217 protein-coding genes, 4 tRNA genes and 4 pseudogenes (2 of these 225 cut by a window edge) are annotated in these 227,812 nt (G+C 59.7%); 114 read left to right on the top strand and 111 right to left on the bottom strand.

Features of this window, described 5'->3' with window-relative positions; all coding sequences use genetic code 11:
- Positions 1–220 carry the end of a FadR/GntR family transcriptional regulator gene (locus BK670_RS16005; protein WP_123450973.1) on the top strand. The gene continues 494 nt to the left of window position 1, outside the view, so 220 of the gene's 714 nt are visible here — the last part of the coding sequence; its start codon lies beyond the left edge, outside the window; it ends in the stop codon at positions 218–220.
- A 93-nt stretch (positions 221–313) separates the two neighbouring features.
- Positions 314–547 (top strand): hypothetical protein, encoded by a 234-nt coding sequence (locus tag BK670_RS16000; protein ID WP_123450970.1) that lies wholly within the window; start codon positions 314–316, stop codon positions 545–547.
- 138 nt (positions 548–685) lie between these two features.
- On the opposite strand, the gene trhP is transcribed toward BK670_RS16000, so the two are convergent.
- The gene (trhP, locus tag BK670_RS15995; protein ID WP_123450968.1) at positions 686–2,017 is read right to left on the bottom strand and encodes a prephenate-dependent tRNA uridine(34) hydroxylase TrhP; all 1,332 of its coding nucleotides are present in this window, start codon (positions 2,015–2,017) and stop codon (positions 686–688) included.
- Positions 2,018–2,242: 225 nt separating this feature from the next.
- Between trhP and BK670_RS15990 the strand changes: the two genes are divergently transcribed.
- On the top strand, positions 2,243–3,304 hold the full coding sequence (locus BK670_RS15990; protein ID WP_123450966.1) for an AI-2E family transporter: 1,062 nt from the start codon (positions 2,243–2,245) through the stop codon (positions 3,302–3,304).
- Here BK670_RS15990 and BK670_RS15985 read toward each other — a convergent pair.
- The 3 genes from BK670_RS15985 to BK670_RS15975 form a co-directional block, all read right to left on the bottom strand.
- On the bottom strand, positions 3,301–3,483 hold the full coding sequence (locus tag BK670_RS15985; RefSeq protein ID WP_123450964.1) for a hypothetical protein: 183 nt from the start codon (positions 3,481–3,483) through the stop codon (positions 3,301–3,303). The two genes, BK670_RS15990 and BK670_RS15985, sit on opposite strands and share 4 nt — an antisense overlap.
- 102 nt (positions 3,484–3,585) lie before the next feature.
- The gene (locus BK670_RS15980; RefSeq protein ID WP_016984641.1) at positions 3,586–3,780 is read right to left on the bottom strand and encodes a hypothetical protein; all 195 of its coding nucleotides are present in this window, start codon (positions 3,778–3,780) and stop codon (positions 3,586–3,588) included.
- Between the two features lie 230 nt (positions 3,781–4,010).
- Complete coding sequence (locus BK670_RS15975) at positions 4,011–4,364, bottom strand: hypothetical protein (RefSeq protein WP_123450962.1); 354 nt, start codon at positions 4,362–4,364, stop codon at positions 4,011–4,013.
- A gap of 256 nt (positions 4,365–4,620) precedes the next feature.
- Here BK670_RS15975 and BK670_RS15970 point away from each other — a divergent pair, with 256 nt between their 5' ends.
- Positions 4,621–5,439 carry a shikimate 5-dehydrogenase gene (locus BK670_RS15970; protein WP_123450960.1) on the top strand — a complete coding sequence of 273 codons (819 nt, stop codon included), beginning with the start codon at positions 4,621–4,623 and terminating at the stop codon, positions 5,437–5,439.
- Positions 5,440–5,656: 217 nt separating this feature from the next.
- A complete protein-coding gene (locus BK670_RS15965) occupies positions 5,657–6,175 on the top strand; it encodes a cupin domain-containing protein (protein ID WP_123450958.1) in 519 nt (172 codons plus the stop codon).
- Between the two features lie 134 nt (positions 6,176–6,309).
- Here BK670_RS15965 and BK670_RS15960 read toward each other — a convergent pair whose 3' ends face one another.
- Positions 6,310–6,957 (bottom strand): YceH family protein, encoded by a 648-nt coding sequence (locus tag BK670_RS15960; protein WP_123450957.1) that lies wholly within the window; start codon positions 6,955–6,957, stop codon positions 6,310–6,312.
- A gap of 125 nt (positions 6,958–7,082) precedes the next feature.
- Between BK670_RS15960 and BK670_RS15955 the strand changes: the two genes are divergently transcribed.
- Positions 7,083–7,592, top strand: coding sequence for a DUF1993 domain-containing protein (locus BK670_RS15955; RefSeq protein ID WP_123450954.1), 510 nt, complete (start codon positions 7,083–7,085; stop codon positions 7,590–7,592).
- Positions 7,593–7,754: 162 nt separating this feature from the next.
- Here BK670_RS15955 and sstT read toward each other — a convergent pair whose 3' ends face one another.
- Positions 7,755–8,987, bottom strand: a complete 1,233-nt coding sequence (gene sstT / locus BK670_RS15950) for a serine/threonine transporter SstT (protein WP_095050828.1) — start codon at positions 8,985–8,987, stop codon at positions 7,755–7,757.
- A 336-nt stretch (positions 8,988–9,323) separates the two neighbouring features.
- On the opposite strand from sstT, the gene BK670_RS15945 reads away from it, so the two are divergent.
- Positions 9,324–10,487, top strand: coding sequence for an MFS transporter (locus BK670_RS15945; protein WP_102901657.1), 1,164 nt, complete (start codon positions 9,324–9,326; stop codon positions 10,485–10,487).
- Here BK670_RS15945 and nhaR read toward each other — a convergent pair.
- Positions 10,482–11,381 carry a transcriptional activator NhaR gene (nhaR, locus tag BK670_RS15940; protein WP_123450952.1) on the bottom strand — a complete coding sequence of 300 codons (900 nt, stop codon included), beginning with the start codon at positions 11,379–11,381 and terminating at the stop codon, positions 10,482–10,484. The genes BK670_RS15945 and nhaR overlap by 6 nt on opposite strands.
- A 141-nt stretch (positions 11,382–11,522) precedes the next feature.
- Between nhaR and BK670_RS15935 the strand changes: the two genes are divergently transcribed.
- On the top strand, positions 11,523–11,765 hold the full coding sequence (locus BK670_RS15935) for a hypothetical protein (RefSeq protein WP_123450950.1): 243 nt from the start codon (positions 11,523–11,525) through the stop codon (positions 11,763–11,765).
- A gap of 29 nt (positions 11,766–11,794) precedes the next feature.
- Positions 11,795–12,544: a TerC family protein gene (locus tag BK670_RS15930; RefSeq protein WP_123450948.1), complete on the top strand. Its 750-nt coding sequence runs from the start codon at positions 11,795–11,797 to the stop codon at positions 12,542–12,544.
- Between the two features lie 142 nt (positions 12,545–12,686).
- Here BK670_RS15930 and BK670_RS29650 read toward each other — a convergent pair whose 3' ends face one another.
- Positions 12,687–12,857: a hypothetical protein gene (locus BK670_RS29650; protein WP_259697569.1), complete on the bottom strand. Its 171-nt coding sequence runs from the start codon at positions 12,855–12,857 to the stop codon at positions 12,687–12,689.
- Positions 12,858–13,091: 234 nt separating this feature from the next.
- Here BK670_RS29650 and BK670_RS15920 point away from each other — a divergent pair, with 234 nt between their 5' ends.
- The 3 genes from BK670_RS15920 to BK670_RS15910 all read left to right on the top strand — a co-directional run bounded on the left by BK670_RS15920 (position 13,092) and on the right by BK670_RS15910 (position 14,281).
- Entirely contained in the window at positions 13,092–13,763 is a 672-nt protein-coding gene (locus BK670_RS15920) for a peptidase C39 family protein (protein ID WP_123450944.1), read from the top strand.
- Between the two features lie 89 nt (positions 13,764–13,852).
- Positions 13,853–14,059, top strand: coding sequence for a DUF6021 family protein (locus BK670_RS15915; RefSeq protein ID WP_123450942.1), 207 nt, complete (start codon positions 13,853–13,855; stop codon positions 14,057–14,059).
- Positions 14,060–14,071: 12 nt separating this feature from the next.
- A complete protein-coding gene (locus BK670_RS15910) occupies positions 14,072–14,281 on the top strand; it encodes a hypothetical protein (RefSeq protein ID WP_123450940.1) in 210 nt (69 codons plus the stop codon).
- Positions 14,282–14,334: 53 nt separating this feature from the next.
- Here the strand turns inward: BK670_RS15910 and pbpG are convergent, their stop codons facing one another.
- Together pbpG and folD are read right to left on the bottom strand one after the other, a co-directional pair.
- Positions 14,335–15,273, bottom strand: a complete 939-nt coding sequence (gene pbpG, locus BK670_RS15905; RefSeq protein ID WP_123450938.1) for a D-alanyl-D-alanine endopeptidase — start codon at positions 15,271–15,273, stop codon at positions 14,335–14,337.
- Between the two features lie 230 nt (positions 15,274–15,503).
- Complete coding sequence (gene folD, locus BK670_RS15900) at positions 15,504–16,358, bottom strand: bifunctional methylenetetrahydrofolate dehydrogenase/methenyltetrahydrofolate cyclohydrolase FolD (protein WP_123450936.1); 855 nt, start codon at positions 16,356–16,358, stop codon at positions 15,504–15,506.
- 275 nt (positions 16,359–16,633) lie between these two features.
- Between folD and BK670_RS15895 the strand changes: the two genes are divergently transcribed.
- From BK670_RS15895 to BK670_RS15850, 10 genes are all read left to right on the top strand, one after another.
- Positions 16,634–16,710 (top strand) — tRNA-Arg (locus tag BK670_RS15895).
- A 32-nt stretch (positions 16,711–16,742) separates the two neighbouring features.
- Positions 16,743–16,818: transfer RNA gene (locus BK670_RS15890), tRNA-His, on the top strand.
- Positions 16,819–16,875: 57 nt separating this feature from the next.
- A tRNA-Leu gene (locus BK670_RS15885) sits at positions 16,876–16,960 on the top strand.
- A 77-nt stretch (positions 16,961–17,037) separates the two neighbouring features.
- A tRNA-His gene (locus tag BK670_RS15880) sits at positions 17,038–17,113 on the top strand.
- A 403-nt stretch (positions 17,114–17,516) separates the two neighbouring features.
- A complete protein-coding gene (tig, locus tag BK670_RS15875) occupies positions 17,517–18,830 on the top strand; it encodes a trigger factor (protein WP_123450934.1) in 1,314 nt (437 codons plus the stop codon).
- Between the two features lie 93 nt (positions 18,831–18,923).
- On the top strand, positions 18,924–19,559 hold the full coding sequence (gene clpP / locus BK670_RS15870) for an ATP-dependent Clp endopeptidase proteolytic subunit ClpP (protein WP_007951559.1): 636 nt from the start codon (positions 18,924–18,926) through the stop codon (positions 19,557–19,559).
- A 112-nt stretch (positions 19,560–19,671) separates the two neighbouring features.
- Complete coding sequence (clpX, locus tag BK670_RS15865) at positions 19,672–20,955, top strand: ATP-dependent Clp protease ATP-binding subunit ClpX (protein ID WP_007951558.1); 1,284 nt, start codon at positions 19,672–19,674, stop codon at positions 20,953–20,955.
- A gap of 163 nt (positions 20,956–21,118) precedes the next feature.
- The gene (gene lon / locus BK670_RS15860) at positions 21,119–23,515 is read left to right on the top strand and encodes an endopeptidase La (protein WP_007917325.1); all 2,397 of its coding nucleotides are present in this window, start codon (positions 21,119–21,121) and stop codon (positions 23,513–23,515) included.
- Positions 23,516–23,663: 148 nt separating this feature from the next.
- Entirely contained in the window at positions 23,664–23,936 is a 273-nt protein-coding gene (locus BK670_RS15855; RefSeq protein WP_003183171.1) for an HU family DNA-binding protein, read from the top strand.
- Positions 23,937–24,164: 228 nt separating this feature from the next.
- Positions 24,165–26,036, top strand: coding sequence for a SurA N-terminal domain-containing protein (locus tag BK670_RS15850; protein ID WP_123450932.1), 1,872 nt, complete (start codon positions 24,165–24,167; stop codon positions 26,034–26,036).
- A gap of 910 nt (positions 26,037–26,946) precedes the next feature.
- On the opposite strand, the gene BK670_RS15845 is transcribed toward BK670_RS15850, so the two are convergent.
- Positions 26,947–28,152 carry an MFS transporter gene (locus BK670_RS15845; protein WP_123450930.1) on the bottom strand — a complete coding sequence of 402 codons (1,206 nt, stop codon included), beginning with the start codon at positions 28,150–28,152 and terminating at the stop codon, positions 26,947–26,949.
- A 118-nt stretch (positions 28,153–28,270) separates the two neighbouring features.
- Here BK670_RS15845 and BK670_RS15840 point away from each other — a divergent pair, with 118 nt between their 5' ends.
- Both BK670_RS15840 and BK670_RS15835 read left to right on the top strand, forming a co-directional pair.
- Complete coding sequence (locus BK670_RS15840) at positions 28,271–29,170, top strand: LysR family transcriptional regulator (protein ID WP_123450928.1); 900 nt, start codon at positions 28,271–28,273, stop codon at positions 29,168–29,170.
- 92 nt (positions 29,171–29,262) lie between these two features.
- Positions 29,263–30,129, top strand: a complete 867-nt coding sequence (locus BK670_RS15835) for a DUF2242 domain-containing protein (RefSeq protein ID WP_123450926.1) — start codon at positions 29,263–29,265, stop codon at positions 30,127–30,129.
- A gap of 417 nt (positions 30,130–30,546) precedes the next feature.
- On the opposite strand, the gene BK670_RS15830 is transcribed toward BK670_RS15835, so the two are convergent.
- Both BK670_RS15830 and BK670_RS15825 read right to left on the bottom strand, forming a co-directional pair.
- Positions 30,547–31,587 (bottom strand): AraC family transcriptional regulator, encoded by a 1,041-nt coding sequence (locus BK670_RS15830; RefSeq protein WP_123450924.1) that lies wholly within the window; start codon positions 31,585–31,587, stop codon positions 30,547–30,549.
- 3 nt (positions 31,588–31,590) lie between these two features.
- Complete coding sequence (locus BK670_RS15825) at positions 31,591–32,718, bottom strand: carbon-nitrogen hydrolase family protein (protein ID WP_123451401.1); 1,128 nt, start codon at positions 32,716–32,718, stop codon at positions 31,591–31,593.
- Positions 32,719–32,926: 208 nt separating this feature from the next.
- Between BK670_RS15825 and BK670_RS15820 the strand changes: the two genes are divergently transcribed.
- Both BK670_RS15820 and BK670_RS15815 read left to right on the top strand, forming a co-directional pair.
- Positions 32,927–34,966 carry an NADPH-dependent 2,4-dienoyl-CoA reductase gene (locus BK670_RS15820; protein ID WP_123450922.1) on the top strand — a complete coding sequence of 680 codons (2,040 nt, stop codon included), beginning with the start codon at positions 32,927–32,929 and terminating at the stop codon, positions 34,964–34,966.
- A 161-nt stretch (positions 34,967–35,127) separates the two neighbouring features.
- On the top strand, positions 35,128–36,057 hold the full coding sequence (locus BK670_RS15815; RefSeq protein ID WP_123450920.1) for a 1-aminocyclopropane-1-carboxylate deaminase/D-cysteine desulfhydrase: 930 nt from the start codon (positions 35,128–35,130) through the stop codon (positions 36,055–36,057).
- Positions 36,058–36,223: 166 nt separating this feature from the next.
- Here BK670_RS15815 and BK670_RS15810 read toward each other — a convergent pair whose 3' ends face one another.
- A complete protein-coding gene (locus tag BK670_RS15810) occupies positions 36,224–36,772 on the bottom strand; it encodes a cytochrome b (protein WP_123450918.1) in 549 nt (182 codons plus the stop codon).
- Between the two features lie 385 nt (positions 36,773–37,157).
- Here BK670_RS15810 and BK670_RS29745 point away from each other — a divergent pair, with 385 nt between their 5' ends.
- Positions 37,158–37,814: a hypothetical protein gene (locus BK670_RS29745; protein WP_221178370.1), complete on the top strand. Its 657-nt coding sequence runs from the start codon at positions 37,158–37,160 to the stop codon at positions 37,812–37,814.
- A gap of 88 nt (positions 37,815–37,902) precedes the next feature.
- Here BK670_RS29745 and phnX read toward each other — a convergent pair whose 3' ends face one another.
- On the bottom strand, positions 37,903–38,730 hold the full coding sequence (phnX, locus tag BK670_RS15795) for a phosphonoacetaldehyde hydrolase (RefSeq protein WP_123450911.1): 828 nt from the start codon (positions 38,728–38,730) through the stop codon (positions 37,903–37,905).
- 146 nt (positions 38,731–38,876) lie between these two features.
- Positions 38,877–39,986 (bottom strand): 2-aminoethylphosphonate--pyruvate transaminase, encoded by a 1,110-nt coding sequence (locus BK670_RS15790; protein WP_123450908.1) that lies wholly within the window; start codon positions 39,984–39,986, stop codon positions 38,877–38,879.
- A 112-nt stretch (positions 39,987–40,098) separates the two neighbouring features.
- Here BK670_RS15790 and BK670_RS15785 point away from each other — a divergent pair, with 112 nt between their 5' ends.
- Positions 40,099–40,959, top strand: coding sequence for a LysR substrate-binding domain-containing protein (locus BK670_RS15785; RefSeq protein ID WP_123450907.1), 861 nt, complete (start codon positions 40,099–40,101; stop codon positions 40,957–40,959).
- A gap of 96 nt (positions 40,960–41,055) precedes the next feature.
- Here the strand turns inward: BK670_RS15785 and BK670_RS15780 are convergent, their stop codons facing one another.
- Positions 41,056–41,928: a LysR family transcriptional regulator gene (locus tag BK670_RS15780; RefSeq protein WP_123450905.1), complete on the bottom strand. Its 873-nt coding sequence runs from the start codon at positions 41,926–41,928 to the stop codon at positions 41,056–41,058.
- A 281-nt stretch (positions 41,929–42,209) separates the two neighbouring features.
- On the opposite strand from BK670_RS15780, the gene BK670_RS15775 reads away from it, so the two are divergent.
- Positions 42,210–43,535: an MFS transporter gene (locus BK670_RS15775; RefSeq protein WP_123450903.1), complete on the top strand. Its 1,326-nt coding sequence runs from the start codon at positions 42,210–42,212 to the stop codon at positions 43,533–43,535.
- Between the two features lie 71 nt (positions 43,536–43,606).
- Entirely contained in the window at positions 43,607–44,998 is a 1,392-nt protein-coding gene (locus BK670_RS15770) for an FAD-dependent oxidoreductase (RefSeq protein WP_123450900.1), read from the top strand.
- A 51-nt stretch (positions 44,999–45,049) separates the two neighbouring features.
- On the opposite strand, the gene BK670_RS15765 is transcribed toward BK670_RS15770, so the two are convergent.
- Positions 45,050–46,690, bottom strand: a complete 1,641-nt coding sequence (locus tag BK670_RS15765; RefSeq protein ID WP_123450898.1) for a type VI secretion system Vgr family protein — start codon at positions 46,688–46,690, stop codon at positions 45,050–45,052.
- 221 nt (positions 46,691–46,911) lie between these two features.
- Between BK670_RS15765 and BK670_RS15760 the strand changes: the two genes are divergently transcribed.
- Positions 46,912–47,616, top strand: coding sequence for a YebC/PmpR family DNA-binding transcriptional regulator (locus BK670_RS15760; RefSeq protein WP_123450896.1), 705 nt, complete (start codon positions 46,912–46,914; stop codon positions 47,614–47,616).
- 126 nt (positions 47,617–47,742) lie between these two features.
- Here BK670_RS15760 and BK670_RS15750 read toward each other — a convergent pair whose 3' ends face one another.
- Together BK670_RS15750 and zapE are read right to left on the bottom strand one after the other, a co-directional pair.
- Complete coding sequence (locus BK670_RS15750; protein ID WP_123450892.1) at positions 47,743–49,056, bottom strand: leucine-rich repeat-containing protein kinase family protein; 1,314 nt, start codon at positions 49,054–49,056, stop codon at positions 47,743–47,745.
- A 214-nt stretch (positions 49,057–49,270) separates the two neighbouring features.
- On the bottom strand, positions 49,271–50,401 hold the full coding sequence (gene zapE, locus BK670_RS15745) for a cell division protein ZapE (RefSeq protein WP_123450890.1): 1,131 nt from the start codon (positions 50,399–50,401) through the stop codon (positions 49,271–49,273).
- A gap of 287 nt (positions 50,402–50,688) precedes the next feature.
- On the opposite strand from zapE, the gene BK670_RS15740 reads away from it, so the two are divergent.
- The 7 genes from BK670_RS15740 to BK670_RS15710 all read left to right on the top strand — a co-directional run bounded on the left by BK670_RS15740 (position 50,689) and on the right by BK670_RS15710 (position 57,292).
- A complete protein-coding gene (locus BK670_RS15740) occupies positions 50,689–51,210 on the top strand; it encodes a Csu type fimbrial protein (protein WP_123450888.1) in 522 nt (173 codons plus the stop codon).
- A 99-nt stretch (positions 51,211–51,309) separates the two neighbouring features.
- On the top strand, positions 51,310–51,843 hold the full coding sequence (locus tag BK670_RS15735) for a Csu type fimbrial protein (protein ID WP_123450886.1): 534 nt from the start codon (positions 51,310–51,312) through the stop codon (positions 51,841–51,843).
- Between the two features lie 20 nt (positions 51,844–51,863).
- On the top strand, positions 51,864–52,400 hold the full coding sequence (locus BK670_RS15730; protein WP_123450884.1) for a Csu type fimbrial protein: 537 nt from the start codon (positions 51,864–51,866) through the stop codon (positions 52,398–52,400).
- A 4-nt stretch (positions 52,401–52,404) separates the two neighbouring features.
- Entirely contained in the window at positions 52,405–52,905 is a 501-nt protein-coding gene (locus BK670_RS15725) for a Csu type fimbrial protein (protein WP_123450882.1), read from the top strand.
- A 33-nt stretch (positions 52,906–52,938) separates the two neighbouring features.
- Entirely contained in the window at positions 52,939–53,727 is a 789-nt protein-coding gene (locus BK670_RS15720) for a fimbrial biogenesis chaperone (protein ID WP_123450880.1), read from the top strand.
- A gap of 239 nt (positions 53,728–53,966) precedes the next feature.
- A complete protein-coding gene (locus tag BK670_RS15715) occupies positions 53,967–56,324 on the top strand; it encodes a fimbria/pilus outer membrane usher protein (RefSeq protein WP_123450878.1) in 2,358 nt (785 codons plus the stop codon).
- Complete coding sequence (locus BK670_RS15710; RefSeq protein ID WP_123450876.1) at positions 56,321–57,292, top strand: Csu type fimbrial protein; 972 nt, start codon at positions 56,321–56,323, stop codon at positions 57,290–57,292. The genes BK670_RS15715 and BK670_RS15710 overlap by 4 nt, the downstream gene beginning before the upstream one ends.
- Positions 57,293–57,415: 123 nt before the next feature.
- Here the strand turns inward: BK670_RS15710 and BK670_RS15705 are convergent, their stop codons facing one another.
- Both BK670_RS15705 and BK670_RS15700 read right to left on the bottom strand, forming a co-directional pair.
- The gene (locus BK670_RS15705) at positions 57,416–58,171 is read right to left on the bottom strand and encodes an anti-sigma factor family protein (protein WP_123450874.1); all 756 of its coding nucleotides are present in this window, start codon (positions 58,169–58,171) and stop codon (positions 57,416–57,418) included.
- Positions 58,168–58,674: a sigma-70 family RNA polymerase sigma factor gene (locus BK670_RS15700; RefSeq protein WP_123450872.1), complete on the bottom strand. Its 507-nt coding sequence runs from the start codon at positions 58,672–58,674 to the stop codon at positions 58,168–58,170. Before BK670_RS15700 ends, BK670_RS15705 begins: the two co-directional genes overlap by 4 nt.
- Before the next feature lie 157 nt (positions 58,675–58,831).
- Between BK670_RS15700 and BK670_RS15695 the strand changes: the two genes are divergently transcribed.
- Both BK670_RS15695 and BK670_RS15690 read left to right on the top strand, forming a co-directional pair.
- Complete coding sequence (locus BK670_RS15695) at positions 58,832–59,938, top strand: catalase family peroxidase (protein ID WP_123450870.1); 1,107 nt, start codon at positions 58,832–58,834, stop codon at positions 59,936–59,938.
- Positions 59,935–60,480, top strand: a complete 546-nt coding sequence (locus BK670_RS15690) for a cytochrome b (protein ID WP_123450868.1) — start codon at positions 59,935–59,937, stop codon at positions 60,478–60,480. Before BK670_RS15695 ends, BK670_RS15690 begins: the two co-directional genes overlap by 4 nt.
- On the opposite strand, the gene BK670_RS15685 is transcribed toward BK670_RS15690, so the two are convergent.
- From BK670_RS15685 to BK670_RS15675, 3 genes are all read right to left on the bottom strand, one after another.
- Positions 60,477–61,670, bottom strand: coding sequence for an MFS transporter (locus tag BK670_RS15685; RefSeq protein ID WP_123450866.1), 1,194 nt, complete (start codon positions 61,668–61,670; stop codon positions 60,477–60,479). The genes BK670_RS15690 and BK670_RS15685 overlap by 4 nt on opposite strands.
- 147 nt (positions 61,671–61,817) lie before the next feature.
- Positions 61,818–62,969 (bottom strand): M14 family metallopeptidase, encoded by a 1,152-nt coding sequence (locus BK670_RS15680; protein WP_123450864.1) that lies wholly within the window; start codon positions 62,967–62,969, stop codon positions 61,818–61,820.
- Between the two features lie 479 nt (positions 62,970–63,448).
- The gene (locus tag BK670_RS15675; RefSeq protein ID WP_123450862.1) at positions 63,449–63,787 is read right to left on the bottom strand and encodes a DUF6124 family protein; all 339 of its coding nucleotides are present in this window, start codon (positions 63,785–63,787) and stop codon (positions 63,449–63,451) included.
- A gap of 130 nt (positions 63,788–63,917) precedes the next feature.
- Here BK670_RS15675 and BK670_RS15670 point away from each other — a divergent pair, with 130 nt between their 5' ends.
- Positions 63,918–64,577 carry a LexA family protein gene (locus BK670_RS15670; RefSeq protein WP_123450860.1) on the top strand — a complete coding sequence of 220 codons (660 nt, stop codon included), beginning with the start codon at positions 63,918–63,920 and terminating at the stop codon, positions 64,575–64,577.
- Positions 64,578–64,617: 40 nt separating this feature from the next.
- Here BK670_RS15670 and BK670_RS15665 read toward each other — a convergent pair whose 3' ends face one another.
- From BK670_RS15665 to BK670_RS15650, 4 genes are all read right to left on the bottom strand, one after another.
- Positions 64,618–66,567 (bottom strand): acetyl/propionyl/methylcrotonyl-CoA carboxylase subunit alpha, encoded by a 1,950-nt coding sequence (locus tag BK670_RS15665; RefSeq protein ID WP_123450858.1) that lies wholly within the window; start codon positions 66,565–66,567, stop codon positions 64,618–64,620.
- Positions 66,567–67,382, bottom strand: coding sequence for a gamma-carboxygeranoyl-CoA hydratase (locus BK670_RS15660; RefSeq protein ID WP_123450855.1), 816 nt, complete (start codon positions 67,380–67,382; stop codon positions 66,567–66,569). Before BK670_RS15660 ends, BK670_RS15665 begins: the two co-directional genes overlap by 1 nt.
- A gap of 106 nt (positions 67,383–67,488) precedes the next feature.
- Complete coding sequence (locus tag BK670_RS15655) at positions 67,489–69,093, bottom strand: carboxyl transferase domain-containing protein (RefSeq protein ID WP_123450853.1); 1,605 nt, start codon at positions 69,091–69,093, stop codon at positions 67,489–67,491.
- Positions 69,094–69,198: 105 nt separating this feature from the next.
- Complete coding sequence (locus BK670_RS15650) at positions 69,199–70,362, bottom strand: isovaleryl-CoA dehydrogenase (RefSeq protein ID WP_123450851.1); 1,164 nt, start codon at positions 70,360–70,362, stop codon at positions 69,199–69,201.
- Positions 70,363–70,692: 330 nt separating this feature from the next.
- On the opposite strand from BK670_RS15650, the gene BK670_RS15645 reads away from it, so the two are divergent.
- A complete protein-coding gene (locus BK670_RS15645) occupies positions 70,693–72,390 on the top strand; it encodes an AMP-binding protein (RefSeq protein WP_123450850.1) in 1,698 nt (565 codons plus the stop codon).
- A 684-nt stretch (positions 72,391–73,074) separates the two neighbouring features.
- Here the strand turns inward: BK670_RS15645 and BK670_RS15640 are convergent.
- From BK670_RS15640 to BK670_RS15630, 3 genes are all read right to left on the bottom strand, one after another.
- On the bottom strand, positions 73,075–73,974 hold the full coding sequence (locus BK670_RS15640) for a hydroxymethylglutaryl-CoA lyase (protein ID WP_123450848.1): 900 nt from the start codon (positions 73,972–73,974) through the stop codon (positions 73,075–73,077).
- A gap of 148 nt (positions 73,975–74,122) precedes the next feature.
- Positions 74,123–74,524 (bottom strand): MerR family transcriptional regulator, encoded by a 402-nt coding sequence (locus BK670_RS15635; RefSeq protein WP_064117756.1) that lies wholly within the window; start codon positions 74,522–74,524, stop codon positions 74,123–74,125.
- Between the two features lie 186 nt (positions 74,525–74,710).
- The gene (locus tag BK670_RS15630) at positions 74,711–75,640 is read right to left on the bottom strand and encodes a LysR family transcriptional regulator (RefSeq protein WP_123450846.1); all 930 of its coding nucleotides are present in this window, start codon (positions 75,638–75,640) and stop codon (positions 74,711–74,713) included.
- A gap of 185 nt (positions 75,641–75,825) precedes the next feature.
- Here BK670_RS15630 and BK670_RS15625 point away from each other — a divergent pair, with 185 nt between their 5' ends.
- Positions 75,826–77,055: an acyl-CoA dehydrogenase gene (locus BK670_RS15625; protein ID WP_123450844.1), complete on the top strand. Its 1,230-nt coding sequence runs from the start codon at positions 75,826–75,828 to the stop codon at positions 77,053–77,055.
- 159 nt (positions 77,056–77,214) lie between these two features.
- On the opposite strand, the gene BK670_RS15620 is transcribed toward BK670_RS15625, so the two are convergent.
- On the bottom strand, positions 77,215–78,549 hold the full coding sequence (locus BK670_RS15620) for a substrate-binding domain-containing protein (RefSeq protein ID WP_123450841.1): 1,335 nt from the start codon (positions 78,547–78,549) through the stop codon (positions 77,215–77,217).
- Positions 78,550–78,712: 163 nt separating this feature from the next.
- Positions 78,713–79,525 carry an exodeoxyribonuclease III gene (gene xthA, locus BK670_RS15615; RefSeq protein ID WP_123450839.1) on the bottom strand — a complete coding sequence of 271 codons (813 nt, stop codon included), beginning with the start codon at positions 79,523–79,525 and terminating at the stop codon, positions 78,713–78,715.
- A gap of 295 nt (positions 79,526–79,820) precedes the next feature.
- Here xthA and BK670_RS15605 point away from each other — a divergent pair, with 295 nt between their 5' ends.
- From BK670_RS15605 to BK670_RS15575, 7 genes are all read left to right on the top strand, one after another.
- Positions 79,821–80,471 (top strand): GNAT family N-acetyltransferase, encoded by a 651-nt coding sequence (locus BK670_RS15605; RefSeq protein WP_007912451.1) that lies wholly within the window; start codon positions 79,821–79,823, stop codon positions 80,469–80,471.
- Between the two features lie 66 nt (positions 80,472–80,537).
- A complete protein-coding gene (locus tag BK670_RS15600) occupies positions 80,538–82,265 on the top strand; it encodes an autotransporter assembly complex protein TamA (RefSeq protein ID WP_123450835.1) in 1,728 nt (575 codons plus the stop codon).
- Positions 82,262–85,936 (top strand): translocation/assembly module TamB domain-containing protein, encoded by a 3,675-nt coding sequence (locus BK670_RS15595; RefSeq protein ID WP_123450833.1) that lies wholly within the window; start codon positions 82,262–82,264, stop codon positions 85,934–85,936. The genes BK670_RS15600 and BK670_RS15595 overlap by 4 nt, the downstream gene beginning before the upstream one ends.
- 262 nt (positions 85,937–86,198) lie before the next feature.
- Positions 86,199–86,681 carry a MarR family winged helix-turn-helix transcriptional regulator gene (locus BK670_RS15590; RefSeq protein WP_123450831.1) on the top strand — a complete coding sequence of 161 codons (483 nt, stop codon included), beginning with the start codon at positions 86,199–86,201 and terminating at the stop codon, positions 86,679–86,681.
- The gene (locus BK670_RS15585; RefSeq protein WP_123450829.1) at positions 86,671–88,140 is read left to right on the top strand and encodes an efflux transporter outer membrane subunit; all 1,470 of its coding nucleotides are present in this window, start codon (positions 86,671–86,673) and stop codon (positions 88,138–88,140) included. The genes BK670_RS15590 and BK670_RS15585 overlap by 11 nt, the downstream gene beginning before the upstream one ends.
- A gap of 15 nt (positions 88,141–88,155) precedes the next feature.
- Complete coding sequence (locus BK670_RS15580) at positions 88,156–89,358, top strand: HlyD/EmrA/EmrK family protein (RefSeq protein ID WP_123450827.1); 1,203 nt, start codon at positions 88,156–88,158, stop codon at positions 89,356–89,358.
- Positions 89,359–89,521: 163 nt separating this feature from the next.
- Positions 89,522–91,051 (top strand): DHA2 family efflux MFS transporter permease subunit, encoded by a 1,530-nt coding sequence (locus BK670_RS15575; protein ID WP_016986555.1) that lies wholly within the window; start codon positions 89,522–89,524, stop codon positions 91,049–91,051.
- A gap of 122 nt (positions 91,052–91,173) precedes the next feature.
- Here BK670_RS15575 and lpxH read toward each other — a convergent pair whose 3' ends face one another.
- Positions 91,174–91,926: a UDP-2,3-diacylglucosamine diphosphatase gene (gene lpxH / locus BK670_RS15570; protein WP_123450825.1), complete on the bottom strand. Its 753-nt coding sequence runs from the start codon at positions 91,924–91,926 to the stop codon at positions 91,174–91,176.
- A complete protein-coding gene (locus BK670_RS15565) occupies positions 91,923–92,429 on the bottom strand; it encodes a peptidylprolyl isomerase (protein WP_123450822.1) in 507 nt (168 codons plus the stop codon). Before BK670_RS15565 ends, lpxH begins: the two co-directional genes overlap by 4 nt.
- A gap of 250 nt (positions 92,430–92,679) precedes the next feature.
- On the opposite strand from BK670_RS15565, the gene BK670_RS15560 reads away from it, so the two are divergent.
- The 3 genes from BK670_RS15560 (at position 92,680) to BK670_RS15550 (ending at position 97,209) form a co-directional block, all read left to right on the top strand.
- The gene (locus tag BK670_RS15560; RefSeq protein ID WP_123450820.1) at positions 92,680–94,380 is read left to right on the top strand and encodes a glutamine--tRNA ligase/YqeY domain fusion protein; all 1,701 of its coding nucleotides are present in this window, start codon (positions 92,680–92,682) and stop codon (positions 94,378–94,380) included.
- Between the two features lie 21 nt (positions 94,381–94,401).
- Positions 94,402–95,784, top strand: coding sequence for a cysteine--tRNA ligase (gene cysS / locus BK670_RS15555; protein WP_123450818.1), 1,383 nt, complete (start codon positions 94,402–94,404; stop codon positions 95,782–95,784).
- A 216-nt stretch (positions 95,785–96,000) separates the two neighbouring features.
- Entirely contained in the window at positions 96,001–97,209 is a 1,209-nt protein-coding gene (locus tag BK670_RS15550; RefSeq protein ID WP_123450816.1) for an MFS transporter, read from the top strand.
- A gap of 107 nt (positions 97,210–97,316) precedes the next feature.
- On the opposite strand, the gene BK670_RS15545 is transcribed toward BK670_RS15550, so the two are convergent.
- The gene (locus BK670_RS15545) at positions 97,317–99,155 is read right to left on the bottom strand and encodes a sigma-54-dependent Fis family transcriptional regulator (RefSeq protein WP_123450814.1); all 1,839 of its coding nucleotides are present in this window, start codon (positions 99,153–99,155) and stop codon (positions 97,317–97,319) included.
- 373 nt (positions 99,156–99,528) lie between these two features.
- Between BK670_RS15545 and BK670_RS15535 the strand changes: the two genes are divergently transcribed.
- From BK670_RS15535 to BK670_RS15510, 6 genes are read left to right on the top strand one after another with little or no spacing between them, the layout of a single operon-like run.
- Complete coding sequence (locus BK670_RS15535) at positions 99,529–100,623, top strand: ABC transporter ATP-binding protein (protein WP_123450812.1); 1,095 nt, start codon at positions 99,529–99,531, stop codon at positions 100,621–100,623.
- The gene (locus BK670_RS15530) at positions 100,623–101,732 is read left to right on the top strand and encodes an ABC transporter ATP-binding protein (RefSeq protein WP_123450810.1); all 1,110 of its coding nucleotides are present in this window, start codon (positions 100,623–100,625) and stop codon (positions 101,730–101,732) included. Before BK670_RS15535 ends, BK670_RS15530 begins: the two co-directional genes overlap by 1 nt.
- Entirely contained in the window at positions 101,729–102,595 is an 867-nt protein-coding gene (locus BK670_RS15525; RefSeq protein ID WP_123450808.1) for a carbohydrate ABC transporter permease, read from the top strand. Before BK670_RS15530 ends, BK670_RS15525 begins: the two co-directional genes overlap by 4 nt.
- A 9-nt stretch (positions 102,596–102,604) precedes the next feature.
- Positions 102,605–103,405, top strand: a complete 801-nt coding sequence (locus BK670_RS15520) for a carbohydrate ABC transporter permease (RefSeq protein WP_123450806.1) — start codon at positions 102,605–102,607, stop codon at positions 103,403–103,405.
- 10 nt (positions 103,406–103,415) lie between these two features.
- Positions 103,416–103,688, top strand: coding sequence for a DUF2160 domain-containing protein (locus BK670_RS15515; RefSeq protein WP_007912485.1), 273 nt, complete (start codon positions 103,416–103,418; stop codon positions 103,686–103,688).
- 47 nt (positions 103,689–103,735) lie between these two features.
- Positions 103,736–105,478, top strand: a complete 1,743-nt coding sequence (locus BK670_RS15510; protein WP_123450804.1) for an ABC transporter substrate-binding protein — start codon at positions 103,736–103,738, stop codon at positions 105,476–105,478.
- Between the two features lie 260 nt (positions 105,479–105,738).
- On the opposite strand, the gene BK670_RS15505 is transcribed toward BK670_RS15510, so the two are convergent.
- Together BK670_RS15505 and BK670_RS15500 are read right to left on the bottom strand one after the other, a co-directional pair.
- Positions 105,739–107,172 carry a heavy metal sensor histidine kinase gene (locus BK670_RS15505; protein ID WP_123450801.1) on the bottom strand — a complete coding sequence of 478 codons (1,434 nt, stop codon included), beginning with the start codon at positions 107,170–107,172 and terminating at the stop codon, positions 105,739–105,741.
- A complete protein-coding gene (locus tag BK670_RS15500; RefSeq protein ID WP_123450799.1) occupies positions 107,169–107,843 on the bottom strand; it encodes a heavy metal response regulator transcription factor in 675 nt (224 codons plus the stop codon). The genes BK670_RS15505 and BK670_RS15500 overlap by 4 nt, the downstream gene beginning before the upstream one ends.
- A gap of 592 nt (positions 107,844–108,435) precedes the next feature.
- On the opposite strand from BK670_RS15500, the gene BK670_RS15495 reads away from it, so the two are divergent.
- From BK670_RS15495 to BK670_RS15455, 7 genes and pseudogenes are all read left to right on the top strand, one after another.
- Positions 108,436–109,683, top strand: a complete 1,248-nt coding sequence (locus BK670_RS15495; RefSeq protein ID WP_123450797.1) for a TolC family protein — start codon at positions 108,436–108,438, stop codon at positions 109,681–109,683.
- A 49-nt stretch (positions 109,684–109,732) separates the two neighbouring features.
- Positions 109,733–110,926, top strand: a complete 1,194-nt coding sequence (locus BK670_RS15490; protein WP_123450795.1) for an efflux RND transporter periplasmic adaptor subunit — start codon at positions 109,733–109,735, stop codon at positions 110,924–110,926.
- A 15-nt stretch (positions 110,927–110,941) separates the two neighbouring features.
- Positions 110,942–114,088, top strand: coding sequence for a CusA/CzcA family heavy metal efflux RND transporter (locus BK670_RS15485; protein WP_123450793.1), 3,147 nt, complete (start codon positions 110,942–110,944; stop codon positions 114,086–114,088).
- A 275-nt stretch (positions 114,089–114,363) separates the two neighbouring features.
- Positions 114,364–114,507 (top strand): annotated as a pseudogene (locus BK670_RS30245) (efflux RND transporter permease subunit); the annotation flags it as partial.
- Between the two features lie 249 nt (positions 114,508–114,756).
- The gene (locus BK670_RS15470) at positions 114,757–114,957 is read left to right on the top strand and encodes a co-regulatory protein PtrA N-terminal domain-containing protein (protein WP_103306801.1); all 201 of its coding nucleotides are present in this window, start codon (positions 114,757–114,759) and stop codon (positions 114,955–114,957) included.
- 68 nt (positions 114,958–115,025) lie between these two features.
- Entirely contained in the window at positions 115,026–115,355 is a 330-nt protein-coding gene (locus tag BK670_RS15465) for a DUF2790 domain-containing protein (protein WP_123450789.1), read from the top strand.
- A gap of 495 nt (positions 115,356–115,850) precedes the next feature.
- Entirely contained in the window at positions 115,851–116,231 is a 381-nt protein-coding gene (locus BK670_RS15455) for a DUF6124 family protein (protein ID WP_123450787.1), read from the top strand.
- Positions 116,232–116,443: 212 nt separating this feature from the next.
- Here the strand turns inward: BK670_RS15455 and BK670_RS15445 are convergent, their stop codons facing one another.
- From BK670_RS15445 to BK670_RS15330, 24 genes are all read right to left on the bottom strand, one after another.
- Positions 116,444–117,769, bottom strand: coding sequence for an OprD family porin (locus tag BK670_RS15445; protein ID WP_123450785.1), 1,326 nt, complete (start codon positions 117,767–117,769; stop codon positions 116,444–116,446).
- A 337-nt stretch (positions 117,770–118,106) separates the two neighbouring features.
- Positions 118,107–118,292 carry a hypothetical protein gene (locus tag BK670_RS15440; protein ID WP_123450783.1) on the bottom strand — a complete coding sequence of 62 codons (186 nt, stop codon included), beginning with the start codon at positions 118,290–118,292 and terminating at the stop codon, positions 118,107–118,109.
- 277 nt (positions 118,293–118,569) lie between these two features.
- Complete coding sequence (gene nuoN, locus BK670_RS15435) at positions 118,570–120,033, bottom strand: NADH-quinone oxidoreductase subunit NuoN (protein WP_007920173.1); 1,464 nt, start codon at positions 120,031–120,033, stop codon at positions 118,570–118,572.
- 7 nt (positions 120,034–120,040) lie between these two features.
- Positions 120,041–121,573, bottom strand: a complete 1,533-nt coding sequence (gene nuoM, locus BK670_RS15430) for an NADH-quinone oxidoreductase subunit M (RefSeq protein ID WP_016986254.1) — start codon at positions 121,571–121,573, stop codon at positions 120,041–120,043.
- A gap of 39 nt (positions 121,574–121,612) precedes the next feature.
- On the bottom strand, positions 121,613–123,466 hold the full coding sequence (gene nuoL / locus BK670_RS15425) for an NADH-quinone oxidoreductase subunit L (RefSeq protein ID WP_123450781.1): 1,854 nt from the start codon (positions 123,464–123,466) through the stop codon (positions 121,613–121,615).
- On the bottom strand, positions 123,463–123,771 hold the full coding sequence (gene nuoK / locus BK670_RS15420; RefSeq protein WP_003180046.1) for an NADH-quinone oxidoreductase subunit NuoK: 309 nt from the start codon (positions 123,769–123,771) through the stop codon (positions 123,463–123,465). Before nuoK ends, nuoL begins: the two co-directional genes overlap by 4 nt.
- Positions 123,772–123,774: 3 nt before the next feature.
- A complete protein-coding gene (gene nuoJ / locus BK670_RS15415; protein WP_007951462.1) occupies positions 123,775–124,275 on the bottom strand; it encodes an NADH-quinone oxidoreductase subunit J in 501 nt (166 codons plus the stop codon).
- Between the two features lie 9 nt (positions 124,276–124,284).
- Complete coding sequence (gene nuoI, locus BK670_RS15410) at positions 124,285–124,833, bottom strand: NADH-quinone oxidoreductase subunit NuoI (RefSeq protein ID WP_003223795.1); 549 nt, start codon at positions 124,831–124,833, stop codon at positions 124,285–124,287.
- An 11-nt stretch (positions 124,834–124,844) separates the two neighbouring features.
- Positions 124,845–125,852, bottom strand: a complete 1,008-nt coding sequence (gene nuoH, locus BK670_RS15405; protein ID WP_123450779.1) for an NADH-quinone oxidoreductase subunit NuoH — start codon at positions 125,850–125,852, stop codon at positions 124,845–124,847.
- Positions 125,849–128,563 carry an NADH-quinone oxidoreductase subunit NuoG gene (gene nuoG, locus BK670_RS15400; protein WP_123450778.1) on the bottom strand — a complete coding sequence of 905 codons (2,715 nt, stop codon included), beginning with the start codon at positions 128,561–128,563 and terminating at the stop codon, positions 125,849–125,851. The genes nuoH and nuoG overlap by 4 nt, the downstream gene beginning before the upstream one ends.
- Before the next feature lie 136 nt (positions 128,564–128,699).
- Positions 128,700–130,055 carry an NADH-quinone oxidoreductase subunit NuoF gene (gene nuoF, locus BK670_RS15395; protein ID WP_102357810.1) on the bottom strand — a complete coding sequence of 452 codons (1,356 nt, stop codon included), beginning with the start codon at positions 130,053–130,055 and terminating at the stop codon, positions 128,700–128,702.
- Complete coding sequence (gene nuoE / locus BK670_RS15390; RefSeq protein ID WP_003223804.1) at positions 130,052–130,549, bottom strand: NADH-quinone oxidoreductase subunit NuoE; 498 nt, start codon at positions 130,547–130,549, stop codon at positions 130,052–130,054. Before nuoE ends, nuoF begins: the two co-directional genes overlap by 4 nt.
- Positions 130,550–130,551: 2 nt before the next feature.
- A complete protein-coding gene (gene nuoC, locus BK670_RS15385) occupies positions 130,552–132,336 on the bottom strand; it encodes an NADH-quinone oxidoreductase subunit C/D (RefSeq protein WP_123450777.1) in 1,785 nt (594 codons plus the stop codon).
- A gap of 73 nt (positions 132,337–132,409) precedes the next feature.
- Entirely contained in the window at positions 132,410–133,084 is a 675-nt protein-coding gene (locus tag BK670_RS15380; protein ID WP_003223809.1) for a NuoB/complex I 20 kDa subunit family protein, read from the bottom strand.
- 10 nt (positions 133,085–133,094) lie between these two features.
- Positions 133,095–133,508, bottom strand: coding sequence for an NADH-quinone oxidoreductase subunit A (locus BK670_RS15375; protein ID WP_003223812.1), 414 nt, complete (start codon positions 133,506–133,508; stop codon positions 133,095–133,097).
- 646 nt (positions 133,509–134,154) lie between these two features.
- Positions 134,155–135,480 carry an isocitrate lyase gene (gene aceA / locus BK670_RS15370; protein ID WP_016775277.1) on the bottom strand — a complete coding sequence of 442 codons (1,326 nt, stop codon included), beginning with the start codon at positions 135,478–135,480 and terminating at the stop codon, positions 134,155–134,157.
- Positions 135,481–135,953: 473 nt separating this feature from the next.
- A complete protein-coding gene (locus BK670_RS15365; RefSeq protein WP_123450776.1) occupies positions 135,954–136,715 on the bottom strand; it encodes a secretin N-terminal domain-containing protein in 762 nt (253 codons plus the stop codon).
- A gap of 261 nt (positions 136,716–136,976) precedes the next feature.
- Positions 136,977–137,402, bottom strand: a complete 426-nt coding sequence (locus BK670_RS15360; protein WP_123450775.1) for a GNAT family N-acetyltransferase — start codon at positions 137,400–137,402, stop codon at positions 136,977–136,979.
- Positions 137,395–138,564: a ribosomal protein uL16 3-hydroxylase gene (locus tag BK670_RS15355; RefSeq protein ID WP_123450774.1), complete on the bottom strand. Its 1,170-nt coding sequence runs from the start codon at positions 138,562–138,564 to the stop codon at positions 137,395–137,397. Before BK670_RS15355 ends, BK670_RS15360 begins: the two co-directional genes overlap by 8 nt.
- An 86-nt stretch (positions 138,565–138,650) precedes the next feature.
- Positions 138,651–140,021, bottom strand: a complete 1,371-nt coding sequence (gene purB / locus BK670_RS15350) for an adenylosuccinate lyase (protein ID WP_003223822.1) — start codon at positions 140,019–140,021, stop codon at positions 138,651–138,653.
- A 127-nt stretch (positions 140,022–140,148) separates the two neighbouring features.
- Positions 140,149–140,772: a high frequency lysogenization protein HflD gene (gene hflD, locus BK670_RS15345; protein WP_122600567.1), complete on the bottom strand. Its 624-nt coding sequence runs from the start codon at positions 140,770–140,772 to the stop codon at positions 140,149–140,151.
- The gene (gene mnmA, locus BK670_RS15340; RefSeq protein ID WP_103386161.1) at positions 140,769–141,893 is read right to left on the bottom strand and encodes a tRNA 2-thiouridine(34) synthase MnmA; all 1,125 of its coding nucleotides are present in this window, start codon (positions 141,891–141,893) and stop codon (positions 140,769–140,771) included. The genes hflD and mnmA overlap by 4 nt, the downstream gene beginning before the upstream one ends.
- Positions 141,894–141,952: 59 nt before the next feature.
- On the bottom strand, positions 141,953–142,399 hold the full coding sequence (locus BK670_RS15335; protein WP_123450773.1) for an NUDIX hydrolase: 447 nt from the start codon (positions 142,397–142,399) through the stop codon (positions 141,953–141,955).
- Positions 142,400–142,599: 200 nt separating this feature from the next.
- The gene (locus tag BK670_RS15330) at positions 142,600–144,825 is read right to left on the bottom strand and encodes an NADP-dependent isocitrate dehydrogenase (RefSeq protein ID WP_123450772.1); all 2,226 of its coding nucleotides are present in this window, start codon (positions 144,823–144,825) and stop codon (positions 142,600–142,602) included.
- Positions 144,826–145,306: 481 nt separating this feature from the next.
- On the opposite strand from BK670_RS15330, the gene icd reads away from it, so the two are divergent.
- Positions 145,307–146,563: an NADP-dependent isocitrate dehydrogenase gene (gene icd / locus BK670_RS15320; RefSeq protein WP_034155137.1), complete on the top strand. Its 1,257-nt coding sequence runs from the start codon at positions 145,307–145,309 to the stop codon at positions 146,561–146,563.
- An 83-nt stretch (positions 146,564–146,646) separates the two neighbouring features.
- Here the strand turns inward: icd and BK670_RS15315 are convergent, their stop codons facing one another.
- Positions 146,647–146,934, bottom strand: coding sequence for a cold shock domain-containing protein (locus BK670_RS15315; RefSeq protein ID WP_123450771.1), 288 nt, complete (start codon positions 146,932–146,934; stop codon positions 146,647–146,649).
- Positions 146,935–147,158: 224 nt separating this feature from the next.
- On the opposite strand from BK670_RS15315, the gene clpS reads away from it, so the two are divergent.
- Together clpS and clpA are read left to right on the top strand one after the other, a co-directional pair.
- Positions 147,159–147,542 (top strand): ATP-dependent Clp protease adapter ClpS, encoded by a 384-nt coding sequence (clpS, locus tag BK670_RS15310; RefSeq protein ID WP_011334948.1) that lies wholly within the window; start codon positions 147,159–147,161, stop codon positions 147,540–147,542.
- A gap of 30 nt (positions 147,543–147,572) precedes the next feature.
- A complete protein-coding gene (clpA, locus tag BK670_RS15305; protein ID WP_007964841.1) occupies positions 147,573–149,843 on the top strand; it encodes an ATP-dependent Clp protease ATP-binding subunit ClpA in 2,271 nt (756 codons plus the stop codon).
- A 978-nt stretch (positions 149,844–150,821) separates the two neighbouring features.
- Here clpA and infA read toward each other — a convergent pair.
- The 3 genes from infA to aat form a co-directional block, all read right to left on the bottom strand.
- Positions 150,822–151,040, bottom strand: a complete 219-nt coding sequence (gene infA / locus BK670_RS15300; protein ID WP_002553999.1) for a translation initiation factor IF-1 — start codon at positions 151,038–151,040, stop codon at positions 150,822–150,824.
- Positions 151,041–151,152: 112 nt separating this feature from the next.
- The gene (locus BK670_RS15295) at positions 151,153–151,860 is read right to left on the bottom strand and encodes an arginyltransferase (protein ID WP_123450770.1); all 708 of its coding nucleotides are present in this window, start codon (positions 151,858–151,860) and stop codon (positions 151,153–151,155) included.
- 57 nt (positions 151,861–151,917) lie between these two features.
- On the bottom strand, positions 151,918–152,598 hold the full coding sequence (aat, locus tag BK670_RS15290) for a leucyl/phenylalanyl-tRNA--protein transferase (protein ID WP_123450769.1): 681 nt from the start codon (positions 152,596–152,598) through the stop codon (positions 151,918–151,920).
- A gap of 488 nt (positions 152,599–153,086) precedes the next feature.
- Here aat and BK670_RS15280 point away from each other — a divergent pair, with 488 nt between their 5' ends.
- From BK670_RS15280 to cysG, 6 genes are all read left to right on the top strand, one after another.
- Positions 153,087–155,495 (top strand): DNA translocase FtsK, encoded by a 2,409-nt coding sequence (locus BK670_RS15280; RefSeq protein ID WP_034155142.1) that lies wholly within the window; start codon positions 153,087–153,089, stop codon positions 155,493–155,495.
- 67 nt (positions 155,496–155,562) lie between these two features.
- Positions 155,563–156,183: an outer membrane lipoprotein periplasmic chaperone LolA gene (gene lolA, locus BK670_RS15275; RefSeq protein WP_123450767.1), complete on the top strand. Its 621-nt coding sequence runs from the start codon at positions 155,563–155,565 to the stop codon at positions 156,181–156,183.
- A gap of 220 nt (positions 156,184–156,403) precedes the next feature.
- The gene (locus BK670_RS15270) at positions 156,404–157,726 is read left to right on the top strand and encodes a replication-associated recombination protein A (RefSeq protein WP_123450766.1); all 1,323 of its coding nucleotides are present in this window, start codon (positions 156,404–156,406) and stop codon (positions 157,724–157,726) included.
- Positions 157,726–158,100: a fluoride efflux transporter CrcB gene (gene crcB, locus BK670_RS15265; protein ID WP_007908079.1), complete on the top strand. Its 375-nt coding sequence runs from the start codon at positions 157,726–157,728 to the stop codon at positions 158,098–158,100. The genes BK670_RS15270 and crcB overlap by 1 nt, the downstream gene beginning before the upstream one ends.
- 15 nt (positions 158,101–158,115) lie before the next feature.
- Positions 158,116–159,396 carry a serine--tRNA ligase gene (gene serS / locus BK670_RS15260; RefSeq protein ID WP_038369693.1) on the top strand — a complete coding sequence of 427 codons (1,281 nt, stop codon included), beginning with the start codon at positions 158,116–158,118 and terminating at the stop codon, positions 159,394–159,396.
- Entirely contained in the window at positions 159,397–160,791 is a 1,395-nt protein-coding gene (cysG, locus tag BK670_RS15255; RefSeq protein WP_123450765.1) for a siroheme synthase CysG, read from the top strand.
- 116 nt (positions 160,792–160,907) lie between these two features.
- On the opposite strand, the gene BK670_RS15250 is transcribed toward cysG, so the two are convergent.
- The 8 genes from BK670_RS15250 to BK670_RS15215 form a co-directional block, all read right to left on the bottom strand.
- On the bottom strand, positions 160,908–161,909 hold the full coding sequence (locus tag BK670_RS15250; protein ID WP_123450764.1) for a glutathione S-transferase family protein: 1,002 nt from the start codon (positions 161,907–161,909) through the stop codon (positions 160,908–160,910).
- A gap of 91 nt (positions 161,910–162,000) precedes the next feature.
- Positions 162,001–163,002 (bottom strand): glycosyl transferase family protein, encoded by a 1,002-nt coding sequence (locus tag BK670_RS15245; protein ID WP_123450763.1) that lies wholly within the window; start codon positions 163,000–163,002, stop codon positions 162,001–162,003.
- Positions 162,999–163,334: a TusE/DsrC/DsvC family sulfur relay protein gene (locus tag BK670_RS15240; protein ID WP_123450762.1), complete on the bottom strand. Its 336-nt coding sequence runs from the start codon at positions 163,332–163,334 to the stop codon at positions 162,999–163,001. The genes BK670_RS15245 and BK670_RS15240 overlap by 4 nt, the downstream gene beginning before the upstream one ends.
- A complete protein-coding gene (gene tusB, locus BK670_RS15235) occupies positions 163,331–163,624 on the bottom strand; it encodes a sulfurtransferase complex subunit TusB (protein ID WP_123450761.1) in 294 nt (97 codons plus the stop codon). The genes BK670_RS15240 and tusB overlap by 4 nt, the downstream gene beginning before the upstream one ends.
- Positions 163,624–163,980 carry a sulfurtransferase complex subunit TusC gene (gene tusC / locus BK670_RS15230; RefSeq protein ID WP_123450760.1) on the bottom strand — a complete coding sequence of 119 codons (357 nt, stop codon included), beginning with the start codon at positions 163,978–163,980 and terminating at the stop codon, positions 163,624–163,626. The genes tusB and tusC overlap by 1 nt, the downstream gene beginning before the upstream one ends.
- A 1-nt stretch (position 163,981) precedes the next feature.
- The gene (gene tusD / locus BK670_RS15225) at positions 163,982–164,374 is read right to left on the bottom strand and encodes a sulfurtransferase complex subunit TusD (protein WP_093434386.1); all 393 of its coding nucleotides are present in this window, start codon (positions 164,372–164,374) and stop codon (positions 163,982–163,984) included.
- Positions 164,375–164,483: 109 nt separating this feature from the next.
- Positions 164,484–165,188 carry a YoaK family protein gene (locus tag BK670_RS15220; RefSeq protein WP_123450759.1) on the bottom strand — a complete coding sequence of 235 codons (705 nt, stop codon included), beginning with the start codon at positions 165,186–165,188 and terminating at the stop codon, positions 164,484–164,486.
- Positions 165,189–165,213: 25 nt separating this feature from the next.
- Positions 165,214–165,543, bottom strand: coding sequence for a DUF6388 family protein (locus tag BK670_RS15215; protein ID WP_123451399.1), 330 nt, complete (start codon positions 165,541–165,543; stop codon positions 165,214–165,216).
- A gap of 134 nt (positions 165,544–165,677) precedes the next feature.
- Here BK670_RS15215 and BK670_RS15210 point away from each other — a divergent pair, with 134 nt between their 5' ends.
- On the top strand, positions 165,678–166,028 hold the full coding sequence (locus BK670_RS15210; RefSeq protein WP_093434342.1) for a hypothetical protein: 351 nt from the start codon (positions 165,678–165,680) through the stop codon (positions 166,026–166,028).
- 64 nt (positions 166,029–166,092) lie between these two features.
- On the opposite strand, the gene BK670_RS15205 is transcribed toward BK670_RS15210, so the two are convergent.
- On the bottom strand, positions 166,093–166,518 hold the full coding sequence (locus BK670_RS15205; RefSeq protein WP_123450758.1) for a GNAT family N-acetyltransferase: 426 nt from the start codon (positions 166,516–166,518) through the stop codon (positions 166,093–166,095).
- Between the two features lie 147 nt (positions 166,519–166,665).
- Here BK670_RS15205 and BK670_RS15200 point away from each other — a divergent pair, with 147 nt between their 5' ends.
- From BK670_RS15200 to BK670_RS15185, 4 genes and pseudogenes are all read left to right on the top strand, one after another.
- Positions 166,666–167,103 carry a hemerythrin domain-containing protein gene (locus BK670_RS15200; protein WP_123450757.1) on the top strand — a complete coding sequence of 146 codons (438 nt, stop codon included), beginning with the start codon at positions 166,666–166,668 and terminating at the stop codon, positions 167,101–167,103.
- Between the two features lie 221 nt (positions 167,104–167,324).
- A complete protein-coding gene (locus tag BK670_RS15195; protein ID WP_123450756.1) occupies positions 167,325–167,960 on the top strand; it encodes a lytic polysaccharide monooxygenase auxiliary activity family 9 protein in 636 nt (211 codons plus the stop codon).
- 43 nt (positions 167,961–168,003) lie between these two features.
- Positions 168,004–169,005 (top strand): annotated as a pseudogene (locus BK670_RS15190) (chitinase); the annotation flags it as partial.
- A 152-nt stretch (positions 169,006–169,157) separates the two neighbouring features.
- A complete protein-coding gene (locus BK670_RS15185; protein ID WP_123450754.1) occupies positions 169,158–169,748 on the top strand; it encodes an NUDIX domain-containing protein in 591 nt (196 codons plus the stop codon).
- Positions 169,749–169,843: 95 nt separating this feature from the next.
- Here the strand turns inward: BK670_RS15185 and BK670_RS15180 are convergent, their stop codons facing one another.
- A complete protein-coding gene (locus BK670_RS15180) occupies positions 169,844–170,359 on the bottom strand; it encodes a methylated-DNA--[protein]-cysteine S-methyltransferase (protein WP_123450753.1) in 516 nt (171 codons plus the stop codon).
- Between the two features lie 152 nt (positions 170,360–170,511).
- On the opposite strand from BK670_RS15180, the gene ggt reads away from it, so the two are divergent.
- The 3 genes from ggt to BK670_RS15165 all read left to right on the top strand — a co-directional run bounded on the left by ggt (position 170,512) and on the right by BK670_RS15165 (position 174,050).
- A complete protein-coding gene (gene ggt, locus BK670_RS15175; protein ID WP_123450752.1) occupies positions 170,512–172,239 on the top strand; it encodes a gamma-glutamyltransferase in 1,728 nt (575 codons plus the stop codon).
- Between the two features lie 65 nt (positions 172,240–172,304).
- On the top strand, positions 172,305–172,838 hold the full coding sequence (locus BK670_RS15170) for a cysteine hydrolase family protein (protein ID WP_123450751.1): 534 nt from the start codon (positions 172,305–172,307) through the stop codon (positions 172,836–172,838).
- Between the two features lie 198 nt (positions 172,839–173,036).
- Positions 173,037–174,050 carry a lysozyme inhibitor LprI family protein gene (locus BK670_RS15165; RefSeq protein WP_123450750.1) on the top strand — a complete coding sequence of 338 codons (1,014 nt, stop codon included), beginning with the start codon at positions 173,037–173,039 and terminating at the stop codon, positions 174,048–174,050.
- Positions 174,051–174,069: 19 nt separating this feature from the next.
- On the opposite strand, the gene BK670_RS15160 is transcribed toward BK670_RS15165, so the two are convergent.
- Complete coding sequence (locus BK670_RS15160; RefSeq protein ID WP_123450749.1) at positions 174,070–174,714, bottom strand: TetR/AcrR family transcriptional regulator; 645 nt, start codon at positions 174,712–174,714, stop codon at positions 174,070–174,072.
- 143 nt (positions 174,715–174,857) lie between these two features.
- On the opposite strand from BK670_RS15160, the gene BK670_RS15155 reads away from it, so the two are divergent.
- Both BK670_RS15155 and BK670_RS15150 read left to right on the top strand, forming a co-directional pair.
- Entirely contained in the window at positions 174,858–175,316 is a 459-nt protein-coding gene (locus BK670_RS15155; protein WP_123450748.1) for a GNAT family N-acetyltransferase, read from the top strand.
- A gap of 128 nt (positions 175,317–175,444) precedes the next feature.
- Entirely contained in the window at positions 175,445–176,080 is a 636-nt protein-coding gene (locus BK670_RS15150; protein WP_123450747.1) for a hypothetical protein, read from the top strand.
- Positions 176,081–176,120: 40 nt separating this feature from the next.
- On the opposite strand, the gene BK670_RS15145 is transcribed toward BK670_RS15150, so the two are convergent.
- Together BK670_RS15145 and BK670_RS15140 are read right to left on the bottom strand one after the other, a co-directional pair.
- Positions 176,121–176,666 (bottom strand): hypothetical protein, encoded by a 546-nt coding sequence (locus BK670_RS15145; protein WP_007908120.1) that lies wholly within the window; start codon positions 176,664–176,666, stop codon positions 176,121–176,123.
- Between the two features lie 52 nt (positions 176,667–176,718).
- Complete coding sequence (locus tag BK670_RS15140) at positions 176,719–177,036, bottom strand: DUF7693 family protein (RefSeq protein WP_123450746.1); 318 nt, start codon at positions 177,034–177,036, stop codon at positions 176,719–176,721.
- A gap of 156 nt (positions 177,037–177,192) precedes the next feature.
- Here BK670_RS15140 and BK670_RS15135 point away from each other — a divergent pair, with 156 nt between their 5' ends.
- Positions 177,193–178,638 carry a SulP family inorganic anion transporter gene (locus BK670_RS15135; RefSeq protein WP_123450733.1) on the top strand — a complete coding sequence of 482 codons (1,446 nt, stop codon included), beginning with the start codon at positions 177,193–177,195 and terminating at the stop codon, positions 178,636–178,638.
- A gap of 597 nt (positions 178,639–179,235) precedes the next feature.
- Here BK670_RS15135 and BK670_RS15130 read toward each other — a convergent pair.
- Complete coding sequence (locus BK670_RS15130) at positions 179,236–179,748, bottom strand: carboxymuconolactone decarboxylase family protein (protein WP_123450730.1); 513 nt, start codon at positions 179,746–179,748, stop codon at positions 179,236–179,238.
- Positions 179,749–179,879: 131 nt separating this feature from the next.
- Here BK670_RS15130 and BK670_RS15125 point away from each other — a divergent pair, with 131 nt between their 5' ends.
- Positions 179,880–180,695, top strand: coding sequence for an AraC family transcriptional regulator (locus tag BK670_RS15125; RefSeq protein ID WP_123450728.1), 816 nt, complete (start codon positions 179,880–179,882; stop codon positions 180,693–180,695).
- A gap of 3 nt (positions 180,696–180,698) precedes the next feature.
- On the opposite strand, the gene BK670_RS15120 is transcribed toward BK670_RS15125, so the two are convergent.
- Positions 180,699–181,592 (bottom strand): DMT family transporter, encoded by an 894-nt coding sequence (locus BK670_RS15120; RefSeq protein ID WP_123450726.1) that lies wholly within the window; start codon positions 181,590–181,592, stop codon positions 180,699–180,701.
- An 89-nt stretch (positions 181,593–181,681) separates the two neighbouring features.
- Here BK670_RS15120 and BK670_RS15115 point away from each other — a divergent pair, with 89 nt between their 5' ends.
- The 3 genes from BK670_RS15115 to BK670_RS15105 all read left to right on the top strand — a co-directional run bounded on the left by BK670_RS15115 (position 181,682) and on the right by BK670_RS15105 (position 183,976).
- On the top strand, positions 181,682–183,013 hold the full coding sequence (locus BK670_RS15115; protein ID WP_123450724.1) for an aminotransferase-like domain-containing protein: 1,332 nt from the start codon (positions 181,682–181,684) through the stop codon (positions 183,011–183,013).
- Positions 183,014–183,135: 122 nt separating this feature from the next.
- A complete protein-coding gene (locus BK670_RS15110; RefSeq protein WP_123450722.1) occupies positions 183,136–183,522 on the top strand; it encodes a c-type cytochrome in 387 nt (128 codons plus the stop codon).
- 160 nt (positions 183,523–183,682) lie between these two features.
- Positions 183,683–183,976, top strand: a complete 294-nt coding sequence (locus tag BK670_RS15105) for a hypothetical protein (protein WP_123450720.1) — start codon at positions 183,683–183,685, stop codon at positions 183,974–183,976.
- Here BK670_RS15105 and BK670_RS15100 read toward each other — a convergent pair whose 3' ends face one another.
- The 3 genes from BK670_RS15100 to BK670_RS15090 form a co-directional block, all read right to left on the bottom strand.
- Complete coding sequence (locus BK670_RS15100; protein ID WP_123450718.1) at positions 183,977–185,617, bottom strand: sensor domain-containing diguanylate cyclase; 1,641 nt, start codon at positions 185,615–185,617, stop codon at positions 183,977–183,979.
- A gap of 148 nt (positions 185,618–185,765) precedes the next feature.
- A complete protein-coding gene (locus BK670_RS15095; RefSeq protein ID WP_123450716.1) occupies positions 185,766–186,245 on the bottom strand; it encodes a phage infection protein in 480 nt (159 codons plus the stop codon).
- Between the two features lie 164 nt (positions 186,246–186,409).
- Positions 186,410–186,973, bottom strand: a complete 564-nt coding sequence (locus BK670_RS15090) for a chorismate mutase (protein ID WP_123450714.1) — start codon at positions 186,971–186,973, stop codon at positions 186,410–186,412.
- Positions 186,974–187,172: 199 nt separating this feature from the next.
- Here BK670_RS15090 and BK670_RS15085 point away from each other — a divergent pair, with 199 nt between their 5' ends.
- On the top strand, positions 187,173–188,528 hold the full coding sequence (locus tag BK670_RS15085; RefSeq protein WP_123450712.1) for an MATE family efflux transporter: 1,356 nt from the start codon (positions 187,173–187,175) through the stop codon (positions 188,526–188,528).
- 75 nt (positions 188,529–188,603) lie between these two features.
- On the top strand, positions 188,604–189,161 hold the full coding sequence (locus tag BK670_RS15080; protein ID WP_123450710.1) for a YceI family protein: 558 nt from the start codon (positions 188,604–188,606) through the stop codon (positions 189,159–189,161).
- A gap of 15 nt (positions 189,162–189,176) precedes the next feature.
- Here BK670_RS15080 and BK670_RS15075 read toward each other — a convergent pair whose 3' ends face one another.
- Both BK670_RS15075 and BK670_RS15070 read right to left on the bottom strand, forming a co-directional pair.
- The gene (locus BK670_RS15075; protein WP_007908149.1) at positions 189,177–189,389 is read right to left on the bottom strand and encodes a YXWGXW repeat-containing protein; all 213 of its coding nucleotides are present in this window, start codon (positions 189,387–189,389) and stop codon (positions 189,177–189,179) included.
- 42 nt (positions 189,390–189,431) lie between these two features.
- Positions 189,432–189,755, bottom strand: coding sequence for a YXWGXW repeat-containing protein (locus tag BK670_RS15070; protein ID WP_123450708.1), 324 nt, complete (start codon positions 189,753–189,755; stop codon positions 189,432–189,434).
- Between the two features lie 204 nt (positions 189,756–189,959).
- On the opposite strand from BK670_RS15070, the gene BK670_RS15065 reads away from it, so the two are divergent.
- Both BK670_RS15065 and BK670_RS15060 read left to right on the top strand, forming a co-directional pair.
- Entirely contained in the window at positions 189,960–190,646 is a 687-nt protein-coding gene (locus tag BK670_RS15065; RefSeq protein ID WP_123450706.1) for a GNAT family N-acetyltransferase, read from the top strand.
- A gap of 105 nt (positions 190,647–190,751) precedes the next feature.
- Positions 190,752–190,877: a hypothetical protein gene (locus BK670_RS15060; protein ID WP_259697568.1), complete on the top strand. Its 126-nt coding sequence runs from the start codon at positions 190,752–190,754 to the stop codon at positions 190,875–190,877.
- 385 nt (positions 190,878–191,262) lie between these two features.
- On the opposite strand, the gene BK670_RS15050 is transcribed toward BK670_RS15060, so the two are convergent.
- Positions 191,263–192,381, bottom strand: a complete 1,119-nt coding sequence (locus tag BK670_RS15050; protein ID WP_123450704.1) for a DmpA family aminopeptidase — start codon at positions 192,379–192,381, stop codon at positions 191,263–191,265.
- A 158-nt stretch (positions 192,382–192,539) separates the two neighbouring features.
- Positions 192,540–193,655 (bottom strand): extracellular solute-binding protein, encoded by a 1,116-nt coding sequence (locus BK670_RS15040; protein WP_123450700.1) that lies wholly within the window; start codon positions 193,653–193,655, stop codon positions 192,540–192,542.
- Between the two features lie 110 nt (positions 193,656–193,765).
- Between BK670_RS15040 and BK670_RS15035 the strand changes: the two genes are divergently transcribed.
- The gene (locus tag BK670_RS15035) at positions 193,766–194,545 is read left to right on the top strand and encodes a helix-turn-helix transcriptional regulator (protein WP_123450698.1); all 780 of its coding nucleotides are present in this window, start codon (positions 193,766–193,768) and stop codon (positions 194,543–194,545) included.
- A gap of 138 nt (positions 194,546–194,683) precedes the next feature.
- On the opposite strand, the gene BK670_RS15030 is transcribed toward BK670_RS15035, so the two are convergent.
- Positions 194,684–195,625 (bottom strand): class I SAM-dependent methyltransferase, encoded by a 942-nt coding sequence (locus BK670_RS15030; RefSeq protein WP_123450696.1) that lies wholly within the window; start codon positions 195,623–195,625, stop codon positions 194,684–194,686.
- Between the two features lie 199 nt (positions 195,626–195,824).
- Between BK670_RS15030 and BK670_RS15025 the strand changes: the two genes are divergently transcribed.
- Together BK670_RS15025 and BK670_RS15020 are read left to right on the top strand one after the other, a co-directional pair.
- Positions 195,825–196,238 (top strand): response regulator, encoded by a 414-nt coding sequence (locus BK670_RS15025; protein ID WP_123450694.1) that lies wholly within the window; start codon positions 195,825–195,827, stop codon positions 196,236–196,238.
- A 69-nt stretch (positions 196,239–196,307) separates the two neighbouring features.
- On the top strand, positions 196,308–196,976 hold the full coding sequence (locus BK670_RS15020; RefSeq protein WP_123450692.1) for an HAD family hydrolase: 669 nt from the start codon (positions 196,308–196,310) through the stop codon (positions 196,974–196,976).
- Between the two features lie 121 nt (positions 196,977–197,097).
- On the opposite strand, the gene BK670_RS15015 is transcribed toward BK670_RS15020, so the two are convergent.
- Together BK670_RS15015 and BK670_RS15010 are read right to left on the bottom strand one after the other, a co-directional pair.
- Complete coding sequence (locus BK670_RS15015) at positions 197,098–197,757, bottom strand: methyltransferase family protein (RefSeq protein ID WP_123450690.1); 660 nt, start codon at positions 197,755–197,757, stop codon at positions 197,098–197,100.
- Positions 197,758–197,975: 218 nt separating this feature from the next.
- A complete protein-coding gene (locus BK670_RS15010; RefSeq protein ID WP_123450688.1) occupies positions 197,976–198,872 on the bottom strand; it encodes a LysR substrate-binding domain-containing protein in 897 nt (298 codons plus the stop codon).
- A gap of 112 nt (positions 198,873–198,984) precedes the next feature.
- Here BK670_RS15010 and BK670_RS15005 point away from each other — a divergent pair, with 112 nt between their 5' ends.
- The 3 genes from BK670_RS15005 to BK670_RS14995 are packed head-to-tail and all read left to right on the top strand — an operon-like array spanning position 198,985 to position 201,233.
- A complete protein-coding gene (locus tag BK670_RS15005; protein ID WP_123450686.1) occupies positions 198,985–200,007 on the top strand; it encodes an aldo/keto reductase in 1,023 nt (340 codons plus the stop codon).
- A complete protein-coding gene (locus BK670_RS15000; RefSeq protein WP_095048022.1) occupies positions 200,004–200,801 on the top strand; it encodes an SDR family NAD(P)-dependent oxidoreductase in 798 nt (265 codons plus the stop codon). The genes BK670_RS15005 and BK670_RS15000 overlap by 4 nt, the downstream gene beginning before the upstream one ends.
- Positions 200,802–200,822: 21 nt before the next feature.
- Positions 200,823–201,233, top strand: coding sequence for an SRPBCC family protein (locus BK670_RS14995; protein WP_034156162.1), 411 nt, complete (start codon positions 200,823–200,825; stop codon positions 201,231–201,233).
- 129 nt (positions 201,234–201,362) lie between these two features.
- Here BK670_RS14995 and BK670_RS14990 read toward each other — a convergent pair whose 3' ends face one another.
- Both BK670_RS14990 and BK670_RS14985 read right to left on the bottom strand, forming a co-directional pair.
- Positions 201,363–202,757 (bottom strand): sensor histidine kinase, encoded by a 1,395-nt coding sequence (locus tag BK670_RS14990; RefSeq protein WP_123450684.1) that lies wholly within the window; start codon positions 202,755–202,757, stop codon positions 201,363–201,365.
- Complete coding sequence (locus tag BK670_RS14985) at positions 202,735–203,418, bottom strand: response regulator transcription factor (protein ID WP_122590190.1); 684 nt, start codon at positions 203,416–203,418, stop codon at positions 202,735–202,737. Before BK670_RS14985 ends, BK670_RS14990 begins: the two co-directional genes overlap by 23 nt.
- 166 nt (positions 203,419–203,584) lie before the next feature.
- Here BK670_RS14985 and BK670_RS14980 point away from each other — a divergent pair, with 166 nt between their 5' ends.
- Both BK670_RS14980 and BK670_RS14975 read left to right on the top strand, forming a co-directional pair.
- Positions 203,585–203,920, top strand: a complete 336-nt coding sequence (locus tag BK670_RS14980) for a YdcA family protein (RefSeq protein WP_123450682.1) — start codon at positions 203,585–203,587, stop codon at positions 203,918–203,920.
- 192 nt (positions 203,921–204,112) lie between these two features.
- A complete protein-coding gene (locus tag BK670_RS14975) occupies positions 204,113–205,042 on the top strand; it encodes a hypothetical protein (RefSeq protein ID WP_123450680.1) in 930 nt (309 codons plus the stop codon).
- A gap of 24 nt (positions 205,043–205,066) precedes the next feature.
- Here BK670_RS14975 and BK670_RS29515 read toward each other — a convergent pair whose 3' ends face one another.
- Entirely contained in the window at positions 205,067–205,276 is a 210-nt protein-coding gene (locus tag BK670_RS29515; protein WP_148047032.1) for a hypothetical protein, read from the bottom strand.
- On the opposite strand from BK670_RS29515, the gene BK670_RS14970 reads away from it, so the two are divergent.
- From BK670_RS14970 to hcnC, 4 genes are all read left to right on the top strand, one after another.
- Positions 205,269–205,808, top strand: a complete 540-nt coding sequence (locus BK670_RS14970) for a hypothetical protein (protein WP_123450678.1) — start codon at positions 205,269–205,271, stop codon at positions 205,806–205,808. The two genes, BK670_RS29515 and BK670_RS14970, sit on opposite strands and share 8 nt — an antisense overlap.
- Before the next feature lie 240 nt (positions 205,809–206,048).
- The gene (gene hcnA, locus BK670_RS14965; protein WP_123451397.1) at positions 206,049–206,366 is read left to right on the top strand and encodes a cyanide-forming glycine dehydrogenase subunit HcnA; all 318 of its coding nucleotides are present in this window, start codon (positions 206,049–206,051) and stop codon (positions 206,364–206,366) included.
- Positions 206,363–207,772 (top strand): cyanide-forming glycine dehydrogenase subunit HcnB, encoded by a 1,410-nt coding sequence (hcnB, locus tag BK670_RS14960; protein ID WP_123450676.1) that lies wholly within the window; start codon positions 206,363–206,365, stop codon positions 207,770–207,772. Before hcnA ends, hcnB begins: the two co-directional genes overlap by 4 nt.
- Positions 207,765–209,024 (top strand): cyanide-forming glycine dehydrogenase subunit HcnC, encoded by a 1,260-nt coding sequence (gene hcnC, locus BK670_RS14955; RefSeq protein ID WP_123450674.1) that lies wholly within the window; start codon positions 207,765–207,767, stop codon positions 209,022–209,024. Before hcnB ends, hcnC begins: the two co-directional genes overlap by 8 nt.
- 118 nt (positions 209,025–209,142) lie before the next feature.
- Here the strand turns inward: hcnC and BK670_RS14945 are convergent, their stop codons facing one another.
- A complete protein-coding gene (locus tag BK670_RS14945; RefSeq protein ID WP_123450670.1) occupies positions 209,143–210,951 on the bottom strand; it encodes a monovalent cation:proton antiporter-2 (CPA2) family protein in 1,809 nt (602 codons plus the stop codon).
- Between the two features lie 262 nt (positions 210,952–211,213).
- Here BK670_RS14945 and BK670_RS14940 point away from each other — a divergent pair, with 262 nt between their 5' ends.
- The gene (locus tag BK670_RS14940) at positions 211,214–212,128 is read left to right on the top strand and encodes a LysR family transcriptional regulator (protein ID WP_123450668.1); all 915 of its coding nucleotides are present in this window, start codon (positions 211,214–211,216) and stop codon (positions 212,126–212,128) included.
- Here BK670_RS14940 and BK670_RS14935 read toward each other — a convergent pair.
- The gene (locus BK670_RS14935; RefSeq protein ID WP_123450666.1) at positions 212,118–212,888 is read right to left on the bottom strand and encodes a substrate-binding domain-containing protein; all 771 of its coding nucleotides are present in this window, start codon (positions 212,886–212,888) and stop codon (positions 212,118–212,120) included. The genes BK670_RS14940 and BK670_RS14935 overlap by 11 nt on opposite strands.
- Before the next feature lie 12 nt (positions 212,889–212,900).
- A complete protein-coding gene (gene tcuC / locus BK670_RS14930) occupies positions 212,901–214,193 on the bottom strand; it encodes an MFS transporter (protein WP_093441043.1) in 1,293 nt (430 codons plus the stop codon).
- Positions 214,194–214,625: 432 nt separating this feature from the next.
- On the opposite strand from tcuC, the gene BK670_RS14920 reads away from it, so the two are divergent.
- Together BK670_RS14920 and BK670_RS14915 are read left to right on the top strand one after the other, a co-directional pair.
- Positions 214,626–214,934, top strand: coding sequence for an RcnB family protein (locus BK670_RS14920; RefSeq protein WP_095118299.1), 309 nt, complete (start codon positions 214,626–214,628; stop codon positions 214,932–214,934).
- A gap of 101 nt (positions 214,935–215,035) precedes the next feature.
- Positions 215,036–215,500 carry a hypothetical protein gene (locus BK670_RS14915; protein ID WP_123450662.1) on the top strand — a complete coding sequence of 155 codons (465 nt, stop codon included), beginning with the start codon at positions 215,036–215,038 and terminating at the stop codon, positions 215,498–215,500.
- On the opposite strand, the gene BK670_RS14910 is transcribed toward BK670_RS14915, so the two are convergent.
- On the bottom strand, positions 215,466–216,581 hold the full coding sequence (locus BK670_RS14910) for a sensor domain-containing diguanylate cyclase (RefSeq protein WP_123450660.1): 1,116 nt from the start codon (positions 216,579–216,581) through the stop codon (positions 215,466–215,468). The genes BK670_RS14915 and BK670_RS14910 overlap by 35 nt on opposite strands.
- Before the next feature lie 163 nt (positions 216,582–216,744).
- Between BK670_RS14910 and BK670_RS14905 the strand changes: the two genes are divergently transcribed.
- Positions 216,745–217,083, top strand: a complete 339-nt coding sequence (locus BK670_RS14905) for an FKBP-type peptidyl-prolyl cis-trans isomerase (RefSeq protein WP_038365270.1) — start codon at positions 216,745–216,747, stop codon at positions 217,081–217,083.
- A 57-nt stretch (positions 217,084–217,140) separates the two neighbouring features.
- Here BK670_RS14905 and BK670_RS14900 read toward each other — a convergent pair whose 3' ends face one another.
- The 10 genes and pseudogenes from BK670_RS14900 to ftrA all read right to left on the bottom strand — a co-directional run bounded on the left by BK670_RS14900 (position 217,141) and on the right by ftrA (position 223,109).
- Entirely contained in the window at positions 217,141–217,392 is a 252-nt protein-coding gene (locus BK670_RS14900; protein ID WP_123450658.1) for a bacteriocin immunity protein, read from the bottom strand.
- A gap of 59 nt (positions 217,393–217,451) precedes the next feature.
- Positions 217,452–217,718: a bacteriocin immunity protein gene (locus BK670_RS14895; protein ID WP_123450656.1), complete on the bottom strand. Its 267-nt coding sequence runs from the start codon at positions 217,716–217,718 to the stop codon at positions 217,452–217,454.
- A gap of 7 nt (positions 217,719–217,725) precedes the next feature.
- Positions 217,726–217,875: pseudogene (locus BK670_RS30240) on the bottom strand (S-type pyocin domain-containing protein); the annotation flags it as partial.
- Positions 217,876–218,312: 437 nt separating this feature from the next.
- The gene (locus BK670_RS14885) at positions 218,313–218,561 is read right to left on the bottom strand and encodes a bacteriocin immunity protein (protein WP_123450654.1); all 249 of its coding nucleotides are present in this window, start codon (positions 218,559–218,561) and stop codon (positions 218,313–218,315) included.
- Positions 218,558–219,901 (bottom strand): S-type pyocin domain-containing protein, encoded by a 1,344-nt coding sequence (locus BK670_RS14880; RefSeq protein WP_123450652.1) that lies wholly within the window; start codon positions 219,899–219,901, stop codon positions 218,558–218,560. The genes BK670_RS14885 and BK670_RS14880 overlap by 4 nt, the downstream gene beginning before the upstream one ends.
- Before the next feature lie 232 nt (positions 219,902–220,133).
- Positions 220,134–220,469, bottom strand: a complete 336-nt coding sequence (locus tag BK670_RS14875) for a hypothetical protein (RefSeq protein ID WP_123450650.1) — start codon at positions 220,467–220,469, stop codon at positions 220,134–220,136.
- A gap of 8 nt (positions 220,470–220,477) precedes the next feature.
- Positions 220,478–220,716 (bottom strand): annotated as a pseudogene (locus BK670_RS14870) (pyocin S6 family toxin immunity protein).
- Between the two features lie 343 nt (positions 220,717–221,059).
- On the bottom strand, positions 221,060–221,329 hold the full coding sequence (locus BK670_RS14860) for a hypothetical protein (RefSeq protein ID WP_123450648.1): 270 nt from the start codon (positions 221,327–221,329) through the stop codon (positions 221,060–221,062).
- Between the two features lie 2 nt (positions 221,330–221,331).
- Positions 221,332–221,712 carry a DUF6124 family protein gene (locus tag BK670_RS14855; RefSeq protein WP_123450646.1) on the bottom strand — a complete coding sequence of 127 codons (381 nt, stop codon included), beginning with the start codon at positions 221,710–221,712 and terminating at the stop codon, positions 221,332–221,334.
- Positions 221,713–222,134: 422 nt separating this feature from the next.
- Positions 222,135–223,109, bottom strand: coding sequence for a transcriptional regulator FtrA (ftrA, locus tag BK670_RS14850; protein WP_123450644.1), 975 nt, complete (start codon positions 223,107–223,109; stop codon positions 222,135–222,137).
- A gap of 101 nt (positions 223,110–223,210) precedes the next feature.
- Between ftrA and BK670_RS14845 the strand changes: the two genes are divergently transcribed.
- The 4 genes from BK670_RS14845 to BK670_RS14830 all read left to right on the top strand — a co-directional run bounded on the left by BK670_RS14845 (position 223,211) and on the right by BK670_RS14830 (position 226,980).
- Positions 223,211–223,639: a rhodanese-like domain-containing protein gene (locus tag BK670_RS14845; RefSeq protein WP_123450642.1), complete on the top strand. Its 429-nt coding sequence runs from the start codon at positions 223,211–223,213 to the stop codon at positions 223,637–223,639.
- 349 nt (positions 223,640–223,988) lie between these two features.
- Entirely contained in the window at positions 223,989–224,768 is a 780-nt protein-coding gene (locus BK670_RS14840) for an ABC transporter substrate-binding protein (protein WP_016775210.1), read from the top strand.
- Positions 224,769–224,968: 200 nt separating this feature from the next.
- Positions 224,969–226,081 carry a succinylglutamate desuccinylase/aspartoacylase family protein gene (locus BK670_RS14835; RefSeq protein ID WP_123450640.1) on the top strand — a complete coding sequence of 371 codons (1,113 nt, stop codon included), beginning with the start codon at positions 224,969–224,971 and terminating at the stop codon, positions 226,079–226,081.
- Positions 226,082–226,263: 182 nt separating this feature from the next.
- Positions 226,264–226,980 (top strand): alpha/beta hydrolase, encoded by a 717-nt coding sequence (locus tag BK670_RS14830; RefSeq protein WP_123450638.1) that lies wholly within the window; start codon positions 226,264–226,266, stop codon positions 226,978–226,980.
- Here BK670_RS14830 and BK670_RS14825 read toward each other — a convergent pair.
- Both BK670_RS14825 and BK670_RS14820 read right to left on the bottom strand, forming a co-directional pair.
- On the bottom strand, positions 226,970–227,527 hold the full coding sequence (locus BK670_RS14825; RefSeq protein ID WP_123450636.1) for a DcrB/PsbP domain-containing protein: 558 nt from the start codon (positions 227,525–227,527) through the stop codon (positions 226,970–226,972). The genes BK670_RS14830 and BK670_RS14825 overlap by 11 nt on opposite strands.
- A gap of 197 nt (positions 227,528–227,724) precedes the next feature.
- Positions 227,725–227,812, bottom strand: the end of a protein-coding gene (locus BK670_RS14820; RefSeq protein ID WP_123450634.1) for a hypothetical protein. The gene runs 689 nt beyond the window's last position; the window shows 88 of its 777 coding nt (coding positions 690–777); its start codon lies beyond the right edge, outside the window — the gene reads right to left on this strand; it ends in the stop codon at positions 227,725–227,727.

Genomic DNA, 227,812 nt, shown 5'->3' with positions numbered 1-227,812 from the left:
CAGCGAGATCATGCAGCACCTGGGCAGCGCGATGATTCCGCGTCATCGCCTCAATGCCGCCGAGCGCGGTGCGGCGGACCTGAGCAAGCTCGGGCAACTGGCCCATCTGGAACATGAGGCGATTCTGAATGCGATCAAGCGTCAGGATGCGGATGCCGCACGGGCAGCGATGTGGCTGCACCTGACCAACAGTCGCGACCGCTTTTCCGCGCGGGGTTGATGGCCGTTGGTCTGTTCGATAGCACGCCGTGCAAAGGCCTGATTCCAAGTGGTACGGCCCGGGTTTTCCGGACCTCCTTGGTTGAGGTGTGTCATGGCGAATGATTTGCTGTTTCAGGGTGGCGTGCTGCCGACCGATCCGATCCGGCCGCTGCCTGGTACCGATGAGCCGTCACTGGCTGATCACGATTCACCGATGGGAATGCCCCCGGGGCGCGATCCATTGAGTGACGCCGACCGGCCGGATGATTGGAAAGACCCGGGTGCGGATGATGAGGATGTGCCGCCGGCGGATGAGCCGACGCCGTTGTCGGATGATCGGCGCTGAGACTTGGTTGTTGTGCTGGATTTACCGGCCCCTTCGCGAGCAGGCTCGCTCCCACAGTGGAACGCATTCCCCTGTGGGAGCGAGCCTGCTCGCGAAGACGGCATAACCCTCCATACATACTTTCGATCAGACCCCTCCTCAGGCAACGCCTAAATCCCGCATCAACAACCCGAACCGCAAATCCACCGCATCCGGAATCGGCAGATACACCGTATGCCCATCCCCCGGCGCCACATCGATGGCCTCACCCTTGAGGCTCTGCAACTCATGCAGATCAAAGTGGAAATTGCCCTTGGGCGTCATCAATTCCAGATGATCACCCAGGGCAAAGCGGTTCTTCACTTTGACCTCGGCCAGCCGCCCACGCCGCTCACCTGTCAACCCACCAACGAATTGCTGACGGTCCGACACCGAGCTGCCATTCTGATAATTCTGGTACTCGTCATGCACATGCCGACGCAGAAAACCTTCGGTGTAGCCACGCTGCGCGAGCGATTCCAGATCGGTCATCAGGCTACGATCAAACTCACGGCCAGCGACTGCATCATCAATCGCCCGGCGGTACACCTGAGTGGTACGCGCGCAATAGAAGTGCGATTTGGTCCGGCCTTCGATTTTCAGTGAGTGCACGCCCATGCGCGTCAGGCGCTCGACGTGCTGTACCGCGCGCAGGTCCTTGGCGTTCATGATGTAAGTGCCGTGCTCGTCCTCGAACGCCGGCATCAATTCGTCGGGACGGTTGGCTTCCTGGAGCAGAAATACCTGATCGGTGGGCGTGCCAAGGCCCAGTGTCGGCTCGGGCTGGAAGGTCTGGACGATCTCGCCGAGCTGGTTTTCCGTGGCGTGCTGCGCCGAGTATTTCCAGCGACAGGCGTTGGTGCAGGTGCCTTGATTGGCATCGCGCTTGTTCATGTAACCGGAGAGCAGGCAGCGCCCGGAGTAGGCCATGCACAGCGCGCCGTGGACAAACACTTCCAGCTCCATGCCCGGCACTTGCTCGCGAATCTCGCCGATTTCCTCCAGCGACAATTCCCGCGACAGGATGATCCGGCTCAAGCCCTGCTGCTGCCAGAACTCGACGCTCGCCCAGTTCACCGTGTTGGCCTGCACCGACAGGTGGATCGGCATCTGCGGGAAATGTCGACGCACGAGCATGATCAGTCCCGGGTCGGACATGATCAGCGCGTCGGGTGCCATGTCGATGACCGGTGCCAGATCCTTGAGGAAGGTCTTCAGCTTGGCGTTGTGCGGCGCGATGTTGATCACCACGTAAAAGCGCTTGCCCTGTGCCTGCGCTTCGCGAATGCCCAGTGCCAGGTTGGCGTGATCGAATTCGTTGTTGCGCACCCGCAGGCTGTAGCGCGGCTGGCCGGCGTAGACCGCATCGGCGCCGTAAGCGAAGGCGTAACGCATGTTTTTCAGAGTGCCGGCGGGGGCGAGCAGTTCGGGGGTGGCGAGGGTAGAGGTCATGGCGGTGTCGGTCGCAAAGCGCAGCAGGGTAATGCGGACTCGGGCGCGGCTTATTGATCTGGATCTACGCTTTGCACTGAGCGTGTTTTGTTGTGGGTGATCGATCTCGATAAGCGGCTCGCGCTGATCCGCAACTATGCTCCATGAATAAAAGATGGCACTCGTGCAGGCCCCGGTTGACTAAGCATCGGGGCGTGCACGACGCCTGACTGACATGGATCGGACATGAACGAAAAAAGCCTTCAATTCAAATCCCTCACCGTGCTGCTGTTGCTGGTCACGGTGGCGTTTATCTGGATCCTCTTGCCGTTCTACGGCGCGGTGTTCTGGGCGGTGATTCTCGGCATTGTGTTTGCGCCGATGCAACGCCGGCTGCAGGCGAAATTTGGCTGGGAACGTAATCTAACGTCGCTGTGTACCTTGTCGATCTGCCTGGTGATCGCGATTCTGCCGGTGATCATCCTCAGTGTGCTGCTGGTGCAGGAAGGGGCGACGGTCTACAAGAACATCGAAAGCGGCGAGCTGGACATTGCCGCCTACCTGGCGCAATTCAAACACAGCCTGCCGCCGTACTTTCAGCACTTGCTCGACCGCTTCGGCATGGGTGAACTCAATGGTCTGCGCGAGAAGATCGTTAAATCGGCGATGCAGGGCAGCCAGGTGCTGGCGAGTCAGGCCTTCAGTTTTGGCCAGGGCACGTTCGAATTCGTGGTGAGCTTTTTCATCATGCTGTATTTGCTGTTTTTCCTTCTGCGCGACGGTGCCGAGCTGGCGCGCAAGGTGCGCAGTGCGGTGCCGCTGGAAGAGCATCACAAGCGTCGCCTGCAATTGAAGTTCAACCGCGTGGTACGCGCGACGGTGAAAGGCAATCTGGTGGTCGCGGTGACGCAGGGCGCATTGGGCGGGGCGATTTTCTGGTTTCTCGACATCCCCAGCGCATTGCTGTGGGCGGTGTTGATGGGGTTTCTGTCGCTGCTGCCCGCAGTGGGCGCGGGGATTGTCTGGGCGCCGGTGGCGGTGTATTTCCTGCTCAGCGGGATGATCTGGCAAGGTGTGGTGCTGGGCTTGTTCGGCGTGTTCGTGATCGGTTTGGTGGACAACGTGATGCGACCGATTCTGGTGGGCAAGGACACCAAAATGCCCGATTACATGATTCTGATCTCGACCCTTGGTGGCCTGGCAGTCTTCGGCCTGAATGGCTTTGTGATCGGGCCGCTGATCGCAGCGTTGTTCATGTCGAGCTGGGCACTGTTCGCCGAGACCAAGCCCAAGGTGCAACTGCCTTAAGCGTGAAACGGCTCGCTGACCAGCTTCTGCGACAGGGCCTGCGCAGCGGGCAAGGACGTCAGCGGGCCACTGATCGCTTCGCCATCACGCATCAGATACCAGCAGGCGAGCAGGCCCGAGGCCCTGAGTGAGGCGGGAACGGCGCTGCCGATAACGGACATGATTTGAACCTGAGCCATGACGAGTACCTCCATCTATCAATGGAGCTACCTTAGAGATTCGCCGGTTCTACGGACAATCAACGCTTTCGATAGTGGTCATTGACGCCGTTGAGGGCTGGCTCAATCAACCACTTGGTCGAGCATGTGCATGACTTCGCGCTCGTTGAGCAGCCCTTTGTGCACGAGGTTTTCCGCCAGCAGCGAAAGAAACTTGGCGCAGCGATGGCCTTCCAGGTGCTTGAGTTCGGTCAGCGCGCTGTACACCTTGCTGGAGGTGCACAGACCGACGATGCGGTGGGGGTTTTGTGTTGGCATACAGTCGTCCTTGTTGTTATCAACCTGTTGTTTACGGACGGATTCAGATTGCGGTTCCGTCATGACAAATAAATGACCGTTTTGTGGAAATCTACATAACGGTCAATCAATCATGCCGACTTTAGCCGCTGAAACTGTCCCCACAGCGACCTTGGCAAGATTTTTTCAGACGCTGGCCGACCAACGGTCATAAAAAAGCCCCGCTGTAAAAGCGGGGCTTTGTGTTTCGGTTACCAGCGTGGGCCACCGTAGTAGTGCGGACGACCGTAGTAGCCGCGCGGCGGGCCGTAATACACCGGGGCCGGTTGCACGTAGACCGGTTGTTGCACATACACCGGCGCGGGCTGGTAGTAGACCGGTGGCGGTGGTTGCTGCACATAGACCGGTGGTGGGGCATAGACCGGCGCCTGTTGCACATAGACCGGTCGATCCTGGTTGATCAGCGCCGAGCCGATGATGGCCGAGCCGACGATCGCGCCAAACACCGCAGGGCCTTGCCAGCCGTGGCCACCACCGGCTTCTGCCTGACCTGTGACCGCGAGTGCGCCAATCAACAAGGCCATAATGGGGAGTTTACGAATCATGATAATTCCTCGGTTCTTCGACCCGGCATCGGGGCCTGCACCAGGCCCATAGTTGTCGCGGGGATACTTCTAAGACAGCGAAATTCTGAAAATCAGCACAGCCGCTGGGTAAATTTTGTGTAAGGTCTGTACCGGCTTCTTTACCGTGCCGCGTATTGGCCGCGGAACACGTTTACAACAGGCTTCTATGATCGTTCAGAAGCCGATGGGCTGGCTAATCCCGTTTATCCGAAAGTGCGTTTGAAGGAGAAGTTTCATGCAGATGAACCCGAACAAAGACACCCAGTTGTGCATGTCCCTGTCGGGACGCCCGGGGAATTTCGGTCTGCGTTTTCACAACCATTTGTATGAGCAGTTGGGTCTGAACTTCTATTACAAAGCGTTCAGCAGCCAGGACCTGACCGGCGCAGTTGGCGGGATTCGCGCCTTGGGCATCCGTGGTTGCGGTGTGTCGATGCCGTTCAAAGAGGCGTGCATCGCGCTGGTCGATGAACTGGATGCATCGGCGGCGGCGATCCAGTCGATCAATACCATCGTCAACACCAACGGCCATCTCAAGGCCTACAACACCGATTACATCGCCGTGGCGCAATTGCTGGAAACCCACGCGGTGCCCAAGGAGTCGACGTTTGCCCTGCGCGGCAGCGGCGGCATGGCCAAAGCGGTGGCCAGCGCCCTGCGCGATGGCGGCTACAAAAACGGTTTAATCGTTGCCCGCAACGAGCGCGCCGGGCGTGCGCTGGCGGATTCGCTGGGTTATCGCTGGCAGGCTGAACTGGGCGATGAGCGTCCGCAGATGCTGATCAATGTGACGCCGGTGGGCATGGACGGCGGGCCGGAGGCGGGGCAGTTGGCGTTTGAACCAGAGCTGATCAAGGCAGCCGAAACGGTGTTTGATGTGGTGGCGATTCCGTCGGAGACACCGTTGATCGTGCGTGGTCGGGCCGAGGGTAAAAAGGTCATCACCGGGCTTGAGGTGATTGCGATTCAGGCGTTGGAGCAGTTTGTCTTGTACACCGGTGTGCGGCCGACTGAAGAACAGTTTGCGGCAGCGGTGGCGTTTGCCCGGAGCTGATGTGTTGTGGTGGCTGGGCGGGCCTCTTCGCGAGCAGGCTCGCTCCCACAGTTGAATTTTTGTCATACACAGATTGTGTGTTCGCTGTAGACCCCCCTGTGGGGGCGAGCCTGCTCGCGAAGGGCGCGACGCGGTTTCACGCCGGGCATCAATGCCTATACTGCCTCACCAGCAAGCACAGACTTGCCCCCCACAAAAACCGTGACCGAGGCCCCCCATGCACCCACCCATCCTCAACCTGCATCAGGTCGATCTCGAACCCCTGCCCGAAGCGCTGGCCCCGGAAGGCGAAACCGCCAGCCGTTATCAGCAGCGCATGGCTCGCGTCGGTCAGCAATTGGGTTCGCAGAAACTCGGTTATCGCCTGTACGCCTTGCCACCGGGCATGCGCGGCAGTCCGTTTCACAGTCATCGGGTCAATGAGGAAATGTTTTACGTGGTGGCCGGGGAGGGTGAGGTGCGACTTGGCGCCGAGCGCTTTCCGATCCGCGAAGGCGACGTGATCGCTTGTCCGCCGGGTGGGCCGGAGAAGGCGCATCAGATCATCAACACTAGTCAGGCCGAATTGCGTTATCTGGCGGTCAGCACCCAGCAGCAGCCGGACATTTGCCAATACCCGGATTCGAACAAGTACGTGGTGATGGATAACTTCAAGGTGGATGCCGAGGGCAACGCCTCAGGCTTTGTGGCGGTGGCACGGCAGGCGGATGGCGTGGATTACTGGGATGGCGAATAACCCCAAGACCTGAAGCCTGATGAATAACCCAGTGGGAGCGAGCCTGCTCGCGAATGGGGTGTGTCATTCAAAAATGATCTGGCTGACACAACCTCTTAGCGAGCAGGCTCGCTCCCCCGATAAAACGGTGGTGATTATTCGAGGCGGGCCAGGCGTTCTTCCAACGCGGCTATTCGCGCTTCGAGCTCTTCGATGCGCTCGATCGAGACACCATTGCTTGCACCGCGATCCGATGGATTCTGCCGCGCCGCCATCACTGCCTCGATATCCGCCGGATCACCCAATGCATGGGTATATCGATCCTCACGCTGCCCGGCCTGACGTGGAATCAGCACCGCCAACCCCCGTGCAATCAAACGTTCAAGCTGATGCACCACCTGTTCGGCGTCTTCGAAATCATGCATGCGTCCGCTGCGGGTCAGCAGCTCATTGACGGTTTGCGGGCCGCGCAGAAACATCAATCCACTGAGAATCACTTGCGCCGGCACCAGTTCCAGCGCCTTGTCGACCTTATGCTCCCAGCGGTCGGCACGGCTGCCCATCACAAGCTTGGCGAAACCGCGCCCTTCCAGCGCCCGTAAACTCTGGCCGACCTGGCCTTGGGTCAGGTTCATCACCGGTTCGCGGCTGGTTTTCTGATTGCAGGCCAGCACCAGTGCATTGAGGGTCAGCGGGTAGGTTTCCGGGCTGGTCGCCTGTTTCTCGATCAGCGCACCAAGGATGCGGACTTCCGTGGCATTGAGCCGTGGTTCGTCGAAGGTGGATTCTGGTTCTGTGGTCATCGCGCGTTCCCTCTGCAGTCGAAGGCGCCTAGCCTAATCCTTGCCAAACAAAAGGCAAGCCGTGTGGTCTTCAAGCATGGCTATAATCGCCTCCTTGTTCCACCCAGCCACCACACGAGACTGCCATGACCATTTCCCTGTACGCCGCATCCGTCCCGGTTTTTCAACAAATGCTCAACGCGCTGAGCGATGTACTGAAAAAGGCTGAAGCCCACGCCACCGAGAAAAACATCGACCCGAACGCCTTCCTGCAGGCCCGTCTGTACCCGGATATGTTCCCGCTGACCCGCCAGGTGCAGATCGCCGTCGACTTCGCCAAAGGTGTTTCGGCACGTCTGGCCGAAGTTGAACTGCCGAAATACGACGACACAGAAACCACCTTCGCCGAGCTGCAAGCCCTGATCGCCAAGGTTCTGGCCTTTATCGGCGAGATCAAGCCAGAGCAGATCAATGGCAAGGAAGGCATCGAAATCGTTACCCGTCCGGGCACCCCGAAAGAGAAGCGCTTCAGCGGTCAGGCGTACCTGCTGACTTACGGTTTGCCGCAGTTCTTCTTCCACGTCACCACCACCTATGCGCTGCTGCGTCATAACGGTGTTGAAGTGGGTAAACGCGATTACATGGGCGCGTTCTAAAACACCCAGATACACAAAAGCCCGCCAAGGTTTGCGCCTTGGCGGGCTTTTTGTTTTCCAGTGTGGGAGCGAGCCTGCTCGCGAAGGGGACAGATCAGTCGACATCAACGTCGTTTGATATACCGTATTCGCGAGCAGGCTCGCTCCCACAGGGGCCGGCGGTTATGCGGTGCGTTGGGCTTTCGCTTCTTCACCCAGGCACGCCGCTGCGGTAAACAGCACGTCAGTCGACGAGTTCAGTGCGGTCTCTGCCGAATCCTGCAACACACCGATGATGAAACCGACTGCCACCACTTGCATGGCAATTTCGCTCGGAATGCCAAACAGGCTGCACGCCAGCGGAATCAAAAGCAGCGAACCACCGGCCACACCCGAAGCACCACAAGCGCAGATCGCCGCAACAACGCTGAGCAGAATTGCGGTCGGAATGTCCACAGCGATGCCAAGCGTATGCACCGCAGCCAGTGTCAGAACGGTAATCGTGATAGCCGCACCGGCCATGTTGATGGTCGCGCCCAGCGGGATCGACACAGAATAGGTGTCTTCATGCAGGCCCAGACGCTTGCTCAATTCCAGGTTGACCGGAATGTTCGCCGCCGAGCTGCGGGTGAAGAACGCAGTGATACCGCTTTCACGCAGGCACTTGAGGGTCAGCGGGTACGGGTTGCGACGCAGTTTCCAGAACACGATCAGCGGGTTCATCACCAGCGCCACGAACAGCATGCAGCCGAGCAGCACGGCCAGCAGATGCGCGTAACCGATCAGCGCGCCGAAACCGGAGGTGGCCAGTGTCGATGCCACCAGACCGAAAATGCCCAGCGGCGCGAAGCGAATCACCACACGCACGATCACTGTCACGCCATTGGACAGATCACCCAGCACTTCGCGGGTGGTGTCGCCGGCATGGCGAATCGCGATGCCCATGCCGATCGCCCAGGCCAGAATGCCGATGAAGTTGGCGTTCATCAGCGCGCTGACCGGGTTGTCGACCACGCTCAGCAGCAGGCTTTGCAGCACTTCGCCGATACCGCCCGGCGCCGTCACCGAGACGTTGTCGGTCGACAGCACCAGATGCGACGGGAACGCCATGCTCGCGACCACCGCTACGACTGCCGCCGCAAAGGTGCCCAGCAGGTAGAGGAACAGAATCGGGCGGATATGGGTTTCCTGGCCGTGCTTGTGGTTGGCAATCGAGGCCATTACCAGCACGAACACCAGAATCGGTGCGACGGCTTTTAACGCTGAAACAAACACTTTGCCGATGAACGCGGTGCCTTTCGCCGCTTCCGGGGCGAACAGCGCCAGGGCGATACCGGCGATCAGGCCGATAAGGATCTGCGTGACCAGGCTGAGGTTCTTGAGGCGTTGCAATAGAGAAGGGGATGAAGCGGTCATAGCGGCATCTCTGATTTTTTATAGGGTGCAAGGTTGCGTGAAGCGATGGCAAAACAGGGGCAGACCACCGCCACGAACCGAAAGTGTTGACGCGACATCAACGCCAATAAACCGGTCGTTGAACAGGCTGTACGTTTTTCAGGGCGCGGACTTTATCACAGCGTAGGCCTTATCCTTCAGGCATGTGACGATCTGCCACCGGATCAGTCAACCAGATAGACAGGTTTGTGCAAGTCAGCCCGGACACACTCTGTTAAGATTGCGCATCCTTATTTTCAAATTCCGCCAGCGGGCCTCCGGGTCAACGCTGGTGTCGTCGTTTTGCTGGAGTTGCGCATGCTGTTGCCCATTCTTCTGTTGTCCGCTGCCGGCTTCACGGTGTTGACCACGGAATTCGTCATCGTCGGCCTGTTGCCGGCGATTGCCCGAGACCTCGAAGTCACCATCCCGCAGGCCGGGTTGCTGGTGACTTTATTCGCTTTTACCGTGGCCATGTTCGGGCCTTTCTTGACCGCGTATTTCGCCCGTTTCGAGCGGCGCAAACTGTTTATCAGCATCCTGATCATGTTTGGTCTGGCCAATACCGTGGCGGCGCTGGCGCCGAACATCTGGGTGATGGCGATTGCCCGGTTGATCCCGGCGCTCGGTCTGCCGGTGTTCTGGGCCCTGGCCAGTGAGACCGCGGTGGACATCGTCGGCCCGGACTTCGCCGGTCGTGCGATCGCCAAGATCGGCTTCGGCATTGTCTGCGCCACGGTGTTCGGCATCCCGGTCGGCACGCTGATTTCCGATGCGTTCGGCTGGCGCAGTGCCTTTGGCATTCTGGCGGTGATCGCTTTTGCCAAAGCCTTGTTGCTGTTTGTTTATCTGCCGAAAACCAGCCTGCACCAACATCAGGTCAGCTTCCGTTCGCAGTTCAAAATCCTGCGCAGTCCATTGATGATCGGCCACATCGTGCTGTCGATCCTGGTGTTCAGCGGCATGTTTACCGCTTACACGTATCTGGCGGACATTCTTGAGCGCCTCGCCGGCTTCAACGGCACCGTGGTCGGTTGGTGCCTGATGGCGTTCGGCGCGGTCGGGTTGATCGGTAACTCGCTGGGCGGTCGTGCGGTGGATCGCCATCCGCTGGGGGCATCGGTGTTGTTCTGTGCGTTCATGATTGCCGGCATGGTCTCGCTGGTGCCGAATATTCATTCGCCGCTGGGCTTGGCGGTGGCGATGGGGATCTGGGGGGTGACCCAGGCAGCGTTGTTCCTGGTCAGCCATGTTCGCTTGATGAAAGCTGCGCCAGAAGCGCCAGCCTTTGCCGCCTCCCTGAATATCGCCGGGGCCAATCTGGGGATCGGCCTGGGCGCCATCGTTGGTGGCCGGGTCATCGACAGCGCGGGTCTGGGCTTCCTCGGCTTTGCTGCCGCCGGGTTCATTTTGCTGTCGGTGTTCCTCGCCATGGTGCTGATGACGCTCAAGCCGCGCGAAATGTGCGCCGAGGCCTCATAACGCGGTAAACAGCTCGCGTCGGGCACCTTCGGTAATCGCAACGATGCCGGGGTGCTTGACCTTGCGCTCCACCGAAATGGCATAGAAGGACTCGGTCACCGCGTCGGTCTGGCCAATCAGCTCGACGCCATACTGGCGCTTCACCTCATCGGCAATCACGCTCGGGCCGATAAAAATCCCGCTGCCGGATTGTCCGAAGGCCTGCATCAAGGCACTGTCATCGAACTCGCCGACGATTTGCGGCTGGATCTGCTGTTCGGCAAACCAGCGCTGCAAGCGGCTGCGTACCACGGTTTCCGCGCCGGGAATCAACAGTGGCGCACCGTGCAGACTGCGCGGGAAATCCTGACCGTATTGTGCTGCCAGTTCCGGGGTGGCGAAGAAGCTGATCCCGCATTCGCCGAGTTTCTGGCTGTAGCCCTTGATGTCGAGGTGCGAGGGCATCGGGCTATCGGAGATCACCAGGTCCAGGCGCTGGATCGCCAGATCGGCAAGCAAGCGTTCGAGTTTGTCTTCGCGGCAAGTGATGCGCAGTGGCTCGTTCAGCTCCATGGTTGGTGCGATCAGGCGATAGACGATGGATTTCGGCACCACGTCAGCAACGCCGACGCGGAACAGAATCTGCTGCTCGTTGGGTTGTGCGCGCAGCATCAGTTCCAGTTCACCGCCGAGCTGGAACATCTGCTCGGCGTAGGGCAGGGCCTGGCGTCCGGCTTCGGTCAATTCGAGTTGGCGACCAACTCGTCTGAATAACTCAATGCCGTAAGTCTGTTCGAGCAAGGAAATCTGCCCACTGATGGTTTGCGGCGTCAGGTTCAGTTGCTCGCAGGCGCGCACGATGCTGCCGGTTTTCGCCACCACCCAGAAATAATGCAGTTGTCGGTAATTAAGCACCGTCGCGCCCCTCTGCCGGATTCGTAAAAACCGAAGTATAGCCGCTAAAAATACGAATTTTCCTGAAGTGTTTGTCTCCCTAGAATGCCCAGCCATCGACGGGCGGTCTGTGACCCTGTCTGTTTATTCGAAGGAAGCCTTATGAAATACACCATCCCCGCATTGATGTTTACGTCTTTACTGCTTCTGGCCGGTTGCGATCAGGCCGAGAAAAGCGCCCAGCAATTGATGGGCAAAGCCGCCGAGAGCGCCAAGCAAGCAATCGACGACACCCATAAAGCCGCCGAGCAGGCGCTCAGCGATGCCACTGGCGGGTTGATCGAGAAGAAAGAAACACCGGAAAAAGATACGGAACAATCCGAATCTTCCTCCAAGACCATCTAAACCGTCTTACACAGAGTCAGGACTGACCCATGGAATATCTGTTAGAACTCGCCGCCAGCCCCACCGCCTGGGTTGCTTTGGCCACACTGGTGGTGATGGAAATCGTGCTCGGCATCGATAACCTGATCTTTATCTCGATCCTGACCAACAAGCTCCCCGAACAGCATCGGCAGAAAGCCCGCCGCATTGGTATCGGCATGGCGTTGATTCTGCGCCTGGCGCTGTTGAGCACCATCGCGTTCATCGTGCAGTTGACCGAGCCTGTGATCGAGATCCTGGGTCAGGCTTTCTCCTGGAAAGACATGATCCTGATCGCTGGTGGCCTGTTCCTGGTCTGGAAAGCCACGACCGAGATCCATCACAGCATGGACCCGGCGCCGGAAGATCCGAAGTCGGCGACCTCGACGGTGACCCTGGGTTTTGCCGCCGCTATCGGCCAGATCCTGATGCTCGACATGGTGTTCTCGATCGACAGCATCATCACTGCCGTCGGCATGACTGAACACTTGCCGATCATGATTATCGCGGTGGTAGTGTCGGTACTGGTGATGTTGCTGGCCGCTGATCCGCTGGCCAAGTTCATCAATGACAACCCGACAGTGGTGATGCTGGCCTTGGGCTTCCTGATCATGATCGGTATGACCTTGATCGCGGAAGGCTTCGGCGCCCATGTACCGAAAGGTTATGTGTATGCGGCCATGGCGTTCTCGGCAGGGATTGAAGTGCTGAACATGATGTCCCGTCGTGCGAAGCAGAAGAAGCTGGCTGAGCACGCGTAACCGCTGAAAGCGAAAAAGCCGCCTGGACTCTTTGAGATCAGGCGGCTTTTTTTTGATTCAAAATTGGTGGTGCGTATTAGAACCAGCCCCTCACCTCAACCCTCTGCCGGGGGTGAGGGGCTTTTGATTCTGGCGTGAAACATCAATGGGCAGTCGCATGCCTTATGCGGTGTTTCTCGGTTTTCTCAACCGCAGCAGACTGAATCGGGTGGTGATGGTGGCGCCGCGAAATCCGCAGCACACCCCACAGCATGGCAGCGGCCACGGCCAGCCAGCTGGCAATCAACATCACAATGGTCATGGTCAGGCTCATCAGTGCCTCCTCTTTGCCCTGCATCGGGCATCCACTTTTTCAATTCGCTCTGTTTCAGTGACAGTCTAGACAATGGGGTGTTTCAGACTATTGACCAAAGGTCGGTGTCGACCAATTACTTTGCTCTATGCAATCGACGTGTCTGCCGCTTAAGGCTATACCGCAGCCTGGCGCGGCCCTATGATCGCAGGCGTTGCCGGAACACGATGACCGGCGTCTGAACAGAGAGTAATGATGGTGCAGGTATTTTCCCGAATTCGTGCGGCGCTGTTGGTGGCGGGTTGTGCGGCCGTGCTGGCCGGATGTGCAGGCAGTGTCGCGCCAGAGGTCAAGCGTCTGCCGGAGCGGGTCGAGCTGAGCGGTACGTTCTATCGTGGCGAAGCCAATCAGAGCGGGCCGCAAGTCCTGGCGAGCCTATTGTCGCAGCAGGGCATCGTGATCACCCCGGGCCTGCTGGAAAAACCGCTGCACCTGCCCGGTGGCGAAGACAAGCTGCAACAGAATATCCAGAACCTTGCCCGTGAGTACGGCATGGTGGTTTATCCGTTGGACAGCAACTTGCCAGCGCTGCTGACCCAGGTGGCGGCGGGTTATCCGGTGATGGTGCGTTTCAGCGAGGGTTCGGCATTCTGGGCCGAGCCGCGTTACGCGATCCTGTCCGGTTACGATCGCAACAAACAGAAGGTGTTGCTGCGCGCCGGCATGAACCGTCGCGAATTGATGAGTTTCAGCTCCTTTGAATCAGCACTGGAAAAGTCCGGTGGCTGGGCCGTGCTGATTCAGAAGCCGTCGCAGATCCCGGCCGCTGTCGACCGTCAACGCTGGCTCAAAGCGGCGGATGAATTGGCCCAGGCCGGTCAGGAAAACGAAGCGGCGCAGGCGCGCAAGGCGCTCGCTGCACACTGAGGTTCCGTTCGTCATCTGCCGGGCACGACTGCGCCCGGCAAGCCTCCTACCAATAGAACCCGCTTTCAGCGGGTGAATCAGGAGGCGACATGACAGATTCCCAAGCACCGAAAGGCCCGCACTCGTCCGAGCATTCTTCGGGAGATGATCTGGGGTTTGATCCGGACTCGCCCGACCTCGATGATCCGCAAGTCGATCCTGTCGGTCCCGCCAAGGCGCCTCTAGACGTCGAGCCCGGCGAGGACGCTAAGAAGCCCGCTAAACCCTATGATCCATTGGCTAATCTGAAACCTTGATGGGAGGTGCTTATGAGTACCGATTCGAGCTTCGACGACCAAAAAACACCGGACAGCGTACCTACGACGCCAGAGCCGGAGGTTGATCCGGTGCTGGACCCGGACAGCCCGCTACGCGACCCGATGGCCCGACCTAATGTGTTGACCCCCGAGCCTGCACGGGATCCGAGTAAGGGCGATGGCATTCCTGATGACGACCAGATGCCACTGCCCAATGACTGATGCACCGATGAAAAAAAGCCCCGATGATTCGGGGCTTTTTCTTGCGTGGCGGGTTACTTGGACGCTTCAACCACGCCGCTCTGGCGCGACTTGAGGTTTTTCTCGGCCTTGTATTGCTGAGCCACCGCAGGAACATTGGCGCTCCTGCCAGTTTCCACCCAGCTACGGATGCGGCTGGCGTCGGCAAAGTGGGTGTATTTGCCAAACGCGTCGAGAATCACCAGCGCGACCGGGCGGTTGCCCATTTTGGTCACCAGGACCAGGCAATGACCGGCAGGATTGGTGAAACCGGTTTTGGTGATCTTGATGTCCCAGTCGGCTTTGTTGACCAAGTGATCGGTATTGCGGAAACCCAGGGTGTAGTTGGGTTTGCGGAACGACACGGTCTTTTCCTTGGTGGTGGTGAGTTCGCTGAGGATCGGGTATTTGTGCGCGGCCACCAGCAGCTTGCTCAGGTCGCGGGCGGTGGAAACGTTACGCTCCGACAAGCCTGTTGGTTCAACGAAGTGCGTACTGGTCATGCCCAGGGCTTTAGCCTTGGCGTTCATGGCGGCGATAAAGGCTGCATAGCCGCCGGGATAGTGATGTGCCAGGCTGGCGGCGGCACGGTTTTCCGAGGACATCAGGGCGATCAGCAGCATTTCGCGGCGCGGCAGTTCACTCTTGAGTTTGACTCGGGAGAACACGCCCTTCATTTCCGGCGTGTTGCTGATATCGACATTGATCCATTCGTCCATGTTTTGCCGGGCTTCAACCACTACCAAACCGGTCATCAACTTGCTGACAGAGGCGATCGGTACGATCACGTCAGGGTTGCTGGAGTAGATGACTTTGTTGGTCTGCATATCCATGAGCAGGGCACTGCCGGAGGCGATCTTCAGGGTCGAAGCATCACGAGGGGCAGCGGTGGTTTCCGCAGCGTTGATCGTTGGCGTGATGAATGTGCCTGTAAAAGCAAAAAACAGGCTCAGAATCGAAAGACGAATTTTCACGCGGGCGAACTCATAAAGGTTGGATATTCCGTTAGTTTGTAACGGGTTATTTCTTCAAAGCGTCGCATTCTAGGAGTATGGCTGAAGATCTGTCGATGGTTGTTTGAGTGACCTGAAAATCTCGTGAAAAGGCCTGTAAAAAGAGGGGTTTCCGGCGAACGGTTACAGTTTTTTCTCAGGCATGAAAAAACCCGCACAAGGCGGGTTTTTCTTATTGCTGAAAGTACCGATCAAGCGTGCAGGGTTTCTGCCGCATAGAGGGTGTTTTCCAGCAGGCAGGCGCGGGTCATCGGGCCTACGCCGCCCGGCACCGGGGTGATCCAGCCGGCGCGGGGCAGGGCGGTTTCGTAAACAACGTCGCCGACCAGTTTGCCGTCGTCCTGACGGTTGATGCCGACGTCGATCACGATCGCGCCTTCCTTGATCCACTCGCCTTTGACCAGGCCCGGCTTACCGGCGGCCACCACCACCAGATCGGCACGGCCGACGTGGCCGGCCAGATCCTTGGTGAAGCGGTGGGTCACGGTCACGGTGCAACCGGCCAGCAGCAGTTCCATCGCCATCGGGCGACCGACGATGTTGGAAGCACCGACCACCACTGCGTCCATACCGTAAAGATCAGCGCCAGTGCTTTCCAGCAGCGTCATGATGCCTTTGGGCGTGCATGGGCGTAGCAGCGGAATGCGCTGGGCCAGGCGACCGACGTTATAAGGATGGAAACCGTCGACGTCTTTGTCCGGGCGAATACGCTCCAGCAATTTGGAGGCGTCCAAGTGCTCGGGCAGTGGCAACTGAAGCAGGATGCCGTCGATCGCAGGGTCGTCGTTGAGGCGATCGATGAGATCGGTCAGTGCGTCTTGCGAGGTTTCGGAGGGCAGGTCGTAGGCTTGAGAGAGGAAGCCAACCTCTTCACAGTCTTTACGCTTGTGCGAGACATAAACCTGAGAGGCAGGATCGCTGCCGACCAGGATCACCGCGAGGCCGGGAGTGCGCAGGCCTTGCTGGCGACGCTCGGCAACTCGTTGGGCGATCTGCTGGCGCAGGCTGGCGGCGATCGATTTGCCGTCGATTAGTTGTGCAGTCATTGCGCGTGATTAACCATCGAGAGGGGAAAAAATGAGAACGCATTCTCGCATGTCGAGCGGTGAGGGCAAAGGCGCTTGGTCAGCAAATTCCTCTAACTCCTTTAATTAAATGAATTTTTTTCAAAAAGGATTTGACGACCTTCGGAGCGCTCTATACTATTCGTCGCACTTGTCGGGCACAGCCTAGCACTGGTTAAGAAGGTGAAGCGGAATCAAGGTTCTGCAACACTGGAAAGCACTTAGTTTGTAGTCCTTTAAGAGTACAGATTAATAAGGCGCCCGTAGCTCAGCTGGATAGAGCATCCGCCTTCTAAGCGGATGGTCGCAGGTTCGAGTCCTGCCGGGTGCGCCATTAGGCAGCTTTGGCACAAGTAACGCGATATGGTGGGCGTAGCTCAGTTGGTAGAGCACGGGATTGTGACTCCCGTTGTCGTGGGTTCGATCCCCATCGTCCACCCCATATTTCGAAAGGCGCCAGATGTAACAGTCTGGCGCCTTTGCTTTAAAAGCTTCATCCGCGGATGTGGTGGAATTGGTAGACACACTGGATTTAGGTTCCAGCGCCGCGAGGCGTAAGAGTTCGAGTCTCTTCATCCGCACCAATTAAAGCTTCAGTCATGTCTTCGGGCTGGTGAGGTTTCAACAAAGAAGTTGTTTGGCTTTTTTGTTACGCAATATGGTGGGCGTAGCTCAGTTGGTAGAGCACGGGATTGTGACTCCCGTTGTCGTGGGTTCGATCCCCATCGTCCACCCCATATTTCGAAAGGCGCCAGATTTAACAGTCTGGCGCCTTTTTTGTTTTAGCGGTTCTGAAAAGCGGCAATTGCCGGTTTCGGGGCGCGGGGGCAGGGCGCTTCGTCGTATTTATGTTGCTCGATGATGCTGTGCTGCTCGCCGGACTTGCTTGCGGGTTCGGCCGTCAGGGACTGATTGGCAGCCTCTTCTATTATATAGAAGCGGTTGGCGCAGAGCCCTGGCGTGATTGGTTGTATTCGCCTGTGGGGCGCGCTGCATTGGTGTAGCGGTCCCGATAAAATGCCTGCTGTTTTTTTACCCGTTTTCAGTAGGGTGACTTCTTGAGTTTGACCCACTAGAATGCATGCCCTTGATTCTGGGGTCGGAAACGGCCGGCTAACGTCTGTGCAACGAGGAATATCCATGCAAGTTTCTGTTGAAAATACTACTGCTCTCGAGCGCCGCATGAGCGTCACCGTGCCGGCTGAGCGCATCGAGACTCAGGTCAACAAGCGTCTGCAGCAGACTGCCCAAAAGGCCAAGATTGCTGGCTTCCGTCCAGGCAAAGTGCCAATGAGCGAAATCAAGCGCCGTTTCGGTGCTGATGCTCGTCAGGAAGCTGTAGGCGACGTGATCCAGTCTTCCTTCTACGAAGCTGTGGTTGAGCAGAAGCTGAACCCGGCAGGTTCGCCATCGATCGAGCCGAAGTCGCTCGAAGCTGGCAAAGACCTGGAATACGTTGCTGTCTTCGAAGTGTTCCCTGAGTTCACCGTTGCCGGTTTCGAAGGCATCACCGTTGAGCGCCTGAGCGCTGACGTGGCTGACGCTGACCTGGACAAAATGCTCGACATCCTGCGCAAGCAGAACACCCGTTTTGAAGTGGCCGATCGCGCTGCCCAGAACGAAGACCAACTGAACATCGATTTCGTTGGCAAGGTTGACGGCGAAGTATTCGCTGGTGGCTCTGCCAAGGGCACTCAGCTGGTGCTGGGTTCCGGCCGCATGATCCCGGGCTTCGAAGAAGGCCTGGTTGGCGCTAAAGCTGGCGAAGAGCGCGTTCTGAACCTGACCTTCCCAGAGGACTATCAGAACCTGGACCTGGCTGGCAAAACCGCCGAGTTCACCGTGACTGTCAACACTGTGTCCGAGCCTAAGCTGCCTGAGCTGAACGAAGAATTCTTCGCTCAATTCGGCATCAAGGAAAGCGGCATCGACGGTTTCCGCACCGAAGTTCGCAAGAACATGGAGCGTGAACTGCGTCAGGCGATCAAATCCAAGGTCAAGAATCAGGTAATGGACGGTCTGCTGGCCACCAACCCGATCGAAGTGCCTAAGGCGCTGCTGTCCAACGAAGTTGACCGTCTGCGCGTGCAGGCTGTTCAGCAGTTCGGCGGCAACATCAAGCCTGATCAATTGCCTGCCGAGCTGTTCGAAGAACAAGCCAAGCGCCGCGTCGTGCTGGGTCTGATCGTTGCTGAAGTGGTCAAGCAGTTCGACCTGAAGCCTGACGAAGCTCGCGTTCGCGAAATGATTCAGGAAATGGCTTCCGCTTATCAGGAGCCTGAGCAGGTTGTGTCGTGGTACTACAAAAACGAGCAGCAACTGAACGAAGTGCGTTCGGTTGTGCTGGAAGAACAAGTTGTGGATACTGTTCTGCAGAAAGCTAGTGTGACCGATAAAGCGGTCTCTTACGAAGAAGCAGTCAAGCCGGTAGAAGCTCCAGCAGCAGCCGACTGATTGATTTAGCGTTAAGAAGTACACACCATAAGCCAGCTCTCGAGCTGGCTTATGCGTATTCAAGACATAACTATTTGGGAGCGACTGCAGAGCATGTTCCGTAATTCTTATATTCAGCAGAACTCTGATATCCAGGCCGCCGGCGGCCTGGTCCCGATGGTTGTCGAGCAATCTGCTCGTGGCGAACGCGCCTATGACATCTATTCGCGCCTGCTCAAGGAGCGAGTGATCTTTCTGGTTGGTCCGGTAGAGGACTACATGGCCAACCTGATCTGTGCGCAACTGCTGTTCCTTGAAGCGGAAAACCCGGACAAGGACATCCATCTCTACATCAACTCCCCGGGCGGTTCGGTGACAGCTGGCATGTCGATCTACGACACCATGCAGTTCATCAAGCCGAACGTGTCGACCACCTGCATCGGCCAGGCCTGCAGCATGGGTGCGTTCCTGCTGACCGCAGGTGCCCCGGGCAAGCGTTTCTGCCTGCCGAACTCGCGCGTGATGATTCACCAGCCACTGGGCGGTTTCCAGGGCCAGGCGTCGGACATCGAAATCCATGCCAAGGAAATCCTCTTCATTCGCGAGCGTCTGAACACGCTGATGGCCAAGCACAGCGGGCGTACTCTGGAAGAAATCGAGCGCGACACCAATCGCGACAACTTCATGAGTGCAGAAGCTGCGAAGGAATATGGCCTGATCGACGAAGTGATCAACCAGCGCCCAGCTTAAAATAAGCAGCTCAAAATAGGCTTGGTCGGCTGGTCTGATCAGCGGCGGGCTTGAAAAAGCCCGCAATAGCCTTCATCTTGTGTTGCAAGCCTATCGGATTTGGATCGAACGAATGACTGACACCCGCAACGGCGAGGACAACGGCAAGCTGCTCTATTGCTCCTTCTGTGGCAAAAGCCAGCATGAAGTGCGCAAATTGATTGCCGGCCCCTCGGTCTTTATCTGCGACGAGTGCGTCGACCTGTGCAATGACATCATCCGTGAGGAGGTGCAGGAAGCCCAGGCCGAAAGCAGCGCGCATAAATTGCCTTCGCCTAAAGAAATCAGCGGCATCCTTGACCAGTACGTCATTGGTCAGGAGCGTGCGAAAAAGGTTTTGGCCGTAGCGGTGTACAACCACTACAAGCGCCTGAACCAGCGTGACAAAAAGGCTGACGACGTCGAACTCGGCAAGAGCAACATCCTGCTGATCGGCCCGACAGGCTCCGGTAAAACCCTGCTGGCCGAAACACTGGCCCGGTTGCTGAACGTTCCGTTCACCATTGCCGACGCAACCACCCTCACCGAGGCGGGTTACGTAGGTGAAGATGTCGAGAACATCATTCAGAAGCTGCTGCAGAAGTGCGATTACGACGTAGAGAAGGCCCAGATGGGTATTGTCTACATCGACGAAATCGACAAGATTTCCCGCAAGTCCGACAACCCGTCGATCACTCGGGATGTTTCCGGTGAAGGCGTGCAACAGGCCTTGCTGAAGTTGATCGAAGGCACGGTCGCTTCCGTACCGCCGCAAGGTGGCCGCAAGCACCCGCAGCAGGAATTCCTGCAGGTCGACACCCGTAACATCCTGTTCATCTGCGGTGGTGCGTTCTCCGGTCTGGAAAAGGTTATTCAAAACCGTTCCACCAAGGGCGGCATCGGCTTCAACGCAGAAGTGCGCAGCAAGGAAGAGGGCAAGAAAGTCGGTGAATCCCTGCGTGAAGTCGAGCCTGACGATCTGGTCAAGTTCGGTCTGATCCCGGAGTTCGTCGGTCGTCTGCCGGTCCTCGCGACGCTGGACGAGCTGGATGAGGCTGCGCTGATGCAGATCCTCACCGAGCCGAAAAATGCTCTGACCAAACAGTATGCCAAGCTGTTCGAGATGGAAGGCGTCGATCTGGAATTCCGTTCCGACGCGCTGAAATCGGTCGCCAAGCGTGCCCTGGAGCGTAAAACCGGTGCCCGTGGTCTGCGTTCGATTCTCGAAGGTGTACTGCTCGACACGATGTATGAAATCCCCTCGCAGTCCGAGGTGAGCAAAGTCGTGATCGATGAAAGCGTGATCGAAGGCAAGTCCAAGCCACTGTATATCTACGAAAACAGTGAGCCGGCGGCCAAGGCAGCGCCGGACGCGTAAGCGTCCACTGCGCCGCAACAAAGAAGGGGCCTTCGGGCCTCTTTTTTTTTATGTCGTTTTTTACATCCGCTTTGCGCTTGTTTTTTTTCAAGGCAGCCCCCATCTTGGTTTCAAGCTCAATTCCATCTGATTACGGCCATATGGCCGCCGTAGAGGCGAAATCATGAAGACAACCATCGAATTGCCTCTCCTGCCATTGCGTGATGTCGTGGTTTATCCGCACATGGTTATCCCGCTGTTCGTGGGGCGCGAGAAATCCATCGAAGCCCTCGAGGCCGCGATGACGGGCGACAAGCAGATCCTGCTGCTGGCTCAGAGAAACCCGGCTGACGACGATCCCGGTGAAGACGCTCTCTATCGCGTAGGTACCATCGCCACTGTTCTACAGCTGCTCAAGCTGCCTGACGGCACCGTAAAAGTGCTGGTCGAGGGTGAGCAGCGCGGCACCGTCGAACGTTTCAGCGAAGTCGACGGCCACTGCCGTGCCGAAGTGTCGTTGATCGAAGAGGTCGACGCCGCCGAGCGCGAATCCGAAGTGTTCGTGCGCACCCTGCTGTCGCAGTTCGAGCAATACGTACAATTGGGCAAGAAAGTCCCGGCTGAAGTCCTGTCGTCGCTCAACAGCATCGATGAGCCGGGTCGCCTGGTCGACACCATGGCGGCGCACATGGCGCTGAAAATCGAGCAGAAGCAGGAAATCCTCGAAATCATCGATTTGTCGGCCCGGGTCGAGCACGTTCTGGCGTTGCTGGATGCCGAGATCGATCTGCTGCAAGTCGAAAAACGCATTCGCGGTCGCGTCAAAAAGCAAATGGAACGCAGCCAGCGCGAGTACTACCTGAATGAGCAGATGAAGGCCATTCAGAAAGAACTCGGCGACAGCGACGAAGGCCACAACGAAATCGAAGACCTGAAAAAGCGTATCGACGCTGCCGGTCTGCCGAAAGACGCGTTGGCCAAGGCCACTGCCGAGCTGAACAAGCTCAAGCAAATGTCGCCGATGTCCGCTGAGGCCACCGTGGTGCGCTCGTACATCGACTGGCTGGTGCAAGTCCCGTGGAAGGCCCAGAGCAAGGTACGTCTGGACCTGGCGCGCGCAGAAGACATTCTTGATGCCGATCACTACGGTCTCGAAGAGGTCAAGGAACGTATCCTTGAATACCTCGCCGTGCAAAAACGCGTGAAGAAAATCCGTGGCCCGGTGTTGTGCCTGGTCGGTCCTCCGGGCGTGGGTAAAACCTCGCTGGCCGAGTCGATTGCTCACGCCACAAACCGCAAATTCGTGCGCATGGCCCTCGGTGGCGTGCGTGATGAAGCGGAAATCCGTGGTCACCGCCGGACTTACATCGGTTCGATGCCAGGAAGATTGATTCAAAAGATGACAAAAGTGGGTGTGCGCAACCCGCTGTTCCTCCTCGATGAAATCGACAAAATGGGCAGCGACATGCGCGGCGACCCGGCGTCGGCGTTGCTGGAAGTGCTCGATCCAGAGCAGAACCACAACTTCAACGACCACTATCTGGAAGTCGATTACGACCTTTCCGATGTGATGTTCCTGTGCACCTCGAACTCGATGAACATTCCGCCGGCGCTGCTCGACCGGATGGAAGTGATCCGTCTGCCGGGCTACACCGAAGACGAGAAGATCAACATTGCCGTCAAATACCTCTCGCCAAAGCAGATCGCCGCCAACGGTCTGAAGAAAGGCGAGCTTGAATTCGACGCAGAAGCGATCCGCGACATCATCCGTTACTACACCCGTGAAGCCGGTGTGCGTGGCCTCGAACGTCAGATCGCCAAGGTCTGCCGCAAGGCCGTTAAAGAGCACGCCCTGGAAAAACGCTTCTCGGTAAAAGTGACAGCTGATCTGCTGGAACACTTCCTCGGTGTGCGCAAATTCCGCTACGGTCTGGCCGAGCAGCAGGATCAGATCGGTCAGGTGACCGGCCTTGCCTGGACTCAGGTGGGCGGTGAATTGCTGACTATCGAAGCTGCAGTTGTGCCGGGTAAAGGTCAGTTGATCAAGACCGGTTCGCTGGGCGACGTGATGGTCGAATCGATCACTGCGGCGCTGACTGTTGTGCGCAGCCGCGCCAAGAGTCTGGGCATTCCTCTGGACTTCCATGAGAAGCGTGACACGCACATCCACATGCCGGAAGGGGCGACGCCGAAAGACGGCCCTAGCGCTGGTGTAGGCATGTGCACGGCGCTGGTGTCGGCATTGACCGGCATTCCGGTGCGCGCGGATGTCGCCATGACCGGTGAAATCACTCTGCGTGGTCAAGTGCTGGCGATTGGCGGTCTGAAGGAAAAACTGTTGGCGGCTCACCGCGGCGGAATCAAGATCGTGATTATTCCGGAAGAGAACGTACGTGATCTGAAGGAGATTCCTGACAATATCAAGCAGGATCTGCAGATTAAACCGGTTAAATGGATTGACGAGGTCCTGCAAATTGCGCTGCAATACGCGCCGGAGCCCTTGCCGGATGTGGCTCCGGAGATAGTTGCCAAGGACGAAAAACGTGAGTCTGACTCTAAGGAAAGAATTAGCACGCATTAATACGCTTTTGCCTGGGGGGCTTCCTTGACAGTTTTTTAGAGCCCTTGTTATAAAGCGGCTCTTAAGTGTCTGTAGGCCATTCAGCACTCGTTTTTGCTTTCACCAAAAAACTTAGAATCATCTCAAAATAGATATAAGGGGACTTAGAGTGAACAAGTCGGAACTGATTGATGCTATCGCTGCATCCGCTGATATCCCGAAAGCTGCTGCTGGCCGTGCGCTGGACGCTGTAATCGAATCCGTCACTGGCGCTCTGAAGGCTGGCGACTCCGTTGTTCTGGTTGGTTTCGGTACTTTCTCTGTGACGGACCGTCCGGCTCGTACCGGTCGTAACCCTCAAACCGGCAAGACTCTGGAAATCCCGGCTGCCAAGAAGCCAGGTTTCAAAGCCGGTAAAGCACTGAAAGAAGCTGTTAACTAAGTTTTCAGGTTTTTACCCATCCGGGTCGGGGTCATGCCTGACTTGGCAGCGGAGCGGTAGAACAGGCAGCTGAAACAGTCGCCTGTAACGCCGGGATCGAGGGTTCGAGCCCTGTCCGCTCCGCCAGTTACGAGAAGGCGCATCCTCGGATGCGCCTTTCTTCTATCCGGATTCTACCCACGCTCCACGGTTGCCTAATTTTGAAGTTCAACCGTTTCTGGGGGACGCATGCTGCAGAATATCAGGGACAATTCACAAGGCTGGATTGCCAAGACCATTATCGGGGTCATCGTTGCACTGATGGCTCTGACCGGTTTCGACGCCATTTTCCAGGCCACGACTCACAAGAATGAGGCGGCCAAGGTCAACGGTGAAGAAATCAGCCAGAACGAGCTGAGCCAGGCCGTTGATATGCAACGCCGCCAGCTGATGCAACAGTTGGGCAAAGACTTCGATGCATCTTTGCTTGACGAGAAAATGCTGCGTGAATCGGCGCTCAAGGGCCTGATCGATCGCAAGTTGCTGCTGCAAGGCGCCGAACAAGCGAAATTCGCTTTCTCCGAAGCCGCACTGGACCAAGTGATCCTGCAGACACCTGAATTCCAGGTGGACGGCAAGTTCAGCTCCGAGCGTTTCGACCAGGTGATCCGTCAACTGGGTTACAGCCGTATGCAATTCCGCCAGATGCTGGCTCAGGAAATGCTGATCGGCCAACTGCGCGCCGGTGTGGCGGGCAGCGGTTTCGTCACCGACGCCGAAGTGCTGGCATTCGCCCGTCTGGAAAAGCAGACCCGCGATTTCGCAACCCTGAACGTCAAGGCTGACCCGGCGGCGGTCAAACTGACCGACGACGAAGTCAAGGCGTACTACGACGAACACGCCAAGGAGTTCATGACTCCGGATCAAGTGATCATCGATTACGTAGAACTGAAGAAGTCTTCGTTCTTCGATCAGGTCGCCGTCAAAGACGAAGACCTGCAGGCGGCGTATCAGAAAGAGATCGCCAACCTGTCGGAACAGCGTCGTGCCGCGCACATTCTGATCGAAGTGAACGACAAGACTACCGAAGCTCAGGCCAAAGCGAAGATTGACGAAGTCCAGGCGCGTCTGGCCAAGGGTGAGAAGTTCGAAGCGCTGGCCAAAGAGTTCTCGCAGGACCCGGGTTCGGCCAACAATGGCGGTGACCTTGGTTACGCAGGCCCGGGTGTTTACGACCCGGCGTTCGAAAAAGCCTTGTACTCGCTGTCGAAAGACCAGGTGTCCGAGCCGATTCGTACCGACTTCGGTTACCACTTGATCAAGCTGTTGGGTGTGGAAGCGCCTGAAGTGCCGACCCTGGCCAGCCTGAAAGACAAGTTGACCCGCGAGCTGAAAGCCGCACAGGTCGAGCAGCGTTTCGTCGAGGCGACCAAGCAACTGGAAGACTCCGCATTCGAAGCGTCTGACCTGGCTCAGCCCGCGGCGGATCTGAAGCTGACCGTGCACACCTCCAAGCCGTTCGGCCGTGAGGGTGGCGAAGGTGTCGCGGCCAACCGTGCCGTAGTCACCGCTGCGTTCAGCACCGAAGTGATCGATGAAGGTGCGAACAGCACCGCCATCGAACTGGATCCGGAAACCGTGATTGTGCTGCGTTCCAAGGAGCACCTGAAGCCTGCGCAATTGCCGCTGGAAAGCGTGAATACGGCGATCCGCACTCAGTTGACCAAAGAGCACGCCAGCGCGGCTGCCAAGACCAAGGCCGAGAAGCTGATTGCGGATCTGCGCGACGGTAAGGCTCCACTGGACAAGGCGGTTGATGGTCAGAACTGGAAAGCCACTGAAGCGGCCACCCGTGGTCAGGAAGGTGTTGATCCGGCGGTGCTGCAAGCGCTGTTCCGTATGCCGAAGCCAGCTGCCAAGGACAAGCCGACGTTCACCAGCGTGACGTTGCCGGATGGCAGTCTGATGATCGTGCGTCTGAACGGCGTTAACGAAGCGGCTGCACCGACGGATGAAGAGAAGGTTCAGTACCGTCGTTTCCTTGCTTCGCGTGAGGGGCAGCAGGACTTTGCTGCGTATCGCAAGCAGTTGGAGAGTCAGGCGGACATCAAGCGGTTTTGATGGTTGACTGAGATGTGATGTGAGAGCCCCGGCCTGAATAGGTCGGGGCTTTTTTTTGGGGCGTTTTTTGGGGGGCGTGGCGGCCTTTGGGCCGGCCATGCTCTTGGGTTTTGGGTGAATATCCGTTGCTTCGGTTGTTGCCGCTGGCGGTTTCGCCCTTACGGCGAGTCCCTTTGGCAAACGCCCCAAAGGAACCAAAGGTCTTTGCCCTGACGTTCGGCCCGCTCGCTGAGGCTCGGGGTTCCTTCGCTCCGGGATCGATCCGGGCGCATCGCCTCCGGTTTGCTTCGCTGCACCTCCTCTCGATGTGTTTGGCTTCGCCAAACGGTCGCTGCGCTCCCCCCCCCCGGATCAATCCCTCCACTCAGCCTGCCGACGGGCCTTCAGATCAAGATCAAGAGCTGCAGCCGAGCTAACGCTCATCCTGTTGAGTGGGGCGGCTTCGCCGCGTGGGCGGTACACAAATTAACTGTGGGTGCGAGCCTGCTCGCGAAGGCGGCCTTCCAGCCGACCTGTTTCTTGCGGATGTACTCAATCCAATTGTGGGAGCGAGCCTGCTCGCGAAGGCGGCCTGCCAGCCGACCTGTTTCTTGCGGATGTACTCAATCCAATTGTGGGAGCGAGCCTGCTCGCGAAGGCGGCCTGCCAGCCGACCTGTTTCTTGCGGATTTACTCAATCCAATTGTGGGAGCGAGCCTGCTCGCGAAGGCGGCCTTCCAGCCGACCTGTTTCTTGCGGATTTACTCAATCCAATTGTGGGTGCGAGCCTGCTCGCGAAGGCGGCCTTCCAGCCGACCTGTTTCTTGCGGATGTACTCAATCCAATTGTGGGAGCGAGCCTGCTCGCGAAGGCGGCCTGCCAGCCGACCGTTTTCCAGCCGTATGGCTTCAACCCAACAGCGCATTCGGTCTCATTCGGCTCTTGGAAAACCATGTTCCCGAGCTTTGATAGTTACTGACAGGGTCAACACCAACAATCCTGCCACGATCCACGGAAACGCCCCGACTCCGAGGTTGCCCAGCAATAAACCGCCCATCAGACCACCGCCTGCAATCCCGACATTCCACAAAGTAACCAACATCGATTGCGCCGTATCGGCAGCCTCTTTCGCGGTTTTCGCCGAGGCGGTTTGCAGCAGCGACGGCATTGCACCAAACGCCAGACCCCAAACAGCAGTGGCGATGTAAACCACGTTTGGCGAGTCGCGCCACAGACTCAGCGCTATCGCTGAGAGCATGAACAATCCAGCGCTGATTAGCATCAGTTCGCGCAGCCAGCGATCAATCAGGCTGCCGACGACCCACAGGCTCAGTACCGAGGCGAGGCCGAAGACCAGCAGCACGCGGTCGACATTTGCAGCAAGCCCGGACGGTTGCAGGAAAGGCGCAATGTAGGTGTACAGCAGGTTGTGTGCGACGACGTAGGTGAGGGTGACCAACAATACCGATCGCACGCCCGGCAAGGTCAACACCTGACGCAGCGGCAGGCGGTTCCCCACGCGTTCGCCGGCAAAGTCCGGTACTTGCCAGCGTACCCAGACCACCAGCACCACGGTCAGTCCGGTCATGATGGCGAAGCTCAGGCGCCAGCCGATCAGGCTGCCGAGCAGGGTGCCGGCGGGGATTCCCAGTGAGAGCGCTAGCGGCGCGCCGAGCATGGCCACGGCGATGGCGCGGCCTTGCAGGTGGGGGGCGACCATGCGGCTTGCGTAGCCGGCCAGCAGGGCCCATAGCAACCCGGCGAATACGCCAGCAATAAAGCGTGCGAGCAGGGTGAGCCAGTACAGCTCCGACAGGGCGGTTAGGCTGTTGGCGATGGCGAAACCGCCAATGGCGGACAGCAGCAGCGGTCTGCGTCGCCAGCCGCGGGTGGCGATCGTCAGTGGGATCGCTGCGAGGATCGAGCCGATCGCGTACAGCGTGACCAATTGCCCGATCAGTGCCTGGGAGACGTTCAGGCTGCTGCTCATCTGCGGCAACAGGCCGGCCGGCATGGCTTCAGTCATGACCGTAATGAATCCGGCGGTGGCCAGTGCCAGCAGCGCGCCAAGGGGTAATCGCTCGCGGCGATCAACAGGTTGTTCAAGTGCAGGGCAACCGAGGTGTGCGTCGTTCATGAGCCGGCATCCATGTGCAGAGTTGACGAGGAGCACAGGGTAGGGCGCTGCACTGCGGCGAAAAACGGGTTAAGGTTCCGAACATATCGGACATGGATGTCAGCAATGGGAGATTGGTATGGATAGCCTGGGCAGTATTTCGGTGTTTGTTCAGGTCGCCGAAACCCGCAGTTTTACCGAGGCTGGTCGGTTGCAAGGGGTGTCATCGTCGGCGGTGGGCAAAAGTATTGCGCGGCTGGAAGCGCGACTCGGCGTGCGGCTGTTTCAGCGCACCACTCGCAGTGTCACGCTGACCAGTGAAGGGGCGCTGTTTCTGGAGCGCTGTCGCAAAATTCTCGCGGAGGTCGAGGCGGCAGAGTTCGAGTTGTGTGACGCGGCTGCGAAACCCCATGGCAAGTTGCGTATCAGTCTGCCGCAGGTGCATGGCCTGGTGATGCCGGTCATGAACGAGTTCATGGCGTTGTACCCGCAGATTGAACTGGATCTGGATTTGACTGATCGCATGGTCGATGTGGTTGAGGAAGGTTTCGACGCGGTGATTCGCACCGGCAAACCGCGTGATTCGCGACTGATGGCGCGCGCGTTGGGCGAGTTTCATATGGTGCTGGTGGCCAGCCCGGCGTATCTGGAACAGCGCGGTGAGCCGCAAACCCCCGCTGATCTGGCGGCTCACGCGTGCCTTCGGCACATCTTTCATGCCACCGGCAAACTGGAAACCTGGCCGCTGATCCGCGCGCAAGGGGCCGCAGAGCCTACGTTGCCAACCCGGCTGGTCAGCACGTCCATCGAAGCGGTGAGCCATGCGGCGCTGGCCGGTATGGGCATTGCCTGTCTGCCGGATTTCATGACCCGCGAGGCCGAGGCGCAAGGCCGCTTGCGTCGCGTGCTTGATGCGCATCTGGAACACACCGGGCAGTTCTGGGTCCTATGGCCATCCAGTCGCCACGCCACGGCAAAATTGCGCGTGTTCATCGATCATCTGGTGTTGCGACTTTTTCCCGCAACTGACGGTCGATAGAGTTGTAACTGCTTTAAGACACTAATCCATGCGCCGCGGGGGCGTGATCTGTTGCACAATACGCCCCGGACTGTTTTCTCTCAGGATGTTCAATGTTGATTTCCACTCCCATGCGTGTTGTCGGGTTGGCGCTATTGTTGACCGCTGTTGCCGGCTGTTCGAAAGACAAGCCGATGTATGAGCATGAGAACTTCGATGACTCTGGTACGTTTTCGCGCAATTACCCGGTGACCGACGCGGTGAGCTGCGAAGCGGCGCGCCGTGCATTGCTCAGCCAGGGCTACATCATCACCAGCAGTGACCCGAAACTGGTCAGCGGCCACAAGAGCTTCCAGCAAACCGGCGACACCCACATGGAGATCAGCTTCAACGTGGTCTGCGCCGATGACGGCAGTGCCGGGCACCATGCGACGATGTTCGCCAACGCCCTGCAGGATCGCTACGCACTGAAGAAGACCAACAACTCGGCCAGCCTCGGCGTCGGTGTGTTGGGCTCGGTGTCGATGCCGATCGGCTCGTCTGACGATTCGATGGTCAAGGTCGCCAGCGAAACAGTGACGTCGCAGAAGTTCTATGAGCGTTTCTTTACGTTGGTGGAATTGTTCCTGCCGGCGGATGCGAAGAAGGCTGCACACATTGAAGAGAAGCCGAAGGCTGACCTCGGTGTGCCTGAGGCGAAGGCTGCTCCGGCAGCGTTGGCGCCAACGCCAACGCCAACGCCAACGCCAACGCCGAAGGCTGAACCTGCGCCTGCTGCAGAACCGGCGGCCGCACCTGCTGAAGCAACGCCGGTGACGTCGGAGCCGGTCGCTCCACCCGCAGAGGCGGCGCCGATCACCCCGGCCCCGAGCGCAGAACCTGCGCCGGCACCGGCGACCGAAACCATCACGCCACCGGCCAACCCGGATATCCCGCCGCCATCCGAGCCGATTCCGGCGATGCCAGCGTCCGGCCAGTAATCAGCCTCACCGCAACCCCCTGTGGGAGCGAGCCTGCTCGCGAAAGCGTCGGTACATTCAGCACTTATGTGACTGAGAGTCCGCCTTCGCGAGCAGGCTCGCTCCCACAGTGGTTTTTGGCGTGGCTTAAATCTCGTTACATTCCCCTGACAAAAATCCTGCGATAAATTCCTGACCACCTGCTACGTTTTATTCATGAAGGCCGGGTTTCACTTTTCCTTCATACGAGCACGTTAAGCTCGAGGCACTGGGCATTTGCTCAGGCCCATTCAAGAGAGCAGCAGGGGGATTACACGATGGATGATTATCAAGAAGAGCTGCTCGAATACCAGGCCTTTGAACTGGATCAACCCGAGCCAGCCGAAGACGCCACCGAGCTTTAACTTGCAGCTTGAAGCTTGTAACTCGCCGCTGCTTTTATGCCGTTTTGCGGTGACTGCGGCGGAATTCGCCAGGCGTCTGACCGCTCCAGCGCTTGAAGGCCCGCTGAAAAGCTTCGGCTGATGCAAAACCCAGCAGGTAGGCGATCTCGCCGAATGCCAGTTCGGTATCGCGGATGTAGGTCATCGCCAGATCCCGGCGAGTGTCATTGAGGATCGCGCGAAACTGCGTGCCTTCCTCGGCCAGTTTGCGCCGCAACGTCCAGGTCGGCAGCTTCAGGCGTGCTGCCACTTCTTCCAGGTCGGGTTCCCGGCCACCATTGAGCAACGGCCCCAACAGCTGAGTGATGCGTTCGCGCAGGCTACGGGTGCGGGTCAATTGTTCCAGTTCCCGTTCACACAGTTGCAGCAGATGTCGCCAGGTACTCGGGCAGTGGTCCGGATTGCGCTGTGCGAGGCTGCTCAGGCTCAGGCGCAGTTGATTGCGTTCGGCGCCAAACTGGATCGGGCAATCACCCAGCACGCTATAGGCCTCGCGGTAATCCGGCTCATCGAATTCGATGTCGATGCGTTCGGCGCGCAGCGCTTCGCGGCTGACACTGGAGAGCTGATGCAGCCATCCGGCGACGATCGAGTCCACGACAAAACGGTTATAGGCGTTGTACGGGCTGATCGAATAGAAACGCAGCCACGCGCCATGGGCGTCTTCGTGAAAACTGGACTGGCCGCGATAATTGGAACCATACAACGCCTCGAAACGGATCAGGCAGCGCGCGGCTTCACGCACGGTCGGCGCTTGTGCGGCAGTGACACCGGCCAGCCCGGCCTGGCTCAGGCGACTGAGCTGGCCCATGCGCAGGCCCAGCGCCGAATCGCCGGTCAACTGAATCGCCGCGTGGCCCAGTCGCATATAGCGCGGAATCGACAAACGCGCCCCTGCCTCGGCCAGTCGCGCCGCGTCCAAACCATATTGCTCCAGCAACGGCTGCGGATCCGCCCCATGACTGCGCACGGCATCGGCGAGGCTGTGAACAAAGCCCACCGACAGGTCCCCGAGGCGCATCGGCAGCGGCTTCATGGCTTACAACCAGATGTTCAGCAAACGCGCGCCGCGGGCATCACCATCGGCGAACTGCTGACCGTTGCTGCTGAGGAAACTCTGACCGGCACTGGACTTGTCCCAGAACTGCCCGCGCAGGAACACACTGATGCCGGCAATCGCTCGACTGCTCGGCGGTTGTGCCGTCAGTGTCAGTCGATGCCAGGCCTGTCCTTCGGTGACTTCACCGGGTTTGAGGCTGACCGAACTCGGGGTGTTCGAGCTCTTGTAGCCGCGCCATGGCAGGTTCCAGGCGCGATGACCGAGCACCTGCGCCGGTACGGCCACCAGTTGCGCGCTTTGCTCGTCGAGCTTGCGATAGTTGTCTGGGTACCAGCTGTCGCTGCCGATCAGCACGCCGAGGCGTCCGGCCGGGGTGTCCACAACATTGATCGTTTGTTCACTGGCCTGGATGACATCGCGCTGATCGAACACGGGGTGCATCTGCCGTTGCGGCTGGCCAAGCGGTACGCCATCGCGACCGAACACCACGCTGCTGTTGAACAGGGCGCCGCTGCCGGGTTTGAGCTGGCCGTCGCGGATACTCGGCTCGGGCAGCACGATCGAGCCAGCCACCAGTGTCACGTGAAACTCTTTGGCCAGACCACCGAACAGTGCCTGGTAATCCTTGGCCATCGCCTTGGCTTTCATACGCAGGTAGGCGTCGTTGAGGCGGTCGCTGCCGTTGGCGCTGAGCCAGGCGCGGGCGAACAGCAGCGGATTGCTCGCCGCCAGCCAGTTCATCGCTTCGGCGAGGGTCGGGGCCTGATACAGCTCGTCTTTCTCGCCGCTGAGCAGCAGCCAGGTGCCGACGTTCTCCGGCAGCACCACGACGGTTTTGTCGTTCAACAGGCCTTGATCCTGAGCTTGTTGCAGATAGGCCGCGAGTTTGCGGTGCAAGCGCTCGGTACTTTGGTAGTCGGTGGGAAAAAGCTCGGGCTGGATGCCCAGCAGATTGCCGCGATCGGCCGGGGTGCCTTGATCGACCGCCACTGTAATGCGTAAGTCCGACAGATAATGGCCCGCCGGCCGGTCTGCCGCCCACATGGCGTAGGTGGTCAGGGCGGCGACGAGGGCCATGGAAAAAAACAGGTACAAAAGTTTGCGCATGAAAACCAACAACTACCGGGTACAGGGTATGGCGACTAGGGTAGGGCTCATGACCCTGATTGCCAAGGGGCGCTGCGCATTTGGATCAATAAGTTGTCAGTTTCGGTCATTGAGTGACAGCGATGCGACTCTTAGTCTGTCGAGCATGACTGACGGGGGCCGCAGAGCGCCCGCAACTTTTCCGTGATCGCTCGTTGTGGAGTTACCGATGACCGCCGCTCATTACCCGCACCTGTTGGCCCCGCTGGACCTGGGATTCACCACGCTGCGCAACCGCACCCTGATGGGCTCGATGCACACCGGTCTGGAAGAAAAACCGGGCGGTTTCGAACGCATGGCGGCGTACTTCGCTGAACGTGCCCGTGGCGGTGTCGGCCTGATGGTCACCGGCGGTATCGGCCCGAACGACGAGGGCGGCGTGTACTCCGGCGCGGCCAAGCTGACCACCGAAGAAGAAGCTCTCAAGCACCGCATCGTCACCCGCGCGGTACACGAGGCGGGCGGCAAGATCTGCATGCAGATCCTGCACGCCGGGCGTTATGCCTACAGCCCGAAACAAGTGGCGCCGAGTGCGATTCAGGCACCGATCAACCCGTTCAAGCCCAAAGAGCTGGACGAGGAAGGCATCGAAAAGCAGATCAGCGATTTCGTCACCTGTTCAGTACTGGCGCAAACCGCCGAATACGACGGCGTCGAGATCATGGGCTCGGAAGGTTATTTCATTAACCAGTTCCTCGCCGCGCACACCAACCACCGCACCGACCGCTGGGGCGGCAGCTACGAAAACCGTATGCGCCTGCCGGTGGAAATCGTTCGCCGTGTACGTGAAGCGGTTGGCCCGAATTTCATCATCATTTTCCGTCTGTCGATGCTCGATCTGGTCGAGGGCGGCAGCACCTGGGACGAGATCGTCACCCTGGCCAAAGCCATCGAGCAGGCCGGTGCGACCATTATCAACACCGGCATTGGCTGGCACGAAGCGCGGATTCCGACCATCGCCACCAAAGTGCCGCGTGCGGCGTTCAGTAAGGTCACGGCCAAGCTGCGTGGTTCGGTGAAGATTCCACTGATCACCACCAACCGTATCAACACACCGGAAATCGCCGAGCAGATTCTTGCCGAGGGTGATGCTGACATGGTCTCGATGGCGCGGCCGTTCCTCGCCGACCCGGACTTCGTCAACAAGGCCGCTGAAGGCCGCGCCGACGAAATCAACACCTGCATCGGTTGCAACCAGGCGTGCCTCGACCACACTTTCGGCGGCAAGCTGACCAGTTGCCTGGTCAACCCGCGTGCCTGTCACGAAACCGAACTCAACTACCTGCCGGTGCAGCAGATCAAGAAAATCGCGGTGGTCGGTGCCGGTCCTGCGGGGCTGTCCGCCGCGACCGTGGCCGCCGAGCGTGGCCATCAGGTGACCCTGTTCGATTCTGCCAGTGAAATCGGTGGCCAGTTCAACATCGCCAAGCGTGTGCCGGGCAAGGAAGAATTCTTCGAAACCCTGCGCTACTTCAAACGCAAGTTGCAGACCACCCATGTCGAGGTGTGCCTGAACACCCGCGTCGATGTGGCGAAACTGCTGGAAGGCGGTTACGACGAGATCATCCTTGCTACCGGCATTGCGCCGCGTGTGCCGGCGATTCCGGGTGTCGAGAATGCCAAGGTGCTGAGCTACCTGGACGTGATCCTTGAGCGCAAACCGGTTGGCAAACGCGTGGCGGTGATTGGCGCCGGTGGTATCGGTTTTGACGTCTCGGAATTCCTCGTTCACCAAGGCGTCGCGACCAGCCAGGATCGCGCCGCGTTCTGGAAAGAGTGGGGCATCGATACGCAACTGGAAGCCCGTGGTGGCGTCGCCGGCATCAAAGCTGCGCCGCACGCGCCGGCGCGTGAAGTGTTTCTGTTGCAGCGCAAGAAAACCAAGGTCGGCGATGGCCTCGGTAAAACCACTGGCTGGATTCACCGTACCGGTCTGAAGAACAAGCAGGTGCAGATGCTCAACAGCGTTGAATACTTGAGCATCGATGACCAAGGCCTGCATATCCGCATCGGCGAAACCGGCGAGCCGCAAGTGCTGGCGGTGGACAACATTGTGATCTGCGCGGGGCAGGATCCGCTGCGTGAATTGCATGACGGTCTGGTGGAAGCGGGGCAGAACGTGCACCTGATCGGCGGCGCGGATGTCGCGGCTGAGCTGGATGCCAAACGCGCGATCAACCAGGGCTCGCGTCTGGCGGCTGAGCTCTAAGTCGACAATTGTGGCGAGGGAGCTTGCTCCCGCTGGGGCGCGTAGTGGCCCCTTCGTTCTGTATATACAGTTTTACGACTGCTGCGCAGTCGAGCGGGAGCAAGCTCCCTCGCCACAAAAGCACTGTTAAGATGCCGGCTCTTTAAACTGAGCCGGCATTTATGCTTTTGCCTCCCACCAACTGGCTATCCCAAGCCCCTCTCGAACACCTTCATCTGGACTGGCTCACCACCGCCGGCATTGAAGTCGCCCTCCTGCGCCTCGACCAGATCGACCCGCTGATCAGCGGCAACAAATGGTTCAAACTCGTCGAACACCTCAAAGCCGCCGAACGTGTGGGTGCCGAGGGCATCATCAGTCTCGGGGGGGCTCACTCCAATCATCTGCACGCCTTGGCGGCGGCGGGGAAACGGCTGGGTTTCAAAACCGTGGGGTTGCTGCGCGGGCATGCGCAGGAAACTCCCACGGTGCTCGATCTGCAAGCGTTCGGTATGCAATTGCATTGGTTGGGTTACGGTGGCTATCGCGCTCGCAATGAACCGGACTTCTGGGCGCCCTGGCAGGCGCAGTATCCGCAACTGTATGCGGTGCCGGAGGGTGGCGGTGGATTAGCGGGGGCGCTCGGTTGTGCAGTCATTAAGGAACAGGCGCAAGCACAATTGCCTTCGCTGGGCTGGACTGATTATCACGGATGGTGGCTGGCCTGCGGCACCGGCACCACGCTGGCCGGGCTGGTTCTTACCGAAGGAGGCGCACACCCGGTTTATGGCGCGTTGGCGGTTCCTGATGATCACGGCGTGGCGCCGCAGGTCGAGTCGATTATGCAGTCAGCCGGACTGGCCACTGCCGACTATGAGCTGATCGATGCCAGCCGAGGCGGTTTTGCCAAGGTTGATCCGGGGTTGCTCGCGTTCATTGAACAAACGGAGCAAGCCAGCGGCGTACCACTGGAGCCGTTGTACACCGGCAAGGCGTTGCTGGCGCTCAAGCAGCAGGTGGAGGCGGGCAGGTTCGCGCCCGGCACGCGGCTGATCTTCATCCACACCGGCGGCCTTCAGGGTCGACGCGGTTTTATCCCCACATCAACGTGAGCCAGACACCTCTGGCGAGGGAGCATGCTCCCGCTGGGCTGCGCAGCAGACCCAAAACCTGAGAGTGATCACTGTCAGGTACACCGCGTTCGTCGGGTTTACGACGGCTGCGCCGCCGAGCGCGAGCAAGCTCCCTCGCCACAGGGTTAACTCGCTGAGCCTATGCTCAACCGCGCTTGGGCATCATCCGCAGCAGCGTGTTATCGCGCACTACATAATGGTGATAGATGCCCGCCAGTGCATGCAGCCCGATCAGCCAGTAGCCGATCGTGGCGATCAGCACGTGCCAGCCCTCCACTTGTTTGGCGAAAGCCTTGTCTTCACCCACCAACAGCGGCAGGTCAAAACCATAGAACATCACCTGATGTCCCTCGGCGCTGGTAATCAGCCAACCCAGGATCGGCATGCTGATCATGAACAGGTACAGCGCCCAGTGCATCAGCCGCGCCAGCACGGTTTGCCATTGTGGCGAGGCGGGAAAGATTTTCGGTGCCGGGCCGAGGCTGCGAGCGAGCAGGCGAAACCACACCAGCACAAACACGGTCAGGCCGAGCATGTAGTGCACTTCGCGGATCAGCGTGCGCCCGCCACTGCCTTTGGGAAACAGCCCGCGCAACTCCATGCTGGCGTACACCAGCACCAGCAGGACCAGCATCAGCCAGTGCAACAGGACTGAAACGGTGCTGTAACGCGATTCTGAGCTTGTCCACGGCATAAGATATTTCCTCGGGATCGATGTGCAATCAGGCTGTCGTGACGGCACTCTTTTCACTGTAAACCTGCCGGGATGTTTTTGCCCGGAGCTCGTGATGTTTTTTGCACGAAAGAAAAGTATTCAATGCCCGGTTTTGATTTGCTCGTTAGTTAAAGTTCAGGTTTGTATGTGGTCTTGCCAGGCGTAACTTTGTGTTGTTTATATTTTGTGTTTTCTTTTGGTTTGAATGGTTTGTTTTAGATGGTTATTGTCGGGTCCAGTCTTTATTGAGTTGTTAAAGATTAAAAGTATATTTTTTAAGTTGAGAATTAATATGAAAAGTCCGATTTCGAAACCTCGCCCTTCTACTACTGCGCCAAAGCCAGCAGTTCCAACCAGGCCGGTTGTGCCGAGCAAGCCAGTGGCGCCGAGCAAGCCAGTGGCGCCGAGCAAGCCAGTGGCGCCGAGCAAACCGGTGGCGCCGAGCAAACCAGTGGCGCCGAGCAAACCAGTGGCGCCGAGCAAACCGGTGGCGCCGAGCAAGCCAGTGGCGCCGAGCAAACCGGTGGCGCCGAGCAAGCCAGTGGCGCCGAGCAAACCGGTGACGCCGAGCAAGCCAGTGGCACCGAGCAAGCCAGTGGCACCGATCAAACCGGTAGCACCGAACCAGCAGGTGCGTCCGACCAGTCCTGCCACGCCGACCGAGACCCAGCGACCGCCAATGCCATGGCCGACCATTAACGTCAACGTCGATCCGGTGGCCTTGATAGCGCTCATCCAGACACTTGGTGCGACAGTCAATGTCGATGGTTCGACCACACTGCCTGACGGTAGTTTGATTGACACCGATACAACTTCAATCAAGCGTCCCGATGGCATCATTCAATATGAAGATGGCCGGGTCGAGTATCCAGACGGGCGGATTATCTGGCCGGATAATGCCGTTGAATATCCGGATGGACGTATTGTTTGGGAAGACGGAACTGAACAGTTACCGGATGGAAGTGTTAAATATCCCGATGGCCTTGCGTACGATGCAGAAGGCAACCTTGTTTCGGAGTAATTAATTACCGAAACTTGTGCTGGTTTTTATATTGCGAAAAAAAACACCGCTGATTGTCATCGATCAGCGGTGTTTTTCATTTTCAGCCTCAAGCGTTTTGCGGCATCTCACCGTTGGCCAGGCGCTTGTTGATGTCGGCGATGACTTCCGGCAGATCGGTGATGGTGTCGATCATGTAGTGCGGGCGCGAGCCTTCGAACAGCGCGTGAATGCGTTTGCGTTCGCTGGCCAGTTCATCGCTGCCCAACGCGCGGAAACCGGCGTAATCCAGACCCAGCGCGTTGCCCGAGCAGATCAGCGCCACGGTCCACATCCCGGCGCGGCGGCCTTCGAGAATGCCCGGCACGGTGTCATCGATCTTCACGCACGCTGCGACATCGTCGATGCCCAGCGCGATCACGTTGGCCAAAGCCTGGGCCGGCCACGGACGGCCATTTGGCACTTCGTCGGTGGCAACCACGTGGTCAGCGACGTAGCCGTTAGTGGCGGCGAGTTCGACAACCTTGTCCATCACTTGCTTCGGGTAGCCAGAGCAGGAACCGATCTTGATGCCTTGCTGACGCAGACTGGCGATGGTTTCCAGGGCGCCGGGAATCAGCGCCGAGTGCTCGGCGATTTTCTCGATCTGTAGCGGCATGAAACGGTTGTAGATCGCGGTGACGTCGTCGTCGGTCGGCGTGCGGCCGAATGCCTTGCGATAACGCTCGGCCACTTGCGGCTGATCGCAGAGGGTGCGGATGTGGTCCCACTTGCCCATGCCCATCGGGCCACGGGCCTCTTCGATGGAGACCTGCACGTCGAACTCGGCGAAGGCTTCGACGAAGATCTGCGTCGGCGCGAACGAGCCGAAATCGACCACGGTGCCGGCCCAGTCGAGGATCGCGGCTTGCAGTTTGTTTGGGTTTACATAGTTCATGGCAATCAAATTCCTGTAATGGCAATGCAATTCAAAAATGTGGGAGCGAGCCTGCTCGCGAAGGCGTCGGATCAGTCGAGATCTATGTTGAATGTGCGACCGCTTTCGCGAGCAGGCTCGCTCCCACAGGGGATTTAGGATGTGGCTTAGATTTCTAGCACTTCCATTTCGCGCAGCACTTCGCCGACCGCCGCGACGGCCTGGCGCATGTCGTCCGGGCTGACGTGGCCGATGCAGCCGACACGGAAGGTCTCGACCTGAGTCAATTTGCCCGGATAGAGGATGTAACCCTTGGCCTTCACACGTTCGTAGAAATCCTTGAACTGATAACGCGGATCGTTCGGTGCATGGAACGTAGCAATGATCGGCGCCTGAATCGCCGCCGGCAGGAAGCTGCGCAAACCGAGTTTGCCCATCTCGTCCATCAGCGCCTGGCAGTTGGCGGCATAGCGCGCATGGCGTGCAGGCAGGCCACCTTCTTCGTTGTATTGCAGCAACGCTTCGTGCAGCGCCGCGACCACGTGGGTCGGCGGAGTGAAGCGCCATTGCCCGGTTTTCTTCATGTAGGTGTGCTGGTCATAGAGGTCCATCGCCAGCGAATGCGAATTACCGGCGGCAGCGGCCAGTGACTCTTTGCGAGCGAAGACGAAACCCATCCCCGGTACGCCTTCCAGACATTTGCCGGAGGCGGCGATCAGCGCGTCGAACGGCACTTTCTGCGCGTCCACCGGCAGTGCGCCGAAGGAACTCATGGCGTCGATGATCAGGCGTTTGCCGTGGTGCTGGACGACCTCGGCGATCTCCGGCAGCGGATTGAGAATGCCGGTGCTGGTTTCGCAGTGGATCAGCGCGACGTGGGTAATGGCGCTGTCGGCGCGCAGCAGGCGGTCAACGTCGGCAGCGGTGGTCGGTTCATCTTCGGCGGTTTCGAAGGTGCTGAACGAACGCCCGAGCACTTCGCAGATCTTCGCCAGTCGTTTGCCATAGGCGCCATTGATCAGCACAAGAATCTTGCCGTCACGCGGCACCAGTGTACCGATGGCCGCTTCGACAGCGAACGTGCCGCTGCCTTGCAATGGCACACAGTGGTGGCTGGCGGCGCCGTTGAGGATCGCCAGCAGTTGTTCGCACAGGCTGGCGGTCAGTTGGTTGAAGCGGTCATCCCATGACCCCCAGTCGACCATCATCGCCTGGCGGGTGCGGGCCGAAGTGGTCAACGGGCCGGGAGTGAGCAGGATGGGTTCGGCGATACTCATTCGTGTGTCCTCGGATAGCGCTGTGGGATGAAGCTACGGGGCATACGTTGCAATTCGCCGTTGCATCAATCAAATTGTTTGTTGTTATGCCAGCCATCAGCGAGAGTTATTCATGAACCTGTTCCAGCTCCGTGCCTTCGACGCCGTGGCCCGCGAAGGCAGCTTCACCCGCGCCGCCGCGCGTTTGTTTATCAGTCAGCCGGCGGTCACCGGGCACATCAAGGCGCTGGAGGAGCACTACCAGATCACTCTGTTGCGGCGCACCGCGCGACGGGTGGAACTGACCGAAGAGGGCACCAAACTCGCGGCGATTACCCGAGCGATGTTTGGTCTGGCGGAAGAGGCGCAGACGATGCTCGAGGCCAATCGGCAATTGCTGACCGGCAGGTTGGAGGTGGCGGCGGACGGGCCGCACATGGTCATGCCTATGTTGGCGAGCCTGCGCGCGCGGTATCCGGGGATCACGGTGAATCTGCGTTTGGGCAATGCCCAGGAAACTCTGGCGGCGTTGTTGTCGGAACACGCGGATGTCGCGGTGTTGACCGAAGTCGAACCGCGCAAAGGCCTGCATCTGCAAGCACTGAGCGAGTCGCGGATTTGCGCGTTGGTGCCGGCAGGGCACCCGTGGGCGATGCGCGCCGGGGAGGTAAAACTCAAAGAGCTGGATCAGGTGATCATGGTGCTGCGTGAACCGAGTTCGATCACCCGGCGTACGTTTGATGAGGCCTGTGCGCGGGCCTCGATCCATCCGCGCGTGTTGCTGGAACTGGACAGCCGTGAGGCGGTGACCGAAGCGGTGGCGGCCGAGTTGGGCGTTGGCGTGGTGTCATCGGTTGAGGTCAGCCATGACCCGCGCGTGGTGGCGATTCCGATTGCTGGCGAAGGGCTGGTGAACCGGCACATGATCGGTTGCATGGAGCGGCGGCGGGAGTTGCGCCTGATTCAGGCGTTCTTTGGTCTGGCGCCAGGCTGATACACCGTGGTGCGTCCTTCGCGAGCAGGCTCGCTCCCACAATGGAATGCATTTCAACTGTGGGAGCGAGCCTGCTCGCGAAGGGGCCAGAACTGTTCACACAAGACTCTCGCGAACCATGTCGAGGAAGGTCGCCACCACCCGTCGATTGCTCTGCTCACGCAAACACACCAGCGTCTCCGTCAGCCGTCGGGTGCAATCGACAATCGGCAACGCAAATACCCGCGAGTCCGCACCAAACTCCGCCGCCGACACCACGCCAACGCCAATCCCGACCACCACGGCCTCACGCGCCGCCTCTCGCCCCTCAACCTGAATCGCCGGGCGAATGCGAAACCCCGCGCGGGCCATTTCCTCTTCCAGCGTCTGCCGCGTTACCGAACCGTGCTCACGCAACACCAATGGCGTGTCATCCAGGTCGGCCAGGCAGATCGATTCACGCTCGGCCCACGGATGATTGCGCGACACGAACGCCACCATTGGATCATTGCGCAGCGGCACACACAGCAAGCGCTCATCGCTGACATCACGCCCGAGCAACGCGAGATCGGCTTGATAGTTGAACAGGCGAAACAGTGATTCATCGGTGTTGCCGGTCTCGATCTTCACGCTGATCCCCGGATAGCGCTCGCAGAACCGTGCGATCTGCGGCAGCACGTGCACCGGCGCATCCACCGCCAGGATCAGGCTGCCGGTCTGCAGGGCCTGGGACTCCTGCAGCAATTCCTGCGCTTCGGCTTCGATCACAAACAGCCGTTGCGTGATCGCCAGCAAGCGTTCGCCAAGGTCGGTCAGGCGCACGGAACGTTTATTGCGGTGAAACAGCAAAACGCCGAAACGCTCTTCGAGTTTGCGCACTTGGTCGGATATCGCCGGTTGCGTGAGAAAAAGGCGCTCGGCGGCTTTGGTGAAGCTTCCATGCACGGCCACGGCGTGGAAGGCTTTGAGTTGGGCGTGGGACACCGACATGAAGTCACCTGATCGTTAGGTCAGTAACAAGCTGAGCTTATGTGTGAAATACGATAAATCGATTTTATTTATTAAACAGTAATTGCTTTGATCGGCTCACGCCATCGCTGACTGCCCGCTCGGGCCGCACGGTGGCCATGAGCCTGTGCGTGCAACAACAGGACTCATCTGACCGATATCGCCCCAGGGACGGGGTGATATCGCAGTGCTCAACAATAAAAACACAGGCGTTTTTCTTAACGATTCTGCCGGCACACTCACACCCTGAGGTCAGAACCACCATGAACAAGCACATCGGCACCATTGCGCGTTGGCGCGTGCAGATTTTCGCGATTACCTGGCTTGCGTACGCCGCTTTCTACTTCACCCGTAAAGCGTTTTCGGTGGCCAAACTGGGCATCGCCGAAGACCCCAGCTTCATGCTCGACAAGATGGCCATGGCCAACCTCGATGCGATCTATCTGGCGGCTTATGCACTCGGCCAGTTCACCTGGGGCATGCTCGCCGACCGCTTTGGCCCAAGGGTCGTGGTGCTCGGCGGTTTGCTGATTTCCGCCGCCGCAGCGCTGGTGATGGGCAGTTACGCGACGCTGCCGATCTTCGCCACTTGTATGTTGATTCAGGGGTTGGCGCAGTCCACCGGATGGTCGGGATTGTGCAAAAACCTCGGCAGTTTTTTTCCCTCCCAACAACGCGGGCGAGTGCTCGGGTTATGGAGTTCCTGCTACGCGTTTGGTGGTCTGGTGGCGTCGCCATTTGCCGGCTGGTGGGCGTACACCTTGATGGGCACCTGGCACGCAGCGTTCATTTCAAGTGCGGTGGTGGTCGCCGTGGTGGCGGTGTTGTTCTTTATCTTCCAGCGCAACAAACCGGAAGACGTCGGCTTGCCGGCGGTCGAGCCGGAGCCTGAACTGACAGCGGAAGAAACCGAAGCCAACAGCAAGCTCAGTGTCTGGGAGCCGTTGAAGGAAATCCTGCGTAACCGCACGGTGCTGGTGCTGGGCCTGGCGTATTTCATGTTGAAACCGGCGCGTTACGCGATTCTGTTGTGGGGCCCGGTGATTGTCTTTGAACAGATGCCCAGTGTCGGCAAAGTCGGCGCGGCGATCATTCCCACTTCGTTCGAACTGGCCGGGTTGCTCGGGCCGATCCTGATCGGGCTGGCCTCGGACAAACTCTTCGGTGCCCGGCGGATGCCGGCCTGCGTGTTGAGCCTGCTGGCGCTGACCGTGACGCTGGCGCTGTTCATGGCCGCGCTGCAGAGCGGCAGTGTGTTGCTGGTGGTCGCATTGTTGTTTGTCATGGGCCTGACCCTGTACGGCCCGGATTCAATGATCAGCGGTGCCGCCGCGATCGACTTCGGCAAAGCCAAGGCCGGCGCCACGGCGGCCGGTTTCGTCAACGGCTGCGGCTCGGTCGGCGCGGTGCTCGGCGGTTTGCTGCCGGGTTACTTCGACTCGGTGACGGTGTTCATCGTCTTCGCCGGTTGTGCGCTGTTCTCGGCGCTGGTGCTGATTCCGCACTGGAACAGCCGTCCGGTCGGCGTGATGGAGCCGCGCGCCGCGATCCCCAATTGCCCGCTGACGATCAAACCCCTGCGTTCCTGAAACCCTTGCCTCGCGGCCTGCTGCGGCGCTCGCGGCAGGCTGTGTCGTGGCCCACTGACTGGAGAAACCCCATGAGACCGTTTTGGCTGGAGCAGGCCCTGCAGGCCGACACTTCGCAAAGCTGCCCACCGTTGCAGGGCGAAGTCCGCGCCGATGTGTGCATCGTCGGCGGCGGCTATACCGGGTTGTGGACGGCGATCATGCTCAAGCAACAGAACCCCGAGCTCGATGTATTGCTGATCGAAGCGGACATCTGCGGTGCCGGCGCCAGTGGCCGCAATGGCGGTTGTGCGCTGTCGTGGTCGGCGAAATATTTCACCCTTGAGCGCCTGTTTGGCGTCGAGGAAGCGGTGCGCCTGGTCAAGGAATCGGAGCGCAGCATCCACGCGATCGGCGAGTTCTGTGAGCAGTACGGCGTCGATGCCGATTACCGTCTCGACGGCACGCTGTACACCGCGACCAACCGCGCGCAGGTCGGCTCGACCGATGCGGTGATCGCCGCACTGGAGCGCAACGGCATCAACTCGTTCACCCAGCGTCCGCTGGCCGATGTGCAACGCATGGCCGGTTCGAGCAAGCATCTGGAGGGCTGGTTCTCGCCGGCGGCGGCGAGTGTGCAGCCAGGCAAACTGGTGCGTGGCTTGCGTCGGGTGGCATTGCAATTGGGCGTGAAGATTCACGAAAACACGGCGATGACCGGGCTGGAAGAAGGGCGTCCGGCACGCCTGCAAACAACGAATGGCAGCATCGTCGCCGATCGCGTGGTGCTGGCGATGAATGCGTGGATGGCGCGTGCCTTTCCACAGTTCGAACGCAGCGTGGCGATTGTTTCCAGCGACATGCTGATCACCGAACCGCGCCCGGATCTGTTGCAGGAGATCGGCCTGACCAGTGGCGTCACCGTGCTCGATTCGCGGATTTTCGTGCACTACTACCACAACACCCCGGACGGCCGGATCATGCTCGGCAAGGGTGGCAACACCTTCGCCTTTGGCGGACGGATGCTGCCGGTATTCGATCAGCCGTCGCCTTATGCCGGTCTGCTGAAAAACAGCCTCGCGGACTTCTTCCCGGCCTTTGCCGATGTCAAAGTCGATGCCACCTGGAACGGTCCGTCGGATCGCTCGGTCACCGGTTTGCCGTTCTTCGGCCAAATGAGCAGCGCCGGCAATGTGTTTTACGGTTTCGGCTATTCCGGCAGCGGCGTCGGCCCGTGCCATATGGGCGGGCAGATTCTTGCGTCGCTGGTGCAAGGCCTGGACAACCCGTGGACGCGCTCGCCGCTGGTCAACGGGCCGTTGGGTTATTTCCCGCCGGAGCCGATCCGCTATCTCGGTTCGTTGATGGTGCGCAACGCCATTCGCCGCAAGGAACGCGCCGAAGATCACGGGCGACGACCCCGACATCTGGACGTGCGCCTGGCGAAATTCGCTGCGGCGGCGGGCAAGGCTGACAAAGGTTGAAGCACTGCTCGCTGAGACAGGCGCAGCCTGCGGCAGCGCCTACAGGTTGCATCAGCGGACGTCGCTGTTAAGCAACCAGTCGAGTAACAAGCTGCTGTCGCGTGCGTGCGGTGGTTCGCTTGGCGCTGGATTGGGTGACTTGCCCAGACACAGTATCGGCCGGTCCGGATCGCTGTCGAGAAAGCTTACCCACACTTCACTGCCAACGCCGGGTAACTCATCTGAGACGATTCGCCCGTTGGCGCTGGTCAATGCGATCGGCAGCCAGATCGCATCGGCATCGGCATTGCCATCAGTCGCTGGATCCGACGGCCACAGCCTGACGGCGACGCGGCCTTGGTCGTCGAGTTTTGGCGGTTGCCCTGAGACGCCAAGTACATTTGCCAAGTGATAACCGGCGATGCTCGGGCGCTGTTGTTTAAGCGGCGGGCGAAAGTCTGTCGACCAGGGTTGGGCAGTAAAATCGTTGTGATAGCGGTGCACAGTCGGTTTCAGGTCAAGAATCGAGGGGTGCTGGCCCTGATGGCTAATCGCAGTGATCCGCCATTGTTCGTTGAAGCTGTTGATCGGATGTTCGCTGACTTGCAGCAAATGTCCGCTGAACAACCCGATACAGTCGCTGCGGCCATTGACCGAGCGAAGATGACCGCGTTGTCGCTCCAGGTGCCGCCGACTGCGCTGCTCGCTGTGGCGTTGTTCCAGAGAAAGCATCGGCGGTTGGGCCATTGAGCGGGTCTGATTGGCGGCGTCCTCGCCGATTGTCTGTTGGCCCCGATTACGGACGACGGGCAGTGTCGGGAGGGGGGCGGCGTGGTGATGCTGGAATAGCGCACTGACACAGGGTGAGCGCGCTTGCTCATCATTCATGAACGGCACCAGGGCCGGTGCTTGCGGCAAGCTCAGGCTGTCATCGGCGAACACTACGACGTGACCGTCCGTGCGGTGTTCGAAGTGATAGTGGATACCTTCTTCCTCGCAGAGCCTGTGCAGCAGTGCCAGATCGCTTTCCTCGAACTGGATGCAAAACGGCCGCACCGGATAGCAACCCACGGTCATTTCAATCCGGTAGCCCTCGGCGGGCAGAGCATTTCCCGCGAGCAATTGCTGGAGAATCTGCGGCACGTCCTGTTGCACGAACACCCGACGTTTGTTCGGCTGTGCCAACCGTAGCAGCGACGGCACTATCATCAGGCGATAGCCAATGCGATGCGCACCGCGATGTTCGCAGCTGGCACTGTGGATGATCCCGTGAATCCCGTGATGGTCGTCCAGACGCAAGAATGCCGGTTGCTGCAACAGTGTCCCCGGCGCCATGGCGGGGGCCAGACCGATGATCTCGACGTCGAACCGGTAGGGCTGGTTGAGCGCTTCCTCGCCTTGAAGTTTGTTCGGCTGTGCCAACCGTAGCAGCGACGGCACTATCATCAGGCGATAGCCAATGCGATGCGCACCGCGATGTTCGCAGCTGGCACTGTGGATGATCCCGTGAATCCCGTGATGGTCGTCCAGACGCAAGAATGCCGGTTGCTGCAACAGTGTCCCCGGCGCCATGGCGGGGGCCAGACCGATGATCTCGACGTCGAACCGGTAGGGCTGGTTGAGCGCTTCCTCGCCTTGAAAACGCACCACCGGCAGGCACAGACCGCTGTCGGTCAGGGTCAGGGTAAAAGGACTTTCCTTGTCATTGAGCATTCGAACAGGCTCTGTCAGGCAATACGGGCCTGAGAGGGTACGAAACCACAGCGCTGAATGGTCATGTCAAAGGCGGTTTTCAGAATCCCCCTACAAGCTCTGGTGAAGATGTCGATTCTGCATTGTGTTTTTTTGGTCGATTGCCGACTTTAGGCCGTATAAACTTGGCGCCACGCGTCGGCCAATAGATGTCTCGGCGCCACAGATCAAGAGAGTAAGTAATGGGCGCACAGTGGAAGGTTAAACACAAAGAAGCGGCAGCCAACGCCAAGGGCAAGATCTTCGGCAAACTGGTGAAGGAAATCACCATCGCTGCCCGCAACGGTGCCGATACCGCCACCAACGCACACCTGCGTCTGGTGGTCGAACAGGCCAAGAAAGCCTCGATGCCAAAAGAAACCCTGGATCGCGCAATCAAGAAAGGCGCCGGTCTGCTGGGTGAGACCGTGCAATACCATCGCGTGACCTACGAAGGGTTCGCCCCGCACCAGGTGCCGCTGATCGTTGAATGCGTGACCGACAACATCAACCGCACCGTCGCCGAAATCCGCGTGGCGTTCCGTAAGGGCCAACTGGGGGCTTCCGGCTCCGTGGCCTGGGACTTCAACCACGTCGGCATGATCGAAGCCTCGCCGGACACCCCGGACGCCGATCCGGAAATGGCCGCGATCGAAGCCGGTGCGCAGGATTTCGAAGCGGGTGAGGACGGTGCGACGCTGTTCCTGACCGATCCAACCGACCTGGATTCGGTGCAGAAAGCACTGCCAGAGCAAGGTTTCACTGTGCTGTCGGCCAAGCTCGGCTACCAGCCGAAGAACCCGGTCAGCGGTTTGAGCGACGAGCAGATGGCTGAGGTTGAAGCATTCCTCGAAGGCCTCGACAACCATGATGACGTGCAGGATATGTTTGTCGGTCTGGCAGGCTGATCGACTGCTGTATTGAACTGTGGCGAGGGAGCTTGCTCCCGTTTGGCTGCGCAGCAGTCGTCGCTTTTTCGGGACGGCTGCGCCATCCAGCGGGAGCAAGCTCCCTTGCCACAGTGTTCGTCTCGGTCACTGATTGTGCAGTTGTTCTATCACTTCAGCGAATCCCGGCCGCGCCAGCACTTCAGGCTGACAGCAACGCCGCTCCAGTTCCTCCAGCACCGCACGCCGTTCATCACTCAATCCCGAGTCGATGCGCGCCAGCAATTCCCCCAGCAAAATCCCGAACGCACGCACTTCGATGCGTTGCAACGCGCGTGTTTCCGCAGTGTCGGCGACGGCGTGGAACGACGCCCCGCCAAAATCCCCGAGCAGGCAATCGCCGTGCTCGTTAAACAGAATGTTGTGCCCGTATAGATCGCCATGGGTGATGCCTTGCCGATGCAGGTGTTCGGCTGCCGAAGCGATGCCTTTGGCAATGTTCAGCGCAACCTCGGCAGTGAACCGGCAATCATCGGCATACACATCCCGCGAACAGGACGCCAGGCTTGGCAGGTCGGCGAGGTTGCGGAAAGACGGATCGATCAACTGCATCACCAATCCCTGCTGGCCCTGTGGATGGCCACTGATGAGGCCCTCGACACGGATCAGATTGGGGTGAAAGCCTGCGGTAATACAGGCATTCATCTCGTGCAGCGGCGAGCCGTCGCTGGTCATTGCACCTTTGTACAATTTCACCGCGACCGGCGTCACGGCGCCATCTTCGCGTTGCCAGCTCGCCCGGGAAATCACCCCCGAGGCGCCTTCGCCCAAGCGTTGTTCCAGACGCAGCGCTGACCAGGCGATTTGCGGTGTCGCCTCCAGCGCGGCAGCGTCCGCTTCGGTTTCCAGCGGATTGCCGGCATAGGCCAGCCAGGTCAGGCTCGGCAGCGCGAGCAGCCACTGTGGCAGCTCGGTCAGGCGGTTGGCGGAGATGCGCAACAGCTCCAAACGATGGCAGTTGCTCAGCGAGGCTGGCAGCGCTTGCAGGCGGTTGCCCGACAGCATGAGTTTCTGCAGGGCAGGGCGCTCACCGAGTTCGCTCGGCAGGCTTTCGAGGCAGTTGTCGGTCAGGATCAGCCAGCGCAGCTTTGGCGGCAGGGCAGCAGCAGGGACGTTGACGATGCGATTGGCCCTGAAACCGATCATCGTCAGCGCAGTGCATTGGCCGAGACAGGCCGGCAGTTCGGTGAACGGGTTGTCGGAGCAGAACAGCACGCGCAGGCGCGTCAGACGGTGCAAGTCATCCGGCAGGCTGCTCAGGGCGTTGCCGCTGAGGTTGAGGATTTCCAGGGTGTCGGCCAGGTCGAAAATCTCGGCCGGGAACTCGGTCAGGCCGCAGGACAGATCCAGCCGCGTAATGCCCGACAACTCGCCGGCGCGCAATTGAGCAAGGGTGTGCATGTGGGTGTTCGCTATTGATCAGTGGAGCGACGCTGGGGCGCTGGGAATGGGCGACATGATAACGGCAATACCCTGATTTGAAATTGGATAGGTGGCGAAACTTCAGATGCCTTTTGTGGGAGCGAGCCTGCTCGCGAAAGCGGAATGTCGGTCGCTTGTGTATTAACTGACACCCCGCCTTCGCGAGCAGCTCGCTCCCACAGAAGCTGTGTGGTCAGTCGTCGTTGTGTACCTGCTGCAACTGCCCCAACCGACTGCGTGTGCGCGCCAGGTCACTGGCCTGGCCATCCAGGCTCGCGCACAAAGGCAGCCGACCGAGCAGCATCAGGTGCTTGTCCTGGTCGTACAGCACGTCGATCAGATTGATGAAGCGCTGTTGTGCGGCGATCGAGCACTTCTCCAGTTCTGGCAGATCATCAATGATCCAGCGGTCGAAACGGCGACACAGTTCCAGGTAGTCCATGACCGCCGTCGGCTGTTCGCATAGATCGTTGAAGGTAAAACCGACACGCCGCTCTTCACACAACCGCGCCTGAAACTGCCGGGTACCGACCGTTAGCGCAACGGCCGGTGCTTCAGCAGGCGGTAGATCCAGCGCGGCGCGTTGGGCTGGCGTGGCCGGCCACACGTAATGCCCTTGACTGAATATCTGGTGCGCAGCGGGGCGCGTCTGGCTGCGGTAATCGTGCGGGCCGCCGACTTCCATCACCTGCATGTGTGTATTGATCAGTTCGATCACCGGTTTGAAGCGGGCGTGATAAAGCGGATTGGGCAGCAAACCTTCCGGCGCATAGTTGGAGGTCACCAGCAGCAGAATCCGCCGTTTGAACAGCGCCTTGAACAGCCGGGAAATGAGCATGGCATCGCCGATGTCGTGCACATGAAACTCGTCGAAACACAGCACCCGACAATCCTGCAGCAGTTCGTCGAGGGTCACTTCGAGGGCATCGTCCTGCTGGCGATGGCTGAACATGCCCTGATGTAATTGCGCGAAGAACTGATGGAAATGCAGACGCCGTTTCTGGGTGATCGGCAGGCCCTGAAAGAAGCCGTCGAGCAGCCAGCTCTTGCCGCGCCCGACGGCGCCGAACAGATAGAGGCTCGGCGCGGTTCGGTTGCTTGCGCCAAACAGCAGACTGACCTGCTGCGCCATGCACTCGATGACGCGCTGCTGGCTGTGGCTGAGGGTGTAACCCTGGCCGCTGGCCTTGAGCCGGAAGTAATCGCGGATCGACTGCGCACTGGCGTCATGCCCGGCGCTGGCCGGCAAGCCCTTGCCGAACCAGCGGCGCAACGCCGGCCAGCGCTGGATCAGTCGCGATCGTTTCGGCGGGTGGGCAGGCACTGTCGGCGTCTCCGTGTTCGTCAAAACCGGCTCCCGGGAGCGCGGCGCTGTAGTGTAACCAGATGCTGGATTGACCAGCCACCGCGACGCATCGACAGTGGGCGGTTATTGAACAAATTTGTGCGGCGCGTATAGCTATTTTCAGCGACACGGCCCGACCTGGTGCCAATCTTTCGAAACATATCCCGGCCGATCCATGGATCCAATCGACTGGCGGAATCGTCGACCGTTGCTAACCTCAATCACAGAAACGACGTCGCAAGCGATCACTGACAAGGAACGGCGCAGTGAATGTACATGGGGTCATCGGGCTGCTGGGTGTATTGGTTGTGCCCGTCTACGCGGCGGATCTTCAGGTTGAAGTGCGCGTCGATGTGCAGCGTGGCTGCCAGTTGATCGGCCAGCAACGTGACGCCGGCATCGAGCAACTGGGTGTGCTCGACTTCGGCAGCACCGCACGCCTCGATGACCCGGCCGGGCCGTTGGCAGCCGCGTTGACCAATCAGCGCCTGCCACGGCTCGAGTGTAACCCCGACACGCCGTACCAGATGCGCGTCGATGGCGGCTTGCATGGGGGTGTCGGTGAAGTCCGCTACATGGCCGGTTCGGCCGGCAGCAAACCGATTCCGTACCGCTTGTATCAGGACGCGGCGCGCCGGGTCCCGCTGGTGGTGGATGTGCCGGTCAGCGGGCGGGTGCCGGACAGTGGCACGGTGGATCTGCCGCTGTATGCGCGGATCGAACGTTTGGCTGAGGTGCCACGCGTCAGCCGTTATTCGGATCTGGTCAAGGTGACGGTCACCTGGTGATCGCGGTTTCAAGGCAGCCGATGGACGCGGGTGCGCAGGGAAGGAGTTCAGTGATGAGCGCGGTGATTGAGTCAGCGTAAAGGAGCAGGGACGGACGCAATGACAGGTAAACACTGGATGGTGGTGGCAGCAGGTACGCTGGCATTACTCGCAGACGACGTGCAAGCGGCGATGAGCGGGCAGATCAATGCGCGGCTGATCCTGATTGCCGGCTGCGAAGTTACCAATACCAGCACGCCCGAGAACCCGGTCAGTGCCCTCGGTACCCTCGATTTCGGCCTTCAAGGCCCCACCTGGAATGCACCGATCAAGGCCAGTCTGGATGGCGACAGCAGCGGCAAACTCAACGTCGCCTGCAATCCATCGGTCACCGGTTTCACCGTCACTATCGACGGCGGCACCCACGGTGACGGCAATACCCGGCGCCTGAGCAACGGTCGCCAGACCCTTCCCTATCAGCTGTTCGTCGATCCCTCCGGCGCCCGGAGCTACAGCATCGGCCAGCAACACAATTTCGCTGTCACCAGCGCTGCGCAGATACCCATTCCGGTATTTGGCTCGGTGGTGGCGAATACCCGCGCGGTACCGGCAGGGGTCTATACCGACACCCTGACGGTGACGCTCGACTGGTAACCCCGTAGAGGACGGACACCATGCGTACGTTTGCAACAAGGATAGGTTTGTCGCTGTTCGGCCTGGCGCTGGTTTCCGGTGCCAATGCCGCCACCACGGTCACCGGCCAGATCACCTCCAGTCTGATTCTGATCAGCAGTTGTGAGGTCAACGGCGCTGGCGGCTCCACCGGGCTGAACTTCGGTGCGTTGAATTTCGGTACCGCCAACAGCCTGTTCACCACGGCCACCGGGCAAGTGTTGGGCGGCGGTGGCGGGGCCTTGTCGATTCTCTGCTCCAGCGGTACCACGCCGACGGTCAAGGTCCGTGCCGGTGCCCACGACGGCATGTCACCGGGCGGCACACGAGCGTTGTACGACGGTGTCGCCAATTATGTGCCGTACGACTTGTACACCGATGCCGGGCACTCACAACTGTTGGCGATTGACGGGACAATCAACCTCGCCGCCAGTACCGGAGTCGCGCAGACGGTGAACATCTACGGTCAGGCGGTGGGCAAGGCCGGTTTGCCAGCGGGGACGTACACCGACACCGTCGCTGTTGAACTGACGTTCTGATGCCATGCGCCGCCATGGCTGTGCCGCGCTGCTCCTGCTCTGCGCAGGCAGTGCGCCGCTGCCCTTGAGCGCCGCGACGAGCCAGAGCTTTCAGGTCAGCGCCACGGTCACCGCCGGGTGTCTGGTGGTCGGCGGGGTGTCGAACTATGGCGGGCTGAATTTCGGTTCGCGTTCGGCACTGGCCACCGGCACCGTGCAGGTCGCGCTGATGGGTGGGGTGCAATTGCAATGCACGCCGGGCGTGACGCTGAACATGAGCGTCGATGGCGGCCAGTACAACAACAGTGGCCGGCACATGCAGGTCAACAGCGGCAGTGCGCGGGTGGCGTATGCGTTGTTTAGCGATGCGGCATACAGCCAGAGCCTGGGCATCGGCCAGAGTGTGGCGGTGGCCTACAGCGATGCGAACAACATCAGCCTGCCGATTTACGGTCAGGTGCAATTGCCGGGCAATCAGCCTGGGGGGACGTACAGCGACGTGTTGCAGGTGCAACTGTCGTGGTAAGGCGAAGTTGAATGGCCGACAAGGAGCAGGTTTATGGGGTCAGTTACGTCACGGCACTCGCTCGTATGCTGCGCGATGTGGGCGTTAGTCATGCTGGGGGCCAGCAATGTACACGCGGCCAGTTCGGTGCTGATCTGGCCGATCGATCCGGTGCTGGAGGCTGATCAACAGGCCAGTGCGCTGTGGCTGGAAAACCGCGGCAGTGAAACCGCCAACCTTCAGATCCGTGTATTCGGCTGGAGTCAGAGTGGTTTCGCCGAGCAATACCAGAACCAGCGCGACGTGATCGGCAGCCCGCCGGTGGCGAAAATCGAACCGGGGCAAAAGCAGTTGGTCCGTCTGACCCGAACCAAGGAAGTGCCGCCGGGGCAAGAATTGGCCTACCGGATCATCATCGACGAAATTCCTTCCGCGCAACCTGCGACCGCTGACGGTGGCAAAACCGCCGCAGCAATCCGTTTCCAGATGCGCTACTCGGTGCCGCTGTTTGCCTACGGCGCCGGGCTGTGGAGCAAGGAAGACAGTAACCGCGCGCGCGATCCCAAAGGTGTCGGCCTGCCGCAATTGAGCTGGCGCACGGTGGCCGTGGACGGCAAGCCCTATGTCGAAGTGCGTAATCAGGGCGCGGTGCATGCGCGACTGACCGACGTGGCAATCAAGCAGGCAGGGCAGAGCAAACCGCTGGCCGAAGGGCTGTTGGGTTATGTGCTGCCGGGCGCGGTGATGCGCTGGCCGGCACCGGGGCCGTTGGCCGGTGATTCGGCGTTGCGGGTGCGGGTGAATGGCGCGCCGCAGGTGCAGAGCATCACCCCTGCGAGATAAGTGGGCTGTGCCAAGAAAAGCTTTTGTAGCGAGGGAGCTTGCTCCCGCTGGGCTGCGAAGCGGTCCCAAAATGGCGAACCAGATGCTTCAGTCAGACCGCATCGGCTGGATTTACGACGGCTTCGCCGCCGAGCGGAAGCCAGCTCCCTCGCCACAGAAATCGAGTCGCCCCGCGATGCCCGGGATCGGCTAAAGCGGTATCAGGGAGGATTGAGTCCATTGACGGACGTAAAGCGCGTATGAACCCAGGACGGGTTCGCCGTATTCAGCGTCCGTTGTGGCTCATCACCGGCGCGTGTTGCCTGATGTTTGTTCAACCATCCGGGGCCGGCGATCTGCCGCCGCCACCGAGCGGCATGGAGGCCGTGAGTGATGCACAGTTGTTTCTGGAATTGGTGGTCAACCAGATGAATACCGGTCGCGTGGTGGCGGTGCAGCAGCGCGACGGGCGCTTGTTCGTGCCGGCGACCGCGTTGCGCGAAACCGGCATGAAGTTGCCCGACAGCCTCGGCGCCGAGGTCGATCTCGACAGTCTGGCGGGGCTGCACAGTGATTACGACAGCGTCGGTCAGCGCTTGCTGCTGGACGTGCCGCCGGACTGGCTGCCGGAACAATTCATCGGCAATCGCCAGGCTTACCCGCGCACCCCGGCGCTGAGCAGTTTCGGCGCGCTGTTCAACTATGACCTCTACCTCAACGACACCGACGATGCCGGTACGTATCTGGCGGCGTGGAACGAAGTGCGGCTGTTCGACAGCTGGGGCACGTTGTCCAACACCGGGCAATACCGGCGCACCTTGTCCGGGGACTCGCTCAACACGCTGGACAACGGTTACCTGCGTTACGACACCACGTGGCGTTACTCCGATGATGAGCGAATGCTCACCTACGAGGCCGGTGACGTAATCAGCGGAGCGTTGCCGTGGAGCAGTTCGGTGCGGCTGGGCGGCGTGCAGTTCTCGCGGGACTTTGCCGTGCGCCCGGACCTGGTCACGTATCCATTGCCGCAATTTGCCGGCGAAGCGGCGGTGCCGTCATCGGTGGATTTGTTCATCAATGGCTACAAGTCCAGCAGCGCAGATTTGCAGCCCGGGCCTTACACGCTGACCAATATTCCGTTCATCAACGGCGCCGGCGAAGCGGTGGTGGTGACCACCGATGCGTTGGGCCGGCAGGTGTCGACCACGGTGCCGTTCTATGTCACCAGCACGTTGTTGCAAAAAGGCTTGAGCGATTTTTCCGTGGCGGCCGGTACCTTGCGCCGCGACTACGGCTTGAAGGATTTCAGTTATGGCCCGGGTGTCACCTCCGGCAGCCTGCGTTACGGCGTCAGCGACAGTTTCACCCTGGAAAGCCACGCCGAAGCGGCCGATTCGCTGACACTGGGCGGTCTCGGCGGCAACCTGCGTCTGGGCAATTTCGGCGTACTCAACAGCGCCATGAGTCAAAGCCGCTTCGACGGCGAGGGCGGTCAGCAATTAAGCCTGGGCTATCAGTACAGCAATCAGCGTTTCAGCTTTTCGTACCAACGCCTGCAACGCCACGACCAATACGCCGACCTCAGCGTGGTCGACAGCCCCTACATCAGCCTCAGTCGGCGCAGCGAACAGGCGACCCTGAGCCTTAACCTTGAGCGCTGGGGCAGCCTCGGCGCCGGTTATTTCGATGTGCGCGCGGCGGACGACTCGCGCACGCGGCTGCTCAATCTGAGCTGGAGCAAACCGCTGTGGCGCAACAGCAGCTTCTACCTGTCGGCCAACCGCGAGATCGGCGACAGCAACTGGGCGGTGCAGGCGCAGCTGGTGATTCCGTTCGATCTGCGCGGCAGTCTGTCGATCAGCAGTGATCGCAGTAAGACCGGGCAGAGCCAGCAGCGGGTCAACTACAGTCGCGCGGTGCCGAGCGAGGGCGGCGTGGGTTTCAACCTCGGCTACGCCAAGGGTGATGGCGCTGATTATCGTCAGGCCGACGTCACCTGGCGCCTGCAATCGGTGCAGTTGCAGGCCGGTGTCTACGGCACTTCCGAGGCTGAAACCCGTTGGGCCGATGCCAGTGGTTCGCTGGTGTGGATGGACCGTCAGGTGTTCGCCGCCAACCGCATCGACGACGCGTTTGTAGTGGTCAGCACCGAAGGTTTTGCCGACATTCCGGTACGTTACGAAAACCAGCAAGTCGGTCAGACCGACAAGAACGGTCATCTGCTGGTGCCGTGGAGCAGCGCCTATTACCGGGGCAAGTATGAAATCGATCCCCTGAATCTGCCGGCCAACGTACGCAGCCCCAATGTCGAACAACGCATTGCTGTAAGGCGCGGCAGCGGTTATCTGCTGGAGTTTCCACTGACCCGGGTGATTGCCGCGAGCATCGTACTGGTCGACGCGCAACAGCGCGAACTGCCGCTGGGCGCGGGCGTGCTGCATGAGCAGAGCGGTACGCGGACGGTGGTCGGTTGGGACGGGCTGGTGTATCTGGAAAACCTCCAGGCGCAGAACTCGCTGCAGGTCACGCTGGCCGACGGCAAGAGCTGTCAGGCGCAGTTCAGTGTCGATCTGAATCAGGACCAGGTGCCGTTGATTGGCCCGCTGGTGTGCCAATGATCCGCACACGATTGCTTTTGTTGCTGGCGCTGATGCTGCCGGGGGCGGCGCAGGCTGCGTGCTCGGTGGTCAGCACCACGCCAGCGGCGTTCGGCACGCTCAGTTCGATCGCCGTGCGCACGACGTCGCAGCCCAGCTCCACGCTGAATGCAGGTTTGAGCTGTACCGGTTCGCTGCTGTCCCTGCTGACCAGCAACGACCATTTCTGGGGCACGGTGTCTTCGACTCAAAGTGGTCTGGTCGGGCCAACCGGCGATGTCATCAGTTACACGGTCTACGCCAACAACAGCACCAGCTATCCGCTGACTCGCGGCACGGCCTTCGACTTTGCGCGCAACGGCATCATCGATGCCCTGGGCCTGCTCAACGGTACGACGCCGAAAACGGTGCCGCTCTATCTCGGTACAACTATCGGCAGCAACGTCGCCGCCGGGGTGTACAGCGAAACACTGAGCATTTTCTGGAACTGGAATTACTGCTCGGGGATTGGTATTGGTTCTATCTGTCTTGGGCGCGACATAGCCAGTGGAACGACCTCGTTGACGGTGAACCTGACGGTGTCCAACGACTGCACGATTACTGCGCCAAACATCGCGTTCGGCAGCGCGCCGGTGGTCAGCGCGTTCACGCCGGTGACCGGGCAGACTATCAATCTGGCGTGCACCAAGGGCAGTGCCTACACCGTGGGGCTGAGTGACGGGCAGAACGCGGTGAGTGTCGGCGGACGGCGACGGATGATTTCCGGGAGCAATTATCTGGCCTACGACATTTTCAAAAGTGCCGGCACCACGCGCTGGGGCAGTGTCGGCGCGGCGCGGCGGGCGAGCACCGATGCTGAGGTCAATCCGGGTAACGGGCTGGGCACGGGCAGCCAGATCTTCAACTACAACGCGAAGATCTATACCGACCAGACCACGCCGCCGGCCGGTACCTATCTGGACAACGTTGTTTTGGACGTAGGTTTCTGAGCTGACACGATCCTTTGTAGGAGCTGTCGAGTGAAACGAGGCTGCGATCTTTTGATCTTGCCCTTAAGAACAAGATCAAAAGATCGCAGCGTGCCGCAGCTCCTACAGAGAGCAGCGGTGTTTTCAGAATTGCAGCGATTGCTTGAGCTGTTGCGCCGCCGGTGTATCAACCGGGCTGACCATCGCGTAGTTATAGCCACCACCTGACCAGTACTCGGCCTGCAAATCCCCGTCACTGCGGCTGCCACGGGGTAAAAAAGTGTTCTTCGGCCCCGGCGGGCGCACATAGAAACTCACCTTGTGGCCGCTGCCATCCTCATACATCACCATCGCCGCCGGACCTTCATCAGTGCTGAGCAGGCGTCCGCTGACCGGTTCAAACCCGGCCGCTTTCAGATCGGGCAAGCGACTGGCTCGGGTGAAATAGCGGTCGAGCCAACGCTGCATGTCGCCATCGTTCTCGACTTTGTAATCGGCCGGCAACATGCCTTGTTGGGCAATCAAGCGATAAGCCTGCAGGGCGTCGGTCATCGGCAGCATGGATGGGCGGACAAGGGTCATTTCGCGGGCCTGCCAGCCACTGAAACCGCCGACGCTGACCGCAATCAGCAGCACCGCGGCACTGGCCAGATGCCGCCGTGCCTGGCGTTGGCGGCGCTGGCGAATCATCGCCGGGTCAAGCGCCGGATTGACCGGTTGCTGCAACGCGCCGCCAAGTGCAGCGCGCAGTTGCTGGGCATCCTGTTGCCAGGCGCGAACCTGCGCCGCTTCATCCGGGTGACTGGCCAGCCAGGTGTCCAGCACACGCCGGTCGGCGTCGCTGAGCTGGTGGTCGACATAGGCGTGCAGGTCACGCTCGTTGGGAGGCAGGCTGATCATTTGAGTCTCCGCAAAGAAGGGCTGCTGATTTCGCCGTCGCTGAGTTGGCGCAAGGCCTGGCGGGCGCGGGACAGGCGCGACATCACGGTGCCGATCGGGGCGCCGAGAATCTCGGCCACCTCTTTATAGGAAAGGCCTTCCACCGAGACCATCAGCAGCAGGGCGCGTTGTTCGCTGGGGAGGCGGTCGAAGGCTTGCAAGGTCGACTGGGCGATGACGGTGCGCTCCACCGACGGTTCGGCATCGTCGCGACCCGTGAAGAATTCGAGCATCCGCGCATAGCGTCGGGAGCGGCGATGGGCGTCGAGAAACTGCCGATACAGGATCGCAAACAGCCAGGCACGCAAGTCGCCGTCGGCGCGTTTGTCGCCCCAACTCGACAGTGCCCGCTCAAGGCACGCCTGCACCAGATCGTCGGCGCTGCTGCTGTTGCGTGTCAGTGACACGGCAAAGCGGCGCAATCTGGGAATGATTTCTCTCAACTGTTCGTCGAATTCGCTCATGAAATTCTGCTAGTCACTACGCTGTGGACTAGGGAGACGCCCGCCGTTGGAGGTTATTCCACGTACGGAAAAATAAATACCGTCGCGTGGAATAAACCCGGACGGGGCGCGTCTTGCTGATTCTTCCTACTTATGGCCATTGGCCCTGGAGTTCTTCATGGTTGATCGCACCTCACCCAACGCTTCACCGCCCGGCGGGCCGCAGCGCCCGCCACTGAGTGCCGCGAGCCTGATATTGCGTCTGGGCGGCATTGCCGTGGTAGTCGCCGCAGTGGCCGGGGCGTTTGCCTACGTTCATGGCAACTTTGACCCACAACGCCTGACGCCAAAGGCGCTGGTCGATGTGCTGGAGAAGAACAACGGCGTGCATCCCGGGTTTCGCCGTAACCATGCCAAAGGCGTGTGCGTGATCGGGCATTTCGAGAGCAGTGGTGAGGCGCGAGTGTTTTCCTCTGCGCAGGTGTTCAATGAGCCGCAGACTCCGGTGGTCGGGCGTTTTGCGCTGCCGGCGGGCAATCCCTATGCACCGGACAGCAGCGTGCCGATTCGCAGTCTGGCGTTGCGGTTCACCCAGGCCAACGGGCAACAGTGGCGCACCGGGATGAACAGCATGCCGGTGTTCCCGGTCGGTACGCCTGAGGCGTTTTATCAATTGCAGCAGGCGCAATCGCCAGATCCGGCCACCGGTAAACCTGATCCGGCGAAGGTCCCGGCGTTTTTTGCTGCGCACCCGGAGACCGTGCCGTTTCTGACCTGGGTGAAGACGGCCAAACCGTCGGCGAGTTACGCCACCGAAACCTATAACAGCGTCAACGCGTTTTATCTGGTCGACGCCAGCGGTAAAAAACAGGCCGTGCGCTGGAGCATGACGCCGTTGGCGCGCGATGCTGCAGGCGCCAGTGCGCCTGAGGGCGGCGATTTTCTCGAGAAGGATCTGGTGCAACGGTTGGCGGCGGCGCCGTTGCGTTTTCAGTTGAATATCACTCTGGCCAATCCTGAGGACCCGGTGAACGACGCCAGCAAGGCCTGGCCAGCCGGGCGCAAAGTGTTGAACGCCGGCACGCTGGTGCTGGAAAAGACCCAGCCGCAATTGAGCGGCGAATGCCGTGACATCAACTATGACCCGCTGGTGCTGCCGGCCGGCATTCAAGGTTCCGACGACCCGTTGCTCGCGGCCCGTTCCGCCGGTTACGCCAATTCCTACCTGCGCCGCACCAGCGAAGTCAGCCAGTTGCCCGCCGCCAAACAGGAGGCTCGCCCATGAGCACTCAACCGACGCATTTCGCCCTGTTGGCGCGGCTGCTGCACTGGCTGATGGCGCTGATGATCATCGCCATGCTGTTTATCGGCGCCGGCATGGTCACCTCGGTGTCCGAGCGACATGAATGGCTGATCCATCTGCACAAACCGCTGGGCATTGCGATTCTGGTGCTGGTGATAGTGCGTTTGCTGGTGCGGTTAACCACGCGCCAGCCGCCGCTGCCAGCCGATTTGCCGGGCTGGCAAGTGCTGGCGGCCAAGGCTTCGCATCTGCTGTTGTACGCGTTGATGCTGGTGTTGCCGTTGCTCGGTTGGGCGATGATCAGTGCCTCAGGTGAACCGGTGATGCTGAGCACAACCTTGCAGTTGCCAGCGATCGTTCCGGCCGATGCGCAGTTGTTCGCGTTTCTGCGCAAGGCTCACGGGTATCTGGCCTATCTGCTGTTCCTGACGGTGCTGCTGCACCTGGCGGCGGCGCTGTTTCATGGCTGGGTCCGCCGTGATGAGGTGCTCGACAGCATGTTGCGCGGTCGCGATCGCAGTTAACCCGTTGGCGTGGCGCATCGTAGCGGTGCGCCGCGTTTCAGGGTCAGCCACCAGTACGCCAGCGCCACAGAGTTGATGCCGGCGCCGAGCAGGCATACGCCGATCCAGCCGGCCCACGCATATATCGCGGTCGAGCCGATGGAGCCGAGCGCGCTGCCGATCGAGTAAAACAGCATGTAACCGGCGGTGAGACGGCTTTGCGCTTCGGGGCGCACGCTGTAGATCATGCTCTGGCTGGTGACGTGCACGGCTTGCAGACCCAGATCCAGGGTGATGACGCCGAGCAGCAATGCCCACAGCGAAGATTGAGTCAGGGCAATCGGCAGCCACGAAGCAAGCATCAGCAACAGCGAAAGACCGCTGACCCATTGCCCGAGTCCGCGATCAGCCAGATGCCCGGCCCGTGCGGCAGCCAGCGCACCCGCTGCACCGGCCAGCCCGAACAGTCCGATTTCACTGTGCGACAACGACAGCGGCGGCGCGGCCAGTGGCAGCACCATCGGCGTCCACAGCACCATCGCGCTGGCGAAAGTCAGCAACGCGAGGAGCGCGCGTTGACGCAGCACCGGTTCTTCTTTGAACAGGCTGAATACCGAAGCGATCAGTGCGATGTAACGGGTCGCCGGTTGTGGGGATTCATGCTTGGGTAGGACTCGAAACAGCAGCAACGCCATCAACAGGGTCAGCCCCGCTGACAGAAAGTAGATCGCTCGCCATCCGGCCAGATCGGCCATGCCGCCAGCGACCGTGCGCGCCAGTAATATGCCGACGACGATGCCGCTGGTGACCACGCCGACCACGCGCCCGCGTTGGGCCGGGAGCGCCAGCGTGGCGGCGTAAGCCACCAACACCTGAGTCACCACGGCGAGCAGTCCCGTCAAGGTCATGCCAAGCAGCAGCCAGGCACTGTTGGGCGCCAACGCGATCATCAGCAACGCCGCTGCCGACAGCAGGGTTTGAGTGACGATCAACCGGCGCCGGTTGAGCAGATCGCCGAGGGGCACCAGTAGCACCAGACCGATGCCGTAGCCGATCTGCGTCAGGGTGATGACGATGCCGATGGTTGCCGGCGACATCGCAAAGGCTTCAGCCATCGCGTCCAGCAATGGCTGGGCGTAATACACGTTGCCCACGGCCAGCCCACAGGCCACAGAGAAAAGCAAAACGGCACTGCTTTTGAGAGGCTTCATATCCCGCATCCTTTTAGGTTTCAAAATAAAACCTTGATCACGGTATTGATTCGGGTTTTATTTTGCAACCTGTTTGCGCGAAAGTACGAATGCAGAAAGCAAAAGATCGCAGACAAGCTGCGATCTTTTTAGGGACGGAGGCGGGGATCAGCGCAGGGTATCAACCATGTCAGCGATGGTTGTCAGCACATCTTTGCCTAGCTGTTTAGAGCGTTTGCCCGACCAGCCGGTGAGTTTATCGGGATGGTCGTCGTGATCCTTGAATGGCATTTCGAGGGTCAACGACAGGCAGTCGTATTTCTGGCCGACGCTATTGCACGCCAGGGTCATGTTGGCCTGGCCCGGTTCATCGCGGGTGTAGCCGTATTTGGTCTGGAAGTCTTTGGTGGTGTGTTTCAAGTGGCTGCGGAAATGCTCTTCGAGCTTCTCGATGCGCGGCGTGTAGCCAGGATTGCCTTCGCAACCGGCGGTGAATACATGAGGAATTTCTTCGTCGCCGTGTACGTCGAGGAACAGGTCGACGCCATACTTTTCCATTTGCTGTTGGACGAAAAGTACCTCAGGGCTGACTTCCTGACTGGCGTTCTGCCAAGCGCGGTTCAAGTCCTGGCCCATCGCATTGGTGCGCAAGTGACCATGGAACGCGCCATCCGGATTCATGTTTGGCACCAGGTACAGATCGGCACTCGCCAGCAGCTTATTGAGTACCGGATCGTCCTGTCTTTCCAGGCGTTCGATCACGCCTTCCATGAACCATTCAGCCATGTGTTCGCCGGGATGCTGTTGAGCAATGATCCAGACTTTGCGCTGGCCTTCGGCTCCGGTGCCTTTGCGCAGCAACTGAATATCGCGACCCTCGACGCTCTTGCCGGTTGCCAGCAATTCGGTGCCGGCCTTGCTCAGGGCCTGGTCGATCAGCCAGTCGTGACGGCCTCGGCTATAGGGTTCGAAATAGGCGAACCAGGCGTGGGTTTGCTCGGCTTCGAGGCAAAAGCGCAGGCTGTCACCTTCAAAACTGGTTGGAATGCGGAACCAGTTGACGTGGTCGTAGGAGGCGACTGCCTGATAACCGGTCCAGGCTTTGTTATAGGAGGACTGGCTGGCGTTGACCAGGCGAAACCAGTGTTCCTGATGAACATGCAGGCCGCTGGCCTTGAAGTGGAACCACTGAAAATGGGCACTGCGGGTATCCGGGCGAATGGCCAGGACCGGATTGAGCGGATTGCTGATGTCGATGACTTGGATGTTGCCGCTGTCGAAGTTGGCGCTGATGTCGAACGAAGATTTGGCCACGGTCATAATCGATTCCTGAATATGATTTTTATGGCCGTTACTTTACACGCAGGCAGGACTGAAACCGAGGGGAATTGCGGGGTGTGGCGGGGGGCGTCCTCCATGACGCGCAGGCAGCTTAGAGACTGTGCGATTGATTCTCAAGTGCTAATTTTCATTAGTTAGACCCAATGTGGGCGGGCTTCGCTTGCCAACCGATATTCTTTTGATATTATCCGCGCCATCGAATTTGCAGCATCTAAAGACTTCATTAGCCTGAAGCCAAAAGCCCGAAAAACGGGCAAAAAAAGACCCGGCAAAAAGCCGGGTCAAAAACCGTGATTAGCCTGATGAGGAGATAGTCCAGAAGACCGACCTAAGGTCTCTGGTCCATCGACTGATCTCGCGACCAGCTGCATGCAATAATAATCATTATCATTTGCAAGTCAAATGTTTTTACCTGCGCGATTGGAAAATTCTTTCCTGTCCTTCCGTAGTGCCGTTTCTCAGGCTTCATCGCCATCGAGTGAATGGTCGACCATCGCCCGCGCCATATCCACCATATGCACCACTGAAAACGCCAGATCGCGACTCGCGCCTTGCAGGTTTTCGGCTGCCTTGAACGCAGTGGCTGCCGCGCAGCGCAACAGATCCGAGGCGTGCACCAGCGCTTCTTCGCCACTGAGATGGCGCCTGACATCGAAAAAACGCTCTTCAACCTCGGGTTCTGACACAGCTGGTTTCAAGTAGTAGTCCAGCGCTCGCTGCGCCGCGGCATTGCCTTGGGGCGAGGTGAAGGTGGTGTCCATTTGCAGATCGGGCAAGTCTTTGCTGCTGATATTCATGATGACGGGGCACTCCTTGGTCGATGGAAAATCCGTGCTTTCAGGATAGTACGTTGTGTAGTTGTGACGAGAATTTAAATACTACAATATGTGTTTTGATGGCCGAAGGCGTCCACGTAAGGTGCTGCACATGGATAAATGGATTGAGTTGGTCAAGGCCAAGATGAGTGAACTCAAAATCACTCAAACAGAGCTCGGAGAGCGCGTCGGCATGTCCCAGGGCGGGATCGGCCATTGGCTGAACAAGCGTCGCGAACCCGGTATCACTGAAATGAACCGCGTGCTGCAGGCGCTGGGCATGGATTTCCTCGAGGTGGTGCTGGTGATCCGTGAACCGCAACCTACGCCGGACGACGAGATGCCGCTGGCGCAGAAGTACAACCCGTACTTCCGCTACCCGGTCAGCGATTGGCAGACGACGTGCGAAGTGCGCGAAAGCGATCCGGCGTCCTACGACAAGGCATCAGGCAAGCAGCGTTTCGAGCTGACGGATTACCACGCGCGTGGCCCGGCATTCTGGTTGACGGTCACGGGGGATTCAATGACCGCGCCCAGTGGCCAGAGCATTGCCGAAGGCATGCTGATTCTGGTCGACCCGGCGGCCGAAGCGCTGCCCGGCAAACTGGTGATCGCCCAGTGGCCCGACAGCACTGAAGCGATTTTTCGCAAACTCGACGAGGAGGGCGGCCAGCGTTACCTGGTGCCGCTCAATCCGACCTGGCCGAAGGCCCTGCTGACCGATGAGTGTCGAATCATCGGCGTTGTGGTCCAGGCAACGGCACGTTACTAGTCAGATCGATCCTCGCCCGGCGCAGGATCGATCTTCCCGTTCACGCTTCTTCCAGTTCAACCAGAGCGCTGCCTTCGCCAACCATTTCACCTTCCTGGCAATACAGCGCTTTGATCACTCCGGCATGCGGCGCACGGATGCTGTGCTCCATCTTCATCGCTTCCAGCACCACCAGTTGCGCACCGGCCTCAACCGATTGCCCGGCCTCAACCAACACGCGAACAATGCTGCCGTTCATCGGCGCGGTCAGGCCACCCTGATGGCTGTGACTGGCCTCGACGGCACTGATCGGGTCGTACATCTCGATACGGCGCAACTCGCCTTCCCATTGCAGGTACAACACATCGCCCTGGCGAATCGCACGCAACGTACGACGCACGCCGTCGTGCTCGACGGTCAGTGCTTCGCCGGACAGTCTGGCGTGGCCAGTGGCATTCAGCGTCAAGGCGCGATCCTGTCCCTCACAACTCAAATGCAGGGTGATTTCCCGTGGCAGTCCCGCCCGCAAACCGCTGTTGAGAGACCACGGTGAAGCAGGGTCATCCTGGCGTGCAAGCTGCGGCAGGCTCTGCGCCGCCGCGTGCGCCGCCGCTTCCCAGAACGCATCGCTCAGCGTGTCCGGAGCAGGCAGCAATTGCTCCTGATAACGCGGAATAAACCCGGTATCCAGTTCCGCCGCCGCAAACGCCGGGTGGGCAATGATCCGCCGCAAGAAATTGATGTTGGTTTTCAAACCACCAATCGCAAACTCGTCGAGCATGCTCAACAAACGCAACCGGGCCTGTTCGCGATCCTCGCCCCAGGCAATCAGCTTGCCGAGCATCGGGTCGTAGAACGGCGAAATTTCATCGCCTTCTTCAACCCCGCTATCCACCCGGCGCCCCGGGCCTTCGGCCGATTCGCGATACAACGCCAAACGTCCAGTCGCCGGCAGGAAGTCATTCGCAGGATCCTCGGCGTACAAGCGCACTTCGATCGCATGGCCGTTCAACGGCACTTGTTCCTGAGTGATCGGCAACGCTTCACCACGAGCAACGCGGATCTGCCAGGCCACCAGATCAAGCCCGGTAATCGCTTCCGTCACCGGATGCTCGACCTGCAGCCGCGTGTTCATCTCCATAAAGAAGAATTCACCGCGCGCATCCAGCAGGAACTCCACCGTACCGGCGCCGACATAACCGATCGCCTGCGCCGAGCGCACCGCCGCTTCACCCATCGCCCGCCGCAGCTCCGGGGACAGCCCCGGAGCCGGCGCTTCTTCGACGACTTTCTGATGGCGCCGTTGAATCGAGCAATCCCGTTCATTGAGGTACAGGCAGTTGCCATGCTGATCGGCGAACACCTGGATTTCCACGTGACGTGGCTTGAGCAGGTATTTCTCCACCAGCATCCGCGAATCGCCGAACGATGACTGCGCTTCACGCTGAGCCGAGGCGAGGGCTTCGGCCAACTGGCTGACGTCCTCGACCACTTTCATGCCTTTGCCACCGCCACCGGCCGTGGCTTTGAGCAGCACTGGATAACCGATGCGTTCGCAGGCATCGCGGAAGGTGTCGAGGTCTTGCGCTTCGCCGTGATAACCCGGCACCAGTGGTACACCGGCGGTTTCCATCAGCGCTTTGGCGGCGGACTTGCTGCCCATGGCATCGATGGCCGAGGCGGGCGGGCCGAGGAAAATCAGCCCGGCCGCTTCGATGGCACGAGCGAATCCGGCGTTTTCCGAGAGAAACCCGTAACCCGGATGAATCGCCTGCGCGCCACTGGCCTTGGCCGCCGCGATCAGTTTGTCGATTTGCAGATAACTGTCGGCCGCTTTGCTGCCACCGAGGTCGACGCGAATGTCCGCTTCACGGCTGTGCCGCGCCTCACGGTCGGTGGCGCTGTGCACGGCGACCGTGGTCAGGCCCAAGGCTTTGGCGGTGCGCATCACGCGGCAGGCGATTTCGCCACGGTTGGCCACCAGCAGGGTGGTGAGAACAGGTGCGCTCATCAACGCGGCTCCTTGGTGGTGGTTGCGGCTTGCCAGCTCGGCGGACGTTTTTGCAGAAAGGCGCGCAAGCCTTCCTGGCCTTCAGGGCTGACGCGGATACGGGCGATGGCATTTTCGGTGTAGCGGCGCAGCGCCGGGGTCAACGCGCCGTTGCCGACTTCGCGCAACAAGTCCTTGCTGGCACGCATCGCTGCGGGGCTGTTGAGCAACAGATTGTTGATCCAATGCTCGACTTGCTGATCAAGTTCGGCAGCAGGATAGCTCTCGGACAACAAACCGATTTCCCGCGCACGCTGCCCGCCGAAACGCTCGGCGGTCAGGGCATAGCGCCGCGCAGCGCGTTCGCCGATGGCCTGCACCACGAACGGACTGATCACCGCCGGCGCCAGACCGATGCGGACTTCCGACAGGCAGAACTGCGCGTCATCGGCACCAATCGCCATGTCACAGCAACTGATCAGCCCCAGCGCGCCACCGAACGCCGCGCCTTGCACCACGGCCACGGTGGGGATCTTCAGCTTGGCGAGGTTGTACATCAGCTCCGCCAGTTCGCGGGCGTCATCGAGGTTGGTGTGGTAATCGAGTTCGGCCGATTGCTGCATCCACGCCAGATCAGCGCCGGCACTGAAGTGCTTGCCACGGCCACGCACCAACAGGAAACGCAGGCTGGCGTCGCTGGCGACTTTGTCCAGGGCGAGGATCAGCTCGCGGATCATCTCGGCGTTGAAGGCGTTGTTCTTTTCCGCGCGGTTGAGCCACAGCGTCGCGAAACCCCGTGGGTCGCTTTGCAGTTCGAGGGTGTTGAAGTCGCTCATATTCTTCCGTCTCCACGGTTCTTGTGGGATTGGCCCGGGTTTACGATTGCTGCGCAATCGAGCGGGAGCAAGCTCCCTCGCCACACAAGCCGGCGCCCACAAAAAATCACATCCGGAACACGCCGAAGCGGCTCGGTTCGATTGGTGCGTTCAGCGACGCGGACAAGGCCAGGGCCAGCACATCGCGGGTCTGCGCCGGGTCGATGACGCCGTCGTCCCACAGCCGTGCGCTGGAATAGTAGGGGTGACCCTGCTCTTCGTACTGGTCGAGGATCGGTTGCTTGATCTCGGCTTCCTGCTCGGCACTGAATGCCTGGCCGCTGCGTTCAGCCTGTTCGCGTTTGACCTGCACCAGCACGCCCGCCGCTTGCTCGGCACCCATCACGCCGATCCGCGCGTTTGGCCACATCCACAGGAAACGCGGATCGTAAGCGCGCCCGCACATGCCGTAGTTACCGGCGCCGAAGCTGCCGCCGATGATCACGGTGAATTTCGGCACCTTGGCACAGGCCACGGCGGTCACCAGTTTCGCGCCGTGCTTGGCGATGCCGCCGGCCTCGTATTTCTGGCCGACCATGAAGCCAGTGATGTTCTGCAAAAACAGCAGCGGAATGCCGCGCTGGCACGCCAGTTCGATGAAATGCGCGCCTTTCTGCGCGGCTTCGGCGAAGAGGATGCCGTTGTTCGCCAGGATTGCGATCGGGTAGCCGTGCAGATGCGCAAAGCCACACACCAGCGTGGTGCCAAACAGTGCCTTGAATTCATCGAACACCGAACCGTCGACCAGTCGCGCAATCACTTCGCGCACGTCGAACGGTTGCTTGGCATCGGCCGAAACCACCCCGTATAACTCATCACTGGCATACAGCGGCGCAATCGGCGCGCGTTGCTGCACCTCGCCGAGCTTGCGCCAGTTGAGATTGGCAACGCTGCGGCGGGCAAGGGCGAGGGCATGTTCGTCGCTCTCGGCGTAATGGTCGGCCACCCCGGAAATCTTGCAGTGCACATCGGCACCGCCCAGATCTTCGGCGCTGACCACTTCACCGGTCGCGGCTTTCACCAGCGGCGGGCCGGCGAGGAAAATCGTCGCCTGATTGCGCACCATGATCGCTTCGTCCGCCATCGCCGGCACATAAGCGCCGCCAGCGGTGCACGAGCCCATGACCACGGCGATCTGCGGAATGCCCATCGCGCTCATGTTGGCCTGATTGAAGAAGATCCGCCCGAAGTGTTCGCGGTCCGGAAACACTTCGTCCTGACGCGGCAGGTTGGCGCCGCCCGAGTCCACCAGATAAATGCATGGCAAGCGGTTCTGTTGGGCGATGGTCTGCGCGCGCAGGTGCTTTTTCACGGTCAGCGGATAGTACGAACCACCTTTCACCGTCGCATCGTTGGCGACGATCATGCACTCGACACCTTCAACCCGGCCGATACCGGCAATCACACCGGCGGCCGGTACGTCTTCGCCATATACCGCGTGAGCAGCCAGTTGGCTGATCTCCAGAAACGGCGAACCGGGATCGAGCAAACGATTGATGCGTTCACGCGGCAGCAGTTTGCCGCGCGAAGTGTGGCGTTCCTGAGCTTTCGCGCCGCCACCCTGGGCCACTTGGGCGAGCAGGGTGTGCAGGGCGTCGACCTGTTTGAGCATCGCCGCGCTGTTGGCGGCGAACTCCGCTGAACGGGGATTGAGCTGAGTGTGCAGGATCATGGGGCTACTCCGTAGCAGCTTCGAGTTGCAAGCGACAAGCTACAAGTTGAAGCAAGAGCGCGGTGCTCTTGCAGCTTGAAACTTGCCGCTTGCCGCTGACGAAATTCATTTCGTTTCGTTGAACAGTTCGCGACCGATCAGCATGCGACGGATCTCACTGGTGCCGGCGCCGATTTCGTACAGCTTGGCGTCACGCAGCAAGCGGCCCGCCGGGAACTCATTGATGTAGCCGTTACCGCCGAGAATCTGGATCGCGTCGAGGGCCATTTGCGTGGCGCGCTCGGCGGTGTAGAGGATCACCCCGGCGGCATCCTTGCGGGTGGTTTCGCCGCGCTCGCAGGCCTGCGCAACCGCATAAAGGTAGGCGCGGCTGGCGTTGAGTTGGGTGTACATGTCGGCGACTTTGCCCTGGATCAGCTGGAACTCGCCGATGCTCTGGCCGAACTGCTTGCGGTCGTGGATGTACGGCACGATCAGGTCCATGCACGACTGCATGATCCCGGTCGGGCCGCCCGAAAGAACGACGCGCTCGTAATCGAGGCCGCTCATCAGCACTTTCACGCCGCCGTTGAGCACGCCGAGGATGTTTTCTTCCGGCACTTCGACGTCGTCGAAAAACAGCTCGCAGGTGTTGGAACCGCGCATGCCGAGCTTGTCGAACTTGTTGCTGCGGCTGAAGCCTTTCCAGTCACGCTCGACGATGAACGCGGTAATGCCGTGCGGGCCTTTTTCCAGATCAGTCTTGGCGTAGATCACGTAGGTGTTGGCGTCGGGGCCGTTGGTGATCCAGGTTTTGCTGCCGTTGAGGACGAAACGGTCGCCGCGTTTGTCGGCGCGCAGTTTCATCGAGACCACGTCGGAACCGGCATTCGGTTCGCTCATGGCGAGGGCGCCGACGTGTTCGCCGCTGATCAGCTTCGGCAGGTATTTGGATTTCTGTTCGTGGTTGCCGTTGCGGTTGATCTGGTTGACGCAGAGGTTGGAGTGCGCGCCGTAGGACAGCGCCACCGAGGCCGAACCACGGCTGATTTCTTCCATCGCCACCACATGCGCCAGGTAACCCAGACCAGCACCGCCGTACTCTTCCGGCACGGTGATACCGAGCAGACCCATGTCACCGAATTTGCGCCACATGTCGGCGGGGAACAGGTTGTCACTGTCGATCTGCGCCGCGCGCGGAGCAATCTCCTTAGTGACAAAGGACTGAACCTGATCGCGCAGCATGTCGATGGTTTCACCGAGGGCGAAGTTCAGGGATGGATAGCTCATGGGTCACCTTTTGGCTTTTTTGTAGGGTGGGGAGAGCGCTCAATCAGCTCTCACCTTTACGTTAACGTAAGCTTGTGATGAATGGCTGTCAATCACCCTTTACGTTAACGTCAACTTGAGCGAGAGTAGGGGCAGTTCTGAAAGACCAGCGGCGCTCTCTGTGGCGAAGGAGCTTGCTCCCCCTCAAGCGCGAAGCGGTCGCAAAATGGGTGTTCGCGGTGTGTCAGTCTGCACCGGATCGCTGATTTCACGACTGCTGCGCAGCCGAGCGGGAGCAAGCTCCCTCGCCACAAAAGCCTCGCTCCTACAATAAAGACAATAGGGGTCGTCATGGATCAACCCAGTGCAAACCCGCAGCGCAGTTACACACGCGGTTCTCAAGATAAAGCCTTGCTGGCGATGACCATCGGGCAGAAGTTCGATCACACCGCCGTGCAATACCCTGACGGTGAAGCGCTCGTCGTGCGCCATCAGCAACTGCGCTATTCCTGGCGACAACTGGCCGATGCAGTGGACCTGCACGCCAGAGCGCTGCTTGCCCTGGGTTTGCAGGCGGGGGATCGGCTCGGGATCTGGGCGCCGAACTGCGCGCAGTGGTGCATCACCCAGTTCGCTACAGCGAAAATCGGCGTGATTCTGGTCAACATCAACCCGGCCTACCGCAGCTCCGAACTCGAATACGTGCTCAAACAATCAGGCTGTCAATGGCTGGTCTGCGCCGGGGCATTCAAGTCCTCCAACTACCACGGCATGTTGCAGGGACTGGTGCCGGAACTGGCCGAGCAATCCATCGGCCAACTGCGCAGCGAGCGCCTGCCGGAGTTGCGCGGGGTGATCAGCCTTGACGCGCAACCACCGTCAGGGTTTCTGCCGTGGTCGCAACTGGCCGATCTGGCCGCCAGCATCTCCCCCGAACACCTGAGCGAACGCAGTGACAGCCTGCACTTCGACCAACCGGTGAACATCCAGTACACCTCCGGCACCACCGGTTTCCCCAAAGGCGCAACCCTCAGCCACTACAACATCCTCAATAACGGCTACATGGTCGGCGAAAGCATCGGCCTGACCCCGCGCGATCGTTTGGTGATCCCGGTGCCGCTGTATCACTGCTTCGGCATGGTCATGGGCAACCTCGGCTGTATCACTCACGGCAGCACGATGATTTACCCCAACGATGCCTTCGATCCGTTGCTGACCCTGCAAACCGTCGCCGAAGAGAAAGCCACTGGCCTGTACGGCGTGCCGACCATGTTCATCGCCATGCTCGATCAGCCACAACGCGCAGAGTTCGACTTGTCGAGCCTGCGCACCGGGATCATGGCCGGCGCGACGTGCCCGATCGAAGTGATGCGCCGGGTTATCAGCGAGATGCACATGAGCGAAGTGCAGATCGCGTACGGCATGACCGAAACCAGCCCGGTGTCGCTGCAGACCGGTCCGAACGATGAACTGGAACTGCGCGTGACCACTGTCGGCCGCACCCAGCCGCAACTGGAAAGCAAGATCATCGACGAGGCCGGCAACCTGGTGCCGCGCGGCACCATCGGCGAACTGTGCACCCGTGGTTACAGCGTGATGCTCGGCTACTGGAACAATCCGCAGGCCACCGCCGAAGCCATCGATGAGGCAGGCTGGATGCACACCGGCGACCTGGCGAGCATGAACGAGGAGGGTTACGTCAACATCGCCGGGCGTAACAAAGACATGATCATTCGTGGCGGCGAGAATATTTATCCGCGCGAGCTTGAGGAGTTTTTCTTCACCCATCCAGCGGTGGCGGACGTGCAGGTGATCGGCATTCCGTGCTCCCGTTACGGCGAGGAGATTGTCGCCTGGATCAAGTTCCATCCCGGCCACAGTGCGTCTGAGCTGGAGCTGCAAACCTGGTGCAAGGAGCGCATCGCGCATTTCAAAACGCCACGGCACTTCAAGTTCGTTGAAGAGTTTCCGATGACGGTGACAGGCAAGATTCAGAAATTCAGGATGCGGGAAATAAGCATCGAAGAACTACGCGAAAAGCACGCCTGACACAGAACTTAATGTGATGACAATCTAATGTGGGAGCGAGCCTGCTCGCGAATGCAGTGTGTCATTCAGCGCAGATGTGTCTGATACACCGCTTTCGCGAGCAGGCTCGCTCCCACAAGGGATACGCAGTGAAAACACAAATCACAGAAAGCACAAAGGGGAGCCGAAGCTCCCCTTTAATTTTGTCGTCGCGTGCTCTTTTTTATTATTGAGGGTCGGTCTGTTGTTGTTTTTGGCAACCGTGGCCCTTTACCGCTGTTTTTGGCGACCCCCATCCGGGGTCAAGAGCAAACGTATTTTTTTGAGCGCTGATCTACTTTCTCGTTAAACGATCCAACCGATTCGGGAGCTACCTGAAGGTAGTTTTATTGTTCTCTGCCCGGTTGCGGGTCACTCCTGAGAGCACCCTGAAAAGCACACCTTCTCCAAAAAAATCTGTTAGCTGCGTCTCTGCCGTGTTGTTTTTGTTATGTCAGAGTCGGTACGTCTTATTTTTATTGGTTTGCTGCTTTTTATTCTTGTTATGCCATAGAGATAGCAGAAGCCGTGCCAACTTTTAAAAATCCTTATAAATCAACAGCTTGAGAATTTCAGCGAATTTTCACTCCAGCGAAACCAGACATTTTGTTTCCGTGTTACTCGCTTAAGCCCCACATTTCGGACACAGCGGTAACACCTTCCCCCTCACTGTGCGCTACGCGCCTTGGCCACGCGCGAACCGCTCGGGCGGCCGAGCACCGTGCTGATCTGCTGACCCGCAACAATCAAGGCGTCCAGGTCGATACCGGTCTCGATTCCCAAACCGTTGAGCAGGTACACCACGTCTTCGGTGGCAACGTTACCGCTCGCGCCTTTGGCGTACGGGCAGCCGCCGAGGCCCGCGATAGAGCTGTCGAACACCGAAATACCTTCGAGCAGGCTGGCATAGATGTTGGCCATGGCCTGGCCGTAGGTGTCATGGAAATGCCCGGCGAGTTTGTCCCGTGGCACTTGCGCCGACACCACTTCGAACAGGCGACGGGTCGCGCCCGCAGTGCCGGTGCCGATGGTGTCGCCCAACGAGACTTCGTAGCAGCCCATCGCGTACAACTCGCGGGCGACCATCGCCACTTGCTCGGGTGCGACCGAACCTTCGTACGGGCAACCCAGCACGCAGGACACGTAACCGCGCACGGTAACGCCGTGCTGTTGCGCCGCTTCCATGATCGGTGCGAAGCGCGCCAGGCTTTCGCTGATTGAGCAGTTGATGTTGCGCTGTGAGAACGCCTCAGACGCGGCGGCGAACACCGCGACTTCCTTGACCCCGGCGGCAATCGCATCTTCAAAGCCGCGCAGGTTTGGCGCCAGTGCGCCGTAAGTCACCCCGGGTTTGCGCTGGATCTGCGCGAATACCTCGGCAGAACCGGCCATTTGCGGCACCCATTTCGGTGAAACGAAACTGCCGACTTCTATATAACCAAGGCCGGCAGCGCTGAGGGCGTCGACCAGTTGCACCTTGTCGGCGACGCTGATCGGTTGGGCTTCGTTCTGCAGACCATCGCGCGGGCCGACTTCGATCAGGCGTACTTGGGAGGGGAGGGACATGGCGGTTGACCTGCTGTAGTTATCTGAAATCAGCGGATATCCCCCTGTGGGAGCGAGCCTGCTCGCGAATGCAATTTGTCATTCAACATCTATGGTGATTGACCCGGCGCATTCGCGAGCAGGCTCGCTCCCACAGGGAATGGGGTTGTTACTGAACGGCTTGCTGGCTCTTGAGCGTCTGCTCGAGCGCCTGCACACAGCGCTCTTCAGCGGTATCGAGTTCCAGCTTCATCTGTTCGATATCCAGCAACTGCTGCTCAAGCTGCTCGCGGCGCTCGCTGATTTTCGCCAGCATGCTGTTGAGCTGTTTGGTGTTACCGCTGGACGGGTCGTAGAGTTCGATCAGTTCGCGGCACTCGGCCAGCGAGAAGCCGATGCGCTTGCCGCGCAGGATCAGCTTCAGGCTGACCTTGTCGCGCGGTGAATAGATGCGTTCCTGGCCACGGCGCTCAGGGCTGAGCAGGCCTTGCTCTTCATAAAAGCGGATCGCCCGGGTGGTGATGTCCAGCTCGCGGGCGAGGTCGGAAATGCTGTAAGTCTGGCTACTCATGGAAGCGCTCGAAAAAGGTCTTGGCGCTAAGCTAATGGCAGGTTGACGTTTACGTCAAGCGGGATGGATCGTTGTTGTCAGTGCCGGCCTCTTCGCGAGCAGGCTCGCTCCCACAGGTTATGTGGCGTTCACAAATCCTCTGTGGGAGCGAGCCTGCTCGCGAAGAACGATAACGCGGTAAAAAGCCTACACCTTATCCAGCTTCTTCTCCTGCGCCGTGACCTGTTGGCACAACTCGATCATCTGCTCGCGCATCCAGCGATTTGCCGGATCCTGGTCAGTGCTTTCATGCCAGTACAGGTGCGTCTCCACCGGCGGCACATCATTCACCGGCAGGTTAAACGCCTGCAGCTCATGGCGACGGGCAAAACGCTCCGGCACGGTCATCACCATATCAGTCTGCTGCATCACTTGCGACGCCATCAAATAGTGCTGTGAACGCAGGGCAATCTTGCGCTGAATGCCCATTTTTCCCAGGGCCAGATCGACATAACCCAGACCACTGCGACGGCTGGAAATGTGGATATGGGTCAGCGACAAGTAATCATCCAGCGAGAGTTTTTCCTTGCTCGCCATCGGATGCCCCTTGCGCATCGCACACACGTAACGGTCTTCCATCAGCTTGACGTGGCGCACTTGCGGGTCGGTGTTGAGCGGCGCATCCACGGCAAAATCCAGGCGCCCGGCGGCCAGCTCTTTGGTGGTCTCGCGGCGTTTGGACAGGAAGCTTTCGATGATCACCGTCGGCGCCAGACGACGCAGGCGCTGGAACAGCGGCGGCAGAATCACCGCCTCGGTGAGGTCGGTCATGCTGATGCGGTAGGTCTTGACCGCTTGCGCCGGGTTGAAAATGCGGCTTTCCTGAACCGACACGCGCAGCAACGACAGGGCGTTGCGCACCGGGCCGATGATGTTCTGCGCCATTGGCGTCGGCACCATGCCCTGAGCTGTGCGCACGAACAGCGGATCGTTGAAGGTTTCGCGCAACCGTGCCAAGGCGTTGGACACCGCAGGCTGGGTGATGCCGACAATCTGCCCGGCGCGGGTCAGATTGGCTTCGGTGTAGATCGCGTCGAAGACGATGAAAAGGTTGAGGTCGACCTTACTCAGATTCATAACGCGGCTTCTCTTGTTATTTAGGGCGGTGTTTTAGGGGCTGGCAATCAGTCGATCATATATCGGTGATGAATGTTTATACACGCCGAGAATAGGCTAGGTAAATTATCAACGCTGTTCTAGCATCGATTGCATGGCTTAAACAACCTCCGCTCAAGAACTGCCTTAACCATCGGGAGCTGCTCATGGATTTCGCTTATTCGCCCAAGGTGCAAGAACTGCGTGAGCGCGTGACCGCGTTCATGGACACTTACGTTTACCCGGCTGAGGCGATATTCGAACGCCAGGTTGCCGAAGGCGATCGCTGGCAGCCGACGGCGATCATGGAAGAGCTGAAAGCCAAGGCCAAGGCCGAAGGTTTGTGGAATTTGTTTCTGCCTGAGTCGGAACTCGGTGCCGGCCTGAGCAACCTCGAATACGCGCCATTAGCCGAAATCATGGGCCGCTCGCTGCTCGGCCCGGAGCCGTTCAACTGCTCGGCGCCGGATACCGGCAACATGGAAGTGCTGGTGCGCTACGCCAACGAAGAACAGAAACAGCGCTGGCTCGAACCGCTGCTGCGCGGCGAGATCCGCTCGGCATTCGCCATGACCGAACCGGACGTGGCCTCTTCTGACGCGACCAACATGGCCGCCCGCGCCGTGCGTGATGGCGACGAGTGGGTGATCAACGGCAAAAAATGGTGGACCTCCGGCGCCTGCGATCCGCGCTGCAAAATCCTGATTTTCATGGGCCTGAGCAATCCCGATGCACCGCGCCATGCGCAGCACTCGATGATCCTCGTGCCGGTCGACACCCCCGGGGTGAAAATCGTCCGTCCATTGCCGGTATTCGGTTACGACGACGCACCACACGGCCACGCTGAAGTACTGTTCGACAACGTACGTGTGCCGTACGAAAACGTACTGTTGGGTGAAGGACGCGGCTTTGAAATTGCGCAAGGTCGCCTTGGCCCAGGCCGAATTCACCACTGCATGCGCTCGATCGGCATGGCTGAGCGTGCACTGGAATTGATGTGCAAACGTGCGGTAAGCCGCACTGCGTTCGGCAAACCGCTGGCGCGTCTGGGCGGTAACGTCGACAAGATCGCCGACTCGCGGATGGAAATCGACATGGCCCGTCTGCTGACATTGAAAGCGGCGTACATGATGGACACCGTGGGTAACAAAGTGGCGAAGAGCGAGATCGCGCAGATCAAAGTCGTCGCACCGAACGTCGCGCTGCGGGTGATTGATCGGGCGATCCAGATGCACGGCGGGGCAGGTGTATCGAACGATTTCCCGCTGGCCTACATGTATGCGATGCAACGCACATTGCGCCTGGCCGATGGACCGGACGAAGTGCACCGCGCGGCAATCGGCAAGTTCGAGATCGGCAAGTATGTGCCGAAGGAAATGCTGCGTAGCGAACGCTGATTCAGTGTGGCGAGGGAGCGTGCTCCCGCTCGGCTGCGCAGCAGTCGTAAATCCGGACGACTCGGTATAGCTGTCAAAACCGAGTTGTCTGGTTATGGGGTCGCTTCGCAACCCAGCGGGAGCGAGCTCCCTCGCCACAACAGCGGTTCAGCTTGCAGTTCAGTACACCCAAACCTCAACCCGCCGATTCTTGATCCTTCCCTCATCCGCATTGTTCGCCGCCACCGGCATCAACGCGCCAAACCCGCGAACCTCGCGCAACACTACGCCGTTTTTCACCAACTCCCGCCGCACGGCCATCGCCCGCAGCTTCGACAGCAGATCCGCCCGTGCCGGGTCGTCCTTGGCATCACCAAAACCCACCAGCGTCACCGCGCGTTCGGTCTTGTCATGGCGCTTTATATAGTCGAACACCCGCGCCAGATCCTGACGCGCCTTGTTATCGAGCGTCGCGCTGCCTTCTTCAAAGCGGAAATTCACCGTCAGACGTTGGGCGTGACGGCTGAGGGATTGATAGCCCTCGGGCATCAGCGCATTCGGCGCAACGCTCATGGCATGCACGGTCTGACTGATAAAACCGTTTGCCGCGACAATCGCCTGGCCCTGACGACTTTGCGTGAACGTCACCAACGCCTTCGCCCAAGGATTGCTGCTTTCGGGCGGTAGATAGAAGAACAACCGCCGCGACAATGGATAGTCTTCGGTAGCGATCAGGCTATTGAGCGGCAGCATCGACTGCGATGCGCCATCAGCAATCGACACGGCTTTGGCTTGGCGTACATAGGGCAAACCGATGAAACCGATGCCTTGCGGATCCGCGCTGACGGCGTCGGATAATTGCTCACTGGATTCAAAGCGTTTCGCGGCGCTGTTCAGAATTTTCCCACGACGGCTGAGGACCAGTTCCTTAAACGTGTCATAGGTGCCGGACTGATCATCGCGCGCATATAAATGAATCGCGCCGCCCCGCCCGCCAAGGTCTTCCCAGGTTTTCACCTCGCCGGCGAAGATCCGCGCCAGTTGCTCGGTGTCGAGTTGCTGCAGCGGATTGTCGGGATGAAGGATGATCGCCAGGCCATCGATGGCGATGACTTGTTCGGCGGCAGGGCTTTTCAGATCGCCCAGTGATTGCAAGGTCTGTAGCTCACTGTCCTTGATCTCGCGGGAAGACGCGGCCAGGTCGGCGCTGGCATTTTTCAACGCGGTGAAACCGGTGCTGGAACCGTGGGCGGCGACTTCAACGACCACGCGTTGACCTTCGCTGGTCTGGCCGACGATCCGCAGTTCGTTGGCGCTGTCCGGGGTTTCGCGGTGGATTTTCAGCAGGCCTTGCGCTTGCAGCAGGCCTTCGACCAGTGCCGGGCCGAGCTCGGCGCCGATGGTGTTGGAACCCTGAATACGCAATGCCGGGCCGTTTTCAGGAAGGGGCAGGGCGGCGGCAGAAACCGTCAGCCAGGCACTCAAGAGAAAAACGCACAAAACACGCAGGGTCATGCCGGCACCGAATCAAGCCAAGGGGATTGCCGGGGAGATTAAGTCAGGCGCATGACCAAAAAATGACAGGTCAAAAGATCGCAGCCTTCGGCAGCTTCTACATTTGGAATGCGTTCCCCTGTAGGAGCTGCCGAAGGCTGCGATCTTTTGATCCTGGCTGATATCAGCTGAGTTCCAGCCAGATCGGCGCATGATCGGAAGGCTTCTCCATCCCGCGCAGTTCGTAGTCGACACCGGCGGCCTTCACCCGTGGCAACAAACCATGGGATGCCAGAATCACGTCGATGCGCAGCCCACGTTTCGGCTCATCCTCAAACCCACGGCTGCGGTAGTCGAACCAGCTGAACATGTCGGTCACGTCCGGGTTCAGGTGGCGATAGCTGTCGGTCAGACCCCAGTTCTTCAAGCGTGCCATCCACTCGCGCTCTTCCGGCAGGAAGCTGCATTTGCCGGTTTTCAGCCAGCGCTTCATGTTGTCCGGGCCGATGCCGATGTCGCAGTCTTCCGGGGAGATGTTCACATCGCCCATCACCACCAGCGGCTGTTCGTTGTGGAACTGGCTTTCCAGCAGTGCCTGCAGGTCGCTGTAGAAGCGCTGCTTGGCGGGGAATTTGGTCGGGTGGTCGCGGCTTTCACCCTGGGGGAAATAGCCGTTCATGATGGTCACCGGCACGCCATTGGCGTCGGCGAAGGTGCCCCAGATAAAGCGGCGCTGAGCGTCCTCTTCGTCGGTGGCGAAACCTTTATGGATGGCGATCGGTTCCTGGCGCGAGAGCATCGCCACGCCGTAATGGCCTTTCTGGCCGTGGAAGTACACGTGGTAGCCGAGGGCGCGGACTTCTTCGAGCGGAAACTGGTCGTCGTGGACCTTGGTTTCCTGCAGGCCGATCACGTCTGGCTGGTGTTTTTCGATCAGCGCTGCCAGCTGATGCGGACGGGCGCGCAGTCCGTTGATGTTGAAGGAAACGATCTTCATGTCGGCAGTCCTGGCAAAAGGGCGATGCTAGCTGACATGGGGGAGATGGGCCAGTGTGGGAGAAATCATTTTGGCCTGTGGGATTTGTGCTGCCAGTACCGGCCTCTTCGCGAGCAGGCTCGCTCCCACAGGGGGGCGCGGTCTAAATGTGGGAGCGAGCCCGCTCGCGAAGAGGCCAGCAAAATCGATGAAGATCCAGGGTTGGTCTATACCTGTGGGGAACTGTGTCACTGCCACAAGGTTCGTACCAACAAGAGCGCCGCCATTTGAACGCGCCCCGGGGAGAATCACCGTCATGCCTGAAACCCAGACCGCCATCGCCGACATTCATATGCTCGACCGCGGCTACTCACGCGAAGCCCGCTCGCTGCTCTATCAGGCCTATCGCCACGAGCCAACGTTCGGCTACCTGTTCGAAGCCGAGCGCCCCGGCTATGAGCAACGGGTGCGGGCGACGGTGCGGGAACTGGTCAAGCAACACTTTCTGCAGGACCTGCCCGCCATCGGCCTGCTGGTCAACGACCGCCTGATCGGCATCGCGCTGATCGCGCCGCCACAACGGCGCCTGGGCATCACCGAAAGTTGGGCGTGGCGCCTGCGCATGGTGCTCAGCACCGGTTTCCGCTGCACCCGCCGCTATCTGGAATACCACGATGCCGTCGCCGCCTGCGTGCCCAGTGATTCGGTGCACATGCTGCCGCTGCTGGGCATTCACCCACAATTTCAGGGCAAACATTTCGGCGAGCAATTGCTGACGGCGGTCCACAACTGGTGCGCCGTCGACGAAACCTCGCAGGGTGTGGTGCTCGACACCGGCAACCCGCGTTATCTGGAATTCTATAAAAGGCAGGGATACGAAGAGATCGGCGAAGTTGCCGTCGGGCCGGTGCGCGAACACGTATTTTTCCACGCCAATCCGCAGGTGTTACAAACTGCAACAGCATAACAATCGAACTTCTTGGGAAATTTCCTGTTCTATCACGCTCCCAAGCCCGTGATAGCATCCGCGCCTATGAAGTTTCCAGGAAGATTTACCAGTGGCGTGCTCATGCTGTTAACCAGCTGCGCGGCGCTGGCGCAAAGTGAATTGGACGTGCGGATCAAACCGTCCAACGATGAACTTAAAGCCAATATAGAAGGCTATATCGGCGGCCTCGGCGACCGTGACGAAGAAGCCCTGCAGCGCTTCAGTCGCGGTGCCGAAGAGCAGGCGCGCAAAGCGGCCCAGGCGTTGGGCTACTACCAGCCGCAGATCGAAAGTGACGTCAAGGGTGGCGACAAGCCGCGCCTGGTGCTGAACATCGATCCCGGCGAGCCGATTCACCTGCGCAACGTGACCATTCGTGTCGACGGCCCGGCTGCCTCCCTCAAATCCTTTCGTGTACCGAAAAGCGACGCGCTCAAGTCCGGCGCGGTGCTCAACCATGGCCGTTACGAAGACGCCAAAAGACTTATTCAGAATCAGGCCTCGCGCTTCGGTTTCTTCAGCGGCCACTTTACTAGCCAAAAACTCATGGTCGACCCGCGCGCCGGGGTGGCCGACATCGAACTGATCTACGAAAGCGGCCCGCGTTATGCGCTGGGCAAAGTCAAATTCGAAGGTGACACGCCGTTCGACGAAGACCTGCTGCAACGCATGGTGCCGTTCAAGGAAGGCGAACCCTACGACTCCGAACTGATCGCCGAATTGAACCGCGATCTGCAATCGAGTGGCTATTTCGAAGGCATACGCGTCGATGCCGCACCGACCGCAGCGCAGAACGACGTGATCCCGGTGGACGTCAAACTCGACACGCGCAAACCACGGACGATGGGCCTGGGCCTCGGTTATTCGACCGACGTCGGCCCGCGCATCAAAGCCAACTGGACGCGCCATTGGGTCAACCCGCAAGGCGACAGTTATGGCTGGGAAGCCGAGCTTTCGGCACCACGGCAAAACGTTGGCTTGTTCTACGACATCCCGCTCGACCCGCCGCTGACCGACAAACTGCGCTGGGCCGGTGGCTATCAGTTCGAAGACATCGACGGCTCCGACACCTTGAGCAAACTGCTGACCTTCGGCCCGGAATGGCACAGCAAATTACCGAGCGGCTGGCAGCGGGTGATCTCGCTGAAATGGCAGCGCGAAGAATATGAACTCGGCGATGACTCGGGCCTGAGTACCTTGCTGATGCCCGGCATCAGTTACTCGTACCTGAAAAGTGACAACCGCATCGACCCGCACAACGGCTATCGCCTGAGCTTCGAAAGCAAAGTGGCGAAAGAAGGCCTCGGCTCGGACAACAACCTTTTATATGGCACGGCGCTGGTCAAAGGCCTGACGACCGTGTTCGACAAACACCGCTTCCTCGGTCGCGTGCAGGTCGGCGGCAGCGCCACCAACGGCTACAACTCGATTCCGCCATCGCTGCGTTTTTTCGCCGGTGGCGATCAGAGTGTGCGCGGCTACGACTACCAGAGCCTGTCCCCGGAAAACTCCAAGGGTGATCGCATCGGCGGTCGCTACATGGTTGCCGGCAGCGTCGAGTATCAATACTCGATCGCCGAGAAATGGCGCGTGGCGACCTTCGTCGACCAGGGCAATTCCTTCAACAAACTCGAACTGCCGAACCTCAAGACCGGGGTCGGCATTGGTGTGCGCTGGGTTTCGCCGGTGGGGCCGATCCGCCTCGACCTGGCCCACGCACTCGACGACGATGGCGGCATCCGGCTGCACTTTTCCATGGGGCCTGAGCTGTGAAGCGTGGTTTGAAAATAACGGCACTGACGCTGCTGGCGTTGCTGTTGTTGATTGTATTGAGCATCAGCGCGGTTCTCGGCACGCAAGCGGGCAGCCGTTGGGCGTTGGGCCTGGTACCCGGGCTGAGCGTGGAGAATTTCCAGGGTCGCCTCGGCGGGCAATGGAGCGCCGATCATCTAATTTGGCAGCAGGACAGCAGCCGCGTCGAACTGAACCAGGCAATCTTCGCCTGGTCGCCGCTGTGCCTGACGCGCATGACGCTGTGCATCGAACAGCTCAAGGCTGATCAGGTCATTCTGCAATTCCCGCCGAGTGAAGAAACCACTGAAAGTGGCCCGATCAAACTGCCGGATCTGCAATTGCCGGTGGCCATCGAACTGGGCGACGTGCAGGTTGGCAGTCTGCTGTTCAATGGCAGCGAACAGCTCAAGGGCTTGCAACTGGCGGCGCACTGGACCGCCAAGGGCATGCAGATCGACAGCGTGAAGCTGCAGCGCGACGAGCTCAGCCTGAACCTGTCCGGCACCCTTGAACCGAGCGGCAACTGGCCGCTGAACATCGCCGGTGACCTGACGCTTCCGTCACCGGGCGCGGGGCCGTGGGCGCTGGCGTTGAAGATCGACGGCGACCTGTTGAAAACCCTTAACCTGCACGCCGACAGCCGGGGTTACCTCGACGGCCAATTGAGCGGCGAGTTGCAACCGCTGGTGGAAAACCTGCCGGCCAAGGTGCGCATCACTTCCGACGCGTTCAAGCCGAGCGCCGACCTGCCGGACACGCTGCAACTCAATCAATTGGTACTGACCGGCGAAGGCGACCTGAAAAACGGTTACCAGCTCAACGGCAACGCCACGCTCCCTGCCGATAAAGGCCCGGTAGCGCTGCTGCTGCAAGGCAAAGTCGACGCCAGCGGCGCGCAGATTGCCGGCCTCGACCTGACGGCCAACGACAAGCAAAGCCTGAAACTCACCGGCAGTGTTGACTGGAGCAAAGGCCTCAGCGCCCAAGCCAACATCAACTGGCAGGATTTCCCGTGGCACCGGCTCTATAACGAAATCGACGAGCCACAAGTGGCTTTGCGTACTTTCACTGGCGAAGTCTCCTACACCGACGGCCAATACCTCGGCAACTTCGCCGCTGCACTGGACGGCCCGGCGGGCGCGTTTACCCTGAGCAGTCCGTTCAGCGGCAGCCTGAAACAGATCGCCCTGCCGCAACTGAAAATGCAAGCCGGGCAGGGCAAGGCTGAAGGCCATGTCAATGTGCAGTTCGCCGATGGCATCGCTTGGGACACGGCGCTGGAGCTGTCGGCGCTCAACCCGGCTTACTGGGTCGCCGAGTTGCCGGGCACTTTGGCCGGGCCGCTGAAAAGCCAAGGCGAAATGAAAAACGAACGCCTTAGCCTCACCGCCGACCTCGACTTGAAAGGCAAACTGCGCGGCCAACCGGCGATCCTCCAGGCCAAGGCTGACGGTGCTGGCGAACAGTGGAACCTCAACGCCCTGCAAATCCGCCTCGGCGACAACAGCATCAACGGCAAGGGCAGCCTGCAACAGAAACTCAGCGGGCAGATCGACATCAAGCTGTCGCGCCTGGCCCAGCTCTGGCCGCAACTGCGCGGGCAGGTCAGCGGTCAGGTCAATGTGGCTGGCACGCTGAAGGCGCCACAAGGCAAGCTCGACCTGCAAGGATCGCAACTGGCGTTCCAGGACAATCGCCTGCAAAGCCTCAACCTCGATGCCACCCTCGACAGCGCGCAACGGGCGAAGATCGATTTGAAAGGCGCCGGCATTCAGGCCGGCGACACTTCATTGGGCACGCTGACCGCCAGCGCTCAGGGCGACATCAAGAATCAGAAACTCAACCTCGACCTGATCGGGCCGAAGCTGAAACTCGCCCTTGGTCTGGACGGTAACCTCGACAAAGGCAACTGGCGCGGGCGCCTGGCCAGCGGTGACATTCAGGCCGGCGGCCAAGACTGGAAGCTGCAGAATCCGGCCAAGCTTGAGCGTCTGGCTGACGGCAAAATCAACTTCGGCGCGCATTGCTGGATGTCCGGCAATGCCAGCCTGTGCGGTGAAGATCAGCGGCTGATGCCGGAGCCGAAACTGCGCTACCACCTCAAGCAGTTCCCGATCGAAAGTCTGGCGCAATGGTTGCCGAAAGACTTCGCCTGGCAGGGTAAGCTCAACGCTGATCTGCAACTGGATCTGCCGGCCAGCGGTCCCAATGGCGTGGTCAGCATCGACGCCAGCGGTGGCACCTTGCGCATGAAAGAAAAGGATCAGTGGCTGGACTTCCCGTACCAGACCCTGAAACTCACCAGCAAACTCACGCCCAAGCGCGTCGACACTGAACTCAACTTCGTCGGCGGTAAACTCGGCGAGTTGATGGTGCAGGCGCAGCTCAATCCGCTGCCGAAAAACAAACCGCTGAGCGGTTCGTTCCGCCTCTCCGGGCTTGATCTTTCGGTGGCGCGGCCGTTTGTGCCGATGGTCGAAAAACTAACCGGACGCCTGAATGGTAGCGGCACGATTTCCGGCGGACTGCTCGCGCCTTTGGTCAACGGCACCGTACAACTCAGCGACGGCGAAGTGTCCGGCGCCGAGTTGCCGATGGAGTTGCAAAATCTGCAACTCACCGCCGTGATTGCCGGCGAATCGGTGCGCCTCGATGGCGGCTGGAAAAGTGGCAAGAGCGGGCAGGGCAGCCTCAACGGTAACGTCGCCTGGGGGCAGGCGCTGGTGGTCGATCTGGCGCTGAAAGGCACGCAATTGCCGGTCAGCGTTGAGCCGTACGCCAAGTTGGAAGTGGCGCCGGACCTGAAGATTTCCATGGCCGGCGATGAGCTGAAAATCGCCGGCAAAGTGCAGGTGCCCAGAGGCGAAATCACCGTGCGTGAGCTGCCGCCATCCACGGTGAAAGTCTCTGATGACACAATCATCGTCGGTGCGCAGACCGAAGAGGGCAAACCGCCGATGGCGATGAAAATGGACATCGACGTGGTGGTCGGCGAAGACAAACTGGCCTTCGCCGGTTTCGGTCTGACCGCCAACGTGCAAGGTCACGTGCACATCGGCGACAACATGGACACTCGCGGTGAACTGTGGCTCAACGATGGCCGCTACAGTGCCTACGGCCAGCGTTTGTCGGTGCGGCGTGCGCGCCTGCTGTTTGCCGGCCCGATCGATCAGCCGTATCTGGACATCGAAGCGATCCGCCAGACCGACGACGTGATCGCCGGTATTCGCCTGAGCGGCAGCGCCGAGCAACCGACCACGCAGATCTTCTCCGAGCCGGCGATGAGTCAGGAGCAGGCGTTGTCCTATCTGGTGCTGGGCCGACCGCTGAGCACCAACGGCGAGGACAACAACATGCTCGCGCAAGCGGCGCTGGGCCTGGGCTTGATGGGCAGTTCCGGGGTCACCAGCGGTCTGGCCAAGGATCTGGGGATTCAGGATTTCCAGCTTGACACCCAAGGCAGCGGCGATGCCACCAGCGTGGTTGCAAGCGGCAATATTACCGAGAAGCTCAGTTTGCGCTATGGCGTTGGCGTGTTTGAACCGGCCAGTACCATCGCGCTGCGCTACAAGCTGAGCAAGAAGGTCTATGTCGAAGCGGCCAGTGGCGTTGCGAGTTCGCTGGATATCTTCTACAAGCGCGATTTCTAGGTCGCGCTCCCTCTTTAAACCGAGTCGCCTCCATCGCAGGCAAGCCAGCTCCCACAGGTGTTTCGGGTGTTCACAGAATTTGTGTTCACCGCAGATCCCTGTGGGAGCTGGCTTGCCAGCGATAGCGTTCGCATGTGCAACACAAAACCCAGCCCACTGGTCAACTAATTACCAAGCCACCTAACTATTACGTTGACATTCGCTGCCTAGGCAGTAACATCTCGACATACATTCACTGCCTAGGCAGTTATTAGGTGAGCAAATGAAGCATTTCACCCCGGACGAATTCAAACACTGCCATCTTGGCCTGTTGCTTGGCCGTGCTGCGCTGCTCAAGGACCGGATCATCGACACCCACATGGAACCCCACGGCATCACCGCCGCGCAGTTCAAAGTGTTGATCATCATGGCCCAGTTCGGCGTCGACACCCCGGCCGAGCTGTGCCGGCATCTGTCGCTGGACAGCGGTTCGATGACGCGCATGCTCGATCGTCTGGAGCAGAAAGGTTTTCTGGTTCGTCAACGCAGCGAAGGCGATCGCCGGCAGGTGCAACTCAAACTCACCGAGCAGGGCCAGCAACTGGCTGATCGCCTGCCGTACATCGGCGCCGATGCGATGAATGAACTGGCCGGCGCCGTCACTCCGGACGAGTTGAAGACCCTGGAATACATCCTCAAGAAAATCCTGCTGGCAGCCGGTGACCCGATCACTATCCAGCGGTTAGGTGAACACAATGAGCGGTAACACCTTGCGCAGCAGCCTGACGCTGGTGCTGTCGGCGATGATCCTCGCCGGTTGCGCCAACTACAGCGGCCTCGACACCCAAGGCCAGAATCTTGATGCGAAAAGCCTGAAAGTCGGCCAGTCGCTGAACGGCGTGACTCTCTCGCCGGCCGCGTGGCCGAAAAGCGACTGGTGGACCAGCCTTGGCGATCCGCAACTCGACGGTTTGATCCGCGAAGCGCTGCACGACAGCCCGGACATGCAAATCGCCGAAGCCCGTGCACATCAGGCCAGCGCCGCCGCGTATGCCGCCGATGCCGAACGTTATCCGACCCTCGACGCCAGCGCCGGCATCAGCCGTTCGCGCTTGGCTCGCGATCAGGATCCGCTGGGGCAGGGTGGGGCTTATTCGACGGTGCGCAATGTCAGCGCCGGTTTCAATTACAACTTCGACCTGTGGGGCGGCCAGCGTGATGCCTGGGAAGCTGCACTCGGTCAGGCCCGTGCCGCTGAAGTTGATCGTCAGGCCGCACAACTGACCCTCGCCGCCGACGTCGCTCGCGCTTACAGCGATCTCGGGCAGGCACACATCGTTTATGACCTGGCGAACGAAGACCTCAAGCGCACCAAGCAAATGCTCGATTTGAGCCAGCGTCGCCTGAGTTCCGGGATCGACAGCCAGTATCAGTTCCAGCAAACCCAGAGCCTGGAAGCCAGTTCCGAAGCCAGCCTGATCGACGCGGAAAAACGCTTGAACAGCGCCAAGATCGCCTTGGCGGTGCTGCTCGGCAAAGGCCCGGATCGCGGCAGCGAAATTGCCCGCCCGAAAGTGCTACAAGCCAGTGCCGTGGCGGTGCCGTCGGTGTTGCCGGCGGAACTGCTCGGTCGTCGCCCGGATCTGGTCGCCGCGCGCTGGCGCGTCGAAGCCGCGAGTAAAGACATCGACTCGGCGAAAACCCGCTTCTATCCCAACTTGAACCTCACGGCCTTGGCCGGGGCCGAATCGTTGTTGGGTGACGCGATGTTTGGCTCGGCCAGTCGCTTCTTCAACATTGCCCCGACCATTTCGGTGCCGATTTTCGACGGCGGACGCCTGCGCGCCAACCTCGATGCGCGCGACGCCGATTACGACCTGGCAGTGGCGCAGTACAACAAAAGCCTGGTGAAGGCACTGGGCGATGTCAGCGACACGATCAACCAGTTGCGTGACATCGGCCGGCAGATCGGTGCGCAGCAACACGCCACCGAGATTGCCCAGGATTCTTACAACACCGTCGTCCAGCGTTACGGTTCCGGCATCGGCAACTACCTGGACGTGCTCAGCATCGAGCAGCAATTGCTCCAGGCCCAGCGTCAACTGGCCAACCTCAATGCCGAGCAGATCGACCTGTCGATTCAACTGATGCAAGCGCTGGGCGGCGGCTTCCAGGGAGACACCCTGACCGCAGCCAACGCCACCCCAGCCACGTCGCACAACTAATTCAAGGTATTTGTCATGGCCACTGCCGAAAACACTCAAGCTCAAGGCAACACCCCGGACACCGGCAACCCGCGCAAACGCAAAGTGATGCTGTTGGCGCTGGCCGTTGTGGTCGCGCTCGCCTGCGCCGGCGTCTGGGCGTACCACGAGTTCATCGGGCGCTTTAACGAAAGCACCGACGACGCCTACGTCAACGGCAACGTCGTCGAAATCACCCCACTGGTCACCGGCACCGTGGTCAGCATCGGCGCTGACGATGGTGATCTGGTTCACGAAGGTCAGGTGCTGATCAACTTCGACCCCAACGATGCCGAAGTCGGTCTGCAAAGTGCCCAGGCGAAACTGGCGCGCACTGTGCGTCAGGTGCGCGGCTTGTACAGCAACGTTGACGGCATGAAAGCCCAGGTCAACGCTCAGCAGGCCGAAGTGCAGAAGGCGCAGGACAACTACAACCGCCGGAAGAACCTGGCGCAGGGCGGGGCGATTTCCCAGGAAGAACTGTCCCACGCTCGCGATGACCTGACCTCGGCGCAAAATGCCCTGGCCAACGCCAAGCAGCAACTGAAAACCACCAGCGCCTTGGTTGATGACACCGTGGTCTCGTCGCATCCGGACGTGATGTCGGCCGCTGCCGATCTGCGTCAGGCGTACCTGACCAATGCGCGCAGCACGCTGATTGCGCCGGTCACCGGTTACGTCGCCAAGCGCACCGTGCAACTCGGGCAGCGTGTGCAGCCGGGCACGGCGTTGATGGCGGTGATTCCACTGGATCAGCTGTGGATCGACGCCAACTTCAAAGAAACCCAATTGCGCGACATGCGCATCGGTCAGCCGGTGGATATCGAATCCGACATCTACGGCAGCGACGTGAAATACAGCGGTACCGTCGATAGCCTCGGCGCCGGCACCGGCAGCGCGTTTGCTCTGCTGCCTGCGCAAAACGCTACCGGTAACTGGATCAAGATTGTTCAGCGTGTGCCGGTGCGCATTCACATCAACGCCGAAGAGCTGGCCAAGCATCCGCTGCGCGTCGGCCTGTCGACCAACGTTGAAGTCAACCTGCACGACCAGAGCGGTCCGGTACTGGCGCAGCAGCCACCGCAAAAGGCCTCGTTCAGCACCAACGTCTACGACCGCCAACTGGCCGAAGCCGACGCGATGATTGCGCAGCTGATCCACGACAACAGCGCGGCGCTCAGCAAAACTGCGCAACGCTGAGATCACACTCCTCAGGTGCGGGCCTTTGTGGCGAGGGAGCTTGCTCCCGCTGGGGCGCGCAGCGGCCCCAAAAGCTTGCGACTGCTTCGCAGCCGAGCGGGAGCAAGCTCCCTCGCCACAAAGGTCCGCTCCATAGCGTCAATCAGGTTTCAAAGGATTCACAATGAGCAATAACGCCTCTTTCACGCCGCCCAGCCTGTTGCTCAGTACCATCGGTCTGTCGCTGGCAACGTTCATGCAAGTGCTCGACACCACCATTGCCAACGTGGCGCTGCCGACGATTTCCGGTAACCTCGGGGTGAGTTCGGAGCAGGGCACCTGGGTGATCACCTCGTTCGCCGTGAGTAACGCGATTGCGCTGCCGCTGACCGGTTGGCTCAGCCGTCGTTTCGGTGAGGTGAAGCTGTTTTTGTGGGCCACCATCCTGTTCGTGCTGGCCTCGTTTCTTTGTGGTATCTCGACCTCGATGCCGGAACTGATCGGCTTCCGCGTGCTGCAAGGTCTGGTTGCCGGGCCGCTGTATCCGATGACGCAAACCCTGTTGATCGCGGTTTATCCGCCCGCCAGGCGCGGCATGGCCCTGGCGTTACTGGCGATGGTCACGGTGGTCGCGCCGATTGCCGGACCCATTCTCGGTGGCTGGATCACCGACAGTTACAGCTGGCCGTGGATCTTCTTTATCAACGTACCGATCGGCATCTTTGCGGTGATGGTGGTGCGTTCGCAACTGGCCAAACGCCCGGTGGAAACCAGTCGTCAGCCGATGGATTATGTTGGTCTTATCACGCTGATCATCGGTGTCGGCGCGTTGCAGGTAATCCTCGACAAGGGCAATGATCTGGACTGGTTCGAGTCGAATTTCATCATCATCGGCGCGGCGATTTCGGTGATCGCGCTGGCGGTGTTCGTCATCTGGGAAATGACCGACCAGCACCCGGTGGTCAACCTGCGGCTGTTCGCCTATCGCAACTTCCGCATCGGCACGCTGGTGTTGGTGCTGGGTTACGCGGGGTTCTTCGGTATCAACCTGATCCTGCCGCAATGGTTGCAGACGCAGATGGGCTACACCGCGACCTGGGCCGGTCTGGCCGTGGCGCCGATCGGCATTCTGCCGGTGTTGCTGTCGCCGTTTGTCGGCAAGTACGCGAACAAGTTCGACCTGCGCTTGCTCGCCGGCCTGGCGTTTCTGGCGATTGGTTTGAGCTGCTTCATGCGCGCCGGGTTCACCAACGAAGTGGACTTCCAGCACATCGCGCTGGTGCAGTTGTTCATGGGCATTGGCGTGGCGCTGTTCTTCATGCCGACCCTGAGCATCCTGATGTCGGACTTGCCGCCGAGCCAGATTGCCGATGGTGCAGGCCTGGCGACTTTCTTGCGGACCTTGGGCGGTAGTTTTGCCGCGTCGCTGACCACGTGGATCTGGATTCGCCGCGCCGATCAGCACCATGCGTACATGAGTGAGAGCATCAGCACTTTCGAACCGGCAACCCGCGAGACCTTGAATCATTTAGGCGGCGCGAGCCAATCGGCTTATGCACAGATGGACCAGATTTTGACCAGCCAGGCGTACATGCTCTCCACCGTGGATTACTTCACGCTGCTGGGTTGGGGCTTTATGGGGTTGATTCTGATTGTGTGGCTGGCGAAACCGCCGTTTGCCGCCAAGGCAGGTCCGGCCGCCAGCGGTCATTGACCTGCAAAGCAGGACCTGTGGGAGCGAGCCTGCTCGCGAAAGCGGTGTGTCAGATACTCGATTGCTGAATGACACACTGCATTCGCGAGCAGGCTCGCTCCCACAGGGTTTTGTGTTGGGCTTTAGATTGCAGGGGCGGGCAGGGCTGGTGGCGGGGCAAAGTCGAACGGCGCCAGGGCGTACCCGCTCTCATCTACCTGCAACGCCCACCCCTGACGATCCCAATCCCCCAGCACAATCCGCTTTGCCGCCTGCTCACCGAGCTGCAGCTTGTGGATCGCCGGACGATGGGTGTGCCCGTGGATCAACGTCTTCACGCCAAACGCCTGCATGATCCGCGGAATCTCCTCCGGCGTGACATCAACGATGTCATTGGCCTTCATCCGCACCTGCGCCTTGCTCTCGCTGCGCAACTTGCGCGCCAGTTTGTGCCGGGTGCTCAGTGGCAGATGCCGCAGGATAAACAGCGTGATCGGATTACGCAGATAACGCCGCAGCTTCATATAGCCGACGTCGCGGGTACAGAGGCTGTCGCCGTGCATCAACAGTACCGGCTCGCCGTAAAACTGCACGACACTCGGATCCTTCAACAACGTACAGCCGGCCTGCTTGCAGAAGGCCTTGCCGAGCATGAAGTCGCGATTGCCGTGCATCAGAAAAATCGCCGTGCCGCTGTCGCTGAGTTCGCGCAGGGCCTGGCAGATGGAACGCTGGAAGGGCGTCATGGCGTCGTCGCCAATCCACGCTTCAAAAAAGTCGCCGAGGATGTACAACGCACTCGCCGAGCGGGCGCGTCCGGCGAGCAAATCCAGAAACGCCCGGGTAATGTCCGGGCGCTCCTCTTCCAGATGCAAGTCTGAAATCAGCAATATCACGCTTCGATGATCTCGGCTTTCTCGATGATCACGTCGTCTGCTGGTACGTCCTGGTGGCCGGCCTTGGAAGTGGTGGCAACGCCTTCGATCTTGTCTACAACTTCAGTGCCGGCAACCACTTTACCGAATACGGCATAACCCCAGCCCTGAGCGGTCTTGGCGGTGTGGTTGAGGAAGCTGTTGTTGGTGGCGTTGATGAAGAACTGCGCCGAGGCCGAATGCGGGTCCATGGTGCGAGCCATGGCCAGAGTGTACTTTTCGTTCTTCAGGCCGTTATCCGCTTCGTTCTGGATGCTGGCGCGCTTGTCTTTCTTTTCCTGCATGCCAGGCTGGAAACCGCCGCCCTGGATCATGAAACCCTTGATCACACGGTGGAAAACCACGTTCTCGTAGTGACCGGCCTTAACATATTCGAGAAAGTTGGCAACGGTGATTGGCGCTTTTTCCGCGTCCAGTTCGATGACGATGTCGCCATGATTGGTGGTCAATTTAACTTGAGTCATGATCGCTACTCTTTATAAGGAATTCGTGGTTTTCGGACCCGGAGTTCCGAAACCGGTTCAGCCTGCTTCGGCCAAGGTGCGCAGTTTAGCGTGACAGGCGCGAATTTCGAGGCTGTTTTTCAATTCCCGGCGATTAAATGCGCTCCTTTATAAGCCGTGCTCTGTCAGCCCCTTGACAGCATCGGCTATGATAGCGGCTTTGTTTTGTCTGGCCCCCTCTGCGGCCGCGCACATGTAAGTCAAGGATCCTATGAGCAAGCCCACTGTCGACCCTACCTCGAATGCCAAGTCCGGCCCTGCCGTGCCGGTCAATTTCCTGCGGCCGATCATCCAGGCAGACCTGGACTCGGGCAAGCACACCCAGATCGTCACCCGTTTCCCGCCTGAGCCCAACGGCTACCTGCACATCGGCCACGCCAAGTCGATCTGCGTGAACTTCGGCCTGGCCCAAGAGTTCGGCGGCGTCACGCACCTGCGTTTCGACGACACCAACCCGGCCAAGGAAGACCAGGAATACATCGACGCAATCGAAAGCGACGTCAAATGGCTGGGCTTCGAGTGGTCCGGTGAAGTGCGCTACGCCTCGCAGTATTTCGACCAGTTGCACGACTGGGCCGTTGAGCTGATCAAGGCCGGCAAGGCTTACGTCGACGACCTGACCCCTGAGCAAGCCAAGGAATACCGTGGCAGCCTGACCGAGCCGGGCAAGAACAGCCCGTTCCGCGACCGTTCGGTAGAAGAGAACCTCGACTGGTTCGCCCGCATGCGTGCCGGTGAATTCCCGGACGGCGCCCGCGTGCTGCGTGCGAAGATCGACATGGCCTCGCCGAACATGAACCTGCGCGACCCGATCATGTACCGCATCCGCCACGCCCATCACCATCAGACCGGTGACAAGTGGTGCATCTACCCGAACTACGACTTCACCCACGGTCAGTCGGACGCCATCGAAGGCATCACCCACTCGATCTGCACCCTGGAGTTCGAAAGCCATCGTCCACTGTACGAATGGTTCCTCGACGCACTGCCAGTGCCGGCGCACCCGCGTCAGTATGAGTTCAGCCGTCTGAACCTCAACTACACCATCACCAGCAAGCGCAAGCTCAAGCAGCTTGTGGACGAGAAGCACGTCCATGGCTGGGATGATCCGCGCATGTCCACGCTGTCTGGCTTCCGCCGCCGTGGCTACACGCCCGCTTCGATCCGCAACTTCTGCGACATGATCGGCACCAACCGTTCCGATGGCGTAGTCGATTTCGGCATGCTCGAGTTCAGCATCCGTCAGGACCTGGACGCGAACGCCCCGCGCGCCATGTGCGTGCTGCGTCCGTTGAAAGTCGTGATCACTAACTACCCGGAAGACCAGGTCGAGAACCTCGAACTGCCGCGTCATCCGCAGAAAGAAGAACTTGGCGTGCGCAAGCTGCCGTTCGCCCGTGAAATCTACATCGACCGCGATGACTTCATGGAAGAACCGCCAAAGGGCTACAAGCGCCTGGAGCCGAACGGCGAAGTGCGTCTGCGCGGCAGCTACGTGATCCGTGCCGACGAAGCGATCAAGGACGCCGACGGCAACATCGTCGAACTGCGTTGCTCGTACGATCCGGAAACCCTCGGTAAAAACCCGGAAGGCCGCAAGGTCAAAGGCGTGGTCCATTGGGTGCCGGCCGCTGCCAGCGTCGAGTGCGAAGTGCGTCTGTACGATCGTCTGTTCCGCTCGCCGAACCCTGAGAAGGCCGAAGACAGCGCGAGTTTCCTCGACAACATCAACCCTGATTCGCTGCAGGTACTCACCGGTTGTCGTGCGGAGCCATCGCTTGGCAATGCACAGCCGGAAGACCGTTTCCAGTTCGAGCGCGAAGGCTACTTCGTTGCTGATATGAAGGACTCGAAACCAGGTCAGCCGGTATTCAACCGTACCGTGACCCTGCGTGATTCGTGGGGCCAGTGATTTAGCGTCAAGGAAACCAACGTGCTAACGATCTACAACACGCTCACCAAGAGCAAAGAAGTCTTCAAGCCGCTGGATGGCAACAAGGTGCGCATGTACGTCTGCGGCATGACCGTGTACGACTACTGCCACCTCGGCCACGGCCGCAGCATGGTCGCGTTCGACCTGGTGACCCGCTGGTTGCGCTTCAGCGGTTACGACCTGACTTACGTGCGCAACATCACCGACATCGACGACAAGATCATCAACCGCGCCAACGAGAACGGTGAATCGTTCGAAGCGTTGACCGAGCGCATGATCGCCGCGATGCACGAAGACGAAGCGCGCCTGAACATCAAGAAGCCGGACATGGAACCGCGCGCCACGGATCACATTCCGGGCATGCACGCGATGATCCAGACCTTGATCGACAAAGGTTACGCCTACGCCCCGGGCAATGGCGACGTGTACTACCGCGTCGCCAAGTTCATGGGCTACGGCAAGCTGTCGCGCAAGAAGATCGAAGACCTGCGCATCGGCGCCCGCATCGAAGTCGACGAGTCGAAACAGGACCCGCTGGACTTCGTGCTGTGGAAAGCTGCCAAACCGGGCGAGCCGAGCTGGGAATCGCCATGGGGCGCCGGGCGTCCGGGCTGGCACATCGAGTGCTCGGTGATGTCCACCTGCTGCCTCGGCGAGACCTTCGACATTCATGGCGGCGGCAGCGACCTTGAGTTCCCGCACCACGAAAACGAAATCGCCCAGAGCGAAGCGGCCACCGGCAAGACCTACGCCAACGCGTGGATGCATTGCGGCATGATTCGCATCAATGGCGAGAAGATGTCCAAGTCCTTGAACAACTTCTTCACCATCCGCGACGTGCTGGAAAAGTACCACCCGGAAGTCGTGCGTTACCTGCTGGTGTCGAGCCATTACCGCAGCGCGATCAACTACTCGGAAGACAACCTCAAGGACGCCAAAGGCGCACTCGAGCGTTTCTACCACGCGTTGAAAGGTCTGCCGACTGTGGCGCCTGCTGGCGGCGAAGCGTTTGTTGAACGCTTCACCACAGTGATGAACGACGACTTCGGCACGCCGGAAGCCTGTGCGGTGCTGTTCGAGATGGTGCGCGAGATCAACCGCCTGCGTGAGAGCGATCTCGACGCAGCGGCCGGTCTGGCGGCACGTCTGAAAGAACTGGCCAGCGTGCTGGGTGTGTTGCAGTTGGAGGCGGATGACTTCCTGCAGGCGGGCGCCGAGGGGCGTATCGATGCGGCTGAAGTGGATGCGCTGATTGCGGCGCGTCTGGCGGCACGGGCCGGTAAGGACTGGGCTGAATCCGATCGTATCCGTGACCAGCTGACGGCGATGGGTGTTGTGTTGGAAGACGGCAAGGGTGGGACTACCTGGCGTCTGGCTGACTGATGTTCGTACCCACGCAGAGCGTGGGAACGATCAAAACAAAACCCGCCTAGTGCGGGTTTTTGTTTTCTTAAAGCCAAAAGATCGGACGATCTTTTGATCTGTGCTTTAGCCCATGGTTGCTTTTGCAGTCCGCGTAGGTCTTGATGTCGGACGCGGTCAACACTGGCTGCGCACGTGCAGCGGGAAGCTGACCAGCGACGAATAAAGGGAGAAATCATGGCCAATCACTATCGCGAACTGCTAACGACCCCCGGTGCCACGGGGTTAGTGCTCGCGAGTTCCATTGCGCGGTTACCGCAAGCAATGATCGGCATCGGCATCATCACCATGTTGGTCCAGCAAACAGGCGTGTACTGGCTGGCCGGCGCGGTCGCCGGTACGTTCACCCTGGCCAATGCGCTGCTCGGCCCGCGCATCTCGAAACTGGTTGATCAGCGGGGCCAGCGCCGTGTGCTGCCCATCGTCACGGCGTTCAGCATTGTCATGCTGCTGGCGCTGATCTTCGCCGTCTACATGAGGGCTCCCGCCGCATTGTTCTTCGTGCTTGCCGCGCTGGCGGGAACGATGCCGAGCATGCCGTCCATGATCAGGGCTCGCTGGTCGCAGCTGTTTCGTGGCAAACCGCAGCTGCACACAGCGTTCTCTTTGGATACGGTCCTGACCGAACTTGCTTACATCATCGGCCCGCCACTGGCGATCGGTTTGAGCGTGAGCTTTTTCGCCGAAGCCGGACCGCTTGTGGCGGTGGCGCTGCTGGCCATCGGAGTGACGGCTTTTCTCCTGCAGCGCCAGACCGAACCGAAAGTGGTCTTGGGCAACAAGAGCCACACCGGTTCCACCTTGCTGATTCCCGGCGTTCGCACCATCGTGCTGTCGCTGTTGGCGATGGGGGTCATTGGCGGAGCAATCGATGTCGCCGTTGTGGCGTTCGCCAATGCCCAAGGCTGGCCAGCGTCTGCCACCTTTATCCTCGCTTCCTATGCGTTCGGCTCACTGGTGGCAGGCCTGACCTTCGGTGCATTGCGGGTTTCCCTGCCGATCGAAAAACAGTTCTTTATCGGCATATTGGTCACGGCCGTCACCGGCGTACTGCCGGTTTTCTCAACAGATGTTTATGTCCTGTCAGTGATGCTGTTTATCGCGGGCATATCGTTTGCGCCCACTATGGTCGTGGTCATGAAGCTGGGGACGATCATCATCCCTGCGTCCAGGATGACAGAAGGGCTGACGTGGATGACCACTGGCATCAGCATTGGCGTAGCGCTGGGCGGTATGCTCACGGGGCCGGTGATTGATGCTTATGGCGCGCGAGCAGGGTTCGGTGTGGCGATTGGCGCGGGGGTGATGATGATGGTGGTTGTGTTGATTGGGTTGCGTACGCTCGGTTTAGCGTCAGCGACACAGTTAGAGTCGACGTGCCAGTGATTGCGTGGATTTAGAGTCAAAAGATCGCAGCCTGCGGCAGCTCCTGCACGGGGATGGTGTACACCGTGTAGGAGCTGCCGCAGGCTGCGATCTTTTGATCTTCGCTGTTAACCGCCCAACTGCCGCAACCGCTTATAAAGCGTGTTGCGACTAACCCCCAATCGCCGCGCCAAGTGCGAAATATTCCCGCCGGCAGCCTTCAACTCGCGGTTCAACGCTTCAACATCATTCAGGTCCAGCCCCAGTGGCTGTGCGCTCTCCACCGGTTCCATCTCCAGATCGACAAAAAAATCATCCGGCAAATGCTCAGGCCGCACCGGTTGCTCCTCAGCCATGGCCAGCGCCACCTGCATCACGCTGCTGACCTGGCGCAGATTGCCCGGCCACGGATGCTTATCGAACAGTTCCAACACTTCGCGGCTCAAGCCCGCCCACTGCGTTGGCTCACGATGCTGCTCCCACAAGCGTTTAAACAACGCCTCCTTATCACTGCGCTCGCGCAATGGCGGCAGTTCCAACGTCAGCCCGCCAATGCGGTAGTACAAATCCTCACGAAACCGGCCCAGTTGCACTTGTTCCCGCAGCGAACGGTTGGTCGCCGAAATAATCCGCAGATCCACCGGGAACAACTCGCTACTCCCCACCGGTTGTACGCAGCGCTCCTGCAAAACCCGCAACAACCGCGCCTGGGTCGGCAACGGCATATCGCCAATCTCGTCGAGAAACAGCGTGCCTTTATCAGCCTTGCGGATCAGGCCGATGCTGCCTTTCTGGTTGGCCCCGGTGAATGCGCCTTTCTCGTAGCCGAACAGCTCGGATTCCACCAGTTCGGCGGGGATCGCTGCGCAGTTGACGGCGATAAATGCCTGTTTGCTGCGAGAACTGGCTTGATGCAGGGCTTTAACGAAGACCTCTTTGCCGACCCCTGTTTCGCCATGGATCAACAGGGGAATGTCTTTCTCCAGCAATCGCTCAGCCTGCCGTACGGCTTTTTCCACACGGCTGTCACCGAAGTGCAAGGTGTTGAGGCTGATTGCGTTGGGCACGGCTACTTTGGGTTCAGCAGTAAAGACGCGCGCTTGAATCAACGCCTGTTTCGGCCGCTTCAACAAACACTGAAAACGGTTACGCCCAGACGTCTGCAAGGCAAACGGCAAGCCCTCCGGCTGATTGATCAATTCCAGCAGCGACACCTTGAACAGGCTCTCAACGCTGACCCGCGACAAGCGCACGCCGAGCAGATTGTCGGCGCGGCGATTGGCCGACAGCACCTGACCGCTCTCATCGAAGATCAACAACCCGGCCCACTGGCTGTCGAGGTTGTTCAACCCGGTGTTGAAGGTCAGTTGAAAGTGCTGGCCATGGAACAGATTGAGGATCAGCCTGTTCTCCACGGTCTGGCTCATCATCTTGACCATGCCAAGGGTGTGCGAGGGCGGCAGGTAGCTGTCGCTGGACACGTCGAGCACGGCGATGACCTTGCGCTCGGCATCGAAAATCGGCGCGGCGGACCCGGTCATGAAGCGGTTGGCTTTCAGAAAGTGTTCATCGTGTTCAATGTGCACCGCTTGTTCACAGGCCAGCGCGGTGCCGATGGCATTGGTGCCACTGCAGCGTTCCATCCAGCTTGCACCCGCCTGAAACCCCCGGGCCAGACTTGGTTCGATAAAGCGTTGCGTGCCCCACGAGGTCAGCACCTGGCCCTGATTGTCGGCGAGCATGATCAGGCAATTGGAGTTGCTGAGGATGTTTTCGTAGTAGGGCAGGACTTCCTGATGGGTGGTCTGCACCAGCGAGTGCTGACTGTCGAGCAGTTGCGCAATGCCGGCGGCGGGCAGTTGATCGAAGGCCGGGGCGCTTTGATGGTCGAGACCGAACGCGCGGCAACGTTGCCAGGAACTCTGGATGATCGCGTCGTGGGACAGTGGCGGGGCAGGTGCGGCCATGGCGGTCAGCCTCTGAAACAACATTTTTATTATTGTTATGCGATCCCCTGTAGGAGCTGCCGAAGGCTGCGATCTTTTGATCTTGTTTTTAACAAGCAACGTCAAAAGATCGCAGCCTTCGGCAGCTCCTACAGGTGGCGATGTTGCGTTCGCAGGCAATTCCGTTTGCATTCGGGGATGCGCGAAGAGTGCATAGAGTGTTGTTCACTATTGTTCATTGTCAATCGTCCAACTGTTCAAATGTGTTCACCATTGAATGCCTCTTCGCGGCGTTTTCAACGATTTTCACGCCAAATCAACCACTTGCCATTTCTGGCACGAAACTCGCTCCCGTGCACAGGTCGCTTGACTCCAATAATAAAAAGGCCGAGCCATGTCACTCACCCTGGAGCACGTCAGCCGTACCGTCGAGGGCCAGACCTGGATCGACGATGCGTGCCTGAAATTCGAACCCGGTTCCTTCAACGTTTTGCTCGGCCGCACCCTGTCCGGCAAGACCAGCCTGATGCGCCTGATGGCCGGGTTGGATAAACCTGACAGCGGCCGCATTCTGATGAACGGCGTCGACGTCACCCAACGCCCGGTGCGCCTGCGCAACGTGTCGATGGTCTATCAGCAGTTCATCAATTACCCGACGATGACCGTGTTCGAGAACATCGCCTCGCCCCTGCGTCAGGCCGGTGTGTCGAAAGAGATCATCCACAGCAAAGTGCAGGAAACCGCGAAGATGCTGCGCATCGAGAAGTTCCTGCAACGCTATCCGCTGGAGCTGTCTGGCGGTCAACAGCAACGCACGGCCATGGCCCGCGCGCTGGTCAAGGATGCCGAACTGATCCTGTTCGATGAGCCGTTGGTCAACCTCGATTACAAACTGCGCGAAGAACTGCGTCAGGAAATGCGCGAATTGTTCAAGGCGCGCCATACCATCGCGATCTACGCCACCACCGAGCCCAACGAAGCGTTGGCGCTGGGCGGCACCACGACGATTCTTCACGAAGGCCGGGTGATCCAGAGCGGCCCTTCGACCTCGGTTTACCACCAGCCGCAATCCGTGCTGGCCGCCGAGTTGTTCTCCGAACCGCCAATCAATCTGATGCCGGGGCGAATTGCCGGCAACGAAGTCAGTTTTGCCAACTTCGTCCACTTCCCGTTGAACGTCGATCTGCGCCCGGTGGGCGAGGGCGAGTTCCGTTTTGGCGTGCGCCCCAGCCATATCTCGCTGGTGCCGAGCAACGATGACGATCTGGAATTGGCGGTCACCGTCGAAGTCGCCGAGATCAGCGGTTCGGAAACCTTCCTGCACGTGCGCAACGAGCATTTTCTGTTGGTGCTGCACCTGCCCGGCGTTCACGAATACGACGTCGATGCGCCTATCCGCATTTACATTCCGACCCACAAACTGTTCGTTTTCGATGCGCAGGGCCGTCTGGTGCAAGCACCGGGCCGGCGTGTCGCGAGGGTTGCCTAATGGCCGAAATCCGCTTGCAACACCTCGCCCACAGCTACAGCAAAACCCCCGGCGGCGCGGAGGATTATGCGATCCGCGAGATGGATCACGTCTGGGAGCAGGGCGGCGCTTACGCCTTGCTCGGGCCGTCGGGTTGCGGCAAGTCGACCTTGCTCAACATCATTTCCGGCCTGCTCAGCCCCTCGCAGGGCCACGTGTTGTTCGACGGCAAAGCGGTGAATGACCTGACGCCGGAGAAGCGCAACATCGCTCAGGTTTTCCAGTTTCCGGTGGTCTACGACACCATGACCGTGTTCGATAACCTCGCTTTCCCCCTGCGCAATCAGGGCATGGCCGAGGCGAAAGTGCACAGCAAGGTGCAGGAAATTGCCGAAGTCCTCGACCTGCAAAACCTCCTGAGCAAAAAGGCGCGCAACCTCACCGCCGACGAAAAACAGAAAGTCTCCATGGGCCGTGGTCTGGTCCGTGACGATGTTTCAGCGATCCTGTTCGACGAACCGCTGACGGTGATCGACCCGCACCTGAAGTGGAAACTGCGGCGCAAGCTCAAGCAGATCCACGAGCAGTTCAACATCACCATGGTCTACGTCACCCACGATCAACTGGAGGCCTCGACCTTCGCCGACAAGATTGCCGTGATGTACGGCGGTCAGATCGTCCAGTTCGGCACGCCACGGGAATTGTTCGAGCGACCGAGCCACACCTTTGTCGGCTATTTCATCGGCAGCCCCGGGATGAACCTGATCGACGTGCAGCCGCAACCCGGTGGCGTCGGTTTCGCCTCGACGCATCTGCCGTTGTCCGACGCTATGCAGCGACATATCGAACACGGCCAGTGGAAAAATCTGAAGGTCGGCATCCGTCCCGAATTTATTCACGTGTGGGACGAGCCGTTTGATGACGCGATGCAGGCAAAGGTCGTACACGTCGAAGACCTCGGCACCTACAAGATCATGACCCTCGACCTCGACGGCGCGCCGTTGAAAGTGCGTCTGGCCGAAGACAAACCGGTGCCGCAGGGCACCGCGTACATCAGTTTCCCGGCGCAGTGGTTGATGGTCTATGCGGATGAGTTTCTGCTCGAAGCCGACGATGAGGTGCAGCCATGAACAAGGTGCAGAACAACAAGGCCTGGTGGCTGGCGTTGCCGGTGTTCCTGCTGGTGGCGTTCAGTGCGGTGATCCCGATGATGACTGTGGTCAACTATTCGGTGCAGGACATCTTCGACCAGTCCAGCCGCTACTTCGTTGGCGCTGACTGGTACAAGCAAGTGCTGCTCGACCCGCGTTTGCACGACTCGCTGCTGCGGCAGTTCATCTACTCCGCGTGCGTGTTGCTGATCGAAATTCCATTGGGCATTGCCGTCGCGCTGACCATGCCGACCAAGGGCCGCTGGTCGTCGGTGGTGCTGATCATTCTGGCGATTCCGTTGCTGATTCCGTGGAACGTGGTTGGCACCATCTGGCAGATATTCGGCCGCGCCGATATTGGTTTGTTGGGATCGAGCCTTAACGCGCTGGGCATCAGTTACAACTACGCGGCCAACACCATGGACGCCTGGGTGACGGTGCTGGTGATGGACGTCTGGCACTGGACTTCGCTGGTGGCGTTGCTGTGTTTCTCCGGTTTGCGCGCGATTCCCGACGTGTATTACCAGGCCGCGCGGATCGACCGCGCTTCGGCGTGGGCAGTGTTCCGTCACATTCAGTTGCCCAAACTGAAGAGCGTGCTGCTGATCGCTGTGATGCTGCGCTTCATGGACAGTTTCATGATCTACACCGAGCCGTTCGTGCTCACCGGCGGCGGGCCGGGCAATGCCACGACCTTCTTGAGTCAGACGTTGACGCAGATGGCGGTAGGGCAATTCGACCTCGGTCCGGCAGCGGCGTTTTCGCTGGTGTACTTCCTGATCATCCTGTTGGTGTCCTGGCTGTTCTACACCGCCATGACGCACTCCGACGCCAACCGCTGAGGCCCGGCCATGAGCAAGAGAAAGCTGATTCCGTTGCTGGTGTACATCCTGTTCCTGCTGGTGCCGATCTACTGGCTGCTGAACATGTCCTTCAAGAGCAACACCGAAATCCTTGGCGGCCTGACGCTTTTCCCACAGGACTTCACGCTGGCGAACTACAAGGTGATCTTCACTGATCCGAGCTGGTACAGCGGCTACATCAACTCGCTGTATTACGTCAGCCTGAACACGGTGATTTCCCTGAGTGTGGCGCTGCCGGCGGCGTATGCGTTTTCGCGCTACCGTTTTCTCGGCGACAAGCACCTGTTCTTCTGGTTGCTGACCAATCGCATGGCGCCGCCGGCGGTGTTTCTGCTGCCGTTCTTTCAGCTGTATTCGTCGATTGGCCTGTTCGACACGCACATCGCCGTGGCGTTGGCGCATTGCCTGTTCAACGTGCCATTGGCGGTGTGGATTCTTGAGGGCTTCATGTCCGGCGTGCCGAAGGAAATTGACGAAACCGCCTACATCGACGGCTACAGTTTCCCCAAGTTCTTCGTGAAGATTTTCATCCCGCTGATCGGCTCCGGCATCGGCGTCACGGCGTTTTTCTGCTTCATGTTTTCCTGGGTCGAACTGCTGCTCGCGCGCACGTTGACCTCGGTAAATGCCAAGCCGATTGCCGCCGTCATGACGCGCACGGTGTCGGCGTCGGGTATCGACTGGGGCGTGTTGGCAGCGGCGGGGGTGTTGACCATTCTGCCGGGCATGCTGGTGATCTGGTTTGTTCGCAACCACGTGGCCAAGGGCTTTGCCCTCGGTCGGGTCTGAGGAGCTGATGATGGAATGGATGAGCTGGACCACGCCTACCGCAGCATTCTTCATTGTCATCGGCCTGATTCTGGTCGGCATGACGACGTGGGAATTGCGCTCGCCGAGCATCCTGCGGCGAGGTTTTCTGCCGATTGCCACCACCCGTGGCGATCGTTTGTTTATCGGTCTTCTCGGCAGCGCCTACCTGCATTTGCTGGTGATCGGCGCCACCGACTGGAGCATCTGGGTGGCGTCCGCGTTGTCCCTGGTGTGGCTGTTGGCTGTGATGCGTTGGGGCTAGTCGAGTCGTTCGGCAACGCGGCTCCACAACTTAAACAGGAGGTCTCTATGTTCGACAAAAACAATAAGCTGCGACATAGCATTTCATTGGCAGCCATGCTGGCACTCAGCGGTTTGAGCGCCGCCGCGTGGGCGGATGCCTACGAAGACGCGGCGAAAAAATGGATCGGCAGTGAATTCAAACCGTCGACCCTGACGGCCGATCAGCAACTCGAAGAATTGAAGTGGTTCATCAAGGCAGCCGAACCGTTTCGCGGCATGGACATCAAGGTCGTTTCCGAGACCCTGACCACCCACGAATACGAGTCGAAAGTGCTGGCCAAGGCCTTCAGCGAAATCACCGGGATCAAGCTCACCCACGACCTGCTGCAAGAAGGCGACGTGGTGGAAAAAATGCAGACGGTGATGCAGTCCGACAAGAACATCTACGACGGCTGGGTCAACGACTCGGACCTGATCGGTACGCACTTTCGCTACGGCAAGACCGAATCGATCACCGACCTGATGGCCAATGAAGGCAAAAACTTCACCTCGCCGACCCTGGATATCAAGGACTTTATCGGCATCTCCTTTACCACCGCGCCGGACGGCAAGATCTATCAACTGCCCGACCAGCAATTCGCCAACCTCTACTGGTTCCGTGCTGACTGGTTTGAACGCGCCGATCTGAAAGCCAAGTTCAAGGAAAAGTACGGCTACGAATTGGGCGTGCCGGTGAACTGGTCGGCCTATGAAGACATCGCCAAATTCTTCAGTGAAGACGTCAAGGAAATCGACGGCAAACGCGTTTACGGGCACATGGACTACGGCAAGAAAGACCCGTCGCTGGGCTGGCGTTTCACCGATGCCTGGTTTTCCATGGCCGGTGGCGGCGACAAGGGCTTGCCCAACGGTTTGCCGGTGGACGAGTGGGGGATTCGCGTCGAGGACTGCCACCCGGTCGGTTCCAGCGTGACTCGCGGCGGCGACACCAACGGCCCGGCGGCAGTGTTCGCCACCACCAAGTATGTCGACTGGCTGAAGAAGTACGCGCCACCGGAAGCGGCGGGCATGACCTTCTCCGAGTCCGGCCCGGTGCCGTCCCAGGGCAACATTGCTCAGCAAATCTTCTGGTACACCGCGTTCACCGCCGACATGACCAAACCGGGCCTGCCGGTGGTCAACGCCGATGGCACGCCGAAATGGCGCATGGCGCCATCGCCGCGCGGGCCGTATTGGGAGGAGGGCATGAAGCTCGGCTACCAGGACGTGGGTTCGTGGACGTTCATGAAATCCACGCCTGAGAAACAGAAACTGGCGGCGTGGCTGTATGCGCAGTTCGTCACTTCGAAAACCGTGTCGCTGAAGAAAACCATCGTCGGCCTGACGCCGATTCGCGAGTCGGACATCAACTCGCAGGCGATGACCGATCTGGCGCCGAAGCTTGGCGGTCTGGTCGAGTTCTACCGCAGCCCGGCCCGCGTGCAATGGACCCCGACCGGCACCAACGTGCCGGACTATCCGCGTCTGGCGCAACTGTGGTGGAGCCACATTGCCGAGGCGGCCAGCGGCGAGAAGACCCCGCAACAGGCGCTCGATGGGTTGGCCAAAGATCAGGACGCGATCATGACGCGCCTGGAACGCTCCAAGGCTCAAGCCACTTGTGCACCTAAGATGAACCCGGAACGGGATGCCCAGTACTGGTTTGATCAACCGGGCGCACCGAAACCGAAACTGGCTAACGAGAAGCCGAAGGGCGAGACCGTGAGCTACAACGAACTGCTGAAATCGTGGGCGGATGCGCGTAAGTAAAAGCTGAAGCATGAAAGGCGAACGGCACCGCAAGGTGCCGTTCTTTTTTGCTGTCTGTGCCATTGCTATCGCGAGCAGGCGAAGGCCTACAGGTGGTGTGTCGTTCACTAATGCGTGTACGCCGCAAATCACTGTAGGAGCGAGCCTGCTCGCGATTGCGGTGTGTCAAATAACAAAGATGTGACTGACCCGCCGCCATCGCTTGCAGGCAAGCTCCCACAGATTGCAGTGGTGTCCACAAAAACGGAGTACCCCGCAAATCACTGTGGGAGCTTGCCTGCAAGCGAAGGGGGCGTTGGCGTCACCGCAGGAAACCCAAGCCTGAACACGGTCATCGCCCCCGGCAAGCTCTTAACCTCCGCCACCCCCTGATGCAGGCTCATGATTGAGCGCACGATCGCCAGCCCCAATCCCGTGCTGCCCTGCGAGCGTGAGCGGCTGCTGTCGACGCGGTAGAAGCGGTCGAACAGATGTGGCAGGTGTTGCGCCTCAATCCCGGCGCCGGGGTTGCTGACCAGCAGGGAGGCCTGGGTCGCACCTTGTTCGATCAGCAACGTCACGGTTTTCCCGTTCGGGCAGTGGCGCAGCGCATTCGACAACAGATTGGAAATTGCCCGCTGAATCATCAATCGGTCCCCCAACACCGACGCCCTGCCGACAACGTTCAAATGAATGCTCTTATCCTGCGCCGACAACGAAAACATCTCCGCCACCTTCGCCGCTTCAACCTCCAGCGCTACCGATTCAAACGGCGCCAGCGCCGACGGGTGACTGACCTGCGCGAGAAACAACATGTCCGAGACAATCCGCGCCACGCGCTCCAGCTCCTCGGTGCACGACACCAGCACGTCTTTGTATTCCTCCACCGAGCGTTCGCGCGAAAGGGTCACCTGCGCCTTGCCCATCAGGTTATTGATCGGCGTGCGCAATTCATGCGCCAGGTCATCGGAGAACTGCGACAACTGCTGCACCCCGGCATCCAGCCGATGCAGCATGAAGTTGATGCCCTGCGCCAGTTCGCTCAGTTCCTGCGGCATGTTGACCACGGACAATCGATGGTCCAGATCCTGGGTCGAGACCATCGCCGCGACTTTGCGAAACTCACGCAGCGGCGCTAACCCACGCTGCACCGCACCCCATGCGGTCAGGCCGATAAACACCAGCAACAACGGCAAGGCAATCAGCGTCGAACGCAGATAAGCGCTGAGCAAAGCCTGATCGTGGGCGTTGTCCATCGACAGCAGCACCGGCACGCTGCTGCCATCCTTGAGGCGAATCAACTTGGAAACCGTGAGGAATTTCGCCCCTTCAGCATCAATGCTGTCGGAGTACGCCAATTGATCAGTGGTCGCCCGCACCGCCTTCAATTCAACCCGTGGATCGCTCAAGCCACTGCCGGATTTGAGCCGCGGCGCGCGCAAATTCAAGCGGTCATAAATCGTCAGTGTGAGGTTGTCATGGCCCATGACCTGATCGAGCAGAATGTGCGGTTTACCGCTGATCTCATTGGCATCGACGTACAGCGACAGGCTGTGCTCGACCTGCGCCATCTTCTTTTCCAGACTGTCGCGCGACAGCGCGTTCAGTTCATGGGTCAGGGCGAAATAGGCGAGGATCGCCAAAAAAACTACCAGCAGCGCACCGAGAATACTCACCGTCAAACCGAGGCGCATCGACAGGCTGGAGGGCTTCATTCCCGCGCCTCCAGGACATAGCCGACACCGCGCAGGGTGTGGATCAGTTTGCTGTCGAACGGGTCGTCGATCTTCGCCCGCAAGCGACGAATCGACACCTCGACCACATTGGTGTCGCAGTCGAAATTCATGTCCCACACCAGCGAAATGATCTGCGTGCGGGTCAGTACTTCGCCTGACTGGCGCATCAGCAAATGCAGCAGGGCGAATTCCTTGGTGGTCAGGTCGATGCGCTGCTCGCCACGAAACGCCCGATGGCGGCCCGGATCGAGTTCCAGATCGGCGACTTTCAACACCTGCGGCACCGGGATGTTTTCGCTGCGGCGCATCAGCGTGCGTACCCGTGCGAGCAACTCGGGAAACTCGAACGGCTTGACCAGATAATCGTCGGCACCCAGATCAAGGCCGCGGATCTTGTCGGCCAGACGCCCGCGCGCGGTGAGCATCATCACCCGCGTGGAGTGAGTGCGGCGCAGTTGCTCCAGCACGCCCCAGCCGTCGAGTTCCGGCAGATTGACGTCGAGAATGATCAGGTCATAAACCTGTTGTTGCGCCAGGTGCAGGCCATCGGCGCCGGTAGCGGCGTGATCAACGATATAACCACTTTCGGTCAAACCCTGATGCAAGTATTCGGCAGCTTTAAGCTCGTCCTCGATGACAAGGATTCGCATGATCTATCACCACTTTTATTTAATGGATATTTAATTAAGGTGACCGGGAAAGTTATTGTTTTTGTAAGGTCTTCCGGACGTTGTTCAATAGCGATAAGAAGCCCCTCACCCTAACCCTCTCCCAGAGGGAGAGGGGACTAAACGTGGGATGCTTCAGAACTGCACCGACGTGGAACATCTTTACGGAATCCATAGTCGACTTGATTTAACAGGTCGATGGAAAGTGTCATACACCTCGGTCGGCTCCCTCTCCCCCGGGAGAAGGCTGGGGTGAGGGGAAGTCCGGACAATAAAGGTTGTAGTGGCTACAGGGTCAACCGCCAAGCGCTTTAAAACGGTGCTCTGCGACAGCCGGTCGCAGCACAAGCCACAAAATCCTTATGAGTTTGATTCCCGCAAGTGCTGTTCAGCAGATAACTATTGTGTTTTTGTTTCGATGTATTTCGATAAACCCGTTTGCACTTCGCATCCTAGAACAAAACAACTTCGGAAACCGTGGATAACGGATTTGTAATCTTCCAGTCACCTTGTCGATAAGTTCAAAACTCTACCGTGGCGGCATCAAAGATTCTTGATTAAAGGAAGTCTTCCATTGCCCGGTTTAACAGAACTGATGGCGCGATCACGCCTGAAAAAAATAGCCAGCGGCATTCTGTTGCTGGCCACTGCAAACCTTGCGGTTGCATCGACCCTGACCCTGGAGCAGGCCCTGCAAACCGCGTTCGCCGGCAACCCCGATCTGGCCGCTGCCCAATGGGAAATCGGTATTGCCGAGGGCGACCGCAAACAGGCTGGCCTGATCCCCAATCCTGAAGTTTCGTGGGAGGCCGAAGACACCCGCCGCGATTCGCGCACCACTACGGTGATGCTCAGCCAGCCGATCGAACTGGGCGGCAAACGCGGGGCGCGCATCGACTTCGCCAGCCGCGCGCAGGACGCCGCCGGCATTGAGCTGGAGCGCAAGCGCAATGCCTTGCGCGCCGATGTGCTTCAGGCGTTCAACAGCGCCCAGACCGCGCAGCAGCGCTTGCAGTTGTCGCGTCAATCCATGCAACTGGCCGAACACGGTTTGCGCGTGGCGCAAGGCCGCATCGAGGCGGGTAAATCCTCGCCGGTCGAGGGCACGCGGGCGCAGGTGCAACTGTCCGAAGTACGCCTGGAACTGAGCCGCGCCGAACGCGATCAGGCCAACGCCTACCAACAATTGGCGCAGGTCATGGGCGCGCCGTTGCCCACTTCGACCCATGTGCAAGCCGCCACGCAAAACCTCGCTGTCGTGCCACCGCCAGCCCGACTGCTTGATCGTCTTAACGAAACCGCCGAGTTGCGTCTGGCCAAACTACAGATCGATCAACGCGAAGCGTCGTTGGGGCTGGAGAAGTCGCAACGGATTCCCGATCTGACCGTGAGCATCGGCAGCCAATACAGCGAAACCGAGCGCGAGCGGGTCAACGTGGTCGGGCTGTCGATGCCGATTCCGCTGTTCAACCGCAATCAAGGCAACGTCCTCGCAGCGGCGCGCCGTAGCGATCAGGCGCGGGATCTGCGCAACGCCACCGAGCTGCGTCTGCGCACGGAAATCCAGACAACGCTGGCGCAATGGCAGACCGCCAACGGCGAAGTCAGCGCGTTCAACCAGACCATCCTGCCCGCCGCGCAAAGTGCGGTGGACAGCGCCACGCGCGGTTTCGAAATGGGCAAGTTCGGCTTCCTCGATGTACTCGACGCCCAGCGCACTCTGATCAGTGCGCGCAGCCAATACATCCAGGCTGTCAGCGAAGCCACCGACGCCCGTGTGCGCATCGAACGAATCTTCGGCGACCTCGCCGTCAGCCCTTGAATTTCATCTTTTTGATCACTGCGCGATGGTTTGGCGCAGAGGAGTTTCCATGGATAAAAAACTGATGGTGGTCGCTGCGGCGACGTTGGCGCTGGGCATTGGCATCGGCTCGATGTGGCCGGGCAATGCGTCCATCGACGCCCACGCCGATGACGCAGCGGAACATGCGGATCACGCCAAAGAAGGCGCAGCCGCCGTCGGCGAACATGACGAAGAAGGGCATATCGAGTTGAGCGCCGAGCAGATCGCTGCTGCGGGCATTCAACTGGCCCAGGCACGGGCGCAGACCATCAGCCTCGGTTTGCCATTCCCCGGCGAAGTGCGCTTCGACGAAGACCGCACCGCGCACGTGGTGCCGCGCGTCCCGGGTGTGGTCGAGTCGGTGGCGGTCAACCTCGGGCAAACCGTGAAGAAGGGCCAGTTGCTGGCGGTGATCGCCAGTCAGCAGATCTCCGATCAACGCAGCGAACAGGCGGCCGCGCAACGGCGTTTGGCTTTGGCGCGCACCACCTACGAGCGAGAGAAAAAACTCTGGCAGGACAAGATCTCCGCTGAGCAGGATTTCCTTCAGGCGCGCCAGGCTTTGGAGGAAGCCGAAATTGCCGTCAGCAACGCCCGGCAAAAAATCAGCGTGCTCAGCGGCAGCGTGGTCGCCACCGGCGGCAATCGCTATGAACTGCGGGCACCGTTCGAGGGTGTCGTGGTGGAGAAACACCTGACGCCGGGGGAGGTCGTCGATGAGTCCACCGCAGCCTTCACGCTCTCGGATTTGTCGCGGGTGTGGGTGACGTTCGGCGTTTCGCCCAAGGACTTGACCAAGGTGCAGGTGGGTAAAGCGGTCACTGTCAGCGCGCCGGAATTAAATGCGCAAGTCACCGGTAGCGTGGCGTACGTCGGCAGTCTGCTGGGCGAACAAACCCGCACAGCGACCGTGCGCGTCACGCTGGAAAACCCGCAGGGCTCATGGCGTCCGGGGCTGTTCGTCACGGCGCTGGTGGCCACCGACAGCCGTCAGGCGCCAGTCGCGGTGCCGGAAACCGCGATCCAGACCGTCGAGGACAAACCCACGGTATTCGTGCGTACCGACGACGGCTTCAAGGCACAAGCAGTGGCGCTGGGCAGTCGCGCGGCGGGGCAGGTGGAAATCACCCAGGGCCTGGAGGCCGGTGCGCAAGTCGCCAGCGCCGGCAGCTTCGTCCTCAAATCGGAACTGGGCAAAGCCTCAGCCGAGCACAGTCATTAATTCTGGAAGGTCCCCATGTTCGAACGCCTGATCCAGTTTGCCATCGAGCAGCGCATCATCGTGCTGCTCGCCGTTCTGCTCATGGCCGGCCTCGGTATCGCCAGTTATCAAAAACTGCCGATCGACGCCGTGCCCGACATCACCAACGTCCAGGTGCAGATCAACACCGGCGCCGCCGGGTTTTCGCCGCTGGAAACCGAGCAGCGCATCACCTTCCCGATTGAAACCGCCATGGCCGGTTTGCCGGCATTGGAGCAGACCCGTTCGCTGTCACGTTCGGGGCTGTCGCAGGTCACGGTGATCTTCAAGGACGGCACCGACCTGTTCTTCGCCCGGCAATTGGTCAACGAACGTTTGCAGATCGCCAAGGAGCAATTGCCCGAAGGCGCGGAAGCGGTCATGGGGCCGATATCCACCGGCCTCGGCGAGATATTCCTGTGGACGGTTGAAGCCAAGGAAGGCGCGCTGAAGGACGACGGCACGCCGTACACGCCAACCGATCTGCGGGTGATTCAGGACTGGATCATCAAGCCGCAATTGCGCAACGTCCCGGGCGTGGCCGAGATCAACACCATCGGCGGCTTCGCCAAGGAATATCAGATTGCGCCGGACCCGAAACGCCTGGCCGCGTACAAGCTGACCCTCACCGATCTGGTCACCGCGCTGGAGCGCAACAACGCCAACGTCGGCGCCGGTTACATCGAGCGCAGCGGCGAGCAGTTGCTGATTCGCGCGCCGGGCCAAGTGGCGAGCACCGAGGACATCGCCAACATCGTCATGGCCAACGTCGACGGCACGCCGATCCGCATCAAGAACGTCGCCACCGTCGAAATCGGCCGCGAACTGCGCAGCGGCGCGGCCACCGAAAACGGTCGTGAAGTGGTGCTCGGCACGGTGTTCATGCTGATCGGCGAGAACAGCCGCACGGTCTCGCAAGCGGTCGCCGGCAAGCTTGAGCAGATCAACAAATCGTTGCCCAACGGCGTGATCGCCGTGCCGGTTTACGACCGCACGCACCTGGTCGACAAAGCCATCGCCACGGTGAAAAAGAACCTCATCGAAGGCGCGATTCTGGTGATCGCGATTCTGTTCCTGTTCCTCGGCAACATCCGCGCGGCGTTGATCACGGCGATGGTGATTCCATTGTCGATGCTGTTCACCTTCACCGGCATGTTCAGCAACAAGGTCAGCGCCAACCTGATGAGCCTCGGCGCGCTCGACTTCGGCATCATCGTCGATGGCGCGGTGGTGATCGTCGAAAACACTCTGCGTCGTCTGGCTCACGCGCAGCAGCATCATGGGCGCTTGCTGACGCGAAGCGAGCGATTCAAGGAAGTGTTTGCGGCAGCCAAAGAAGCGCGGCGACCGCTGATTTTCGGTCAGTTGATCATCATGGTCGTGTACCTGCCGATCTTCGCCCTCAGCGGCGTTGAAGGGAAAATGTTCCACCCGATGGCGTTCACTGTGGTGATTGCATTGCTCGGTGCCATGTTGCTTTCGGTGACCTTTGTGCCGGCGGCCATTGCCCTGTTTGTCACCGGCAAGGTCAAGGAAGAAGAGGGCGCCGTGATGCGCGGCGCGCGTCGCGTGTATGCGCCGGCATTGGCTTGGGTGATGAGTCATCGTGCCGTTGCGGTGGGTGCGGCATTGGGCGTGATCGTGCTCAGTGGCGTGCTGACCAGCCGCATGGGCAGCGAGTTTGTGCCCAGCCTCAGCGAAGGCGATTTCGCCCTGCAAGCCTTGCGCGTGCCGGGCACCAGCCTGACGCAATCGGTGGACATGCAGCAGCGTCTGGAGACATTGATTCTGGCGAAAGTGCCGGAAGTCGAGCGCGTTTTCGCTCGTACCGGCACCGCGGAAATCGCCTCCGACCCGATGCCGCCGAACATCTCCGACAGCTATGTGATGCTCAAGCCGAAAGATCAATGGCCGGACCCGGGCAAGTCGCGTGAAACCTTGATGGCTGAACTGCAAGCCGCAGCGGCGACATTGCCGGGCAGTAACTACGAGCTGTCGCAGCCGATTCAGTTGCGCTTCAACGAACTGATTTCCGGCGTGCGTAGCGATGTCGCGGTGAAGGTGTTCGGTGATGACATGGATGTGCTTAACGCCACCGCTGCGAAGATTGCGGCGGCGATGCAGAAGGTCAACGGCGCGTCCGAAGTCAAAGTCGAGCAAACCACCGGATTGCCGGTGCTGACCATCAACATTGATCGCGACAAAGCGGCGCGTTACGGGCTCAACGTCGGTGATGTGCAGGACACCATTGCTGTGGCGGTGGGTGGGCGTCAGGCCGGCACGTTGTATGAAGGGGATCGGCGTTTCGACATGGTCGTGCGTTTGTCCGATGCCATGCGCAAGGACATCGACGGCTTGTCGGCGCTTCTGATTCCGGTGCCCGCGGTGAATGGCACGGCCAATCAGATCGGCTTCATCGCACTGCAAGACGTCGCCAGCCTCGACCTGGTGCTCGGGCCGAATCAGGTCAGCCGCGAAAACGGCAAGCGCCTGGTGATCGTCAGCGCCAACGTGCGCGGGCGGGATATCGGCTCGTTTGTCAGCGAGGCCGGTGAGGTGATCGAGCGTGACGTGCAGGTCCCGGCCGGTTACTGGACCAGTTGGGGCGGGCAGTTCGAGCAACTGCAATCGGCGGCCAAGCGCTTGCAGATCGTGGTGCCGGTGGCGTTGCTGCTGGTGTTCGGCTTGTTGTTCATGATGTTCAACAATCTCAAGGATGGCTTGCTGGTGTTTACCGGGATTCCGTTTGCCTTGACCGGGGGCGTCATGGCGCTGTGGTTGCGCGATATTCCGCTGTCGATTTCGGCGGGTGTCGGGTTTATTGCGTTGTCCGGGGTGGCGGTGTTGAACGGCCTGGTGATGATTGCGTTTATTCGCAATTTGCGCGAGGAGGGGCGTTCTCTATCCGATGCGATCAACGACGGTGCGCTGACGCGATTGCGGCCGGTGTTGATGACGGCGCTGGTGGCGTCGCTGGGCTTCATTCCAATGGCGCTGGCGACCGGCACTGGCGCGGAGGTGCAGCGACCTCTGGCGACCGTGGTGATCGGTGGAATCCTGTCCTCCACGATCCTGACGCTGCTGATTTTGCCGGCGCTGTATCAACTCGCCCATCGCCGGGATGAGGACCCAGCCCCCACCTGACTGTGAACACAACCCTGTGGCGAGGGAGCTTGCTCCCGCTGGACTGCGCAGCAGGCCCCGCTTTCTTCAAAAGAAGAGCGAGGGTCGCTGCGCGCCCCAGCGGGAGCAAGCTCCCTCGCCACAGTTACTTTTCAGGCCTGCAGATTCTCTAGCGTGCCCACATTACGAATATGTAATCCCTGCGCCACCGTCCCGATAGGTTCGGATTGTTACCTTGATCCCGTCAGCTACTTAAACGAGGAATCAACGATGAAATTTGCCCAAGTCAGTGCCTTCACGGCACTGGCGCGGAGGTGCAGCGACCGCTAGCAACCGTAGTGATCGGTGGAATCCTGTCCTCCACGATCCTGACGCTGCTGATTTTGCCGGCGCTGTATCAACTCACCCATCGCCGGGATGAGGACTCAGTCCCCACCTGATTGTGAACACAACCCTGTGGCGAGGGAGCTTGCTCCCGCTGGACTGCGCAGCAGGCCCCGCTTTCTTCAAAAGAAGAGCGAGGGCCGCTGCGCGCCCCAGCGGGAGCAAGCTCCCTCGCCACAGTTACTTTTCAGGCCTGCAGATTCTCTAGTGTGTCCACATTACGAATATGTAATCCCTGCGCCACCGTCCCGATAGGTTCGGATTGTTACCTTGATCCCGTCAGCTACTTAAACGAGGAATCAAAGATGAAATTCGCCCAAATCAGTGCCTTCACCGCAGCCCTGGCGCTGTCTTCCCTGGCCATGGCCGAAGGCGGCGGCGACCGCACTTTCGAAAAAATGATGACCGCCAACGACCGTTCTGTGGAGCTGTACGTTGCTCGGGAACAGGCCCGTGACCCGGTCGTCGTCAATGACAAGAAAGACGACAAGACTCAAGACCTGTAAACGCAGCCGTGCTGGAACAAGCCTGTCATCGCGCATCGATGCCGGGCTTTTTTATGGAGGAATTGAACATGAAGTTGATCAAGTGGATGACCCTCGCCGGCGTTATGGCGCTGTCCATGAATGTACTGGCCGAGGGCGGTGGTGACCGCACGTTTGAGCGCGCATTCAGTGCCAACGCCAAAGCCATGGAGCAATACGCCGCCAACCAAGGCAAAGCGGCGCCGGTGGTGAAGGATTACGAGTACGGGATGAAGCTGGATGTGGTCAAAGTCGTAAGCGTCGTCAAGCCGCCGGCGACTTGTGCCGTCGTCCCCACCGTCATGACCTACGAAGACTCGAAAGGCCAGCTCAACACCATCAGATACACCGTGGCCGGCGAATGCCGCCAGCGCGGGTGATCTGCCCCAATCAAAACGCGAGCGCCCCGCAACGATCAAAACGCGGTCCCCTGTAGGAGCTGCCGAAGGCTGCGATCTTTTGATCTTGATCTTTAAAATCAAAATCAAAAGATCGCAGCCTTCGGCAGCTCCTACAGGGGGGGGCGATATGACGATGTGTATTTCGATTCGGGATGTTTAAAGGTTGTGTGGGAAATACAGAAGCTTCCCACAATGTTTTCAGGTTGTCCGTCGGACGTCGGCTCTCTAGGCTGTGTGGGTCGCTGCCAATTCAGCGATCGGGAGTGGAACCCCGGAGAACGTGTCAGCGCCAAAGCGTCTTTCATGACGTATGCTTGCGCACCTTCATGGTGTGCAGTCTGTTATGGCGGCTGTGCGCGGGAGACTTCGAGTCTGCCGGGTTTCTCCGTTCCCCGGGTTCCAACCTGCGTACAGCTGCCACCCCATCGCGTGGAACCGATCGGGTCAGCTCCAACGTTCTGAAGGAGAAAAAACATGAAAAAGCCAACACCCAATCCCCCCGAAGCAGACGCCATCCCCGACGCCAACTCAACTTCCCCCTACGCCTCCGTCGACACCCGAAAACTCCACGAAGCCGCCGACCGCGCCCTCGATTTCTACCTCAAACCCACCGCCGCCCTCATGGCCACGCCCTACGTCCAGAACCAGATGTTCCAGGTTAATCCGAAGGCCGACACCGAATCCCTGCTGGCCAACGCCAGCGAATCCCTGGGCTCGGCCAGCGTCATGCTCGGCGACTTCGCGGCGCTGCTGCAAGGCACGCATCGCAAGACGTTGCTGGGGATCGCGCAAGTGGTGATGCTTGGTGAGCTGGCGGTGAACAGGGCGCTGGATAACGTCGAGCCCACCGCATAATCGTGTGGGAGCGAGCCTGCTCGCGAAAGCGGTGAGTCAACCGACGATGGCGTTGGCTGTGCCGACGTCTTCGCGAGCAGGCTCGCTCCCACAGGTTTTGGCGTTGCGTTGAAGTCCGGACATAAAAAAGGCGCCCCAAAGGACGCCAAAAAATTCACCTCTTTCCAAAGGAGCAAGGAGCTTCCAAAGGTGAATGTGCATTGCTCGTAAACTCAGAGAATCGCCAACGGATACTCGACAATCACCCGCACTTCATCCAGATCCGACTCGAACGCCGTGGCGCGGGTTGTGGCCTGGCGCAAACGTAAGGACAAGTCTTTCATCGAACCGCTCTGCACCACGTATTTGACTTCGATATCGCGCTCCCAGCGTTTCTGATCGGTCAGCGGATTGCCCTCGGCATCGCGACGCATGTACACGGCGTTGGCGTTGGAATAATCAGCGTCGGTGCCGCGCGCATAACGGGTCATGAACGACAAACCGGGCACGCCATAGGTGCTCATGTCGAGGTCGTAGCGCACCATCCACGAACGCTCCTTGGGCGAGTTGAAGTCGCTGTACTGGATGGAGTTGTCGAGGAAGATCGAATCGGACTGGCGCAGGTAATCGAAATCGTCGTTGCCGTTGTTGCGCTGGTGGGAGAGGGCGACGGAATGCGCGCCGAGTTTGACGCCGACACGGCCGCTCCAGATGTTGTTGTCGAACTCGCCGAGCAGTTGTTTGCCCTCGTCGACTGCCTTGTAGTAATTCAAACCGCCAAACAGCGACAAGTCATCCGACAGCGGATACGTCCACGCGGTGCCGGCGTAGTACTGATTCCAGGCATCCTTGAGGCGACTGGAGTACAGGCTGAAACTGAGGTTTTTGTTCAGCACATAATCGCCGCCGCCGTAAGCGATCCACGGCGAATTGACCGGGCCGGCATAGAAGGTCGCAAAGTTCTCGCGCATGTCGCTGGACACCGGTTGGCTCATCGCGTGCAGTCGACCGCCCTGCACCGATAGACCTTCAATACTGGTGTTGGTCGCCGTCACGCCGCGAAAGCTTTCCGGCAGCAAACGCGAGTCACCCGCCGCCACTACCGGGTTGGCCGGGAACACGTCACCGACCTTGACCACCGTATCGAATGCCCGCACTTTCGCCGCGCCACCGACCTTGGTGTATTCGTCCCGCGCCTCGCCGTCACTGTTGACCGGCAACACATCAAACGAACTGCGCCCACCGTTGCGCCCGTCACCGGTGTCGAGTTTCAAACCGATCATCGCAAACGCATCAACACCGACCCCGACGGTGCCTTGGGTAAAGCCGGATTCGAACTTGCTGATCACCGCATGCGACCAGGCTTCGGAATAACCGTTGCCGGTCGGGCTGGACTGGCCGTTGCGGTGCTCACGATTGAAATAGAAGTTACGGTTGAGCACCGTCAGGCTGCTGCCTTCGATAAAGCCTTCGGCTTTTTCTTCTGCAAACACCATGGACGGCCCGGAGCCAACCACCACCGCTAAAGCGGCCATCGACATTTTTGTATTGTTAACCATCAAACACTCCTTGGGTTCGGCAGAACGGGAACGTGCTTCGGCGTGGGTTTTATTGTTCGGCGGAGCAGGGCCCGCCGGCATTGGTCGCCGGGTCACATCGTTGCAAGCTGCGGATAACGCCAGGGTGATGAGGGAATTACAATTTCGTCATGTGGCTATATGGATTGAGTGAACGCTACACAAGACTGTGGGAGCGAGCCTGCTCGCGAAAGCGGAGTGTCAGCCAATCAAGATGTTGAAAGTGCCTACGCCTTCGTCGGAGCGCCGCCCGGAGCAGGCTCGCTCCCACAGTGGTCTGAGTGAGTCTGATAGGTCGCATGAGTGCAGATGTGGCTTTTTATCGTTCGAAGGTATCCAGCAAACCGTGTGATAGAGAGGCATCAGTTTCGGCGGGAAGTATGAGTTTGCCCTTCGTGTCGCCGATCCGTTTTACACGCGTCTTCTTCAATGTGATTTTGCCTTGGCGTTCTCTGGCTATCGCACCAATGCCATCCATCAATTCTGAATAAATATCCCGCTTCATGGTTCGTGGATCTCCACTTGATAGGTGATCCTCAAATTTAACTACAAATGTCTTCTACGGAATGTCAGCCGTTGCTCACGGGTTTGCAGGCAAATTCCTAAAAAGGGGAGAGCGTTGTAAGTCAAAAGATCGCAGCCTTCGGCAGCTCCTACAGACCGCATACCATCCCAATGTAGGAGCTGCCGAAGGCTGCGATCTTTTTGATGTTAAATCCCACAAAAACAAAAACGGCACCCGAAGGTGCCGTTTCCGTTTGTAGCCAGTTCCAGCCGAGCAATCAGCCCGCCAGACCCGCCTGCTGAACCAGAGTCAGCAATGGCTGCGGGTACACACCCAGGAAGAACGCGACCAGGGCGATGGCCAGCAGCATCACGCCGCCTGCCTTCTGTTCCCAGTGCAGCTGGGCGTCGTGGCGACGCAGGTTTGGCTCGATCAGGTACAGGGTGACCATCACGCGCAGGTAGTAGAAGACGCCGATGGCGCTGCCCAGTACCAGCGAACCCACCAACCACCACTGATGCGATTCAACACCGGTGGCGATGATGTAGAACTTGCCGATGAAGCCAGCGGTCAGCGGGATACCGGCCAGGGACAGCATCATCACGGTCAGGACGGCGGTCAGGTACGGACGGCGCCAGAACAGGCCGCGGTACTCGTACAGGGCGTCGGCGTCACGGCCGTTGTACGGCGAGGACATCAGGGTGATCACACCGAACGCGCCGAGGCTGGTGATCACGTAGGTGACCAGGTAGACGCCGATGGCTTCCACCGCCAGACCCTTGCTCGCCACCAGTGCGATCAGCAGGTAGCCGAAGTGCGCGATGGACGAGTAACCGAGCAGACGCTTGAGGTTGCTCTGGGTCAGGGCCAGCAGGTTACCGAACAGGATCGAGGCGATGGCGATGACGGTCAGCACGTCGCTCAGTACGCCACTGCTCGCGGCAGGGGAGATCTGGAACAGACGCACCATCACGGCGAACACGGCAACCTTCGACGCGGTCGCAAGGAATGCAGCGACCGGTGCCGGAGCACCTTCGTAGACGTCTGGCGTCCACAGGTGGAACGGTACCAGCGACAGCTTAAACGCCAGACCGATCAGCATCATGCCCAGGCCCAGTTGCGCCAGCGAGCTAGGCAGGCCAGTCGCGGCCAGCGCCTGACCGATGCCAACGAAGCTCAGCGAACCCGAGTCGGCGTACAGCAGCGCCATACCGAACAACAGGAACGCAGAACCGGCGGCCGACAGCACCATGTACTTGATGCCGGCTTCCAGCGAACGCTTGTTGAAGAAGGCATAAGCCACCAGACCGTAAACCGGTACCGAGAGCAGTTCCAGACCGATGAACAAGCCGGCCAGGTGCTGCGCGCTGACCAGAACCAGACCACCGGCGGCGGCCATCAGGATCAGCAGGTACAGTTCTTCACGGTTGCCCGGGTAACCCGAACCGCCATCGCCCAGATAGGCGTGGGCGAGGGTCACACAGGCGAGGGTGGCGACCAGGATCAGCGCCATGTACAGGCAAGCGAAGGTGTCGATCTGCAGCAATGGGGTCACGGCCAGAGGCGCGACTTTCAGGGCCGGCAGGATCGACAGCAAAGCCAGGTTCAGACCCGCCACCGAGATCAGGAAGGTCTGCGAGTGGTTGCGGCGCCAGGCGATTGCCAGCATCACCACGATAATGGTGAGGCTGGTGATCAACAGTGGCGCAAGCGCAATAAAGTGTTGAATCGTGAATTCCATAGCGCTCTTACCGGGCCGAAGCGAGTTGAGTGAAGGCGGTGCCGAGCCACTGCTGAACGCCATGCATCGTGGCGGCAGAAGTGTCGAGGAACGGTTGCGGGTAGACGCCGAGGTAAACCAGCAGCACCGCAAGGCCCAGCACCATGATCAGTTCGCGAGCGTCCATACCGTGCAGGATCGAATCCGATTTGGACGGACCGAAGTAAGCACGGTGGATCATGATCAGCGAGTAGACCGAACCGAACACCAGACCGGAGGTGGCAATCGCAGTGATCCAAGGCCAGCTGGCGAAAGAGCCGATCAGGATCAGGAACTCGCCGACAAAGTTACCGGTACCCGGCAGACCCAACGAGGCGGCTGCAAAGAACAGGCTGATCGCCGGCAGGTAAGCGATACGCGACCACAGACCGCCCATCTCACGCATGTCACGAGTGTGCAGACGCTCGTACAACTGACCGCTGAGGATAAACAGTGCCGCCGCCGATACACCGTGCGCCAGCATCTGGATCACTGCACCTTGCAGGGCCAGTTGGCTGCCGGAGTAGATGCCGATCAACACGAAACCCATGTGGGAAACGGACGAGAAGGCGATCAGACGCTTGATATCGGTTTGTGCGAAAGCGAGGAACGCACCGTAGAAGATCCCGATCAGACCGAGGGTCATGGCGATCGGCGCAAACTCGGCCGAAGCATTCGGGAACAGCGGCAGAGCAAAACGCAGCAGACCGTAAGCAGCGGTTTTCAGCAGGATACCGGCGAGGTCGACGGAACCGGCAGTCGGCGCCTGGGCGTGAGCGTCAGGCAACCAGGAGTGGAACGGTACGACAGGCAGCTTGACCGCGAAGGCGATGAAGAAGCCGAGCATCAGGATGTACTCGGTGGTCATCGACATCTTGGTTTTCAACAGGTCGGCGTAGTTGAAAGTAATCACGCCAGTGTTGTTGAAGTTGACCAGCACCAGACCGAGGATCGCCACCAGCATGATCAGGCCGGAAGCCTGAGTGAAGATGAAGAACTTGGTCGCTGCGTAGATCCGGGTTTTCTTGCCGTCCGAAGAACTGTGACCCCAGAGCGCGATGAGGAAGTACATCGGCACCAGCATCATTTCCCAGAAGAAGAAGAACATGAACAGGTCGAGGGCGAGGAACACGCCGACAACGCCGCCCAGGATCCACATCAGGTTCAGGTGGAAGAAGCCAACGTGACGTTGAATCTCTTTCCACGAGCACAGTACCGACAAGATACCCAGCAGACCGGTCAGCAGGATCATCAACAGCGACAGGCCGTCGAGCGCCAGGTGCACGTTGATGCCGAAGCGCTGGATCCAGACGTGCTTGAACTCAAGCGCCCAGGTCGGATCGGCGCCAGGCGCCGGAGCAAATGAATAGTCACCGTGGGCCCACAGCCAGAGGCCGAGGGCGAGTTCCAGGGTCATGGTCAACAGCGCAATCCAGCGGGGCAGGGTAGCGCCGAAGCGCTCACCCATCCAGCACAGCAGGCCGCCGATGAAGGGGATCAGGATTAGCCAAGGCAGAATCATGACGGGCTCGTTTCCTTTCGCAAATTCGCAAGGTTCATATCAGACCGCTACCAGCACGATGGCGCCGATAACCAGCACGGCACCAGCAGCCATCGAAGCAGCGTACCAACGCAGTTGACCGGTCTCGGTGCGGCTCAGGGCAGTGTGACCACCCTTGGCCATACGCGGGATCAGACCGATGGTCTGGTCGAGCGGGTCTTTGCGCAGTACGTGGCTGATCGCCAGGTAAGGCTTGACGAACAGTTTGTCGTAGATCCAGTCGAAGCCCCAGGCAGCGAACCACCAGGCCGAAAGGAAACGGCCGATGCCGCTGTTGGCGATGGCCGTGACGAAGCGACGCTTGCCGAGGAACAGCAGCGCTGCCAGCAGGATACCGGCCAGGGCAATGGCGCCCGAGGCGATTTCCAGACTGTGCTTGGCTTCGCCACCGGCATGGCCAACGCTTTCTGGCAGAACGCCGTGCAGCGGTGGAACGATCATGGCGCCGACGAAGGTCGACAGCACGATCAGCACCGACAGCGGCAGCCAGTGAGCGATGCCGTGACCGGCGTGGGCTTCGGTCTTGGCTTCACCGTGGAACGTGATGAAGATCAGGCGGAAGGTGTACAGCGAAGTCATGAACGCGCCGACCAGACCTGCGTAAAGCAGACCGTGGTTGCCGCTGGCGAACGCTTCCCAAAGGATTTCGTCCTTGGAGTAGAAGCCTGCGGTGACCAGAGGCAGAGCAGCCAGAGCAGCACCACCGACGATGAAGCTGGCGTAGGCCAGTGGCAGTTTTTTCCACAGACCGCCCATCTTGAAGATGTTCTGCTCGTGGTGGCAGGCAACGATCACCGCACCGGAAGCAAGGAACAGCAGGGCCTTGAAGAAGGCGTGGGTCATCAGGTGGAAAATCGCGCCATCCCAGGCGCCAACGCCCAGCGCCAGGAACATGTAGCCAATCTGGCTCATGGTCGAGTAGGCGAGGATACGTTTGATGTCGGTTTGTACCAGCGCGGCGAAACCGGCCAGTACCAGGGTCACGCCACCAACGATGCCGACCAGGTGGAGGATTTCCGGCGCCAGGGTGAACAGACCGTGGGTACGGGCGATCAGGTAGACACCGGCGGTCACCATGGTGGCGGCGTGGATCAGTGCCGAAACCGGGGTAGGGCCGGCCATCGCGTCCGCGAGCCAGGTTTGCAGCGGCAGTTGTGCCGATTTACCGACTGCGCCACCCAGCAGCATCAGGGTCGCCAGAGTGATCCAGAAGTCGCCGACCTGGAATTTCTGCGGTGCCAGCACCAGCAGTTCCTGGATGTTCAGCGTGCCCACTTGCTGGAACAGAATGAACAGGCCGATGGCCATGAACACGTCGCCGATCCGGGTCACGATAAAGGCCTTGAGTGCGGCGTTACCGTTGTTGCGGTTGCTGTAGTAGAAACCGATCAACAGGTACGAGCACAGGCCCACGCCTTCCCAGCCGAAGTACAGGAACAACAGGTTATCGCCCAGGACCAGGAACAGCATGCTGGCGATAAACAGGTTGGTGTACGAGAAGAAGCGCGAGTAACCCGCTTCGCCGCGCATGTACCAGGACGCGAACAGGTGGATCAGGAAACCGACGCCCACCACCACGCCGAGCATGGTGATCGACAGGCCGTCGACGTAGAGGGCGAAGTCAGGCTTGAAGCCTTCGACCGCCATCCACTTCCACAGCACCAGGGTGTAGTGACCGCCTTCGGGAGGCGCGACGTTGAATTGCCAGATGACGTAGGCGGCGACAATCGCCGACAAGCCAATGGAACCCACGCCGATCAGCGCCGAGAGGTTTTCCGACCAGCGTCCACGGGAGAACGACAGCAGCAGGAAACCGATCAGAGGGAATACGAAAGTCAGAAAGATAAGATTCATCCGCGCATCTCACTGGCAGCGTCGATATCGAGCGTGTGGAAGCGGCGATACAGTTGCAGCAGGATCGCCAGACCAATACTGGCCTCGGCGGCTGCAAGGCTGATCACCAGGATGAACATGATCTGTCCATCCGGCTGCGCCCAGCGGGCGCCCGCAACGATGAAGGCCAGTGCAGAGGCGTTCATCATCACTTCCAGACTCATCAACACGAACAAAATGTTGCGGCGGACCATCAGGCCGACCAGACCAAGGCAGAACAGGATGCCGGCGACGGCCAATCCATGTTCGAGAGGGATAGCAGGCATGTCTTACTCCTTCGCCTCGTTACGGCCCAAATGGAACGCCGTGACGGCTGCGGCGAGCAGCAGCATCGAGGCGAGTTCGACCACCAGCAGGTACGGGCCGAACAGGCTGATGCCCACGGCCTTCGCGTCTACGGTGGTGTGGCCGATGGCCTGACCGCTCTGGTGAGCGAACAGCACATACAGCAGTTCGGCCAGCAGCAGCGCGGCGAGAATCACCGGTCCTGCCCAGATGCCGGGCTTGAGCCAGGTGCGTTCTTGCTGAACCGAGGCCGGGCCGAGGTTCAGCATCATCACCACGAACACGAACAGCACCATGATGGCGCCGGCGTAGGCGATCACTTCGAGCACGCCGGCGAACGGCGCGCCGAGTGCGAAGAAGGTCATGGCCACGGCGATCAACGAGATGATCAGGTAGAGCAGGGCGTGCACAGGGTTGGTGTTGGTGACCACACGTAGCGTGGACACAACCGCGATACCCGATGCGAAATAGAAAGCGAATTCCATCGTTCTTCCTTAAGGCAGCAAGCTCTTCACGTTGATCGGTTCGGCTTCGTTCTGCGCGGAGCCTTTCGGCTTGCCAGCGATTGCCATACCTGCAACACGATAGAAGTTGTAATCAGGGTTTTTGCCGGGGCCGGAGATCAGCAGATCTTCTTTCTCGTACACCAGGTCCTGACGTTTGAACTCGGCCATCTCGAAATCCGGGGTCAGCTGGATTGCGGTGGTCGGACAGGCTTCCTCGCAGAGACCGCAGAAAATGCAGCGCGAGAAGTTGATACGGAAGAAGTCCGGGTACCAGCGACCGTCTTCGGTTTCAGCTTTCTGCAGCGAGATGCAACCCACCGGGCAAGCCACGGCGCACAGGTTGCAGGCTACGCAACGTTCTTCGCCATCGGGGTCGCGGGTCAGGACGATACGGCCACGGTAGCGTGGCGGCAGGTAGACCGGCTCTTCCGGGTATTGCAGGGTGTCGCGCTTGCGAAAGCCATGGCCGAAGACCATGACCAGGCTGCGCAACTGGGTACCAGTACCCTTAACGATGTCGCCAATATATTTGAACATGGGTCAAATCCTCACTGAACCGCAACCGCAGGTGTGTTCCACAACACAACCGCAGCGGTTATCAGCAAATTGATCAGGGTCAGTGGCAGGCAGAATTTCCAGCTGAAATCCATCACCTGGTCATAACGCGGACGCGGGATGGAGGCGCGCAGCAGGATGAACAGCATGATGAAGAACGCGGTCTTCAGTGCGAACCAGACGAAGGACAGTTGCGGCAGGATGCCGAACGGACCGTGCCAGCCACCGAAGAACAGGGTGACCAGCAGTGCCGAGATCAGGATGATGCCGATGTATTCACCGACGAAGAACATGCCCCATTTCATACCGGCGTATTCAATGTGGTAACCGTCGGCCAGTTCCTGTTCCGCTTCCGGCTGGTCGAACGGGTGACGGTGAGTCACGGCCACGCCAGCAATGAAGAAGGTACAGAAGCCGAAGAACTGCGGAATGATGAACCACAGGTTCTGCGCCTGGTACTCGACGATGTCGCGCATGTTGAACGAGCCGACCTGCACCACGATGCCCATCAGGGCCAGGCCCATGAACACTTCGTAGGACACGGTCTGCGCCGAGGCACGCAAGCTGCCGAGCAGGGCGAACTTGTTGTTACTCGACCAGCCGGCGAACAGCACCGCGTAGACCGACAGACCGGCCATGGCGAAGAAGAACAGCAGGCCGATGTTCAGATCCGCCACGCCCCAGGTCGGGGTGATCGGGATGATCGCAAACGCGATCAGCAGGGCGGACATGGCCACCACCGGTGCCAGGGTGAAGATCACCTTGTCGGCAAACGGCGGGGTCCAGTCTTCCTTGAAGAACATCTTCAGCATGTCGGCGGCGATCTGGAACATGCCGAACGGGCCAACGCGGTTCGGACCATAACGGTCCTGCCACCAGCCCAGCAGGCGACGTTCGACAAAGCTGAGCAACGCGCCCGCGACCACCACGGCCAGCAGAATCACGATGGCTTTGACGACCGAGAGGATCACATCGATCACTTCAGGGGTGAACCAGGTCATTGCGCTGCCTCCTGCAGACCGTCGACGGATACGCCGGCGAATGCCGGTGGAATGCCGGCGATGCCCGCAGGCAATGCCACCAGACCGGCGCCCAGTTCTTCATTGATGCGCAGCGGCAGACGCAGGGTCTGACCGGCAACGTTCAGGCTCAGCAGGGCACCGTCGTTTACGCCCAGGCGATCGGCTTCGGACTTGGCCAGAGCCACGTACGGAGCCGGAATGCGCTCTTGCACCGGCGCGGCTTTCGACGAGTTTTCGTCGCTGCCGAACAGGTGGTAGAACGGCACGGCCTGCCAGGTGCCAGGCGCCGGGTTGAAAGCACGCGGTGCGGCAGCGAACCAGTTCAGCGAATCGCCGGTGCTTTCGATCAGGCGGGTGCCCGGATCGCCAGCACGCAGGTGACCACCGACTTCGTCCTGGAACTTGTTCCACGCTTGTGGCGAGTTCCAGCCCGGCGACCAGGCGAATGGCACTTGCTGACGGGGTTCAGCCGAACCCGAGTAACCTTCCATGGAGAAGGCGAACGCGGTGTCTTTGTCTTGCGGGGTGCGCGGTTCGTGAACGCTGATGTCGGCGCGCATGGCGGTGCGACCGGAATAACGCAGCGGCTCACGCGCCAGTTTCAGACCCTTGATGCGGAACGCGGCAGACGGAGCAGCATCGACGATACGCGCCAGTTGCTCGGTGCTCGAAGCCACGGCAGCGGTGACGTGGTCGAGTTGCGTCCAGTCGATCGGCTGGTTCAGCAGGGTCGCGCGCAGGGCGTGCAGCCAGCGCCAGCCTTCGTGAACCAGGATGCTCGCGTCCATGTATTGCGGGTCGAAAACCTGGAAGAAGCGCTGGGCGCGACCTTCCTGGCTGACCAGCGTACCGTCGCCTTCAGCGAAGCTCGCCGCTGGCAGAACCAGTTGCGCGCGGTCGGTGGTGGCAGTCTTCTGATGGTCGGCAACGATCACCACTTGCGCGGCGTTCAGTGCGGCATCGACCTTGGCTTTCGAGGTGCGGGTGTACAGATCGTTTTCCAGCACGACGATGGCGTCGGCCTTGCCATCGATTACGGCTTGCAGCGCCGCGTCGACCGATTCGCCACCGAGCATGGCCAGACCGAGACTGTTGGCTTCCGGCACGATCAGGCTGATGGAACCGTTCTTCTCGCGCAGCTTCAGCGCTTTGGCGATGTTCGCCGCCGCTTCGATCAGCGCTTTGGAGCCCAGCGAAGTACCGGCGATGATCAGCGGACGTTTGGCCGCGAGCAGGGCATCAGCAATGCGCTTGGCCAGTTCCAGTGCTTCAGCGTCCAGACCTTCAACGGCCGGCGCGCTGGCATCCAGAGCGTGAGCAACGGCGAAACCGATGCGTGCCAGATCGTCTGGAGCGGCGTGTACGCACTCTTCGGCGATGTCGTCGAGCTTGGTTTCCGCCAGGCTGGCGATGAACAGCGGGTTCAGCGCGTGCTGACCGATGTTCTTCACCGCCGCGTCGAGCCAAGGCTGAACGCGCATGGCTTCGGCCATGTCTTCAGCTTTGCCTTTGACCGACTGACGCAGGGACAGGGCCATACGCGCAGCAGTCTGGGTCAGGTCTTCACCGAGGACGAAGATGGCGTCGTGGTCTTCGATGTCGCGCATGTTCGGCACTGGCAGCGGGCTGTCTTTCAGCACTTGCAGGACCAGACGGATGCGTTCCAGTTCGGAGGCTTCGATACCCGAGTAGAAGTGCTCGGCGCCGACCAGTTCGCGCAACGCGTAGTTGCTTTCAAGGCTGGCACGCGGCGAACCGATACCGACGATGTTGCGACCGCGCAGCAGATCAGCGGCTTTATCCAGCGCAGCGTCCAGACCGAGTTTGGTGCCGTCGGCCAGCAGCGGCTGACGTGGACGGTCGGTGCGGTTGACGTAGCCATAACCGAATCGGCCACGGTCGCACAGGAAGTACTGGTTCACCGAACCGTTGAAACGGTTTTCGATGCGACGCAGTTCGCCGTAACGTTCGCCCGGGGAGATGTTGCAACCGCTCGAGCAGCCATGGCAGATGCTCGGCGAGAACTGCATGTCCCACTTGCGGTTGTAGCGCTCGGAGTGAGTCTTGTCGGTGAACACACCGGTCGGGCAGACCTCGGTGAGGTTGCCGGAGAACTCGCTTTCGAGGGTGCCGTCTTCAACGCGACCGAAGTACACGTTGTCGTGGGCGCCGAATACACCGAGGTCGGTGCCGCCCGCGTAATCCTTATAGAAACGCACGCAGCGGTAGCAAGCGATGCAGCGGTTCATTTCGTGGGAAATGAACGGGCCCAGTTGCTGGTTCTGGTGGGTGCGTTTGGTGAAGCGATAACGGCGCTCGTTGTGGCCGGTCATCACCGTCATGTCTTGCAGGTGGCAGTGACCGCCTTCTTCGCAGACCGGGCAGTCGTGCGGGTGGTTGGTCATCAGCCATTCGACAACGCTGGCGCGGAACGCCTTGGATTCTTCATCGTCGATGGAGATCCAGGTGTTGTCGGTGGCCGGGGTCATGCAGGACATGACGATGCGACCACGGGTGTCGTTCTCGTCGGTGTACTGTTTGACCGCGCACTGGCGGCAGGCCCCGACGCTACCAAGCGCGGGGTGCCAGCAGAAATAAGGGATGTCGAGGCCCAGCGACAGACATGCCTGTAACAGGTTGTCTGCCCCGTCGACTTCGAGCGCTTTGCCGTCTACGTGGATAGTGGCCATGGTTCAAAGGTCTTCGTTGGCCCGGTGTCAGCGGGCGTGGCTAATGGAATCTTGTTATCCGTCCGAATCCAGTCAGCCCCGAAAGGCGTCATCGGACGAAAGGCGAAGGGCACGGACCCTTCGCCTTTTTAAGCGTTTACGCGCCGACTACGATCGGCCTTGCCAGAGGCGGGACGGCGGCGCTTGCAGGCGCGATACCGGCTTCGAACTCTGGACGGAAGTATTTGATGGCACTGCCCAACGGCTCCACGGCACCCGGTGCGTGAGCACAGAAGGTCTTGCCCGGGCCGAGGAAGTTGACCAGACCCAGCAGGGTCTCGATGTCGCCTGGCTGACCGCGGCCTTCTTCGATGGCCATCAAGAGCTTGACGCTCCATGGCAAACCATCACGGCACGGGGTGCAGAAACCGCAAGACTCACGGGCAAAGAACTGCTCCATGTTGCGCAGCAGCGAGACCATGTTGACGCTGTCGTCCACCGCCATGGCCAGGCCGGTACCCATCCGGGTGCCCACTTTGGCGATGCCGCCGGCGTACATTTGTGCGTCGAGGTGTTCTGGCAGGAGGAAACCGGTACCGGCGCCACCTGGCTGCCAGGCCTTGAGTTTGAAACCGTCGCGCATGCCGCCGGCGTAGTCTTCGAACAACTCGCGACCGGTGACGCCGAATGGCAGTTCCCACAGGCCCGGGTTTTTCACTTTGCCGGAGAAGCCCATGAGCTTGGTGCCCATGTCTTCGCTGCCTTCGCGGGCCAACGATTTGTACCAGTCAACGCCGTCGGCAATGATCGCCGGCACGTTGCAAAGGGTTTCGACGTTGTTCACGCAAGTCGGCTTGCCCCACACGCCGACGGCGGCAGGGAAGGGCGGCTTGGAGCGCGGGTTCGCGCGGCGGCCTTCGAGGGAGTTGATCAGCGCGGTTTCTTCACCGCAGATGTAACGCCCGGCGCCGGTGTGGACGAACAGCTCGAAATCGAAGCCGCTGCCCAGAATGTTTTTACCCAAAAGGCCAGCAGCCTTGGCTTCTTCCACGGCACGGTTGAGGTGCTTGGCGGCGGTGGTGTATTCGCCACGCAGGAAGATATAGCCACGGTAGGTTTTCAGCGCGCGAGCACTGATCAGCATGCCTTCGATCAGCAGATGGGGCAGTTGCTCCATCAGCATGCGGTCTTTCCAGGTGTTCGGCTCCATTTCATCCGCGTTGCACAGCAGGTAGCGGATGTTGATGGATTCGTCTTTGGGCATCAGGCCCCACTTCACGCCCGTAGGGAAGCCTGCACCGCCGCGACCTTTCAAGCCTGCGTCCTTCACGGTCTGGACGATGGCGTCCTGATCCATGTCGGCGAAGGCTTTGCGCGCAGCGGCGTAACCGTTCTTGGCCTGGTATTCGTCGAGCCACACGGCTTCGCCGTCGTCACGCAGACGCCAGGTCAGCGGGTGAGTCTCGGCCGAACGCTGAATGCGGTTGGCAGGACCGAAAGATGTCAGGGTCATACGTAGCCCTCGAGCAGTTTGGCCACGCCAGCAGGCTGTACGTCGCCAAAGGTGTCGTCGTCGATCATCAGCGCCGGTGCCTTGTCGCAGTTGCCGAGGCAGCATACAGGCAGCAGGGTGAAACGACCGTCGGCGGTGGTCTGACCCAGGCCGATGCCCAGATTGTTCTGGATTTCGCTGACCACCGACTCGTGGCCGCCGATGTAGCAGACCATGCTGTCGCAGACGCGAATGATGTGACGGCCGACCGGCTGACGGAAAATCTGGCTGTAGAACGTCGCCACACCTTCAACGTCGCTGGCCGGGATGCCGAGGATTTCGCCGATCGCGTATAGGGCGCCGTCCGGCACCCAGCCGCGTTCTTTCTGAACGATCTTCAGGGCTTCGATCGACGCCGCGCGCGGGTCTTCGTAGTGATGCAGCTCGTGCTCGATGGCCGAGCGCTCGGTTTCACTCAGGGTGAAACGGTCTGTCTGGATAAGCGTGCTGTTCATGCTTAGCGGTCCACGTCGGCCATAACGAAGTCGATACTACCCAGGTACGCAATCAAGTCCGCGACCATGCTGCCTTTGATCACCGAAGGGATCTGTTGCAGATGCGGGAAGCTCGGAGTACGGATCCGGGTACGGTAGCTCATGGTGCCGCCGTCGCTCGTCAGGTAATAACTGTTGATGCCCTTGGTCGCTTCAATCATCTGGAAGGATTCGTTAGCCGGCATGACCGGGCCCCACGAAACTTGCAGGAAGTGCGTGATCAAGGTTTCGATGTGCTGCAGCGTGCGCTCTTTCGGCGGCGGCGTGGTCAGCGGGTGATCCGCCTTGTACGGGCCTTCCGGCATGTTGCGCATGCACTGGTCGATGATCTTGATGCTCTGGCGCATCTCTTCGACGCGCACCATGCAGCGGTCGTAGGCATCGCCGTTGGCGGCCAGCGGTACTTCGAACTCGAAGTTCTCGTAGCCGGAGTACGGACGCGCTTTACGCAGGTCGAAATCGCAACCGGTCGAACGCAGGCCAGCACCGGTGACGCCCCATTCCAGGGCTTCTTTGGTGTTGTACTGGGCGACGCCGATGGTACGACCCTTGAGGATGCTGTTCTGCAGGGCAGCCTTGGTGTATTCGTCGAGGCGTTTTGGCAGCCATTCAACGAAGTCTTTCACCAGTTTTTCCCAGCCGCGCGGCAGGTCGTGCGCGACGCCACCGATGCGGTACCAGGCCGGGTGCAGACGGAAACCGGTAATGGCTTCGATCACCGTGTACGCCTTCTGGCGGTCGGTGAAGGTGAAGAACACCGGAGTCATCGCACCCACGTCCTGGATGTACGTCCCGAGGAACAGCAGGTGGCTGGTGATCCGGAAGAACTCGGCCATCATGATGCGGATGACGTCGACCTTCTCGGGCACCTTGATGCCGGCCAGCTTCTCGACCGAGAGCACGTACGGCAGGTTGTTCATCACGCCGCCGAGGTAGTCGATACGGTCGGTGTACGGAATGAAGCTGTGCCACGACTGACGCTCGGCCATCTTCTCGGCACCACGGTGGTGGTAACCGATGTCCGGCACGCAGTCGACGATCTCTTCACCGTCCAGCTGCAGAATGATGCGGAAGGCACCGTGCGCAGAAGGGTGGTTCGGGCCGAGGTTGAGGAACATATAGTCCTCGTTGGCCCCGGAACGCTTCATGCCCCAGTCTTCAGGACGGAAGCGCGCGGCTTCTTCCTCAAGCTGTTGCTTGGCGAGGTTGAGGCTGTACGGATCGAATTCGGTGGCGCGCGCCGGGAAGTCCTTGCGCAGCGGGTGACCTTCCCAGGTCGGCGGCATCATGATGCGCGACAGGTGCGGGTGGCCTTTGAAGTCGATGCCGTACATGTCCCAGACTTCACGCTCGTACCAGTTGGCGTTCGGCCAGATGCTGGTGACGGTCGGCAAGCTCAGGTCGCTCTCGGACAAGGCGACTTTGATCATCACGTCACTATTACGCTCGAGCGACATGAGGTGATAGAACACGGTGAACTCGGCGTCCGATGGCAGCCCTTGACGCTTGGTGCGCAGACGCTCGTCCACGCCGTGCAGGTCATAGAGCATGACGTACGGCTTGGGCAGGTTGCGCAGGAAAGTCAGGACTTCAATGAGCCTGGCGCGCGCGACCCACAGCACCGGCATGCCGGTGCGGGTCGACTGAGCGGTGAACGCCTCGGCGCCAAAACGGTTGTTGAGTTCGACGACCACATCCTGGTCGTCTGCCTTATAAGGCGGGATGTACAGAGCGCTGCCTGTAGTCATGGTTATTTTTTCGCTTTCGGTCAACGTAAAGAATGAAGCCAGCTTCTCGTTTCTTTGTCAGAACAGATCTGGATCAGACTTCGTCAGGGCTGCGCAGGTTGGTGACTGCGATTCGCTGTTCGCGGCGCTGTTCCTTCTGCGAAGGCATGTCGGCGCGATAAACGCCTTGATCACCAACGACCCAGGAAAGCGGACGACGCTCCTGTCCAATCGATTCCTGCAGCAGCATCAAGCCTTGCAGAAACGCTTCTGGACGAGGCGGGCAGCCAGGTACGTAGACGTCCACGGGCAGGAACTTGTCCACCCCTTGAACCACCGAGTAGATGTCGTACATGCCACCGGAGTTGGCGCACGAACCCATGGAGATAACCCATTTCGGCTCGAGCATTTGCTCGTAGAGACGCTGGATGATCGGCGCCATCTTGATGAAGCAGGTACCGGCGATAACCATGAAGTCGGCCTGACGCGGTGATGCCCGGATCACTTCGGCGCCGAAGCGCGCGATGTCGTGGGGCGCCGTGAAGGCGGTGGTCATTTCCACGTAGCAGCACGACAGACCGAAGTTGTACGGCCACAGGGAGTTCTTACGTCCCCAGTTGACCGCGCCACTCAGCACGTCTTCCAGCTTGCCCATGAAAATGTTTTTGTGGACTTGATCTTCTAACGGATCGGAAACGGTTTCCCGTTCGCCAATCGGATACTGCTCGTTAGGAGCATCGGGGTCGATCCTGGTGAGATTGTATTGCATTGCCAAAGCCTCATTGTTTCAGCTTCGCCTGCCGCTTGCGACGAGCTTCCGGAGCCCAGTCAAGGGCGCCCACTCGGAACAGGTAGACAAGACCTGCCAACAGAATTGCTATGAAAACGAGAGCTTCGACGAATCCGGTCCAGCCGCTTTCGCGGACGGACACAGACCATGCAAAGAGAAAGAGGGCTTCGATATCGAAGATCACGAAGAGCATCGCGACCAGATAGAATTTGGCTGAGAGCCGCAAGCGGGCGCCACCGGTAGGTAGCATGCCCGACTCGAACGGTTCGTTTTTGCTGCGGCCCCAGGCTTTTGACCCAAGGAGGCTGGAGACGCCAAGCATGAAGGCACACAGGCCGACGACACCCAGAAGGAAAATGGCAAAGCCCCAGTTGTGGGCCATGAGTCCTGTCGCTTCGGGCATGCTGGTAATCCTTAACAGAGAGCAAAGGTCTCTGAGCTTGATAAAGAAATAGGCAGTGACGATATGTCGCAGCAATCAATCGCGCTGATTTTATGGCTAAACACCCTGCAAGTAAAATTCCTATAGCGAAATTATTTATTGGAATAAGGACATAGCGCATCTCCAATGCCCTGCAGCCCATGCGTTGCGGGCATTAGGCGGGTTTATGCAAATAATGTTTTGTCGGCAATGTAACGAACATAGTTTCGGCTAAATGATAATTGATATCGTTTGCGGTGGATTTGTAACTGTTTAACGGGATGTCAGTTGGGAAGTTGTCTTACTTGCACGTTACTGCAAGTAGCGACGGTGCCCGTTTTAGCGGATTTTTCTGACGGTTGTACCGCTCTGGATCAATGTTTTCTCTCCCGGGCTGAAGAGAAAACCTGTGGGAGCGAGCCTGCTCGCGAAAGCGGTGTGTCAGTCACCACGTGTGCAAGCTGGCACAACGCATTCGCGAGCAGGCTCGCTCCCACAGGGGATTGATGGTGTCTGGGAGATTGTCTCGGGCAAAAAAACGCCCCGAACCAGTCGGGGCGTCAGTTTTGCGGCTCTGCGGTTAGCTTTCTATACGATCCGCAAAGGCCGTTTGCTCAGCGAAGCCGAATCAGTGGAACTGTTCTTCTTCGGTCGAACCGGTCAGTGCGGTGACCGACGACGAGCCACCCTGGATCACAGTGGTCATGTCGTCGAAGTAGCCGGTGCCCACTTCCTGCTGGTGAGCCACGAAGGTGTAACCCTTGGCGGCGTCAGCGAATTCCTGCTCTTGCAGCTTCACGTAGGCAGTCATGTCGTTGCGGGCGTAGTCGTGCGCCAGGTTGAACATGCTGTGCCACATGTTGTGAATGCCGGCCAGGGTGATGAACTGGTGCTTGTAGCCCATGGCGGACAGTTCGCGCTGGAACTTGGCGATGGTCGCGTCGTCCAGGTTTTTCTTCCAGTTGAAGGAAGGCGAGCAGTTGTACGACAGCAGTTGGTCCGGGTATTCCTTTTTGATCGCTTCAGCGAAGCGACGGGCTTCTTCCAGGTCCGGCTTGGCGGTTTCGCACCAGATCAGGTCGGCGTACGGAGCGTAAGCCAGGCCGCGGGCGATGGCTTGATCCAGGCCAGCGCGAACCTTGTAGAAACCTTCCTGAGTGCGCTCGCCAGTCACGAACGGCTGGTCGTACGGGTCGCAATCGGAAGTCAGCAGGTCAGCAGCGTTAGCGTCAGTACGAGCCAGAATGATGGTCGGAGTACCGGCAACGTCGGCAGCCAGACGTGCAGCGGTCAGCTTCTGTACGGCTTCCTGAGTAGGAACCAGTACTTTACCGCCCATGTGACCGCATTTTTTCACGGAAGCCAGTTGGTCTTCGAAGTGAACGCCGGCGGCGCCTGCTTCGATCATGCTCTTCATCAGCTCGTAAGCGTTCAGCACGCCGCCGAAACCGGCTTCGGCGTCCGCCACGATTGGCGCGAAGTAGTCGATGTAGCCATCGTCGCCCGGGTTCTTGCCGGCTTTCCACTGGATCTGGTCAGCACGACGGAACGAGTTGTTGATGCGCTTGACCACGGTCGGCACCGAGTCCACCGGGTACAGCGACTGGTCCGGGTACATGGATTCTGCGGAGTTGTTGTCCGCAGCCACTTGCCAGCCCGACAGGTAGATCGCCTGGATACCGGCTTTGACCTGCTGAACAGCCTGGCCGCCGGTCAGGGCGCCCATGCAGTTGACGAAATCTTTCTCTGGGCGGAAGGACGGCTTGGCACCCTGGGTGACCAGGTTCCACAGCTTCTCGGCGCCCATTTTCGCGAAAGTGTGCTCAGGTTGAACCGAGCCACGCAGACGGACGACGTCAGCAGCGGAGTAAGTGCGTGTCACGCCTTTCCAGCGCGGGTTTTCAGCCCAGTCTTTTTCAAGGGCTGCAATTTGCTGTTCGCGTGTCAGTGCCATGGAGATAAACCTCGTCGCGTCTTTATGAAAAGTTGTTCTGCGGTGGAAAATTCCTGCGCTCGCTGACCAGAAGCTTAGGTGGTCAAGTCGGATTCGGCGGGGTAGGCGACGGGATGAACGATGGGCTCGAGGGGAAGTGAGCAGGTAGTGGCGGACTGCGGGCGCATTCGGGCGTCGTGGGCCTTTATACGGTCTACAGCGTGAAGCCGGGTTACCTAATTACGCTTCCGTCCCTCGGGACAACTTCGTTCCAGTCGGCAACCTCGTCAAACACACCTTGTGGGCGGTACAGACACGAAACGGTTCGCGGGGTAGGTGCGAACATCGATTCGAAGGCCCTTGACAGGGCCTCTGATTAGCGGGAGCGAGGCCATCATGCCTTCGCTTTTTGGGCTCGTCAAACGTTTTGTAGTGCTTTTTTTAGGGCACTACATCTTTCGTCTAATACGACTAATCAGTCAGTTTTCGGTGCTTTAGTCCAAGGCGTCGACTTTCACCCGCAAGGTCATGTCATCCCGACCTTGAGTCGAGTAACTGCGGGTCAGGTCCTGTTTATCGGCCTGAGTCTGGCGATTCACGCCGGCGAGGGTGATCCACTCGCCGAGGCGCCCGCTGACAGTTGTGTCGGTGCTTTGCACGTTCACTACATCAGGACGTTCCTGGCTCATGCGGTCACGGTTGGTACTGATCGCCAGGTGAACGATGTCGCCGGTGACGCTGGCGGTGACATAGAAACCCTGGGTCACGTTGCGGTATTGGGTCTGGCTGCTGTAATCGCCGTAGGAATTGGTCTGGCTGCTGGTGATCGGCACACTTTGACCGACTTGAATCAGCGCCGGCATGCCGTCGGTGGCCTGTACCTGCTGCACGCCGCCGTCACGGCTGGCGGTGCTGCGGCTGATGATTCGAGTCTGGTTCGGCTGGGCGCCATTGACCGAATAACCTTCGTCGCCACGGCCATTGTTTTCGTTGGTGTCGACGGTAATCAGCAAACGCTTTGGCGCAGTGTCGAGTTGGGTGATCAGCGCCTTGAGTTCCTGAATCTTGTCCGGCTCGGCCTTGATGATCAGTTGGTTGCCGTAGGCGCTGACCTGACCGTCCTTGCCGAGGAAGTCTTGCGCCATTGGCAACATGTCAGCGCTGGTGCGGTAATTGAGGGGCACGATTTCTGTGGCTGCCATCACCGAAAAACTGCAACCGAGCAGCAGGGTGGTGAGCAGGGTGCGTAGGGACATGTCCGTTATCTCCGCTTTCGAAAGGCTTGATATTGCCAGTTTGTCGGCCTGGGGTGGGGCAAGTTGAATCGTAGACAGCAAAACGCCCCGGCATCCGAGAATGGCGGGGCGTTTTGACGGTGTTCACATACTGTTTTTGTGGCGAGGGAGCTTGCTCCCGCTGGGGCGCGAAGCGGCCCTGAAAATCTGGGGTCTGCTACGCAGCCCAGCGGGAGCAAGCTCCCTCGCCACAGGGTTTCGCCTGTACAGGATCTCTGCTGATCAGGCCGAATGCCGAACCATGTCGACATGCGGAATCCCGGCTTCAAGGAATTCCTCGCTGATCAGGTTGAAACCCAGGCGCTCATAGAACGCCGTGGCCTGCACCTGAGCGCTGAGCATCTGCTGCTGCAAGCCGCGCGTTTCTGCTTCAGCAATCACCGCTTGCATCAGCGCATCACCGACCTTCATGCCGCGCCAGTCTTTCAGCACCGACACCCGGCCGATGTGCCCATCGGGCAGAAGGCGTGCAGTGCCGATCGGAAAATCGCCTTCAAACGCCAGGAAATGCACGGCGGTCGCGTCATCCGCGTCCCATTCCAGCTCAGGTGGCACCGATTGCTCGGCGATGAACACCGTTTCACGAATGCGCCGGATCTCGGCGATGTCCTTCTGCCAGTCTGCGACACGAACGCGAATCTTATTCATCGGCGAACCCCAAGCTACCTTGCTTGACCAGTTGGCACAGCAGGCTGCAACCGTCTTCGTCGTTCAGCCACTCACCGAGGTTGTCGGTGTGCAGGGCGTCAGCGGCGCAGATCAGCTTCAGCAGTTCGCGCAGTTTGCCCGGCAGGTAACGGCTCTGACCGCTGGCGAACAGCAGCAGGTCATCATCGACCTCCGACCAGGCCAGACGCGCGCTCGGGTTGCGGATCAGCACGGCGCCGTCCTGCAGAGCGGCGAGGAAGTCTTCTTCTTCGATCTCTTCCGGGCCGACCACCAGTTCCGGGTAGCGCGGCTCGGTCATGTACTGGCCGAACCAGGTCAGCAACAGGCGCTCGTCGCTCATGTGCTCGGCGAGCAGGGCTTTCAGGCGATCCAGTGCATCGTGTTGAATCTGATGCGGATCGGCTGCAGGCTGTGCATCGGCGTCGGTGTAGCGCTCTTCGTCAGTCAGGAACTGGCTGAGGAAGTCGGTGAAGTGAGTCAGCACTTCGGAAGCGCTTGGTGCGCGGAAGCCGACCGAGTAGGTCATGCAGTTGTCGACCGCAACACCGCAGTGGGCCAGACGCGGCGGCAGGTAGAGCATGTCGCCCGGCTCCAGCACCCACTCTTCGGTCTCGTGGAATTCAGCGAGGATGCGCAGGTCCGCGTGCTGCAGCAGCGGGCTCTCGGAGTCGCACATCTGGCCGATTTTCCAGTTGCGCTTGCCGTGACCCTGCAGCAGGAACACGTCGTAGTTGTCGAAGTGCGGACCGACGCTGCCACCCGGGGCGGCGAAGCTGATCATCACGTCATCGACGCGCCAGCTCGGCAGGAAGCGGAAGTTTTCCAGCAGTTCGCTGACTTCCGGGACGAATTGGTCGACCGCTTGAACGAGCAGGGTCCACTCTTTTTCCGGCAGTTTGCTGAATTCATCTTCAGCGAACGGGCCGCGACGCAGTTCCCATGGACGCTCGCCGTGCTCGATGACCAGGCGCGATTCGACTTCTTCTTCCAGGGCCAGGCCGGCCAGTTCGTCGGCGTCGATCGGGCTTTCGAAGTCAGGAATCGCCTGACGGATCAGCAGTGGCTTTTTCTGCCAGTAGTCGCGCAGGAATTCGCGTGCTGTGAGGCCGCCCAGAAGTTGAAGAGGAATATCGGAATTCATATGTAACCTATTGAAAAAAAGCACTTTTCAGACGGGAATAAAAACGCCCGGCGCGGCCGGGCGTCTCAAACGGATCAAGCGGTCGATCAGATGCGTTTGGCTTGCGCTACAGCGTTACCGATGTAGTTGGCCGGAGTCAGTTGCTTGAGCTCGGCTTTCGCCTCGGCAGGCATGTCCAGGCCGTCGATGAAAGTCTGCAACGCTTCAGGGCTGATGCCTTTGCCGCGGGTCAGTTCTTTCAGCTTCTCGTACGGGTTTTCGATGTTGTAGCGGCGCATCACGGTCTGGATCGGCTCGGCCAACACTTCCCAGCAAGCGTCGAGGTCAGCGGCAATCTTCTGCTCGTTGAGCTCCAGTTTGCTGATGCCTTTGAGGCTGGCTTCGTACGCGATCACGCTGTGGGCGAAGCCGACACCGAGGTTACGCAGTACGGTGGAGTCGGTCAGGTCGCGCTGCCAGCGGGAGATCGGCAGTTTGCTCGCCAGGTGCTGGAACAGTGCGTTGGCGATGCCCAGGTTGCCTTCGGAGTTTTCGAAGTCGATCGGGTTGACCTTGTGCGGCATGGTCGACGAACCGATTTCGCCAGCGATGGTGCGCTGCTTGAAATAACCCAGGGAGATATAGCCCCAGATGTCACGGTCGAAGTCGATCAGGATGGTGTTGAAACGCGCAATGGCGTCGAACAGCTCGGCGATGTAGTCGTGCGGTTCGATCTGCGTGGTGTACGGGTTGAAGCCCAGGCCCAGTTCGTCTTCGATGAAGGCGCGGGCGTTGGCTTCCCAGTCGATCTGCGGGTAGGCCGACAGGTGAGCGTTGTAGTTGCCGACAGCGCCGTTGATCTTGCCCAGCAGCGGTACGGCAGCGACTTGGGCGATCTGGCGCTCGAGACGGTAAACCACGTTTGCCAGCTCTTTACCCAAAGTAGTCGGGGAGGCCGGTTGACCGTGGGTGCGCGACAGCATCGGCACGTCAGCGAAACGGATGGCCAGTTCGCGGATGGCGTTGGCGGTCTGGCGCATCAGCGGCAGCATCACGTCGTCACGGCCTTCGCGCAGCATCAGGGCGTGAGACAGGTTGTTGATGTCTTCGCTGGTGCAGGCAAAGTGGATGAACTCGCTGACCTTGGCCAGCTCCGGCAGCTTGGCCGCCTGCTCTTTGAGCAGGTATTCGATCGCTTTGACGTCGTGGTTGGTGGTGCGCTCGATCTCTTTGACGCGCTCGGCGTGCTCCAGCGAGAAGTTTTCAGCCAGTTCATTGAGAACGGCGTTGGCCTCGGCGGAGAAGGCTGGCACTTCAGGGATACCAGCGTGGGCGGCCAGGCGCTGGAGCCAGCGCACTTCAACCAGAACACGGGCACGGATCAGGCCGTACTCGCTGAAAATCGGGCGCAGGGCCTGGGTTTTGCCGGCGTAGCGGCCGTCAACAGGGGAAACCGCAGTGAGCGAAGAAAGCTGCATGGGGTGTTCTCGGACAGTCGGGCAACGAAATGGGGCGCGTATCATACATGAAAAAATCCGCCGGTCCGTTGCCAACTGACCGGCGTATTACGCGTTACAGACTACAAAGCTTTTATTGCGCGGCGTTTTACTCGCTGCGCATCAATGGATACAGCTCTTTGAGCAGCTTGCGCCGGCTGATCACTAACTGCCAGCGATGGCCACCGAGCTGCCGCCACAGCCGCGCCGAACGAATGCCAGCGAGGAGCAGGGCGCGAATCTTCGAGGCATTGCTTGGCTGCTGCAGGTTGCGCATATCGCCGTGGACCTGAATGCGTTGGCGCAAGGTGCTCAGGGTGTCCTGATACAGCGCGCCGCAGGCCGCGACCACGTTTTCGTGGGCCGGACCAAAGTGCTCGACCTGCGACTGAATCTGCGGCAAACGCTTGCCGATGATGTCGAGCATGTCGTCACGTTTGGCCAGTTGACGCTCAAGGCCGAGCATCGACAGGGCATAACGCAATGGCTCGCGCTGCAACGTGCTCGGATCGCGCTCGAGGGCGCCGATCAGTGCGCGGTAGCCCTCGCGCAGATTGATGTCGTCGCCACCGTAAACATCCAGTGTGTCCTTCGGGTCGCGCACCAGCAGGCTGCCGAGCATGCAGCTCAGGCCGGCTTCGTTGGTCTGGCCGGTCTTGGCGATCCGGTCGACCAGTACGGCGGCGAGAAACACGCCGCCGAGCGCCGTCAGTTGTTCCTGAGTCGGGCTCATGCCTGGCTGCTCCACGGCTCGGCGACTTCGATCACGCCGCCACCGAGGCAGATTTCACCGTCGTAGAACACCACGGACTGGCCCGGTGTGACCGCGCGTTGCGGCTCGTCGAACACGGCGCGGTAGCCCGTCGCGGTTTTTTCCAGGGTGCAGGCCTGATCGCTCTGGCGATAACGCACTTTCGCCGTCAGGCGCAGCGGCTGGCTCAGGTCGATCGGGTTGACCCAATAGATTTCCGAGGCGAGCAGGGCGCTGGAGAACAGCCACGGATGGTTGTTGCCCTGGCCGACGATCAGCTCGTTGGTGTCCAGATCCTTGCGCAGCACGTACCACGGCTCGTCGCCGGCGTCTTTCAAGCCGCCGATACCGAGGCCCTGACGCTGACCGATGGTGTGGTACATCAAGCCGTGGTGACGGCCGATGACTTCGCCTTCGGTGGTCTTGATCTCACCCGGTTGCGCTGGCAGGTATTGCTTGAGGAAATCGCTGAAGCGACGCTCGCCGATGAAGCAGATCCCGGTGGAATCCTTCTTCTTGGCAGTCGCCAGCTCGTATTTCTCGGCAATCGCACGCACTTCCGGCTTTTCCAGTTCGCCGACCGGGAACAGGGTCTTGGCGATCTGTTCGCCGCCCACGGCGTGCAGGAAGTAGCTCTGATCCTTGTTCGGATCGAGGCCTTTGAGCAGTTCGGTGCGGCCATCGATGTCGCGGCGGCGCACGTAGTGGCCGGTGGCAATCAGGTCAGCGCCGAGCATCATGGCGTAGTCGAGGAACGCCTTGAACTTGATCTCGCGGTTGCAGAGGATGTCCGGGTTCGGCGTGCGACCGGCCTTGTATTCGGCGAGGAAGTGCTCGAACACGTTGTCCCAGTACTCGGCGGCGAAGTTGGCGGTGTGCAGCTTGATGCCGATTTTGTCGCAGACAGCCTGAGCATCCGCCAGGTCGTCCATGGCGGTGCAGTATTCCGTTCCGTCGTCTTCTTCCCAGTTCTTCATGAACAGGCCTTCCACTTCATAGCCCTGCTCGATCAGCAGGAGAGCGGAAACGGAAGAGTCCACGCCGCCGGACATGCCGACAATGACGCGCTTCTTGGATGTGTCAGAAGGGGCTGGATCACGCATAGGGATTCAATGAGTGTCTTGAAAAAGGACGCGATTCTAGCAGGCTCGCGGCCTCAAGGCTAAAGAGAAGGGCGGATCAGTTCGAGGCTGAAGTGATGACCGGCCAGATAATCGTCGATGCAACGGATGATCAGCTCGCTGCGCCAATTGTCGGGTTGGGCGATTAATTCGTCACGGGTCAGCCACTTGGCGCCGACGATGCCGTCGTCGAGTTGATAATCGGGGTGGTGTTGCACGGCTTTGGCGCTGAAGCACACGCGCTGGTAGGTCACGCCATTGCTCGGCGCGGTGTACAGGTAAATGCCAATGACGCCGGTGGGCTCGACGTCCCAGCCGGTTTCTTCGAGGGTTTCGCGCACGGCGGCATCGATCAGGGTTTCGTCCGGGTCGAGATGGCCGGCGGGCTGGTTGAGCACGTTACGCCCGGCTTTGTGCTCTACGACCATCAGAAAGCGACCGTTGTCCTCGACGATGGTGGCGACGGTGATGTGGGGGAGCCATTCCATAAAACCTTCCTCAAATTTCAAGGTTGAAACGCAATCAAAATGTGGGAGCGAGCCTGCTCGCGAAAGCGTTGGGTCAGCCAATGAAGATGCTGAATGATAAACCGCATTCGCGAGCAGGCTCGCTCCCACAAGGGATTTATGTTGTCAGCAGAAACACAAACCCCGGCACAGGGCCGGGGTTTGTTTACCGCGCTACAACCTTAAACCAGCGCAGCAATCGCCGCGTTGAGGGTTGCGCTTGGGCGCATGGCCTTGCTGATCAGCTCGGCATTGGCGTGGTAGTAACCGCCGATGTCGACTGGCTTGCCCTGAACGGCGTTGAGCTCGGCAACGATGGTTGCTTCGTTCTCGGTCAGGGTTTTGGCCAAAGTCGCGAACTGCGCTTGCAGTGCAGCGTCTTCAGTCTGGGCGGCCAGGGCCTGAGCCCAGTACATCGCCAGGTAGAAGTGGCTGCCGCGGTTGTCGATGTTGCCGACTTTGCGCGATGGCGACTTGTTGTTGTCGAGGAACTGGCCGGTGGCCTGATCCAGGGTTTTCGACAGAACCAGTGCTTTCGGGTTGTTGTAGTTCACACCCAAATGCTCAAGGGACGCTGCCAGTGCGAGGAATTCGCCCAGCGAATCCCAGCGCAGGAAGTTCTCTTCAACCAGTTGCTGCACATGCTTCGGAGCCGAACCGCCGGCGCCGGTTTCGAACAGGCCGCCGCCGTTCATCAGCGGCACGATCGACAGCATCTTGGCGCTGGTGCCCAGTTCCATGATCGGGAACAGGTCGGTCAGGTAGTCGCGCAGTACGTTGCCGGTCACCGAAATGGTGTCCTTGCCTTCGCGGGTGCGCTGCAGGGTGAACTTCATGGCGTCGACCGGCGCCATGATCTGGATGTCCAGACCGGTGGTGTCGTGATCCTTCAGGTAAGCCTGAACCTTCTCGATCACTACGCCGTCGTGAGCGCGCATCGGGTCCAGCCAGAAGATCGCTGGAGTGCTGCTCGCGCGAGCGCGGTTGACGGCCAGTTTGACCCAGTCCTGGATCGGCGCGTCTTTGGTCTGGCACATGCGGAAGATGTCGCCGGCTTCAACGGCCTGTTCCATCAGCAGCTTGCCCTTGCTGTCGGTAACGCGAACAACGCCGTCAGCCTTGATCTGGAAGGTCTTGTCGTGCGAGCCGTACTCTTCGGCTTTCTTCGCCATCAGGCCAACGTTTGGCACGCTGCCCATGGTGGTCGGGTCGAAAGCGCCATTGGCTTTGCAATCTTCAATCACAGCCTGGTAGATGGTCGCGTAGCAACGATCCGGGATCACCGCCTTGGTGTCGTGCAGCTGACCGTCGGTGCCCCACATCTTGCCGGAGTCACGGATCATTGCCGGCATCGAAGCGTCGACGATCACGTCGCTCGGCACGTGCAGGTTGGTGATGCCTTTGTCGGAGTTGACCATCGCCAGCGATGGGCGAGCAGCGTAGACCGCTGCCATGTCAGCTTCGATCTGAGCTTGCTGCTCAGCCGGCAGGGCCTTGATGCGCGCGTACAGATCGCCGATGCCGTTGTTCAGGTTGAAGCCGATCTCGGCCAGCACGTCAGCGTGCTTGGTCAGGGCGTCTTTATAGAACTCGGCAACGATCTGGCCGAACATGATCGGGTCGGAGACCTTCATCATGGTCGCTTTCAGGTGCACCGACAGCAGCACGCCCTGGGCCTTGGCGCTTTCGATTTCAGCAGCGATGAACGCACGCAGGGCGTTTTTGCTCATCACGGCGCAGTCGAGGATCTCGCCGGCCTGAACGGTGGTTTTTTCTTTCAGAACGGTAGCGGTACCGTCCTTGGCGATCAGCTCGATCTTCACAGCGTCAGCGGCGTCGATCAGGGCAGCTTTTTCGCTGCCGTAGAAATCGCCGGTGCTCATGTGAGCGACGTGGGACTTGGAGTCTTTGGCCCAGGCGCCCATTTTGTGCGGGTGCTTGCGTGCGTAGTTTTTAACCGACAGCGGAGCGCGGCGGTCAGAGTTGCCTTCACGCAGAACCGGGTTCACGGCGCTGCCCTTGACCTTGTCGTAACGCGCCTTGGCGTCTTTGTCGGCATCGCTGGTCACGGTTTCCGGGTAGTCCGGCAGGTTGTAACCCTGAGCTTGCAGCTCTTTGATCGCGGCTTGCAGCTGTGGCACCGAAGCGCTGATGTTCGGCAGCTTGATGATGTTGGCTTCAGGCGTAACGGCCAGGTCGCCCAGTTCAGCGAGGTGGTCGGCTACGGCTTTGTCGCCCAGTTGCTCGGGGAAGCTGGCCAGAATACGTGCTGCAAGAGAGATATCGCGGGTTTCCACGGCGATATCGGCCGAGGCGGTGTAAGCCTCGATGATCGGCAGCAGGGAATAGGTGGCGAGGGCTGGAGCTTCGTCGGTGAAGGTATAGATGATCTTCGAGCGGGTGGGCATATTCGGATTAACTCTCTCTTCTTTGCTAAAGCGTGCGCAGAAACTCGAGGGGCGCCGGGTAAGCGCGTTCGTTCAAAGTCATCCATGAACCGAATGTCGAGATTCTTCGCGGTGATGTTGGGTGCATCAGTAGAGCGTCAAGCAGTCGGACTGCGGTAACAACCCGACCAATCAGGCGGAAAGTCTCGTGCTAGAGAGGCCAGCCGTCGTGACCCTGTGGTCAGCGGGCGGCATTATACATAGGTAGCTGGCAATCTGCCGATGGTTCATATGCAACGATTCTCGTCCATTGGTCTAAAGGTCGCAGGGCAGGGTGGGGCGTAGAGTCGTCGCGAATGCTTGAGTTTGGCGCTTTTCCCTTTGCTTTCAGGCTTGTACGAAACGAGATGTAGGCGCGCCACGAACAGAGGGTTTGCGTGTTGATTTAACTGGGTTACGCTCGAACCAAGCCAGATGTTCAATCCAAACAATGGAGTTCAGCATGGGTTACAAGAAGATTCAGGTTCCAGCCGTCGGCGACAAAATCACCGTCAATGCAGACCATTCTCTCAATGTTCCTGATAACCCGATCATCCCCTTCATCGAAGGTGACGGCATTGGTGTCGACATCAGCCCGGTGATGATCAAGGTTGTCGATGCTGCAGTTCAAAAGGCATACGGCGGTAAACGCAAGATTTCCTGGATGGAAGTCTACGCCGGGGAAAAAGCCACTCAGGTTTACGATCAGGACACCTGGCTGCCTCAGGAAACCCTGGACGCGGTCAAGGATTACGTGGTTTCCATCAAAGGTCCGCTGACCACTCCGGTCGGTGGCGGCATCCGTTCGCTGAACGTGGCCCTGCGTCAGCAACTCGACCTGTACGTCTGCCTGCGCCCGGTGCGCTGGTTCGAAGGCGTGCCAAGCCCGGTGAAAAAGCCTGGCGACGTCGACATGACCATCTTCCGCGAGAACTCCGAAGACATCTACGCCGGTATTGAGTGGAAGGCCGGTTCGCCGGAAGCCACCAAAGTCATCAAATTCCTTAAAGAAGAAATGGGCGTCACCAAGATCCGTTTCGACGAAAACTGCGGCATCGGCGTCAAGCCGGTTTCGCTGGAAGGCACCAAGCGCCTGGCGCGCAAGGCCCTGCAGTATGTGGTCGACAATGACCGCGATTCGCTGACCATCGTGCACAAAGGCAACATCATGAAGTTCACCGAAGGTGCCTTCAAAGAGTGGGCCTACGAAGTGGCGGCCGAAGAATTCGGCGCGACTCTGCTCGACGGCGGTCCGTGGATGCAGTTCAAGAACCCGAAAACCGGCAAGAACGTTGTGGTCAAAGACGCCATCGCCGACGCCATGCTCCAGCAGATCCTGCTGCGCCCGGCCGAATACGATGTGATCGCGACGCTTAACCTGAACGGTGACTACCTCTCCGACGCCCTGGCGGCGGAAGTGGGCGGTATCGGTATCGCGCCGGGCGCCAACCTGTCCGACACCGTAGCGATGTTCGAAGCGACCCACGGTACGGCGCCGAAGTACGCCGGCAAGGATCAGGTCAACCCGGGTTCGCTGATTCTTTCGGCGGAAATGATGCTGCGGCACATGGGCTGGACTGAAGCAGCGGATCTGATCATCAAGGGCACCAACGGCGCCATCGGTGCCAAGACCGTGACCTATGACTTCGAGCGTCTGATGGACGGGGCGAAGCTGGTTTCGTCTTCGGGCTTCGGGGATGCGCTGATTTCGCACATGTAAAAACGCCGGCACATAAAAACCGCCTGCCTCATTTACTGAGTCAGGCGGTTTTTTATTGCCAAGAGAATTCAGGTGAGAATCAGTCAGCTCATCGCTTTGGCAGCGCCGACAGCAGCACTCTCGGCGGCACTGGATGGTTCGGTGATGACGTTTGTGATTTTTACGGCATGCAGCCCTTTGGGGCCTTGAACAATATCGAAAGCCACGGCTTGTCCGGCCTTGAGGGTTTTATACCCGTCCATCTCAATGGCGGAGTAGTGCGCAAAGAAATCAATGTCTTTTCCGTCTTCATCGCGGCCTTCGCGGGCATCGGTATTGATAAAGCCGAATCCCTTGGCATTGTTGAACCATTTCACCTTGCCGACAGCCATGCTCAAATCCCTCTGCAACAGACTCCATCGCTGGAGTATCATCCAATTCATCCGCAATCTTATTCGTGAAAAGAATTGACTCCGCGGATCTTTTTTACCCACTGTGGGCTCTATTGGTTGTAACACCGTTTTCCCGATAGTCAAGGTGACCGGGCAGTCGGAGTTGAAAACGTGTACAGCCGCCCCCACCACTGTATTTGCACAACTGACGAACCTTTCTTTCCATGCATGCAATCAGCCAGATTCGACTAACATTCAATCAGGATCGCCCGCTTCTCCAAAAGGATCTTCCACAGGAGCACGACGACGATTCGGCAGGCGTTGCTGTTCAGGAAGCAAAGCCTGCGTTACAGGCGCCGCCGATGTACAAGGTGGTTTTGTTTAATGATGACTACACACCGATGGATTTCGTCGTCGAAGTGCTCGAGGTGTTTTTTAACCTGAATCGCGAGCTGGCGACCAAGGTCATGCTGGCCGTCCACACAGAAGGGCGGGCAGTATGTGGAGTGTTTACCCGCGACATCGCCGAGACAAAGGCCATGCAGGTCAACCAGTACGCCAGGGAAAGCCAGCATCCGCTACTCTGTGAAATCGAGAAGGACGGTTAATCGCCGACCACTTGGGTATGAGGTGAAGCTATGTTAAACCGCGAGCTCGAAGTCACCCTCAATCTAGCCTTCAAGGAGGCTCGTTCGAAGCGTCATGAATTCATGACCGTCGAACACCTTTTGCTGGCCCTATTGGATAATGAGGCTGCCGCCACCGTTTTGCGTGCCTGTGGCGCAAACCTCGACAAACTCAAGCATGACCTGCAGGAGTTCATCGACTCCACCACGCCATTGATCCCCGTTCATGACGAAGATCGTGAAACCCAGCCAACCCTGGGCTTCCAGCGTGTACTGCAACGTGCTGTTTTCCACGTACAGAGCTCGGGCAAACGCGAAGTAACCGGCGCCAACGTGCTGGTTGCAATCTTCAGTGAGCAAGAGAGTCAGGCCGTGTTCCTGCTGAAACAGCAGAGCGTTGCACGGATCGATGTCGTCAACTACATCGCTCATGGCATTTCCAAAGTGCCGGGGCATGGCGATCACTCTGAAGGTGAACAAGATATGCAGGACGACGAGGGCGGTGAGTCTTCTTCTTCAGGCAATCCTCTGGATGCTTATGCCAGCAACCTCAACGAACTCGCGCGCCAGGGTCGCATCGACCCGCTGGTCGGCCGTGAGTCGGAAGTCGAGCGTGTCGCGCAGATCCTCGCGCGCCGGCGCAAAAACAATCCGCTGCTGGTCGGTGAAGCAGGCGTGGGTAAAACCGCGATTGCCGAAGGCCTGGCCAAGCGCATTGTCGACAACCAGGTGCCGGACTTGCTGGCCAACAGCGTTGTTTACTCGCTCGATCTTGGCGCTCTGCTCGCGGGCACCAAGTATCGCGGTGATTTCGAGAAGCGCTTCAAAGCGCTGCTCAATGAACTGAAAAAACGTCCGCAGGCGATCCTGTTCATCGACGAAATCCACACCATCATCGGTGCCGGCGCTGCGTCCGGTGGCGTGATGGATGCTTCGAACCTGCTCAAGCCGCTGCTGTCGTCTGGCGACATTCGCTGCATCGGCTCGACCACGTTCCAGGAATTCCGCGGCATCTTCGAGAAGGACCGTGCTTTGGCGCGTCGCTTCCAGAAGGTTGATGTCGTCGAGCCGTCGGTGGAAGACACCATCGGTATCCTGCGCGGTCTGAAAGGGCGTTTCGAGCAGCACCACAATATCGAGTACAGCGATGAGTCGTTGCGCGCGGCTGCTGAGCTGGCGTCGCGCTACATCAATGACCGGCATATGCCGGACAAGGCCATCGACGTAATCGACGAGGCGGGCGCCTACCAGCGTCTGCAACCGGTGGAGATGCGCGTCAAGCGTATCGAAGTGCCGCAGGTCGAAGACATCGTGGCGAAAATCGCACGGATTCCGCCGAAGCACGTCACCAGTTCCGACAAGGAACTGCTGCGTAACCTGGAGCGTGACCTGAAGCTGACGGTGTTTGGTCAGGACGCGGCGATCGATTCGCTGTCGACTGCGATCAAGCTATCCCGCGCCGGCCTCAAGTCGCCTGACAAACCAGTCGGTTCGTTCCTGTTCGCAGGTCCGACCGGGGTCGGTAAAACCGAGGCCGCGCGGCAATTGGCCAAGGCCTTGGGGATTGAACTGGTTCGCTTCGATATGTCCGAGTACATGGAGCGTCACACCGTATCGCGTCTGATCGGTGCGCCTCCAGGCTATGTCGGTTTCGATCAAGGCGGTCTGTTGACCGAGGCGATCACCAAGCAGCCGCACTGCGTGTTGCTGCTCGATGAAATCGAGAAGGCGCACCCGGAAGTCTTCAACCTGCTTCTGCAGGTGATGGATCACGGTACGCTGACCGACAACAACGGGCGCAAGGCGGACTTCCGCAATGTGATCGTGATCATGACCACCAACGCCGGTGCCGAAACGGCGGCGCGTGCTTCGATCGGTTTCACCCATCAGGACCACTCGTCTGATGCGATGGAAGTGATCAAGAAGAGCTTCACGCCGGAATTCCGTAACCGTCTGGACACCATCATCCAGTTTGGTCGCCTCAGTCATGAGGTCATCAAAAGTGTGGTGGACAAGTTCCTTACCGAGCTTCAGGCGCAGCTGGAAGACAAGCGTGTCCTGCTTGAGGTCACTGATGCTGCGCGTAGTTGGCTGGCGGCGGGTGGTTATGACTCGGCGATGGGTGCGCGTCCGATGGCGCGTCTGATCCAGGACAAGATCAAGCGTCCGCTGGCGGAGGAGATTCTGTTTGGCGAGCTGGCCGAGCATGGCGGTGTGGTGCACATCGACATCAAGGATGGTGAGTTGACGTTTGACTTCGAAACTACCGCAGAAATGGCCTGAGGGCCTTAGATCAAGAGGGCGCCTTCGGGCGCCTTTTTGTTGTCTGGTGTTTTTGCGTTTTGTGTGTATATCCGTTGCTGCGGTAACGGCGGCTTAGGGTTTCGCCCTTACGGCGACTCACTTTTTTTCAAACGCCAAAAAAAGTAAGCAAAAAACGCTTGCTCCTACGTGCGGCCCGCTCGCTGGGGCTCGGGGTTCCTTCGCTCCGGGATCGATCCGGGCGCAGCGCCTACGGTTTGCTTCGCTGCACCTCCTCTCGCTGTGTTCGGCTTCGCCAAACGGTCGCTACGCTCCCACCCCCCGGATCAATCCCTCCACTCAGCCTTCCGACGTCGCCTTACAGATCAAGATCAAGAGTAGGCGAGCTGACACTCGGCCTATTGAGTGGTGAAGAGCGGGTGTTCGGCTTTGGGTTTGTGGTGCTCTTGCCCCTCACCCCAGCCCTCTCCCGAGGGAGAGGGAGCCGATTTGTGAGCCTTTCAGAATCTGAGTTCAACACGGTATCGCGCGTCGGCGTAGCTCTCCCAAACACCTCGGTCAGTCCCCTCTCCCTACGGGCGGTCCGACGTTTCGGGAGGGTTAGGGTGAGGGGCTTTTGATCTGGCTTGTGATCTTGCTTTGGCTTTTGATCTTTTGCCCCATCGGCAGGCCGAGCGGAGGTGTTCATCCGGGGTTAGGCGCGCAGCGCCGTGCGGCGTAGCCGCATACATCGAGAGGAGGTGCAGCGAAGCAAACCGTAGGCGATGCCCCCGGATGGACACCGTAGCTCGGGAACCCCGAGCCCCAGCGAGCGGGCCGTACGCCAGGGGCAAAGCCTTTTGGTTCCTTTTTGGCGTTTGAAAAAGGGACTCGCTGTAAGAGCGAAACCGCCAGCGGCAGCACCCGCAGCAACGGATATGCCCCCAATCCCAATCCCCAAACCCCAATACGCAGATACAAAAACGCCCGGCATAAACCGGGCGTTCTGTATTGACTTGATTAACGAGCGCGGTAAGTGATGCGCCCTTTGCTCAAGTCATAGGGCGTCAGCTCGACGCGCACTTTGTCACCGGTAAGAATACGAATGTAGTTCTTGCGCATCTTGCCGGAAATATGCGCGGTTACGACGTGCCCATTTTCCAACTCCACACGAAACATGGTGTTGGGCAGGGTGTCGACGACAGTGCCTTCCATTTCGAAGCTGTCTTCTTTCGACATGCAGTAAAGCCCTCGGTATCCAATGAATGGCCCGGTGCAACTGCGCCAGGCAAAAGCGGCGTGCATTGTGCCCGAAAAATGGGGTTTACGCCAAGGGGTTTACGGCTTGGGTTTAGTTGAGGATCACCCAGCGCTGATTAATCAGCAATTCGATGGGGCGATATTGCGTCTTGTAGTTCATCTTTTTGCAGTTCTTGATCCAGTAACCGAGGTACACCGCCTCAAGCCCGAGACGCTGTGCTTCAGCGATTTGCCAGAGGATGGCAAATCGGCCAAGGCTGCGGCGTTCTTCGGCCGGTTCGTAGAAGGTGTACACCGCCGACAGCCCGTTCGGCAGCAAATCGGTGACCGCCACGGCGAGCAACCGTCCGTCGAGTCGGAACTCGTAAAAGCGCGAGAACGGCAAATCGCGCACAAGGAACGTCGCGAATTGATCACGGCTCGGCGGATACATGTCGCCGTCGGCGTGACGCTGTTCGATGTAACGCTGGTACAGATCGAAATATTCTTCGCTGAATTGTGGTTTGGCCGGGCGCACCTGCAAATCCGTGTTGCGCTTGAAAATCCGCTTCTGCTGACGATTGGGAATGAACTGCGCCACGGGAATGCGCGCCGGCACGCACGCATTGCAGTTCTGGCAATGCGGGCGGTACAGATGATCGCCGCTACGACGAAAGCCCATTTCCGACAGGTCTGCGTAGACATGCACATCCATGGGCTGACTCGGATCGAGAAACAGGGTCGTGGCCTGCTCTTCGGGCAGATAACTGCAAGAGTGAGGCTGAGTGGCATAGAACTTCAAACGCGCCAACTCGGTCATGATCAACCCTCGGGATAAGCTGGTGAATTAAGTGTAAGCCACGCGCGCAAAAGTCGCTCAGCAAACCCAGGTGGCACGATTGGATTGATCCAGGTGGCAGGTCAGATAGTCGGCGAATTCGTGGCGAGGAATCGCTCGGGCGCCGAGGCTGTGCAGATGATCGGTCGGCATCTGGCAGTCGATCAGCACGAATCCCGATTCTTTAAGATGGCGCACCAGGGTGGCAAAGCCGAATTTCGAGGCATTGTCAGCGCGGCTGAACATCGACTCGCCGAAAAACAGTTGGCCCATCGCCAGGCCGTACAGGCCGCCGACCAGTTCGCCCTGATCCCAGACCTCCACCGAATGGGCGAAGCCGCGCCGGTGCAACTCAACGTAGGCGTCCTGCATGGCTTCGGTGATCCAGGTGCCGTCGGCGTAATCGCGCGGTGCAGCGCAAGCGTGGATGACCGCTTCAAAGTCCTGATCGAATGTGACCTGGTAGCGTTCCTTTCGCAGCAACTTGCCCAGGCTGCGCGAGACATGCAGTTCGTCGGGAAACAGGACGGTACGAGGATCTGGCGACCACCAGAGAATTGGTTGCCCCTCGGAGAACCACGGAAAGCAACCATGGCGATATGCCTGAATCAGCCGATCGGCAGACAGGTCGCCACCCGCGGCGAGCAATCCATTGGGGTCGCGCATGGCCTTTTCCAGTGGTGGAAAAGTCAGGGAATTACGTTGTAACCAAGTCAGCATGGCATCCAGGCTTGCAGAAGGGGAGGGCGGTGCGGGCTGTTCGGCCCGCGCTAAAGTGTGCCGTTAAATGACACGAATGTCGTGCCGATCCTGCTCGACGCAGAGCGTGCTGCAACTTGGCGAGTTTAATGCGGTCGTAAGCGAGCGCTGCGGGTTGGCCTGCAATCGCTTGGCAATGCTTCGCTACGTTCATCAAATACACCTCATAAGCCTTTGTCACAAAACACAATGCGTGCTCAAATTGAACCGCAGGTTTTGCGCGCTTGGCTATGCTCTACAGTGGGGTTTGAAGCATGGCATCCGACGCACAAACCCGTACAATGCCGAGCTGTTACAGAATATTCGCTGTGCACCGTTCATAAAAACGGCGGTGCAGTGTTAAAAGTAGTCCCAGTTGTGCCCGTCAACTTTTTTACCTGCCTGGATTGGGCAGTTTTTTATCGTCATTCAATAGATGGACGCGCCTCGGGCGCAGGAAAAGAAGCGTTTTGAAGAAATCCACCGAAGCACCAAAAACAGTCGTTCCGCTCTGGCGCCAACAGTTGCACTACCGGCTCAAGGAAGGTGCATTGATCGCCATCGGTGCCTTGTGCCTGTTCCTCATGATGGCTTTGCTGACCTACGGCAAGGACGATCCGGGCTGGAGCCACAATAGCAAGATCGATGACGTACAGAATTTCGGCGGCCCGGCGGGCTCCTACAGCGCCGACATCCTGTTCATGGTGCTGGGTTACTTCGCGTATATCTTCCCGTTGCTGCTGGCGATCAAGGCCTATCAGATCTTCCGCCAGCGCCACGAGCCTTGGCAGTGGAGCGGCTGGCTGTTCTCCTGGCGTCTGATCGGTCTGGTGTTTCTGGTGCTGTCCGGCGCGGCGCTGGCGCATCTGCATTTTCACGCGGCCTCGGGTCTGCCGGCGGGTGCTGGTGGCGCGCTGGGCGAAAGCCTCGGCAATCTGGCGAAGAACGCACTGAACATTCAGGGCAGCACCCTGTTGTTCATCGCGTTGTTCCTGTTCGGCCTGACGGTGTTTACCGACCTGTCGTGGTTCAAGGTGATGGACATCACCGGCAAGATCACTCTCGATCTGTTCGAACTGTTCCAGGGTGCGCTCAACCGTTGGTGGTCGGCGCGTACCGAGCGCAAACAGCTGGTCGCGCAACTGCGTGAAGTCGATGATCGCGTCCACGATGTGGTCGCGCCGACGGTCACCGACAAACGTGAGCAGGCCAAAGTCAAAGAACGCCTGATCGAACGTGAGCAAGCCCTGAGCAAGCACATGTCCGATCGCGAGAAACAAGTGCCGCCGGTTATCGCCCCGGCCCCGGCCAAAGCGCCCGAACCAAGCAAGCGTGTGCAGAAAGAGAAGCAGGTGCCGTTGTTCGTCGACAGCGCCGTGGAAGGCACCTTGCCGCCGATTTCGATTCTTGATCCGGCGGAAAAGAAACAACTCAATTACTCACCGGAATCCCTGGCGGCGGTCGGCCATCTGCTGGAGATCAAGCTCAAGGAGTTCGGTGTTGAGGTCACGGTGGATTCGATTCACCCGGGCCCGGTGATTACCCGTTACGAAATCCAGCCTGCCGCTGGCGTTAAAGTCAGCCGCATCGCCAACCTCGCCAAAGACCTTGCACGTTCTCTGGCCGTGACCAGTGTGCGGGTGGTTGAGGTGATTCCGGGCAAGACCACCGTCGGTATCGAGATTCCCAACGAAGACCGGCAGATCGTGCGCTTCTCCGAGGTGCTGTCGACGCCTGAATACGACAACTTCAAATCGCCGGTTACCCTGGCGCTCGGTCACGATATCGGCGGTAAGCCGGTCATTACTGACCTGGCGAAGATGCCGCATTTGCTGGTGGCCGGTACGACCGGTTCCGGTAAGTCGGTGGGTGTGAACGCGATGATCCTGTCGATCCTGTTCAAGTCCGGCCCGGAAGACGCCAAGCTGATCATGATCGACCCGAAAATGTTGGAACTGTCGATCTACGAAGGCATTCCGCACCTGCTGTGCCCGGTCGTGACCGACATGAAGGACGCCGCCAACGCCTTGCGCTGGAGCGTTGCCGAGATGGAACGGCGCTACAAGCTGATGGCGAAGATGGGCGTGCGCAACCTGTCCGGCTTCAACGCCAAGGTCAAGGAAGCCCAGGACGCCGGCGAGCCATTGAGCGATCCGCTGTACAAACGCGAAAGCATCCACGACGAAGCGCCGCTGCTGCAGAAACTGCCGACCATCGTCGTGGTGGTCGACGAATTCGCCGACATGATGATGATCGTCGGCAAGAAGGTTGAAGAACTGATCGCCCGTATCGCCCAGAAGGCCCGTGCGGCGGGTATTCACCTGATCCTCGCGACTCAGCGGCCGTCGGTTGACGTGATCACCGGTCTGATCAAGGCCAACATTCCGACGCGTATGGCGTTCCAGGTGTCGAGCAAGATCGACTCCCGCACCATCATCGATCAGGGTGGTGCCGAACAACTGCTCGGTCACGGTGACATGCTCTACATGCCGCCGGGCACCAGCCTGCCGATTCGGGTTCACGGCGCATTCGTATCCGACGATGAAGTCCACCGTGTGGTCGAAGCGTGGAAACTGCGCGGCGCACCGGAATATAACGACGACATCCTCAACGGTGTCGAAGAAGCCGGCAGCGGTTTTGAAGGCAGCAGTGGCGGCGGCGACGGCGATGATCCGGAAGCGGACGCGCTGTACGACGAAGCTGTACAGTTTGTACTGGAAAGCCGTCGCGCCTCGATTTCCGCGGTACAGCGCAAGCTGAAGATCGGCTACAACCGCGCCGCACGGATGATCGAAGCCATGGAAATGGCCGGCGTCGTCACCTCGATGAACACCAACGGTTCCCGTGAAGTCCTGGCCCCGGGCCCGGTACGCGACTGATTGCAAACGCAAGAGGCGGGACAATGATGTGCCGCCGCTCTCCCAACAAGTATTCAAGAGGACTCCCATGCGTCTTATCCGCATGCTGCTGCCAGTACTGGCGCTGACCACTCTCACGGCCCACGCCGATGACAAGGACGTGGCGCGTCTGACTCAATTGCTGGAAACATCCAAAACCCTGAGCGCGAATTTCTCGCAGCTGACCCTCGACGGCAGCGGCACGCAGTTGCAGGAAACCACCGGCAACATGACCCTGCAGCGCCCGGGCCTGTTCTACTGGCACACCAATGCGCCGGCCGAGCAGACCATGGTCTCCGACGGCAAGAAAGTCACCCTGTGGGACCCTGATCTGGAACAGGCGACCATCAAGAAGCTCGACGAGCGTCTGACCCAGACCCCGGCGTTGCTGCTGTCCGGTGATGTGTCGAAGATCAGCCAGAGTTTTGATATCACCGCGAAAGAGGCGGGCGGCGTGATCGACTTCACTCTGAAGCCGAAAACCAAGGACACCTTGTTCGATAACCTGCGTCTGTCGTTCCGCAACGGTCTGCTCAACGACATGCAACTGATCGACAGCGTCGGTCAGCGCACCAATATCCTGTTTACCGGGGTCAAGGCCAACGAGCCGGTCTCGGCATCGAAGTTCAAGTTCGACATCCCCAAGGGTGCCGACGTGATTCAGGAATAAACCCCTGGATCTTGTGATGGGATGTTTGGGTGAGGGGCTTTTGTGGCGAGGGGATTTATCCCCGTTGGGCAGCGAAGCGGCCCCAAAACCTGCAATCAAGTTCTTTCTGACACACCGCATCGAATGGTTTCAGGGCCGCTTCGCAGCCCAACGGGGATAAATCCCCTCGCCACAGGGTCATCAACAGGTTTCAGAAAAATCGAGGTTTCAACGCTACGTGATGGATCTGTTTCGCAGTGCACCGATTGCCCAGCCACTGGCCGCGCGTTTGCGTGCGACCAATCTGGATGAGTACGTCGGTCAGGAGCACGTGCTCGCTCGCGGCAAGCCTCTGCGTGAGGCGCTGGAGCAGGGTGCCCTGCATTCGATGATCTTCTGGGGGCCGCCGGGCGTGGGTAAAACCACTTTGGCGCGGTTGCTCGCGGAAGTCTCGGACGCGCACTTCGAAACGGTCTCGGCGGTGCTCGCCGGGGTCAAGGAGATCCGTCAGGCGGTTGAAATCGCCAAGCAACAGGCCGGCCAGTACGGCAAGCGCACGATTTTGTTCGTCGATGAAGTGCACCGTTTCAACAAGTCCCAGCAGGACGCATTCCTGCCGTACGTTGAAGACGGCACGCTGATCTTCATCGGCGCCACCACCGAAAACCCTTCGTTCGAACTCAACAACGCCTTGTTGTCGCGTGCCCGCGTCTACGTGCTGAAAAGCCTCGACGAAGCGGCACTGCGCAAACTGGTGCGCCGTGCACTGACCGAGGAGCGCGGTCTGGGCAGGCGCAACCTGACGCTCAACGACGAAGGCTTCCAGATGTTGCTGTCGGCTGCCGATGGCGATGGCCGGCGTCTGCTTAACCTGCTGGAAAACGCCTCGGACCTGGCTGAAGACAACAGCGAAATCGGCACCGAGCTGCTGCAGAGCCTGCTTGGCGACACCCGCCGGCGTTTCGACAAGGGTGGCGAGGCGTTCTACGACCAGATATCGGCGCTGCACAAGTCGGTGCGCGGCTCCAACCCCGACGGTGCGTTGTACTGGTTTGCGCGAATGATCGATGGCGGTTGCGATCCGCTGTACCTGGCCCGACGCGTGGTGCGCATGGCCAGCGAAGACATCGGCAACGCCGACCCGCGCGCCCTCAGTCTGTGCCTCGCGGCATGGGAAGTGCAGGAACGTCTCGGCAGCCCGGAAGGCGAGTTGGCCGTGGCCCAGGCCATCACTTATCTGGCCTGTGCGCCGAAAAGCAACGCGGTGTACATGGGCTTCAAAACCGCCTTGCGTGCCGCCGCTGAAAACGGTTCGCTGGAAGTGCCGCTGCACCTGCGCAACGCGCCGACCAAACTGATGAAACAATTGGGCTACGGTGACGAATACCGTTACGCCCACGACGAGCCGGACGCTTACGCTGCCGGCGAAGACTATTTCCCGGAAGAGCTCGATCCCATCCCGTTCTATCAACCGGTGCCGCGCGGCCTGGAGTTGAAGATCGGCGAGAAGCTCAACCACCTCGCTCAACTTGATCGTTTAAGCCCTCGGCAACGGAGAAAATAGTGCTTCCATTGATCATTGCGGTCTCCGCCGGCGGGGTTGCCGGCACCTTGTTGCGCTTCGCCACCGGCAATTGGGTCAACGCCAATTGGCCGCGGCACTTCTATACCGCGACGCTGGCCGTTAATATCGTGGGCTGTCTGCTGATTGGCGTGTTGTACGGCCTGTTTTTGATACGCCCGGAGGTGCCGATCGAGGTGCGTGCCGGGTTGATGGTCGGCTTCCTCGGGGGGCTGACGACTTTTTCATCCTTTTCACTGGATACGGTGCGCCTGCTGGAAAGCGGGCAAGTGCCGCTGGCCCTGGGCTATGCGGCACTCAGCGTATTCGGCGGGCTGCTCGCGACGTGGGCTGGCCTGTCCCTGACCAAACTTTGATAACGAGAAACCGACATGCTCGATTCCAAACTGTTACGTAGCAACCTTCAGGACGTAGCGGACCGCCTGGCTTCCCGTGGCTTTGCCCTGGATACCGCGCGCATCGAAGCGCTGGAAGAACAGCGCAAGACCGTCCAGACCCGCACCGAAGCACTGCAGGCTGAGCGTAACGCGCGTTCCAAATCCATCGGTCAGGCCAAGCAGCGCGGCGAAGACATCGCGCCGTTGATGGCGGACGTCGAGCGCATGGCGGGCGAACTGAGTGCCGGTAAAGTCGAGCTGGACGCGATCCAGACCGAACTGGACTCGATCCTGCTCGGTATTCCCAACCTGCCGCACGAATCCGTGCCGGTCGGCAAAGACGAAGACGACAACGTTGAAGTGCGCCGCTGGGGCACGCCGACCGCGTTCGACTTCGAAGTGAAAGACCACGTTGCCCTGGGCGAGAAGTTCGGCTGGCTGGATTTCGAAACCGCCGCCAAGCTGTCCGGCGCCCGTTTCGCTCTGCTGCGCGGCCCGATCGCCCGTCTGCATCGCGCGCTGGCGCAGTTCATGATCAACCTGCACGTCAACGAGCACGGCTACGAAGAGGCTTACACGCCTTATCTGGTTCAGGCCCCGGCGCTGCAAGGCACCGGTCAATTGCCGAAGTTCGAAGAAGACCTGTTCAAGATCGCCCGCGAAGGCGAAGCCGATCTGTACCTGATCCCGACGGCTGAAGTGTCGCTGACCAACATTGTTGCCGGCGAAATCGTCGATTCGAAACTGTTGCCGATCAAGTTCGTGGCGCACACCCCATGCTTCCGCAGCGAAGCCGGTGCATCGGGCCGTGACACTCGCGGCATGATCCGTCAGCACCAGTTCGACAAAGTTGAAATGGTCCAGATCGTTGAGCCATCGCAATCGATGGAAGCGCTGGAAGGCCTGACCGCCAACGCAGAAAAAGTCCTGCAACTGCTCGGTCTGCCTTACCGCACCCTCGCACTGTGCACTGGCGACATGGGTTTCAGCGCGGTCAAGACTTACGATCTGGAAGTGTGGATCCCGAGCCAGGACAAGTACCGCGAGATTTCGTCGTGCTCGAACTGCGGCGACTTCCAGGCCCGCCGTATGCAGGCGCGTTTCCGCAACCCGGAAACCGGCAAGCCTGAACTGGTGCACACCCTCAACGGTTCCGGTCTGGCCGTCGGTCGTACCCTGGTTGCCGTGCTGGAAAACTACCAGCAGGCCGACGGCTCGATCCGTGTGCCGGACGTACTCAAGCCGTACATGGGTGGCCTTGAGGTCATCGGCTAAATGAAATATCTGCCGCTGTTTCACAACCTGCGCGGCAGTCGTGTGTTGGTCGTCGGTGGGGGGGAAATTGCCTTGCGCAAATCCCGCCTGCTGGCCGATGCCGGTGCGCTGCTGCGGGTGGTCGCACCTGAAATCGAAACGCAACTGCGTGAGCTGGTCACCGCTTCTGGCGGTGAATGCCTGTTGCGCGGTTACGTCGAGGCGGATCTCGACGGTTGCGGGCTGATTATTGCCGCCACTGACGATGAGACGCTGAACGCACAAGTCTCCACCGATGCGCACAAGCGCTGCGTGCCGGTCAACGTGGTCGACGCGCCGGCCTTGTGCAGCGTGATCTTCCCGGCGATCGTCGATCGCTCACCGCTGATCGTTGCTATTTCCAGCGGCGGCGACGCGCCGGTACTGGCGCGTTTGATTCGAGCGAAGATCGAAACCTGGATTCCGTCGACCTACGGCCAATTGGCCGGACTCGCCGCACGTTTCCGCAATCAGGTGAAAAGCCTGTTTCCGGATGTGCAGCAGCGACGCGGATTCTGGGAGGACGTGTTCCAAGGCCCGATTGCCGATCGGCAACTGGCCGGGCAGGGCGCCGAAGCCGAGCGTCTGCTGCAAGCCAAGATCGATGGTGAAGCCATGGTCACGACCGGCGAGGTGTATCTGGTCGGCGCGGGCCCGGGCGATCCGGATCTGCTGACCTTCAAGGCTTTGCGTCTGATGCAGCAAGCCGATGTGGTGCTGTACGACCGCTTGGTCGCGCCAGCGATTCTTGAGCTGTGCCGTCGTGATGCCGAGCGGGTCTACGTTGGCAAGCGTCGTTCTGATCACGCCGTGCCACAGGATCAGATCAACCAGCAACTGGTCGACCTGGCCAAGGCCGGCAAGCGCGTGGTGCGCCTGAAGGGCGGTGATCCGTTTATCTTCGGCCGGGGCGGCGAAGAGATCGAAGAGCTGGCAGCCCACGGCATTCCATTCCAGGTTGTGCCGGGGATTACGGCGGCCAGCGGTTGCGCGGCGTATGCCGGGATTCCGCTGACGCATCGCGATTACGCGCAGTCGGTGCGCTTTGTCACCGGGCATTTGAAGGACGGCTCCACCGATCTGCCTTGGGTCGACCTTGTCGCCCCGGCGCAGACGCTGGTGTTCTACATGGGCCTGGTCGGGTTGCCGGTTATCTGCGAACAACTGATCAAGCATGGTCGTTCAGCCGATACCCCGGCGGCATTGATTCAGCAGGGCACCACGGTCAATCAGCGTGTCTTCACCGGCACCCTGGCTGATCTGCCGCGACTGGTGGCGGAGCATGAAGTGCATGCGCCGACACTGGTGATCGTCGGAGAAGTGGTGCAACTGCGCGAGAAACTGGCGTGGTTCGAAGGGGCTCAAGCGCAGGTCTGAGAACCGAGTCGCCCCATTCGCGAGCAGGCTCGCTCCCACATTGGATCTGTGTCGTGCACGAATCCCCTGTGGGAGCGAGCCTGCTCGCGAAGACGCCTTCAAACACTATGCAGATATCAGCCCCGGCGCCAAACCCCTTTCCCAGCCAACCGCGCCCGATCATGGGCAACAGTAAAGTCCTGCGCCGGCCCTTTCGGCACAACTCCCGTCGGGTTGATGGTCTTGTGACTGCTGTAGTAGTGGTTCTTGATGTGCTGGAAATCCACTGTCTCGGCAATCCCCGGCCACTGATAGAGCTCACGCAGCCAGTTCGACAGGTTCGGGTAATCGGCAATCCGCCGCAGGTTGCACTTGAAGTGGCCGTGGTACACCGCATCAAAACGAATCATCGTGGTGAACAGGCGGATGTCTGCTTCCGTCAGGTACTCACCCGACAAGTAGCGATTGGCACCCAGCAGTCGCTCCAGATGATCGAGTTCGGCAAACACCTCATCGAACGCTTCTTCATAAGCCTGTTGTGACGTCGCAAAACCTGCGCGATACACGCCGTTGTTCACGGCTGGATAAATGCGCTCGTTCAGCGCATCGATCTCGCCACGTAATGGCGCCGGGTAGAAGTCCAGATCATTGCCGGTCAAACCATCGAACGCGCTGTTGAACATGCGGATGATTTCCGCCGATTCATTGCTGACGATGCGCTTGAGTTTTTTGTCCCACAGCACTGGCACAGTGACGCGGCCGGTGTAGTCGGCAGTGTCAGCGGTATAGCGCTGATGCATGAATTCAAAGCCATCGAGCTGGTCGCCGGTCGAGCCGAGCGCCGTGTCGAAGGTCCAGCCGTTTTCCAGCATCAGCCAACTGACCACTGAGACGTCGATCAGACTTTCCAGGCCTTTGAGTTTGCGCAGGATCAGCGTGCGATGCGCCCACGGGCAGGCGAGGGAAACGTAGAGGTGATAGCGCCCGGCTTCGGCGGCAAACCCGCCTTCACCGCTGGGGCCGGGTTCGCCGTTGGCGGTTACCCAATTGCGGCGCTTGGCCTGTTCGCGCTGAAACGCGCCGTCTTTGCTGCTTTCGTACCACTTGTCCTGCCAGTGGCCGTCGACGAGTAACCCCATGATCAAGACTCCGTAAACCAATAATCGTTGGAGTCGAGTCTATTCCGATGAGTTCGAACAAATAGCGCAAAGATCGGGCGCGAATGATCGGTTAAATCGATTTGTCCCGCGCGGCCCAGTATTGCTCGGCGGTTGCGAAGGCTTGCTCACGGCTTTGGCCGAGACCGCGCAAGGCCAGGGCCATGGTCGCAATCAGGGCCATTTGCGGGTAACTGTCGACCACATCGCCACGCCAGACGGCTTTCAGATGTTCAACGTCCAGGGTCGCCGGTTTGACGTGGCGCTGCGCCGACAATTGTGGCCATTCCTCGTCCCAGCTCTCGCCGCCGGTGGTGCCGTAGAGGTGGCTGTCGGCATCCGGGTTGATCTCGATTTCGCCGCCATCGCCTTTGACCACAATCGCCGTATCGCCGAGCAGGCCGCTGGCATCACGATGTACCGCCTGATAGCCGGGGTGGAAAATGCTTTGCAGGCCGCAACGCGCGCCCAGTGGATTGAGAATCCGCGCCAGCGAATGAATCGGCGAGCGCAGGCCGAGGGTGTTGCGCAAATCGATCATCTTCTGCAACTGCGGCGCCCAGTCCACCAGCGGCATGAAGGCCAGGCCACCGTTGTCCAGCGCCGCGCCGACCTGTTGCCAGGTGCGGCACAACGGGATGTTCAATGCGCCGAGCAATTGCTCGCTGTACAGGCGCCCGGCGGTATGCGCGCCGCCGCCGTGCATGAAGATGCGCACGCCGTTCTGTGCCAGACATTTGGCCGCCAGCAGATACCACGGTAGATGGCGCTTCTTGCCGGCATAGGTCGGCCAGTCCAGGTCAACGTTCAGCTGCGGTGCCTGCAAGCGCTCACGCAGCGCTTCGGTGAACCCGGCCATCTCCTCGGCGCTTTCTTCCTTGTGCCGCAGCAACATCAGAAACGCGCCGAGCTGGGTGTCTTCAACCTTGTCGTCGAGCACCATGCCCATGGCTTCGCGGGCCTCTTCGCGAGTGAGGTCGCGAGCGCCACGTTTGCCTTTGCCGAGGATGCGCACGAATTGAGCGAACGGGTGTTCGGCAGGCGTTTCGAGGGTCAGTGCTGGAAAGTCGGTCATAAGCAATTCGTCGGTTTGGGCAGGCCCGCCAGTTTCGCGGCGAGTTTGGCGGGGGTGCCTTTGAAGAGTCGGTTCAGGTGCAGGCTGTTGCCTTTGTCCGGGCCGAGTTTCAGCGCGGTGTACTTGATCAGTGGCCGGGTGGCCGGGGACAACTGGAATTCGGCATAGAAGCTGCGCAGCAGTTCGAGGACTTCCCAGTGTTCGGCGGTCAACTCGATGGCCTCGGCGGCGGCGAGAGCGCTGGCCACCTCGGCCGACCAGTCGCTCAGGTCGACGAGAAAGCCGTCCTTGTCCAGTTCGATGGCGCGGGCGCCGACGGTCATCGAATTCATAGCCAGCTGTTGACCTTGTCGTGATGGATCGACAGCTCGACGAAGGCCGGGTAATCGATGGCTTCGGCCCAATCCGGGACTTCGATGGCGCGAGCCTGTGCATCTTCGGCGAGAGCAAACACATTGATCTGGCGGTTTTGCAGCGCGGTGAAGGGCGCGGTGCCTGTTTGCAGCGCATACACCGCATCGCCGGACAGCAGCAAAGCATCAGCGCTGCCGATCAGGCGCAGGCAACTGGTCAGGCGATCATCGCCGAAGGGGGAATGAGACAACACATGCAAAGTCGACATCAGAGGGTGATCACCTGGTCGTAACGGTCAATAAGGGCGGTGATTTGCTCGGCGGCCAGCGGCTGCGCTTCGTCCAGCGACAGATTGCCAATTCCGCGCGTGCTGGCGCTGTCGGCGCAGTAAAACAACTCTTCTACACCAAACATCGGCAGCGCCTGCAGGTTGGCACTCAGGTCTTTCTGCTGCAGGGCCTTGGCGTTCTGCCCGGCGGCGAGTTGCAACACGCCATCATCGAGAAACAGCAGGCCAATGGGCAGGTCGAAGGCGCCACCGGCCAGCACGATGTCCAGCGCTTCGCGGGCGCCGGGGCCAGACCATGGCGATTGACGGCTGATGATCAGCAGGGATTTGGCCATCTCACGCACCTCCGAAGCAGATCAAGCGGTCAGCGTCTTGCACCGCGTCATGCAACTGACCAAGACCGGACAATTCCCAAGGGGCACTGACGGAGACGGCGTCACGCTGATAGCGCTTGGCTTCTTCAGCATTTAGCGCACCACGGCGCAGAGCGGCGGCGATGCACACCACTCCGTCCAGCTTTTGCTCAGTGATGAAGGTGCGCCATTGTTTGGGCAGGTCCAGTTCGTCCTGCGGGGTAACCACCGCATCCGAAGCGTTATAAACGCCGTCCTGATAGAAAAACAGCCGGACAATTTCATGCCCACCGGCCAGCGCGGCTTGCGCAAACAGCAGGGCGCGGCGCGAGGAGGGCGCATGGGCGGCGGAAAACAGCGCAATGGCGAACTTCATGACGGACTCGATCAGCAAAACTGCGGCCATGATAAAGCATTGCAGGCCGTAAAAGATCGCAGCCTCGTTTCACTCGACAGCGCCTACACGAGGTTGGCTTACTGATCCATTAGCGGGGCATGTAGCCCAGCTGCCAGCGCCGCGGGATTTTCAGTGAGAACAACCCGATGATTGCAGCCAGCAAACCGCTGACAAACATCGCCTGGAGTCCCAGGTGATGTTCCAGCACCGCGCCCAGAATCGCGCCGATAAACATCCCGCTCCAGGGCACCAGTTGCACCCGCCAGCCGCTGCGCCGTTCGCCGAGCATCCAGCGCCCCAAACCACGGCCGAACCGCGACAATGCGCCGGTCACGTAAGTCAGCCCGACCGGTAGGCCATTCACTTCTTCGACCGACGCGTTGAGCATGCCCATCGCAATGATCGCCGCCATCAGCGCCGGCAGTTGTGTGTCGAATGGCCAGGCGGCAGCCGCGCACAGCAGAGTGGCAATGCACAGCAGCAACGGCAGCGCCCGGCGTCCACCGAAACGGGCAATGACAACACCCAGGGCGTTCCCGGCTATAAAAGTGGCGACGAGGATCAACAAACGCACGGTCAAGCCGATATCGCCATCGCTGATTGCCACGGCAAGTCGGGTGGTGTTGCCGCTCATGAACGAGACAAAGTCGCCGCTGGCCATAAAGCCGATGGCGTCGGTCATGCCGGCCAATACCGAGAGGCTGGCCACCAGCGCCAGACCAATCCGACCGCGCCACTTTTTTGTGTGCAGATGGCCGGGGCTGGCGCGGTCAGTCGAGGCGGATGGCAGCATCGTTAGGGGTGTCCTTGGGCGGCGGTTAAGGTTCTATGCCATACAGATCGCAATATTCCAGCCAATCCATCCCGGCCATTTCCGCGACTTCACGGTGCACTTCCAACCGATGCGCCTGATACTCCTCTGGCGAATCAGTGGTCAGTTGCAACGTTAACTCCCAAGCAAACAGTCCGAGATTTTCCGCTTCGGCTTCAAACGCTTCATGCAGACGTTCTTCACGATACTGCGCTTGCGTTTCGCCCTTGGCCTGGGCCAGCAACGGGTTGAGGTGATCGAGGGTTTCGCGCAGTTCGGGACGCGCGTCGAGAAACACTTTCAGGGCATGTTCATGTCGCTGATCGGTAGGCGCCATATGTTTTCCTTGTGAGGCTGATGACCTTAGGTTGCCGCAGCGGCCTGCGTCTGTCGCGCTATAAATGCAGTAAAGCAGAACGATTCCTGCTGCTGCGATGATACAGTCCGCTTTTTTCTGAATGAGCGAATGCAATGCGAATTCTGATGGTAGCGCTGGCCGCGACACTGCTGGCCGGTTGCGCAGGCTCGGTGATGGACGATGCTCGCACGAAAACCCCGTACAAAGTGTTGACGTCGGACAAAGCCGAAAAAGACGTGGCGCGCTGTGTGCAATTCGGCTGGCAAGATGAAGCGGTGTTCGGCGTGGATGCGGCGGCGTATCTGGAGCCGCGTAAATCGGGCGGTACGACGGTTTATACCCGTTCGGCGGAGTCGTTTGTCGATGTGCTCACTGAAGCGTCGGGAACGACGCTGAATTACTACGCGCAGAAGGATGACTTTGTCGCCAAGCGCCGGTTGGCGGCGTTGGCGACCTGTCTGTAGGGCCAATGGTGGCGTTGAGGCTCAAGCCGCCTTCGCGAGCCTGCTCGCGAAGGCGCCAACGCAATCAACTGATAAGCCGCTTCTGGAAGAAATGCCGCTTATGCCCCAGTGGGTAATCCAGAATCTCTCCGCATTCGCTAAATCCAAGCTTCTTGTAAAACTCAGGTGCCTGGAAGGAGAAGGTGTCGAGCCAGATGCCAACGCAGTCTTTTTCTCGCGCCAGATCCTCCGCCCGCTGCATCAACTGCGAACCAATGCCCTTGCCGCGGCCCTGTTCCGGCACCGCCAGCAACTCAATGAACAGCCAACGATAGAACGTGTGCCCATACAAGCCTCCGAGGATAGCGTCGTGTTCATCACGCACTAACAGAGCGATCGGCTCGAATGTCGAAGGCCCGGCTTTGGCAACGTTGTGCGCGCGCAGCGGCGCGAGGATGGCTGTGCGTTCTTCCTCGGTAGGGTTTTGTGACAGCTCGATTCGCAGGTTCATGCCCGACTTCCTTGTGATGTGAGCCCGCAGCCTATCCTGCCCAGTGGTGATCTTCCAAGCCCCTCTCAACCCGGTGGAACTGCTGCTCACGCGCTGGGGTCTAGCTTTTACAGCGTCATTCCAGCACGCGGTTGATGAGGATCCCCCATGAATATTTTCGAAGCCCTTCGCGAAAGCCATGATCGCCAGCGTCGCTACGCCAAGACCCTGATCGAAACCAGCGGCGATACGCCGGAGCGGGTCGAAGCCTACAAACAGCTCAAGGCAGAGCTCCAGGCTCATGAAACTGCTGAGGAGCGCCATTTCTACATTCCGTTGATGGAACTTGATGAGGGTGTCGATCTGAGCCGCCACGCCATCGCTGAACACCATGAAATGGACGAGATGATGGAAGAACTCGACGAGACCGAGATGTCCAGTCCGGCGTGGTTGGCAACCGCGAAGAAGCTCTCGGACAAGGTTCATCATCATTTGAAAGAAGAAGAGCAGAAGTTCTTCCAGATGGCCGGCAAATTGCTCAACGAAAAACAGAAAGAACAGCTCGCCGGGCAATACGAAAAGGAGTTTCAGGCACAGTTGTCGTGAGTACTGAATGGCAGTTTTTGCAGCGTCGGCGTGTAATCTTTTGGCGTCATCTCGGGTGGGCGTTATCGTAAATAACTGTATATACATCCAGTGTTTGCGGTGTTTTGCGGGCTTTCACCCACTGACTGCGACAAAACCGCCGATGGACAAAAAATTCGCCTCCGTTAGCTTGAAGGCCTCTCCTCGGAAAGGAGAGTTCTTAAATCAACGGAGTGAAAAACATGAACCAACCACAAACACAATCCCAACTGCGACACGGTCGTGTCATTTCCCCTGCAAGCCGCGGTGCGGTTGCCATTGAGCAAGGATTGCTCGGTGCCTGGCAGGTCAACGAGATGGAAGGCGGGAAGAATTTCCCGGCGCTGGCAGCGGGGCCGTTTCCGGCGCCTTACCAGAGCGACTCGGACAGTGTCACGCCGCCGGCCGACGGCTACATTCTCAGCGGTGGCAAGAGTGATGCCCGCGACTGCGTGAACTTCACCAATGAGGAGATGAGCAAGAAGCTCGCTCGTCCGTTCACCTGGCCGCTGCTCAATGTCACCCCGGGACAAACCCTCGAAATCAAGTGGGAATACACCGCACCGCACACCACTCGCGGCTACCGCTGGCTGATCACCAAGGATGGCTGGGACCCGAAACAGCGCATCAATCGTGCGCAACTGGAAGCCCAACCGTTCTTCGAGGACTTCTACACTCAGGTGCCGTATTACAGCTACCCGAATGAGCTGAAGGCCAAGGTCAATCACGCGGTGAAACTGCCGGCCAACAAAAAAGGCCATCACGTGATCGTGCTGATGTGGATTGTTGCCAACACCGGCAACGCCTTCTATCAGGCTTTCGACGTCGACTTCAAATAACGGCGCAGCGTCGCCAAACCCACACGTTCTGAAGGATTAGAACATGTCAAAAATCGATTTCTCTTTAGTGCAAAACGCCGCGAGCGATGCCGCCTCGCTGATGCCGAGCATTGCCGGCAAAAAGATCCTTATGGGCTTCTGGCACAACTGGCCCGCAGGCCCGAGCGATGGTTACCGCCAGGGCCGCTTTGCCAACCTCTCGCTGGAGGAAGTGCCCAAGGAGTACAACGTCGTCGCGGTGGCCTTCATGAAGGGCAGCGGCATTCCGACCTTCAAGCCGTTCAACGTTTCCGATGCCGAGTTCCGCCGTCAGGTCGGTGTGCTCAACAGCCAGGGGCGAGCCGTGTTGATTTCCCTCGGTGGTGCCGATGCGCACATCGAGTTGCGCAGCGGTCAGGAGCAACCGCTGGCCAATGAAATCATCCGTCTGGTGGAGACCTATGGTTTCGACGGGCTGGACATCGATCTTGAACAGAGCGCGATTGATTTCGCTGCCAACAAGACCGTCCTGCCGGCCGCACTGAAACTGGTCAAGGATCACTACGCAGGCCAAGGCAAGCACTTCATCATCAGCATGGCCCCGGAGTTTCCGTACCTGACCAGCACCGGCAAATACGTGAGCTACCTGCAGGCGCTGGAAGGCTACTACGACTTCATCGCCCCGCAGTTCTACAACCAGGGTGGCGACGGCGTCTGGGTACAGGAAGCCAATAACGGTGCGGGTGCATGGATTGCGCAGAACAACGATGCGCTGAAGGAAGATTTCCTTTATTACCTGACCGAAAGTCTGGTGAGCGGTACACGCGGCTTCACCCGCATCCCGGCGGACAAGTTCGTCATAGGCCTGCCGGCCAACAATGACGCGGCCGGCACCGGTTATGTGATCGACAAAACCGTGGTCGGTAACGTCCTCAAACGTCTGGCGATCAAGGGGCTGCCGATCAAAGGCCTGATGACCTGGTCGGTAAACTGGGACAACGGCACCAGCAAGGATCTTGTGCCGTATAACTGGGAGTTCAGCCGGCGTTATGGACCGTTGATTCACGGGGTCGGTTCCGCCGAGTCGGATGTCGATGACAAGCTGTCGCACATCGCTCGTTAGCTGCAAATAAAGAAGCCCGGTAGCGCTGCCGGGCTTTTTTTGTTCGCGCAATTATTCGACCATGGCGGCTTACTCAGGAAACGGGAACAAGCGTCATGTCCAACACAGCCGAGCGGGTCAGCATCGTCGACACTCAGGTGTTGTCCCATGACTGGTATCTGCTGAAGAAAATCACCTTCGACTATCACCGCAACAACGGCGAGTGGCAGCGTCAGACCCGTGAGGTCTACGATCGTGGTAACGGCGCAGCGATTCTGCTGTTCAACCGCGAGCAGCGCACGGTGGTGCTGACCCGACAGTTCCGCTTGCCGGTGTTCGTCAATGGCCATGATGGCTTGCTGATCGAAGTGGCGGCCGGGTTGCTCGAAGGTGTCGCCCCGGAGCAACGGATTCGCGATGAAGCCGAGGAGGAAACCGGGTATCGCGTGCACGATGTGAAGAAGGTATTCGAGGCCTACATGAGTCCCGGTTCGGTGACCGAGAAGCTGCATTTCTTCATTGCCGAATACGATGCTGCGTCGAAGGTCAGCGACGGTGGCGGTCTGGAAGAAGAGACCGAAGAACTGGAAGTGCTGGAGTGGGGTTTCGACGAAGCGCTGGCGGCGTTTCAGCGCGGTGAGATCTGCGACGCCAAGACCATCATGCTGTTGCAGTATGCGGCGATGAATAACCTGTTTGCCCAATAAATCAAAAGATCGCAGCCTTCGGCAGTTCCTACAGGAAAACGCATTCCAGGGTAGGAGCTGCCGAAGGCTGCGATCTCTTGATCTGTTTTAACTGACTAAAACAGATCCCCGGTTTTGCCAATTGGCGACCAGTCGCCACCTTCAAGGGTCAGCAGGCGTTCTTTAGCCTCCAGCCCCCCGGCAAACCCGGTCAGCTTCCCCGAAGCGCCAATCACCCGATGACATGGCGCCACAATGGAAATCGGATTGCGTCCGTTGGCGGCACCCACTGCCCGCACGGCGGTGGGATTGCCAATCTGTTCGGCAATCTGGCTGTAGGTGCGTGTCTCGCCAAAGGGAATGGTCAGCAGCGCCGCCCAGACCTTTTTCTGAAAATCGGTGCCGGCGAAATCCAGTTCGAGGTCGAAGCTGTTCCGCGTCCCGGAAAAATATTCTACGAGTTGCCGAGCGGTTTTCTGCAGGACCGGATTGTCGGGTGCTTCAGTCATCGGCCCAAGGCGCACGCGGTTCGGTTTGTCGTTTTCCCAGAGGATGGCTGCCAGTCGTGAACCGTTCGCGACCAGCTTCAGCTCGCCGACGGGCGAGGGCAGGGTGATGAACGTGTAAGACATGACGGCAGGCTCCGGATCAGGGCGGCAACAGCGCCCAGCATACTGCCTGATCGGGGAGGCGCAATACGCAAAGCCGACCATACTGCTTGGTGCTCTTGCAGCGTTCCCGCTCTGTTCTGCACAGACCCTGAAAACAAAAAAGAGATCGACTCATGAAGTACGAACCTTTGGCCAAATCGCTGATAGCGACCTCACTGGCGCTTAGCTGTCTCATGGCTCACGCGGCGTCGGTGGCACCGGTTGCCGCGGAAAACGGCATGGTGGTCACCGCACAACATCTGGCCACCCATGTGGGCGTCGACGTATTGAAAAGTGGCGGTAATGCCGTCGATGCCGCGGTTGCCGTGGGTTACGCACTGGCGGTGGTCTATCCCGCAGCCGGCAACCTCGGCGGAGGCGGCTTCATGACTATTCAACTGGCGGACGGGCGCAAGACCTTCCTCGATTTTCGTGAAAAAGCGCCACTGGCGGCCACCGCCAACATGTACCTCGACAAGGAAGGCAACGTTGTTCCCGACCTGAGTACCCGTGGCCACCTGGCGGTGGGCGTGCCGGGCACCGTGTCCGGCATGGAGTTGGCGCTGAGCAAATACGGGACCAGGCCGCGCAAGGAAATGATTGCGCCGGCGATCAAACTGGCGGAAGACGGTTTCGAGCTGCAGCAGGGCGACGTCGAGCTGCTGGAGTACGCCACCGACGTGTTCAAAAAGGACATGCGCGACTCCGGTTCGATCTTCCTGCACAACGCCGAGCCGATGCAGGTCGGGCAGAAACTGGTGCAGAAAGACCTCGGCAAAACCCTGCGGAGCATTTCCGAAAAGGGCGCTGACGGTTTCTATAAAGGCTGGGTGGCCGACGCCATCGTCACCTCCAGTCAGGCTAACAAAGGCATCATCACCCAGGCCGATCTCGACAAATACAAGACCCGCGAACTGGCTCCGGTGGAGTGCGATTACCGCGGCTACCACGTGGTCTCGGCACCACCGCCAAGCTCCGGCGGGGTGGTGATCTGCCAGATCATGAACATTCTTGAAGGCTACCCGATGAAGGACCTGGGCTTCCATTCGGCTCAGGGCATGCACTACCAGATCGAAGCCATGCGCCACGCTTATGTCGATCGCAACAGCTACCTTGGCGATCCGGATTTCGTCAAAAACCCGATCGAGCATCTGCTGGACAAGAACTACGCGACCAAACTGCGCGACGCGATCCAGCCGCAAAAGGCCGGCGTGTCAGCTGAACTCAAGCCCGGCACGGCGCCCCATGAAGGCAGCAACACCACCCACTATTCGATCGTCGACAAGTGGGGCAATGCGGTGTCGGTCACCTACACCCTCAACGACTGGTTCGGCGCAGGTGTGATGGCGAGCAAGACCGGGGTGATCCTCAACGATGAAATGGACGACTTCACCTCCAAGGTCGGCGTGCCGAACATGTACGGTCTGGTGCAGGGTGAAGCCAACGCCATTGCCCCGGGCAAGGCACCGCTGTCATCGATGAGCCCGACCATTGTCACCAAGGACGGCAAAGTGGTGATGGTGGTCGGTACACCGGGCGGCAGTCGGATCATCACCGCGACCTTGCTGACCATGCTCAACGTCATCGACTACGGCATGGGCCTGCAGGAAGCGGTCGATGCGCCACGTTTCCACCAGCAGTGGATGCCGGAGGAAACCAACCTCGAAGACTTCGCCGCCAGCCCCGATACGAAGAAGATCCTCGAGAGCTGGGGGCACAAGTTTGCCGGGCCGCAGGACGCCAACCACATCGCCGCGATTCTGGTCGGTGCGCCGTCGCTGGGCGGTAAACCGGTCGGCAAAAACCGCTTCTACGGCGCCAACGATCCACGCCGCAACACGGGCTTGTCGCTGGGTTACTGAGGGGCGTAAAAAGGGGGCGGGCTCACTCCGCCCCTTTCTCAAGGACTGATCAAGGAAGGCTCATCATGACCACCGCATTACTGATCATCGACGTCCAGCGCGCCCTCTGCTCGGGCGAATATCAGTGCTACGACATTCAGCGCGTGATCGACACCATCAACGGTCTCAGTGCGCGCGCACGCAGGGCCGGCGTGCCGGTGGTGCTGATCCAGCATGAAGAAAAGGACAGCCCGTTGGCCCATGGTGAAGAAGGCTGGCAACTGGCCGAAGGGCTTGAGACAGCGCCGAACGATCTGCGCCTGCGCAAGACCACCCCGGATTCGTTTTACCAGACTGACTTGAGTAAATTATTGCCAAGTGAAGACTTCGAACGCCTGATTATTTGCGGTCTGCAAACCGACTACTGCGTCAACGCCACCGTGCGCCAGGCCCATCAATTGGGTTATGACGTAGTGCTCGCCGCCGACGCGCATTCCACCGTCGACAACGGCAATATGAGCGCCGAAGACATCATCGGCGAACACAACAAGGATCTGGCGCACCTGACCGGCTCCGTGGCGCGTATCGACGTCAAACCCGCAGCCGACATTACGTTCTGACAGCGCATACAAAACCCTGTGGGAGCGAGCCTGCTCGCGAAGGCAGTGTGTCAGTCGACATTGATAGTGGCTGATCCACCGCGTTCGCGAGCAGGCTCGCTCCCACAGTGATTGAAGAAACCTGATTGCTATGTACATCAAGGATTTCCGGCAGCAGCACTGGCATACTGCCCGCCGTCCGAAGAATGGAATCTCCCGATGTTCTCTACCCCTCTGCGTCATGCCTTGCTGCTGACGTCCCTTGCGTTTGCCTCTGTCCCCCACGCCAGCAGTTTCGATTGCGCCAGTGCCGCCAGCAAAACTGAAAAAGCCATTTGTGGCGACCCGCAGATTTCGCTGCTTGATGAGAAGCTGGGCAAGCTCTGGCACTCGACATTGGCTAATGTCCCCGATGCCAAAGCCCTCAAGACTGATCAGCGACAGTGGCTGAAAAGTCGCAACGCCTGCGGTGAACAGACGGCCTGTTTGCAGCGTCAGTATCTGATGCGCCTGACCGAACTGGAGCATGTTACTCAACCCTTCAGTTGGGACGCGACCTGGCAGCTCATTCCGCCGGGGACTTCAACATCGGCGACGGTGATAACTCAGCGTCGCGATGCCACGCACATCAGTATCGACATCACGGCGGCTGAGGGCGGCAACTCCGGTGATCTGGCTGGCGTTGCCACACTCAAGGAAGGTAAAGCCGTTTACTCGGAAGATGAGTGCACCCTGTTGTTCACCCCCATCAATGGTGTGCTGGATATTTCTCTGGTGGGTGCAGGCGGATATTGCCGTGCCGGGTTGGGCGTCTACTACACCGGTCGTTTTGTCGCTTCGCAGCAACCGCTGACGCTGGATTACGACATGCTCAGCCTGGGGCTGGCGCAAACACCGGAGGAGAATCAGGCACTGCACACGTTGCTCAAGACTGATTATCAGACACTGGTGGAAAAGTCCGGCTCCTTGATGACTGGCGAGCCAGGCACCGATGTGCCGGGTAGTCAGGTCTGGGAGATGTGGATGCGCGGCCTGGGTGGCACCGGCATCGTGATGCGGTCAGCCGATGGCCATTTCTGGGTCTTGTTGGTTACCGATGACAACACCGGTCACTCGCGCCTGCGCTATTACACCGGCGTTGCGAAATGGAAAAAACGCCTACCCGGCGCCTTGCACGACTGGAACGAGCGCATGAAAGATCATCTGGAACTCCCCGTAGACTTCATGCCCTGATCTGCGCAGCACTCCTCCATCACGTCGCAAACAACACACCACGAATCTCGCCTACCCGCGGCGTCACCACCACGCCCTCCAGCACCATCCGCGTAATCGTCTGTGCCGCCGTTTGATAATCCTCATCCTGCGGCACTTCGCGCCCCATGATCCGGCCCATCTGCCAGCCGATGTTGGTGTAAGTACGCGTCGCCGACCAGATGAACAGCATCAAGTGCTCTGGATCCACCGGAGCCAGCAAGCCGCGCTCGATCCAGCTGCGCAGACATTCAACGTTGCGCCGCGCTTCGGCCTGCAACAGATCACGGCACTCGTCGGGCAACTGTCGCCCGCCCAGTAGCAACTCGCCACTGAACACCTTGGCAATCGCCGGATGCTCGCGGGCAATGCGAATGCGTGCGGCCACGTAGGCGCGCAGTCCCGTCAGTGGATCATCACTTTCACGCAGCACCGCCGAGGCTTCCAGCAGCGGTTCGACGAACCCCAGCAGCACTTTGCCGTAGAGGTTTTCCTTGGTCTGGAAGTAGTAATACAGATTGGCCTTGGGCACCCCGGCACGCGCCGCAATGTCGCGGGTCTGGGTGGCGTCGAAGCCGTTGGCGGCGAATTCTTCGCTGGCGGCAGCGAGGATCAACTGCTCGTTGCGTACGCGGATGGCGCTCATGGACACACAGTTTGGCTGGACGGCATGAAAAGGTTCTGGTGATGTCGGTTTCGCAATATACAAAACTATATAGCGATGAGGCCAGCACACTTGATGCGCAGCGCTATGCTGTTTCGATCATTGGCTGAAAAAGGAGCGGGCACATGACCCTTCACGCGCTGCGGGCCGGCGAGACACACCTGGATGCGGTGGCGCAGTTGTTCGACGCCTACCGAGGCTTTTACCAGCAACCATCGAACCTCGAGCAATCGCGAACCTTTATCGCCGAGCGTATGGCCGGCAACGAATCAGCGATTTTTCTCGCTCAGGATGAAAAAGCTCAGGCGTTGGGATTCGTGCAGTTGTATCCGACGTTCTCGTCCATCGATGCCCACCGCACCTGGCTGCTCAGCGACCTGTTCACCGCACCCGCCGCCCGTGGGCGTGGGGTGGGCCGATTGTTGATGAACACGGCGCGCGACTTTGCCTTGGCGACCGGCGCCAAAGGGCTGGTGCTGGAAACCGCCACCGACAACTTCACAGCTCAAGGCTTGTACGAATCCCTCGGCTACGTGCGTGACAGCGGGTATTACACCTACATCCTCGACTTGCGGCAGGGCTGAGCAACTTTTTTTGCCGATATCCCCAATTCAGGCTTTCGCCCGAAGGCTGCTCTCTCTAGAATCCGCCCGGCCTTCACAATGAAGGCGCAATGCCATCATTTGGATGTGTACACATAGGGACGGACATCATGCAATTCGGGAAAATGCTGGCGCTGGGGCTGGTACTTGCGCTGGGCGGTTGTGCCAGTTTCACCAAAGACGAAGTGGCGCCGGTGACTATGCCGTCGATGGCCAACTACGCCAACAAGCCAAACGTCTACGTCGATTTCGACTTCTATCAGGGCGAACCGAAAAGCGGCTCCGCCGTGGAAGTGCCGCAAGCGCGCGATCAACTGAAACCACAGCTGCAAAAAATCCTCACTGACTCGGGTCTGTTCGGCCGCGTCACCCTGGACGAGTTCCAGAAGCAGCCGGGCGATTACAGCCTGCGTCTGAAAATGTACAACCATCCACCGAATGCCGGTTCCATGGTGCTGGCCTTCATCAGCGGCTTCAGCATGATGGTGATCCCGGCGTACGGCACCGATCAGTACACCTTGAGCCTGGAAGGCATGGATGGCCAAGGTCAGGCCCTGACCACCGCGAGCAACCACGATGCGATCGGTACCTGGATCGGTATCTGGTTCATCCCGCTGATGGCCAACACGCCTAAAGACGCGGTGAATGACACCTTCACCCGTCAGGTCAACGCGCTGCTCAAGCAGATGGTTGATAGCAAGAACCTGAAATACTCGGCACTCGAAACCCGCATTCCACGGGCCTGAAGCGAAAAAAAAGAGCCGCAATTGCGGCTCTTTTTTGCCCTTACTTCAGGGCCTGAATGAACTGTGGATCGCTGTACAGTTCCTTGAGCAAGTCACGCACCATCGGGTTATAAGCGTTGACCGCATTCGGGATCGCAATGAAACCGAAGAAGCTGCTGCTCCACTGGCTGCTGACATTTTTGGTGGCGTCATACACCACATCGTTGCCGTTCAGCAGGGTAAAGCGAGCGGCCAGTTTGCCGTCGCCGGTGCCCATGCCGGCGGACAGTTCGTTTTTCACCACCAGCACTTTCAACTGACGTTGAGCCTGCGGATCGAGCAGACCGGCCTTGCGCAGTTCTTCGGTGATCGCGTCCTGAATGTGCGCCGGGATGCTGCCGGACGGCGAGCGAACCGGGTTGGCGCGGACCACCAGCGAACCTTCACCGGATTCGGCCGTGACCTGAGGATTGCTGATCGCGTGCAGCGGCGGGGTTTGTTTGAGCTTTTGCACGTTCTCGAAGCTTGGCTCGTAACGGGTCATGGTCATGCCACAGCCTTGCAGCAGCAGAGCCAGCATCGGGATCAACAACAGCGACTTCTTCACGGCAGTTCCTTGCGTGGGAATAGAGCGGGCGCGAATTATGGGCAGAGTGCCATCATTGAGCAACCTCGTTCGTTTGCGCGTTGAGCAATCGCTCGATCTGCGCCAATTCCCAGGTACTGAGCAAACTCACCGGATCGGTGCCATAACGCTGCCAACTGTCCAGCGTGCCTTCTTGCCCGTCGCCGTTGCGGGCACATTCACAGTGATGTAACCGCCCACCTTCAACATCCAGCAGTAACTGCCAGCCCTCGATATCGACCGCGACCAGCCCGGCGGCGGCAGGCCATTCGCAGATTTTCAAAGCGAGCACGCCCAGCGCCGCTTCACGCAAACGCTGGCAGACCTCGCGGGCGCTCAGAAATGCAGACATGTTCAACTCAATCAGCAGAGGAGCGCGCCAGCATAAAGCCCGGGTCGACAAGTGTCAGCGTTCACTGGCCCGATCCGCGACAATTCCGTAACATCCGCAACCCTCTTTTTCCCGAACACCTGCAGCCGCGCTCGGTGGCTGCTCGATAGGTAAGCCATGAAACCGATTCGTCTGCGCGCCGATGTCCTGGCCGGACTCACCACTTCGTTTGCCCTGTTGCCCGAATGCATTGCGTTCGCGCTGGTGGCGCACCTCAATCCGCTGATGGGTCTGTACGGCGCCTTCATCATCTGTACGCTGACCGCGTTATTCGGCGGGCGACCGGGCATGGTTTCCGGCGCGGCGGGTTCGATGGCGGTGGTCATCGTCGCGCTGGTGGTGCAGCACGGCGTGCAGTATTTGCTGGCGACGGTATTGCTCGGTGGCTTGATCATGATGGCGTTCGGCTTGCTACGCCTGGGCAAACTGGTGCGCATGGTGCCGCACCCGGTGATGCTCGGCTTCGTCAACGGCCTGGCGATCATCATTGCGCTGGCGCAACTGGAGCACTTCAAGAGTGGTGAAGACTGGCTCACGGGTACGCCGCTGTACCTGATGGCCGGGCTGGTGGCGCTGACCATGGCGATCGTCTACATCCTGCCGCGCCTGACCCGCGCGGTGCCGCCGGCACTGGTTGCGATCCTCGGCGTTGGCCTGCTGGTCTACCTGTTCGGCCTGCCGACCCGCACCCTTGGCGACATGGCACACATCGCCGGTGGCTTGCCGACCTTCGCCGTGCCGGACATCCCGTGGAATCTTGAAACCCTGCGCATCATCGCGCCGTACGCGATTCTGATGGCGCTGGTCGGTCTGCTGGAAACCCTGCTGACGTTGAACCTGACCGACGAAATCACCGAAACCCGTGGCTACCCGGATCGCGAGTGCGTGGCGCTCGGTGCGGCCAACATGGTCTCGGGTGCATTCGGTGGCATGGGCGGTTGCGCGATGATCGGCCAGACCGTGATCAACCTCAGTTCCGGTGGGCGCGGGCGCTTGTCCGGCGTGGTCGCTGGGGTGCTGATTCTGTTGTTCATTCTGTTTCTGTCGCCGCTGATCGAGCGTATTCCGCTGGCGGCGCTGGTGGGTGTGATGTTTGTGGTGTCGCAGCAGACTTTTGCCTGGGCGTCGTTGCGGGTGGTGAACAAAGTGCCGCTCAATGATGTGCTGGTGATCATCGCCGTGACCACTATCACCGTGCTCACCGATCTGGCCACCGCTGTGCTCTGCGGCATCATCATCGCCGCGCTCAACTTTGCCTGGCAGCAGGCTCGTGAGTTGTACGCCGATGCGCATCTGGAAGCTGACGGCAGTAAGCTTTATCGCCTGCATGGCACGTTGTTTTTTGCTTCGACTACGCCGTTCCTCAATCAGTTTGATCCGGCCAATGACCCGGCTCGCGTGACTTTGGATTGTCGGCATTTGAGTTTTGTCGATTATTCGGCGATTGCGGCTTTGAAGACTCTGCGGGAGCGTTATGCCAAGGCGGGTAAGCATTTGCAGGTGTTTCATTTGTCGGAGCGTTGCAAGAAATTGCTCAAGCGGGCGGGTGAGGAGCATCACTGATCAGCTGTGGGTATGGCTATGGTTGTCTGGATTACGGAGTACATATCCATTGCTGCGGTAACGGCTACTTAGGGTTCCGCCCTTACGGCGGGTCACTTTTTCCAGACGCCGAAAAAGTAACCAAAAAGGCTTGCTCCTACGTGCGGCCCGCTCGCTGGGGCTCGGGGTTCCTTCGCTCCGGGATCGATCCGGGCGCAGCGTCTCCGGTTTGCTTCGCTGCACCTACTCCCGCTGTGTTCGACTGCGTCGAACGGTCGCTGCGCTCCCACGCCCGGATCAATCCCTCCACTCAGCCTTCCGACGTCGCCCGTGGATCAAGATCAAAAGCGGCAGCCGAGCTAACGCTCATCCTGTTGAGTGGTTAGAAGCAGATGCGGTGGGGGCTGTTTTTGCTTTTCTGTGGGAGCGGGCTTGCTTCGGGTGGCGGTCCGATGAAGGCGGCCTGGCAGCCGACCTGTTTCTGGCGGATTGTAGGCGATCCAATTGTAGGAGTGAGCCTGCTCGCGATGGCTTCGGGTCGGTCAACGATGCTTTGAATGACACGCCGCTAGCGCTTGCAGATTCGCTCCCACTGGTGTTGTTGTGTGTGGTCAGACTTCAGATGGCCGGGAAGTCGATATCGGTCAGCGCCGCATTGTTCAGGTAGTTGGTCAGGCTCTGCACGGCCACCAGCGCAATCACTTCAATGATCTTCACGTCGTCGATGCCGGCAGTGCGGGCGGCGGCGATCTGTTCGTCACTCAAGTGGCCACGGCTTTCAGTCAACTGGCGGGCGAGGGTGGCGTAGGCGTTGAGTTCGCCCTGACGTGCGGCGACGATGTCCTGCGCCGACAGCCCGGACTTGCCGGCAAACAAAGTATGCGCGGCCAGGCAGTAGTCGCAGCCGTTGACCTGTGATGTGGCGAGGTACACGGCTTCTTTTTCCTGGGCGCTCAACGAAGTCTTGCCGAGGATCGCCGAGGCTTGTACGTAGGTTTCGAGGGCCACCGGTGCTTTGGCCAGGGTGGTGAAGACGTTGGGCAGGAAACCGATTTTCTTTTTCACGCCTTCCAGCACAGGGCGGCTGGCGTCGGCGGCGGTTTCGAGGCTGATAGCGTGGATGCGGCTCATGGTGATTCTCCGAAAGTCCGGTGCGAAGTGCGCCGGGGATGGAGGTCATGTTATTGAGCCGGGCTGGTGGATTGGCGGCAAATCGTCGAGGATATGCGACAGATCGTCCAAATATGCCCTTGGAGCCGTTCATGGATCGCCTTTCAACATTGCTCAGCCACTTCGGCGTAAACGCCGGTACTTTCCACAGCGGCACGTTTTGCGGCGTCAGCGTTCATGACAACGAACCGGTCGGGCATGTGCATCTATTGCAGGCCGGCGAGTTGCTGCTCAAGCCGGGCAGCGAACGTGAAATCCGCTTGACCGAGCCGTCGCTGATCTTCTTCCCCCGGCCCTTCGCCCATCGCATGTTTGCCGACGAAGCCATGGATACCCGATTGGTCTGCGCATCGCTGACGTTTGACGGCGGCTCCGGCAATGCACTGGCGGCGGCACTGCCGGATTATCTAGTGCTGAAACTGACGGACATCCCGGAACTGGGTAACACCGTGGAATGGCTGTTCAAGGAAGCGTTCGAAGGTCATTGCGGGCGCGTAGCGGTGATGGATCGCCTGTTCGAATTGCTGGTGATTCTGCTGTTGCGGCACTTGATCAGCAGTCGCGAACAACAACCGGGAATGATCGCCGGGCTGGCCGATCCACGCCTGTCCCGTGCCTTGAACCTGATGCACGAGCAACCCGAAAAACCTTGGAGCGTGGCGGATCTGGCGTCTGTCGCCAACCTGTCCCGCGCCGGGTTTGCCGAGCAGTTTCGCCGGGTCGTCGGGCAGACACCGGCCGATTATCTGCTGAGCTGGCGCGTCAGCCTGGCGCAGAAACGCCTGCGCGAAGGCAGACCGATTGCGCTGATTGCCGAGGAGGTCGGTTACGAAAGTCCTTCGGCGCTGGCCCGGGCGTTTCGGCGCAAGACCGGGCTCAGTCCGCGCGAGTGGAAGGCCGGCGCCTGAAGATCATCTGGCGAATTTCTTCGCCCCGGCCACGCACAGGATCACCCCCAGCGTCACGGTGAGCATGCCGAGGCTGACGTGTTCATGCAGCAGGGTCGCGGCCAGCGCCAGACCGAAAAACGGCTGCAGTAATTGCAACTGACCGACCGCGGCAATCCCGCCCTGGGCCAGGCCGCGATACCAGAACACAAAGCCGATCAGCATGCTGAACAGCGACACATAGCCCAGACACAGCCACGCCGTCAGACTGATCGTGCTGAACGAGGCGGGCGCCAGCCACAGACTCAATACCGCCATGAGCGGTAGCGCCAGCACCAGCGCCCAGCAAATCACCTGCCAGCCGCCGAGGGTTCGCGACAGCTTCGCGCCTTCGGCATAGCCGAGGCCACAGGCCAGAATAGCGGCGAGCATCAGCAGGTCACCGGTGGGCGAGGCCGCCAGCCCTTGCGCAAGGGCGAAGCCGACCACCAGCGCGCTACCGAGAATAGAGAATATCCAGAACACCGGTCGCGGCCGCTCACCGCCGCGCAGCACGGCAAAAATCGCCGTGGCCAGTGGCAGCAAGCCGACAAACACAATCGAGTGCGCCGACGTCACGTGTTGCAGGGCGAGTGCGGTCAGCAGTGGAAAGCCAAGCACCACGCCCATCGCGACAATCAACAACGACAACCACTGATCGCGCGCCGGGCGCCGCTCGCGAAACAGCCACAACAGCGCCACCGCCAACACTCCGGCGATGGCGGCGCGGACCACGGTGAGAAACACCGGATCGAACTCCAGCACCGCCAGACGCGTGGCCGGCAGCGAACCGCTGAAGATCACCACGCCGATAAAGCCGTTGATCCAGCCACTGGTTTTTTCCAGGGCCGGCGTCGTCAGATTCGAAGTCCTTTCCATCGCCGTTCACGCTCAGAAGTGGGTTGCGTTGCGGTTATGCTAGAGCCGAGAATCAGCACAATCAAAGAATTGTCATGGATACATCCAGGATGCCACGTTCGCGCTACAAGACACTGGTTGACGCCTATGCGGCGGACATTCGCTCGGGCATGTTGCCGCCAGGTACACGGTTGCCGACCCATCGGCAATTGGCGGCTCAGGAAGGGTTGGCGCTGGTCACGGCCTCGCGGGTATACGCGGAGCTGGAAGCGATGGGGCTGATCAGCGGCGAGACCGGGCGCGGCACGTTTGTCCGCGAAACCTCGTTGTCGCCGGGGCAGGGCATCGATCAGAAACAAGTGGCGGTCGGCATGATCGACCTCAATTTCAATTACCCGTCGTTGCCCGGTCAGGCGGATTTGTTGCGCAGCGCGTTGCGCCAATTGGCCTTGTCCGGTGATCTGGAGGCGTTGCTGCGTTATCAGCCGCACGCCGGTCGTGCTCACGAGCGCGCGTCGGTCGCGCGGCATCTGCTGATGCGCGGGGTAAAGGTCGAGGCCGAGCAAGTACTGATCGTCAACGGCGCCCAACAAGGGCTGGCGGTGACGCTGATGGCGCTGCTCAAACCCGGTGAAGTGATTGCCGCCGATGCGCTGACCTATTCCGGGTTCAAGGTGCTGGCCGAAGCGCTGCATCTGGAGGTCGTAGCCATTCCGCTCGGTGATCAGGGGCCGGATCTCGCCGCGCTGGACAAACTCTGTCGCAGCCGCTCAGTGCGCGCCGTGTACAGCATGCCGACGCTGCACAATCCGCTGGGTTGGGTGATGCCGTTGGCACAGCGCGAGCAGTTGGTGGCGATTGCCCGTCGGCATGATCTGACCCTCATCGAGGACGCAGCCTACGCGTTTCTGGTGGAAAACCCACCGCGTACGCTGATCGATCTGGCGCCGGAGCGCACGGTGTACGTCTCGGGTCTGTCGAAAAACATCGCCACGGGCCTGCGCGTCGGTTTCATCGCCGCCCCGACCGACGTGGTGCCAGCACTGGAACGCATCATCCGCGCCACGACCTGGAATACGCCGGGCGTCATGACCGCCATCGCCTGCGGCTGGCTCGACGACGGCACGGTGACGCTGCTGGAGGAACAGAAACGCAACGACGCCAAGGCGCGGCAGGCATTGGCGAGCGAAGTATTGAAAGGGCTACCAAGCATTGGCCATCCGGCGTCGTACTTCTTGTGGCTACCGCTGCCGGAAGATGTGCGCGCCGATCAGGTTGTTGTAGAGCTGATGCACGAGCAGATTTCGGTCACCACGGCTGAACCGTTTTCGGTGGCAAGCCATGCACCGCACGCGATTCGCCTGGCGTTGGGCTCGGTAGAGATGGACGTGTTGCGTCAGGCGTTGATGACGGTCAGAAAGATCATCGCGGCTTACCTGTAGACTCGCCCTCGGCCGTGCCGCAGCTCTGAGGAAGGGCCTGCTGCGCAGGCCCGCGGGAGCAAGCTCCCTCGCCACAAAGTGCTAATCTTGCGCCGCCGTTTTATGCAGAGCCGGACATCCAGATGAAAAACACCGTATCACTCGCCCTGGCCTTGAGCCTCACCGCAGGCCTGTTCACTACTGCTGCTAATGCCGCAGGCGATCCCGACGCCGGCGCGAAAATCTTCCCACGCCTGTGTGGCGGCTGCCATCAGGTCGGCGAATCGGCCCGTCCGGGATTCGGCCCACAGCTCAACGGCATCATCGGCCGTCCGGCTGGTACGTCGGCCAACTACGTGTATTCCGAGGCGATGAAAAACTCGGGAAAAACGTGGGATCGCGAGACGCTGATCGCCTATCTTAAGGATCCGAAAGGTGTAGTGCCCGGTACGCGGATGATCTTCTGGGGGCTGAGTGATGAGGAGAAACTTGATAATTTGCTGGCGTACCTCCAGACCTTCTCGCAATAACGGCAGCTCCTGCAGGGACTTTGTGTGGTCGATCACTTGAAATCGTAATCGGCACAAAGCAATCTTTTTCGCGGAACGCTGCACTTGGCCACGGGTCGATAGGGTACTGATGCGTTATTGACCTATCGCCCGGTTCACCGTCGCACTCAAGGAGCCCACCATGAAATCTTTGCTACTGGCCGCGCCGTTGTTGCTCGTCACCGGACTCGCACACGCTGGCATCCCCCTGTTCAACGCCACGTGCCCAGGCAAGATCGAAGTGCACGCCGATGAAGGCGGGCCGATCTACATCAATGGCAAGGAAGGCCAGTTGAAGAAATTCAATGAGAACTACTTCGAAGCCAAAGGCGCGGGCGTGACCATTTCCCTGAGCATCAATCCCGATGGTTCGCCTGCGGTGTCCTACACCGGGAAGAAGCGGGCCAACGGGATTTGCGAAGTGAAGAAGGCCTGATTACGCCACTTGGTTACGGCCCGCCGCTTTGGCTTGATACAGCTGTTGATCGGCGCGTTTGATCAGTGCGTTGTGGCTGTTGTCGGCCGGGTCCGCCAGGCCGACGCCGATGCTGACCGTCACTTGCCCGATCACGGCGAAGTGAGCTTCGGCGACCGCCACGCGGATCTTCTCGGCGACGACTTCCGGGGTGTCGGGTTTGGCGATCTCCGGCAACAGCACCGCGAACTCTTCGCCGCCGTAGCGGGCGACGAAATCGGTGGTGCGCAGGCTGCTCTGAATCAACTGCGCCAACTGTTGCAGCACATCGTCACCCACCGCGTGGCCGTGGCTGTCATTGATGCGCTTGAAGTGGTCGGCATCGATCAGCAGCAGGGCAAACGGCCGCCCGGTGCGGCGGAACAGCAGGGTGTATTCGGTAAGTTTCTCGTCGAAGCGGCGACGGTTGTAAACACCGGTCAAGCTGTCGTGAGTCGCCAGGCTCAGCAGTTCGGCGTTGGCTTGTGTCAGCGCCGCAGTGCGTTGCGCCACCGTGGCTTCCAGCGAAGCATTGGCCTCTTGCAGTTCGCGCTCCTTGCCGAGCAGTGATTGCGTCATGGCATCAATGGATTGGCCGAGCTGGGCGATTTCCCGCACCGGGTGTTGCAACGGAAATTGCGCGCCGGGCTGGTTGTGCTGTACCTGCCGGGCCGAGCGCGCGAGTTGTTCGATCGGACGGCTCAGGTACAGCGCCAGGTAGTAGGCCACCAAGCCGAACAGTACTGCGGCGACCACGCCCAGGATCAGCAATTTGTACATCAGCAGGCGCGCTGGTTGCAGTGCGGTTTCCAAAGGCTGGCGCACCGCGATCGACCATGACAGCGCGGTGCTTGACGGCGTCGGCACCTTGACCATGCTGGTGAGGAATCCATTGCCTGCGGTCCAGCCTTGTCCCTTGGTGTCAGTTGCCAGTTGCTGCCCCATCAGCGCTTCCGGGTAGAGCACCTTGCCATCGTGATCGATGATCAACGCTTCAATATCCGGCGTTGAATTTTTATGCGAGAACGCCGCCGACTCGACAATGCGTGTCACCCAACTCCAGTGCGCGTGGGCGCCCAGTACACCAATTACCTGGCCGTCGGCGTTACGGATCGGCGCGGCGAAGTCGATGAAGCGCAGCGGTTCACCGTTCGGCAGGGCCGGCAGCTTTTTCGCCAGCAGCACCGCCTCATGGGGATCGCCGGTGTACTCACCGCGCAACCCGGCCTGGAACCACGGGCGTTGTTGCACCGATTGGCCGACCAGCAGGTCGTTCACCGCTTGATGCACCTTGCCCTCAGCATCGGTGACGCCCATCCACGCATACTCGGCGCGCGCCTGGGTGCGCAGTTGCATCGATTTCAGAATCGCCGGGTTGTCCAGATCGCCACGCTCCAGATGCGGCGCACGGCTGAGCAGATACACCTCCAACTGGCGTTCACGCAGTTTCTCGCCCAATAACGATGCGGCCGAACGCGCGGTGTTAAGCAAGGCATTGCCGCTGGCCTGCTTCATCTGTTCAGTGGCGATATGGCCGACATAGAAGCCCACGCTCAGCAGCGTCAGCAGGGATAAACCGGCAAACCAAAGGGTGAGGTGGCTACGCAGACTGGCTTTGAGCATGGGCTGGCGACGTCTGTTTTGGAGTTGTGGCCGCATGGTATGCGCAATGGGCGGTGGGTGGCCAGTCGGGTAATGGATGACGGTGTGACATAGAAAAGCCCGGCTGATCAGGCCGGGCTTTTTAGGGGATTGCGGTGAAGCCAGTGATTTATGCGACGCGGCGTTCGATCAGACGATCAGAACCACCTTCGGCAACGCGGCGTTCGATCAGACGATCAGAACCACCCTCGGCAACGCGGCGTTCGATCAGACGATCAGAACCACCTTCGGCAACGCGGCGTTCGATCAGACGATCAGAACCACCTTCGGCAACGCGGCGTTCGATCAGACTATCAGAACCGCCTTCGGCAACGCGGCGTTCGATCAGGCGATCAGCGCCGCCTTCGGCAACACGGCGTTCGATCAGACGATCAGCGCCGCCTTCGGCAACACGGCGTTCGATCAGGCGATCAGCGCCGCCTTCGGCAACACGGCGTTCGATCAGACGATCAGAACCGCCCTCAGCGACACGACTTTCAATCAACTTGTCCGAACCGCCTTCAGCGATTTGGGTGTGTGCCGGGGTGGCGGCAAAAGCGTTAATGGCGAAAACCGAGAAAGCGATGCTGAGAAGGGTCTGGCGTTTCATGATCGTGTGCTCCGGGGTGTTGTTGGTTTGTCTGGAGCCGATGTTACGCCGTGGATTTTTTATGAGAACTTCATTGCCGTGATGGTAAACATCGACCGCAATGATGGTTCACCGATCCCCCGTAGGAGCTGCCGTAGGCTGCGATCTTTTGATCTGGCCGTTTCTCAGAGTGACTTCGCCGCCCGAACACACAGCTCACCCGTAGCCCGTGTCAGGGCAAGTTCATGCAGCGCATCATGGGTCAGGCCACTGCGCGCCTTGGCCAGCCACACCGGGCAATTCGCATCATGGCGATACGGCGCAAAATCGGCGTATTGCTGCAGCAGCCGGCTTTGCAGCTCATCCAGACGTGGGCGAATCTGCTTGCCCAGGTCGGGGCGCGGCGTGTCCGGCGCGGCACCGGCCGCCTGCCATTGCGTGAGCAAGCCGTACTGCACCAGTTTGTTCGCCTCCATTTGCGCGGCGATCAGTTGCGCGACGTCCTCAGGGTCGAGCTGGCGCTCGGTGGCCAGCGTTCGCGCGTTGGCGATGACCTGAGCCTCACGAGGGCTGTCCTGAATCGGCTTGCCACTGTCCCATTTGGTCAGCGCGACGAGGTCGCCGATGTTCAGGCGTTCGTTGAGCGTTTCCAGTAACGGCTTCAACGTTTCGGCGGGCGCGGCGGCGTGAGCGCTGGTGGCGAGCACGGCGAGGAGGGTGGCGGTCAGCAGATGGGCAAAGCGCGGCATGAACAGAGCCTCAATGGGAAAAATGGGAGTGGGCAGTTGTTTACCACAGCCGGCCACGGGCACCTACAGATCCGTGCCAATTACACAGGCGTGGGCATCGGTCATAAACACCGATTTGAAATGTTAATTGCGCCTCGCGTGCAACTCACCGAAGCTATCCTCCATCAGCCCTCCCGCCGTCGAGATGGACCTCTATTCAATGCAAGCCGTCGCCCAACGCCCACTCTGGCACACCTACCTGCTGTTTCTCGCGCCGATGGTGCTGTCGAACTTTCTGCAATCAATGTCGGGCACGGTCAACAGCATCTACATCGGTCAGATGCTCGGCACCCAGGCGCTGGCGGCGGTCTCGGGGATGTTTCCCATCGTGTTCTTCTTTATCGCACTGGTGATCGGCCTCGGCGCGGGCGCCGGGGTGTTGATCGGTCAGGCATGGGGCGCGCGGGAGCCGCACATGGTCAAGGCGATTGCCGGGGCGACGCTGTTGCTCGGGGTGCTAATCGGTCTGGCGGCGGCGGTGCTGGGCAGCGTGTTCGCGCGGCAGGCGCTGACGGGGCTGGGGACGCCGGCGGATGTGCTCGACGATGCGGTGGCGTATGCCCATGTGATGATGTGGATCTTGCCGTCGCTGCTGGTGTTTGTGTTGTTCACGCAGCTGTTGCGCGGGGTCAGCGATACGCTGTCGCCATTGCTGGCGCTGATGGTCTCGACCTGCGTCGGGCTGGCCCTGACACCGGCGCTGATTCGCGGCTGGTTCGGCTTGCCGCAACTGGGTATTCAGAGTGCGGCGTACGCCGGGCTGGCCGGTAACCTGGCGGCGATGGCGTGGCTGGCGTGGCGCCTGATTCGCAAGGGCCATCCGCTGGCGCCGGACCGCGAGTTCTTTGCCGCGCTGCGTCTCGACGGGGTGATTCTCGGCAAGGTCTTGCGCATCGGTCTGCCGACCGGCGTGCAGATGATTGTGCTGTCGCTGTCGGAGCTGGTGATTCTGGCGCTGGTCAACCAGCACGGCTCGCAAGCGACGGCGGCGTATGGCGCGGTGACGCAGATCGTCAACTACGTGCAGTTCCCGGCGTTGTCGATTGCGATCACCGCATCGATTCTCGGCGCACAGGCCATCGGCGCCGGGCAACTGGAACGTATGGGACCGATTCTGCGCACCGGTCTGTTGATCAACGTGTGCCTGACTGGCGGTTTGATTGTGCTCGGTTACCTGTTGTCGCACTGGTTGCTGGGCCTGTTCCTGACCGAGGACTCGACGCGGGCGATGGCTGAGCATCTGCTGCACATCATGTTGTGGAGCCTGTTGGTGTTCGGCTTCCAGGCCATCATCGGCGGGATCATGCGCGCCAGCGGCACGGTGTTGGTGCCGGTGATCATTGCGATCATTTGTGTGGTCGGTGTGCAACTGCCGGCGGCGTACTGGCTGGACGGGCAATACGGCTTGCAAGGCGTATGGATGGCGTTTCCGGTGGCGTATCTGGGCATGCTGGTGTTGCAGACCCTGTATTACAAACTGGTCTGGCAGCATCAGAAGATCGAGCGGTTGGTGTAGGCGCTGGCGTAACGCGCGGATGTTTGCTTAAGTCAATCGAGGCCCTCGACGGCCAGCCCCGCCCGGAGAATCCCCATGTCGATCCGATTGCTGCTGGCTGCCGCGTGTTCGCTGTGTGTCGTCTGTGCAGCGCAGGCTGTCGAGTACACGCGGGTCAATACCAACGCCAGTCAAATCAGCTTCACCTACAACCAAATGGGCTCGCCGATGTACGGCACCTTTGGCAAGTTCGAGGCGACGCTGGACTTTGATACCGATAACCTCGCCAACGCCCGTACCACGCTGCACATCGATCTCAACAGCATTGATGCCGGCAGCGAAGATGCCAACACCGAGCTGGTGAAACCGGCGTGGTTCGACACCGAAAAATTTCCCGTGGCAGTGTTCGAATCAAAGCGTTTTACTCAAAAAGCCGAACATCGTTACTTGGTCGATGGCCAACTCACCCTCAAAGGCATCACCCGCGCAGTGCAGGTACCGGTGGAACTGAAACCGGGCAGCGAGATCGGCATTTTCGACGGTGAACTGGTGCTCAAGCGCGACGAGTTCGGCCTCGGCGCGGGGGAGTGGGCGGACACCGTGGTGTCCAAGGACATCGCCATCAAATTCAAAGTGGTGGCGCCACAGCAGTGACGCTCGCCGTTGCAATCAATAGGCCCGCCAGTGCCCCGGCACCCAGCGCCATTGGTTGCCGCCCCAGCGATAGTGCCCGGCAACCCAGTGATAACCCGGCGCCGGCATCACCGGAACCACTTCGACCAGCGGCGGAGGCCGATGCGGACGGGCCGGCTCGACGACGCAACCGGACAACGTAACGGCCACCAGCGTGGCGGCCAGCAGTGCTTTAACGGTTTTCGACATGGTGGTGTTCTCGCAAGAAGTGATGGCCAGGCTGTCGCGCTTTCATCGCACCCAATGCCCCTCGACCCAGAACCAGTTTGGCCCGCGTGCCTGCCAGTGCCCGGGTTTCCAGCGCGCGCCGTACCTCACCGGTTGCCAGTGGCCGGGTATCCACACATAACCGCGTCCTTGCCAGCGCCAATGACCTTGATCCCAGACATAACCGGGGCGCGCGCCGGGCATCACTTCCATGCGCATCGGCGGTGGCGCTTGCTGGACGATCACCACCGGTTGCGCAAACACTTGGGCGCTGCTCAGCGCGGCCAGCGTCAGCGGCACCAGCAGCAGGGTTTTTCGCCATTTGGACAGGGAACGCAAAACGCTCATGACAACTCCTCAAGGCCTGCGTCGAAAAGTGAACGCAGCTGCAGAATTGGATGCCTGATTTGCGAAAGATCCCCTCTGCGGCGGATGAAATTTTTGTCAGACACTGCCCAGCAGGCTCGCTTCCACCTTCGATTTCGTTGCCAATGCAGGCTGGCTCAGCCTACAAGGTATGATGTCGCGGTTTTCCGCCGGAGTTCACCCGTCATGCCACGCATCACCCATTACAAATCCCCATGCCCCGAAGGCGTCAACAGCCAGATCCTGCAGATGGTCGTCGACTACCTGACCGACATCAGCGCGGTTGGTCTTGGCCCGAGCAACCTGCTGTACAACGTCTATCAGTACGCGGTCGGTTATGAGGTGCATCTGTATCTGGAAGCGTTGAATGGCGAGAAGGGCACCGACGTCGAGTTGCTGGTCGCCACCGACGAGGATGATCCGGAGCAAGTGGTCGGTTTTCTGTTGTACCTGCCGGTGCAGGGCGACTGGGAAGCCTGCAGCGTGGCTTACATGGCGGTGCGCGAAGGGCATCGGCGTCAGGGCGTGGCGCGGGCGATGATCGGTGAAATGGTCGGGCGTTACCCCCATGCGGAACTGGCCTGCACGGTCGGTAAAGTGCCGTACTTCGAAGCGTTGGGCTTTGAGGTGATTGGCCAGCGTGAAACCCAGGTATTGATGAGCACCCGGCATTACCGCAGCAATGGCTTACGCGGGTTTATCGACACCACGCCGATTTACCGGTCGCTGGAAGTGCAGCAGATCCACACGTACCTGCTGCAGAAAAACGGCAAACGGGCGATGCTCGACGCCGAGAAACAACGCGACCGACACCTCGATCAGACCACCCGCCATGTCGAGGCATTTGTCCGCCAGCGCCTGACCGTGCACTGACCCGGGGTGGTGAAAAAGCCCTTGCTGTGAATCGCGCAGCAAGGGCTTTTTTCTGTCCGCGATTCAGCCGGGTTTGACGCTCATGGTGATCCGCGCCGTGAACACGTGTTTGCCGTCGGTATCGTGAACGGGTTGGCGGTGCGCGTGAAGGGCAGTCCGGCGGACTATCGCGAGTTGCTGGCGCAAGCGGCCTGGCGCTCGATTCGCGCTGATGCGTCGCCGGACAGCTGATTTGCGCAGACAAAAAAAGAGCCTCAAAGCTCTTTGATGGGGAGGAAGTAGAGCCCTCGAGGCTCAAGATGCGCATGAAGCAAGGCACGGGCTTGATTGGGGTTCAGAGCACCCGTGCCTACGCAGCGCTCGAAGAGCGGAGCCACTGCGTGAATCCATCCTAGGAGTGTGCCAGTGGCGGCTCAAGTACCGCCAGTCGCCCGGCCAGCAGCGCGTCCGACCATGGCCAGGATGGTTGCGAACAACTCGTCGCTGGCCTCGTTCATCCGAATGTTCACAGCCCCCCTGTAGGAGCTGCCGAAGGCTGCGATCTTTTGATTTTTGCTTTTAAAAGACAAGATCAAAAGATCGCAGCCTTCGGCAGCTCCTACAGTGTTTTTGGCTGCTAGCGCGATCCGGGCCAGCCTGCTTTGGCGAGCGCGGCGAGCAGGGTTTCGGCATCCAGTCCCGGCACCGAATGCCCGTTGCCTTCGGTGCTTTCGCTGGCCAGCAACGCATTGATGATTGCTTCCTCAACCGCCTCGGTCGCGGCCAGAAACAGCTCGCTGATGTGGTCATTGTTGACCATGCGCAAACCGTCGCAGGTCGGTGCGCCTTTGCCTTCATAGGCGGCGGGCGGCACATGAGCGTTGCCGGTGGCGAAGGCGATGAAGATGTCGCCGCTATGATCCTCGTTGCCGCCGCCGGTGCGCGCCAGACCGAGGCTCGCGCGCTGCGCCAGACGCGTGCATTGATGCGGCAGCAGCGGCGCGTCGGTGGCGAGGCAGACGACGATCGAGCCCATGCCCGGATGCGGCAGCGATGCGCGCAAGAACGGCGAATCCTTCTGTTCCATGTAACGCCCGACCGGGTAGCCATCGACCCGCAATTCACTGCGAATGCCGTGGTTGGCCTGGACGATCGCGCCGACCGTCCAGCCGCCTTGCGCAGCGCTCAAGCGCCGCGACGAAGTGCCGATGCCACCCTTGAATTCATGGCAGATCATGCCGCTGCCACCGCCGACGGCGCCTTCCACCACCGAGCCGTCGACCGCGTTTTTCAGGGCTTCAGCGACATGCTCGGGCCGCACGTGGAAACCGTTGATGTCGTTGAGCAAACCATCAAAGGTCTCCAGCACCACTGGCATGTTCCAGTAGAGACGACCGTCGTCCGGTTGTTGCTGGCGATCAAGGGCCACCAAGGCATCGCGCACCACGCCGAGGCTGTGGGTGTTGGTGAACGCAATCGGGCTGGTCAGCAAACCGGCTTCGCGAATCCACTCAAGCCCGGTGGCGTCACCATTGCCATTGAGCACATGCACGCCGGCAAAACACGGTTGCTGATTGGTCGAGCCAGAGCGCGGTTCGATCAGCGTGACGCCGGTGCAGATGTCGCGTCCGGCGCTGCTGCGTCCGCGCACATTGCTGTGGCCGACGCGTACGCCGGGTACATCGGTGATGGCGTTGAGCGGACCGGGATGCAGTTGGCCAATGCGGATGTCGAGGTCACGGGCACGAGGTTTCATTGATATTTGTCTCTCAAAAAAATGCTGGGTTATTCGCAGACCCTGTGGGAGCGAGCCTGCTCGCGAATGCGTCGGCACTTTCAACACATCAGTGCCTGACCCACCGCTTTCGCGAGCAGGCTCGCTCCCACAGGGTTTTGTGGAATGTTCAAAAGGCTTTATTGGCCGTTCTTGACCTTGCTCCACACCCGCGTACGCACCCGTTCGGTGGCTTTGGGCAGGGGTTCCAGGGTGTACAGCGTGGCCATCGCTGCGGCGGAGGGATAAACCGCCGGGTTGTCCCGCGTGGCGGCGGCCACCAGCGGGGTCGCCGCGCGGTTGCCATTGGGGTACGACAGGTGATCGCTGACCGGTGCGATCACTTCCGGGCGCAGCAGATAATCAATAAAGGCCAGGCCTTGAGGCCGATTCGGCGCGTCCTTGAGCAGCACCAGCGTGTCGAACCACACCGGCGCGCCTTCCTTGGGCAGGCTGTAGGCGATCTTCACGCCGTTGTTGGCCTGCTCGGCATTGGTCTTGGCTTCCAGCATCGCCCCCGACCAACCGACCGCTACGCAAATATTGCCGTTGGACAGATCGCTGATGAATTTCGACGAGTTGAAGTAGGCGATGTGCGGGCGCAGCTTCAGCAGCAGTGCTTCGGCTTTCTTATAGTCTTCAGGATCGGTGCTGTTCGGTGGCAAGCCCAGGTAATGCAGGGCGACCGGCAGCATCTCTGACGGCGAATCCAGCATCGCCACACCGCACTGGCCGAGTTTGGCGAGGTTGTCTGCGTTGAACACCAGATCCCACGAGTCCACCGGCGCCTTGGCGCCTAACGCCGCGCGCACCTTGTCGACGTTGTAGCCGATGCCGTTGGTGCCCCACAGGTACGGCACGGCGTATTGATTGCCGGGGTCGTTATTGGCCAGTTTCGCCAGCAAATCGGCATCGAGATTCTTCCAGCCCGGCAGTTGCTCGCGTGGCAGCGGGGCGAGGGCGCCGGCCTTGATCAGCGTCGGCAGGCTGAAGTTGCTCGCCACCACCACGTCGTAGCCGCTGCGGCTGGTCATCAGTTTGCCTTCGAGTACTTCGGCACTGTCGAAGGTGTCGTAGACCGGCTGGATACCACTGTCGCGCTGGAAATCGTGGAGGGTGGTCGGGCCGATGTAGTCGTACCAGTTGTAGACGTGCACGCTCGGCGCGTCAGCGGCCAGGGCGATCGAGCTGGCGCCAATACCGGCCAGCAGGCCCAGTTGAATGCTGAGGTTGATACAGCCACGGTGACGACGCATGATGCGGCACTCCTGGCCTGTGCAGGCCGGTGATGAACAAGAGTGGTCAGCCTATCGGGCCGGTCACGCCTGACCCATTCCCATCATGGGTTACTCAAAAGGGGTAGTGCGTGGACGCGTTGTTGCAGGAACTGCCAGTGCATCAAAGCCTGGCGCGGGTATTTGCCAAGGTCGGTCAGGACGGCTTCTGGCGTGCGCTGGTGGACACGTTGCGGCTGCTGGTGCCGCTGGACAACGCGCTGGTGGCACTGATGAAAGCCGGGCAGGCGCCGCAGTTGCTGATCGACTTCGACAGCAAGGGCCGCCCCGACGAGCAGGAAGAACTGGCCGGTTACAGCGCCGGGATGTACCTGCTCGATCCGTTTTATCAAACCGCGTCGACCGGCATTGCCGACGGCTTGCACAGCCTGGCTTCGGTGGCGCCGGACCAGTTTCTGCACAGCGAGTACTACCAGAGCTACTTTCGTTCGGTGGTGGGCGAGGACGAGTTGCAGTTCATGATCAATGTCGAGGGCGGCGTGCTCGGTTTGTCATTGGGGCGTTCGACGCCGTTCGACATGGCCGAGCAGGGCCGGTTGCTGTGCGTGCGCGATTGGGTGTTGGCGGCGATGCGTCGGCATGTGCAGTTGCTGCCGCTGCAAGGCGCGGTGGCGGAAACGCTGGTCGGTGATCTGGCGACCTTGCTTGATCGCTTCGATGCACGGCTGACGGTGCGCGAAGTCGACACCGCGCGGCTGATCTTGCAGGGCTTCTCCAGCAAGGCGATGGCTCAGCAGATGGGCATCTCGCCGGAAACGGTCAAGGTGCATCGGCGCAACCTGTATCACAAGCTCAATGTCACTGGGCACGGTGAGTTGTTTGCGCTGGTGTTGCGCCCACCGGTTATTTGAAGAACAACGATAACCTTGTGGGAGCGAGCCTGCTCGCGAATGCGGTAGATCAGTCAACATTACGGGAGACTGGCAAACCGCTTTCGCGAGCAGGCTCGCTCCCACAGGGGATACGGGCGTTCAGGGGATTGTGGGGTGTCAGGGGGTGCGCTGGAAGACTAAAGCCTTGAGGCCGCTTTCATGATCAATGTCCGGAAACTCCGGCGGATTCTCCAGCCGCTCTACAAAGCGCAGACTCGGCGCTTCCTGGGTGACGCCATCAATCAAAAAGTCCGGACCGAACGCCGGGTCGTTCATGCACGCCAGCACCGTGCCTTGCGCCGTGAGCAATTCCGGCAGGCGGCGCAGCACGCGCTGGTAATCCTTGGTCAGCAGGAAACTGCCTTTCTGGAACGACGGCGGATCGATGATCACCAGATCATACGGGCCGCTGTTGATCACCTTGCCCCAGGACTTGAACAGGTCGTGACCGAGGAAGCTGACTTTACTCAGGTCATGGCCGTTCAAACGGTGGTTGTCGCGGCCCCGGCTCAGTGCGGCGCGGGACATGTCCAGGTTGACCACATGGCTGGCGCCCCCCTCAATGGCTGCCACGGAAAAACCGCAGGTGTAGGCAAACAGATTCAACACTCGCTTGCCGCTGGCCTGCTCGCGCACCCAGTTGCGCCCGTAACGCATGTCGAGAAACAGCCCGGCGTTCTGTTTGCGGCCCAGATCGACGCGATACTGCAGGCCACCCTCGACGATGCTCATTTCGTCGATCTCTTCACCGAGCAGCCATTCGGCAGTGCTCTGCGGCAAGTAGCGATGCTGGATCAACAACGTATGTGCGCCAGACTGTTTCCATTCGGCGGAACCCGTGAGTTCCAGCAGCAATGCTTTGAGATTGTCCAGTTGCTCAGGCGCCGGTTCCTTGAACAGCGACACCAGCACCACGCCTTGCAGCCAGTCCACGGTCAACTGCTCCAGCCCCGCCCAGCAGCGGCCGCGCCCGTGGAACAGGCGACGGGTTTCGCTCGGTGCGGCCGCGAGGGCCGGCAGCAGATGGGCGTGGAGGGTGGCGAGGGCTTCAGGGTTCATCGGTCAGGATCGGCAAGCAAAAGGGCCGGCATTTTAACCACAAATCCGCCGTCGCGAACGATTGCCGCTGACGGCCAAAAACCACCTTTCCAAAAAGACCTGTATCAAAAATGAATTTCTGCAGAGCCCGCTGCTCATACCAGTTAAGCAGCGGATTCAAGCCGCTAAATCGTTAATGCAATTCAGGGAGTGCAGTTCCATGTGCCCAACACCTACGGCGGACGCGCACCTTCCTGACGGATTGATTCTGGTGGTTGAGGATGATCCGTTGATTCTGGAATTTCTCTGCGAAATTCTTCAGGAGGAAGGTTTCAAGGTCGAGCCGCGCACCAGTGCGGATGACGCCAAGCTGTATCTGGAAGAGCACGCGCCGGAAGTAGCCTTGCTGCTGACCGACATCACCATGCCCGGCGAAATCAATGGCGCCGGGTTGGCCAATCTGGTCGGCGAGCGCTGGCCGGACAAGCCGGTCATGGTCATGTCCGGTTATGAAACCCCGGAGACGTCGGGGGTCAAGCATCCGGTGGCGTTCATCAAGAAACCGTGGGCCATCGGCCAGTTGCTCGACTGCGTGGATAGCGCGTTCAAGTCCAAGGCCCCGCGCCTGCACTGACACGCTGGGTGGATCGGCCGGGCAGGTGCTACATTGCCCGCCCGGTCTTTTGCCAGAGGATGCGATCTTTTGTCTGCTCACGATGCTGTATTCACTCGCGCGTTCGGCGCGTTTCTGTTCGACATGGACGGCACCGTCCTCAATTCCATCGCCGCCGCCGAGCGGATCTGGGCAGCCTGGGCCGTGCGCCATGGCGTCGATGTGGAAACGTTTTTGCCGACCATTCATGGTGTGCGCGCGATCGACACCATCACCCGCCTGAACCTGCCGGGGGTGGATGCCGAGGCGCAAGCGGCGGTCATCACCGAGGCGGAAATCGAAGACGTTGAAGGCATTGTCGAGATTCCCGGCGCGGCGGCGTTTCTCAACAGCCTGCCCGCCGAGCGCTGGGCGATGGTGACGTCGGCGCCACGGGATCTGGCCTTGCGGCGCATGGCGGCGGCGGGGATTCCAACGCCTGCGGTGATGATCACTGCTGAAGATGTGAAGGCCGGCAAACCTGATCCGGCCGGTTATTTACTGGCGGCTAAACGTCTTGGTCTGGAAGCGCGTGATTGCCTGATTTTCGAAGACGCCACGGTCGGTATTCAGGCTGCCGAAGCCGCCGGTGCGCCGTTGATGATCATCACCACGACGCATCAGCATCCGCTGGAAACGGCCCATGCGACGCTGGCCAGTTATGCTGCAGTGCGGGTCAAAGTCGACAGCGACGGCCAGCTTCACCTGCAGCGCAACTGACACAACACAGCCCCTTGTAGGAGTGAGCCTGCTCGCGATAGCGGTGTGTCAGACACACAGATTTGACTGACCCACCGCTATCGCGAGCAGGCTCACTCCTACAGGGGACGGTGTTCGCAAATCAGTAAACGCCCGGCACCAACCGCCAGCTCCGCGCGCAATAAGCCTCATACTCCGCCCCAAACTGCGCCCGCAGCAGGGCTTCTTCCGAATGAATCCGGGCAATCAGCGGAATCAACGTCAGCGCCGCCAGCATTAAGCCAATCACCGAACGAAAGGCCAGCGCCCAGCCCACCGCGTTGATCACCAGTCCCAGATAACTTGGATTACGCAGTCGTTGGTAGATGCCATCGGTGACCAGCCGATGCCCCGGTTGAATCGCCACCAGTCCACTGAAACGTCGCCCCAACACAAACACCGGCCACAGTCGCAGCGCGCCACCGACGATAAACAGCAGAGCACCGAGCCAGCGCACGCCTTCACCGCCCACCGTCCAGAAATTCACCCGGTCGCAATAGGCCGGTAAGAAACCACTGACCAGACCAATCACGCCAAAGGCCGGTATCACCCAGCGATTGGCACGGTCTTCACGCTCGCCGGAACTGAGGTTGACCTCGCTGAACAGCGAAGCGATCACCATGGCTACCGTTGCCAGCGCGACGATCACCAGCGAGCCATGGGAAAAGAACATCGCCACACCGCCAATGCCCCACACCGCCAGGCCGAGGTAGGCGAGGGTGGCGAGTACCGCGACGACGGTCATTTGTGCGGACATTTTCATGGTCAACTCACGGCTGGATGCTGATCTGATGAGTGTAGATCCACCGCAAAACCTGTGGGAGCGAGCCTGCTCGCGAAAGCGTTGGGTCAGTCAATTTTGATCTTGGATCTGCCGGCCCCTTCGCGAGCAGGCTCGCTCCCACAGGGATCTGCGTCGTACAGAGAATGCGAGATCATTTCTGAACCTGGGGGAGCGCGCTTGCTCGCGAAGAGGCCCTGTCAGTCAGCGGCTATCTCACCGTCAGTCAGGACTTTCCTGAAGGTCTCGACCAATGGCCGCAAATTGATCCGGTGCCACGCCGCCCACAACGGCGTGGTCAAGGTCAGCCACGGCAATTCGCGCAGCACTACGCCCGGCGGGGCGTTATGACTCAAACCCTTTTGAATCATCGCAATTCCCAGCCCCGACGCCACCAGCCCCAGCGCAGTAAACGGCTCGGTTGCCTGCATGCGCACATCGGGGGTGAAGCCTGCGCGGATGCAGGCGCTGACGAACTCATCATTGGCGTCCTGGCGCGGCTGCACGCCAATCCATTCCTGATTGGCCAGATCCTCCGGGTTCAACGCAGCTCGCTGCGCCAGTGGATGCTGTTCCGGCAACGCCAGCAGCATCGGGTCATCCAGCACCTGGAAACTCAGCAGATCCGCATCGTCATCGGTCGGCGGCTCGCTCACCAAGGCGATATCGAGACTACGCTGTCGCAAGCCTTCCAATTGCTCGGCGGAACTGAGGTTGTACAACGCGACGTGGACGTTGGGACGATCGGCGCGCAGCACGCGCAAGGCATTGGGCAGAACCCCGGCGTGCATGGCGTTCTCGATATAGCCGATGCACAAGCCACCTTCTTCACCACGACCGAGGCGTTTGCCGAGGGATTCCAGGCGATTGGCGTGGGTCAGCAAGGCGCGGGTTTCGGCGAGAAAGGTCTGGCCATCGCGGGTCAGGCGAATGCGTTGCTGACTGCGCTCGAACAGCGTCAGCCCCAGGCGTTCTTCGAGCTGGGCGATCTGCCGGCTGAGCGGCGACTGGGAAATATGCAGCCGTTCAGCGGCGCGGCCGACGTGTTCTTCCTCGGCGACGACAACGAAGTAGCGCAATTGGCGGATGTCGATCATGTCAGACCTTTAGGGACTCAAGTGCTGCGCATTATGTCTTGGACGGTCTCGGTGTCGCAATCTAGGATCTGCTCAACGGTCACACAGACCCAGAACCTATGAGGAAAAACCAATGAGCTTGAAAGACAAACTGCCCGGGCAACTGGGCTTCGGCACCGCGCCACTGGGCAACATGTTCCGCGCCATTCCCGAAGAAGAAGCGCAAGCCACTGTGCATGCCGCGTGGGATGCCGGTGTGCGCTACTTCGACACTGCGCCGTTTTACGGCTCCGGTCTGTCGGAGATCCGCCTCGGCGAGGCTTTGAAGCAATACAAGCGCGACGACTACGTGCTGAGCAGCAAGGTCGGGCGGGTGATTCTCGATGAAGTCGAAGACGCCGCCGCCCGTGATCTCGGCGAAAAAAGTGGCGTATTCGAACACGGCCTCCCGAACAAAATCGTCAACGACTACAGCGCCGACGCAACCCTGCGCTCAATCGAAGACAGCCTCAAGCGTCTGCAAACCGATCGCCTCGACATTGTCTGGGTGCACGACATCGCGCAGGACTTCTATGGCGATCAATGGCTGGAATACTTCAATCAGGCCCGCACCGGTGCGTTCAGAGTCCTCACCCGGTTGCGCGAAGAAGGCGTGATCAAAGGCTGGGGCCTGGGTGTGAATAAAGTCGAGCCGTGCGAACTGACCCTCGACCTCAGCGAAGCGCAGCCGGATGGCTTCCTGTTGGCCGGGCGCTACACGCTGCTGGATCACGAACGCCCGCTGCAACGGTTGATGGATGCGGCCCGGGCGCAGAACGTTGAAACCGTAGTCGGTGGCCCTTACAGCTCGGGCATCCTCGCCGGTGGCTCGCACTTTGAATACCAGCAGGCCAGCCCTGAGATCATCGCCAAAGTGGAGCAGATCAAACGCATCGCCGCCGCTTACAACGTCGATATCAAAGCCGCCGCGCTGCAGTTTTCGCTGGCCAACCCCGCAGTCGCTGCGGTGATTCCCGGGGCGAGCAAACCGAGTCGTATTGCTGAAGATGTCGCGGCGTTGTCGGCGATCATTCCTGCCGGTTTCTGGCAGGCGATGCGCGACGCCCAACTGGTTTCCGAACGTGCACCATTGCCAATCGATGAGGTGAAAGCATGAAGATTGATCTGAGTGGAAAACTGGCCATCGTCAGCGGCAGCACCGCCGGCATTGGTCTGGGCATCAGCCAGTCGCTGGCCGAATCCGGCGCCACCGTGGTAGTGATCGGTCGCGATACGGCCAAGGTCGAGCAGGCGCTGGCGAGCATTCGGCAGAAAGTGCCGGGGGCGCAGTTGCGTGGTTTGACTGCCGATCTGGGCACCGCCGAGGGCGCGCAAAAACTCTTCGCCGCTGAGCCGCGTGCGGACATTCTGGTGAACAACCTCGGCATCTTTAATGACGTCGATTTCTTCGACACGCCGGACAGCGAGTGGACGCGCTTTTATGAAGTCAACGTGATTTCCGGCGTGCGCCTGGCGCGGCATTACGTGCCAGCGATGGTCGAGCAGGGCTGGGGCCGGGTGATCTTCCTGTCTTCGGAATCCGGTGTGGCCACGCCAGCCGACATGATCAACTACGGCGTGACCAAAAGCGCCAATCTGGCGGTGTCTCACGGTCTGGCCAAACGTCTGGCTGGCACCGGGGTGACGGTCAATGCGATCCTGCCGGGGCCGACCTTCACCGACGGCCTGGAAGACATGCTCAAAGAGGCCGCCGCCGAATCCGGGCGCAACCTGCGCGATGAAGCCGACGCCTTTGTGCGCAAGGCCCGCCCGACCTCGATCATCCAGCGCGTGGCGGATGTTGAAGAAGTCGCGCACCTGGTGACCTACATTGCTTCGCCGCTGTCCTCGGCCACCACCGGTGCCGCGTTGCGCGTCGATGGCGGCGTGGTCGACAGCCTGACCATCTGAATTCTGGAGAGACGTTTATTTATGCCAACAGCATCTGCAACCATCGACATCCCGGCCTCGGCCGATCAGGTTTGGCAATTGATCGGCGGCTTCAACACGCTGCCCGATTGGCTGCCGTTTATTCCCAACAGTGAGCTGAGCGACGGCGGCCGCGTACGCACCCTGCAAACCGCTGACGGCGCTGTGGTGATCGAGCGTCTGCAAGCATTCGACAACGCCGCGAAGACTTACAGCTATTCGATCGAACAGGCACCGTTCCCGGCGACTGATTACCTGGCAACGATCAAGGTTGAAGCCCAGGGGCAGGGCGCACGGGTGACGTGGTCGGGGCGCTTCAACGCCAAAGGCGTGAGTGATGAGGAAGTGGTGGCGCTGTTCAGCGGCATCTATCAGGGTGGCCTCGAGGCACTCCGAGCCAATTACCCAACCTGAAGAACACCACGATTCAATGTAGGAGTGAGCCTGCTCGCGATAGCAATCTGTCAGTAACGAATAAGTTGACTGACACACCGCTATCGCGAGCAGGCTCACTCCTACAGGGGTTGCGTTTCAGACTGGGAATCAGGAGTTTTCGATCAGGCTCTGCCGGCAATCCAACACCAGTTTCGCCCCGCCCAGATCACTGCTGCCGACTTCTAGACTGAAGCCATGCAAACTGACAATCGCCGCCACAATCGACAGCCCCAAACCAAAGCCACCTTGCGGTTGTCCACCCTCGGCGCGATAGAAACGCTGGAACACTGCTTCACGCTCAGCCTCGGGAATTCCCGGTCCTGAATCGTGCACCTCAATCCGTGTCTGCCCACCGGCGTTCACGCCACGCAGCATTACCGTGCCGCCCGGGGGGGTGAACTTGATCGAGTTGCTCAGCAGATTCGCCAGCGCCTCGAACAGTAACGCCCGATCACCATTGAGCGGCGGCAGGGTCTCCGGCATGTTTAGCTCGAAACGCAGCTCGCCTTCCTCGGCCAGCGGCAGGTAAAACGCATGCAGTTCTTCCAGCAATTGCACCGGGTCGAGTTCGACGAAACCTGAGCGGCGCTGGCGATCCTCCAGTTCGGAAATCCGCAACAACCCGCGAAACCGTGCCATCAGCGTGTCCGCTTCGGCCAGTACCAGATCCAGTTGCGCCGCTTCCTGCGAGCCTTCGCCGGCCTGTTGCTGCATGCGATACAACTGCGCGCGCAGGCGCGTCAGTGGCGTGCGCAAGTCATGGGCGATGTTGTCGCAGACGCCTTTGACTTCATTCATCAAGCGCTCGATGCGCTCCAGCATGGCGTTGACGATGGCCGCGAGCATGTCCAGTTCATCGCGGCGATTGGACAGCGGCAGGCGATGGGTCAGGTCGCCGGCCACAATTGCCTGGGCGCTGTCCTGAATCGCTCGAATCCGCCGCAACGGTCGGCGCCGCAGCAAATGCCAACCGGCAATCCCCGGCAGAATCGTCAGCGACACACCCCAGAACAACGCATGCAAAATGATCCGCGTGACGGCGAACAGCGAGCCGTTGTCGCGCAGCAACACCAGCCAGCGACCGTCGCGAGTTTGTGTGGCCACCGCGTCGCAGCTGTCATTGGGCAGAGTCGGGTCATCGGAATCGGCGCATTCGGCGAGCATGTGGATCTTGCCGTCCAGCGGCAGGCCTTCGGGGATCTGCTGCAACGCGCCACCGAGGTAAACGCCGTTGGCGTCGAACAGGCCATAGGCGTCGATGCCGCGAATGTCGAAGGTCATGCTGGCGGCGAGGGCGTCTTCCAGTTGTTCGCCGCGAAAGTGCGAAAACAGGTGCTGACGTTGCATCAGCGAGTGTTTGGCGAGGTTGTCGAGGTAGCCGGAGACCTCGTAATACATGACCCCCATGAGGATCGCGCTCCAGGCCACGAACAGCGAACTGTACAGCGCCAGCAAACGGCTGCTGGAGGAGCGCCAGCCGTCAGACGGGTTCGGCAATGACATAACCCGAGCCCCGTACCGTGCGGATCAGCGGCACGTTGCCGGCCGCGTCAATCTTCTTGCGCAGACGGCCGATGTGCACGTCTATCAGGTTGGTGCCAGGGTCGAAGTGATAGCCCCAGACCTCTTCGAAAATCATCATCCGTGAAAGAATCTGGCCGCTGTTGCGCATGAGGAATTCGAGCAGCTTGTATTCGGTCGGCAGCAGCGTCAGTACCTGCTCGGCACGGCGTGCTTCGTGGCTGATCAAATCCAGCTCCAGGTCGGCGACCTGCAGGGTGGTGGCCTGAGTAGCGCCGCTGTTTTGCCGACGCAGCAACACTTCAACCCGCGCGGCCATTTCGTCGGTGGCGAACGGTTTGGTCAGGTAATCATCACCGCCAGCGCGCAAGCCGCGCACGCGCTCATCGACATCGGAGAGGGCGCTGATCATCAGGATCGGCGTGGCCACGCCCATGGTGCGCAACGTGGTGACGATGGCCAGACCATCGAGCTCGGGCAGCATGCGGTCGAGGGTGATCAGGTCGTAGTTGCCGCTCACGGCGCGGTCGAGGCCTTCGCGGCCATTGTCGACCCAGTCGACTTCCAGCCCGTGGCTGCTCAGTTCGGCAACGATTTCCCGAGCGGTCACGGCATCGTCTTCGATGGTCAAGATACGAGTCATAGGCAGGCCTGCTGATCGGTTCAAACGGAATGGCAGCATTTTGCCAAGAAAATCCGCTGACGCTTTAAATTAACTTTCATGTTGTAGCTGTCATTTGCGCGCGTTGGGGATTAATTTGCCGGAACGTTGATATCATCTGGCCATAATTCTCTACAGGAGTTGTCCCGTGCGTATTTCCATTCGCCGTGGCTGGATGCCAATCACCGGTCTGTTGCTGGTGCTGCTCAGCGCCTCGACATGGGCGGCCAACACGCCGTGTTCCGGCAAGAAGGGCGGGATTGATCGCTGTGACGGTGATCTGTTTCTGTGCAATGACGGCTCCATCAGCGGCTCAAAGAAAAGCTGCGCGGTGATGTTTGGCGAACGCCAGCAGGCCCGCCCGCAAAACTTCCTGCAGAGTGACGATGGCTGCGCCTGCGGCAGCGGTTCGTTTTGCACCGGCCCACGCGGTGGCGTGTATTGCCTGACGCCCAGCGGTAACAAGAGCTACAAACGCAAATAACCGCCATTTGTGCCAATGCATAAAACCCGCTGTTATTCCGCAATTGTTGCAATTTGCAAGGTTTGCCGAAGTTCATTCTTTATAACTATCTGAAATTAAAGGGTTTATTTAATTTGTTCGACTGGCACGGTCGCTGCAATTCCTCTGACGACGAGTTGTAACACCATTTTTCATGCCTGGAGCAGAACAACAATGAATAGATCCTCTGATGGGTTTTATCCCGCCGTTGAAGAGTCGAGCAGCGTTTCGGGCGTGTCCTGGGGCGCGATTTTCGCCGGTGCCGCGGCTGCCGCTGCACTGTCGATGATTTTGGTCCTGCTCGGGTTCGGTTTGGGTTTCTCTGCCGTTTCACCGTGGGCCGGAGAGGGCGTGAGCGCCAAGGGCCTGGGCATTTCGACGATTGTCTGGCTGGCGCTGACGCAAATCATCGCTTCCGGCATGGGTGGCTACATCGCCGGTCGCCTGCGGGTGAAGTGGGCGAACATGCACGGTGACGAAGTGTATTTCCGCGACACCGCGCACGGCTTCCTTGCCTGGTGTGTGGCTACATTGGTCACCGCCGTTCTGGTGGTTGGCTCGGTCAGCAGTGTCATCAGTGGTGGTGTGCAGGCCGGTGCCAGCGTGGCCGGCGGCGCAGCCAGTGCCATGACTCAAGCGGCCGGTACTGCTGCGGCGAATACCGACAGCAACCAGTACGGTTACTACATCGACAGCCTGTTCCGCGATGACCGTCCAGCCTCCGTCAGCGATGACGCAGCCCATGGCGCCGTGGCCCGGATCTTCGCGCAAAGCCTGGCCAACGGTCAGCTGAGTGCCGAAGACCGTACCTACCTCGCGCAACTGGTCGCGCAACGCACCAACCTGACTCAGGCCGATGCCGAGCGTCGCGTTGACGAGATTTATGCGCGCACTCAGAAAGCCCTTGCCGACGCCAAAGTCAAAGCGCAACAAGCCGCCGAAACCGCTGCGAAAGTCGCTGCCTGGACTTCGCTGTGGATGTTCATCTCGCTGTTGGCCGGTGCCTTCTTCGCCAGCCTCGCGGCCACCTTCGGCGGTCGGCGTCGGGATGCCGTCGAGTACGTTGAAGTCGACACCTACACCACGACTACTCCAGTCCGTTAAACAAGGAGCATCACCATGCGCTCACTACTGCTGTTTTTCCTCGGCGTGCCAATCCCGATCATCATTCTGATCGCCCTGTTCGTGCACTGATTGCTCTATTGAGGCGCATGCCTCGGCCGCTTCCACCTTCGGGTGGAAGCGGCTTTTTGCTTTCTGGCGATCAACAAGGGGAGAATCCGCGTCGGCAACGGGGCGGCCGTTGCGCGCACGTTTAAGGATGAATAAGTTGGACAAGCAAGCAATCAAACGAAAAGTCGTAGAAATGCTCGATAGCGGGCATTCCAGGACCGAAACCTTCAAGGCGCTTTCGGGTGGCAAGGTCAAGGATCGAGTGCTGGCGGCCTGGATCGGGGCGCATCCGGATCCCGCCCTGAGAAAACGACACGCCGTTAAAGTCAACATACTGGTCGCGCTGATGGGTATCTGGGGACTTCTCGGGGGGATAGCCGGGCTTCTTCAAATCAATGACGGCGGCATCGCTATGGCATTGACCATGGTGGTAATTATTGGCGTGATTCCGCTCTTGTTTGCGTGGGGCTTTTACAAGGGCATCGCGGTGGTTTACACAATCTATGTCACCTTCACGATCAGCCAGATTCCTCGTGAATTTTACGGATTCAGTGAAGAGCCCGTGTCGACTCTGCTCGGCGTGGCGTTCATTCTGGCGATGGTGTTCTACGCCGCCTGGGTCAAATGGCTGTTGTTCCCGGACCTAGCTCTGGTCGGCGCAAGGAAGATCAAAGGGCAGTTCGTCTTCTCCAACTGATCGTTGGACAATCCAATCGTTTTCACTGGCCTGGATCAATATTTCGTCGGGCGAGATCGCCTAACGTAAATGATCCCGGCCTTTGCTGAGGTATGAACTACAGTGCTTCACGCGCACCTTGTTGCGCTGACGGAGTAGCTGCGTCGACGCCCCTCACAGCCACAATAAACGCGTCGACACGCTGTAGTGCAGCAAGGAGCTGACACCACCTCAACCGAACTTTCACGGATGAACATTGCAATGCACTGCCAAGAAAGAACTTTCGATATCCAGCCGTTGGCGCAGGCGGACATGACCGTCCACATCAACGGTCAAGCGGTCACCGCCGCCATCGGCGAAACCGTACTCAGCGTTATCCAGTCCCTCGGCGTTCGCCAGATTGCCCGCAACGATCACAACCAGATTACCGGCGCCTATTGCGGCATGGGCGTCTGTCAGTGCTGCCTGGTGAAAATCAATGGCCGGCACAAACGCCGAGCCTGTCAGACCGTCGTGCGTGACGGCATGCACATCGAAACCCAGGTCAATCGCATCACCCCGCAAGAGGGGGTCGTATGAGCCAGCAACCGGTCATTGTCGGCGGCGGCCCGGCGGGGATGGCGGCGGCCATTGAACTGGCGCGCCACGGTGTGCGCTGCACCCTGCTTGAAGAAGCTTCGCGCCTTGGCGGTGTGGTCTATCGCGGGCCTTTACGCGACGGCGTGCAGCTGGATTATCTCGGTCCGCGTTACTCCGAAGCGCTGGGCAAACTGCACGGTGATTTTCAGGAGCAGGCCGGGTTGATCGATGTGCGCCTCAACCATCGCGTGGTCGGCGCCGAAGGCACTCGTGCGCTGGTGGCGCTCGATGGCGACGAGCAATTGCACGAGATCGAGTATCCGCAATTGCTTCTGGCTGCCGGCTGCCATGAGCGCAGCGTGCCGTTTCCGGGCTGGACCTTGCCGGGGGTAATCATGCTCGGCGGCCTGCAACTGCAGATCAAAAGCGGCGTGGTCAAGCCGCAAGGGCCGGTGATCATCGCCGGTACCGGGCCGTTGTTGCCGCTGGTGGCGACGCAGTTGCATGCCTCGGGCGTCAGCGTTGCGGGCGTGTATGAGGCTTGCGCGTTCGGCAAGATTGCCCGGGAAAGTCTGGCGCTGCTGAACAAGCCGCAACTGTTCCTCGATGGCTTGAGCATGCTCGCCTACCTGAAACTGCATGGCATCCCGATGAACTACGGCTGGGGCGTGGTCGAAGCCCACGGCGAGGGCGAGCTGAAAAGCGTCAGCGTCGCGCCGTACTCGGCCACGTGGGAACCGGACATGAGCCGCGTCGAGCGCTTCGAAGCCAAGACCCTGGCGGTCGGTTACGGCTTTATTCCGCGCACCCAACTGAGCCAGCAGATGGGCCTGGATCATGGCTTCAGCGACGACGGTTACCTGCGCGCCAACACGAATATCTGGCAGCAAAGCAACGAACCCCACGTGCATCTGGCCGGCGACATGGGCGGGATTCGCGGCGGTGAAGCGGCGATGCTCGCCGGCAAGATCGCCGCAACGTCGATTCTGCTGCAACGCGGCGTGCTCGAAGAAGAGCTGGCGCGGGTGCGTCGTGACCGTTACTTGAGCAAACTCAAAGCCATCGTGCGTTTCCGCGCGGCGGTGGATCGCTACACCGAACGCGGCGTCGGCCAGACCGCATTGCCCGCCGCCGACACGGTCATTTGCCGCTGCGAACACGCGACCCGCGCCGACATCGACCTGGCGCTGGAGCAGGGCGTGCAGGACATCGCCAGCCTGAAAATGCGCACCCGCGTGAGCATGGGCGATTGTCAGGGGCGCATGTGTGTCGGCTACTGCAGCGACCGCTTGCGCCAGGCCACCGGTCGCAAGGATGTCGGTTGGCTGCGCCCGCGTTTCCCGATCGATCCGATTCCTTTTTCCGCGTTTCAGTCTGGCGGCACGGAGGCCACTGCCCATGAGTAAGTTCTATGACGTGATCATTGCTGGCGGCGGCGTGATCGGGGCGTCCTGCGCCTATCAATTGTCCAAGCGCAAAAACCTCAAAGTGGCGCTGATTGATGCCAAGCGTCCGGGCAACGCCACCCGGGCTTCGGCCGGTGGCTTGTGGGCGATCGGTGAGTCGGTCGGCCTCGGTTGCGGGGTGATTTTCTTCCGCATGATGTCGGCCAACCGCAAGCGCGAAACCCAGGGCGCGGCGGTGGCCGTGGACGCGAGCACGCCGCACATTCTGCCGGAGTCGTTCTTCGATTTTGCCTTGCAGTCCAACGCGCTGTACCCAGCGCTGCATCGCGAGCTGAAAGACAACCACGGGATGGATTTCAAGTTCGAAAAAACCGGGTTGAAGTTCGTTATCTATGACGATGAAGACCGGCTCTACGCCGAGCATATCGTCGGCTGCATTCCGCACTTGGCCGATCAGGTCCGTTGGCTCGATCAGGCTGCGCTGCGCGAGTCAGAACCGAGTGTCAGCCACGAAGCACGCGGGGCGCTGGAGTTTCTCTGCGACCACCAGGTCAGCCCGTTCCGCCTCGCCGATGCCTACATGGAAGGCGCGCGGCAGAATGGCGTCGACATCTTCGTCAACACTAACGTCACCGGCGTGTTGCATCACGGCAGCCGAGTGACCGGGGTGCAGACGTCGGAGGAGGGCGTGTTCCACTGCAAGACGTTGATCAACGCCGGCGGTGCCTGGGCCGCAGATCTGAGCGAGTGGGCGACGGGTATTCGCATCCCGGTGAAACCGGTGAAGGGCCAGATTCTGCTGACCGAGCGCATGCCGAAGATCCTCAACGGCTGCCTGACCACCAGCGACTGCTACGTGGCGCAGAAAGACAACGGCGAGATCCTGATTGGCAGCACCACCGAAGACAAAGGCTTCGACGTCACCACCACCTACCCGGAAATCGCCGGGCTGGTGCAGGGCGCGGTACGTTGTTTGCCGGAGCTGAAAGACGTCAACCTCAAGCGTACTTGGGCGGGGTTGCGTCCGGGTTCGCCGGATGAGTTGCCGATTCTCGGGCCGATGCGCGGGGTGGAGGGTTATCTGAATGCCTGCGGTCATTTCCGTACCGGGATTCTGACCTCGGCGATTACCGGCGTGCTGCTGGATAAACTGGTGAATGACGAACCGCTGCCGCTGGACATCACGCCGTTTCTGGCGGACCGGTTTGCAGTGGCGCCGGCCAAACAGGAGCGCGCGCTAGAGCCTGCTTGACTCAAATCCCCTGTGGGAGCGAGCCTGCTCGCGAAAGCGGTGTGTCAGTCAACATCTCAGTGACTGACAGACTGCATTCGCGAGCAGGCTCGCTCCCACATGGGGTTCTGGGTGTGGCTCAGGTGTTGCGTGATTCCTCTTCCAGTTGGTCGGATTCAAACAACCGCGCCAGCTCCGCCCGGGCTTCCTGGGCGGTTTGCAGGACTTTGGCCGCGTCGTCGTAAATCGCGTGTTGCGCCTCCAGCACCTGTTCGTCGTGATGCTTGAAGCGCTTGATCCGCGCATCGGCCTGGGCCTGGGTCAAACCGAGGCCGACCAGCGTGCGCCGGCTCATCTCCAGACTCGAATAGTAGGTCTCACGAATCGCCTCCGCGCCAACATCGACCAAGCGGTGCACATGCTGACGGTTACGCGCCCGGGCGATGATTTTCATGTGCGGATACAGCTTGCGCACCACCTCGGCGGTCTTGATGTTGGTCTCCGGATCGTCGGTGGCAATCACGAAATACTCCGCCTCGCCGGCCTTGGCCGCATTGAGGATTTCCGCGCGCATCGGGTCGCCATAGAACACCGGCACACCACCGAAACTGCGCGACAGCTCAATGGTTTCCACCGAGGTGTCCAGCGCGACGAACTTGATGTTCTGCGCCCGCAGGATCCGCGCCACGATCTGGCCCATCCGGCCCATGCCGGCGATCACCACACGCGGGGTGTCAGTGTCGATCTGACGGAATTTCTCCGGCACTTCCACCGGTTGCACTTTCGGGCTGACCAGCCGCGCGCAGATCAACAGCAACAACGGCGTCACCGCCATCGACAGGGTGATGGTCAGCACCAGCAGGTCATACAGCCGTGGCTCAAACAGACCCTGATCGCGACCGATCTTGAACACCACAAAGGCAAATTCACCACCCGCCGCCAAAACGATGCCGAGGCGAATCGCACTGACCTTGTTCAAGCCGCCGGCCAAACGCCCAACGACGAACAGCAACGGTAATTTCAGACCGATCAGCAACAGCGTCAGCCCCAACACAGTGATCGGCGCACTCAGCAGCAAGCCGAGGTTGGCGCCCATGCCGACGCTGATGAAAAACAGCCCGAGCAGCAGGCCTTTGAACGGCTCGATCTGCGCTTCCAGTTCATGGCGATATTCCGAATCCGCCAACAGCAGGCCAGCGAGAAACGCGCCCAGCGCCATCGACACACCGACCAGATCCATCAGCCACGCGGTGCCAATCACCACCAGCAACGCCGTGGCCGTCGACACTTCCGGCAGGCCGGTTTTCGCCACCACGCGAAACACCGGACGCAGCAGATAACGTCCACCGACCACCACCACGGCGATGCCGCCGAGCACTTGCAAGGCGTGATTCAGACTCTCGGCGTTGCTGGTGTCGTGCGCGCCGCCGGCGAGCATCGGCACCAGGGCGATCAACGGGATCGCGGCGATGTCCTGGAACAGCAGAATCGCAAATGCGAGACGACCATGAGGGCTGGTCAGCTCTTTGCGCTCGGCCAGACTTTGCAAGCCGAATGCCGTTGAGGACAGCGCCAGACCGAGGCCGAGCACAATCGCACTGTTCAGCGGTTGGCCAAACACCGATAAGGCCAGCACGCCAATCACCGATGCGGTCAACAGCACCTGCGCCAGCCCGACGCCGAACACCGATTTGCGCATCACCCACAAACGTCGTGGCGACAGCTCAAGGCCGATGATGAACAGCAGCAACACCACACCGAGTTCGGAAATGTGCGCGACGCTTTGCGGGTTGCCGATCAGGCCCAAAACCGACGGGCCGATGATCACCCCGGCAAACAGGTAACCGAGCACGGCACCCAGTTGCAGACGTTTGGCCAAAGGCACGGTGAGCACGGCCGCGAACAGAAAGACGACGGCGGCTTGCAACAGATTGCCTTCATGGGGCATGGGGGGTTACTCCTGACAACGGTACGGCGGGGGTGACAAGGATAAGGGCTACAGCGACTTTTCATCCACCGAAGATCCCCTGTAGGAGCTGTCGAGTGCAACGAGGCTGCGATCTTTTGATCTTGCTTTTGCCTCCAAAGAATCAAGATCAAAAGATCGCAGCCTGCGGCAGCTCCTACAGGGGATCTTCATGTGCTCTGTAATAATTTGCATCAATTGGTTACATTTATAACCTCTGCAAATCAATCCTCCGAGTCCCGCCATGGCCATCAACTTCGACCTCAACGACCTGCAAGCTTTTCGCGCCGTGGTCGAGCAGGGCAGTTTCCGCAAGGCCGCCGACACCGTGCGCCTGTCGCAACCGGCCTTGAGCCGGCGTATCGAAAAGCTTGAGGATGCCCTCGGCGTGAAACTGTTCGAACGCACTACGCGCAAGGTCAGCCTGACCCAGGCCGGGCGTGGTTTCATGCCCAGCGTCGAGCGATTGCTGGACGATCTTGACGTGGCGTTGCTGGGTATCAGCGAAGTCGCTTCGACGCGTCTGGGGCATGTCACTGTCGCCTGTGTGCCCTCGGCGGCGTACTACTTCATGCCCCGCGTGGTCGCGCGTTATCACCAGCAATTTCCGCGGATCAAAGTCAAAGTGCTCGACTCCAGCGCGCACGATGTCTTGAGTGCGGTGGTCAATGGCGAGGCGGATTTTGGCTTGAGTTTTCTCGGCACGCAGGATGCCAAAGTCGAGTTCGAACCGCTTGTGCAGGAGTGCTACGTCGTCGCTTGTCGCCGCGATCACCCGCTGGCGGGGCGCAGCAGCGTGAGCTGGGACGAGTTCTATCGGCAGGATTACATCTCGCTGGACAAGACCTCCGGCAATCGCTTTCTGCTCGATCAGGCGTTGAGCAGCGTGGCGCCGCAGCGCCCGAGCATCTGCGAAACCCGGCATGTGACGACGATGATCGGTCTGGTGGAGGCGGGGTTGGGCGTGGCGGCGGTGCCGCTGATGGCGATGCCGGGGCCGGATCATCCGATCCTGACGCGGGTGCCGCTGACCGATCCGCAAGTGATGCGCAGTGTCGGCATCATCAAGCGCCGGGGTCGGACGTTGACCCCGGCGGCCCTGGAACTGGAGCGGCTGGTGGTGGAAATGAAGGTCCAGCCGCCTACGATCAGCGCTTGACCGAGTCCAGTCCGGTGGCCTGCACATCAGCTTGCGCGGCAGGTGCGGCGAGGTAAGCGAGCAGCGCTTTGGCCTCTTCTGGATGCTGCGCGCCGACCGGAATCCCGGCGGCAAAACGCGTCACCGACTGCACCGATTCCGGAATCTTTGCTACGAAACTCACGCCCGGCACTGGCAGCAATTCGCTGACCTGCTGGAAGCCCAGTTGATAGTCGCTGGTAGCAACTACCGAACCCACGGGGACTTTCGGAATCATTTTGGACTTCGGTTTCAACTGCTCTTCGATGCCCAGTTTCTTGAACAATTGCTGCTCGATGTATACGCCGCTGGCGCTGTCGGAGTAGGCCACTGACTGCGCGTCGAGCAAGGTTTTCTTCAGGCCGTCGACGCTGCTGATGTCCGGTTTCGGCGCGCCTTCGCGCACCACCAGGCCGATCCGCGAATCCGCCAGTTCCACGCGTGAGGCCGGGTCGACCTTGCCTTGCTTGATCAGGTCATCGAGGGCGTAGCCGACCATGATCACCACGTCGGCGTGTTCACCGCGCGCGAGGCGATTGGGGATCGCCTCGGGGGCTTTGCCCATCGACGGGCCGAGGCTGGTGGTCAGGGTGTTGCCGCTGGCGGCGGCGAATTTCGGCCCGAGGATTTTGTAGGCGGCGGTGAAGCCGCCGGAGGTCATCACGCTCAATTCTTCGGCCTGGGCCGCGAGGTTGAACGCGAGACCGGCGAGCAGGGCGGTGACAGTGAACAGTTTTTTCATGGCGAGTTTTCCTCAGGCCGCGACAGGTTGCAGACGACCACCGGCACGGCGGTACAGATAAAGGGTGGCGCACAAGGCACACAGCGCACCGATGCTCATCCAGTAACCCGGTGCGGCTTTGTCGCCGGTGTACTGGATCAGGAAGGTCGACATCGCCGGGGTGAAGCCACCGAAAATCGCAGTGGCCAGGCTGTAGGCGAGGGAGAAACCGGCAACCCGCACTTCAACCGGCATGATCTCGGTGAGCGCCGGAATCATCGCGCCGTTGTACAAGCCGTAGATAAACGATAGCCACAACAGCGACAGCAACATGTGGCTAAAGCTTGGCGCCTGCACCAGGTACGACAGCGCCGGATAAGTCGTGGCCAAAGCCAGCAGCGACATGGCGATCAGCACCGGACGCCGGCCGATACGGTCGGACAACAGGCCGCCAATCGGCAGCCAGAAGAAGTTCGACACACCGACCAGCAGGGTCACCAGCAGTGCATCGGAGGTGCTCAGGTGCAGCACGGTTTTGCCGAAGGTCGGCGCGTACACGGTGATCAGGTAGAACGCGGTGGTGGTCAGCGCGACCATCAACATGCCGCCGAGTACCACACCCCAGTTCTGGCCGAGGGTGCGGAACACTTCGCCCATGCTCGGGCGGTGTTTGCGGGCGGCGAACTCTTCGGTTTCCGCCAGGTTACGGCGCAGGAAAAAGATGAACGGCACGATCATGCAACCGACGAAAAACGGAATCCGCCAGCCCCAATCGGCCACCACATCCGGCGCCATCCATGCGTTCAAGGCGTAGCCCAATGCGGCGGCGACAATGATCGCCACTTGCTGACTGGCCGACTGCCAAGCGGTGAAGAACCCTTTACGACCCGGCGTGGCGATCTCGGCGAGATACACCGACACACCGCCCAATTCCGCACCGGCCGAGAAGCCTTGCAGCAAGCGCCCGATCAACACCAGTGCGGGTGCAAACAGGCCGATGCTTTCGTAACCGGGCACCAGCACAATCAAGATCGTGCCGCTGGCCATGATCGACAGTGTGACGATCAACCCTTTGCGCCGACCGACATCATCGATGTACGCACCGAGCACGATGGCGCCCAGCGGACGCATCAAAAAGCCTGCGCCGAATACTGCAAAGGTCATCATCAGGGAGGCGAACTCACTGCTCGCCGGGAAGAACACTGCCGCGATCTGCGTGGCATAGAAGCCGAACAGGAAGAAATCGAACTGTTCGAGGAAGTTGCCCGAGGTCACCCGGAAAATGGCGCCGGCCCGCGAGCCGCTGTGTGGGATTGAGGCTGTCATAGAAAAGTACTCCACCGCTTTTATGACGTGCGCGACGGGAGGGCGGCGCACGGTTTTTATTAAGGCGGATGGTGGCGCAGATGTAACAATCTGTTAATTGCATTGTTGGCATGGATTGATGTGCAAAGTGGATCAATCCCTCTAAGCTGATACCGCAGACCATTGTGGGAGCGAGCCTGCTCGCGAAAGCGGTGGTCCAAGCAAAGAAGATCTCGAATGTGCCAACCCCTTCGCGAGCAGGCCCGCTCCCAGGGGTTTTCGTGGCAACTGAAAATTCTGCTTACACCACGGAATCTGTCGGCCTGCGCCTGCTCGCGATAGCGGACCAACTGACAACTACAATCCTCCAGCCAGCCCCGGCAAAAAAACAAGGAATGATTCCCGACCCCGGCAGTCCGAGTTCAGGTATCACACACCACTGGAGGTTCACCGATGAACAGCAAAACCCTAATCGCCAGCCTGGCCCTCGTCGCCGGCATTGCCGGGATCAGCCCACTTGTTCAAGCGGCGCAAACCTCAAATGAACAGGCCGTTCAATCCCCGACCAGCGACCGCGAATTGAAAGTCAACGACCGTGCGCCTGAAATGTATCAGCGCAAGGACAAGGCCCTGCAAAACTGGAAAGCCAAAGGCCTGAAAGCACCGATCGAGCAGGCCCAATGGGTGCAGATCAACGACAAGTACGTGATGGTGATGATCACCAACGGTACGATTGTGGAGATGCAACCGGTCGAGCGTTAAACCCCCGGTAATAATCGACCATGGATGGTTGATTGCAATCGAGCGCCGTTCGGGTAAAACCCGTGGGGCGTTTCGAGTGAAGGGAAGTCAGGAGTAACAGGTTGGAAAAGAAACCGCTGTATCGCAAAGAAAACACAACTGCCCACAACGTCTGGCGCAACAACCCCGGTGGCCATTACCGGTCTCAACGAAACACCAAAGCGGAACGTCGCAGCGAGGCCACGCGTGGGTCCATGCACGGAATCAAACACCACGGCTATGACTACACGCCGTTGTTTCGTTTTCTGTTATCCCGCGTCGGCGGTCATTGGGACGAGATTTTCAGCGAAGCGGTGTCACGCCTTGATCGGCCAGAACCGGTTTTCTGGATGGTTGCCATCCACGAAGACGATCGCAAGGACATTGTGCGACTGGGCGAGTCGGCCTACTTCAACGGCTTGTTCGTCGATGAGCAAAAGCGACTGCAAATCGTCAACCCGCAGTTGAGTGCCGAAGACATGAAGCCGCATTGCCGGTGTTGCACGCATACCTTCAATGGCGTTCCGTTTGGCCTGCCTGCGGACTGATCGAGCACTCGACCCGAACCTGATTCATCACCTGCCTACCCCCCAACCGATACTGATTATTGCCACTGCGCTTGGCCTCATACATCGCCAGATCGGCGACGTGCAGCAACCGATCCATAGCCGTCGCATGATCCGGAAACACCGCCACCCCAAGGCTGGTACCGATGTGGCGCTGGTCGTTGCCGATGCTGATCGGTGGCGACAGTTCGATGAAGATTTTCTGGCAGATGCTGCGCGCTTCGTCCTGTAGGTCGAGGACCGGGGCCAGGCCTTGCAGGATCACCACGAACTCATCGCCGCCAATGCGCGCGACGGTGTCGGTGGCGCGCAGGATGCGTTTCAGCCGCGTGGCCATGGTGACCAGCACGCGGTCGCCGGCGGCATGGCCGTAGCGGTCGTTGATGGTTTTGAAACCGTTGAGGTCGACGAACACCAGTGCGACGCGGGTCTCGGTCTGCCGGGCGTGATCCAGTGCTTCGGACAAACGTTGTTCCAGCACCAGGCGATTGGGCAGGCCGGTCAGCGGATCGAAATGGGCGAGGTGTTGCAGGTAGCTGGCCGAGGCTTTTTCTTCGGTGATGTCGCGCACCACGCCCATCATCTTGACCACCGCGTCGTGGTCGTTGCGCACCACGTTGCCGGTTTCCCGCAACCAGCGAATCGTGCCGTCGGGCCACACTACGCGGTATTCCTCATCGTGGTTTTCGCCGGTTTCGAGGCAACGCAGTTCGCCTTCGCGCACCTTGGTGCGGTCATCGGGATGGACACAAGAACAGAACAAAGCATAGGACGGCGTGATCTCGCCGATCTTGAAGCCGAACATGCCGTAGATCGCATCCGACCAGTACAGCCGATCCGTGTCGACTTCCCAATCCCAGGTGCCGATGCGCGCAAAGTACTGGCTGCGCTTGAAGCGCTCGACGTCGCCGTCCTGATGAATGTGCTGGCCGTCGGCGGCCCGCCTCAGCAGATCACGATACTGCGCGAGCTGCTTGCGCAAATCGCGTTCGCGCCACAGCAGCAGGGCTATGATGGCGAGCAAGATCGCGCCCACGGCAAGGCTGATCCAGAACAGAGTCATTCGGGCTTTGCCTGCATGGCGGATCGATCCGTGGAGTAGTGGCGGTTGGCTATGTTAATGCTTCAATACTCGGTTCGGATACCACGTTTATCGTTGCTTGCAGGTTGCCAATCACCGGCATTTCTGGGAAAACGGCGGCCGGCTGAACAATAGAGTGAATGTTATGAATGATGAACTGCAGGTAATCGATCTTCAGGTCGGCGAAGGCAAAGCCGCCGTCAAAGGCGCGCTGATCACCACCCAATATAGGGGTTGGCTGGAAGACGGCAGCGAGTTCGATTCTTCCTACAGCCGTGGCAAACCTTTTCAGTGTGTGATTGGCACGGGGCGGGTGATCAAGGGTTGGGATCAGGGCTTGATGGGCATGCAGGTGGGGGGCAAGCGCAAATTGCTGGTGCCGGCGCATTTGGGCTATGGCGAGCGGACGATGGGCAAGATCCCGCCGAATTCGAATCTAGTGTTTGAGATTGAGTTGTTGGAAGTGTTGACGCGGGAGGATTGAGGTAACGGGAATGTAGCCCGCGAAGAAAGATGCCTGCGCGGGCTTTTCTTTTGTTACTCAGGTCTTGAAGCCCGGCAGTCCATTTGCATGACAATATTCACCTACAGTACGTGTTACGCCATCTGCTGAATCATCCTCCTCAGCCTCTGGATAGAACAGTAAGTCGCTACCAGATGGATGGGGGACAATCTTGTTGAAGTGATCGACAAGTTCACCTCGTTCATCCTCGGTTTTTGCGTCTTCAATCGCCTGAATCAAAGCCTTGAACTCTTGTTCGGTGTAGTCAGCTAGATTGTTTTTCAATTCCATTACTGAACTCCCGTGTGAATGTGGATCCCCGCCATCACACAGCCTCCCAGAAGTTGGGATCAGTCACGCTTAAATCCCGGCAAACTATTGGCAGATCGCCACTCTTCAACTATTTTCGCTACTCCTTTAGGGGAGTTATCTGCTTCTGGATAGTAGATTAGGTCTGACCCTGCTGGGTGTTCACTGATTTTCTTGAAGTGCAAGAGGAGTAGATCAGCACGATCATCCGTTTCAGCTTCGTCTTCCCGTGCTAGCTCTTCCAGCAGTTCGATGAACTCAGCCTCGGTGTAGTCGGAAAAACTGCTTTTCGATAGTGTGTCGGTCATGTCTGACCTATTCGTTCCGATGAAGGTCAATATGGTTTCTTGGCGTGTTCACTCTTATGTTATCGACGTCGTAGACGCCCCCACCTTCTGAGACTTTTTCGAGACGGTGTAACTCGTAAGATAGCCTGCCTCCGACGCGTTGGGCTTTTCGCACACGCGGGGCTTTACCCCTTCAAGGTGCCATCTGCCTGCTGTTCGATGTGTTTCTCGTCCGTTGAGTGCTAGTTCCCGTACAGGCTTGAGTCTTGAGGCTGAATTCGAAGCTCAGTATGCAGCGGAGCGGGATCAGAAGCTGTTAGCTTCCTTGAAGGTAAGGTGCAGGAGCTGGATACATAGCTTAAGGTTGCACAAGGGGCTGTGCGGGATCAGAAGACCAAGATGGGCCTGATAGATCCGTCGATCAACGAGTAGCTTGTGCCGTGAGCCAAAGCCCGCCATGAGCGTAATGCTGTTCACTTAAGCCGCAGACCGAAAGCTTTTGATCTTTGGTACTGAGGCGAAGCCCAAGAAAAACGGCGCTTTCCCATTTTGGGGTAAGCGCCGTTTTTCCTTAAGTGAACAGCATTGCGCCATGAGCGGGCTTTTCTGTTTTTGTCAGACCTTGAAGCCCTGTAGGCCTTTAGCAGCACGCCATTCCTTCACCGTTTGCGTGATGCCAGCCGCTGAGTCATCCGCGCCGTCTTCTGGGTAGAAGATCAAGTCGGAACCAGCCGGGTGCTCGCTCACCTCCTCAAAGTGGAATACCAATTCATCTACTTCGGGTTCTGTACCATCGTGGTCAATGATGCGCTGTAGTAGGGCTACGAACTCGCTTTCGGTGTATTCACTGAATGTGGTTTTCATGATTTTTGCCGGTCTTCCCTATGAATTTCAACGTGACGTTTTGGCGTGGCTACGGAGAGGTTATCAACATCGTAGACAGCGCCGCCGTGTTGAATGTGTTCTATATGGTGAATCTCGTAGCGAGCGTTCTTGCCGTTGCGTTCTGCTTTTGGAACGAACGGAGAATTACCCTTGGATAGCCAGCCTTGGTTGGTTGGTTTGAATTGAGCATAAAGTTCTGGATCGTTGGCTACGGCAGTCCAGAGTGCAGCCCTGAAATCATCGAAGCTCTTAAATTTCTGGCCCCGCAACTGGTCAGCAATTCTTGTAGGTATGGGCGCTCCGAGTCCTGTGCCAGCTCCAGCAAGCCAGATGCCCGATACATCCTGTCCTTTGCCTGTCACAACACCAGGTGAGTAGCGAGCACTGATAACGATGTACAGCGGCTGAATGCCAGAGTCAGCCGGGAATACCAGAATGAAGTCTTTGTACTCGGGCGGGTAGATCGGGTTGACGATGATGCTATCCGCTTTTTCGGACGGCGGATAAATCCAGATCTGCGGGGCTTGAGGTGCAGCCTCTAACGGTGGGATTTCTGAAGTGCTGGACGGGTCAACGGCTGGTGTCCAGATCAGGGTTACACCATTGCCAAAGTCTGCAACCTGCTGAGAGCCTTGCTCAACGAATTGCACCACCGGAATCATCTCCCAGTCAGTGCGGTTCTGGGTGTTGTACCCATACCCCTTCAGAGTGCCATTTGCCTGCTGTTCGATGTGAATCCGAAGCCGTGTGCGACCTTGCTTAAGGGATTGAAGCTGTTCTTCTGTGTACAGGCTGCTATCGCCCAGACTGGAAGGCCACAGCAACGCGACAAAGCCAGCTAACGCACCAGCAGCAACACCAGTAGTCATCACTCCACCTGTGGCTGCGGTAGTACCTACACCCGTTGCAGCACTACCACCAGCAACAGCGGCACTCGCAGTGCACAGGCCACCACATGACGCGCCAGCAGTTGCGGCCGCCCCACCTAACAGGAGAGTTCCAAGCGTTGCCGGTATTGCACCGCTTACCTTCTTGAGGGGGATGTTTCCCTGTGCGTCCGTCTCTCGGCCACCTAGGATGGTAAGTTCGCCAAAGTTACCGACCTTCTCGACGGGGATAAATCCGGCTGGCGTCTTGTGATCAATCACGCCGTCTGGAAGGTCACAACTCTTGGCAAATACACAGCCGATTGTGTTGGGCTTGGTGTCCTTTTTGGAAGGGAGGTCTTTGTATTCAGCCCAGCGTTGTGCATGGGTATCAACAGGTTCAACGCCGCTATAGCGGTAGTTCTTTGGCGGGTTGGGTACATAACCGCTCATGAATCATCCTTGTTCGTCCTTGGGGTTCCAGTCTCTAACTGGGCAGTAGCTCTTTGGGAGCTAAGGTCTCAAATGCTGTGCCGAAAACTCCCTGTATTCCATGTCGTTTTCTAACGGGGGGCGAAGGATAAAGGGTTCTGGAGGGGCTTTGAATGGTGGCTCCGGGCTATCTTCACCATTATGAATCAATGATTTTTTGAATTTCGAAGATGACTGAAGCTTCCTTGGGAGATCAGGTGAATACGTCTATGTCGTCGAGCGTGTCTTCAATGATCCCTTGCAGCGAAGCATGGGTTCGCTTGGCTGATTCGAGTACCGCAATGACTGTCTCAGTATCCACCTCGCCATGTCGGCGAGCGATGTGCCCGAGTGCAGTAGCCGCAGCGGCCACAATTGTTTCGGTTTTGCTGGTGAGGTATTTCAGGCAGATGTCCTGAGCCCAGTTTCGATCGGTTTCATTCAAGCCTATGGAAACGAGAGCGGTGCTTACGTCTGCATCCGTGCCGCTGGCAAAAAATCTTGTGGCCTCGTCATAGCTTATGGATGGATCTTGATAGATGAGGCTCATTGGCGAAGTTAACCCCTGATACCGATAAAAAGATCGAGTTCCGACGGCAGTTTCTCGTTAATCGCCATGCCGATTTTTTGAGCTTGATCGAGTGTCAGCAGCCATTCGCCGTCAGGACTTTCATCAAGGCTTTCCAACCCATTGCAGCCAAGACTGCCGGTTCAAATTTCGCCCCAACTGTAAGTTCGTATTTTAAGGTGTCGTCTTCGTCGTCACCTTTTGAGAAACCGCTAATCCATACAAACATCTTTAGCTTCCTGTCTGCCTCATCCATCGAAGTGGCTGGTCTTACGGGGGAGTTCTCTCGTGAAAGCGTGCGCCTCAACTTGGCCAGCAGGCGCATATTGGCGGCATCCTGCGGAGTGTCTTCCAGTGCATCCCAGACACAAGAGAAGCTTTGGAATCGGGGGGGATGTTCCTTCATGGTTTAAGCCTTCCTGGGTTTTCGCTTTCAGATATTCGTCTGCAGAAAGAAAGCCATCGCGAGCAGGCTCGCTCCTACATTGGGACGGCGGTGTACTCGAATGCCGCGAGTAACCGCGAACACCTGTGGGAGCGAGCCTGCTCGCGAAGAGCGATCACGCGGTCAATCAGGCTGCGTGCGCCATTTCGGCCAGTGTGTCGGCCACGGTTCTTTGCAGTGAGGGGAACCGGCGTGTCACGCGGCGCAGTGCGGGTAGCACGGCGTCGATTTCCAGTTCATCGAGTTGGGCGAGGGCGGTGACGGCGGAGGCGACGATGGTTTCGCGTTCGCTTTCGATGAGCACCAGGCAGGCGTTCTGTGCCCAGCGTCCGTCCCGCTCGTTGAAGCCCATGGCCACCAGTGCCGCGACGACTTGTGCATCTGTTTTGTTGGACATGGTTATTGCCTCAGCGCGGGGTCGATTTTGTCGAGGGCGCGGTTGACCGCGAGTTCACCGAGCATGACCACTTGCTGGATGCCGAGCACGGTGTTGCGGTAGGGCGAGTCGAGCAGGGCGGCAAAGTCGCTGAGCATGATGCTGGCCGAGGCCATGGATTCGCAGGCGTGGGCCATGAGGTCTTCGGCGCCTGTGTTGGGGTCGACGAGGAACATGGTGCTGGGTCTGCGTGGTGGCGCTGGGGGTGTGGGTTTCAGGTAATGATCGAGGGCGCGCTCGGCGGCTTCGTGGAGTTTTCTGGAGCCCGGTGTGGAATAGGGGGACGTTGGATTTGGATCGATTTCCGCGTCTGTTTCGGGCGGATTTGGAGTAATTTTGAACATATGCTAGGAAACCTCAATGAGGCTGACACCGTTTGCGACTAAACATTGGGTGGCAGCTATACGCAGGTTAGTCGACCGGCCTCCTAGCTAAACCGGCGCGCTCGAAAGCGCCCTGCGCATAGCCGCCATTGAGTGCAGGCATGGAAATGCCAGACTGAATAACAGCTTGCTAGCTAGAGATGACACCGAGCGACTAAACCCGATCACTGAACATTCAGTGACGCGAACCAAGTTACCGGCAGCCCCCAAGCCGCACAAGCCGGCGGATTCTGGCGTAGTTGTAGGCAAAGGCGCAAGGCGCTGTAGCCTCGTGGCTGATGTCTAAATGATGCTGCGTTTTACCGGGCGCCTTCTCGAGCAGGCTCGCTCCCACAGAGGAATGCATTCCAACAGGTGGGAGCCAAAAGATCCTGAAAATCACCTCAGGAACCGACACTCACGCCCCGCCCAAACCGTTCCCGATACACCGACGGCGGCACCCCCACCACCCCGCGAAACGCCACGCGAAAACTCTCTACCGACCGATAACCACAGCGCGCGGCAATCTGCTCGGTGTTGTGCGGTGTGCTTTCCAGCAACTCCCGCGCTCGCGCCAACCGTTCGTGCTGTAACCACGCCTTGGGCGACTGCCCGCTGGCCTCGGTAAAGCGCCGTAGAAACGTGCGCTCACTCATCGCCGCTTCACTGGCCAGATCACGCACCTCCAGCGGTTCATGCAAACGCTCGCGCGCCCACTGCATCACCCGCGAAAGATCATTGCGCGGCGTCGGGCTGACCGGGGTCGGAATAAACTGCGCCTGACCGCCAGTACGCTGCGGCGACATCACCAGTCGCCGCGCCACCGAGTTGGCGATCTGCGTGCCGAAGTCCCGCGCCACCAGATGCAGACAGGCATCGATCCCGGCCGCGCTCCCGGCTGAGGTGATCAACTGCCCGGCGTCGACATAAAGCACATCCGGATCGACGGCGATTGCCGGGAAGCGCTGCGCCAGTTCCGCCGTGTAACGCCAATGGGTGGTGGCGCCGTGGCCATCGAGCAAGCCGGTGGCCGCCAGCACAAATACACCGGAGCAGATCGACAGTAATCGCGCACCCCGGGCATGGGCCTGGCACAGCGCGTCGATCAATGCTGGAGGCACTGCCGCGTTGCGATCGCGCCAGCCAGGAATAATGATGGTGCGCGCTTCGGCCAACAATTCCAGACCGCCATCGGCCAGCACCTGAATCCCGCCCAAGGCGCGCATCGGACCTTGATCGACCGCCGCAATGGCGTGGGTGTACCACGGGAAATCGAACTCCGGCCGGGTCAGTCCGAAGACCTCCACGGCAATGCCGAACTCGAATGTGCAAAGGCCGTCGTAGGCCAGAATGGCGACCAGACCTGGTGATGTCGGCATTTGGCGGAAAATTCCCGGTGAGTGTCTTGTGCGCCACTGTAGCCGCAAGCGGCCGCTCGATAAAGTCTGTTCAACCCCCTACAGACAAAGGAGCAACACCCATGACCAGCCTCGTTCGCGACATCCCTGCCGCTCCGTCGGCGATCGCCCTGATGCACTTCAGCAATCGTCTGACCTTCGAAACCGATTGTTCCGACGTATTCAGCAGCCAAGAGGCCGGCGAGATTGATTTTGTCCTGGTCGACGTGCGCGGCCCGCTGGCCTTTGAGCGCGGGCATGTGCCCGGCGCGATCAATATCCCGAACCGGTTGCTGACCGCGGCGGAGCTGGCGGGCTACCCGAAAACCACGCTGTTCGTGGTCTATTGCGCCGGCCCACATTGCAACGGCGCGAATAAGGCGGCGGTAAAACTGGCGGCGCTGGGTTACCCGGTTAAGGAGATGATTGGTGGCGTTACCGGATGGCTCGATGAAGGTTTTCAACTAAGCGTGGTGCCAGTCGGCAAAACCGCCATCGGTTGCGAATGCTGATCCCTGTGGCGAGGGAGCTTGCTCCCGCTGGGTCGCGCAGCGGCCCCCTGCATAGACGACTGCTGCGCAGCCGAGCGGGAGCAAGCTCCCTCGCCACAAATGGTACTCAATCGCAGATTTCCTGCGCGAAATAAGGTTCTGTCCTACAGCTTTTGCACCACGACGACGCACCCGTTGACCCCGGTCAATCGGTGCGCCGATCTTTCATAAGTATTTGTCGCTTAAAAACAATTTACCCTGTGCGCGCCGCCATAGACTGCCGGCCACTTCGGTTTTTATAGCCAATTGGCCATGACCGAACGCTGAATCGAAAGCTGCCAATAAAAGCCTCCGCACACAGGAGTTATAAATGAAGAAGCTAGTGATGTTCGGTGCCCTGGCACTGTCGATGTTGTCCCTGACCGCTGTGGCCGAAGACGCCAAGCCGATCCGCATCGGTATTGAAGCCGGCTACCCGCCATTCTCGATGAAAACCCCTGACGGCAAACTCACCGGTTTCGACGTCGATATCGGCGATGCACTGTGCGCGCAGATGAAAGTCAAATGCACCTGGGTCGAGCAGGAATTCGATGGCCTGATCCCGGCGCTGAAAGTGAAGAAAATCGACGCGATTCTGTCGTCGATGACCATCACCGACGACCGCAAGAAAAACGTCGATTTCACCATCAAGTACTACCACACCCCGGCGCGCTTCGTGATGAAGGAAGGCTCCGGTGTCAAAGACCCGCTGACGGAGCTCAAGGGCAAGAAAGTTGGTGTGCTGCGTGCCAGTACCCACGACCGTTACGCCACCGAAGTGCTGGTGCCAGCCGGGATCGACCTGGTGCGTTACGGCTCGCAACAGGAAGCCAACCTCGACATGGTTTCCGGCCGTATCGACGCGATGCTGGCCGACTCGGTCAACCTGAGCGACGGTTTCCTGAAAACCGACGCCGGCAAAGGTTTTGAATTCGTTGGCCCGACTTACGAAGACGCCAAGTACTTCGGCGGCGGCGCCGGCATTGCGGTGCGCAAGGGCGATACCGCGCTGGCCGAGCAATTCAACAAAGCCATCACCGAAATCCGCGCCAATGGCGAGTACAAGAAAGTCCAGGACAAGTACTTCGACTTTGATGTGTACGGCCATTAATACGCCGTAGAAAAAAGTGGCCCCGTTTGCGCGGTGGCCACTTTTTTTGCGCTCTGATAAAACCACAGAACCTTGTGGGAGCGAGCCTGCTCGCGAAGGCGTCGTGTCAGTCAATGTTTGCTTTACTGACACACCGCTTTCGCGAGCAGGCTCGCTCCCACAGGGGATCAGTGTGATCCGGAAATTGAGGAGATTTTCCCATGCAACGCATCGACCATGTTCTGCCCTGGAGCCATTTGGGCAGCGAGCGCTCGCTCAGCGTGTTCCGCTACGGCGCGGGCACCCGCAAGGTGTACATCCAGGCCAGCCTGCACGCCGATGAACTGCCGGGCATGCGCACCGCGTGGGAACTCAAGCAACGCCTAAATCAACTCGAACAGCAAGGCCGTTTGCAGGGCGTGATCGAACTGGTGCCAGTGGCCAACCCGATCGGCCTCGATCAACATGTGCAAGGCGCGCACATGGGCCGCTTTGAACTGGGCAGCGGCAAGAATTTCAACCGCGCCTTCGTCGAACTCAGCGCGCCGGTCGGAGCGTTGATCGGTGAGCGTCTGGGCGCGGATGCCGAGGCCAACGTGGCGCTGATCCGCCAAACCATGGGCCAGGTTTTCGATGACTTGCCAGCCCCGGCTTCGCAACTGGAAGCGTTGCATCGCTTGCTGCTGCGCCATGCCTGCGATGCCGACATCACCCTTGATCTGCACTGTGATTTCGACGCCGCGATTCACTTGTACGCGCTGCCGCAGCACTGGCCACAGTGGCAATCGCTGGCGGCACGGTTGAAGGCCGGCGTGGCGCTGCTGTGTGAAGATTCCGGCGGCAGCTCGTTCGATGAATCCTGCTCGACGCCGTGGTTGCGTCTGGCGCGGGCATTCCCGAATGCCGCGATTCCGGCGGCGAATCTGGCGACCACGCTGGAGCTAGGCAGCATGGGCGACACTCGAGTCGATCAGGCGCAGGCCAATTGTGAGGCGATCCTCGGATTCCTCGCGGAGCAGGGTTTCATCAGCGGCGAGTGGCCGGCGGCGCCAAGCGAGTGCTGCGAAGGTCTGCCGTTCGAGGGCACCGAATACCTGTTCGCGCCGCACCATGGCGTGGTGAGTTTCCTGCGCAATGCTGGCGAGTGGGTGGAGCAGGGCGATGCGGTGTTCGAGGTGGTCGATCCATTGCAGGATCGCGTGACCACCGTACGCGCGGGCACCAGTGGCGTGTTGTTTGCGCTGGATCGCGGGCGTTATACCGAGCCGGGGATCTGGCAGGCGAAAGTGGCGGGGCGGGTGGCGTTTCGGACGGGCAAGTTGACGAACGACTGACGGATCTTCGTTGGGGCTACTGGCCTCATCGCGAGCAGGCTCACTCCTACAGGGGAACGCATTCCAAATGTAGGAGCGAGCCTGCTCGCGATGAGGCCAGTAGCAATCACACCAAATTTGGATCCTCGCCGCAGGATGTTAGGCTCCCCCCCGAACCCGACACTCTGTGAAAGGAAGGCTCTATGTTGAAGGTGTTTGCTCTGTTGACCCTGCTGGCGTCCAGCGCCGTGCAGGCGCAAACCACGCTGCAATCCGATCTGCCGCTCAAGTACATCGAGCAGGTTCACGCCGACGCCGAGGCGCGTCCGCTGGTGATTTTCCTGCACGGCTACGGCAGTAACGAAGCCGATCTGATCGGCATGAAATTTCAGCTCCCGGCGCAATACAACTACCTGTCGGTGCAGGCGCCGCTGTCGCTCGGTGAAGGACGTTTCCAGTGGTTTCGCAAGAAAGGCGAAGGCGCCTACAACGGCGAGACCGATGATCTGAAGGTCAGTGGCCAGAAACTGCGCGACTTTATCGCGCAAGCGGCGAAGAAATATCACACCACCCCGAGCAAGGTGTACCTGATCGGCTTCAGCCAGGGCGCGATGATGACCTACGAAGTGGGGCTGCGGCCGCCAGTGGCGGTCGGCGGGATCGCCGCGTTGAGCGGGCGCTTATTGCCAGTGTTGAAGGCTGAACTCAAAGCCGGACAGCAGCCGTTGCCGCTGAATATCTTTATCGGCCACGGCACCGCCGATGATCGCGTGCCGTACCACGATGGCACCGAGGCCAATGCGCAGCTACAGAAACTGGGTTACCAACCGCAGTTTCATGCGTACCCCGGCGTCGGCCACAGTATCAGTGCGGCCGAGCTGCGTGACTTGAACGGCTGGTTGCAGCAACTCAATCCTTGAGGATGGTTTTCACCAGGGCATCGTGACCCTTCTTGTCGCTGGCGCGGGAGATCACCTGCACCAGCGCCATCTTCGTGCCGGAGCCGGCCATCAGCGTGGTGTTGAGGGTCTGGCCACCGCCCTGGGTCGCGGTGCTGTCGACCTGGCGCAAGCCCAGGCCGGTGCCTTTCTGGGTCAGGCTTTTTTCGCTGAGTTTGTTGAAGTCCGGCAAGGCCTTGCGTTGGGCATCGATGAAGTCCGAAACGCTGCCATCAAGGAACTCACTGTCGTTGTCCTTGACGTTGTTGCCTTCGGGAATCTTGTTTTCGGCAGCAATCACCACGGTCTTGGTCGACTGGTTGGTGTACATCGTGCCCTTGGCACCGGTGGGGCTGGCCGGCAGCGGGTCGGCGACGAAACCTTTGGGCAACACAAAGGTGAACTTGCCATCGAGCATCGAGACCTTCTCGGTGGTGGCTTTTTCCTTGGCTGCTTGCGCGTGGAGGGCGCCGAAACCGGCGAGGGCGGTCACCAGCAGGACGACGGTTTTTTTGCTCAACAATGACATGGGGATCTCCGGAGGATGGTCGCGCGGGGCGGGCGATCATCCCATGCAGAGCGCTGTCACTCCAGCCCGGCTCGTCTGAACAGATGATTCACACTGTGGCAAGGGAGCTTGCTCCCGCTGGACTGCGAAGCAGACCCAAAAAAGCATGGGCGCGCTGCGCACCCCAGCGGGAGCAAGCTCCCTCGCCACAGTTAATGTCAAGTCTGGGGTTGTTTTACCAGGGCGGGTCTGGCCAGCAGTTTGCGCGTCACACCGAGCATAGCCACCGACACCGCCACACCCACG

The organism is Pseudomonas fluorescens (assembly GCF_003732425.1).
GTDB classification, from domain to species: Bacteria; Pseudomonadota; Gammaproteobacteria; order Pseudomonadales; family Pseudomonadaceae; genus Aquipseudomonas; species Aquipseudomonas fluorescens_BE.
This window is presented reverse-complemented; position numbering and strand designations above follow the sequence as displayed.

Coding starts and splice junctions, on each gene's coding strand:
- BK670_RS16000 (WP_123450970.1), top strand. CDS start 314: ATGGCGAATGATTTGCTGTTTCAGGGTGGCGTGCTGCCGACCGATCCG.
- trhP (WP_123450968.1), bottom strand. CDS start 2,017: ATGACCTCTACCCTCGCCACCCCCGAACTGCTCGCCCCCGCCGGCACT.
- BK670_RS15990 (WP_123450966.1), top strand. CDS start 2,243: ATGAACGAAAAAAGCCTTCAATTCAAATCCCTCACCGTGCTGCTGTTG.
- BK670_RS15985 (WP_123450964.1), bottom strand. CDS start 3,483: ATGGCTCAGGTTCAAATCATGTCCGTTATCGGCAGCGCCGTTCCCGCC.
- BK670_RS15980 (WP_016984641.1), bottom strand. CDS start 3,780: ATGCCAACACAAAACCCCCACCGCATCGTCGGTCTGTGCACCTCCAGC.
- BK670_RS15975 (WP_123450962.1), bottom strand. CDS start 4,364: ATGATTCGTAAACTCCCCATTATGGCCTTGTTGATTGGCGCACTCGCG.
- BK670_RS15970 (WP_123450960.1), top strand. CDS start 4,621: ATGCAGATGAACCCGAACAAAGACACCCAGTTGTGCATGTCCCTGTCG.
- BK670_RS15965 (WP_123450958.1), top strand. CDS start 5,657: ATGCACCCACCCATCCTCAACCTGCATCAGGTCGATCTCGAACCCCTG.
- BK670_RS15960 (WP_123450957.1), bottom strand. CDS start 6,957: ATGACCACAGAACCAGAATCCACCTTCGACGAACCACGGCTCAATGCC.
- BK670_RS15955 (WP_123450954.1), top strand. CDS start 7,083: ATGACCATTTCCCTGTACGCCGCATCCGTCCCGGTTTTTCAACAAATG.
- sstT (WP_095050828.1), bottom strand. CDS start 8,987: ATGACCGCTTCATCCCCTTCTCTATTGCAACGCCTCAAGAACCTCAGC.
- BK670_RS15945 (WP_102901657.1), top strand. CDS start 9,324: ATGCTGTTGCCCATTCTTCTGTTGTCCGCTGCCGGCTTCACGGTGTTG.
- BK670_RS15935 (WP_123450950.1), top strand. CDS start 11,523: ATGAAATACACCATCCCCGCATTGATGTTTACGTCTTTACTGCTTCTG.
- BK670_RS15930 (WP_123450948.1), top strand. CDS start 11,795: ATGGAATATCTGTTAGAACTCGCCGCCAGCCCCACCGCCTGGGTTGCT.
- BK670_RS29650 (WP_259697569.1), bottom strand. CDS start 12,857: ATGAGCCTGACCATGACCATTGTGATGTTGATTGCCAGCTGGCTGGCC.
- BK670_RS15920 (WP_123450944.1), top strand. CDS start 13,092: ATGGTGCAGGTATTTTCCCGAATTCGTGCGGCGCTGTTGGTGGCGGGT.
- BK670_RS15915 (WP_123450942.1), top strand. CDS start 13,853: ATGACAGATTCCCAAGCACCGAAAGGCCCGCACTCGTCCGAGCATTCT.
- BK670_RS15910 (WP_123450940.1), top strand. CDS start 14,072: ATGAGTACCGATTCGAGCTTCGACGACCAAAAAACACCGGACAGCGTA.
- folD (WP_123450936.1), bottom strand. CDS start 16,358: ATGACTGCACAACTAATCGACGGCAAATCGATCGCCGCCAGCCTGCGC.
- tig (WP_123450934.1), top strand. CDS start 17,517: ATGCAAGTTTCTGTTGAAAATACTACTGCTCTCGAGCGCCGCATGAGC.
- clpP (WP_007951559.1), top strand. CDS start 18,924: ATGTTCCGTAATTCTTATATTCAGCAGAACTCTGATATCCAGGCCGCC.
- clpX (WP_007951558.1), top strand. CDS start 19,672: ATGACTGACACCCGCAACGGCGAGGACAACGGCAAGCTGCTCTATTGC.
- lon (WP_007917325.1), top strand. CDS start 21,119: ATGAAGACAACCATCGAATTGCCTCTCCTGCCATTGCGTGATGTCGTG.
- BK670_RS15850 (WP_123450932.1), top strand. CDS start 24,165: ATGCTGCAGAATATCAGGGACAATTCACAAGGCTGGATTGCCAAGACC.
- BK670_RS15845 (WP_123450930.1), bottom strand. CDS start 28,152: ATGAACGACGCACACCTCGGTTGCCCTGCACTTGAACAACCTGTTGAT.
- BK670_RS15840 (WP_123450928.1), top strand. CDS start 28,271: ATGGATAGCCTGGGCAGTATTTCGGTGTTTGTTCAGGTCGCCGAAACC.
- BK670_RS15835 (WP_123450926.1), top strand. CDS start 29,263: ATGTTGATTTCCACTCCCATGCGTGTTGTCGGGTTGGCGCTATTGTTG.
- BK670_RS15830 (WP_123450924.1), bottom strand. CDS start 31,587: ATGAAGCCGCTGCCGATGCGCCTCGGGGACCTGTCGGTGGGCTTTGTT.
- BK670_RS15825 (WP_123451401.1), bottom strand. CDS start 32,718: ATGCGCAAACTTTTGTACCTGTTTTTTTCCATGGCCCTCGTCGCCGCC.
- BK670_RS15820 (WP_123450922.1), top strand. CDS start 32,927: ATGACCGCCGCTCATTACCCGCACCTGTTGGCCCCGCTGGACCTGGGA.
- BK670_RS15815 (WP_123450920.1), top strand. CDS start 35,128: ATGCTTTTGCCTCCCACCAACTGGCTATCCCAAGCCCCTCTCGAACAC.
- BK670_RS15810 (WP_123450918.1), bottom strand. CDS start 36,772: ATGCCGTGGACAAGCTCAGAATCGCGTTACAGCACCGTTTCAGTCCTG.
- phnX (WP_123450911.1), bottom strand. CDS start 38,730: ATGAACTATGTAAACCCAAACAAACTGCAAGCCGCGATCCTCGACTGG.
- BK670_RS15790 (WP_123450908.1), bottom strand. CDS start 39,986: ATGAGTATCGCCGAACCCATCCTGCTCACTCCCGGCCCGTTGACCACT.
- BK670_RS15785 (WP_123450907.1), top strand. CDS start 40,099: ATGAACCTGTTCCAGCTCCGTGCCTTCGACGCCGTGGCCCGCGAAGGC.
- BK670_RS15780 (WP_123450905.1), bottom strand. CDS start 41,928: ATGTCGGTGTCCCACGCCCAACTCAAAGCCTTCCACGCCGTGGCCGTG.
- BK670_RS15775 (WP_123450903.1), top strand. CDS start 42,210: ATGAACAAGCACATCGGCACCATTGCGCGTTGGCGCGTGCAGATTTTC.
- BK670_RS15770 (WP_123450900.1), top strand. CDS start 43,607: ATGAGACCGTTTTGGCTGGAGCAGGCCCTGCAGGCCGACACTTCGCAA.
- BK670_RS15765 (WP_123450898.1), bottom strand. CDS start 46,690: ATGCTCAATGACAAGGAAAGTCCTTTTACCCTGACCCTGACCGACAGC.
- BK670_RS15760 (WP_123450896.1), top strand. CDS start 46,912: ATGGGCGCACAGTGGAAGGTTAAACACAAAGAAGCGGCAGCCAACGCC.
- BK670_RS15750 (WP_123450892.1), bottom strand. CDS start 49,056: ATGCACACCCTTGCTCAATTGCGCGCCGGCGAGTTGTCGGGCATTACG.
- BK670_RS15735 (WP_123450886.1), top strand. CDS start 51,310: ATGACAGGTAAACACTGGATGGTGGTGGCAGCAGGTACGCTGGCATTA.
- BK670_RS15730 (WP_123450884.1), top strand. CDS start 51,864: ATGCGTACGTTTGCAACAAGGATAGGTTTGTCGCTGTTCGGCCTGGCG.
- BK670_RS15725 (WP_123450882.1), top strand. CDS start 52,405: ATGCGCCGCCATGGCTGTGCCGCGCTGCTCCTGCTCTGCGCAGGCAGT.
- BK670_RS15720 (WP_123450880.1), top strand. CDS start 52,939: ATGGGGTCAGTTACGTCACGGCACTCGCTCGTATGCTGCGCGATGTGG.
- BK670_RS15715 (WP_123450878.1), top strand. CDS start 53,967: ATGAACCCAGGACGGGTTCGCCGTATTCAGCGTCCGTTGTGGCTCATC.
- BK670_RS15710 (WP_123450876.1), top strand. CDS start 56,321: ATGATCCGCACACGATTGCTTTTGTTGCTGGCGCTGATGCTGCCGGGG.
- BK670_RS15705 (WP_123450874.1), bottom strand. CDS start 58,171: ATGATCAGCCTGCCTCCCAACGAGCGTGACCTGCACGCCTATGTCGAC.
- BK670_RS15700 (WP_123450872.1), bottom strand. CDS start 58,674: ATGAGCGAATTCGACGAACAGTTGAGAGAAATCATTCCCAGATTGCGC.
- BK670_RS15695 (WP_123450870.1), top strand. CDS start 58,832: ATGGTTGATCGCACCTCACCCAACGCTTCACCGCCCGGCGGGCCGCAG.
- BK670_RS15690 (WP_123450868.1), top strand. CDS start 59,935: ATGAGCACTCAACCGACGCATTTCGCCCTGTTGGCGCGGCTGCTGCAC.
- BK670_RS15685 (WP_123450866.1), bottom strand. CDS start 61,670: ATGAAGCCTCTCAAAAGCAGTGCCGTTTTGCTTTTCTCTGTGGCCTGT.
- BK670_RS15680 (WP_123450864.1), bottom strand. CDS start 62,969: ATGACCGTGGCCAAATCTTCGTTCGACATCAGCGCCAACTTCGACAGC.
- BK670_RS15675 (WP_123450862.1), bottom strand. CDS start 63,787: ATGAATATCAGCAGCAAAGACTTGCCCGATCTGCAAATGGACACCACC.
- BK670_RS15670 (WP_123450860.1), top strand. CDS start 63,918: ATGGATAAATGGATTGAGTTGGTCAAGGCCAAGATGAGTGAACTCAAA.
- BK670_RS15665 (WP_123450858.1), bottom strand. CDS start 66,567: ATGAGCGCACCTGTTCTCACCACCCTGCTGGTGGCCAACCGTGGCGAA.
- BK670_RS15660 (WP_123450855.1), bottom strand. CDS start 67,382: ATGAGCGACTTCAACACCCTCGAACTGCAAAGCGACCCACGGGGTTTC.
- BK670_RS15655 (WP_123450853.1), bottom strand. CDS start 69,093: ATGATCCTGCACACTCAGCTCAATCCCCGTTCAGCGGAGTTCGCCGCC.
- BK670_RS15650 (WP_123450851.1), bottom strand. CDS start 70,362: ATGAGCTATCCATCCCTGAACTTCGCCCTCGGTGAAACCATCGACATG.
- BK670_RS15645 (WP_123450850.1), top strand. CDS start 70,693: ATGGATCAACCCAGTGCAAACCCGCAGCGCAGTTACACACGCGGTTCT.
- BK670_RS15640 (WP_123450848.1), bottom strand. CDS start 73,974: ATGTCCCTCCCCTCCCAAGTACGCCTGATCGAAGTCGGCCCGCGCGAT.
- BK670_RS15635 (WP_064117756.1), bottom strand. CDS start 74,524: ATGAGTAGCCAGACTTACAGCATTTCCGACCTCGCCCGCGAGCTGGAC.
- BK670_RS15630 (WP_123450846.1), bottom strand. CDS start 75,640: ATGAATCTGAGTAAGGTCGACCTCAACCTTTTCATCGTCTTCGACGCG.
- BK670_RS15625 (WP_123450844.1), top strand. CDS start 75,826: ATGGATTTCGCTTATTCGCCCAAGGTGCAAGAACTGCGTGAGCGCGTG.
- BK670_RS15620 (WP_123450841.1), bottom strand. CDS start 78,549: ATGACCCTGCGTGTTTTGTGCGTTTTTCTCTTGAGTGCCTGGCTGACG.
- xthA (WP_123450839.1), bottom strand. CDS start 79,525: ATGAAGATCGTTTCCTTCAACATCAACGGACTGCGCGCCCGTCCGCAT.
- BK670_RS15605 (WP_007912451.1), top strand. CDS start 79,821: ATGCCTGAAACCCAGACCGCCATCGCCGACATTCATATGCTCGACCGC.
- BK670_RS15600 (WP_123450835.1), top strand. CDS start 80,538: ATGAAGTTTCCAGGAAGATTTACCAGTGGCGTGCTCATGCTGTTAACC.
- BK670_RS15590 (WP_123450831.1), top strand. CDS start 86,199: ATGAAGCATTTCACCCCGGACGAATTCAAACACTGCCATCTTGGCCTG.
- BK670_RS15585 (WP_123450829.1), top strand. CDS start 86,671: ATGAGCGGTAACACCTTGCGCAGCAGCCTGACGCTGGTGCTGTCGGCG.
- BK670_RS15580 (WP_123450827.1), top strand. CDS start 88,156: ATGGCCACTGCCGAAAACACTCAAGCTCAAGGCAACACCCCGGACACC.
- BK670_RS15575 (WP_016986555.1), top strand. CDS start 89,522: ATGAGCAATAACGCCTCTTTCACGCCGCCCAGCCTGTTGCTCAGTACC.
- BK670_RS15565 (WP_123450822.1), bottom strand. CDS start 92,429: ATGACTCAAGTTAAATTGACCACCAATCATGGCGACATCGTCATCGAA.
- BK670_RS15560 (WP_123450820.1), top strand. CDS start 92,680: ATGAGCAAGCCCACTGTCGACCCTACCTCGAATGCCAAGTCCGGCCCT.
- BK670_RS15550 (WP_123450816.1), top strand. CDS start 96,001: ATGGCCAATCACTATCGCGAACTGCTAACGACCCCCGGTGCCACGGGG.
- BK670_RS15545 (WP_123450814.1), bottom strand. CDS start 99,155: ATGGCCGCACCTGCCCCGCCACTGTCCCACGACGCGATCATCCAGAGT.
- BK670_RS15535 (WP_123450812.1), top strand. CDS start 99,529: ATGTCACTCACCCTGGAGCACGTCAGCCGTACCGTCGAGGGCCAGACC.
- BK670_RS15530 (WP_123450810.1), top strand. CDS start 100,623: ATGGCCGAAATCCGCTTGCAACACCTCGCCCACAGCTACAGCAAAACC.
- BK670_RS15525 (WP_123450808.1), top strand. CDS start 101,729: ATGAACAAGGTGCAGAACAACAAGGCCTGGTGGCTGGCGTTGCCGGTG.
- BK670_RS15520 (WP_123450806.1), top strand. CDS start 102,605: ATGAGCAAGAGAAAGCTGATTCCGTTGCTGGTGTACATCCTGTTCCTG.
- BK670_RS15515 (WP_007912485.1), top strand. CDS start 103,416: ATGGAATGGATGAGCTGGACCACGCCTACCGCAGCATTCTTCATTGTC.
- BK670_RS15510 (WP_123450804.1), top strand. CDS start 103,736: ATGTTCGACAAAAACAATAAGCTGCGACATAGCATTTCATTGGCAGCC.
- BK670_RS15505 (WP_123450801.1), bottom strand. CDS start 107,172: ATGAAGCCCTCCAGCCTGTCGATGCGCCTCGGTTTGACGGTGAGTATT.
- BK670_RS15500 (WP_123450799.1), bottom strand. CDS start 107,843: ATGCGAATCCTTGTCATCGAGGACGAGCTTAAAGCTGCCGAATACTTG.
- BK670_RS15490 (WP_123450795.1), top strand. CDS start 109,733: ATGGATAAAAAACTGATGGTGGTCGCTGCGGCGACGTTGGCGCTGGGC.
- BK670_RS15485 (WP_123450793.1), top strand. CDS start 110,942: ATGTTCGAACGCCTGATCCAGTTTGCCATCGAGCAGCGCATCATCGTG.
- BK670_RS15470 (WP_103306801.1), top strand. CDS start 114,757: ATGAAATTCGCCCAAATCAGTGCCTTCACCGCAGCCCTGGCGCTGTCT.
- BK670_RS15465 (WP_123450789.1), top strand. CDS start 115,026: ATGAAGTTGATCAAGTGGATGACCCTCGCCGGCGTTATGGCGCTGTCC.
- BK670_RS15455 (WP_123450787.1), top strand. CDS start 115,851: ATGAAAAAGCCAACACCCAATCCCCCCGAAGCAGACGCCATCCCCGAC.
- BK670_RS15445 (WP_123450785.1), bottom strand. CDS start 117,769: ATGGTTAACAATACAAAAATGTCGATGGCCGCTTTAGCGGTGGTGGTT.
- BK670_RS15440 (WP_123450783.1), bottom strand. CDS start 118,292: ATGAAGCGGGATATTTATTCAGAATTGATGGATGGCATTGGTGCGATA.
- nuoN (WP_007920173.1), bottom strand. CDS start 120,033: ATGGAATTCACGATTCAACACTTTATTGCGCTTGCGCCACTGTTGATC.
- nuoM (WP_016986254.1), bottom strand. CDS start 121,573: ATGATTCTGCCTTGGCTAATCCTGATCCCCTTCATCGGCGGCCTGCTG.
- nuoL (WP_123450781.1), bottom strand. CDS start 123,466: ATGAATCTTATCTTTCTGACTTTCGTATTCCCTCTGATCGGTTTCCTG.
- nuoK (WP_003180046.1), bottom strand. CDS start 123,771: ATGCCTGCTATCCCTCTCGAACATGGATTGGCCGTCGCCGGCATCCTG.
- nuoJ (WP_007951462.1), bottom strand. CDS start 124,275: ATGGAATTCGCTTTCTATTTCGCATCGGGTATCGCGGTTGTGTCCACG.
- nuoI (WP_003223795.1), bottom strand. CDS start 124,833: ATGTTCAAATATATTGGCGACATCGTTAAGGGTACTGGTACCCAGTTG.
- nuoH (WP_123450779.1), bottom strand. CDS start 125,852: ATGACCTGGTTCACCCCTGAAGTGATCGATGTGATCCTCTCGGTCGTC.
- nuoG (WP_123450778.1), bottom strand. CDS start 128,563: ATGGCCACTATCCACGTAGACGGCAAAGCGCTCGAAGTCGACGGGGCA.
- nuoF (WP_102357810.1), bottom strand. CDS start 130,055: ATGACCCTGACATCTTTCGGTCCTGCCAACCGCATTCAGCGTTCGGCC.
- nuoE (WP_003223804.1), bottom strand. CDS start 130,549: ATGAACAGCACGCTTATCCAGACAGACCGTTTCACCCTGAGTGAAACC.
- nuoC (WP_123450777.1), bottom strand. CDS start 132,336: ATGACTACAGGCAGCGCTCTGTACATCCCGCCTTATAAGGCAGACGAC.
- BK670_RS15380 (WP_003223809.1), bottom strand. CDS start 133,084: ATGCAATACAATCTCACCAGGATCGACCCCGATGCTCCTAACGAGCAG.
- BK670_RS15375 (WP_003223812.1), bottom strand. CDS start 133,508: ATGCCCGAAGCGACAGGACTCATGGCCCACAACTGGGGCTTTGCCATT.
- aceA (WP_016775277.1), bottom strand. CDS start 135,480: ATGGCACTGACACGCGAACAGCAAATTGCAGCCCTTGAAAAAGACTGG.
- BK670_RS15365 (WP_123450776.1), bottom strand. CDS start 136,715: ATGTCCCTACGCACCCTGCTCACCACCCTGCTGCTCGGTTGCAGTTTT.
- BK670_RS15360 (WP_123450775.1), bottom strand. CDS start 137,402: ATGAATAAGATTCGCGTTCGTGTCGCAGACTGGCAGAAGGACATCGCC.
- BK670_RS15355 (WP_123450774.1), bottom strand. CDS start 138,564: ATGAATTCCGATATTCCTCTTCAACTTCTGGGCGGCCTCACAGCACGC.
- purB (WP_003223822.1), bottom strand. CDS start 140,021: ATGCAGCTTTCTTCGCTCACTGCGGTTTCCCCTGTTGACGGCCGCTAC.
- hflD (WP_122600567.1), bottom strand. CDS start 140,772: ATGAGCCCGACTCAGGAACAACTGACGGCGCTCGGCGGCGTGTTTCTC.
- mnmA (WP_103386161.1), bottom strand. CDS start 141,893: ATGCGTGATCCAGCCCCTTCTGACACATCCAAGAAGCGCGTCATTGTC.
- BK670_RS15335 (WP_123450773.1), bottom strand. CDS start 142,399: ATGGAATGGCTCCCCCACATCACCGTCGCCACCATCGTCGAGGACAAC.
- BK670_RS15330 (WP_123450772.1), bottom strand. CDS start 144,825: ATGCCCACCCGCTCGAAGATCATCTATACCTTCACCGACGAAGCTCCA.
- icd (WP_034155137.1), top strand. CDS start 145,307: ATGGGTTACAAGAAGATTCAGGTTCCAGCCGTCGGCGACAAAATCACC.
- BK670_RS15315 (WP_123450771.1), bottom strand. CDS start 146,934: ATGGCTGTCGGCAAGGTGAAATGGTTCAACAATGCCAAGGGATTCGGC.
- clpS (WP_011334948.1), top strand. CDS start 147,159: ATGCATGCAATCAGCCAGATTCGACTAACATTCAATCAGGATCGCCCG.
- clpA (WP_007964841.1), top strand. CDS start 147,573: ATGTTAAACCGCGAGCTCGAAGTCACCCTCAATCTAGCCTTCAAGGAG.
- infA (WP_002553999.1), bottom strand. CDS start 151,040: ATGTCGAAAGAAGACAGCTTCGAAATGGAAGGCACTGTCGTCGACACC.
- BK670_RS15295 (WP_123450770.1), bottom strand. CDS start 151,860: ATGACCGAGTTGGCGCGTTTGAAGTTCTATGCCACTCAGCCTCACTCT.
- aat (WP_123450769.1), bottom strand. CDS start 152,598: ATGCTGACTTGGTTACAACGTAATTCCCTGACTTTTCCACCACTGGAA.
- lolA (WP_123450767.1), top strand. CDS start 155,563: ATGCGTCTTATCCGCATGCTGCTGCCAGTACTGGCGCTGACCACTCTC.
- BK670_RS15270 (WP_123450766.1), top strand. CDS start 156,404: ATGGATCTGTTTCGCAGTGCACCGATTGCCCAGCCACTGGCCGCGCGT.
- serS (WP_038369693.1), top strand. CDS start 158,116: ATGCTCGATTCCAAACTGTTACGTAGCAACCTTCAGGACGTAGCGGAC.
- cysG (WP_123450765.1), top strand. CDS start 159,397: ATGAAATATCTGCCGCTGTTTCACAACCTGCGCGGCAGTCGTGTGTTG.
- BK670_RS15250 (WP_123450764.1), bottom strand. CDS start 161,909: ATGGGGTTACTCGTCGACGGCCACTGGCAGGACAAGTGGTACGAAAGC.
- BK670_RS15245 (WP_123450763.1), bottom strand. CDS start 163,002: ATGACCGACTTTCCAGCACTGACCCTCGAAACGCCTGCCGAACACCCG.
- BK670_RS15240 (WP_123450762.1), bottom strand. CDS start 163,334: ATGAATTCGATGACCGTCGGCGCCCGCGCCATCGAACTGGACAAGGAC.
- tusB (WP_123450761.1), bottom strand. CDS start 163,624: ATGTCGACTTTGCATGTGTTGTCTCATTCCCCCTTCGGCGATGATCGC.
- tusC (WP_123450760.1), bottom strand. CDS start 163,980: ATGGCCAAATCCCTGCTGATCATCAGCCGTCAATCGCCATGGTCTGGC.
- tusD (WP_093434386.1), bottom strand. CDS start 164,374: ATGAAGTTCGCCATTGCGCTGTTTTCCGCCGCCCATGCGCCCTCCTCG.
- BK670_RS15220 (WP_123450759.1), bottom strand. CDS start 165,188: ATGCTGCCATCCGCCTCGACTGACCGCGCCAGCCCCGGCCATCTGCAC.
- BK670_RS15215 (WP_123451399.1), bottom strand. CDS start 165,543: ATGGCGCCTACCGATCAGCGACATGAACATGCCCTGAAAGTGTTTCTC.
- BK670_RS15210 (WP_093434342.1), top strand. CDS start 165,678: ATGCGAATTCTGATGGTAGCGCTGGCCGCGACACTGCTGGCCGGTTGC.
- BK670_RS15205 (WP_123450758.1), bottom strand. CDS start 166,518: ATGAACCTGCGAATCGAGCTGTCACAAAACCCTACCGAGGAAGAACGC.
- BK670_RS15200 (WP_123450757.1), top strand. CDS start 166,666: ATGAATATTTTCGAAGCCCTTCGCGAAAGCCATGATCGCCAGCGTCGC.
- BK670_RS15195 (WP_123450756.1), top strand. CDS start 167,325: ATGAACCAACCACAAACACAATCCCAACTGCGACACGGTCGTGTCATT.
- BK670_RS15185 (WP_123450754.1), top strand. CDS start 169,158: ATGTCCAACACAGCCGAGCGGGTCAGCATCGTCGACACTCAGGTGTTG.
- BK670_RS15180 (WP_123450753.1), bottom strand. CDS start 170,359: ATGTCTTACACGTTCATCACCCTGCCCTCGCCCGTCGGCGAGCTGAAG.
- ggt (WP_123450752.1), top strand. CDS start 170,512: ATGAAGTACGAACCTTTGGCCAAATCGCTGATAGCGACCTCACTGGCG.
- BK670_RS15170 (WP_123450751.1), top strand. CDS start 172,305: ATGACCACCGCATTACTGATCATCGACGTCCAGCGCGCCCTCTGCTCG.
- BK670_RS15165 (WP_123450750.1), top strand. CDS start 173,037: ATGTTCTCTACCCCTCTGCGTCATGCCTTGCTGCTGACGTCCCTTGCG.
- BK670_RS15160 (WP_123450749.1), bottom strand. CDS start 174,714: ATGAGCGCCATCCGCGTACGCAACGAGCAGTTGATCCTCGCTGCCGCC.
- BK670_RS15155 (WP_123450748.1), top strand. CDS start 174,858: ATGACCCTTCACGCGCTGCGGGCCGGCGAGACACACCTGGATGCGGTG.
- BK670_RS15150 (WP_123450747.1), top strand. CDS start 175,445: ATGCAATTCGGGAAAATGCTGGCGCTGGGGCTGGTACTTGCGCTGGGC.
- BK670_RS15140 (WP_123450746.1), bottom strand. CDS start 177,036: ATGTCTGCATTTCTGAGCGCCCGCGAGGTCTGCCAGCGTTTGCGTGAA.
- BK670_RS15135 (WP_123450733.1), top strand. CDS start 177,193: ATGAAACCGATTCGTCTGCGCGCCGATGTCCTGGCCGGACTCACCACT.
- BK670_RS15130 (WP_123450730.1), bottom strand. CDS start 179,748: ATGAGCCGCATCCACGCTATCAGCCTCGAAACCGCCGCCGACGCCAGC.
- BK670_RS15125 (WP_123450728.1), top strand. CDS start 179,880: ATGGATCGCCTTTCAACATTGCTCAGCCACTTCGGCGTAAACGCCGGT.
- BK670_RS15120 (WP_123450726.1), bottom strand. CDS start 181,592: ATGGAAAGGACTTCGAATCTGACGACGCCGGCCCTGGAAAAAACCAGT.
- BK670_RS15115 (WP_123450724.1), top strand. CDS start 181,682: ATGCCACGTTCGCGCTACAAGACACTGGTTGACGCCTATGCGGCGGAC.
- BK670_RS15110 (WP_123450722.1), top strand. CDS start 183,136: ATGAAAAACACCGTATCACTCGCCCTGGCCTTGAGCCTCACCGCAGGC.
- BK670_RS15105 (WP_123450720.1), top strand. CDS start 183,683: ATGAAATCTTTGCTACTGGCCGCGCCGTTGTTGCTCGTCACCGGACTC.
- BK670_RS15100 (WP_123450718.1), bottom strand. CDS start 185,617: ATGCTCAAAGCCAGTCTGCGTAGCCACCTCACCCTTTGGTTTGCCGGT.
- BK670_RS15095 (WP_123450716.1), bottom strand. CDS start 186,245: ATGAAACGCCAGACCCTTCTCAGCATCGCTTTCTCGGTTTTCGCCATT.
- BK670_RS15090 (WP_123450714.1), bottom strand. CDS start 186,973: ATGCCGCGCTTTGCCCATCTGCTGACCGCCACCCTCCTCGCCGTGCTC.
- BK670_RS15085 (WP_123450712.1), top strand. CDS start 187,173: ATGCAAGCCGTCGCCCAACGCCCACTCTGGCACACCTACCTGCTGTTT.
- BK670_RS15080 (WP_123450710.1), top strand. CDS start 188,604: ATGTCGATCCGATTGCTGCTGGCTGCCGCGTGTTCGCTGTGTGTCGTC.
- BK670_RS15075 (WP_007908149.1), bottom strand. CDS start 189,389: ATGTCGAAAACCGTTAAAGCACTGCTGGCCGCCACGCTGGTGGCCGTT.
- BK670_RS15070 (WP_123450708.1), bottom strand. CDS start 189,755: ATGAGCGTTTTGCGTTCCCTGTCCAAATGGCGAAAAACCCTGCTGCTG.
- BK670_RS15065 (WP_123450706.1), top strand. CDS start 189,960: ATGCCACGCATCACCCATTACAAATCCCCATGCCCCGAAGGCGTCAAC.
- BK670_RS15050 (WP_123450704.1), bottom strand. CDS start 192,381: ATGAAACCTCGTGCCCGTGACCTCGACATCCGCATTGGCCAACTGCAT.
- BK670_RS15040 (WP_123450700.1), bottom strand. CDS start 193,655: ATGCGTCGTCACCGTGGCTGTATCAACCTCAGCATTCAACTGGGCCTG.
- BK670_RS15030 (WP_123450696.1), bottom strand. CDS start 195,625: ATGAACCCTGAAGCCCTCGCCACCCTCCACGCCCATCTGCTGCCGGCC.
- BK670_RS15025 (WP_123450694.1), top strand. CDS start 195,825: ATGTGCCCAACACCTACGGCGGACGCGCACCTTCCTGACGGATTGATT.
- BK670_RS15015 (WP_123450690.1), bottom strand. CDS start 197,757: ATGAAAATGTCCGCACAAATGACCGTCGTCGCGGTACTCGCCACCCTC.
- BK670_RS15010 (WP_123450688.1), bottom strand. CDS start 198,872: ATGATCGACATCCGCCAATTGCGCTACTTCGTTGTCGTCGCCGAGGAA.
- BK670_RS15005 (WP_123450686.1), top strand. CDS start 198,985: ATGAGCTTGAAAGACAAACTGCCCGGGCAACTGGGCTTCGGCACCGCG.
- BK670_RS15000 (WP_095048022.1), top strand. CDS start 200,004: ATGAAGATTGATCTGAGTGGAAAACTGGCCATCGTCAGCGGCAGCACC.
- BK670_RS14995 (WP_034156162.1), top strand. CDS start 200,823: ATGCCAACAGCATCTGCAACCATCGACATCCCGGCCTCGGCCGATCAG.
- BK670_RS14990 (WP_123450684.1), bottom strand. CDS start 202,757: ATGTCATTGCCGAACCCGTCTGACGGCTGGCGCTCCTCCAGCAGCCGT.
- BK670_RS14985 (WP_122590190.1), bottom strand. CDS start 203,418: ATGACTCGTATCTTGACCATCGAAGACGATGCCGTGACCGCTCGGGAA.
- BK670_RS14975 (WP_123450680.1), top strand. CDS start 204,113: ATGAATAGATCCTCTGATGGGTTTTATCCCGCCGTTGAAGAGTCGAGC.
- hcnA (WP_123451397.1), top strand. CDS start 206,049: ATGCACTGCCAAGAAAGAACTTTCGATATCCAGCCGTTGGCGCAGGCG.
- hcnB (WP_123450676.1), top strand. CDS start 206,363: ATGAGCCAGCAACCGGTCATTGTCGGCGGCGGCCCGGCGGGGATGGCG.
- hcnC (WP_123450674.1), top strand. CDS start 207,765: ATGAGTAAGTTCTATGACGTGATCATTGCTGGCGGCGGCGTGATCGGG.
- BK670_RS14945 (WP_123450670.1), bottom strand. CDS start 210,951: ATGCCCCATGAAGGCAATCTGTTGCAAGCCGCCGTCGTCTTTCTGTTC.
- BK670_RS14940 (WP_123450668.1), top strand. CDS start 211,214: ATGGCCATCAACTTCGACCTCAACGACCTGCAAGCTTTTCGCGCCGTG.
- BK670_RS14935 (WP_123450666.1), bottom strand. CDS start 212,888: ATGAAAAAACTGTTCACTGTCACCGCCCTGCTCGCCGGTCTCGCGTTC.
- tcuC (WP_093441043.1), bottom strand. CDS start 214,193: ATGACAGCCTCAATCCCACACAGCGGCTCGCGGGCCGGCGCCATTTTC.
- BK670_RS14920 (WP_095118299.1), top strand. CDS start 214,626: ATGAACAGCAAAACCCTAATCGCCAGCCTGGCCCTCGTCGCCGGCATT.
- BK670_RS14910 (WP_123450660.1), bottom strand. CDS start 216,581: ATGACTCTGTTCTGGATCAGCCTTGCCGTGGGCGCGATCTTGCTCGCC.
- BK670_RS14905 (WP_038365270.1), top strand. CDS start 216,745: ATGAATGATGAACTGCAGGTAATCGATCTTCAGGTCGGCGAAGGCAAA.
- BK670_RS14900 (WP_123450658.1), bottom strand. CDS start 217,392: ATGGAATTGAAAAACAATCTAGCTGACTACACCGAACAAGAGTTCAAG.
- BK670_RS14895 (WP_123450656.1), bottom strand. CDS start 217,718: ATGACCGACACACTATCGAAAAGCAGTTTTTCCGACTACACCGAGGCT.
- BK670_RS14885 (WP_123450654.1), bottom strand. CDS start 218,561: ATGAAAACCACATTCAGTGAATACACCGAAAGCGAGTTCGTAGCCCTA.
- BK670_RS14880 (WP_123450652.1), bottom strand. CDS start 219,901: ATGAGCGGTTATGTACCCAACCCGCCAAAGAACTACCGCTATAGCGGC.
- BK670_RS14875 (WP_123450650.1), bottom strand. CDS start 220,469: ATGAGCCTCATCTATCAAGATCCATCCATAAGCTATGACGAGGCCACA.
- BK670_RS14860 (WP_123450648.1), bottom strand. CDS start 221,329: ATGTCCAACAAAACAGATGCACAAGTCGTCGCGGCACTGGTGGCCATG.
- BK670_RS14855 (WP_123450646.1), bottom strand. CDS start 221,712: ATGTTCAAAATTACTCCAAATCCGCCCGAAACAGACGCGGAAATCGAT.
- ftrA (WP_123450644.1), bottom strand. CDS start 223,109: ATGCCGACATCACCAGGTCTGGTCGCCATTCTGGCCTACGACGGCCTT.
- BK670_RS14845 (WP_123450642.1), top strand. CDS start 223,211: ATGACCAGCCTCGTTCGCGACATCCCTGCCGCTCCGTCGGCGATCGCC.
- BK670_RS14840 (WP_016775210.1), top strand. CDS start 223,989: ATGAAGAAGCTAGTGATGTTCGGTGCCCTGGCACTGTCGATGTTGTCC.
- BK670_RS14835 (WP_123450640.1), top strand. CDS start 224,969: ATGCAACGCATCGACCATGTTCTGCCCTGGAGCCATTTGGGCAGCGAG.
- BK670_RS14830 (WP_123450638.1), top strand. CDS start 226,264: ATGTTGAAGGTGTTTGCTCTGTTGACCCTGCTGGCGTCCAGCGCCGTG.
- BK670_RS14825 (WP_123450636.1), bottom strand. CDS start 227,527: ATGTCATTGTTGAGCAAAAAAACCGTCGTCCTGCTGGTGACCGCCCTC.